This is a genomic window from Herbaspirillum sp. GCM10030257 (assembly GCF_042666555.1).
Lineage (GTDB): Bacteria > Pseudomonadota > Gammaproteobacteria > Burkholderiales > Burkholderiaceae_D > Noviherbaspirillum.
This window is the reverse complement of record NZ_JBHTDH010000008.1, coordinates 115,343-282,965: the sequence shown is the minus strand read 5'-3', so window position 1 is coordinate 282,965 and position 167,623 is coordinate 115,343. Positions and strand designations below refer to the sequence as shown.

170 protein-coding genes, 1 tRNA gene and 1 riboswitch (1 of these 172 only partly in view) are annotated in these 167,623 nt (G+C 57.7%); of the genes, 90 read left to right on the top strand and 81 right to left on the bottom strand.

What is annotated here, in order from left to right; genetic code table 11:
• From ACFQUU_RS15150 to ACFQUU_RS15140, 3 genes are all read left to right on the top strand, one after another.
• On the top strand, positions 1-318 hold a 318-nt coding region (locus ACFQUU_RS15150; RefSeq protein ID WP_382248517.1), incomplete at its 5' end, for an ABC transporter substrate-binding protein.
• 183 nt (positions 319-501) lie between these two features.
• A complete protein-coding gene (locus tag ACFQUU_RS15145; RefSeq protein ID WP_382248515.1) occupies positions 502-1,281 on the top strand; it encodes an aspartate/glutamate racemase family protein in 780 nt (259 codons plus the stop codon).
• Between the two features lie 39 nt (positions 1,282-1,320).
• Complete coding sequence (locus tag ACFQUU_RS15140) at positions 1,321-2,337, top strand: type I asparaginase (protein ID WP_382248513.1); 1,017 nt, start codon at positions 1,321-1,323, stop codon at positions 2,335-2,337.
• A gap of 104 nt (positions 2,338-2,441) precedes the next feature.
• Here the strand turns inward: ACFQUU_RS15140 and ACFQUU_RS15135 are convergent, their stop codons facing one another.
• Positions 2,442-3,380, bottom strand: a complete 939-nt coding sequence (locus ACFQUU_RS15135) for a LysR family transcriptional regulator (RefSeq protein WP_382248511.1) — start codon at positions 3,378-3,380, stop codon at positions 2,442-2,444.
• A 236-nt stretch (positions 3,381-3,616) separates the two neighbouring features.
• On the opposite strand from ACFQUU_RS15135, the gene ACFQUU_RS15130 reads away from it, so the two are divergent.
• The 4 genes from ACFQUU_RS15130 (at position 3,617) to ACFQUU_RS15115 (ending at position 8,253) form a co-directional block, all read left to right on the top strand.
• Positions 3,617-4,675 carry a tartrate dehydrogenase gene (locus tag ACFQUU_RS15130; RefSeq protein ID WP_382248509.1) on the top strand — a complete coding sequence of 353 codons (1,059 nt, stop codon included), beginning with the start codon at positions 3,617-3,619 and terminating at the stop codon, positions 4,673-4,675.
• Between the two features lie 112 nt (positions 4,676-4,787).
• Entirely contained in the window at positions 4,788-5,750 is a 963-nt protein-coding gene (locus tag ACFQUU_RS15125) for a Bug family tripartite tricarboxylate transporter substrate binding protein (RefSeq protein ID WP_382248507.1), read from the top strand.
• 177 nt (positions 5,751-5,927) lie between these two features.
• Positions 5,928-7,001, top strand: a complete 1,074-nt coding sequence (locus ACFQUU_RS15120; protein ID WP_382248505.1) for a tartrate dehydrogenase — start codon at positions 5,928-5,930, stop codon at positions 6,999-7,001.
• 85 nt (positions 7,002-7,086) lie between these two features.
• Positions 7,087-8,253: a benzoate/H(+) symporter BenE family transporter gene (locus ACFQUU_RS15115; protein ID WP_382248503.1), complete on the top strand. Its 1,167-nt coding sequence runs from the start codon at positions 7,087-7,089 to the stop codon at positions 8,251-8,253.
• A 21-nt stretch (positions 8,254-8,274) separates the two neighbouring features.
• Here the strand turns inward: ACFQUU_RS15115 and ACFQUU_RS15110 are convergent, their stop codons facing one another.
• The 3 genes from ACFQUU_RS15110 to ACFQUU_RS15100 all read right to left on the bottom strand — a co-directional run bounded on the left by ACFQUU_RS15110 (position 8,275) and on the right by ACFQUU_RS15100 (position 9,640).
• A complete protein-coding gene (locus ACFQUU_RS15110; RefSeq protein WP_382248501.1) occupies positions 8,275-8,586 on the bottom strand; it encodes a cupin in 312 nt (103 codons plus the stop codon).
• A 48-nt stretch (positions 8,587-8,634) separates the two neighbouring features.
• On the bottom strand, positions 8,635-9,099 hold the full coding sequence (locus ACFQUU_RS15105) for a DUF3291 domain-containing protein (RefSeq protein WP_382248499.1): 465 nt from the start codon (positions 9,097-9,099) through the stop codon (positions 8,635-8,637).
• Positions 9,100-9,274: 175 nt separating this feature from the next.
• On the bottom strand, positions 9,275-9,640 hold the full coding sequence (locus ACFQUU_RS15100) for a DUF2917 domain-containing protein (protein WP_382248497.1): 366 nt from the start codon (positions 9,638-9,640) through the stop codon (positions 9,275-9,277).
• A 147-nt stretch (positions 9,641-9,787) separates the two neighbouring features.
• Here ACFQUU_RS15100 and gcvA point away from each other — a divergent pair, with 147 nt between their 5' ends.
• On the top strand, positions 9,788-10,702 hold the full coding sequence (gene gcvA / locus ACFQUU_RS15095) for a transcriptional regulator GcvA (RefSeq protein ID WP_382248495.1): 915 nt from the start codon (positions 9,788-9,790) through the stop codon (positions 10,700-10,702).
• On the opposite strand, the gene ACFQUU_RS15090 is transcribed toward gcvA, so the two are convergent.
• The 10 genes from ACFQUU_RS15090 to ACFQUU_RS15045 form a co-directional block, all read right to left on the bottom strand.
• A complete protein-coding gene (locus ACFQUU_RS15090) occupies positions 10,699-10,968 on the bottom strand; it encodes a DUF493 family protein (protein ID WP_057290833.1) in 270 nt (89 codons plus the stop codon). The two genes, gcvA and ACFQUU_RS15090, sit on opposite strands and share 4 nt — an antisense overlap.
• Positions 10,969-11,072: 104 nt before the next feature.
• Positions 11,073-11,363, bottom strand: coding sequence for a DUF1330 domain-containing protein (locus ACFQUU_RS15085; RefSeq protein WP_382248492.1), 291 nt, complete (start codon positions 11,361-11,363; stop codon positions 11,073-11,075).
• A 187-nt stretch (positions 11,364-11,550) separates the two neighbouring features.
• Positions 11,551-12,696: a D-alanyl-D-alanine carboxypeptidase family protein gene (locus ACFQUU_RS15080; protein WP_382248490.1), complete on the bottom strand. Its 1,146-nt coding sequence runs from the start codon at positions 12,694-12,696 to the stop codon at positions 11,551-11,553.
• Between the two features lie 138 nt (positions 12,697-12,834).
• Complete coding sequence (locus ACFQUU_RS15075) at positions 12,835-13,458, bottom strand: alpha/beta hydrolase (protein ID WP_382248488.1); 624 nt, start codon at positions 13,456-13,458, stop codon at positions 12,835-12,837.
• 29 nt (positions 13,459-13,487) lie between these two features.
• The gene (locus tag ACFQUU_RS15070; RefSeq protein ID WP_382248486.1) at positions 13,488-13,805 is read right to left on the bottom strand and encodes a ferredoxin; all 318 of its coding nucleotides are present in this window, start codon (positions 13,803-13,805) and stop codon (positions 13,488-13,490) included.
• A 50-nt stretch (positions 13,806-13,855) separates the two neighbouring features.
• Positions 13,856-15,004, bottom strand: a complete 1,149-nt coding sequence (locus ACFQUU_RS15065; RefSeq protein ID WP_382248484.1) for a VanZ family protein — start codon at positions 15,002-15,004, stop codon at positions 13,856-13,858.
• A gap of 81 nt (positions 15,005-15,085) precedes the next feature.
• Entirely contained in the window at positions 15,086-15,730 is a 645-nt protein-coding gene (locus ACFQUU_RS15060; RefSeq protein WP_382248482.1) for an ABC-type transport auxiliary lipoprotein family protein, read from the bottom strand.
• Positions 15,731-15,744: 14 nt separating this feature from the next.
• On the bottom strand, positions 15,745-16,680 hold the full coding sequence (locus ACFQUU_RS15055) for an MlaD family protein (RefSeq protein WP_382248480.1): 936 nt from the start codon (positions 16,678-16,680) through the stop codon (positions 15,745-15,747).
• Between the two features lie 10 nt (positions 16,681-16,690).
• Positions 16,691-17,467, bottom strand: a complete 777-nt coding sequence (locus ACFQUU_RS15050; protein WP_382248478.1) for an ABC transporter ATP-binding protein — start codon at positions 17,465-17,467, stop codon at positions 16,691-16,693.
• On the bottom strand, positions 17,467-18,594 hold the full coding sequence (locus tag ACFQUU_RS15045) for an MlaE family ABC transporter permease (protein WP_382248476.1): 1,128 nt from the start codon (positions 18,592-18,594) through the stop codon (positions 17,467-17,469). Before ACFQUU_RS15045 ends, ACFQUU_RS15050 begins: the two co-directional genes overlap by 1 nt.
• A gap of 156 nt (positions 18,595-18,750) precedes the next feature.
• Here ACFQUU_RS15045 and ACFQUU_RS15040 point away from each other — a divergent pair, with 156 nt between their 5' ends.
• The 3 genes from ACFQUU_RS15040 to ACFQUU_RS15030 are packed head-to-tail and all read left to right on the top strand — an operon-like array spanning position 18,751 to position 21,136.
• On the top strand, positions 18,751-19,548 hold the full coding sequence (locus tag ACFQUU_RS15040; protein WP_382248474.1) for a biotin--[acetyl-CoA-carboxylase] ligase: 798 nt from the start codon (positions 18,751-18,753) through the stop codon (positions 19,546-19,548).
• 2 nt (positions 19,549-19,550) lie between these two features.
• Positions 19,551-20,324, top strand: coding sequence for a type III pantothenate kinase (locus ACFQUU_RS15035; RefSeq protein WP_382248472.1), 774 nt, complete (start codon positions 19,551-19,553; stop codon positions 20,322-20,324).
• Positions 20,318-21,136, top strand: coding sequence for an SPOR domain-containing protein (locus ACFQUU_RS15030; RefSeq protein ID WP_382248470.1), 819 nt, complete (start codon positions 20,318-20,320; stop codon positions 21,134-21,136). Before ACFQUU_RS15035 ends, ACFQUU_RS15030 begins: the two co-directional genes overlap by 7 nt.
• A 45-nt stretch (positions 21,137-21,181) precedes the next feature.
• On the opposite strand, the gene ACFQUU_RS15025 is transcribed toward ACFQUU_RS15030, so the two are convergent.
• The 4 genes from ACFQUU_RS15025 to ACFQUU_RS15010 form a co-directional block, all read right to left on the bottom strand.
• Complete coding sequence (locus ACFQUU_RS15025) at positions 21,182-22,306, bottom strand: branched-chain amino acid ABC transporter substrate-binding protein (protein WP_382248468.1); 1,125 nt, start codon at positions 22,304-22,306, stop codon at positions 21,182-21,184.
• A gap of 152 nt (positions 22,307-22,458) precedes the next feature.
• Complete coding sequence (locus tag ACFQUU_RS15020; protein WP_382248466.1) at positions 22,459-22,671, bottom strand: cysteine-rich CWC family protein; 213 nt, start codon at positions 22,669-22,671, stop codon at positions 22,459-22,461.
• Complete coding sequence (locus ACFQUU_RS15015; RefSeq protein WP_382248464.1) at positions 22,668-22,883, bottom strand: zf-HC2 domain-containing protein; 216 nt, start codon at positions 22,881-22,883, stop codon at positions 22,668-22,670. The genes ACFQUU_RS15020 and ACFQUU_RS15015 overlap by 4 nt, the downstream gene beginning before the upstream one ends.
• 38 nt (positions 22,884-22,921) lie before the next feature.
• Positions 22,922-23,485 carry a sigma-70 family RNA polymerase sigma factor gene (locus ACFQUU_RS15010; protein ID WP_382248462.1) on the bottom strand — a complete coding sequence of 188 codons (564 nt, stop codon included), beginning with the start codon at positions 23,483-23,485 and terminating at the stop codon, positions 22,922-22,924.
• A 129-nt stretch (positions 23,486-23,614) separates the two neighbouring features.
• Between ACFQUU_RS15010 and argB the strand changes: the two genes are divergently transcribed.
• Positions 23,615-24,526 carry an acetylglutamate kinase gene (argB, locus tag ACFQUU_RS15005; protein WP_382248460.1) on the top strand — a complete coding sequence of 304 codons (912 nt, stop codon included), beginning with the start codon at positions 23,615-23,617 and terminating at the stop codon, positions 24,524-24,526.
• Between the two features lie 75 nt (positions 24,527-24,601).
• On the opposite strand, the gene ACFQUU_RS15000 is transcribed toward argB, so the two are convergent.
• The gene (locus ACFQUU_RS15000; protein WP_382248458.1) at positions 24,602-25,573 is read right to left on the bottom strand and encodes a TraB/GumN family protein; all 972 of its coding nucleotides are present in this window, start codon (positions 25,571-25,573) and stop codon (positions 24,602-24,604) included.
• A 49-nt stretch (positions 25,574-25,622) separates the two neighbouring features.
• On the opposite strand from ACFQUU_RS15000, the gene ACFQUU_RS14995 reads away from it, so the two are divergent.
• The 4 genes from ACFQUU_RS14995 to ACFQUU_RS14980 all read left to right on the top strand — a co-directional run bounded on the left by ACFQUU_RS14995 (position 25,623) and on the right by ACFQUU_RS14980 (position 29,978).
• Complete coding sequence (locus tag ACFQUU_RS14995) at positions 25,623-26,351, top strand: pyrimidine 5'-nucleotidase (protein WP_382248456.1); 729 nt, start codon at positions 25,623-25,625, stop codon at positions 26,349-26,351.
• Between the two features lie 15 nt (positions 26,352-26,366).
• Positions 26,367-26,942 carry a nucleoid occlusion factor SlmA gene (gene slmA, locus ACFQUU_RS14990; protein ID WP_382248454.1) on the top strand — a complete coding sequence of 192 codons (576 nt, stop codon included), beginning with the start codon at positions 26,367-26,369 and terminating at the stop codon, positions 26,940-26,942.
• A 223-nt stretch (positions 26,943-27,165) separates the two neighbouring features.
• Positions 27,166-28,056: a DMT family transporter gene (locus ACFQUU_RS14985; protein ID WP_382248452.1), complete on the top strand. Its 891-nt coding sequence runs from the start codon at positions 27,166-27,168 to the stop codon at positions 28,054-28,056.
• A gap of 68 nt (positions 28,057-28,124) precedes the next feature.
• A complete protein-coding gene (locus tag ACFQUU_RS14980) occupies positions 28,125-29,978 on the top strand; it encodes a chorismate-binding protein (protein WP_382248450.1) in 1,854 nt (617 codons plus the stop codon).
• Here ACFQUU_RS14980 and ACFQUU_RS14975 read toward each other — a convergent pair.
• From ACFQUU_RS14975 to ACFQUU_RS14965, 3 genes are all read right to left on the bottom strand, one after another.
• On the bottom strand, positions 29,952-30,866 hold the full coding sequence (locus tag ACFQUU_RS14975) for a DMT family transporter (RefSeq protein ID WP_382248448.1): 915 nt from the start codon (positions 30,864-30,866) through the stop codon (positions 29,952-29,954). The genes ACFQUU_RS14980 and ACFQUU_RS14975 overlap by 27 nt on opposite strands.
• A gap of 84 nt (positions 30,867-30,950) precedes the next feature.
• Entirely contained in the window at positions 30,951-32,171 is a 1,221-nt protein-coding gene (locus ACFQUU_RS14970) for a YbfB/YjiJ family MFS transporter (RefSeq protein ID WP_382248446.1), read from the bottom strand.
• The gene (locus tag ACFQUU_RS14965; RefSeq protein ID WP_382248444.1) at positions 32,172-33,062 is read right to left on the bottom strand and encodes a DMT family transporter; all 891 of its coding nucleotides are present in this window, start codon (positions 33,060-33,062) and stop codon (positions 32,172-32,174) included.
• 231 nt (positions 33,063-33,293) lie between these two features.
• On the opposite strand from ACFQUU_RS14965, the gene ACFQUU_RS14960 reads away from it, so the two are divergent.
• Positions 33,294-33,707: a hypothetical protein gene (locus tag ACFQUU_RS14960; RefSeq protein ID WP_382248442.1), complete on the top strand. Its 414-nt coding sequence runs from the start codon at positions 33,294-33,296 to the stop codon at positions 33,705-33,707.
• Between the two features lie 48 nt (positions 33,708-33,755).
• Here the strand turns inward: ACFQUU_RS14960 and ACFQUU_RS14955 are convergent, their stop codons facing one another.
• The 4 genes from ACFQUU_RS14955 to gpmA all read right to left on the bottom strand — a co-directional run bounded on the left by ACFQUU_RS14955 (position 33,756) and on the right by gpmA (position 38,628).
• Positions 33,756-34,556 carry a HesA/MoeB/ThiF family protein gene (locus ACFQUU_RS14955; RefSeq protein ID WP_382248440.1) on the bottom strand — a complete coding sequence of 267 codons (801 nt, stop codon included), beginning with the start codon at positions 34,554-34,556 and terminating at the stop codon, positions 33,756-33,758.
• 383 nt (positions 34,557-34,939) lie between these two features.
• Positions 34,940-36,418 (bottom strand): S41 family peptidase, encoded by a 1,479-nt coding sequence (locus tag ACFQUU_RS14950; protein ID WP_382248438.1) that lies wholly within the window; start codon positions 36,416-36,418, stop codon positions 34,940-34,942.
• Between the two features lie 3 nt (positions 36,419-36,421).
• A complete protein-coding gene (locus tag ACFQUU_RS14945) occupies positions 36,422-37,777 on the bottom strand; it encodes a murein hydrolase activator EnvC family protein (protein ID WP_382248537.1) in 1,356 nt (451 codons plus the stop codon).
• 104 nt (positions 37,778-37,881) lie between these two features.
• Complete coding sequence (gene gpmA, locus ACFQUU_RS14940) at positions 37,882-38,628, bottom strand: 2,3-diphosphoglycerate-dependent phosphoglycerate mutase (RefSeq protein ID WP_382248436.1); 747 nt, start codon at positions 38,626-38,628, stop codon at positions 37,882-37,884.
• A 125-nt stretch (positions 38,629-38,753) separates the two neighbouring features.
• On the opposite strand from gpmA, the gene ACFQUU_RS14935 reads away from it, so the two are divergent.
• The 5 genes from ACFQUU_RS14935 (at position 38,754) to ACFQUU_RS14915 (ending at position 41,727) form a co-directional block, all read left to right on the top strand.
• Positions 38,754-39,155 (top strand): rhodanese-like domain-containing protein, encoded by a 402-nt coding sequence (locus ACFQUU_RS14935; protein ID WP_382248434.1) that lies wholly within the window; start codon positions 38,754-38,756, stop codon positions 39,153-39,155.
• Positions 39,156-39,211: 56 nt separating this feature from the next.
• Positions 39,212-39,475 (top strand): glutaredoxin 3, encoded by a 264-nt coding sequence (grxC, locus tag ACFQUU_RS14930; protein WP_057290862.1) that lies wholly within the window; start codon positions 39,212-39,214, stop codon positions 39,473-39,475.
• 94 nt (positions 39,476-39,569) lie between these two features.
• Positions 39,570-40,070, top strand: a complete 501-nt coding sequence (gene secB / locus ACFQUU_RS14925; RefSeq protein ID WP_382248431.1) for a protein-export chaperone SecB — start codon at positions 39,570-39,572, stop codon at positions 40,068-40,070.
• 90 nt (positions 40,071-40,160) lie between these two features.
• Complete coding sequence (locus tag ACFQUU_RS14920; protein ID WP_382248429.1) at positions 40,161-40,607, top strand: SH3 domain-containing protein; 447 nt, start codon at positions 40,161-40,163, stop codon at positions 40,605-40,607.
• 109 nt (positions 40,608-40,716) lie between these two features.
• Entirely contained in the window at positions 40,717-41,727 is a 1,011-nt protein-coding gene (locus ACFQUU_RS14915) for an NAD(P)H-dependent glycerol-3-phosphate dehydrogenase (RefSeq protein WP_382248427.1), read from the top strand.
• Between the two features lie 33 nt (positions 41,728-41,760).
• On the opposite strand, the gene ACFQUU_RS14910 is transcribed toward ACFQUU_RS14915, so the two are convergent.
• Complete coding sequence (locus tag ACFQUU_RS14910) at positions 41,761-42,117, bottom strand: cupin domain-containing protein (RefSeq protein ID WP_382248425.1); 357 nt, start codon at positions 42,115-42,117, stop codon at positions 41,761-41,763.
• A 731-nt stretch (positions 42,118-42,848) separates the two neighbouring features.
• Between ACFQUU_RS14910 and gspG the strand changes: the two genes are divergently transcribed.
• From gspG to ACFQUU_RS14850, 12 genes are all read left to right on the top strand, one after another.
• Positions 42,849-43,313 (top strand): type II secretion system major pseudopilin GspG, encoded by a 465-nt coding sequence (gene gspG / locus ACFQUU_RS14905; protein ID WP_057290909.1) that lies wholly within the window; start codon positions 42,849-42,851, stop codon positions 43,311-43,313.
• 20 nt (positions 43,314-43,333) lie between these two features.
• The gene (locus ACFQUU_RS14900; protein WP_382248422.1) at positions 43,334-43,822 is read left to right on the top strand and encodes a GspH/FimT family pseudopilin; all 489 of its coding nucleotides are present in this window, start codon (positions 43,334-43,336) and stop codon (positions 43,820-43,822) included.
• 1 nt (position 43,823) lies between these two features.
• Positions 43,824-44,219 carry a type II secretion system minor pseudopilin GspI gene (gene gspI, locus ACFQUU_RS14895; protein WP_382248420.1) on the top strand — a complete coding sequence of 132 codons (396 nt, stop codon included), beginning with the start codon at positions 43,824-43,826 and terminating at the stop codon, positions 44,217-44,219.
• Complete coding sequence (locus ACFQUU_RS14890; RefSeq protein ID WP_382248418.1) at positions 44,216-44,890, top strand: prepilin-type N-terminal cleavage/methylation domain-containing protein; 675 nt, start codon at positions 44,216-44,218, stop codon at positions 44,888-44,890. Before gspI ends, ACFQUU_RS14890 begins: the two co-directional genes overlap by 4 nt.
• Complete coding sequence (gene gspK, locus ACFQUU_RS14885) at positions 44,887-45,909, top strand: type II secretion system minor pseudopilin GspK (RefSeq protein ID WP_382248416.1); 1,023 nt, start codon at positions 44,887-44,889, stop codon at positions 45,907-45,909. The genes ACFQUU_RS14890 and gspK overlap by 4 nt, the downstream gene beginning before the upstream one ends.
• A 19-nt stretch (positions 45,910-45,928) precedes the next feature.
• The gene (gene gspL / locus ACFQUU_RS14880) at positions 45,929-47,179 is read left to right on the top strand and encodes a type II secretion system protein GspL (RefSeq protein WP_382248414.1); all 1,251 of its coding nucleotides are present in this window, start codon (positions 45,929-45,931) and stop codon (positions 47,177-47,179) included.
• Positions 47,176-47,703: a type II secretion system protein GspM gene (gene gspM / locus ACFQUU_RS14875; protein WP_382248412.1), complete on the top strand. Its 528-nt coding sequence runs from the start codon at positions 47,176-47,178 to the stop codon at positions 47,701-47,703. The genes gspL and gspM overlap by 4 nt, the downstream gene beginning before the upstream one ends.
• Before the next feature lie 45 nt (positions 47,704-47,748).
• Positions 47,749-48,522, top strand: a complete 774-nt coding sequence (locus tag ACFQUU_RS14870) for a type II secretion system protein N (RefSeq protein ID WP_382248410.1) — start codon at positions 47,749-47,751, stop codon at positions 48,520-48,522.
• A complete protein-coding gene (gene gspD, locus ACFQUU_RS14865; protein WP_382248408.1) occupies positions 48,519-50,765 on the top strand; it encodes a type II secretion system secretin GspD in 2,247 nt (748 codons plus the stop codon). Before ACFQUU_RS14870 ends, gspD begins: the two co-directional genes overlap by 4 nt.
• Before the next feature lie 16 nt (positions 50,766-50,781).
• Entirely contained in the window at positions 50,782-52,221 is a 1,440-nt protein-coding gene (gene gspE, locus ACFQUU_RS14860) for a type II secretion system ATPase GspE (RefSeq protein ID WP_382248406.1), read from the top strand.
• Positions 52,222-52,279: 58 nt separating this feature from the next.
• Positions 52,280-53,500, top strand: coding sequence for a type II secretion system inner membrane protein GspF (gene gspF / locus ACFQUU_RS14855; RefSeq protein WP_382248404.1), 1,221 nt, complete (start codon positions 52,280-52,282; stop codon positions 53,498-53,500).
• Between the two features lie 81 nt (positions 53,501-53,581).
• The gene (locus ACFQUU_RS14850) at positions 53,582-54,454 is read left to right on the top strand and encodes a type II secretion system protein N (protein WP_382248402.1); all 873 of its coding nucleotides are present in this window, start codon (positions 53,582-53,584) and stop codon (positions 54,452-54,454) included.
• A 274-nt stretch (positions 54,455-54,728) separates the two neighbouring features.
• On the opposite strand, the gene ACFQUU_RS14845 is transcribed toward ACFQUU_RS14850, so the two are convergent.
• From ACFQUU_RS14845 to dksA, 5 genes are all read right to left on the bottom strand, one after another.
• Positions 54,729-54,926, bottom strand: a complete 198-nt coding sequence (locus tag ACFQUU_RS14845) for a hypothetical protein (RefSeq protein ID WP_382248400.1) — start codon at positions 54,924-54,926, stop codon at positions 54,729-54,731.
• A 17-nt stretch (positions 54,927-54,943) separates the two neighbouring features.
• Complete coding sequence (gene hslU / locus ACFQUU_RS14840; RefSeq protein WP_382248398.1) at positions 54,944-56,293, bottom strand: ATP-dependent protease ATPase subunit HslU; 1,350 nt, start codon at positions 56,291-56,293, stop codon at positions 54,944-54,946.
• Between the two features lie 33 nt (positions 56,294-56,326).
• Positions 56,327-56,863, bottom strand: a complete 537-nt coding sequence (gene hslV / locus ACFQUU_RS14835; protein WP_057290876.1) for an ATP-dependent protease subunit HslV — start codon at positions 56,861-56,863, stop codon at positions 56,327-56,329.
• 211 nt (positions 56,864-57,074) lie between these two features.
• Entirely contained in the window at positions 57,075-58,532 is a 1,458-nt protein-coding gene (locus ACFQUU_RS14830) for a hypothetical protein (RefSeq protein ID WP_382248396.1), read from the bottom strand.
• 375 nt (positions 58,533-58,907) lie between these two features.
• Positions 58,908-59,393 carry an RNA polymerase-binding protein DksA gene (gene dksA / locus ACFQUU_RS14825; protein ID WP_082584082.1) on the bottom strand — a complete coding sequence of 162 codons (486 nt, stop codon included), beginning with the start codon at positions 59,391-59,393 and terminating at the stop codon, positions 58,908-58,910.
• A gap of 37 nt (positions 59,394-59,430) precedes the next feature.
• Here dksA and ACFQUU_RS14820 point away from each other — a divergent pair, with 37 nt between their 5' ends.
• Positions 59,431-59,877, top strand: coding sequence for a hypothetical protein (locus ACFQUU_RS14820; RefSeq protein WP_382248393.1), 447 nt, complete (start codon positions 59,431-59,433; stop codon positions 59,875-59,877).
• A gap of 119 nt (positions 59,878-59,996) precedes the next feature.
• Here ACFQUU_RS14820 and ACFQUU_RS14815 read toward each other — a convergent pair whose 3' ends face one another.
• From ACFQUU_RS14815 to ACFQUU_RS14780, 8 genes are all read right to left on the bottom strand, one after another.
• Positions 59,997-61,046, bottom strand: coding sequence for a CobW family GTP-binding protein (locus ACFQUU_RS14815; protein ID WP_382248391.1), 1,050 nt, complete (start codon positions 61,044-61,046; stop codon positions 59,997-59,999).
• Between the two features lie 12 nt (positions 61,047-61,058).
• Positions 61,059-61,544, bottom strand: coding sequence for a Fur family transcriptional regulator (locus tag ACFQUU_RS14810; protein ID WP_382248389.1), 486 nt, complete (start codon positions 61,542-61,544; stop codon positions 61,059-61,061).
• Positions 61,545-61,649: 105 nt separating this feature from the next.
• A complete protein-coding gene (locus ACFQUU_RS14805) occupies positions 61,650-62,852 on the bottom strand; it encodes a class I SAM-dependent rRNA methyltransferase (RefSeq protein ID WP_382248387.1) in 1,203 nt (400 codons plus the stop codon).
• 131 nt (positions 62,853-62,983) lie between these two features.
• On the bottom strand, positions 62,984-63,967 hold the full coding sequence (gene xerC, locus ACFQUU_RS14800; protein WP_382248385.1) for a tyrosine recombinase XerC: 984 nt from the start codon (positions 63,965-63,967) through the stop codon (positions 62,984-62,986).
• Complete coding sequence (locus ACFQUU_RS14795) at positions 63,960-64,628, bottom strand: DUF484 family protein (RefSeq protein ID WP_382248383.1); 669 nt, start codon at positions 64,626-64,628, stop codon at positions 63,960-63,962. Before ACFQUU_RS14795 ends, xerC begins: the two co-directional genes overlap by 8 nt.
• A 189-nt stretch (positions 64,629-64,817) precedes the next feature.
• On the bottom strand, positions 64,818-65,669 hold the full coding sequence (dapF, locus tag ACFQUU_RS14790) for a diaminopimelate epimerase (RefSeq protein WP_382248381.1): 852 nt from the start codon (positions 65,667-65,669) through the stop codon (positions 64,818-64,820).
• Positions 65,670-65,734: 65 nt separating this feature from the next.
• Complete coding sequence (locus ACFQUU_RS14785) at positions 65,735-66,634, bottom strand: lipid A biosynthesis acyltransferase (RefSeq protein ID WP_382248379.1); 900 nt, start codon at positions 66,632-66,634, stop codon at positions 65,735-65,737.
• On the bottom strand, positions 66,634-67,485 hold the full coding sequence (locus ACFQUU_RS14780; RefSeq protein WP_382248377.1) for a lysophospholipid acyltransferase family protein: 852 nt from the start codon (positions 67,483-67,485) through the stop codon (positions 66,634-66,636). Before ACFQUU_RS14780 ends, ACFQUU_RS14785 begins: the two co-directional genes overlap by 1 nt.
• Before the next feature lie 208 nt (positions 67,486-67,693).
• Here ACFQUU_RS14780 and metK point away from each other — a divergent pair, with 208 nt between their 5' ends.
• The 5 genes from metK to metF all read left to right on the top strand — a co-directional run bounded on the left by metK (position 67,694) and on the right by metF (position 72,768).
• Positions 67,694-68,857 (top strand): methionine adenosyltransferase, encoded by a 1,164-nt coding sequence (metK, locus tag ACFQUU_RS14775; protein WP_382248375.1) that lies wholly within the window; start codon positions 67,694-67,696, stop codon positions 68,855-68,857.
• A 42-nt stretch (positions 68,858-68,899) separates the two neighbouring features.
• Positions 68,900-69,838 (top strand): M14 family murein peptide amidase A, encoded by a 939-nt coding sequence (locus tag ACFQUU_RS14770; RefSeq protein WP_382248373.1) that lies wholly within the window; start codon positions 68,900-68,902, stop codon positions 69,836-69,838.
• A gap of 67 nt (positions 69,839-69,905) precedes the next feature.
• A riboswitch (S-adenosyl-L-homocysteine riboswitch) is annotated at positions 69,906-69,984 on the top strand.
• 33 nt (positions 69,985-70,017) lie between these two features.
• A complete protein-coding gene (ahcY, locus tag ACFQUU_RS14765) occupies positions 70,018-71,436 on the top strand; it encodes an adenosylhomocysteinase (protein WP_382248371.1) in 1,419 nt (472 codons plus the stop codon).
• Positions 71,437-71,593: 157 nt separating this feature from the next.
• Complete coding sequence (locus tag ACFQUU_RS14760) at positions 71,594-71,935, top strand: phage holin family protein (protein ID WP_057290887.1); 342 nt, start codon at positions 71,594-71,596, stop codon at positions 71,933-71,935.
• Positions 71,932-72,768 (top strand): methylenetetrahydrofolate reductase [NAD(P)H], encoded by an 837-nt coding sequence (gene metF, locus ACFQUU_RS14755; RefSeq protein WP_382248368.1) that lies wholly within the window; start codon positions 71,932-71,934, stop codon positions 72,766-72,768. The genes ACFQUU_RS14760 and metF overlap by 4 nt, the downstream gene beginning before the upstream one ends.
• A gap of 155 nt (positions 72,769-72,923) precedes the next feature.
• Here the strand turns inward: metF and ACFQUU_RS14750 are convergent, their stop codons facing one another.
• A complete protein-coding gene (locus ACFQUU_RS14750; protein ID WP_382248366.1) occupies positions 72,924-73,511 on the bottom strand; it encodes a 5-formyltetrahydrofolate cyclo-ligase in 588 nt (195 codons plus the stop codon).
• Positions 73,512-73,585: 74 nt separating this feature from the next.
• On the opposite strand from ACFQUU_RS14750, the gene ACFQUU_RS14745 reads away from it, so the two are divergent.
• The 11 genes from ACFQUU_RS14745 to ACFQUU_RS14695 all read left to right on the top strand — a co-directional run bounded on the left by ACFQUU_RS14745 (position 73,586) and on the right by ACFQUU_RS14695 (position 92,105).
• Entirely contained in the window at positions 73,586-75,553 is a 1,968-nt protein-coding gene (locus ACFQUU_RS14745; protein ID WP_382248364.1) for a transglycosylase SLT domain-containing protein, read from the top strand.
• A gap of 153 nt (positions 75,554-75,706) precedes the next feature.
• Entirely contained in the window at positions 75,707-76,420 is a 714-nt protein-coding gene (locus tag ACFQUU_RS14740; RefSeq protein WP_382248362.1) for a glutathione S-transferase family protein, read from the top strand.
• A 10-nt stretch (positions 76,421-76,430) separates the two neighbouring features.
• Positions 76,431-77,672, top strand: a complete 1,242-nt coding sequence (locus tag ACFQUU_RS14735) for a multifunctional CCA addition/repair protein (protein WP_382248360.1) — start codon at positions 76,431-76,433, stop codon at positions 77,670-77,672.
• 872 nt (positions 77,673-78,544) lie between these two features.
• Positions 78,545-80,386, top strand: a complete 1,842-nt coding sequence (locus ACFQUU_RS14730) for a thiamine pyrophosphate-binding protein (RefSeq protein WP_382248358.1) — start codon at positions 78,545-78,547, stop codon at positions 80,384-80,386.
• A 13-nt stretch (positions 80,387-80,399) separates the two neighbouring features.
• Entirely contained in the window at positions 80,400-81,233 is an 834-nt protein-coding gene (locus ACFQUU_RS14725) for a citryl-CoA lyase (RefSeq protein WP_382248356.1), read from the top strand.
• A complete protein-coding gene (locus ACFQUU_RS14720; RefSeq protein ID WP_382248354.1) occupies positions 81,230-82,063 on the top strand; it encodes a hypothetical protein in 834 nt (277 codons plus the stop codon). Before ACFQUU_RS14725 ends, ACFQUU_RS14720 begins: the two co-directional genes overlap by 4 nt.
• A 119-nt stretch (positions 82,064-82,182) precedes the next feature.
• On the top strand, positions 82,183-84,294 hold the full coding sequence (locus tag ACFQUU_RS14715) for a TonB-dependent receptor plug domain-containing protein (protein WP_382248352.1): 2,112 nt from the start codon (positions 82,183-82,185) through the stop codon (positions 84,292-84,294).
• 71 nt (positions 84,295-84,365) lie between these two features.
• Positions 84,366-85,664, top strand: a complete 1,299-nt coding sequence (locus ACFQUU_RS14710) for a sulfotransferase family protein (protein ID WP_382248350.1) — start codon at positions 84,366-84,368, stop codon at positions 85,662-85,664.
• Entirely contained in the window at positions 85,661-86,314 is a 654-nt protein-coding gene (cysC, locus tag ACFQUU_RS14705; protein ID WP_382248348.1) for an adenylyl-sulfate kinase, read from the top strand. Before ACFQUU_RS14710 ends, cysC begins: the two co-directional genes overlap by 4 nt.
• Before the next feature lie 113 nt (positions 86,315-86,427).
• The gene (locus ACFQUU_RS14700) at positions 86,428-87,477 is read left to right on the top strand and encodes an ABC transporter substrate-binding protein (RefSeq protein ID WP_382248346.1); all 1,050 of its coding nucleotides are present in this window, start codon (positions 86,428-86,430) and stop codon (positions 87,475-87,477) included.
• A gap of 98 nt (positions 87,478-87,575) precedes the next feature.
• Positions 87,576-92,105 carry an EAL domain-containing protein gene (locus ACFQUU_RS14695; protein WP_382248344.1) on the top strand — a complete coding sequence of 1,510 codons (4,530 nt, stop codon included), beginning with the start codon at positions 87,576-87,578 and terminating at the stop codon, positions 92,103-92,105.
• An 835-nt stretch (positions 92,106-92,940) separates the two neighbouring features.
• Here the strand turns inward: ACFQUU_RS14695 and ACFQUU_RS14690 are convergent.
• A complete protein-coding gene (locus ACFQUU_RS14690) occupies positions 92,941-94,074 on the bottom strand; it encodes an ABC transporter substrate-binding protein (protein WP_382248342.1) in 1,134 nt (377 codons plus the stop codon).
• Positions 94,075-94,311: 237 nt separating this feature from the next.
• Here ACFQUU_RS14690 and ACFQUU_RS14685 point away from each other — a divergent pair, with 237 nt between their 5' ends.
• Positions 94,312-95,001: a GNAT family N-acetyltransferase gene (locus ACFQUU_RS14685; protein ID WP_382248340.1), complete on the top strand. Its 690-nt coding sequence runs from the start codon at positions 94,312-94,314 to the stop codon at positions 94,999-95,001.
• A 29-nt stretch (positions 95,002-95,030) separates the two neighbouring features.
• Here the strand turns inward: ACFQUU_RS14685 and ACFQUU_RS14680 are convergent, their stop codons facing one another.
• Positions 95,031-95,522, bottom strand: a complete 492-nt coding sequence (locus ACFQUU_RS14680) for an Lrp/AsnC family transcriptional regulator (protein WP_382248338.1) — start codon at positions 95,520-95,522, stop codon at positions 95,031-95,033.
• Positions 95,523-95,702: 180 nt separating this feature from the next.
• Here ACFQUU_RS14680 and phhA point away from each other — a divergent pair, with 180 nt between their 5' ends.
• Positions 95,703-96,596, top strand: coding sequence for a phenylalanine 4-monooxygenase (gene phhA, locus ACFQUU_RS14675; RefSeq protein WP_382248336.1), 894 nt, complete (start codon positions 95,703-95,705; stop codon positions 96,594-96,596).
• A gap of 39 nt (positions 96,597-96,635) precedes the next feature.
• On the opposite strand, the gene ACFQUU_RS14670 is transcribed toward phhA, so the two are convergent.
• A complete protein-coding gene (locus ACFQUU_RS14670; protein WP_382248334.1) occupies positions 96,636-96,941 on the bottom strand; it encodes a hypothetical protein in 306 nt (101 codons plus the stop codon).
• 564 nt (positions 96,942-97,505) lie between these two features.
• The gene (locus ACFQUU_RS14665) at positions 97,506-97,835 is read right to left on the bottom strand and encodes a hypothetical protein (RefSeq protein ID WP_382248332.1); all 330 of its coding nucleotides are present in this window, start codon (positions 97,833-97,835) and stop codon (positions 97,506-97,508) included.
• Positions 97,836-98,358: 523 nt separating this feature from the next.
• Between ACFQUU_RS14665 and ACFQUU_RS14660 the strand changes: the two genes are divergently transcribed.
• Positions 98,359-99,216, top strand: coding sequence for a DUF72 domain-containing protein (locus ACFQUU_RS14660; RefSeq protein ID WP_382248330.1), 858 nt, complete (start codon positions 98,359-98,361; stop codon positions 99,214-99,216).
• Here ACFQUU_RS14660 and ACFQUU_RS14655 read toward each other — a convergent pair.
• The 5 genes from ACFQUU_RS14655 to ACFQUU_RS14635 form a co-directional block, all read right to left on the bottom strand.
• On the bottom strand, positions 99,194-100,594 hold the full coding sequence (locus ACFQUU_RS14655) for a universal stress protein (protein WP_382248328.1): 1,401 nt from the start codon (positions 100,592-100,594) through the stop codon (positions 99,194-99,196). The genes ACFQUU_RS14660 and ACFQUU_RS14655 overlap by 23 nt on opposite strands.
• Positions 100,595-100,597: 3 nt before the next feature.
• Positions 100,598-101,377, bottom strand: coding sequence for a metallophosphoesterase family protein (locus ACFQUU_RS14650; RefSeq protein WP_382248326.1), 780 nt, complete (start codon positions 101,375-101,377; stop codon positions 100,598-100,600).
• Positions 101,378-101,475: 98 nt separating this feature from the next.
• Positions 101,476-102,183 (bottom strand): 7-cyano-7-deazaguanine synthase QueC, encoded by a 708-nt coding sequence (gene queC, locus ACFQUU_RS14645; protein WP_382248324.1) that lies wholly within the window; start codon positions 102,181-102,183, stop codon positions 101,476-101,478.
• Positions 102,184-102,321: 138 nt separating this feature from the next.
• Positions 102,322-103,119 carry a DUF3108 domain-containing protein gene (locus ACFQUU_RS14640; protein ID WP_382248322.1) on the bottom strand — a complete coding sequence of 266 codons (798 nt, stop codon included), beginning with the start codon at positions 103,117-103,119 and terminating at the stop codon, positions 102,322-102,324.
• A 14-nt stretch (positions 103,120-103,133) separates the two neighbouring features.
• Positions 103,134-104,312 carry a DUF3108 domain-containing protein gene (locus tag ACFQUU_RS14635; protein ID WP_382248320.1) on the bottom strand — a complete coding sequence of 393 codons (1,179 nt, stop codon included), beginning with the start codon at positions 104,310-104,312 and terminating at the stop codon, positions 103,134-103,136.
• Between the two features lie 205 nt (positions 104,313-104,517).
• Between ACFQUU_RS14635 and ACFQUU_RS14630 the strand changes: the two genes are divergently transcribed.
• Positions 104,518-105,297, top strand: a complete 780-nt coding sequence (locus ACFQUU_RS14630) for a PhaM family polyhydroxyalkanoate granule multifunctional regulatory protein (protein WP_382248318.1) — start codon at positions 104,518-104,520, stop codon at positions 105,295-105,297.
• 181 nt (positions 105,298-105,478) lie between these two features.
• Here ACFQUU_RS14630 and ACFQUU_RS14625 read toward each other — a convergent pair whose 3' ends face one another.
• The 4 genes from ACFQUU_RS14625 to ACFQUU_RS14610 form a co-directional block, all read right to left on the bottom strand.
• Entirely contained in the window at positions 105,479-106,726 is a 1,248-nt protein-coding gene (locus ACFQUU_RS14625; RefSeq protein WP_382248316.1) for an MFS transporter, read from the bottom strand.
• Between the two features lie 173 nt (positions 106,727-106,899).
• Complete coding sequence (locus ACFQUU_RS14620) at positions 106,900-107,106, bottom strand: hypothetical protein (RefSeq protein ID WP_382248314.1); 207 nt, start codon at positions 107,104-107,106, stop codon at positions 106,900-106,902.
• A gap of 556 nt (positions 107,107-107,662) precedes the next feature.
• Positions 107,663-108,775, bottom strand: coding sequence for a hypothetical protein (locus tag ACFQUU_RS14615; protein ID WP_382248312.1), 1,113 nt, complete (start codon positions 108,773-108,775; stop codon positions 107,663-107,665).
• Positions 108,776-108,901: 126 nt separating this feature from the next.
• Positions 108,902-109,204, bottom strand: coding sequence for a hypothetical protein (locus ACFQUU_RS14610; protein ID WP_382248310.1), 303 nt, complete (start codon positions 109,202-109,204; stop codon positions 108,902-108,904).
• Positions 109,205-109,345: 141 nt separating this feature from the next.
• Between ACFQUU_RS14610 and ACFQUU_RS14605 the strand changes: the two genes are divergently transcribed.
• The 4 genes from ACFQUU_RS14605 to ACFQUU_RS14590 all read left to right on the top strand — a co-directional run bounded on the left by ACFQUU_RS14605 (position 109,346) and on the right by ACFQUU_RS14590 (position 112,322).
• Complete coding sequence (locus ACFQUU_RS14605) at positions 109,346-110,200, top strand: ferritin-like domain-containing protein (RefSeq protein WP_382248308.1); 855 nt, start codon at positions 109,346-109,348, stop codon at positions 110,198-110,200.
• 139 nt (positions 110,201-110,339) lie between these two features.
• On the top strand, positions 110,340-110,816 hold the full coding sequence (rfaE2, locus tag ACFQUU_RS14600) for a D-glycero-beta-D-manno-heptose 1-phosphate adenylyltransferase (RefSeq protein WP_382248306.1): 477 nt from the start codon (positions 110,340-110,342) through the stop codon (positions 110,814-110,816).
• A 27-nt stretch (positions 110,817-110,843) separates the two neighbouring features.
• Entirely contained in the window at positions 110,844-111,857 is a 1,014-nt protein-coding gene (locus ACFQUU_RS14595) for an asparaginase (RefSeq protein ID WP_382248304.1), read from the top strand.
• Positions 111,858-111,866: 9 nt separating this feature from the next.
• Positions 111,867-112,322 (top strand): DUF411 domain-containing protein, encoded by a 456-nt coding sequence (locus ACFQUU_RS14590; protein WP_382248302.1) that lies wholly within the window; start codon positions 111,867-111,869, stop codon positions 112,320-112,322.
• A gap of 80 nt (positions 112,323-112,402) precedes the next feature.
• Here the strand turns inward: ACFQUU_RS14590 and ACFQUU_RS14585 are convergent, their stop codons facing one another.
• The 3 genes from ACFQUU_RS14585 to ACFQUU_RS14575 all read right to left on the bottom strand — a co-directional run bounded on the left by ACFQUU_RS14585 (position 112,403) and on the right by ACFQUU_RS14575 (position 114,191).
• Positions 112,403-112,885 carry a copper chaperone PCu(A)C gene (locus tag ACFQUU_RS14585; RefSeq protein WP_382248300.1) on the bottom strand — a complete coding sequence of 161 codons (483 nt, stop codon included), beginning with the start codon at positions 112,883-112,885 and terminating at the stop codon, positions 112,403-112,405.
• A gap of 26 nt (positions 112,886-112,911) precedes the next feature.
• Positions 112,912-113,382: a tRNA (cytidine(34)-2'-O)-methyltransferase gene (locus tag ACFQUU_RS14580; RefSeq protein ID WP_382248298.1), complete on the bottom strand. Its 471-nt coding sequence runs from the start codon at positions 113,380-113,382 to the stop codon at positions 112,912-112,914.
• 71 nt (positions 113,383-113,453) lie between these two features.
• The gene (locus tag ACFQUU_RS14575) at positions 113,454-114,191 is read right to left on the bottom strand and encodes a ComF family protein (protein WP_382248296.1); all 738 of its coding nucleotides are present in this window, start codon (positions 114,189-114,191) and stop codon (positions 113,454-113,456) included.
• Positions 114,192-114,256: 65 nt separating this feature from the next.
• Between ACFQUU_RS14575 and ACFQUU_RS14570 the strand changes: the two genes are divergently transcribed.
• From ACFQUU_RS14570 to ACFQUU_RS14535, 8 genes are all read left to right on the top strand, one after another.
• Positions 114,257-115,201: a methyltransferase domain-containing protein gene (locus ACFQUU_RS14570; RefSeq protein WP_382248294.1), complete on the top strand. Its 945-nt coding sequence runs from the start codon at positions 114,257-114,259 to the stop codon at positions 115,199-115,201.
• Positions 115,202-115,432: 231 nt separating this feature from the next.
• The gene (locus ACFQUU_RS14565) at positions 115,433-115,894 is read left to right on the top strand and encodes a DUF2244 domain-containing protein (RefSeq protein WP_382248292.1); all 462 of its coding nucleotides are present in this window, start codon (positions 115,433-115,435) and stop codon (positions 115,892-115,894) included.
• Between the two features lie 15 nt (positions 115,895-115,909).
• A complete protein-coding gene (gene coxB / locus ACFQUU_RS14560) occupies positions 115,910-117,070 on the top strand; it encodes a cytochrome c oxidase subunit II (RefSeq protein ID WP_382248290.1) in 1,161 nt (386 codons plus the stop codon).
• An 18-nt stretch (positions 117,071-117,088) separates the two neighbouring features.
• Complete coding sequence (gene ctaD / locus ACFQUU_RS14555; RefSeq protein ID WP_382248288.1) at positions 117,089-118,684, top strand: cytochrome c oxidase subunit I; 1,596 nt, start codon at positions 117,089-117,091, stop codon at positions 118,682-118,684.
• A 43-nt stretch (positions 118,685-118,727) separates the two neighbouring features.
• Positions 118,728-118,835 carry a cytochrome oxidase small assembly protein gene (locus ACFQUU_RS14550; RefSeq protein WP_382248286.1) on the top strand — a complete coding sequence of 36 codons (108 nt, stop codon included), beginning with the start codon at positions 118,728-118,730 and terminating at the stop codon, positions 118,833-118,835.
• Between the two features lies 1 nt (position 118,836).
• Positions 118,837-119,406 carry a cytochrome c oxidase assembly protein gene (locus ACFQUU_RS14545; RefSeq protein WP_382248284.1) on the top strand — a complete coding sequence of 190 codons (570 nt, stop codon included), beginning with the start codon at positions 118,837-118,839 and terminating at the stop codon, positions 119,404-119,406.
• 2 nt (positions 119,407-119,408) lie between these two features.
• Entirely contained in the window at positions 119,409-119,624 is a 216-nt protein-coding gene (locus tag ACFQUU_RS14540) for a DUF2970 domain-containing protein (protein ID WP_382248282.1), read from the top strand.
• Positions 119,625-119,653: 29 nt separating this feature from the next.
• The gene (locus ACFQUU_RS14535) at positions 119,654-120,514 is read left to right on the top strand and encodes a cytochrome c oxidase subunit 3 (RefSeq protein ID WP_382248280.1); all 861 of its coding nucleotides are present in this window, start codon (positions 119,654-119,656) and stop codon (positions 120,512-120,514) included.
• A 144-nt stretch (positions 120,515-120,658) separates the two neighbouring features.
• Here ACFQUU_RS14535 and ACFQUU_RS14530 read toward each other — a convergent pair whose 3' ends face one another.
• A complete protein-coding gene (locus ACFQUU_RS14530) occupies positions 120,659-120,859 on the bottom strand; it encodes a twin transmembrane helix small protein (RefSeq protein ID WP_382248278.1) in 201 nt (66 codons plus the stop codon).
• 80 nt (positions 120,860-120,939) lie between these two features.
• Between ACFQUU_RS14530 and ACFQUU_RS14525 the strand changes: the two genes are divergently transcribed.
• The 5 genes from ACFQUU_RS14525 to ACFQUU_RS14505 are packed head-to-tail and all read left to right on the top strand — an operon-like array spanning position 120,940 to position 124,874.
• Positions 120,940-121,653, top strand: a complete 714-nt coding sequence (locus ACFQUU_RS14525) for an SURF1 family protein (protein ID WP_382248276.1) — start codon at positions 120,940-120,942, stop codon at positions 121,651-121,653.
• A 25-nt stretch (positions 121,654-121,678) separates the two neighbouring features.
• Entirely contained in the window at positions 121,679-122,230 is a 552-nt protein-coding gene (locus tag ACFQUU_RS14520; protein ID WP_382248535.1) for an SCO family protein, read from the top strand.
• A 9-nt stretch (positions 122,231-122,239) separates the two neighbouring features.
• Positions 122,240-123,352 carry a heme A synthase gene (locus ACFQUU_RS14515; protein ID WP_382248274.1) on the top strand — a complete coding sequence of 371 codons (1,113 nt, stop codon included), beginning with the start codon at positions 122,240-122,242 and terminating at the stop codon, positions 123,350-123,352.
• 7 nt (positions 123,353-123,359) lie between these two features.
• On the top strand, positions 123,360-124,244 hold the full coding sequence (gene cyoE, locus ACFQUU_RS14510) for a heme o synthase (protein WP_382248272.1): 885 nt from the start codon (positions 123,360-123,362) through the stop codon (positions 124,242-124,244).
• Between the two features lie 3 nt (positions 124,245-124,247).
• The gene (locus ACFQUU_RS14505; RefSeq protein ID WP_382248270.1) at positions 124,248-124,874 is read left to right on the top strand and encodes an SCO family protein; all 627 of its coding nucleotides are present in this window, start codon (positions 124,248-124,250) and stop codon (positions 124,872-124,874) included.
• 102 nt (positions 124,875-124,976) lie between these two features.
• On the opposite strand, the gene rpoH is transcribed toward ACFQUU_RS14505, so the two are convergent.
• The 4 genes from rpoH to ftsY all read right to left on the bottom strand — a co-directional run bounded on the left by rpoH (position 124,977) and on the right by ftsY (position 128,959).
• Entirely contained in the window at positions 124,977-125,873 is an 897-nt protein-coding gene (gene rpoH / locus ACFQUU_RS14500) for an RNA polymerase sigma factor RpoH (protein ID WP_382248268.1), read from the bottom strand.
• Positions 125,874-126,117: 244 nt separating this feature from the next.
• Entirely contained in the window at positions 126,118-127,044 is a 927-nt protein-coding gene (gene ftsX / locus ACFQUU_RS14495) for a permease-like cell division protein FtsX (protein ID WP_382248533.1), read from the bottom strand.
• Positions 127,038-127,724, bottom strand: coding sequence for a cell division ATP-binding protein FtsE (locus tag ACFQUU_RS14490; RefSeq protein ID WP_382248266.1), 687 nt, complete (start codon positions 127,722-127,724; stop codon positions 127,038-127,040). The genes ftsX and ACFQUU_RS14490 overlap by 7 nt, the downstream gene beginning before the upstream one ends.
• A complete protein-coding gene (gene ftsY, locus ACFQUU_RS14485; RefSeq protein WP_382248264.1) occupies positions 127,721-128,959 on the bottom strand; it encodes a signal recognition particle-docking protein FtsY in 1,239 nt (412 codons plus the stop codon). Before ftsY ends, ACFQUU_RS14490 begins: the two co-directional genes overlap by 4 nt.
• A gap of 153 nt (positions 128,960-129,112) precedes the next feature.
• Between ftsY and ACFQUU_RS14480 the strand changes: the two genes are divergently transcribed.
• The 5 genes from ACFQUU_RS14480 (at position 129,113) to ACFQUU_RS14460 (ending at position 133,406) form a co-directional block, all read left to right on the top strand.
• Positions 129,113-130,486 (top strand): M16 family metallopeptidase, encoded by a 1,374-nt coding sequence (locus ACFQUU_RS14480; RefSeq protein WP_382248262.1) that lies wholly within the window; start codon positions 129,113-129,115, stop codon positions 130,484-130,486.
• Positions 130,487-130,499: 13 nt separating this feature from the next.
• Positions 130,500-131,855 (top strand): M16 family metallopeptidase, encoded by a 1,356-nt coding sequence (locus tag ACFQUU_RS14475; RefSeq protein WP_382248531.1) that lies wholly within the window; start codon positions 130,500-130,502, stop codon positions 131,853-131,855.
• Positions 131,852-132,529: a 16S rRNA (guanine(966)-N(2))-methyltransferase RsmD gene (gene rsmD / locus ACFQUU_RS14470; protein ID WP_382248260.1), complete on the top strand. Its 678-nt coding sequence runs from the start codon at positions 131,852-131,854 to the stop codon at positions 132,527-132,529. The genes ACFQUU_RS14475 and rsmD overlap by 4 nt, the downstream gene beginning before the upstream one ends.
• A gap of 43 nt (positions 132,530-132,572) precedes the next feature.
• Positions 132,573-133,061, top strand: coding sequence for a pantetheine-phosphate adenylyltransferase (gene coaD, locus ACFQUU_RS14465; RefSeq protein WP_057289892.1), 489 nt, complete (start codon positions 132,573-132,575; stop codon positions 133,059-133,061).
• A 63-nt stretch (positions 133,062-133,124) separates the two neighbouring features.
• A complete protein-coding gene (locus ACFQUU_RS14460) occupies positions 133,125-133,406 on the top strand; it encodes a YfhL family 4Fe-4S dicluster ferredoxin (RefSeq protein ID WP_382248258.1) in 282 nt (93 codons plus the stop codon).
• 18 nt (positions 133,407-133,424) lie between these two features.
• Here the strand turns inward: ACFQUU_RS14460 and ACFQUU_RS14455 are convergent, their stop codons facing one another.
• The 3 genes from ACFQUU_RS14455 to ychF form a co-directional block, all read right to left on the bottom strand.
• Positions 133,425-134,519, bottom strand: coding sequence for a DUF484 family protein (locus tag ACFQUU_RS14455; protein WP_382248256.1), 1,095 nt, complete (start codon positions 134,517-134,519; stop codon positions 133,425-133,427).
• Positions 134,520-134,870: 351 nt separating this feature from the next.
• Positions 134,871-135,722 carry an MOSC domain-containing protein gene (locus ACFQUU_RS14450; protein WP_382248254.1) on the bottom strand — a complete coding sequence of 284 codons (852 nt, stop codon included), beginning with the start codon at positions 135,720-135,722 and terminating at the stop codon, positions 134,871-134,873.
• A gap of 23 nt (positions 135,723-135,745) precedes the next feature.
• The gene (gene ychF, locus ACFQUU_RS14445; RefSeq protein ID WP_382248252.1) at positions 135,746-136,837 is read right to left on the bottom strand and encodes a redox-regulated ATPase YchF; all 1,092 of its coding nucleotides are present in this window, start codon (positions 136,835-136,837) and stop codon (positions 135,746-135,748) included.
• A 245-nt stretch (positions 136,838-137,082) separates the two neighbouring features.
• On the opposite strand from ychF, the gene ACFQUU_RS14440 reads away from it, so the two are divergent.
• Together ACFQUU_RS14440 and ACFQUU_RS14435 are read left to right on the top strand one after the other, a co-directional pair.
• Complete coding sequence (locus ACFQUU_RS14440) at positions 137,083-137,664, top strand: hypothetical protein (protein ID WP_382248250.1); 582 nt, start codon at positions 137,083-137,085, stop codon at positions 137,662-137,664.
• Between the two features lie 131 nt (positions 137,665-137,795).
• On the top strand, positions 137,796-138,371 hold the full coding sequence (locus tag ACFQUU_RS14435; RefSeq protein WP_382248248.1) for a hypothetical protein: 576 nt from the start codon (positions 137,796-137,798) through the stop codon (positions 138,369-138,371).
• Between the two features lie 22 nt (positions 138,372-138,393).
• Here ACFQUU_RS14435 and ACFQUU_RS14430 read toward each other — a convergent pair whose 3' ends face one another.
• The 9 genes from ACFQUU_RS14430 to ACFQUU_RS14390 form a co-directional block, all read right to left on the bottom strand.
• Positions 138,394-139,491 (bottom strand): patatin-like phospholipase family protein, encoded by a 1,098-nt coding sequence (locus ACFQUU_RS14430; protein ID WP_382248246.1) that lies wholly within the window; start codon positions 139,489-139,491, stop codon positions 138,394-138,396.
• A gap of 79 nt (positions 139,492-139,570) precedes the next feature.
• The gene (gene pth / locus ACFQUU_RS14425) at positions 139,571-140,149 is read right to left on the bottom strand and encodes an aminoacyl-tRNA hydrolase (RefSeq protein ID WP_382248244.1); all 579 of its coding nucleotides are present in this window, start codon (positions 140,147-140,149) and stop codon (positions 139,571-139,573) included.
• 150 nt (positions 140,150-140,299) lie between these two features.
• On the bottom strand, positions 140,300-142,012 hold the full coding sequence (gene ybaL / locus ACFQUU_RS14420; protein WP_382248242.1) for a YbaL family putative K(+) efflux transporter: 1,713 nt from the start codon (positions 142,010-142,012) through the stop codon (positions 140,300-140,302).
• Positions 142,013-142,248: 236 nt separating this feature from the next.
• Positions 142,249-142,863: a 50S ribosomal protein L25/general stress protein Ctc gene (locus tag ACFQUU_RS14415; protein ID WP_382248240.1), complete on the bottom strand. Its 615-nt coding sequence runs from the start codon at positions 142,861-142,863 to the stop codon at positions 142,249-142,251.
• A gap of 110 nt (positions 142,864-142,973) precedes the next feature.
• The gene (locus ACFQUU_RS14410) at positions 142,974-143,924 is read right to left on the bottom strand and encodes a ribose-phosphate pyrophosphokinase (RefSeq protein WP_057289901.1); all 951 of its coding nucleotides are present in this window, start codon (positions 143,922-143,924) and stop codon (positions 142,974-142,976) included.
• Between the two features lie 101 nt (positions 143,925-144,025).
• Positions 144,026-144,102: transfer RNA gene (locus tag ACFQUU_RS14405), tRNA-Gln, on the bottom strand.
• Positions 144,103-144,157: 55 nt separating this feature from the next.
• Complete coding sequence (gene ispE / locus ACFQUU_RS14400) at positions 144,158-145,024, bottom strand: 4-(cytidine 5'-diphospho)-2-C-methyl-D-erythritol kinase (protein WP_382248237.1); 867 nt, start codon at positions 145,022-145,024, stop codon at positions 144,158-144,160.
• On the bottom strand, positions 145,009-145,650 hold the full coding sequence (lolB, locus tag ACFQUU_RS14395) for a lipoprotein insertase outer membrane protein LolB (protein ID WP_382248235.1): 642 nt from the start codon (positions 145,648-145,650) through the stop codon (positions 145,009-145,011). The genes ispE and lolB overlap by 16 nt, the downstream gene beginning before the upstream one ends.
• Positions 145,647-147,482 (bottom strand): tetratricopeptide repeat protein, encoded by a 1,836-nt coding sequence (locus ACFQUU_RS14390; protein ID WP_382248233.1) that lies wholly within the window; start codon positions 147,480-147,482, stop codon positions 145,647-145,649. The genes lolB and ACFQUU_RS14390 overlap by 4 nt, the downstream gene beginning before the upstream one ends.
• A 190-nt stretch (positions 147,483-147,672) precedes the next feature.
• Here ACFQUU_RS14390 and mutM point away from each other — a divergent pair, with 190 nt between their 5' ends.
• Genes mutM through mutY form a run of 3 tightly spaced genes read left to right on the top strand, consistent with a single transcriptional unit; the run spans position 147,673 to position 151,636 of the window.
• Positions 147,673-148,494 carry a bifunctional DNA-formamidopyrimidine glycosylase/DNA-(apurinic or apyrimidinic site) lyase gene (mutM, locus tag ACFQUU_RS14385; RefSeq protein WP_382248231.1) on the top strand — a complete coding sequence of 274 codons (822 nt, stop codon included), beginning with the start codon at positions 147,673-147,675 and terminating at the stop codon, positions 148,492-148,494.
• Positions 148,495-148,542: 48 nt separating this feature from the next.
• Complete coding sequence (locus ACFQUU_RS14380; RefSeq protein ID WP_382248229.1) at positions 148,543-150,480, top strand: dynamin family protein; 1,938 nt, start codon at positions 148,543-148,545, stop codon at positions 150,478-150,480.
• A gap of 10 nt (positions 150,481-150,490) precedes the next feature.
• Entirely contained in the window at positions 150,491-151,636 is a 1,146-nt protein-coding gene (mutY, locus tag ACFQUU_RS14375; RefSeq protein ID WP_382248227.1) for an A/G-specific adenine glycosylase, read from the top strand.
• An 80-nt stretch (positions 151,637-151,716) separates the two neighbouring features.
• Here the strand turns inward: mutY and ACFQUU_RS14370 are convergent, their stop codons facing one another.
• From ACFQUU_RS14370 to ilvA, 7 genes are all read right to left on the bottom strand, one after another.
• Positions 151,717-152,769: a GGDEF domain-containing protein gene (locus ACFQUU_RS14370; RefSeq protein ID WP_382248225.1), complete on the bottom strand. Its 1,053-nt coding sequence runs from the start codon at positions 152,767-152,769 to the stop codon at positions 151,717-151,719.
• A gap of 449 nt (positions 152,770-153,218) precedes the next feature.
• The gene (locus ACFQUU_RS14365) at positions 153,219-153,845 is read right to left on the bottom strand and encodes an LON peptidase substrate-binding domain-containing protein (RefSeq protein ID WP_382248223.1); all 627 of its coding nucleotides are present in this window, start codon (positions 153,843-153,845) and stop codon (positions 153,219-153,221) included.
• A 28-nt stretch (positions 153,846-153,873) separates the two neighbouring features.
• A complete protein-coding gene (gene rapZ, locus ACFQUU_RS14360) occupies positions 153,874-154,734 on the bottom strand; it encodes an RNase adapter RapZ (protein WP_382248529.1) in 861 nt (286 codons plus the stop codon).
• Between the two features lie 179 nt (positions 154,735-154,913).
• The gene (hprK, locus tag ACFQUU_RS14355) at positions 154,914-155,852 is read right to left on the bottom strand and encodes an HPr(Ser) kinase/phosphatase (RefSeq protein ID WP_057289910.1); all 939 of its coding nucleotides are present in this window, start codon (positions 155,850-155,852) and stop codon (positions 154,914-154,916) included.
• An 11-nt stretch (positions 155,853-155,863) separates the two neighbouring features.
• Positions 155,864-156,331, bottom strand: a complete 468-nt coding sequence (locus ACFQUU_RS14350; protein WP_382248220.1) for a PTS sugar transporter subunit IIA — start codon at positions 156,329-156,331, stop codon at positions 155,864-155,866.
• A gap of 258 nt (positions 156,332-156,589) precedes the next feature.
• Positions 156,590-157,429 (bottom strand): NADPH-dependent 7-cyano-7-deazaguanine reductase QueF, encoded by an 840-nt coding sequence (queF, locus tag ACFQUU_RS14345; protein ID WP_382248218.1) that lies wholly within the window; start codon positions 157,427-157,429, stop codon positions 156,590-156,592.
• A 231-nt stretch (positions 157,430-157,660) separates the two neighbouring features.
• On the bottom strand, positions 157,661-159,184 hold the full coding sequence (gene ilvA, locus ACFQUU_RS14340) for a threonine ammonia-lyase, biosynthetic (protein ID WP_382248216.1): 1,524 nt from the start codon (positions 159,182-159,184) through the stop codon (positions 157,661-157,663).
• Positions 159,185-159,335: 151 nt separating this feature from the next.
• Here ilvA and ACFQUU_RS14335 point away from each other — a divergent pair, with 151 nt between their 5' ends.
• The 8 genes from ACFQUU_RS14335 to ubiB form a co-directional block, all read left to right on the top strand.
• On the top strand, positions 159,336-159,824 hold the full coding sequence (locus ACFQUU_RS14335; RefSeq protein WP_382248214.1) for a YqaA family protein: 489 nt from the start codon (positions 159,336-159,338) through the stop codon (positions 159,822-159,824).
• A gap of 151 nt (positions 159,825-159,975) precedes the next feature.
• Positions 159,976-163,971: a DUF3683 domain-containing protein gene (locus ACFQUU_RS14330; protein WP_382248212.1), complete on the top strand. Its 3,996-nt coding sequence runs from the start codon at positions 159,976-159,978 to the stop codon at positions 163,969-163,971.
• A 19-nt stretch (positions 163,972-163,990) separates the two neighbouring features.
• On the top strand, positions 163,991-164,428 hold the full coding sequence (locus tag ACFQUU_RS14325) for an HIT family protein (protein ID WP_382248210.1): 438 nt from the start codon (positions 163,991-163,993) through the stop codon (positions 164,426-164,428).
• A gap of 65 nt (positions 164,429-164,493) precedes the next feature.
• Entirely contained in the window at positions 164,494-164,925 is a 432-nt protein-coding gene (locus tag ACFQUU_RS14320) for a gamma-butyrobetaine hydroxylase-like domain-containing protein (protein WP_382248208.1), read from the top strand.
• 117 nt (positions 164,926-165,042) lie between these two features.
• Positions 165,043-165,777 (top strand): bifunctional demethylmenaquinone methyltransferase/2-methoxy-6-polyprenyl-1,4-benzoquinol methylase UbiE, encoded by a 735-nt coding sequence (ubiE, locus tag ACFQUU_RS14315; RefSeq protein ID WP_382248527.1) that lies wholly within the window; start codon positions 165,043-165,045, stop codon positions 165,775-165,777.
• Positions 165,778-165,786: 9 nt separating this feature from the next.
• Positions 165,787-166,737 (top strand): Tim44 domain-containing protein, encoded by a 951-nt coding sequence (locus ACFQUU_RS14310; protein WP_382248206.1) that lies wholly within the window; start codon positions 165,787-165,789, stop codon positions 166,735-166,737.
• Positions 166,738-166,806: 69 nt separating this feature from the next.
• Positions 166,807-167,382, top strand: a complete 576-nt coding sequence (locus tag ACFQUU_RS14305; protein WP_382248204.1) for an SCP2 domain-containing protein — start codon at positions 166,807-166,809, stop codon at positions 167,380-167,382.
• On the top strand, positions 167,383-167,623 hold the 5' portion of the coding sequence (gene ubiB / locus ACFQUU_RS14300; protein ID WP_382248202.1) for a ubiquinone biosynthesis regulatory protein kinase UbiB. It continues 1,337 nt past the right edge of the window; 241 of the gene's 1,578 nt are visible here — the first part of the coding sequence; the start codon lies at positions 167,383-167,385; the stop codon falls past the right edge of the window.

Sequence of the window (167,623 nt, the reverse complement as noted above, 5' to 3'; positions counted from 1 at the left end):
TGCGCGGAAGCAGGCGGTGTGGAAGAAGCGCAGAAGAAGGGCATGGAAGACTTCCGTGCTGCCTTCAAGAAGAAGTTCAATGCCGACGTCCAGATCTACGCTCCGTACGTCTATGACTCCGTCATGGTGATGGTCGAAGCAATGAAGAAGGCCGATTCCGCGGATCCGGCGAAGTACCTGCCAGAACTGCAGAAGATCAACTACAAGGGCGTGACTGGCAATATCGTCTTCGACCCGAAGGGCGACATCAAGAACGGCACGCTGACCCTGTACACCTACAAGGGTGGCAAGCGTGAGCAAATCGCTGTCGTGAAGTAATTCGCTAACAGTGCATTAATGCGGCCGGCCGGTAACCCGGCCGGCCGCATCTCACCAGAATCCCAGTCTGATCAACCGGTACCGGCACATCGTCGGGAAGGGCGCGCCATTGCCTGAAATAATGACGGGAGGTCAAACTGCTGCCAAACTACCCTGACCATCTCACACAGGGAATTGCCGGCAATGCATTCGACATCTTCTTCTTTCCATTCATCGCAGTCATCGCGTTTACCGCAGGCTTCGACCCGCAGCAGGATAGGCATTATTACCGGCTCCGGTCCGGAAGCAGGAATCGACCTGTGGAACAAGCTGCTGCAGGCAAATCGCGAGTTGTACGGAAGCCACTTCCGCGGCGATCTTGATGCGCCGAATGTGACCATACTGTCCGAGCCGACGCTGGGGCTGTCGATGGAGCTGGACCGCAATCATGAGCGCGTATGGAACTGCATGCGCGATACCGCGGCTGCAATCGCGCAACGCGTGGATTATTACGCGATCGCTTGCAACACCCTGAATCTTTATCAGCCGCAGCTCGACGCTCTCGGCCTGCCGGCCAAACTGGTGTCCTTCGCTGACGTCGTTGTCGACTTCCTGCGGCACAGCCGCATACAACGCGTGGCGCTGCTTGGCGCGCGACCGGTGATCGACCTCGGCGACTGGTCCCATTACCGGAAGCTGGCAAACCATGTGGATGTGGAAGTGCTGCAAGGAGAACAGGCCAGGCAACTGCACCAGCTGATCTACGACGTGAAGGCTTACGGCGGCGCGGCACCGCATGTGCGCGAACAATTCCAGTCGCTGCTCCGGCAATTGCAGGCACCCGCTGTGCTGCTGGCCTGTACTGAACTGCCGCTGATTCCCTTGCAGAGTGAAGATGCCGCCGGCAAGCAGCTGATCGATGTTACCGCACTGGTTGCGCGGCGACTGGCGCAACTGGCAAACGAAGCACCCGGGGAAGGCTGAACCAGCCATCCCCGCTTACCATGAAGAATGTTGACGACGATGAACGGAAAACACATCGGCCTGATCTACACCGGCGGTACCGTCGGTATGGCAAAGACCGCCAACGGTTACGCACCCATGCCCGACTTCGCCGGCGTGCTGACGCGTCTGCTGGATACCCATCGTGACGGTCTGCCGCGCTACACCCTGCATGCCTATCCGAGCCCGATTGACAGTACCAATGCCAGACCCCAGGACTGGCAGACCATCGGACGCGACATCGCTGTGCGTTATGAGGATTACGACGGCTTTGTGATCCTGCATGGCACCGACACCATGGCCTACACGGCGACCGCCTTGTCCTTCATGCTGCAAGGTTTGCGCAAACCCGTCATTGTCACCGGTTCACAGATTCCACTGGGCGTACCGCGCTCCGATGCGGCGCAAAATCTGATCACCTCCCTGCAGTTGGCGGCATCGGATGCAATCCATGAAGTCGCGATCTGCTTTCATCAGCGCTTGCTGCGAGGCAATCGCTCGACCAAGGTCAGTTCGACCCGGCTGGAAGCCTTTGACAGCCCGAACTATCCCCGGCTTGCCGAGATCGGCATTGAGGTGCGGCTGAACGAAGATGCCTTGCTGCCGCGTCCGACGCACGAGCAGTTCGAGTTGCCGGACTATAGGCAGGACCTGGTATTGCCGGTACGTTTCGTGCCGGGTATGCCGATGAGTGTCGTCAAGGCGATGCTGGATCTGAAGCCAAGGGCGCTGATCCTGGAGTGCTTTGGTTCGGGTAATGCACCCGACCGCGACCCGGCGTTGCTGCAGATGCTGAACGAGGCAAGACGCAATGGCGTGGTCACTGTCGCCTGCAGCCAGTCTCTGCATGCCGAAGTCGCCATTGGCACCTATGCAGCCGGCGCGGGCATGAGCGCGGTGGGCGTGATCGGCGCATGCGACATGACCTTCGAGGCGATTTACGTCAAGCTGCATCATCTGCTCGCGATGGGACTCTCCGCTGACGCAATCAGGGAGCAGTTCCAGCGCCCTCTATGCGGTGAAGTAAGCGCATTGTAAAACTTGGCATCACCGGTATCGACAAGCAGCATCAACCACCGGGATCAGCGGCAAGCTGCACATGCACATGGCCGGGCAAGCCGTCATTTCCTGTGCATTGCCATTTACCACGTCATGGGCGATGCCACGGTAACGGCGTCCGTCGATGCGCTGGCCCGTTCGCCAAAGCTTGCCACCAAAAAATCGGTGAATGCCCGCACCCGGGCCGAAGCGCTGTGCCGCTCCGGGTAGACTGCGAAAATATCTGCCGGCGGCGTTGCATAGTCTTCCAGCACCAGTTGCAGCCGCCCGCTGCGCAAGTACTTGGCGATATCCCATTCGGCACGCATGATGATGCCGTGTCCGTCCAGTGCCCAGTTAAGGGTCACCTCACCATCGTTGCTCGTCACCGGCCCGGTGACCTTGACCGTTTCAGTCTTGCCATCCTTGCTGAAGGTCCAGACGCCATAAGCCGTTTCGTTCTGCCGGAGCACGATGCAACTATGTGCAAGCAAGTCTCGCGGAACGACAGGCGTGCCGTGTTGCTGCAGGTAAGCGGAACTGGCGCACAGTAACCGGCGATTGGCTGCCAGCTTGCGCGCAATGATGCGTGTGTCGGGTAATTCGCCAAAACGTATCCCGAGGTCGAAGCCTTCATCCACCAGGTTGAGCGGCGCGTCGGTCAGCTGCAGCTGGATCTCGATGCCGGGATGCCGCTTGACGAAGTCGGAGACCAGCGGCGTGATGTAAACCCTGCCGAAGCCGAGCGGCGCGTTGATCCGCAGCCGACCCTTTACGTCGGTACGGCCACGGCTGACGCGCTGCTCCATATGATCAATATCTGCCAGGATGCGCATCGCATCATCACGATACAGTTCTCCCTCGGTCGTCAGGCTGAGGCGGCGCGTCGACCGGTTCAGCAGGCTGACACCCAAGCGCTCTTCCATCTGCGCCAGTCGCTTGCTGATGGCTGGCGGCGTGATACCCAATTCTCGCGCCGCGCCGGAGAGGCTGCCAGCCTTGATGATGGTAAGGAAAAAGTTCAGTTCCGATGTCTGCTTCATGATGTCCGCGTCATGTTCAAGCGCTTCTCAAAATACCCTGTCCCGCCATTTGCGATGCACTTCATGTTGATGGCGGTGTTCATAGTATTAACCGGAACTACAAGGTAGCTTAACTTTACTCGCGTTCTGCCGGCCTGAGAACGCACTAAAGTTGTCATGCGCATCATGCGAGTCCCGTACTTGTATACGGGAAATTGCCGCTCTTGCGCCCCAAATATTTCTCAAGGACCACATTTATGCGTGTACACAAAATCGCGTCGATCCCGGCCGATGGCATCGGGCCGGAAGTCATTTCAGCAGGGCTGGAAGTGCTGGAAGCGCTATCGCGCCGCATCGGCGGATTCCGGCTTGAGGTCGAGCATTTTCCCTGGAATTCCGATTACTACCTTGAACACGGTCACTACATTCCGCCCGGAGGACTGGAGCGCCTCAAGCAATTCGATGCAATCTTTTTTGGTGCCGTCGGCAGTCAGAAAGTGCCGGACGACGTTTCACTCTGGGGCTTGCGCCTGCCGATTGCCCAAGGCTTCGATCAGTATGCGAATGTACGCCCGGCACGTGTGCTGCCTGGCGTAAAAAGTCCGCTGCATCAGGGCAATGCAATCGACTGGATCATTGTTCGTGAGAATTCGGAAGGCGAATATGCGGGCAATGGCGGACGCGTCCATCGCGGCCTGCCGACTGAAGTGGGGACTGAGACTGCGGTGTTTACCCGTGTCGGTGTCGAACGCATACACCGTTTTGCATTCGAGCTTGCCCGCACGCGTCCGCGCAAGCGACTGACACTGGTGACCAAATCCAACGCGCAGCGTTTCGGCATGGTGCTGTGGGATGAAATCTTTTTTGAAGTCGCGAAACAATTTCCCGACGTGCAGACCGACCGCGAACTGGTCGATGCGGTGACCACCCGCATGGTGCTCAAGCCGCATACGCTCGACGTCATCGTGGGCACTAATCTGCATGCCGATATCCTGTCGGACCTGGCGGCGGCTTTGTCCGGGAGCCTCGGCATCGGTCCCACGGCCAACATCAATCCCGAGCGCAATTTCCCCTCCATGTTCGAGCCCATCCATGGCTCCGCATTCGATATCACCGGTAAGGGCATTGCCAATCCCATCGCCACCTTCTGGACGTCCGCGATGATGCTTGAGCATCTTGGCGAGCCGGAGGCGGCCCGCGCATTAATGAAGGCGATTGAACAGGTAACGGTAAGCGGTATTCACACACCCGACCTTGGAGGTAGCGCAACGACTACCGATGTGACCCGCGCAGTATGTGAACGTATCAATGGCTAGCACGCCGCGCAGTAAGCCAGCAATGGCGTAATGCAGCAATGCCGTCAGGCGGCATGCAAGCGAGTTGGAGACAAAACCGTGCAGACAAAACAACTACGGACTGGAGACTGAAATGACACTGACAAAGCTAATCAGCATTGTTGCCCTGGGCCTGACTGCGCTGCATCCCGCAGCACACGCTCAGGCGCAGAATTATCCTGACAAGCCGATCCAATACGTGATTCCCTTCCCGCCGGGTGGCGAATCCGACTATGTGGCGCGCTTGCAAGCCGAACTATTCAAGACCAAGTACAAGCAATCGATGGTGGTGTTGAACAAAGCGGGCGCGGGCGGTGGCCTGGTGTGGGGGCAACTCAACAGCATGCCTGCGGACGGCTATACGATCGCTGGTGTGAACCTGCCGCATATCGTGCTGCAGCCGCTCGAAGGTTCGGTGCAATACAAGACCGAAGACATCACGCCGGTCTACTTCTATCACTTCACGGCGGACGCCCTGGTGGTGCCCGGCAACAGCCCTTTCAAGACCTATCAGGACCTCGTGAAAGCGGCGAAGGAAAAACCGAATTCAATTAATATTGCCGGCTCGGGCAGCCTGTCCGCCAATCATATGGCGCATGAGCGTTTCAACAAGCAGGCCGGCGTCAAAACGACGTATGTTCCGTTCAAGGGGACTGGCGACCTGATCTCCTCCATGCTGGGCAGCCATGTGGACGCGGCAATGACTTACCTGCCATTCGCGATTCAGCAGAAAGGCAAGATGCGCCTGCTCGCGGTGGCCTCGGAAAAGCGTCACCCGGCATTTCCGGATGTGCCGACCTTCAAGGAAGTCGGGCTTGACTGGGTGGACGGCGCGTATCGCGGCGTGGCCGTACCCAAATCCACGCCAAAGGATATCCAGAAGAAAATTTCCGATGTGATGGCGGACCTGAACAGCGATCCCGACATGCGCAAGAAGCTGGCTGATGGCGGTTTCGACATCGTGGATATTTCGGTCGACAAGATGCCTGAATTCATGGCCCAGCGCAGCAAGGTTTACCTGCAGGATGCCAAGGACGCAGGCCTCGGCAAAAAGTAATATCCTATCTGCGCGGGCACGCGCATACGGCCATGTGACCAACTGTGTCGCTGCATGGCCGATCTGATGCCTGACATTGCCAGTCGGCGATATTCTCGTGGCCGCCACTTTTATCGGGCGGCCTCTTCGTCAGCACAACAGAATTTTCGTTTTTACCATCAGGCTTGAACAATCACTATGGCAACTCACCGTATAGCAGTAATTGCCGGCGACGGCATTGGCAAGGAAACCGTCCCCGAAGGACTGCGCGTGCTGGAAGCCGCGGCGCGCAAATTCGGCATCAACCTGCAATGGGACCATTTCGATTTCGCTTCCTGCGATTATTATCAGAAGCATGGGCAGATGATGCCCGACAACTGGAAGGACCAGATCGGCGGGCATGACGCCATCTTCTTTGGTGCGGTTGGCTGGCCCGACACCGTGCCCGATCATATTTCGCTGTGGGGCTCGCTGCTCAAGTTCCGCCGCGAGTTCGACCAGTATGTGAATCTGCGCCCCTGCCGCCTGATGCCGGGCATTCCATCGCCACTCGCCAATCGCAAGCCGGGCGATATCGACTTCTATGTCGTGCGCGAAAACACCGAGGGCGAGTACTCGTCAGTAGGCGGCAAGATGTACGAAGGCACGGACCGTGAAATCGTGTTCCAGGAAAGTGTGTTTTCCCGCAAGGGCGTGGACCGCATCCTCAAGTTTGCGTTCGACCTTGCGCAGAGCCGGCCGAAGAAGCACCTGACCTCCGCCACCAAATCCAACGGCATCTCCATCACCATGCCGTACTGGGACGACCGTGTTGTCGAGATGGCGAAAAGCTACCCGGAGATCCGCTGGGACAAGTATCACATCGACATTCTGACCGCGCACTTCGTGCAGAACCCGGACCGCTTTGACGTCGTGGTCGCATCCAACCTGTTCGGCGATATCCTTTCGGATCTGGGTCCGGCGTGCACGGGTACGATTGCGATTGCACCGTCGGCCAATATCAACCCGGAACGACTCTTTCCTTCGCTGTTCGAACCGGTGCATGGATCGGCGCCCGATATCGCCGGCAAGGGCGTTGCCAACCCGATCGGGCAGATCTGGTGCGGCGCGATGATGCTCGAACACCTCGGTTATCCGGAAGCCGGTGCGGCAGTGCTCAAGGCCATTGAAAAGGTGTTGGAAGCCGGTCCGGCGAACGCACCGTTCACACGCGACATCGGCGGGTCCGCCGGCACGCAGGACCTTGGCAAGGCGATCGCCGAAGCGCTGTAATAGCCTGTCATCGCATCACGCCGCATGGGTGCAGGTGCGCTGCATCCATGCAACAATGCGGGCTCGCATAATTTCTGCACCCGCCATGTCATTCGCCAAGGATTTTTCGCTGTCGGCTGTCGCCGCCGGTTTTGTGACGGTACTCGTCGGCTTCACCAGTTCAGCAGTCATCGTCTTTCAAGGCGCACGCGCACTTGGCGCCGGTCCGGAGGAAATCAGTTCCTGGATGTGGGCGCTTGGGCTTGGCATGGGACTCACCTGCATCCTGCTCTCGCTGCGCTACCGCATACCGATCGTCACCGCCTGGTCGACACCGGGCGCCGCGATGCTGATCACCGGTGCGGCTGGCGTGTCGCTCGGCGATGCCACCGGCGCGTTCCTGCTGTCGGCTGCGCTCATCATGGTATGCGGATTCTCAGGACTCTTCGAGCGCATGATCAGCCGCATTCCTGTATCCATTGCTTCCGGCATGCTGGCCGGTGTGCTGCTGCGTTTTGGCCTCGATGCCTTCATTGCAATGAAGACGCAGTTTGTCATGGCTTTCGCGATGTTTCTTGCCTACCTGGCCGGCCGCAGGTTGTTTCCGCGTTATGCGGTGATCGCCACGCTGGCCTTGGGCATCGTGATTGCCGCGACGCAGGGGCTGCTGCATCTGGAGACCGTGCATCTCGAATTCGCGAAGCCGAAATGGATCACACCGACACTGTCGCTGTCGGCGGTGATCGGTGTCGCACTGCCGTTGTTCGTTGTCACCATGGCTTCGCAGAATGTGCCCGGCGTCGCGGTGATCCGCGCCTCGGGCTACGCGGCGCCGATTTCTCCCGTGATCGGATGGATTGGTGTCGTTAATGTGCTGCTGGCGCCCTTCGGTGCGTATGCATTGAACCTGGCGGCGATCACTGCCGCGATCTGCATGGGACGCGAAGCGCATGAAGATGCAAAGCGCCGTTACGTCGCAGCGGTAGCGGCGGGCATGTTCTACTTGCTGATCGGCTTGTTCGGTGCGACGGTGGGTGCGGTGTTCGCCGCTTTCCCGACGGAACTGGTGCTGGTGATTGCCGGACTGGCTTTGTTCGGCACCATCGGCAATGGCCTGGCCGCCGCGCTGGCAAACGAGCGTGAACGCGAACCGGCACTGGTCACCTTTCTGGTGACGGCATCGGGTGTGTCGCTATTTGGCGTCGGCTCCGCGTTCTGGGGACTGGTTGCCGGGGTGATTGCGATGGTGACCTTGCAGGCGGGGAAACGTTAAAGAGGAACGTCAGCAGTACAGTCAAACGCTGCCTTCCTTTTCAATGACCAAAATGCGTGCAGCGCCACGCGGATGCGCGACGTGTTCACATCCCACACCCGCAAAAAACACGTCACCCGTATGCAGTTCCGCGACTTTTTCCACACCCTCGCTGCGGTAGTGCATGTCGACCATGCCGTCGAGTACCGCAAATACTTCTTCACCGTCGTTGACATGCCATTCATACGGTTTGTCGGTCCAGTGCAGGCGCGTGGTGACGCCACCCATGTTGGCGATATCGAGCGCACCCCATGCGCGATCGGCGGTAAATTCCTTGCTACGGATGACGTTCATGTTGTTTCCCTGAGGCGGTAAAGGTGGACGGCGGTTCTGTTATTTATTTCACTCGACGGACTGCAGCATGCCGGGAGGATGAATCACCCTGGTAAACGAAAACGCAAATTCCGTATCGCCATAAAGCCGCAGATAAGCGAGTCGTTCCTTGGCTTCGGCAATGGTCGGTATGTGTCCGGGTTCGATCCACCATAGTGCGGTATAAGGATCGCGGATGCGCTCAAACCAGCTCTTGCGCTGACGCATCACCTGCGCATGGGCGCTGCGATAGACAAAGTGCTTCAGGTGGTCAATCGATTGCCAGACCGACATGTTGACCAGGATGTGGTCATCGTCGTAAGGATTGAGCGAGGTTGCATTGCCGTCGTCGGTCTTGAGACGCCAGACAAATCCCGGGCTGCTGTCAGCAACTGCATTGATATCGTCGAGGCGGGCAACGAAACCTGCCATGACCGGATCATCGATCGGGGCGAGGGCGCGGGCAATATTGATCTGCGCGATATGGCACTTCATGGATGATCTCCTTGTTTTTATTATGCAGACGGCAGTGCAGCCGGTCGGTCAAGGTCGCGGGCGGTGCCGGTTCGGGCATGCCGACTACTTCACTCGTCGACATTTCCCGCGCCGGACTGCTTAATGAGCGATATGCTGACGGCTACGCGCATTGGTCTGACCTGGCGTTGATGGATCAGCAGCAGGCGTCGCTGCAAGTACGATGCCGTTTCAGGCTGGTCTGGACGGTGGCATGCCCAAAGAGACGCTGTCCAAGACCGCTAATCCAGTTCGCCATGGTTTGCGCAGCCTGTTTTGCCTGTACCGCGCCTGCACGGCGGGTATCGATGCTGCTGTCGGTGTCGGCTTCCACCACGATCAGGCGACCGGGAATGGCAGTAAAGCTATCGCCGGCGCTGAGCCAGTAATCATGCTTGATGCCTTCAACGGTCAGCCAGACGTTGCCGCGTGTCACACGCAGGGTCTGGGGGCGCGAGGCAATACCGGAAACGGCTTCGCCAGGTTGGATGGATAGCAGCTGGTTTGTGAATAGTCCTCTCATGGCAGTACACTCCTGAAATGGCTGGACGGGTGCCGCTGCAGGCTCGCAGTTGGAGGCAATCCCCGATCAGTGAGTTCATTGTAGAGCTTGCCACGATGATGACTAAACGATATATTTTGGCTTTCTTTGTTAGAAAAATTCACAAAGATGGCTGACCTGCGACGCTTGCCCAATCTTGCCGCGCTGCGTGCTTTCGAAGCTGCCGCGCGCCATCAAAACTTTTCCCGCGCGGCGGAAGAAATCCATGTTACCCACGGAGCCATCAGTCACCAGATAAGGGCGCTGGAAGAAGAACTGGGTATTGCGCTGTTCGCGCGCCATGGCAAGCGCATTGCCATCACGCCGGAAGGCGAGCGCTTCGCCGCGACCCTGCGCAAGGCGCTTGGCGATATCGCAACAGCCGCCGCCGCGCTCAAGGCGGACAGCAAGCATAAGCGGCTGACCGTCACCGCCTTGCCTTCTTTTGCGGCGCGCTGGCTTTCTCCGCGTATCGGACGCTTCATCGAGCAGCATCCCGATCTGGAAGTGATACTGCAATCGAGCGCACACCTGACCGATTTCGTGCGGGAGTCGGTCGATATCGGTATTCGTTTCGGACGCGGCCACTATCCCGGCCTGGTGGTCGAAAAACTATTGGACGACTATTACTATCCGGTCGTCAGCCCTCGCTTCAATGGCGGCAAGCTGCCACGTACGCCGGAGGAAATGGCGCATTGCCCCCTGCTGCGCTGTGAGGGAGAACCGTGGACGCCCTGGTTCCGCGCGGCCGGTCTTGACCTGCTTGAGCCGGCTGCCGGCCTGGTGTTTCAGGATTCCTCAATGCTGGTGCGTGCCGCGGCCGAAGGGCATGGCATTGCTCTGGCACGTCATGTGGTGGCATTGACCGATCTGGCGTCCGGCGATGTGGTGCGCCTGTTCGATATCGCGTCGCAGTGTTCACTGTCGTATTTTCTGGTGTGTCCGCAGGAATCGCTGCAGAAGCCCCAGGTCCAGGCATTCCGGCAATGGATGCTGGATGAGGTGGCACGTCCTGACCTGTCAGCGCTTATCAAGCAAGCTTAGAGCACAACCTTGACCATGGGATGGGAGGACAGCTCCCGGTACAGGTTATCCAGCTGTTCACGGCTGGTCGCGCGCACGGTGACGGTCAGTGCCAGGTAAGTCCCTTTGGATGATGGGCGCATATCCATTTTGCCAGCGTGGAAGGTGGGATCGTGACGTACCACAACATCGACCATGGTTTGTGCAAAGGCATCCTGCATGACGCCCATGATCTTGATGGGGAAATCACTGGGATATTCGATGAGGCTTTCGGTAGGCTGAGACATGATGGTATTCCGGCTGGGGCTGCGTCGCGTCCGTGTCGCGGATGCAGCCAAATTGAAATGACCCCGGTGCCGATGACAGCCCCTGAGGTCGCAATGCCGGTATTTTACGCCGTTGCGTCGACGCTGATGAGCACCACTTCGGCTCCTGCATCCCGTAACGGAATCAGCGCCTGGTATTCCGGCGAATCATGCCATGCGCGTATTGCTTGCTTGTCGGGAAAGCGCGCAACCACCGTGTCGGTCTGCGGGTGCACGCCATTCAACACCTCCACGACTTCGCCGCGAAACACCAGCTCGCCGCCCCAAGCAACAATTGTCGCGCCGACGCGCGAGCGGTAAGCATGCCATTTTTCCGGATCTGTAATGCGAATGTGACCAATGATGTAGGCAGCCATGGCGGTCCTGGATGTCGTTGAGGATCATTGAGTGTAATGCAGTCCGGCACGCAAGGGCGATGACCAACAGCACGAAGGGCAGAAGGAAGATCAGAAACACAAAGGCCGGGATGCCGCATGACGGCATCCCGGCCCGGGAAGAGAACGGGCGACCGGCTTGCAGCCGTCGCCTGTTCTTGTTGCAGTGTTACTTCATCCACAGGCGCATGGAATCCCAGGCGCGACCGAAGATGCTGGCCTCGTTGATCTGTTCCAGTGCGACCACCGGCAGTTCGGTCAGCGGCTTGCCGTCGACCATCATCTTCATGATGCCGACCTTGCTGTTTTGCGCAACCGGCGCAACCAGCGGATCCTTGCGCTCGAGCACGGGCTTCATCTTTTCGGCGACGCCCTTCGGCACGGTCACGTAGATATCCCGGGTAAAGCCGATCTTGACCTGGTTCTGCGAACCCTTCCAGACTTCCGGCGTGGCGACCGGCTGACCCTTCGCATACAGCTTCACGGTATCGAAATTCTGGAAGCCCCAGTTCAGCAGCTTCTGGCTTTCCTGCGTGCGCACCTGGTCGGATACGGTGCCCAGCACGACAGAAATCAGTCGACGGTCGTTGTTGCCGTTCGAACGTTTAGCCGTGGAAATCAAGCAGTAGCCTGCAGCAGAAGTATGACCGGTCTTCATGCCGTCGACGGTTGGATCCAGCCACAACAGGCGATTGCGGTTCGGCTGCTTGATCTTGTTATAAGTGAATTCCTTGGTCGAATAGATTTTGTAGTAATCCGGGTGGTCGTTGACCATGTGCGATGTCAGGATGGACAAGTCTTGCGCGGTCGAATAATTTTCCGGGCTCGGCAGGCCATGGGCATTGGCGAAACGGGTGTTCTTCATGCCCATGCGCTCGGCTTCGCGGTTCATCAGAACCACAAACGCGTCCTCGGTACCGGCAACCGCTTCAGCCAGCGCCACGGCGGCATCGTTGCCGGATTGCACGATCAGTCCGTACAGCAGGTCAATCACCTTCACCGGCGTGGCGGGATCGATAAACATTTTCGAACTGCTGGCATCGACTTTCCATGCACGAACGGAAACATTTACCATTTGCTCCGGGTCGAGGCGTTTTTCCTTGAGGGCGGAAAAGGCAAGGTAGGCGGTCATGATCTTGACCAGCGATGCCGGTTCAATACGCATGGTCGGATCTTGGGACGCCAGCACCTGACCGCTGGTGGCATCCAGCAGCAGCCACGATTTGGCAGCAATGTTGGGTGGCGGCAGCGCCTGCGCGAAAGCGGCAGACACCGAGAAAGTGAAGGCGGCCAGGGCCGCAAGTAGTTTTTTCATGGGCGTAATGAATAAGCTCCACCCTGACTGCAGTGGATGACAAGAGGAAACAAGGAACGAATTATAGCCTCGTGAATTGCGAAAACCGGAAACCCTGCCATTAAGACAGCTTTTACACTGTGCGTTTCCGGTGAGCAATTACCGATGCCACATTTCGACCACGAAACTCTTTATATGTTGCAACTTGCGGTGAAAAAAATGATCGGCACCAGGAATGACGATCACCGGCAAGTCTTGTGGGCGTGCCCAGTCGAGCACATCGGAGAGAGGAATAGTGTCATCCTGCTCACCATGGATCAGGATGGTATTGCCCGGCACATTCGGCATGGCCCATTTGCCGGCGGCGCTGCCAACCAGTACCAGGCGCTCGGCAGGCGTACCTTGTTCCGTCAGTCGGACTTGCAATTGGGATTGCACGAAAGTGCCAAAAGAGAAACCGCCCAGCGCGACCGGCAAGTCCGGATACTGCTGCTTCATGTGGGCAAGCAGCAGCGCCATGTCGTCGGTTTCGCCGTGGCCGGCATCGTGCACGCCCTCGGATTTACCGACACCGCGGAAATTCATGCGTACCGCAACATAGCCGATGGCTACAAATGCGCGGGCCAGCGTCTGCGCCACCTTGTTGTCCATCGTGCCGCCGTAAAGCGGATGCGGATGGGCGACGAGTGCCAATCCTCGCGGCGCCCCTTCGGGCAGGTCGAGTGCGCATTCCAGGGAGCCGGCTGCACCCATGATGGAGAAACGTTGGGTCTGTGCGTTCATTGCGTTATGACGTTAACGGGAAGTGCGTATCAGATCTTCAGGCGTTCGACGATCTTGCCGCCGACGATGTGGACATCAATGATTTCATCAATGTCTTCCTTGTCCACATAGGTGTACCAGGTTCCCTGTGGATAGACCACCAGTACCGGGCCTTCCTCGCAGCGGTCGAGGCATCCGGCCTTGTTGATCCTCACTTTGCCCTGGCCACTCAGCCCGAGCTGCTTGATGCGTTTCTTCGCATGTTCCTGCGCGATCTGCGCGCCCTTGTCCGCACAGCAGGGACGTCCTTCCTCACGGTGATTCAGGCAGAAAAACACGTGATGTTCGTAGTACGGCTTGTCGGACATGTCGGTACTCGTTGATGCAATGGGAAAGCGGCAATCATACACCGCAGCGCTCACCTCTTCAGGCGATGCATGCGATGCGACAGGATCCATAGCGCGAACAACGGCCACACCACCGACAGGAAGTGCGCGGCGCCATTGAAATTGAGGAACTTTCCCTGTACCCAGGTTTGCAGCGTGGCGACAAAATAGGGATTGGCGGGCACGAAGTTGATTGCAACCAGGCTCAACAACAGGCTGAGCGCCGCCAACCGGCGTTGCACAATCGCCGGCGCAAAGCTCAGCCCGCCGACCATCATTGCGGCAATCAGGATGCCGCCCTTGGCGCCCGGGGTCAGCCATGCAAATGCATTGGCCGGTGTGAAGAGCAGGGCGTTCGCAGTCAGCTTCACCGTGAGCGCGGCGACGATCAGGCCAACCAGTAACAGCGCCTTGGGCGCCTGTTTGCGCAACAAGCAGGACAGCATGAGCACCGCGCCTGTCATGCCGCCGGCGGTGATCAGTGTTTCGGCCAACCAGTATTCCTGTACGGTCAGGTGGAAATCGCTGGTCATCATGGCATGCAGGTCGACCGGATGTTCCAGCCAGTCCGACAGCCATTCCGACAAGGTCGGTATGAATTGTCCATGGCCGAACAGATAGCTTTGCGGATAAATCTGCGCCAGTGGCCACAAGCCGATCACGATCAGGCCGCGGCCGGCTTCGGGAATCAGCCATTCGCGCCGGATATGCAGCAAGCGACTCTGCTCAAGGAAGAGTCCGCTCAGCAGCACGCCGATGATGGCGCCCAACGCAGTCCCGGTGGTATTGGTCAAAAAATCCAGGTTGGATGACACGCGATTGGGCAGGAAGGTCTGCACCGCTTCCATCGTGCCCGAGAATATCAGCCCGTACAGGACCGCGACAGTCGCCGCGCTACCATCACGCATCCTCGGATACAGTGCAAACACGACAAGCATGCCGAGCGGCAGATAGCCGACGATGTTGGTGACGACGTCGAAGGCGGTCCAGTAATGCGGCATGGGCATGAACAGGAAATCCCATGGCGACAGTCCGATGCTATGCCAGTTTGAAAACGGGTATAGGCTGGCGTAGGCAATCAGAAAGCTGTACATCAGCAGGCCGACGCGCGCAAAGGTCGAGGCGTTGGCAGGCAGGGCGGGATCTATCGCGGCGGACGGGTTTTCCTCTTTTGACAACATGGCACTCGTGACATCGGTACGGACACCGGACGATGCCCCTGTTGCGTATTCTCGGCAGATGCGCAGCCTGCGGCAAGTGAATTATTTGAGATCGAGCGTGCCCAGCCACATCATCGTGTCGACAATCACGGCGTCACTTGCGGCTGCCAGTGCGCGCACGCCGCCGTCCGCATTGGCGCTCGGTGCCGGCGCTTCGCGGTGGAACGAGCGTTGGGCCAGCAGACTGCGTCCCTTGAAGACTGAAGCGCGCATCCCGACTTTTCCCGTGCTTTGTTCCGGTGATGTAAAGTTTTGGATAAAGGTATCGACTTCGATGCGCAGCACCGGCACATTGTTGGCGCCGTCGGTCGGCGAGAGTACCGCGCCGCCGGCCTGGGCGATGCGCGCCTTCAGGTGTTGTTGCAGCAGCTGCGCCGGCGGCATGGTCCAGCGGGCTTGCGTATATGGACGTGGCTGCTGCCCGTTGGCGTATTCAAGCCGGTAGAAAATGGTTGGCCGGTCGAGCCAGTTCGGTACGCCAATCTCGGCCACACTGATCGGCGGCAGCGCAGGCAATGCCGGCCCGGGTGCCGTGGCGCTGCCGGTGCTCCGTAATGGGCCCAGATCGTAAAGCGCGGGAGAATCCGGACGGCTGACTGCCGCGCAGGCTGACAATAGCGCGGCAAGCGCGAACGGGGTGAGCGATTTCACGGCTACCCTTGCAGCGTACATTGAAAATTTGATCATCTGCGTATTTCTCCCTAGTTGGTCGGCGGGTTGAAGCCGGACTCACCTGGCCCGGGTTCAATCTCTGGAGAGCCGAACAACACGCTTTGCGGACGTTCGCTCAGGTTATCGAGCGTGCGATTGAGTGCACGCAGCGACGAGCGCGCATCATTGGCCAGTGGCAGCGTTTCAAATTCGATCCTGTTCGCCACCGCGCCGACCTGTTCGACGCTATTGGTAACGCGCTCAATCGCGCCGTTCGGCCCCTGCAGACTGGTGGTCAATCCATTGAGGCTGCGGGTGAGATTGCCGGCATCTCTCGACAGCGAATTCAATGTGGCCAGTGTCTGCTGCGCTTGCGCGGTCACGGCGGGCAGGCGATCGAGCGTCGGCTGCAGGTTGCGCGGGATGGTCTCCAGTGCAGTCGCAGCCTTGCTGACGTTGTCGAAGGCGCCGAGTATCGCTTTCTGATTGGCCGGATCAAGCATGGTGTTAATGCGCTTGGCGACTTCTTCGGTCTGCTCCAGGATGGCCAGGCCGCGATTCTGCAGCTGGTCAAACAGACTGGGCCGCATTTCGATCCGTGCGATCTGCTCGGGGCTGCTTGGCACGCGCACCGGACGGCTGCCGTCGTCGTCGAGCTGCACGTAGGCGATACCCGTCACGCCTTGATATCCCAGTGTGGCGAACGTCGATTGCGTAATGGGTGTATCGGGCTTGACGCTGATCTGCACCAGGATCTGGCCGGGGACATTGGGATCGAAATAGATTTCGTTGACCTTGCCGACATCCAGCCCGCGGTACCGCACATCGGCCTGGGGATTCAGGCCTGGAATCGACAGCTTGGTGGCGATCTGATACGGCACCCACTGGACCTGGTCGCGGTTGAACCAAATGCCGATGAGGATGGCGGCCGCCAGCAATACCAGTGTAAACACGCCGGCGATCAATGCATGCGACTTGTTTTCCATAAGCGCTTTCCTATTCCTTGTCGCGTAATACCTCGAGCGCGCGCTGACCGCGATCGCCGAGGAAAAAATGTTGAATGAAGGGATGCGGCAAGGCGATCACTTCCTGCGGCGGGCCCATCGCAATCACCCGTTTGTCGGCCAGTACCGCAATTTGTGTGGACAACGCAAACAGCGTGTCGAGGTCATGCGTGACCATCACCACCGTGAGCCGCATCTGCTGATGCAGTCCGCGAATCAGCGAGACGAAACTTTCGGACAGATCGGGATCCAGTCCCGCCGTCGGTTCATCAAGAAATAGCAATTCGGGTTCCAACGCAAGCGCACGCGCAAGTGCCACCCGCTTGATCATGCCGCCGGACAGATCGGCCGGCATCTTCAAGGCATCCTTGGGCGTGATGCCGACCATGCTCAGCTTGAGCAACGCGGCATCGCGGATCAGGTCTTCCGGCAATGCGCGCAATTCGCGCATTGGCTGGGCTACATTGTCGAGCGTGTTGAGTGCGGAGAACAATGCGCCATGCTGGAACAGCATGCCCCAGCGATTACGCAGCTGCTGGCGTCGCATGGCGCCACAGTCATTGATATCTTCTCCGAACACGCGCACGGTGCCACTGGTCGGTGTTGAAAGCCCCAGCATCTGTCGCAACAGGGTCGTCTTGCCGGAGCCTGAGCCGCCGACCAGCGACACGATTTCACCTGCATGGATTTCCAGATTCAGATCCTGGTGCACGACGAAGTCGTCGAACTGCGTGCGCAAATGGCTGATCTGTATGACCGGTGCCGTCATCAATAGAACCCCACTCCCTTGAAAAGAATTGCAAATACCGCATCGGCAACAATCACCACGGTGATCGCGGTGACGACCGACAAGGTAGTGCCCTGGCCCAGGCTTTCGGTATTGGGCTTGATGCGCAAGCCGAAATGACAGGCAACGAGCGCAATCAGGCTGCCGAATACAACACCCTTGCCGATGCCTATCCAGTAATTGGCTGGCGGTACCGCGTTCGGCAATTCCTGCAGGAAGTAGTGGGCGGACAAGCCCAGCTCCAGCTGTGCCGCCGCCATGCCGCCAGCGAGCGCCACCGCGTCGGTCCAGACCACCAGCAGCGGCATGCACAGCGCCAGTGCCAGGACGCGCGGCATGATCAGCCTGAAGCCATGCGGCATCCCCATCACCAGCATGGCGTCGAGTTCTTCAGTAACCCGCATGACGCCAAGCTGCGCGGTGATTGCCGAACCGGAACGTCCGGCAACCAGGATGGCGGCGAGCAGTGGCCCGAGCTCCCGGATCACACTCATGCCGAGGATATTGACGAGATAAACGTCACCGCCGAATGAGTGCAATTGCTGTGCCGACAGATAGGACAGCACAACGCCGATCAAAAATCCCACCAGCGCGGTAATTCCCAGCGCCTGATAGCCGATATGGAAAATATTCGAGGAAATTTCTTTCCAGGGACCGCGCAGCGGGTGCGCGATAAACGTCCCGATGTCGAGCACCAGTTGGCCGATCAGCCCGATGAAACTGAGACCGTGGCCAACAATATTACGCACGCCGCGCCGTATGACGGCGACCGAATACCAGTGCTCTCGCGGCGTTGCCGGCAATACCAGGGTGCCAGCCTGCTCGATGCGTGCAAATATTTCTTCATGGATCGGCGCGAGCAACAGCGTATCTGGTCGTTTCCTGCCCCAGGCATTCCAGAACAGTTGTGCGCCAATATGGTCCAGCCCCTCAATGTCCGACAGATCCCAGACCTGCGCCGGATTACGGGCAGCCGAGCGAAGCTTGTTGACCAGTTCACTCATCAGTTGGCGGCGGGCGAGCACATGAATCTGCCATGAGCCAGTCGCAACCACCCTGGACGGTGTTTGCTCAATGACCTGCAGCGAAGGTGCTTGTTGATTTGGCATCGCGTTAGTGTAAAGGAGAAAGCCGAAGCCCACATTGCCGCTCCTCATCCGAAAACGACGATCGGATCATGCCGAGTGCTGCTTGGTGTTACTCACTGTTGCCTGGAAGCAGCAGACATAAGACTTTCCATACCGGCATGCCGTTACAATGCCGATATGACAGCTTCCCTATCATCAGAACAGATCGCCGCTTTGTGCCGGCCTTCCGCCCAATCGGTGCGGATACGCATTGTGGAAGAAACCGGTTCCACCAATGCCGACCTGCTTGCCGGATTGCCAACGCTTGCCGGACCGACCTTGTTGCTGGCCAAACACCAGACTGCGGGACGCGGCCGTGCGGGACGCACATGGCTCTCGGCGCAGGGCAAATCGCTGACCTTTTCCCTCGCCTGGAAATTCAACCTGCCCGTTCATGCATTAATCGGCCTTCCGCTTGCAGTCGGTGTCGCACTGGCTGAAGCCTTGGCGATGTTCAATATCGATGTCAAGCTGAAATGGCCGAACGACCTGCTGTACAACGGGCGCAAGCTCGCCGGCATCCTGATCGAGTCGGCTGGCGCAGGCGGCGTCCCGCATGATGCCAGCTGGGCGGTGATCGGCATCGGCATCAACATGTCGCTCGACCAGAGCATGTCCGAACATATCGGTCGTCCGGTCGCCAGTATTCCCTGGATGGCGGAGCTGGACCAGAACACGCTGATGGCGGGTTTGCTCAGCGGCCTGGCCGACGCGCTGGTGCAGTTCGAGCATGAGGGGCTGGCTGCGTTTACCGGGCGATGGAACAGCCTGCACGCGTATGCCGGGCAGGTCGTGACCATCATTGACAATGGTCAGGTTGTGCATGAAGGTATGGGCGCGGGCGTCGATGGCATCGGGCGCTTCCTGATCGATACGCCGGGCGGACGTGTCGCGGTGATGGCGGGCGATGTGTCGTTGCGCCCAAGAGAGGCCTGAGCATGCTGCTGCTGATCGATGCGGGAAATACACGGGTGAAATGGGCATTGGTGCCAAGCGGCATGCGTGGCGCGGAGTCGCTTGGACGCTGGTCCGCATCCGGAATGGCGGACCATGCGCAAGTGCGGCAACTGGCGGACAACTGGCGTGGACAGAAGATCGTGCGCGTGCTGATTTCAAATGTCGCCGGGCAGTCGATGCGCGACACCCTTGAACAGATATTGCTGGGCGTGCTCGGCATGCAACCGGTGCCACTGGAGTGGTTTGCGTCGAGCGCAGCGCTGGCCGGTATCCATAACCGCTACCGCACGCCGACCCAGCTCGGCTGTGACCGCTTTGCCTCGGCCATCGGCGCGCATGCGCTGTTTCCGGGAGCGCCATTGATTGTTGCTACCTGCGGTACGGCGACCACGGTTGATGCGGTAACGGCGGAGGGTGATTTCCTTGGCGGGATGATTTTGCCCGGACTAGGGCTGATGGCAAGTTCACTGGCTCGCAATACGGCGCAATTGCCGCAAGTTGCCGAAGCGATGGAGATCGCCGGACCGTTTGCTGATCACACCGATGCCGCCATCGTGAGCGGCTGCCTTGCAGCACAGGCCGGCGCCATCGAAAGAGCGGTTGCTGCCCACCGTCGCAGCCATGGCGATGTGCAATGCATCCTGTCGGGCGGCGCGGCGGCCTTGATCGCTCCCCATCTTTCCTTTTCCGCGGCACGGGTTGACAATCTTGTGTTGATCGGTCTGCACCACGTTGTGATGAACGCATCATGCTGAAATTCATTTTCTGGTCCCTGGTTCTTGCCAATGGCGTTTTGCTCGCCTACCAGCAGGGTTACTTCGATACCATGGTGCCAAGCGGCCATGAGCCTGCGCGGCTGAAGAATCAGCTCAATCCTGACAAGGTCAAGCTGCTCCCGCCGCCGGAATCTACGCCGGCGGCGGAACCAAAGCCGGTATCGGAAGCGGCGCCCGAAGCCAGGAAAGTTCAGGCCGTAGCCGCATCTACGCCGACACCAGCAACGACGCCGGCACCCGTGACAGCATCAGCCCTGGCAGCGACCCCCGAACCTGCGCCGAAGAAAGTCGCAGTGCTTGCCTGTGCCGAGATCGGCAACTTCAATGCAGATGAAGCGAAAAAGTTCAGCGCCCGCATTGCATCGCTCGCATTGGGCGGTCGGGTGTCGCAACACCCGGTGCAGGAAGTAGCAACGCATATGGTGTATATCCCGCCACAGGGTGACAGGGAAGCCGCCGAAAAGAAGGCCAGTGAACTGCGCCGCCTCGGCATCAGTGACTTTTACATCATTCAGGACAATTCACCGATGCGGTGGGGTATTTCCCTGGGGGTGTTCCGCATGGAGGAAGCAGCCCGTGCGCATTTGGCGAGCCTTAACCAGAAAGGCGTGCGCTCCGCACGGATTGGTCAGCGCAGCGCTACTTCATCCATGGTGGCCTTTCAATTGCATGAGCTGGATGAAGACACGAAGAACGCCGTGGAGAAAATCAAGGCGGGATTTGTAAAGCAGGAAATCCGCGACTGCACGAAGGCGCAGCCAAATGCTGGCGTGACATCACGGGAAAGCTGAATGTGAGCGATGCGGACAGGCTGAGCTACCCGCATCGCCAGCGAATTACAGCAGGTTACGTTGCTCCACCAATTGGCCGCCGATCGATTGGTAAATCACGACGGTGCCGTCCTTGATATCGCCTTTTTCATCGAATTCGATCGAACCCTGGATCTTGCCGGAGAACGAGCCCTTGGTCAGTGTCGAGAGATATTCCTTGGGTTCGACGGAGCCGGCCTGCTGCATCGCCTGCGCGAGAATATGGACGCCATCATAGGAGAGCGTCGAGTAAGCGCCAGGCGCGCCGAACTTGGCCTTGTACAGGTCCATGAAGGCGATGCCGGACGACAGCCAGGACGGCGGCACGCCGGCAATCGTGCAGTAGTAATTGCTATTGGCATTGCCTTCCGACGCCTTGATGGTCGATCCGTCGCACATCGCATCCGCGACCACGAACTTTGCTGTCGAACCCGACTTGCGCAGGGCTTTCAGCAAAGGCACGCCGGCTGCCTCGTCGCCGCCGAAGAAGACCGCATCAGCACGGGCATCGTTGATCTTCTGTGCCAGGGCCGCATAGTCGGCTGCTTTCGGATCCACGCTCTCACGTGATGCCTTGAGGTTCTTCGCTTTCACAGTGCGGTCGACTTCCTCGGCGATCCCGAGTCCGAAGGTGGTGCGGTCGTCGACAATGTACAGCGACTTGGCCCTGAGCTTTTCGCTGATCAGGCGTCCCAGTGTTGCACCTTGCTGGATATCGTCGGCCGTGATGCGGAAGGCGGTTTTCAGTCCCATCCGCGTGTACTTCGGATTGGTGGAGACGGACAATTGCGGAATGCCGGCAGCCGCATACAACGGCGCTGCCGCAATCGACACGCCCGAATTGAAATGACCGAAGACCGCGACGACGCCGGCATCAATCAGGCGCTGGGCAGCGGCTTTGCCTTCGTCGGGCGAAGCCTTGTCATCCTCGACGACGAGTTCGAAATTTCCACGTTTGCCGCGGATGGAAAAATATTCGGCATTGAGTTCATCAATGGCAACCTGGGCACCATTGGCAATGTCTTTGCCGTACTGTGCGAGTGGCCCGGACATCGGGGCGACTACGCCAATCTTTACGGATACCTGCCGGCTGCAGGCATTCAGGAATAACAGCGCGACGACGAGTACTACAAAGTGTTGCAGTTGCTTCATGTCTCCTCCTGTGATTGCATTAATGCAAACTGATCATAGAAGGCCATGCTACAGATTTAATTGTGTATTACAGGCAATTTTCTGTACAAGATTTTGTGTAAACAGGCAAGCTGTCAACTAATGTTGCGGTGCGTAAATGTGGTTGCGGAGGTCTATTGACCGTCGGTTGCCGATTTCTGCTGCATTGCAACGAGAGCTCGCAGACATTGCGGACAAAAGCAGGATGGGCTGCCTTCATTGGTATTGCTTCCAACATACGCTGTACGCGGCAGTGCCTGGATCTGCGTGCACCAGCACGGGTCCTCGCCATTGACGTCTGTCATGCCGCAGGAAAATTCTGCGCCGCAGCGCTTACAGATACTCATCGCGGAGGCCGCTCCTGATCTTCTTCCCGATCGGCCGGTACTATTTCCTGCATGGCACGACGCAGGAATTGCATCTGGTTCGTGAAGTTGCGGCAAGCGGTGCAGATCAGCAAATGCATATGCATGCGTGCCCGTTCCACCATCGACAAGTCGCGGTCCATGCTTTCGGACGTCAACTGGTGCACTTCCCTGCAAGTAGGTTTGATCGACATAAAAATTCCTTGTGGCTCAGGCCGCGTTCATGGCCGGTTCAGGGCCGTTTACCGAACCAGTTCAGGTCCAGGCATTCGCGTAATTGCACCCGCGCCCGATACAGCATGACCCATGCATTAGACGTGGTGATCTCCAGTTCCTTACAAATTTCTTCCGTATCGAGTTCCAGCCATTCGCGCATCATGAAAATACGGGCAGTCTTGGGTGGAAGCTTTTCCAGGCAGATTTCCATGACGCGGAAAAAGTCTTTCTGTTCCAGTGTGGCATCCGGGCTGCCCCATTGGCGCGGCATCTCGACCGTGTGTCCGTCCGGCCGGAACAGTGCATCGATCACGTCGGCCTCGGACTCGCCATCTGCAGTGTTGAACTGCACTTCGCGCTTTGACGCGCGCAGCACATCGATGATTTTGTGTTTCAGGATGGCGGTTACATAGGTCCGCAAGGAAGACTGGCCGGCGAAGCGGTCGGGCTTTTCCAGCACGGCCACCAATGTCTCTTGCACCACGTCCTCGGCGACCGCCAGGTTGCGCAGCTGCAGAAGTGCAAAACGCACCAGGGTAGGGCGCAGGTTTTCAATATCGCGGTGAAATTCCGGAGTCATAATGAGCCGCTTGTCATTTGGGCAAAAGCGTAACGGATCGCCTTCCTAAATACAAGGAAGCGGCAGGAAACCGCAAGAAACGGCAGCGCTTTCCTGTAAAATCGCGTGAATTGATTTTCAGGACTGACCATGACCGAATTTACCGATCCTGCCGCCGATCTGAGTGCGGTTTCCCCGCAGATCAAGGCGGAAATCCTGGCCGAAGCGCTTCCGTATATCCGCAAGTTCCACGGCAAAACCATCGTCGTCAAATACGGCGGCAACGCGATGACAGAAGAGCGGCTGAAGCATGGTTTCGCGCGCGATGTCATCCTGCTCAAACTGGTGGGCATGAACCCGGTCGTGGTGCATGGCGGCGGTCCGCAGATCGACAATGCACTCAAGAAGATCGGCAAGCAGGGCACCTTCGTGCAAGGCATGCGCATCACCGACGAAGAAACCATGGAAGTGGTGGAATGGGTGCTTGGCGGCGAAGTGCAGCAGGATATTGTCATGCTGATCAATCACTACGGCGGCCAGGCAGTCGGCCTGACCGGCAAGGATGGCGGCCTGATCCGTGCGCGCAAGATGAAGATGCCCGACCGCGAAAAGCCGGGCCAGTTTCTGGATATCGGTTTCGTCGGCGAAATCGACGCGATCAATCCGGCGGTGGTCAAGGCATTGCAGGACGATGCTTTCATTCCCATCATTTCTCCGATTGGCTTCGGTGAAGATGGCCAGGCTTACAACATCAATGCCGACCTCGTCGCCGGCAAGATCGCCGAAATCCTGAAAGCGGAAAAGCTGATCATGATGACCAACATCGCCGGCGTGCAGGACAAGCAGGGCAACCTGCTGACCGACCTCTCCGCGCGCGAGATCGATGAAATGTTCGCCGACGGCACCATCTCGGGCGGCATGCTGCCGAAGATTTCGTCGGCGCTTGACGCCGCCAAGTCAGGTGTGAACACTGTGCACATCATCGACGGCCGCATCGAGCATTCGCTGCTGCTGGAAGTGCTGACCGAACAGGCTTTCGGCACGATGATCCGTTCGCATTGATGCCATTTGCCCAGCTTGTAAATTCAACAGGCTTTTGACATGAGCCGTCAGGTTCCCTCCCCTCCCGGGGGAGGGCTAGTACAGCTTCTCCACCTCATACCCCTTTTCCTTCAGCAGCTTCGGCACACCAGCGTCACCCAACAGGTGCAGCAATCCCACGCCGACAAAACTGCTTTCTCCCTTTTCCAGCAAGGCTTCGATCTTGCGCGCCATTTCCGGATTGCGCCGCTCCAGCAACACACGCTGCATGAATTCTGAAGAGGTGGTTTTTTCACTTGCCGACTCGCGCATGAACTGTTCGACAGCATTACCGTCAGCGCTGGCCCAGGCCTCGATCAATGCCTGCGCCTTACGCAACGCATTGCCATCGGCGAGTTCAATCAGGTTTTCGCGCAGGTATTGCTCCTGCATGGTATCGGTCATGTCGTTATAAAGCGACATCTGGTATTCGGCCGATTCCAGTTCCTGCACATCCTTGGACTCGCCGGCGGTCGATAGCAAGAAGCTTTCGATTCCGTGCTTGCGATCGTAACCGTGGCGTTCGAGGTCAAGCCCGATCAGCATGTTGGCCAGCAGCCAGGGTTTGAAGCGCCGGATGCTGTCGAAGGGAATGCCATGCCGGTCCAGCGCCTGCCGCAGTACGGCGAGCGTGTCAGGCGAAAGATGTCGTTCGATGCCGTCGTCATTGGCATAAGTGCCATGGGCATGCAGCGCGCGCTGGAAAGGCGCGTTGTCGCGAATGTCGATTTCAAGGACAAGCTTGCCGGCGGTATGCAAGGCTGCGGTCACCTCGCGCTCCAGCGGATAGAAAGCCGGCTTGCCGACATGGATAGTGCCGAATAGCCATGTAGTGTTGCCTTTGTGGCGAATCCGGTAAAGTGTGCCGCGCTGCGGTGTGCCCGCATCGGACAATGCCGACACCGAGGTTGGGGCCGGCATGACGACCGCTTGTGTAGATGCCGCGGCTGCTGCATTATTCTCTGCAAAGGCGGGCCGGATCACAAGACCTGCGACGATGCTTAGTAAAAAAACAATCCTGCCCTTCATGATTCTCCCTGCGAGCCTATTTCGACGGGCTTCAAAAATACTCTAACAGATGCGCAAGCCGATTTGGTTGTTCGACCTGGATAACACCCTGCACAACGCGTCCCACGCGATTTTCCCGGCGATTAACGCCAACATGAATGCCTTTATGGCAAAGGTGCTTGGCGATGGCGACACGCTGGCCGACGCCGATACCGTCAACGCTGCGCGCATCGCGTACTGGAAGCGCTATGGCGCGACTCTGCTTGGCATGGTCAAGCATCACAATGTGAAGATGGCTGACTTCTTGCATGAAGCGCATTTGTTTGACGATCTGCCATCGATGATCCGCGCCGAGCGCGGCCTGGGGCGCCTGCTGGCACGCCTGCCAGGGCGAAAGATCCTGCTGACGAATGCGCCGCGCCGCTATTCACGCGAGGTGATGCGACATCTCGGGCTGCATCGTCATTTCGCCAAACATGTGGCGATCGAGGCGATGCACGTGCATCGCCAGCTGCGCCCGAAACCTTCAAAACAGTTGTTGCGCAAACTGGTCGCTAAAGAAAAGACCTCGGCGAGCCGTTGTATATTGGTAGAGGATACGGCGGAGAACCTGCGCGCAGCCAAATCGCTGGGCATGCGCACCGTGTGGATTACGCAATACCTCGCGACCAGCCCCAATCATCAGCAGATTGCGGGCAGCCGTGCTGCACTGCGTCTTACGAAGGTCCCCGCATTCGTCGATGTCAAAGTAAAATCAGTGACACAGCTGCCTGCAACGCTGCACCGATTGCGCCACTAACGACTATTAAACATCATGGCAAATACCAAACCGGGCGAACGCAAGCTACAGATTCTCCAGACACTCGCCGAGATGCTGGAGCATCCAAAAGGGGAAAAGGTCACCACTGCGGCACTCGCCGCAAAACTGGAGGTATCGGAGGCGGCGCTTTACCGGCACTTTGCCAGCAAGGCCCAGATGTTCGAAGGCCTGATCGAGTTTATCGAATCCACGGTCTTCGGCCTGATCAATCAGATCAACGAGCAACAAGAAAACGGTTTGTCGCAAGCCCAGGCGATCGCCGGCATGCTGCTCAATTTCGCCGAGCGCAATCCGGGCATGACGCGCGTCCTGATTGGCGATGCACTGGTCAATGAAGACGAGCGTCTGCAATCGAGGATGAACCAGTTCATCGAGCGTGTAGAGATGGCCTTGCGCCAGTCGTTGCGGCTGGCGGCAACGCAAGGCCAGGCCAGCGAAGCGGAAGCAGTCACGCGCGCCGGCATGATCACCAGCCTGGTGGTCGGCCGCTGGCATCGCTTTGCCAAGAGCAGATTCAAGCAGTCACCGACCGATAACGTTCCAGCCCAACTCGCCATCTTGCTGGGCTGATAAAAATTCGGCGCAGCACGGCAACAAGCGCATCGCTGCTGCGCCGAATTTTCTCTCGTTCGCCCCGGCGTTTCCGCCTTGCTCTTGCCGGTCGTTCGGGCGCAAGCGGAAAAATCCGAATCTCATTACACTCTCAGCCTTCTATACTCGCTGCATTGTAAAGAGCGAGGCAGCGTTCGCACGCAATGTCGCGTGTCGTTGCGCGCTTCCAACCCATCGACCCATGACGCCATCCCAACACAAGTTCCCCACCGTTGCATTCATTGCCCTCTTGCTGGGCGGTATGGCGATTGGCTTCGCCGGCATTTTCATGCGTCTGTCCGACGTCAATCCCGTCGCGTCCGCATTCTGGCGCATGGCATTGGCAGCGCCGCTGTTGTGGGCTTGGGCATTCGCGGTCAGCAAGCAGGACAGGGCGCTGAACAAGCGCACCGACTTTGCGCGTTCGCTGCTGCTGGCTGGTATTTATTTTGCCGCCGACATGGGGATCTGGCACCTGTCGCTGCATTACACCACGGTCGCCAATGCCACATTGTTATCCAATTTTGCACCCATCTTCATCGCCCTGTGGATGTGGATTGCGCATCGCGTGCGCTTTGCCCGCATCTTCATCGTCGGCATGACCATCGCACTGGTGGGCGCCGTGATGCTGGTCGGTCCAAATGCAGCGGGAAACGGGGAGGGCGGTAACAAGTTGCTCGGCGACGGACTCGGTCTGTCGAGCGCGATCTTCTACGCTGCCTATCAACTGGTTGTGAAGGACGCGCGCAGCGAATATTCGACTGCCCGCCTGATGGCCTGGAGCACCACCATCACCGGGCTGGCATTGCTGCCGTTCGCCCTGATGTCGCCAGGCGCCTTCATGCCCGCGCAGCTGGCTGGCTGGTGGCCCTTGCTGGCGTTGGCAGTGGTTGCGCAGATCGGCGGACAAACCGTGATCGCTTATGCATTTGCGCATCTGCCGGCTTCGCTGTCCTCGGTCAGTCTGCTGATCCAGCCGCTGACCGCCGCGGTCGCCGCCTGGCTGATCTTCCAGGAAGCAATCGGTCCCTTGCAAATGGTCGGCGGCGCGTTGCTGTTATGGGGTATTTATCTGTCGAAGAAAGGTAGTTGAGATTGCGACGGGCATCAATACGTGCCATACCACTACGCGCCTTACAATAACCGTTTTGATGCCTGTAATTGACTGAACCTGCCGTGGTGTCCCCTCGTAATGATCCGGCATGCTTTGCGCTGCTTGATGACTGCAATGCCGACGAACGTCATCCGCGTTCCCGCCTTTACACCGACCTGGTACGCACCCTGTCGTGTGACGATGCGGCCACCTTGCCGGAAATATTGGTGCAGATGGAAAGCGCGCTTGGGCAAGGCTTGCACGCTGTAGGTGTCTTTTCCTATGAATTGGGTGCCAGCCTGCAGGGCATTGAATCGCACAAGGATGCGGGTCTGCCTTCACATATTTTTTTGTTCGGGCAGTGCGCTTTACTTTCCAGCGCCGAAGTAAGCGAATGGCTCGAACAGCATGACGATCATGTGGCGCCGACAGGCATCGCCGGCCTGCATGCGAGTGTCGGAGAGCATCGCTTCGCAAAGGATATTGCCGCGATCCACGCCTACATTGAAGCCGGCGATACCTATCAGATCAACTATACCTACCGTCTGCGCTTCGATACCTTCGGTGCACCGATTTCGTTGTATCGGCGATTGCGGGAAAGACAGCCGGTCCCGTATGGCGCACTCATCGCCATGCCCGATGGTAAAACGATCCTGTCGCTGTCGCCCGAACTCTTTGTCCGTCATGATAAGGGCACACTGACCGCGCGTCCCATGAAGGGCACCGCCGCGGCAAGCGGTGACGACGCGATCGACGACCAGCGTTCCACCGCCCTGGCCAGAGACCCTAAAAACCGCGCCGAAAACCTGATGATCGTCGACCTGCTACGCAATGACCTCGGGCGCATTGCAGAATTCGGCAGCGTACATGTGCCGAAGCTGTTCAGCGTCGATCGTTACAGCAGCGTGCTGCAGATGACCTCGACGGTGCAGGCGAACCTGCGCGATGATGTGAGGCTGCCAGAGATATTCAAGGCACTCTATCCTTGCGGGTCCATCACCGGCGCCCCCAAGCGTCGCACCATGCAAATCATTCGCGAACTGGAGGACGATGCGCGCGGATATTACACCGGTGCTATTGGCTGGTTCGATGCCCCTGCGGGCGATCAGCGCGTCGGTGATTTCTGCCTGTCGGTACCGATACGCACACTGGTGCTTGGTCCTGAAACAGCGGCCGGCATACGCAACGGTGAGATGGGCGTCGGCGCCGGTATCGTGCATGACAGCCGTGCAGAAGAAGAGTTTGCCGAATGCCACCTGAAAGCCGGTTTTCTGACAGGGCTTGGCAACGAATTCGAGGTGTTCGAGACCATGCGCGCGACGCATGCGGATGGCTGCCGCCATCTTGCGCTGCACCTGCAACGCTTGCGAAAGTCCGCTGACTATTTTGGTTTTATCTTCGATGAAGATGCGATCCGGTCCGCCGTACTGCAGGCGTGCAGCACCTTGGTGCCGGCCAAGGTTTGCCGCATGCGGCTTGCGCTCGGTCGCAGCGGACGGTGTAGCGTACAGAGTGCCGTGCTCGCCAGTTTGCCGTCACGTGTGCGTGTGTTGCTGTCGCCGGAACCCACCTGCTCACAGGACCTGTTCCTGCGTCACAAGACGACAGTGCGCGCACGTTATGACGCTGCGTGGCAGCATGCCGAAACCAAGGGTGCGTTCGACATGCTATTCTTCAATGAGAAAGGCGAACTGACCGAAGGCGGGCGCAGCAATGTGTTTGTGCGCATGGATGGCCGCTGGCTTACTCCGCCTTTGCAATCCGGTCTGCTACCCGGTGTCATGCGCAGCGTGTTGCTGTCCGACCCAACATGGAATGCAGCGGAGCGCATCATCACGATCGACCAATTGCATGGCGCGGAAGAAGTCGTCGTCTGCAACGCATTGCGCGGCGTCTTAACGGTGGACGTGGTCCGGGACTGACGTGGCGGCAGGAGGGGGCTGAAACACGACCAGCCAGGTCGCTACGACTACCATCGCACAACCGATCAACATGTTGACGGTGATCGCTTCGTGCAGGAAAAGCGCACCCCATAGCAAGGCGAATAGCGGAATCAGGAAGGTCACGGTCAAAGCCTTGGTCGGACCGAGATCGGCGATCAGTCGAAAGTAAATCAGGTAGGCCACCGCACTGCACAGCAGCGCAAGCATGGCTGCGATCAGCAGGATGAAAGGCGTGACTTCGGCTTTAACGGGGGACAGTGGCAGGAAGGGCAACAGCACCAGCGCGGCGCCGACTTGCGACCCGGTCGCCATCAATGGCGGCGCAATGTCGCTCGATGTCTTCTTGGAGTAAGCGCCGGCCAGACCATAGCATAACGCTGCACCGACGCAGGCCAGTGCAGCCATCAGCACTTGCGGTGTAAACGCCACCGGACCGAGTCGCACCAGAAAGGCCACGCCGCTTACCCCGATCAGCAAGCCGACCAGTTTCCGTGCCGAGAGCCGTTCACCCAGGATCGCGGCACCGACCAGTGCACCCCACAGCGGGCTGGTGGCATTCAGGATCGCAGAGTAACCGGCCGGTAGCGTCAGCGCGGCATAGGAAAACAAAGCAAACGGCAATGCAGAATTGAGCGTGCCGATCAACACATACTGTTTCCAGTTGGACTTGAAATCCATGGCGCGCTTGCTGATCGCCATGAACAAGAGCATCGCACATCCTGCCAGTGCGACACGGACTTCCGCTGTCCACAATGCACCGAGGACCGGCGCAACAATACGCAGGAACAGGAAGGATGCGCCCCAGATGGCGGCAAGGATCAGCAGGCGAAAAATATCGGCGCTACGCATGACGACTCCCGGATTCATTAAGTGTCCAGCATAGGACAAGGCCGGACGACAGGCTGGCCGAAATCGGACATCGTAGTCGGGCAGATTTTATGAACTTCCGCCTCAGGCCTGGCCTGCAAGTTCGGTAGAATCGGCAGGCAAGGCGCGCTGGCGCGACGCCAGCACCGCGCCGAGCAGCAAGGCCGCTGCGGAGAATACCAGGCCGCGCTGCAAGCCGCCTGCCGCATCGGAAATCCAGCCGACAATCGTGGGTCCGACGATCTGGCCGAAAGCGAATACCGTTGTAAAGCCGCTGATGCCGGCCGACCATGCATGCGGCGCGAGATTGTGTCGCACCAGCGCCGTCGTTGATGCGACGACGGACAGGAACACCGCGCCGAACAGAAGGCCGGATGCGAACACCGCCACCGGTGCCGAAGAAAGGACTGGCAGCAGAGTTGCAAGCGCCAGCAAGGCATTCAGAATGGCCAGTGACTGCCCGCCCTTGAAACGATCCAGCATGCCTGCCCAGATGCGCGAGGAAGCCAGCACCGCAATGCCCAGTGCGGCATAAAAGACTGTAATGACCGATTGCTGCATGCCCTGTTCCTTGAGCAAGGCAATCACGAACGTCATGTAGCCGATATAGCCGACGCCAAACATGAAATAGCCAGCCAGCCCGAATCCGAAGGCCCGCACCTTGAAATGTCCGCGACCGCCGGGCGTTGCCGTCGTCCCGTCAATGCTGTACGCCGGTCCGGTCATCGCAAGCGTCATCAGCAGGCAGAGGCCACCGAGCGCAAACCACGCCCATTGCCATGCGTGTGCCGCGCCATGCGCGCTTGCCGCATCGATGCTGGCAGGAACCAGCAATGCCGCACTCGCGATACCGAAGCCGGTGCCGCCGTAATACAGTCCAATCAGAAATCCGGCGCGCTCCGCATGCATTGCGCCCAGGCGTGCGGCCAGTACGCCGCCAGAAATGAAAATGAACGCGCTGGCGATTCCGGCGAGCACACGCTGCGTCAGCAGCATCGTCGCTTCCGTCACCACGCCGGACAGCAGCATGAATAGCGCGGTCAGGACAGCACCGGCCATCAGCGCACGCTGTGCACCGAAGCGCCGCATCAATGCAGGGGTAATTAGCGCACCGACAAAATAACCGAAGGCATTCGCCGTATTCATGGACCCGGCAAGCAGGTAAGACCAGGACAGATCATCCCGCATCGGTGGCAACAGCAGCGCATACGAAAAGCGCGACAGGCCAAGCGAAATCGCAGCGCCCAGCGAGATGCCGAGCGCGGTCAGCAAAGGGCGGCGATACGCGAGGCTGGTGTGCTCCATCTAGGCTTCCTGTGTATGAACAGGGGAGCGCGATGAAGTCAGTACCAGTCCCATTGCCACCAGCACAATGACGCCACCGACAAGGGTCGACATGCCAACCGACTCATGCAGGAAAATAAAGGCCCACAGCATGCTGAACAAGGGAATCAGGAAGGACACGGACATTGCACGCGTTGGTCCGACCTTCACGATGAGCGGAATGAAAAGCGCCTGGGCCAGTCCGGAGGAGAGCAGCGACATCGCTGCGATGCAGGCGAGCGCCGTGACCGATGGCATCGCGGGCGGCAAGGTGAAAGGCAGTGCGGGCACCATCATCAGGCCGCCCAATGCGAGTGAGCCAGTCGCCATGGCAATTGGATGAATGCCGCCGGGGCGACCGGTCTTTTGCACGATGATGCTCGATAGCGCATAGGAAGCGGCGGAAACGAGACAGGCCGCAATGGCCAGCAAGGTCGACGGCGTCATCGCTACCGTGCCCACCCCAACCAGAATGCCGACGCCAACGACACCGAGTACCAGGCCCGTCAGCTTGCGTATCGTCAGTCGTTCCGATAGCCAGATCACCGAAAATATCGCGCCAAACAATGGCGCCGTGGCGTTCAGCACCGCCGAGTGGGCGGCAGGAATGTACAGCGCCGCGAATGAAAAGCAAGTGAACGGAATCACGCCGGCAAACAAACCAACGATTGCAAACGGTTTGGCATTGCTGCGCCAGTTCATCTGCACACCGGTCATCAGCGCAAATGCCATCAATGCCAGTCCGGCCAGTCCCGTGCGCAATGCTGCCGTCAGTAGCGGGCCGGTTTCCGGAACAGCGATGCGCAGGAAGATGAATGAACCGCCCCAGATTGCAGAAAGGAATACCAGTTTGGCAAGGTCGGCTGAAGACATGGGGATGGGTGAGATGCGCAGGGGAAATAGAACGGTCGGTCGATTGTAGCACCCGCATTCACTTGCTGCCGTGGCTGTTGGAATCGTACGACACGCCACCTCACGCACCTCAGACGCATCACGTATCGCATTGAGACCGGACAAGCACTTTGTCCAATCCTGTATGGCAATTGATAGAAGCCAAAGAGGCAACATCCGAAAAGCAAAATAATCACGTCAAGGGAGAAACACATGTTGAAGCGAAATTCTTGGCGGCTTGCGGACGTGCTGTCGATGGCAATGCTTGCGGTTCCACTCGTTGGCTGTGCGGACGTCGTGGGCGATCCGCGCCATGCGCGGCAACTGCGGTCGGTGCCGAATCCGAATCCGGTATCACAACGCGCTGCCGATGGCGACAAGGAGGTGGAGGTCACGAACGATGCCACCGCTGCGGGTCAACAGCTCATTCAGGCTGAGCTCCGGCATTTCCATGTTTACCAAAACTATCGTGCCGTGACCAATGCGATGGATGAGCCCGCCATGTGCAAGCCAGATAGTGTGAAGGATGCTGGCCGCGTGCGGCACGCCGTCATGACTTTTCCAGAGCGGCGTATGGACCCTGCACTCAGCGAGTGTCCGCTACCGGCAATGACGGTGGCCGACTGAGCACGATCTTTCAACGACTGTTTGACGTATCAGTTTTCGAATCAGTTTTTACGAATGGTGATGCGCTGTGCGAGCGGTGTGCGTCACTTCCGCCGCATGCGCTGACTTTCCGCACACCGGACAGGATGGATTGCGAGTAATGCGTATGCTGGTCCACTCCATGCTGCGCGCATCGAGCAGCAGCAAGCGTCCCGCCAGCGATTCCCCGATTCCCGCGACGAGCTTCAGTGCTTCGGCCGCCTGCATGGTGCCGATGATGCCGACCAGCGGCGCGAATACACCCATGGTCGAACACAAGACCTCTTCATATTGCTGCTCCGGCGGGAACAGGCAGGCATAACAAGGCGTGTCGCCATGGCGTGAATCGAATACCGAAATCTGGCCATCGAAGCGTATCGCGGCGCCAGACACCAGGGGCACCTTATGCTGTACGCAGGCGCGATTGACAGCGTGGCGTGTCGTGAAGTTATCGCAACAGTCGAGCACCACGCTGGCGTGCGACACCAGTTCCGCGAGACGCTCTTCATCGGCGCGTTCGGAAAGGGGAACTACCTTCACCTCGGGATTGATCTGCGCCAGCGCCTGCCGGCCTGATTCGACCTTGGGCAGGCCTACACGCGCTGTCGTGTGCAGGATCTGCCGCTGCAGGTTGGTCAGATCGACGGTGTCGTTGTCGACCAGCGTGATGCTGCCCATGCCGGCCGAGGCGAGGTAGAGGGCAGCAGGAGAACCGAGGCCACCCGCACCGATGATCAGCGCATGGCCCGCCAACAGGTTTTCCTGGCCTTCTATGCCGATTTCATCGAGGAGGATATGGCGCGAATAGCGCAGGAGCTGGTTGTCGTTCATGGAGGCGATATGTCGTTTTGTTGGATTTGTAATGTTGTTCTGGCGCTGGTCGGTGTTAGTGGTGTTGGTTGATGTTAACGCACCGTCAGGTCCCCTCCCCTTGCAGGGGGAGGGCTAGGGTGGGGGTAGTACGCTCGAGTTATTAACTGCGTTGGCTCGACCAGCTTACCCCCATCCCAACCTTCCTCCTAAAAGGGGGAAGGAGCCGGCAGGCGTCGTGCTTCGGGCATCGCACATCAGCTTGGCTTACAGCTTAGCATTATCGACAACTTCCGATGCAAGCCACCTTGCCATGCGCAGTATCGCCTATCCACATCACGCAAACAAAAACAAAGGGCCGCATCGCTGCGGCCCTTTGTCCATCAACTTACTTTGCCAACGGCTTACTTCTTGTCACCGTTGCCATTGCCATTGCCGTTACCAGGTTTCTTCTCATCGTTAATGGTGTTTTCTTTCTTGCTTTCGACCTTCGGTGCCTTCGACAGCTGAACCGGCAGGCCTTTCAGGTGATTCAGCGCCTGTGCCAGCTGGAAGTCGTCCTTGCCGCCAAATTCCGTCGGCTTGCGCTTCTTTTCGAGCGCGGCCAGGCGTTGCTCTTCTTCAAGTTCATCGACCTTGCGGGCGGCTTCATCCTTGTCCTTGTCGTTCAGCAAGTGCTTGGTGAGGTCCGCCTCGCGCAGACGCAGGCCGTTGAGGCCGTCGCCTTCCGCGGTTTCATCCACCAGCAGGTCAGGTACGATACCCTTGGCCTGGATCGAGCGGCCGTTCGGCGTGTAATAGCGTGCGGTGGTCAGCTTGATCGCGGTATCCGCGGACAGCTGGCGAATGGTCTGCACCGAGCCCTTGCCGAAGGTTTGCGTGCCCATGATGGTGGCGCGCTTGTAGTCTTGCAGCGCACCGGCGACGATCTCCGACGCCGACGCGGAACCGGTGTTTACCAGCACCACCATCGGCACCTTCTTGATCGCCTCGGGCAGCTTGGCCAGCGGATCGCTGGTCGAGATGCGCGACGAGGTATAGGCGTCGCGACGTGCGTAATAGGTCTGCTTGGAATCCGGCAGCTGGCCGTTGGTCGAGACCACCGGCACATCCTTTGGCAGGAAGGCCGCCGATACGCCGATCGCGCCCGGCAGCACGCCGCCCGGATCGTTGCGCAAGTCCAGCACCAGGCCTTTCAGATTGGGTTCCTGTGCATAGATTGCGGAAATCTTCTTGGCCATGTCATCGACAGTTGGCTCCTGGAACTGCGAGACGCGCAGCCAGGCGTAGCCCGGTTCGATCACCTTGGATTTCACGCTCTGCACGCGGATTTCCTGGCGCACGATGCTGATGATGAGCGGCTTGTCCTCGTCCTTGCGGGCAATGGTCAGCGTGATCTTGGTATTGGGTTCGCCGCGCATGCGCTTGACCGCTTCATCGAGCGTCAGGCCTTTGACCGGGGTCGAATCGAGACGGGTGATCAGGTCGCCGGCTTTCAGGCCCGCCTTGAATGCGGGGGAGTCTTCGATCGGGGAAATGACCTTGACGTAGCCGTCTTCCATGCCGACCTCGATGCCGAGACCGACGAACTTGCCCTGGGTGCCTTCGCGCAATTCCTTGAAGGCTTTCTTGTCCAGGTACGCCGAGTGCGGATCCAGTGACGCCACCATGCCCGAGATCGCCTCGGTCAGCAGTTTCTTGTCTTCGACGGGTTCGACGTAATCAGTCTTGATCAGACCGAATACCTCGGATAACTGGCGTAATTCCTCCAGCGGCAGGGGCGAGCTGCTTTTCTGCGCGCTGGCCTCGAATTGCATCGAGCCGGCGATGCCTGCCACTACGCCTAAACCAATAAGGCCGAAGTTCTTCAGTTTGCTGCTCATGTGTCACCTAAAAGTAATCCACCCGGATGGGTCGATGGCACGGCCTTGATGCCGCATTTCAAAGTATAAACCCGATTGTTCGTTGCCGCCGCTATTGCCCGCGCTGGCGATGGTGTCCCCGGTTTTGACCATGTCGCCGGCCCTTTTCAGGATGGCCTGGTTATTTCCGTAGACTGTCATGTATTGGCCGCCATGGTCAATGATGATCAGATTGCCGAATCCGCGCAACCAATCGGCGAACACGACTTGTCCGCCGGCGACTGCCCTGACTTCGGCGCCTTCGATGGCGCGGATGAACAAACCTTTCCAGCTTGGTCCGTCACTGCGGCTGCCACCGAATCTTGCAATAAGGTCTCCTTTTACCGGCAGACGCAATTGCCCGCGCAGGCTGCTGAAAGCACGCCCGGCGCCAACGGCTTGGACGGCGGGTTCCGGCACGAGTTCATTTCGCGCCACCAATTTCGACGGCGGTTCATCGTTGTCAATTGCATCAGGATTGGATTTCGGCGTCTTGCCGGAAATCACTTTCGCTTTGCTTTCAGCTTCCTTTTTTGCCTTTGCCCGGGCTAGCTGCTCCTGCCGCTCATTTTGCTCCCGTTGCTCGCGCCGGCGCTTTTCCAGCGCGGCAGCATCCGCCTTTCGTTGTTCCTCGATCAACTTTGCCAATTTGTCCACCAGACCACCAAGCCGCTGCTCGTCACGCTCGATGTTGCCGGCTTCCTTGCGCTGGCCGGCAAGCTTGCCGGAAAGTTGCGCCAGCAGCGCGCCACGGCGGGCCTTTTCCTTTTCCAGCTGGGCTTTCTGTTCGCGCTGCTCCCTGGCGATGTCATCCAGTTCGTCCTTGGCTTCCTGCGTAGCGATCTTGTTGCTCTCGATCGCTGCCATGTTGGCCCGCAGGGAGTCGATCAGTTTGGCTTGCGCTTGCGATACATAGCCCATGTACTGCAATTCGCGGTTGATCCGGTTGGGATTGTCGCCGGACAGCAGCAGCTTGATACGGTCTTCCTTGCCCGCAACATACTGGTCGCGCAGGAGTAATGACAGGCGTTTCTGCTGGGCGTCGATGGTTTTGGCGAGGCGCTCCTGCTCATGGTTCAGCTGGGTCAGTCTGGTCTGGGTCGCGCGCTGGTCGCTGGCCAGCTCGCGCAGCGCGCGGTTAGCGTCCGAAATGGCGGTTTCCGCCTGCGCCAATGCATCGGCGGCATGGCTTTTGGCTGCTTCGGTCTGGGTAATGTCGCGTTTCAGTGCGTTCAGCTTCTGCTGAAGCTCGGCGCGTTCGGCTTCGGCAGCCTGCTTTTGTTTCGCGCGCTCGCTGAGCTTTTGGGCATGTGCCGACGCCGACGCCAGCATGACCGCCATGCCAAGAACAGGGAGGATGCTCCGCAGGGACTTACGATGCTGCTTGAACAAGGAGATTCCTATCTGATGCTGGATGGACGGTACGATGCGGCGGTAATTTACGTTTACTTGGACTTGCCCTGGCTGGCGACAGCCTTCATCGCGGCTTCGATTGCAGCCTGGTCGCCCAGATAATAGCTCTTGATCGGCTTGAGATCGGCGTCCAGTTCATAGACCAGCGGCTGGCCATTGGGAATGTTGAGGCCGACGATGTCAGCGTCGCTGATGCCGTCCAGGCTCTTGATCAGTGCGCGCAGGCTATTGCCGTGGGCCGAAATGATGATGTTCTTGCCGGCGCGAATTGCCGGTGCGATCGACTCGTCCCATGCCGGCATGACACGGGCAACGGTGTCCTTCAGGCATTCGGTCAGCGGGATCTGTCCCTTGGAGAGGCCGGCGTAGCGCGGATCGTTGTACGAGGTGCGGGGATCGTTAGGTTCCAGCGGATTGGGCGGCGTGTCATAGCTGCGGCGCCATACCAGTACCTGCTCGTCACCGTATTTGGCGGCGGTTTCCGCCTTGTTCAGGCCTTGCAGCGCGCCATAATGGCGCTCGTTCAGGCGCCAGTCGTGCTTGACCGGCAACCACATCAAGTCCATTTCATCCAGGGTCAGCCACAGCGTGCGGATGGCGCGCTTGAGCACCGAAGTGTAAGCAAGATCAAAAGTAAAACCGGCTTCGCGCAAGATGCGACCCGCTTCACGGGCTTCATTGATGCCTTTTTCTGTCAGGTCGACGTCGGTCCAGCCGGTGAAACGGTTTTCCAGGTTCCAGGTAGATTCGCCATGGCGCATCAAAACGATTTTGTACATATTGATTAAAGGAAAGAAGTGAAGGAATGGATGAATTCGGTGGACCGAAGCGAATTGAAATACTAGATCGGCTTCTATTTTATAATGTTGGGATTGCTTAAAACCATTGAAACCACAGGAGTAGCGTGAAATTTCTGATTGATAACATCTGGCTGATCGGCATTGCCCTTATTTCCGGCGGTGCATTATTATGGCCAAATCTGCAACGTCGCGGCAGCAAAGTGACGACCTTGCAAGCGATTCAGTTGATCAACCAGGGTAAAGCCGTGATCATCGACGTCCGTGAACCATCGGCATTTGCCGCAGGCCATTTGCGCGACGCCAAGAACATCCCGTTGAAGGAACTGTCGAACCGGATAGGCGAACTCGACAAAGCCAAGAACAAAACAGTGATCGCAGTCTGCCAGACCGGCGTGCAGTCATCCAAGGCCGCCGCGCAGCTCAAGAAAGCCGGTTTCAACGAGGCGGTGAGCCTTGATGGCGGCATCACTGGCTGGCAGGCACAGGGCTTGCCGATTGTAAAATAACCCCAACATAATCAACATTAGCGCGACCGCCTGTCGCGACGTAACGGAGTAACAATATGACCGCACGCGTCTTAATGTACAGCACTGGAGTTTGCCCGTATTGCGTGATGGCAGAACGCCTGCTGAAAGCCAAAGGTGTCGATAACATCGAGAAAATCCGGGTTGACCTGCAACCAGAACAACGTGCCGAGATGATGCAGAAAACCGGTCGCCGCACGGTGCCGCAGATCTACATCGGAGATACCCACGTCGGTGGTTTCGACGATCTCAGTGCGCTCGATCATGCAGGTAAGCTGGACCAGTTGCTTGCCGCTGCCTGATACGGCATTATCCGCAGCATCCGAGTAAAAAGGACGGCAGTCATGCCGTCCTTTTTCCTTCCTATCCTCAACGAAAGCTCAAAGAAAGCAGCTCATGTCCGACCAAAACCAACAGCCCATCTTCCAGATCCAGCGCATCTACCTGAAGGACCTGTCGCTGGAACAGCCGAATTCGCCGGCAATCTTCCTGGAGCAGGAATCCCCGAATATTGAAGTTGCGGTCGACGTTGGCGCTGAAGCGCTGGCCGAAACGATCTACGAGTCGACCGTCACCATCACCGTGACAGCCAAGATCAAGGACAGGGTTGCTTTCCTCGTCGAGGGCAAGCAGGCCGGTATCTTTGAAGCCGCCAACATTCCGGCGGAGCAACTCGATCCGCTGCTCGGCATCGGCTGCCCGAACATTATTTATCCGTATCTTCGTGCCAATATCGCTGATATGGTGACCCGTGCAGGCTTCCCGCCGGTGCACTTGGCCGAAATCAATTTCGAAGCCTTTTACCAGCAGCGCCTGCAGGCGCTTGCGGAACAGCAGCAACAGGAAGCTGGCGGCGCCGGCCTGGTGATGCCCGACGGTACAGCAGCCAAGCACTAAAAGTATCCATAGCATCCAAGCACCGGTCAGGCCTGTGCGGCGCAAGCCGCCGCACAGGCCATGGCCTGCGTATAAAACAGGGAGTGAATCATGAAATCCGCGCGACTATTCCTGTTGTCCGCTGCGCTGATGTGCGCAACCGCCGTCGCCCATGCCATCGAATACAAGTCCATTGGTCCGGCCCCCGCCGTGCTGTATGACGCACCTTCGCTGAAGGGACGCAAGGTCTTCATCGCACCGCGCGGCATGCCGGTCGAAGTGGTTTTGACCTATGGCGAATGGGTCAAGGTGCGCGACGCGGCAGGAGACCTGAACTGGGTTGAATCCAAAATGCTCGTCGCGCGTCGCAATGTCGTGGTCCGTGCGGCTGGAGCGCGCGTACGCGAAGCCGCTGCCGATAATGCCGCAGTCAGCTTCAGCGCCGATAAAGGGGTATTGCTTGAACTGGTCGAAGTTGCGCCGGCCGGGTGGCTGAAGGTCCGGCACCGCGATGGGCCGAGCGGTTTTGTGAAAGCTAGCGAAGTATGGGGAGAGTGACGTCCGCTTGCGGCGTATTGTCAATCGGAGTGTCAATCGCGTCGTCAACTGCAATGTCAGTGTTTATCGTTCCCATTTCCGCCATCGCAGCACACACAACAAGAACAACATGAACATCAGCATATTCGGCGCAGGCGCCTGGGGCACGGCGCTCGCCATCGCGCTTGCCGATCATCATGACGTCGTACTCTGGGGACGAGACCAGCAAGCGATGCAGGATGCGGCCGCCAAACGTGAGAATACGCTTTACCTGCCGGGCTTTCCTTTGCCGGACACCTTGCGTATCGCAGATGATTTCGAGCAGGCGGTCACCCATGTCACGGGCAGTGCAGGGAGTGTCGAGAGCCTGCTGATCGTCGCTTCTGCGGTGGCGGGACTGCGGCCATTGGCGCAACGCCTGCAGGCCCATCCCATACCCAATATCGTCTGGCTGTGCAAGGGTTTTGAGGAAAGCTCGCGCTTGCTGCCGCATCAGGTCGTACATGAAGTACTCGGTCAAGGCATTCCGCATGGCGCGCTATCCGGTCCATCCTTTGCGCAGGAAGTGGCACATGGAATGCCATGCGCGCTGACCATCGCGTCACACACGCCTGCATTGCGCGACACTGTGGTCAATGCCGTGCATGGTCGTTCAATTCGTGTGTATTCGACGGACGATCTTGTCGGGGTGGAAGTCGGTGGCGCGGTCAAGAATATTCTGGCCATCGCGACAGGCGTGGTTGACGGCCTCGGCCTCGGATTGAATGCACGCGCCGCGCTGATTACGCGAGGTCTGGCGGAGATCACTCGACTCGGCATGGCGCTGGGCGGACGTGCCGAAACTTTCATGGGACTTGCCGGTGTCGGCGACCTGATCCTGACCTGCACCGGCGACCTGTCGCGTAACCGCAGGGTGGGGCTGGGACTCGCAGAAGGCAAGGATCTCGACACCATCGTGACCGAACTCGGCCATGTGGCGGAAGGGGTGCGCTGCGCGCAGGCGGTGCGCGCGCTGGCTGCCGATCATGGCGTGGACATGCCGATCAGCAATGCCGTAGCCGCAGTCCTGTTCGATGGCGATTCACCGCGTGACATGGTGCACCGCCTGTTGTCGCGCGATCCGCGCGGCGAAGCGCTTTAACTTTCAATACCATCACCATAGACGGCGGCAAGCTTACATGCCGCCATCGCCCTTGCTGTCATCACCTTTGCGCAGCATTGTCATCAGAACCGACGCATTGTCGACCGCATTGATCGCATAAGGCGTTTTTCCCTGCAGGTAAATCAGCTGTCCTGGCCGAAGCTGCTGCTTTTTGCCTTGCGCCTGCAGTTCCACGATTCCCTCCAGGCACTGCAGCGTCAACTCGCCTTCAACCATGTGCTCAGGAATCGATTTGCCCTTTGGCAGCACCAGACGCATCACTTCGAAGTCTTCCGTTCGCACCAGTGCAATTGATGCAGAGTCGGTCAGCTTGTCGCCGAGCGGACGAATATCGATCAGCTCGCCGGATGCGGGATGGTACAGGGACATGGGCGCTCTCCTCGTGCGGATGGTTCTTGATGTTATCGAGACTGCATCAGCATCGCGTTTGTTCCTTTGTTGATGCTCATTAATATTAAGTGTGGAGGCAAAGGTAAGGTTGTATCCGCTCCAGCGAAATAACAAACTGCTTTCAGTAATCACGCATGCCTCGGGGTGACGCGCCTATCACAGCAATGTTATGCATTGACAGCGGGCCCCATTGGACAATGGAACTTAACAATGGGACTTAATAATGCTTTCTATACGAGGACTCCGGCGCCGACTTCTCCCGGTTATTCCTTCATCGGCAACTGTCATAAGCGTTAGCTGAGCTTGATATAAGCTTGCTATCGGCTGAAGCGGGGTGGTTCCCTGATCAACAGTCCGGGCCGCAAGTTTTTTTGTATCAATCGGCTTTGGCGGCAAACTATTTGAGATATCTCAAGTCAGAGAAGTCGCTGCACAGGCAATGTGCCGCCTTCCATTCATTAGTATGTGAGCCGAAGGTCAATGCTCTGCATGCGCCAGGGCGATGGGCATTACATAATTACAAAAGCCCTGACTAACGCAGAACGCCGATGGTGCCATGCATCCATGAGGCTACCGGTGTAGTCTTGCCGATTCCAACCCGTGGACCGAAACGACTGCAGCTTGCTTTAGAGTAATAAGGCAGTCAACGGGCAATGGCATACTTCGGCCTTATACTAGTGATTCGTTTGTCAATCATATACATTAACTCTATGCAAAAAAAACTCTCCTTTGCTCCCCGGCGCGCCCTGTCGCGTGCCGCAAGCCGTGGCTTTACCCTGATTGAAATCATGGTAGTGGTTGTCATCATGGGCATTCTCGCCGCACTGGTTGTCCCTAAACTGATGGGACGGGCGGATGATGCGCGTATTACGGCAGCAAGGCAGGATATCGCGACGCTGATGTCGGCACTCAAGCTGTACAAGCTGGACAACCAGCGTTACCCCTCGACCGAACAAGGTTTGCAATCCCTGATCACCAAGCCCAGTAGCGGGCCGGCCGCCAATGGCTGGAAATCCGGCGGTTATATCGACAAACTCCCCAAGGACCCATGGGGCAATCCTTATCAGTACCTGTCCCCAGGCGTGAAGGGCGAGGTCGACGTATTTTCCTACGGCGCTGACGGCCAGCCGGGAGGGAGCGGCAATGATGCCGATGTCGGTTCCTGGGACCTTTGATTCAACGGATTTCAGCCTCAATGAAAACCATCATGCCGCGCGCGTCACGTAATAACGCACGCGGTTTCACCCTGCTGGAATTGCTGGTGGTGCTGGTCATCGCCGGCCTCCTGCTGGGCATGGTGGCCTTCAATGCAATGCCCGGCGAGCGCCAGGTATTGCAAAACGAAGCGCAACGCATCGCTTTGTTGTTGCAGCTCGCGCGCGACGAGGCGATCGTGCGCAATCGGCCTATCGCCTTCGAGGCGGACAACAGCCGTTATCGTTTCCTGATCCGCGATGAAAAACAATGGCAACTGATTCCGCAGGACGATTTGCTGCATGAGCGCGAATTCGCGCGTGCCCCGATCGCGTTGTCCATCGCGCCCGCTATTGAAGCCAATGCAATGCCGCTGCGCATTGTGTTCGGACGCGAACCTGTCGATAAACCTTTCGTGCTGACACTGGCGATGGGCGAAGTGAGCGTTGCCGTACGCGCCGACGGTGTCGGGCACTTTACGGTGGAATGAGATGCGCGCCTCTCGCTCCCTTCGTTCCTCTCATGGCTTTACCCTGCTCGAAGTGCTGGTCGCTCTGGTCATCGTCGGCACTGCGCTGGGCGCAAGCTTGCGCGCCGTCGGCAGCCTCACGCAAAACAGTTCAGGCCTGCGCGCCTCGATGATGGCGACCTGGTCGGCGGAAAACCGTCTATCGACAATCAGGCTGACGCGCGAATATCCCGCCTTCGGCAAGCGCAGTTTCGATTGCACGCAGGGCGACCTCAAGCTGTTGTGCGAAGAGGAAGTGCTGGCCACGCCCAATCCATTTTTCCGCCGTGTCGAAGTCAGCGTCCTCGAAACGGATAACAACCAGCGTCGCCTGATCAAGCTGGCGCAGATTGTTCCTGATCCGAGAAGAACAAAATGACAAAGCGGAACGGGTTCACATTGATCGAACTGCTGGTTGCCATCACGGTGCTGGCCATCGTCGCCGTGCTCGGCTGGCGCGGGCTCGACAGCATCGTGCGTGCACGCCAGGCGCTCAATGCGGACCTGGATCAAACGCGCGGCATGCAGCTGGCGTTTGCGCAGATGCAGAGCGACCTTGGCAGTATCGCGGACCCCAAAAATATTGGAAACCGTTCCGTACTCTCATCGCAGGCGGGCCGCATTACGATCGTGCGCAGTGTATTTGCTGAAAATCAGCCGTCGCGCGTGCAAGTCATTGCCTATCGTATTCGCGATGGCGTGCTGATTCGCAAGGAATCGATTCCGACACGTAGCCTGGTGGAGCTCGATGCGGCATGGCGTGCAATCCTGGCCGATACCGATACTGCACCCATCGTGAGACTAACGACCGATGTGGCCGCCATGCCGATACGTGTCTACATTCCCGCTGGCGGATGGCGGCAGGCGGAAGAAAACGCCAGCACCATCGCGGGAAGTGCGCAACCGAATGCATCTTTGCCTGAGGCTGTGCGAGCACAGTTGGCGCAGGCCGCGACGGCGAACCAGCCGGTCGGACTTGAGGTCACGCTGCAGTTGCGTGAGCGCTCTGCCGGCCTGGTAAAAGTATTCCTGCTGGGGAGTTCCGTATGAGGACCCGGTCACTCAGGCGGCAGCGCGGGGTCGCGGTGATTACGGCGCTGCTGTTGACCACCCTGGCCATCACGATTGTTGCGAGCCTGTTCTGGCAGCAGCAGGTGCAGGTGCGCTCGATAGAAAACCAGCGACTGCAATTGCAGAAGCAGTGGATTCTGCGGGGAGCAATCGATTATGCGCGTGTGATCCTGACGGCCGACACGAGCTTGAACGTTGACAGTTTGGATGATCCTTGGGCGGTACCGTTGGCGGAGACGCGACTGGACGATTATGTGGAAAATGGACGGGCTGATACGGATGTGCCGGACGCGGTGCTGTCAGGCGGCATTGAAGACGCGTATGCCAGGTTTAATCTCATCAAACTGGTCAATGGTAACCAGCCCAATCAGGGGCAGGTAGCAGCATTCAGCCGTTTGCTGACCTCATTGCAAATCGATCCGGGATTGGCGCTGCCAGCTGCCACTACGATTGCAGCTGCATCGAAACCCGCTGTCAGTGCAGGCACAGGCACAGGTACAGGTACAGGAACAGGAACAGGAACAGGAACAGGAACAGGAACAGGCGGAACGTCTACAGTGTCCATTCCTGGCTCGTCACAACAGTTCATGGAGTTCAGGCAAGTCGATGATCTGTTATTCGTTCCCGGTTACACGCCTGAAATACTGGAGAAACTGCGAAAGTTTGTCATTGTGCTTCCAGTAGAAGCGACCGGTATGGCAATCAACATCAATACTGCACCAGCCGAGGTAATTGCGGCAATGTTTGACGGAGTAAATCTTTCAGATGCCAACACCATTGTTGCTTCACGCAAAGGGCGCCCTATTACTTCTCTTAACGACCCGCGTCTCGCACCTTTATCAAAAGATCAGAATGCGTTGAATACCAAAATTCGATTTAACAGTGAATATTTTCTGGTTTATGGCAAAGTACGCCTTAATCGCGCCGGCATGGAGATGCAAACCTTAGTAAAGCGCACCGGCCAAACTGCGCAAGTCATCTGGATACGCGAATTCTAATAAGAAAGAAAAACCTATCTTGAGCACACTGTATATTCGTCTACCTTCGCACGTCTTTGCAGAAAGCCTGCAGCCCGGTATGCCGCTGTACTGCGAGTACGCAATGGCCACTAATGGCGGAGCGCTGGAGCGCGAAGGCATGACCGCCTTGCCCGACATGACGGAACTGGTACGCAAGGCACAGCGCGTCGTGTTGCTGCTTGCGCCCGGAGACGTCACGCTGTTGCGCGTCAAAGTGCCGCCGCTATCACCCGCAAGACTCAAGGCCGCATTGCCTAACCTGGTTGAAGATCAATTGATGAGCGACCCGGAGGAGTGCGTCGTTGTTGCCGACAACACTCGCAGCGACACACGGACTGTCGCCGTGGTGCAGCGTACCTGGCTTGAACTGCTGGCGCGGACCTTTGTCACCATGGGGGCGCGCCGGATAGTCGCCTTGCCTGCCCAACTGTGCCTGCCCTATCAGCGCGACATGGCTAGCGCTGCAGTAGCGGAACATGGCGCGGATATTGACGTTGCAGTGCGACTGTCGGAGCACGAGGGCATTGGTTTGTCTATTGTTGCCGACCAGCCCGAGTCCGCTGCATTCGAAGTGATGCAGTCGCTGGCAATGATGGTGCCGAACGGTGCGGTCACCCTGTATGTGCCGCAAGCCCGGGTACGCGATTACCAGGAATCGCTGAATATCGCGCCGACGCTCAATGAGCGCATTACTTTGCACGCAGATAACTGGCCACGCTGGATTGGTGCTGCCGATAAAGTACAGGTCGATCTGATGACGGGGCTGGGCGCGTCAACCGGTCCTAAATTTGACTGGTCTCGCTGGCGCTGGCCGATGGCGTTGGCCATCGCTTTGCTTGCGGTAAATATTATTGGCCTGAACGTTGATTGGGTGCGCATGAAGCGCGAGGCCGAATTCTTGCGTAACAGCATGGTACAGACCTACAAATCGGCGTTTCCAAAAGACACGGTGGTCATCGATCCGCTTGCGCAAGTGCGCCAAAAGCTTGCGGCTGGCCAGCGGCAGTCCGGGCAGCTCGCACCGGATGATTTCGTCGCTTTGGCGGCGCAGTTTGGCGAGGCATGGACGAATATCGGGCAGAGCCCCGACGCCATTGCCGGACTGGAATACCGGGATCGCAGCCTGACGGTAAAGCTTAAACCGGACGCGAAAATCCCTGCGGATCAATTGACCAGCGCTCTGGCGTCCCGCAATCTTTCCGCAACCCAGCCCAATGCCGGCGTATGGCAAATCAGGAGCGGCAAATGAACGCCACCACAAATGCCCGCACCTCGGGTCTGAAGCAATCTTTCACCGATTTCTGGAGCGCACGCAACAAGCGTGAACGCAATATGCTGACGGCGGCGGCGGTCGTGATTGTCCTTGGCTTGCTATACCTGCTATTGATCGATCCGGCGCTCAGTGGTCGCAGCACTCTGGAGAAAACGCTGCCGGCATTGCGCCAGCAAGCGGCCGAAGTGCAGGCCTTGTCGCGGGAAGCGGCTGCGGCCGGCGGCGCGACAAACGCCAATACGCCGCCGCCGCCACCGATGACACGTGAAAGCCTTGAGGCTTCGCTGACAGGCAAGGGCCTGAAACCGCAAAACCTGACGGTGACCGGCGAACTGGCCAAGCTGCAGCTGAACGGCGTATCCTTCGCAGGCACGGTTGACTGGCTGGCGGAAATGCAGCGCAACGCCCGCATTGCAGTCGTCGATGCAGTGATCGAACCACAGGGCCAGCAAGACACAGTCAACGCGACGCTGACACTGCGCCAGCAAAAACCGGAATAAGCTGGAATAAGCCTAAACAAGCAGCACAAGGGAGAAACAATAAAAGTGCGACGCCTCATGATATGGTTGTTTGCTGCGGTGCTTACCGTGGCGCTGACCGTGGTTGTGTTTTGTCCAGCGTCCTGGATGACGGTGCTGCTGGAGAAGCAGACCGGAGGCCGTCTGACGCTTGGTGATGCACAGGGTACGCTGTGGAACGGCTCGGGCTTTATCGGCGGCGCGCCCAGTGCAGCGGATCCTGTTACGCCGTTGTTGCCAGGAAGATTTTCCTGGCACCTGTCACCGCTGGTCCTGCTGGGACAAGTGGATGTTGCATTGGAGAATGCCGAGTCGCTGGGGCAGCCGGTACGGATCACCGGCAGCTGGAATCAGTGGCAGGTTACGGCCGGTGGTGTCAATCTGCCGGCCGAGCGGCTGGCCGGTCTCGGTGCGCCGCTCAACACGATTCAGCCATCCGGAAGCATGCGGCTGACTTGGACACCGTTGCAGATTACACGGCAGGGCAATGCGGTGGCGGTAAATGGCACGATGAACTTGCAAATGGAGGACATCGCGTCGCGTCTGTCACCGATCAAACCGCTGGGAGCTTACCAATTGATAATGGATTGGCGCGGCCAGCGGGCACAGGTGGGCCTGACAAGTACCAGGGGACCCCTGCTGTTGAGCGGAACCGGCGAGCTGGCTAACGGCAGGTTGCGTTTTTCGGGAAAGGCTGAAGCGGAAGAAGGGCAGGAAGAAAGGCTGGCAAATCTTTTGAATTTGCTGGGACAGCGCCGACGAGTCGGCGATAAAGATGTTATCGCGCTAGAGTTCAAATGAAAAAAAATCGATCAGCAGAAACATTACAAGGTACGGCGCGCATGCGCCGTGTTGGCGCAGCCGCATTGCTGCTGTGTGCAATGGCGGGCATGCCGAACGTGAACGCCCAGGATCCCTCCTCGAACCAGGCGACGCTGAATTTTGTCGGCGCCGATATCGAGTCGGTGGTCAAGGCCATCGGCCATTACACCCGCACTACTTTCATCATCGACCCACGGGTCAAGGGCACGATCAACCTGGTCTCCGAGAAGCCGGTCACCAAGCCGCAAGCATTGCAGATGCTGGGCTCTGCGCTGCGGCTGCAGGGCTTTGCGATGGTGAGCAGCGGCGGCGTCACCAAGGTGGTGCCGGAAGCGGATGCCAAGCTGCAGGCCGGGCCGATACAGGCAGGAGAGGTGCGCGGCGACCAGATCGCGACGCAGATCTTCCGTCTTAACTATGAATCCGCGCCCAACCTGGTGCAGGTGCTGCGCCCGCTGATTTCGCCGAACAACACGATCAACGTCAATCCCGGCAATAACAGCATCGTCATCACCGACTATGCGGACAATCTCAAGCGTCTCGGCCGCATCATCGCCGCGCTCGATTCTCCGGCGGTCGGCGACCTGGATGTGGTGCCTGTCAAATACGCGGTCGCCACCGACATTGCGGTACTCGCCAACCGCTTGCTCGAACAGGGCGGGGCAGTGGCTGGTGGCGATGCGGGACGTGTCACGGTGCTGGCGGATTCCCGGACCAATTCGGTCATCATCCGTGCGCCTTCCGTGGCGCGCGCCAATCTTGCCAAGTCGCTGATCGCCAAGCTCGACCAGCAGACCGCGCAGCCGGGTAATGTCCACGTGGTTTACCTGCGCAATGCCGATGCGGTCCGGCTCGCACAGACCTTGCGTGCAGTGGTCGCGTCCGATCCGTCGGCCCAGGCCAACAATACCGGGGGCGCCCAACAACAACCGCAGCAGCCGCAAGTGACCTCGCCAGGCCAGCAGACCCAGCTTGGACAGGGCGCACTGAACCAGGGCCAGCAGACTCCCGCCGCGTTGCCAACCGGCGGCGCGGGCGGATTCATTCAAGCCGACCCGGCCACCAATGCCTTGATCATTACCGCCAGCGAAGCGGTGTATCGCAATCTGCGTGCAGTGATCGACCAGCTCGATGCACGGCGCGCGCAGATTTACGTGGAATCGCTCATCGTCGAAGTAAGTGCCGACCGCGCGGCCGAGTTTGGCATCCAGTGGGCCGGTTTGTCCGGCGATGCCACCAGCCGGTATCGCGTCGGCGGCGCCACCGGATTCACCACGGCGGGCGGTGGCAACAACCTGATCAGCCAGGCCGTCGCCAATGCGACGACAGGTAACCCACTGCCGCCCGGTAACGGATTGAACCTCGGTATTTTCCGCCAAGTTGGTGGTTCGCTGACGCTGGGCGCACTGGCGCGCGCGCTCGAATCCGAAGGCAACGCCAATATCCTGTCGATGCCGAATCTCATCACGCTGGACAACGAGGAGGCCCGCATCATTGTCGGTCAGAACGTGCCTTTCGTGACCGGTCAGTTCACCACCGCTGCCTCCGGCGGTGCGGCTGGCGTCAATCCGTTCCAGACTATCGAGCGCAAGGACGTTGGCCTGTCGCTGCGCGTGCGTCCGCAAGTATCCGAAGGCGGCACGGTCAAGATGGCGATTTATCAAGAGACCTCGAACATCCAGCCGACCAGCAACGCTTCCGACATCATCACCAACAAGCGCTCAATTGAAACCAACGTGCTGGTCGACGATGGCCAGATCATCGTGCTGGGCGGCCTGATCGAAGATCGTGTTACCGATGGCAACGAACAGGTGCCGGTGCTCGGCGATATTCCGGTGGTTGGCAATCTGTTCAAATATCGCAGCCGTAATGGCCGCAAAACCAACCTGATGGTGTTTCTGAAACCCACGGTCTTGCGCAGTAACGAGCAAAGCATGAGCGTGACCGGCGATCGCTATGAATACATACGGAACGTCCAGGGAAATTCACAGTCCACTGATTCTCTCCTGTTGCGCGACATGACGACGCCCGTTGCACCTCCGCTCCAGAGCGGACGGCCGGTCGGTGGCAGTTTTGTCAATGTTGATCCGAATGCACCGGCGGCGACCACGCCACCCGCGGGCACCGTTGACAACCCACCGCCGCTGGCGCCCGGACCGGCCCCTGCGATACCGCCCGTACCGGATGCGGGAATGCCGCAGCGCACCCCCAACCCCAAATGAAAGTAGGACAGTAGTAATGAGCACAACCCTGACCGACGCCCGCCTTCTCCCGTACGCTTTCGCACGCGATCATGCACTGCTCGCGCGGCGCAGCGAGACGGCCGGCAATGCTGTTGAAGTGTGGGTGTCGGAGGCGACCGTGCCTTCGGCGATCGCCGAGGTCAGCCGCCGTTTCGGCCGGGTCAAGCTGAAGTCGCTTTCGCGCGAAGACCTTGAAACCGCCATTGCCAAAGCGTATGCCGGTTCCGGCAACGATGCCGCGCAAGTGGTCGATGAAGTCGAATCCGACCTCGATCTCGCCAAGCTGATGCTGGACATGCCGGCCATAGAAGACTTGCTGGAATCCGCCGACGACGCGCCGGTGATCCGCATGATCAATGCGCTGCTCACCCAGGCGCTGCGCGAAGAAGCGTCGGATATCCATATCGAACCGTTCGAGCAGGTGTCGGTCGTGCGCTTCCGCGTCGACGGCGCCTTGCGCGACATCGTGCGGCCAAAGAAAGCGATACATGCTTCGCTGATCTCGCGTATCAAGATCATGGCTCAGCTCGACATCGCGGAAAAACGCCTGCCGCAGGACGGACGCATCACCCTGCGCGTCGGCGGCAAACCGGTCGACGTGCGGGTCTCGACATTGCCCACCGGCCACGGCGAACGCGCAGTGCTGCGTCTGCTCGACAAGGAAGGCGGCCGCATGGACCTGAGCCATCTGGGCATGAGTCCAGATGTGCAGCAGCAGTTCGACCACCTGATCAGTCAGCCACACGGCATCGTGCTGGTGACCGGCCCGACCGGTTCCGGTAAAACCACGACGCTGTACGCAGCGCTGACGCGCCTGAACGCGCCAGCCACCAATATCCTCACGGTCGAAGACCCGATTGAGTACGAATTACCCGGCGTCGGCCAGACTCAGGTCAATGCACGTATCGACATGACCTTCGCCAAGGCGTTGCGCGCGATCCTGCGCCAGGATCCGGACATCATCATGATCGGCGAGATCCGCGACCTCGAAACCGCGCAGATTGCGGTGCAGGCTTCGCTCACCGGTCACCTGGTATTGGCCACCCTGCACACCAACGATTCCGCGTCCGCCGTCACCCGTCTGCTCGACATGGGCATTGAACCCTTCCTGCTCTCGTCGTCGCTGCTGGGAGTGGTCGCGCAGCGCCTGGTACGCAAGCTCTGCCCTGTCTGCAAACGCAACGACGGCCACGAGTGGCACGCGGTCGGCTGCGACAAGTGCGGCCATACCGGCTATCAGGGGCGCGTCGGTATCTATGAATTGCTCACCACCACCGACGAAATCCGCAAGCAGATCCATGACCGCGCCTCAGAAGCCGAGATTCGCGTCACCGCCCAGCGCGACGGCATGAAGACCATGCGTGAAGACGGCGAACGCTGGCTGGCCGACGGCACCACCACGCCGGCTGAATTGCTGCGTGTAGCAAAAGAATGAACCTCATGCCGTCCAACGACCGGCATGCACGACTGATTTGATGGAAGCTTGAACCACCATGCCCGCATTTCGCTACGAAGCCGTCGATGCCGCCGGCGCTACCAGGAAAGGCGTTGTCAATGCCGATAGTGCGCGCGCCGCACGATCGGACCTGCGTGCGCAAGGCCTGGTGCCGATCCTGGTCGATGCGATCGCAGCCCAGGTCGATGAACTCGGCCAGGCTCGCAGCCGCGCCTTTGGCGACAAACTTTCGACCACCGAACTGGCCTTGTTCACACGACAGCTGGCCAGCCTGCTGGAAGCCAGCCTGCCTCTGGAACAGGCGTTCACCGCTTTGCTGGAGCAGGCCGAGCGTCCCTATGTGCGTGACCTGATTGCATCGATACGCTCCGAACTCATGGGCGGTTCTTCCCTGTCAGACGCGCTATCCCGCCATCCGCGCGATTTCGCCGACATCTATCGTGCGCTGGTTGCTTCCGGAGAACAGATCGGTCAGCTGTCGCGCGTGCTGTCCCGCCTTGCCGATTACATCGAGCGCCGCAATTCACTGGTGCAAAAGGTCAGGCTGGCGTTCACCTATCCGGCTATCGTTACCGTGGTCGCGTTTGCCATCGTGATCTTCCTGCTTGCCTATGTGGTGCCGCAGATTGTCTCGGTGTTTGCCAATACCAAGCAAAAGCTGCCCTTGCTGACTGTCATCATGCTGGCAATCTCCGATTTTGTGCGCAGCTACGGCTGGATCGTCGCGCTGCTTGCAGTCGGGGGCTTCCTGTTATGGCGGCGTGCACTGAAAAATCCCGACATCAAATTCCGCTGGCACCGGTGGCTGCTGACCGCGCCGCTCTACGGCAAGTTCGAGCGCAGCCTCAATACCGCCCGCTTTGCCAGTACGCTCGCGATTACGACCGGGTCCGGCGTGCCTATCCTGCGTGCGCTGCAGACCAGTCGCGATACCTTGTCGAACGTCGCCATGCGCGAACAGGTGGAAGAGGCCACCACCAGCGTGCGTGAAGGGGTAGGCCTGGCGCGTGCGTTGTCAGCGCACAAGCATTTTCCGCCCATGCTGATCCATATGATCCGTGCCGGCGAAGTGACCGGCGAACTGCCGGCCATGCTGGAGCGCGCATCGAATGCCCAGGAAGCCGATCTGGAGCGCAGGGCGCTGACGATTGCCGGCCTGCTGGAGCCGGCGCTGATTCTGGTGATGGGCGTGGTGGTGTTGTTGATCGTGCTGGCGGTGCTGATGCCGATTATCGAGATCAACCAGCTGGTGCGTTGAAGGCGAAGTCGGAAACACCGGAAGCACCGGTGTGAGGAATTCCGGGAGGAATACAAATATGAAAAAGAATAAAGGATCGAGATGAAGCGCTTGCCGCTCGCTGTGAGCTTCGTATTGTTCGTTTTGTTGTGCGCATCGATTGCGTACTGGGGCATGCAGCTCTTCAAACCACCGCTGCGACCGGTGGCTGCGCCGCCCAAGGCCGCCGCTCCCGAAGTCCGGCCTGACGCCGCCACGGCATTATTTGGTGGCCGTGCCGCACCAACGCAGGCCGCCAGCAATTATCAGCTGCGCGGCGTGGTTTTTTCCGGGAACGCGCGTGACAGCATCGCCATCCTGAGCGCCGATGGAAAGCCGCCGCAAGCGGTACGTGTCGATATGGAGATATTGCCGGGCGTGACCGTCAAGGAAGTTCATCGCGGTTATGTGCTGCTTTCTGACAATGGCACTACCAAGCGCGTCGAGTTGCCGGAAGATGCGAAGAGTGGAGGCGTCACCGCGGCACCGGCTCCTGCAGTGCCGGCCGCGCCCGCCGTGCCAAGTCAGCCGGGCCGCAACTTTCCTCCGCCGGCACGCCCATCGGCAGTTACGCCACAACAACAGCCAGCGGTTCCGAACAACACCGCGCAGCCAGCACGGCCTGCGCCTAATGCCGCTCCTGGGACGCCTCAGGTAGGGATACCCCAACCGGCGGTACCTGCCACCGGTGTGCCTGCGACGCCGGTACCAGGGGCGGCTGGCCAGCCAACTACTGCGCCGCCAACCGTCGTTGTCAACCCGCCTGCGGGTGCGCCACCTGCCACGCCATCCGTGAGCGGCGGTGTGCCGGTTCCGAATGCGCCGCAACTGCCGAATGTACCGAATGCAGTCAACATGGCACCGAGTCCGGCTCCTAGTGGGCCACCAGCAAGCGGCAGCACGGCGCCTGGCGAGCCGCCACTGCAGAGTCGCTAGGACAGATTTCTGCGGACCGTCAATTTGGCAAATGCCGAATTGGTGAGCGGGAAAGCCGATCGGTTTGGCGTGCAGACATTGCACCGGCCAGTTGTCGATCCAATTTTATAAATGAAGTAAGTGCAGAGAAATGGGGTAGCGTGACGATGCCATTTTCGTACGACATCAACACACAGGCATCGACGCATATGCCGCGCTGATGCGGATCAGGGCAGGCTGGATACGGTATGTATGCAGCCTGCCTGCGTCGTGCCAACTCCCAACAATGCAGGCGTTAATCTGCACCGTTCTTGCCAAGCACCTTGCTCAGCAATTTCGCAGCAACCGATCCCCCGGGTTGCTTGCTTTCCGGAGATTGCACCGCTTTTTGTTTAACGCCTGCCACCACCACATTGCGGCCTTTCAGTGGCCGCTGCGATGGCTCGACGCGTATGGTCATCTTTTGACGTTTTGCCAGGGCCTTGTTCGCCATGCCGCAGGACCTTTCCTTTACAGGACGTAGCGCGACAGGTCTTCGTTGACCGCGAGGGCGCCAAGCTTGTCGTCAACATAGGCAGCATCGATGGACACCGTCTTGCCGGACGATTCGCTCGCCGTGAACGACATTTCTTCCAGCAGCTTTTCCATGACCGTGTACAGTCGGCGCGCGCCGATGTTCTCGGTTTTTTCATTGACCGAAAACGCGATTTCGGCCAGACGCTGAATGCCGTCGGGCGTGAACTCGATCTTGACGCCTTCGGTTGCGAGCAACGCTTCGTATTGCCGAGTCAGACAGGCATCGGTACTGGTCAGGATACGCTCGAAGTCGGCGATAGCCAGCGACTCCAGTTCAACACGGATAGGAAAACGCCCCTGAAGCTCCGGAATCAGGTCTGATGGCTTGGCCAGATGGAAGGCGCCCGAAGCGATGAACAGGATGTGATCGGTCCGGATCATGCCGTACTTGGTATTGACAGTCGTGCCTTCGACCAGCGGCAGCAGGTCGCGCTGCACGCCGGCACGCGAGACATCGGCGCCACCGACTTCCGAACGGGTCGCAATCTTGTCGATCTCATCAAGGAAAACGATGCCGTTCTGCTCGACGTTGGCAATGGCCTTCTGCTTGAGTTCGTCTTCATTGACCAGCTTTGCGGCTTCCTCGTCGATCAGGATCTTCATCGCATCCTTGATCTTCATTTTGCGCTTTTTCTTGCGGCCACCGCCAATTCCCGAGAACATCGACTTGATCTGCTCGGTCATTTCTTCCATGCCTGGAGGCGCCATGATTTCCATGTGCGGCGCTGCTTCTGCGACATCGATCTCCACTTCGCGATCATCCAGCGTGCCTTCACGCAGACGCTTGAGGAAAGTCTGGCGGGTGCTGTTGCTACCACCGCCGCTCTCGTTATCGCTCGCGCTTGGGGTGGAGCTGAAGCCGAAATCGCGCGCCGGCGGCACAAGGATATCGAGCACGCGTTCTTCGGCTGCATCCTCGGCACGGGTGCGCACCTTGCGCATTTCCGATTCGCGGGTCTGCTTGATGCCGATGTCGATCAGGTCACGGATGATGGTGTCGACGTCGCGGCCGACATAACCGACTTCGGTAAACTTGGTCGCTTCGATCTTGATGAAGGGGGCATCCGCCAGCTTGGCCAGGCGACGTGCTATCTCGGTCTTGCCCACGCCGGTCGGGCCGATCATCAGAATGTTCTTCGGGGTGATTTCGTGGCGCAGCGGGTCGGCGACCTGCTGGCGACGCCAGCGATTACGCAGGGCGATCGCGACCGCGCGCTTGGCGCGTGACTGGCCGACCACATGCTTGTCGAGTTCGGAAACGATCTCTTGGGGTGTCATGTTCATGATAGGTATTCGCGAAGTGTCGACGTATTTGTATTAGTCGAGAGTTTCGATGGTATGCGACAGGTTGGTATAGATGCAGAGTTCGCCCGCGATGGTCAGCGCTTTCTTCACAATCTCTGCTGGCGGCAGGTCGGTGTTTTCCTGCAGGGCCTTGGCGGCGGACTGCGCGTACACGCCGCCCGAACCAATAGCGCCGATGCCGCTTTCCGGTTCCAGTACATCGCCGTTGCCGGTAATGATCAGGGTTGCTTCACGATCGGCGACCAGCAGCATCGCTTCCAGACGCCGCAGGATGCGGTCGGTACGCCAGTCCTTTGCCAGCTCAACGGAAGCACGCAGCAGGTTGCCCTGATGTTTTTCCAGCTTGGCTTCAAAACGTTCAATCAACGTGAATGCGTCGGCGGTGCCGCCGGCAAACCCCGCCAGGACTTTGCCCTGGTACAGCTTGCGTACCTTGCGGGCCGTGCCTTTCATGACGACGTTGCCAAGAGTCACCTGACCATCACCGCCAAGCGCGACGGTATTGCCGCGTCGCACGGAAAGTATGGTCGTGCCGTGAAATTGTTCCATGCTTGCCTCAAAGGAATCAGAGTCTGTAATTCATCGCAGATGAGGGCGGCACCGGTTAATACAAGTGGTGATCACGGTGCGCCCATGGGCAGAAACCGAACGAAGCCAGACAAAACGACGGTGCACGGCAGCATGCGACACAGTACGGGATAACGAGAAGAAAGAGGCTGGTCGGGCGACAGAGCGGAGCCGTCGCAATTTATATCACGCGTCAGTTCTTGCGCGGGACGATGCGGACGATGTCCTTGAGACCGATCACATTGAGTAGCGCATGCACCAGATGATTGACATGGTGAAATTCCAGCGCCTTGCCATTGCCGCAAAACGGACTGAGTCCCGTGAGCAAGCGCCCTGCCGCATTGAAATCGATCCTGTTCAGGCGTGAGCAGTCGATGATGGCGGGATCATGGTCATCGGAATAACTGGCGATGGCAACGATCAGGTCGTCGATACGTCCTTCGACCACCGGCGGCATCATGAAGCCTTCAGCCTTGGGCGCGGCCGCTGCCAGTTCCGCGGCGGCAGTCGTCACCTTGTTTTGGGGCGCGACGAAGGCCGGCGGCGACACTTCGAAGGTCACGCAATAATCGATACTGATTTCTTCGAATTCCTTTTCGCGGTTCAGCAGGCGCAGCACTTCCAGCAGCAGCAGCCAGGCATCTTCAGTATCGTCACGACGACCGACTTCGACGATGCCACGAATCTTGTCGGCCAGCTCCGGCGCGCCGACCAGGATCAGGTCGTGTCCGGACTTTTGCAGCTTGCGCAAGATACCAAGCAGGAGACCGCAGCCGGTGGCATCCACTTCTGTAACGCGTACGAATTCCAGGCGCAAGGTATGGAAGGTTTCGGCAAGTTTCTGGATGCGCTCGATCTGTTTGACGCAGTTGGCGTCGAGTCGTGCGCTAAAGGGCACCATCGGCGTAGTGCCGGCAGCGCTTGCCGGTGGTGCGTCACGTGACTCCGGACCGCTCCATGCAGGCGGTGAAGTCTCAAACTTGCCAGCGAATTCAATTGCCAGATTTTCAAATTCCTGCTGCTTGCCATTGATCTGATACAGATCCAGCAGCATCAGCCATGCGGTTTGCGTGACGCTGCCGAGATCGTCGGCACCGATGGCGGCGAGCAGCATTTGTTCAACCACGACGGATTGGCCATTGGCGAACATGATGGCGGCTTCTTCGATAACAGCTTCCGCTTCCGATGTGGGAGCGGCGATGTTGCTGACCGCGGTCTGCCCATCAAGAAGGAACTCTGTCGTGCTGCCCATATCCGCGCTCAGCGGTTGCAAGGTCAATGCAGGCTCGGCTGCGGGCCTGTGCGACGTTTCCTTGGAAGGTTTGGCCACATCGGCCTGGTTTCTGGAGGAAGATGGGGTGATTGAATTTGGAGCAGGGGCACCTGGCTTCGCAGGGGACGGGTTGACCTTGGGGCCCTGCGTCGTCGTCACATTGACGAACTCCGAAGACATTTCAGATTCGATCGCATCAATCTTCAGTGCGGTCTGCAGCGCAGTTTGCGCATCCCGCTTGACTGTCGCAGCCTTGGTATTTGCCCGACCTGCATCAGTGACGGATCGGGACGAGGGTTTCTTTGCGCGAGAAGCATCTTTGTCGGCAGGCTTTGCCGGCTGACGATCCTTCTTTCCGAAAAGCGAAAAAATACCCACTGTGTTCCCAGCTCAAAGTTGCAGGCCTTCTTCCGCAATGGGAAAGAAGAAAAATACAATTGTATAAAGGTAACACATCCCTTAGCCCGGTTGTCATGCCAGCGGCCGAAAACATGTTTTTTTGTTACGTTTCTGTGGTTTCCCGTTTGTGCCACGTTTCAACAATGCTCAATTTCTCGGCATGTTGATTTCAATTCCAACGAATAGGAACGGTATGGTTGCGCTCGAACGTAACAAGCATTGCGAAAGGAGCAATCAGCGATGCCTGACGGGGCCTATTTGCTAATGGGCCGGCCCTAAAAGCAAGCAAGCGTACGAGGCTATGCGTCGTACGCTTGCGGCGTGGGAGAAAGGCCGGATGGATCCAGCCCGAACTTAGTCCCCGTACAGCTTCTGTTTGAGCTCGCGGCGCTGTTGCGCTTCCAGTGACAGCGTCGCGGTCGGACGAGCCAGCAGGCGCGGAATGCCGATTGGCTCGCCGGTCTCTTCGCACCAGCCGTATTCACCGGCGTCGATGCTCGCGATGGATTGCTGCACCTTCTTCAGCAGTTTGCGTTCGCGATCACGGGTGCGCAATTCCAGCGCATGTTCTTCTTCGATCGTCGCGCGATCGGCGGGGTCCGGCACCAGGACGGTCTCACGCAGGTGCTCGGTTGTCTCACCGGCGTTTTTCAGCAAGTCTTTTTCAAGCTGCTGCAGGCGCGCCTTGAAGAACGCCAGTTGGGCCTCGTTCATGTAATCCTTCTCACTCATCTGAAGGATCTGCTCTTCGGTCAACAGGGTGCCATCCGGGACGGCGGGGGTCGATTTAGTTGTTTTGGTAGCCACTTCGCTTACTTTCGAAACTGCGGGTTTTTCCATTGTATCTATTAATCCGGCACTTGCATTGTTACCGCTCATGGAAGAGCCGGGCGTCTCTTTGGAACCGACCTTCGTCGCGGCCGCCATAGACGGTCGCTTCGAATTTGTTGCTGCCTTGCTGACTGCCGGGGAGGTCTCCGATGCCAGGGTGGTTCGTGACCTGGCTGATGCTGTTTTCGGTGTCGTCCCCTCGGCATCCATATTCGCGGCTGTTTTTGCAGCAGATTTAACTGTGCTTTTTACCGTGCTTTGGGGGGATTTGGCAATCGATTTTGTTGCCGCCGGGGTATTTTTGCGCGCCGATGCGGGTTTGGGCACTGCACTAGGCATTTTTGCCGCATCGCTGCCAGCCGCTTTTCCGCTGGACGGGGTTCGTGCCTTTGCCGTGGTCTTGGCGGCACTGCGTTTCGTGACAGACCTTGTAACGGTTGCATTCATGGTGCCCTCGCTCAGTGAAACGCCTGACACTCAGTTCCTGGCCTGAAACCATTGTTTGCTGCGTTTGCGGCAGAACCGGGCTATATCAAGCGGTATACGACGTGCCTGTATATCTTGCCAGATGACACTCCTTCTTGTATGAATAAAAATCAAAACGACAATAGTTTATACCAAACACTGTTCCAATCCCTGGATAAACGTTTCCTTAGGCAGATTTTTACCAATGAAAACCATCTTGCTGCCGCGTGGTTCCGCGTCGGCCCATTTGGCGCCGATATCGGTGCCCATCATTTGGTGGACGCCCTGAAAAAGCACTTTCCGATCCGCATCTTCCATCCATAGCACTCCTTTGTAACGCAACATGCGGGGACCAAAAACCTGTACCAGGCCTCCCAGGAATTCATCCAGCCGTGCCGTGTTGAAAGGGCGGTCACTGCGAAAGACGAACGCCGCGATATCGTCCGAATGGTGCGCATGATGATGATCGTGGTGATGGCCGTCGCCGTGGTCGTGCCCGCAATGTTCGTTGCAGTCGTGGTCATCGTGCGCATGCTCTTCGGCGGCCAGGAAATCTGGATCGATCTCAAGCTTGTCGTTGAGATTGAAGCCGCGCAGGTCGAGAACCTCACCGATTGGCACCTTGCCAAAATCGGCTTTTGCCATTGATGCGCGGGGATTGATGCGCTTGAGACGGGCTGTCAGTGCCTCGACCTGTTCGGCAGTGGCCAAGTCGGTCTTCGACAGCAGCAGCTTGTCGGCAAAGCCGACCTGGCGCTGTGCTTCCTCATGTTCATCGAGCTGCTGCATGGCATGCCGCGCGTCGACGACGGTGACCACCGCATCGAGCAGGAAGGATGATGCGACTTCGTCGTCCATGAAAAACGTCTGGGCAACCGGGCCCGGATTGGCCAGGCCGGTTGTCTCAATCACTATATGGTCGAAGTTGAGTTCGCCAGCCTCACGCTTTTGCGCGAGCGAACCGAGTGCGACGATCAAATCGCCGCGTACGGTGCAGCAGATGCAGCCATTGTTCATTTCAACAATTTGTTCCTTGCTGTCCTGCACCAGGATTTCATTGTCGATATTTTCTTCGCCAAACTCGTTTTCAATCACGGCGATGCGATAGCCGTGTGGTTCGCGCAGGATGCGGTTGAGCAGAGTGGTTTTGCCGGCGCCGAGAAAGCCGGTCAGGATCGTGGCGGGAACAAGTGACATGAGTGCTTCCTTTCATTGTGCGCAATCAGCGCACCATCCTTTGATCGTGAACTCGATATCGTGGCTCTGGAAGCCCTTGCCCAGACTTTCCTCAAGCGCATTGCGCAGCAAGCCCGCTTCCGCGATGCTGTCAAGGCAAAATACCCTGGCGCAACGTGTGCATTTGAAATGCCCGTGCTGATGATGCGGCGTCGCGTCGCCTTGCGCGCCGTGTTCGGCACCGGCGCTATAGCGGAACACGCGGTCGTCGCCCGCGATCTTGTGGGCGAGCCCTGCGTCGGTCAGGCAATCCAGTGCGCGGTACAGCGTAACGCGATCCATGTCGGTGAATGCGTCCTGCATGTCCTGATGGGAAAAGGCCCGTTCGGCGTCCAGCAGGGCCGCCAACACCTTGACCCGTGCGCTCGTAAGGCGCACAGCCGCGTCGCGCAATTGCACTTCCGCGCGGGCAATGCTGGTTTGGGCAGGGCTGTAGGATGACTTTGCTTTGCTACTCATCGGATTGCCACGATATCGGAGGCGAAAGTAAAATTATGACGCATTTTGCAATCAAGTTGCAAAAAATAGGCATTCTCAGACCGCCATGCAGCGGCTCCGGAGGCTTCACGCTTTATGCAGCATCAGTCCTTTCAAGTATTCGCCTTCCGGAAAGCTGGTCGTCATCGGGTGATCGGCCCCGGCTGACAAGCGCTTCAGTATACGGGCGTCGACCTTGGCGTCGTTGGCCGCGCCGGCGACGATTTTCTGGAACAGGTCTGCGCTGATCGCGCCCGAGCAGGAATAGGTGAACAGCAAACCGCCTTCGCGCAATAACTGGAAGCCCAGCAGGTTGATGTCCTTGTAGGCGCGTGCTGCGCGATCCACGTGATCGGGCGAGGAGGCGAACTTGGGCGGGTCGAGCACGATCAGATCGAAGCTCTTTCCCTGTTCGCGGAACGCACGCAAGGCCTTGAACACATCCGCATCCTGCCATTCGGCCCTGGCCGAATCGAAGCCGTTAAGCTGCACATTGCGCTTTCCGATGGCAAGCGCCTCGCCGGAAGAGTCGATTGATATGACGCTGCGGGCATCGCCTTTCAGGGCGGCCAGCGAAAAGCCGCCGGTATAGCAAAAGCAGTTGAGCACGTCGCGACCCGCGGCGTGCTCCATCACCAGTCGACGGTTATCACGCTGGTCGACATAGAAACCGGTTTTGTGGCCGGTCTTGATGTCGACTGCGTAACGCACACCGTTTTCAATGACAGGCGTTTCATCACCGGGTTCCTTGCCGGCCAGCGTGCCGGTGACGAGTGGCAGGCCTTCACGCTCGCGTACCGATGCGTCGGAGCGCTCATAGACATTCGGGCAGCCGGTTTCCGCGATGAGCGCCTGCACAATCGGTGCTTTCCAGGTCTCAACGCCGGCGGACTGGAACTGACAGACGAGGTGTCCCTGCTTGCCCGCATACCAGTCGACAACCAGACCCGGAAAACCATCCGCTTCACCAAAGATAAGGCGGATGGCATCGGAATCCTTCACCATCGCCATACGATAGGCAATTGCTTTTTTGATGCGGCGCTTGATCAGCGCATGGTCGATCGGTTCGCCTTCATTGAAGCTCCAGACCCGCGCACGGATCTGCGACTTGGGACTGTAGGCAGCGCGGGCGAGAAATTGTCCTGACGCGGATTGCACGACAGCGGTGGTACCCGGTTTGTTCTTTTCTTCCGGCTTGCCTTCGATACGTTCAATGGCGGTCGGAAAGATCCACGGATGGCGGCGCAGCAAGCTTTTTTCCTTGCCGGGCTTGAGAGTGATGGTAAGCATGTCTGGTCGGGAGCGGTTATCTGTTGGGGCGAAGTGTATCGCCGAATTGCATTTGCAGAGCGCGACACCATGGCCGCATCATTATGCGGTGCGCCACACATTTAGCGCTGTGGTGACGCATCGAGAGCGCTTCAGGCGCCGGAATCCGCTTTCTTTTTTGCCCGCGGATGCGCAGCATCGTACACCTGTGCAAGCCGCTGAAAATCGAGTGAGGTGTACACCTGCGTGGCCGCGATCGACGCATGTCCGAGCATTTCCTGCACCGCGCGCAAATCGCCGGAAGACTGCAGTACATGGGATGCGAAGGAGTGTCGCAGCACGTGCGGATGCACATTTGCCGGGATGCCGAGTGCCTGCGCGTGGGCTTTCAGGCGGGATTGCAGGATACGCGGCGTTATTCGCACACCGCGGTCGGACAAAAACAGTGGGCGCGGGTCCAGTCGCACCAGCGTGTCACGCACCGCCAGCCAGGCGCGCAAGGCTTCCATCGCGGGACCGCCGACCGGCACCTTGCGCTGCTTGTTGCCCTTGCCGGTGACATTCACTTCGGCTTCGGTAAAGTCGATCCAGCCTGCGGACTGGTAATCGCCTTCCTTCGTAAAACGCAAGTCGAGCGACGTCAGTTCCGATACCCGCAGGCCACTGGAATAGAGCAATTCGAACATCGCGCGATTACATAACTGGCCGGGAGCCTGGGCGTCTTTTCCCGGCGTGCCTTCAGCAACCACGCGTACCGCATCGTCGGCCGACAACGCCTTCGGCAAAGGCTTGCTGCGCTTGGGCGCCTTGACACCGTCGACCGGATTGGCGGCCAGTGTTTCCTGATCGGCGAGCCATTCGAAGAAGCCTCGCCATGCTGACAGCTTGCGTGCGATCGAACGTGGGTTCAGGCCTTTCGCATGGAGTTGCGATGCAAACTTGCGAATGTGGAAGTGCCCCACTGCAGCCATCGCCAGCGAATCCGGCAAGGCTTCCATCATCAACGCCAGTTCAAGCAGGTCGCGCTGGTAATTGGTGACAGTATGCAGAGACAGCTTGCGCTGCTTTTCCAGATGGTCGAGGTAGCCGGCAATGCGCGCCCGGTTGGTCTCTTGTGGCACGGTGTGTTCAGGCAAGCAGGCAGTTCATGGAGGCGCTGGCGATCTCGGCAATCTTCGACAGGTAGTCGGTTGCCATTTCAGATCCGAAACGGTCCGGATCCGGAGAGCCAAGCACCAGCAGGCCAAACGCTTCCGGTGCGCCGCCGACACGCAGCGGCAGCATCGCGATCGACTTGACCGATTCGGTATCCTCGAGCCAGGTGGCGGCTTCGAAATCCTGGTTGGGACCGCAATAGGGCGCTGTCAATCCATGGCAAAAAATCTTTGCGTCGTCCGATACCGGTGCGGCAAACCAGGTATGGGAAAATTCCTCGGCCACACCCCAGATGCGCAGGGTCACGTGCGGCACCGAGAATATTGTCTGCAAGCCGGTGACCAAGGTGTGCGGCATATCGACATCATTGCGTGCCAACAGCAACGAGCGCGTCCACAGCAGAAATTTTTGTGTGATGGCGTCGTTTTCCTGCGCGATTCTCAGCAGTTCTGCGAGCCGCAATTCATGCGACTTGATCTTGTCACGCAAGACTTCCATCTGACGCTCCTGCAGCGAGACAGCGCGTCCCGCCAAAGGACTGGTCAGCTTGACCCGCGCGAGCAGTTCACTATGTTCTTCAAAAAAGTGAGGATTGTCTGACAGGAATTCGGCGACGGCGTTGGAGTCCAGTTCGTAAGTCATAGCGCAGTGTGGTGATGGTCGCAGCGTTCGGAGCATGTCTTGTCGCGTGGTAATTCTTGCATCAAGGCATGCCGGAGATAAGGCGTGATTTTAACCGACATCCCGTCTCGCATGACGCTGTACCGAAAGGGAAAGGCATGCCGCGCAACGGTCCGATGCGTGATGTGACTGGCGTCCAGCGGAGGATTGTCAAATTTCCATTTCGCCTTCAAACACCGTCACAGCCGGACCTGTCAGCATTACAGGGGAACCGGTGCCGGCCCATGCAATCGACAACTCGCCTCCGCGAGTCGATACCTTGACCGGGGAGTCCAGCAGCCCGCGGCGAATACCGGAGACGACTGCGGCGCAGGCGCCCGTACCGCAGGCCAGGGTTTCGCCGGCGCCGCGTTCGAAGACGCGCAGCCTGATAGCGTGGCGATCGATGATTTCCATGAAACCGGCATTCACCCGCCTTGGGAAACGCGGATGATGTTCAATCACGGGACCATCGACATTGACGGGCGCCGTATCGACATGCTCAACAACCTGCACCGCATGCGGATTGCCCATCGAGACGACGGAAATCCATGTAGTCTTGTCATTGATGTTCAGCGGCCACAGGCTGTCACTTCCTTCCGGCTTCGCTTCCAGGCCAGCGGCGTCGAACGGTACTTTTTCCGCATCCAGGATAGGCGCGCCCATGTCGACGGTAATACGGCCGTCGGCTTCAAGCCGGGGCTCGATCACGCCTGCCATGGTCTCCACCCTGATAGCATGCTTGCCGGTCAGTCCCTTGTCGGTAACGAACCGGACAAAGGCGCGGGCGCCATTGCCGCATTGCTCGACTTCGCCGCCGTCGGCGTTGTAGATGCGATAACGGAAATCGACATCGTCCGATTGCGGCTTTTCCACAACCAGCATCTGGTCCGCACCGACGCCGAAACGGCGATCTGCGAGCGCCTTCCATTGCTCCGGCGTAAAGTCGATGTGCTGGCTGATGGCGTCAATGACAACAAAATCATTGCCGGCCCCATGCATTTTGGTGAATTTGAGTTTCATGCGGAAATTATAGTCGCTAGAGCAGAATTCTTTTTTTGCGTGCGTCGTCCGTTGTTCAGTGCTCTTCAGGACTCCAGCGGCACAGTGGCCGGACTGTTTGCTGCGTACACGCTGGGCACCCCCGGCGGCCGGGTCTTGAAACGCTTGTGCGCCCAAAAGTATTCGGACGGCGCTTCCCTGACACGATCCTCGATAAAAGCATTCATATGGCGTGTCGCCGCCACCATGTCTGTGCCGGGATAGTTTTCCCAGGCCGGGAAAAACCTCACTTTCCAGCCGCGATACCCGGGCAGGAACGTGGCGATGACCGGAATTACCTTGGCGCCAGTGGCGGCGGCAATCCGCGCCGGGGCAGTCAGCGTGGCAGCCGGGATACCGAAGAAGGGGACGAATTCCGCATCCTTTTCGCCAAAATCCATATCCGGGAGCATGAAAAAAGGCAAACCTTCCCGCATTGCGCGGATGATGGGTTTGACACCTTCGGCGCGGGAGAACAGTTTTACCGGACGAAAGCGGGAACGTCCCTTGCGCAGCGCTTCATCGAATACCTGATTTTGCTGACGCGTATAGATTGAGCACAAGGCCGATTCGAGCATCACGGCGACGCCGGCGACATCGAGGCAGACAAAATGCGGGCAAAGCAGGATGGTCGGACCTGAGGCAATCGCTTCAAGTGGCACCCCCGGTTCAACCACCAGCAAGCGTTTCAGACGTGTTTCGGAACCCCACCACAATATGCCGCGCTCCAGCACACTGCGTGCATAACCCTGGAAATGTTTCCTTGCGATATTGTGCCGCTCGCGTTCAGAGAGCTCAGGCATGCACAGCCGCAGGTTGGTGAGCGTAATCTTGCGGCGCGAACGTACTGTCGAAAACAGCAAAGTGCCGATCGCGTCGCCAATGCGGCCTAAAACGGGAAGGGGCAGCCAGTGCAGCAACCACATCAGGCCTAGCAGCAATCTCATTAATCAGTTTCCTGTTCGTTGGGAGGAGCGACGCCGTCCGGAACCTTGTACCGGTTGTAGCTCCAGAAATACTGTGCCGGGCATTGCGCAATCATATGTTCCATGGCGGCGTTGGCAGCGGTAGCCTGCGCCAGTGGGGATTCGCCAAGCGCTCCCGGGAGTTCCACCATGCGCATCGCATAACCTTTGCCGTGAGGCAGCCGTTCCGCAAAGGTAATGATGACCGTTGCACCAGTCATCTGTTGCAGTTTGCCCGGCAAGGTCATGGTGTAGGCAGGCCTGCGGAAAAAAGGTGCCCATATACCTTCGCCGTTTTGCGGCACCTGATCCGGCAGCAATCCAATCAGTTGACCCTGGCGCAAGGCTTTCAACAACATCCGTACGCCGGACAGATTGGCCGGCGCCAGCTTCAGTTTGCCACGTGCCCGTGCGCCTTCAATCAGGGGTTTGAGCACAGCTTTGTGCGGCGGGCGATACAGCACGGTGAGGGGTTTTTGGGTACCAACGACTTGTGCCGTGATTTCGAAGCAGCCCAGATGGGGCGTTAAAAAAACCACCCCGCGCCCGGCTTGCAGCGCAGCTTCAACGACTTCCCAGTTTTCGATGCGGACGCTGCTGGCCACACGCTGCGGGTCTGCGCACCAGACGAAGGGGAGTTCCATGACATTCTTGCCTGCCTCGCTGATTGCCGACGATAAATGCTCTCCAAACCCTGCCGCCTTGATGTTGCCTTTTAATCTGCGCCGATAAGAAGGCGCCAGCAGGTAGACCAGCCAGCCAAGGGTAGCGCCGATTGCATGTAACACCGGCAACGGCAACCTGGCGAGCAGGCGAAAAAGTGTGACGAGCATTAAGATGCGCTTTAGAAAATTTTGTGATTTTTTTCCAGACGCGTAAAATATCACATGATCCAATTCATTTTGTATGATATGAATTGGATATCCGCCGAGTTAATAGACAACTTGCGAGGCGGAATACAAATTTCGCTAAAGCGTCGCAGGCACATTGGTTATGGCCGCGACATGGTCCTCACCAACTATTAATTATAGGAAGCCTGCGATGGCAAACGAATACCTCTTCACCTCCGAATCCGTTTCCGAAGGTCATCCTGACAAGGTCGCCGACCAGATTTCGGATGCAATCCTCGATGCAATCCTGACGCAAGACCCGAAAGCCCGTGTCGCAGCCGAAACGCTGTGCAACACCGGTCTTGTCGTGCTGGCCGGCGAAATCACCACCACCGCGAATGTCGATTACATTACCGTTGCCCGCGACACCATCAAGCGCATCGGGTACGACAATGCCGACTACGGCATTGACTACAAGAGCTGCGCCGTACTGGTGGCGTATGACAAGCAATCCCCGGACATCGCTCAGGGCGTCGACGAGGGCAAGGGCATCGATCTTGATCAGGGCGCGGGCGACCAAGGCCTGATGTTCGGTTATGCCTGCGACGAAACCCCGGAACTGATGCCGGCGGCGATCTACTATGCACACCGCATCGTCGAGCGCCAGTCGCAATTGCGCAAGGACGGCCGCCTGCCCTGGCTGCGCCCGGATGCGAAGTCGCAAGTCACACTGCGCTATGTCGACGGCGTGCCGGTCGCCATCGATACCATCGTGCTGTCGACGCAACATGCACCCGAGATCGAACACAAGACCATTGAAGAAGCCGCGATTGAAGAAATCATCAAGCCGGTCGTTCCGCAAGAATGGCTGAAGAATACGCGTTACCTCATCAATCCGACCGGACGGTTCGTGATTGGTGGTCCGCAGGGTGATTGCGGCCTCACCGGGCGCAAGATCATTGTCGACACCTACGGTGGCGCTGCACCGCACGGCGGCGGTGCATTCTCCGGCAAGGATCCGTCCAAGGTGGATCGTTCAGCTGCCTATGCCGGTCGTTACGTCGCAAAGAACATCGTTGCCGCAGGACTCGCAAAGCGCTGCCAGATCCAGGTATCCTATGCGATCGGCATCGCGCGTCCGACTTCGGTCATGGTGACCACCTTTGGTACCGGCAGGATCAGCGACGAGCATCTGTCGCAACTGGTGCAGGAATTGTTTGACCTGCGTCCCAAGGGCATCGTGCAGATGCTGGACCTGCTGCGCCCGGTCTACGGCAAGACGGCGGCTTATGGCCACTTTGGCCGTGAAGAGCCGGAGTTCTCGTGGGAGCGGACCGACAAGGCCGCAGCGTTACGCGCCGCTGCCGGTTTGTAAAATATGTCCTCACGGCGGCGGTATCGGCATTCTTTGCCGATCATGCGGATTTTCCAAGCCGCCGCCGCTGTTTCGCTGGCCGCAGCCCTTGTTCCGGGTAGTGCGGCCACCAGGCCTCCAGCCCCTAACTCTCCGGCCCCCGCTGTACCCACGGCAGCCAAGCCAGACTGGTGTGAGCGCATGACGCCACGCCTGCCCGGCATTTCTGTCGCCAACTGCAAGGCCAGCGGTCTCGTTCCGGTAGGCGCCATGTCACGCAAGGGTTTTCCCATCCTGATGCGCACGGTTCCAGCTGCGGCCGATGGCAAGCAGGAAGCAAAGCGCGTTTTGCTGCTGGGCGGGATCCATGGCGATGAGCTGACCGCGGCCGCGATCGTCTTCGAGTGGATGAAGTGGCTGTCAACGCCAGCCGCGCAACAATTCCATTGGCACATTGCACCGGTGGTCAATCCGGACGGCCTGCTCGCGCGGAAACCGCAGCGCGTGAATGCCAACGGCGTGGATCTCAACCGCAATTTCCCGACGCCCGGCTGGGAGAAGGATGCCAAACACTACTGGACCAAGACGACCGGCAAGGATCCGCGTCGTTTCCCCGGCCAGTCGCCGCTGTCAGAGCCGGAAACCCGTTGGCTCAATGAAGAAATAGAACGCTTCCGGCCGGATGTCATCATCTCGGTCCATGCTCCTTTCGGCGTGCTCGATTTTGATGGACCGGCCAAGGCGCCGCGACAATTCGGCCGGCTGCATTTCAGCCGCGTCGGCGTCTATCCCGGTTCCCTGGGCAACTATGGCGGGATGCACAAGAACGTGCCGGTAATTACGATAGAACTGCCGAATGCACTGAAGATGCCGCCACCGGACGAGGTGCAGCGGATCTGGGGCGACATGCTGGCCTGGATTGCGCGCGATGCGCCGTCAAAGGCCGGTGAATTCAATGGCACGGGACCGCGCGTTGCATCGAAGGCGCTGGTAGAACACTGACCTGAAAACAGGCTTAAACACTAAAGCATTTTGGACTTCGGGCAAGCAGGACTACGGTATAATCTTTTATTCCAAGGAGCGTTGCAGCACGGTGTTCCACATCGTGTCAGGCTTGGATATCTTTTTCGCAACGGCGCTCACGTTACTTTTTTCTATCTTTATCAGGAAAGGAGGGCGTGATGAGCGCCGTTATCTCGAACACCACATCCCAGGATTTCTTCGTCGCCGATCTGAGTCTTGCCGACTGGGGCCGCAAGGAAATCAAAATTGCCGAAACGGAAATGCCTGGCCTGATGGCCATCCGTGAGGAATTCGCCGCTGCGCAGCCGCTCAAGGGTGCGCTGATCACCGGTTCGCTGCATATGACCATCCAGACCGCCGTGCTGATCCAGACACTGGAAGCGCTTGGCGCACGCGTACGCTGGGCGTCGTGCAACATCTACTCGACACAAGACCATGCCGCTGCGGCTATCGCTGCCAACGGCACACCGGTATTTGCCTTCAAGGGCGAAAACCTGGATGAATACTGGGACTTCACCCATCGCATCTTCGAATGGCCGAATGGCGAATTTTCGAACATGATCCTCGATGATGGCGGCGACGCGACATTGCTGCTGCATCTTGGCACCCGTGCTGAAAAAGACATCAGCGTCCTCGCCAAGCCGGACTCGGAAGAAGCGGTCTGCCTGTTCAATTCGATCAAAAAGAAGCTCGCCACCGATCCGACCTGGTACTCGACCCGCCTGTCGAAAATCCAGGGCGTAACCGAAGAAACCACGACTGGCGTGCATCGCCTGTATCAGATGCACAAGGAAGGCAAGCTGGCTTTCCCCGCCATCAACGTCAACGATTCCGTCACCAAGTCCAAGTTCGACAACCTGTACGGCTGCCGTGAATCGCTGGTCGACGGCATCAAGCGCGCCACCGACGTCATGGTCGCGGGCAAGGTTGCCGTGGTCGCCGGTTATGGCGATGTGGGCAAGGGTTCCGCACAGGCGTTGCGCGCCTTGTCGGCACAGGTATGGGTGACTGAAATCGATCCGATCTGTGCGCTGCAGGCCGCCATGGAAGGCTATCGCGTCGTGACCATGGACTATGCCGCCGAACACGGCGACATCTTCGTCACCGCAACCGGTAACTACCATGTGATTACGCACGAGCACATGAAGAAGATGAAAGACCAGGCGATCGTCTGCAACATCGGTCACTTCGACAATGAGATCGAAGTCGCCGCCTTGAAGCAATACACCTGGGAAAACATCAAGCCGCAAGTGGACCACGTGATTTTCCCCGACGGCAAGCGCATCATCCTGCTGGCAGAAGGTCGCCTGGTCAACCTCGGCTGCGGTACCGGCCACCCATCGTATGTCATGAGCTCGTCGTTCGCCAATCAGACGATTGCACAGATTGAACTGTTCACTAACACCACGGCATATCCGGTCGGCGTGTATACGTTGCCGAAGCACCTGGACGAAAAGGTCGCACGCCTGCAGTTGAAAAAACTGAATGCGCAACTGACTGAACTGACTGAAGAACAGGCCAACTACATCGGCGTGAAGCAGAGCGGTCCGTACAAGCCGGATCACTACCGTTACTAAAATAGCCAAGCCGCTTCGGCGGCGTGTTGCCAGCGCTGGGCGCAGAGATTTTCGTTTGCATCCTTGCAGCTGGCGGGCGTCGCGGTTGCCTGGCCCGGTTGTGCTCGCTGCGCAGCCGGGCTCCCTGTTTTTGCATTGCCGGCGAGAGGAGGTCGACATGCGTTTGCTGCTTACCTGGTTGATCAATGCCGCGGCGTTGTTCGCGGTGCCTTACCTGTTGAAGACGGTGTATATCGAAAACTTCGTGGTGGCGTTGATCGCGGCCCTGGTGCTCGGACTCGTCAATACGCTGATCCGTCCCATCCTGTTACTGCTGACGCTTCCCGTCACATTGCTGACACTGGGACTGTTCATTTTTATTGTCAACGGCATCATGTTCTGGCTGGTGGCCAATTTTGTCAGCGGCTTCTATGTTGCAGGCTTATGGTCCGCCGTCGGCGGCGCTATCCTGTACAGCCTTATCTCGTGGGCACTCTCTGGTCTCTTGCTCAAAAAATGACACAGAAAAATTTCAGCATCGAGTTTTATCCTCCGAAGACGCCGGAAGGCGTGGAAAAGCTGCGCATCACGCGGGCGAAACTGGCCGAGCTGCAGCCGAAATATTTTTCGGTGACCTTCGGCGCAGGCGGTTCCACCCAAAGGGGCACGCTTGAAACCGTGCTTGACATCCAGCGCGAAGGCCATGAAGCGGCGCCGCACCTGTCATGCATCGGCAGTTCGCGTGACAGTCTGCGGGCTATTCTCAACGAATACAAAGCGAATGGTATCCGCCGCCTGGTTGCACTGCGCGGCGACCTGCCGAGTGGTTATGGCGCATCGGGCGAGTTCCGTTATGCCAACGAACTGGTGGAATTCATTCGCGCCGAAACGGGTGACTGGTTTCACATCGAAGTAGCCGCCTATCCGGAGATCCATCCTCAAGCAAAGTCGCCTCAGGATGACCTGCAAAGCTTCGTGCGCAAGGTGCATGCCGGCGCGAATGCGGCGATCACCCAGTACTTCTACAACGCCGACGCCTATTTCCGCTTCGTCGACGAGGCGCGCAAGGCCGGTGCCGACGTACCTATTGTTGCCGGCATCATGCCGATTACGAACTATTCGCAGCTGATGCGGTTCTCCGACATGTGCGGCGCCGAAATCCCGCGCTGGATTCGCCTCAAGCTGGCCAGTTATGGCGACGATACCGAATCGATCAAGGCTTTCGGACTCGATGTCGTGACTGGATTGTGTGAAAGGCTGCTGGCTGGCGGCGCACCGGGCATGCATTTTTATACCTTGAACCAGGCTGCGGCAACCACGGCATTGTGGAAGCGGCTGAATCTGTCTGCATGAACCGATGCGGCTTTTGTATTAGGGTATTGAAGTACCAAGTACCTGGTTCTGACTAATTAATCACTTAGCCAGTACTGAAAAGAAAAGCGGCACATCGTGCCGCTTTTTTTATGACATTGTATTAGTGTTGAAGCACGATGCATGGCCGTCGAGGCTTAAACCTCGGCCTCGAGCTGCAACGATTCGGTAAGGATCACGTCGAGCGAAATGTCATGGATGTCCGGTGCAAAGCTCACCATCGCCGTTGTGTAAGCGATGCCAATCGCAAGCGGGCGCGCCTCGGTGGCAAGCGTGCGATCGTAAAATCCACCGCCATATCCGAGACGAAAGCGCTGGCAGTTGAAACCGACGCAGGGAACAAGAATCGCCTGCGGTGCAACGGCAGTCGAGGATACCGGAATGGCAACACCGAACGCGTCTTTTTGCATCGGCTCGCCCGGCGTCCATGCGTTATAGCGAAGCGGAGCATTATTTTCCACGACAACGGGTAATGCCAGTGTTACCCCGCGCGCAGTGAGTTCGTCATAAGCTTCCGATAAATCCGGTTCACTCCGTATTGGCCAATACACACCGAGTACATCAACAGGATGCCATTCCAGCCACGCGAGCAAGCGCTCGCCGATCAAACGATCCGAACGGCGACGAACTTCTGCGGCGATGCCTTGTCTGTTGGCAAGCAGTTGCCGACGCAACGCGGTTTTGACTGAACTTGATTCCGGCATAGTGGTGATGCGTCTCTCCATGTTCTCACATGCTATTCTAGAAGTTGTGACCCTAGCGTGACCCCAGCACTTTTTAAAGAAAGCGGTTTTTTTAAATGTTTCCAATGAAATGGATGGCCGGCGTGGCGCTTGCCGCTGCCTCCGCAGCGATATTGGCGCCCGTAGCCGAAGCCAAGAAGCCGGCCCCGGCCCCGCGTCCCGCCGTGAACTTTGCCAGTGATGACGATGCCTTTCTGGCATTGCGCGATGCCGCGCGCAACGGCGACATCGGTCGCTCCAGTGAACTCGCCGCCCGCCTTGGCAATTATGCCATCCCTTCGTATGTCGACTATTTCCAGTTGCGTCCCCGCATTACCATTGCGCCGGAACAGGAAATCCGCGATTACCTGGCACGTTATGACGGACAGGCGATTGCCGACCGGTTGCGCAATGACTGGTTGCTGGAACTCGGTCGTGCCCGCAACTGGCCGCTGTTCGACGAACAATATCCGCAGTTCGTACTCAATGACGACACGCAGCTTAAATGCTATGCATTGATGTCGAAAGCGGCAAAGGGCCAGAACGTTGCCAAGGAGGCGCGCGCCGTACTGGTGGCGCCACAGAATTATGGCGAAGCCTGTCCGGCATTGATTACTTCGCTGGCGCAAGCTGGCCAATTCACCGCCGACGATATCTGGGAACAGGTCAGGCTGATCGCGGAGTCCGGCTTTCCCGGATCGATTCGCCGCATTGCACCAGTAACTGAAGTCAGCGAAACGACATTGATGCAGGCGCTTGAGAAACCCGATGCCGTCCTGGCGCGTGGACCGGGAAATGGGCGCGCCGCGCACGAAGTCTTCATTCTCGCGCTCGGTCGCAGTGCCAAGAACAACATCGAGCGTGTCGTGCCGATCCTGGTGAACGCGGCCGATCGCCTCAATGAACGTGAACGTGCGCAGGCATGGGCGCAGGTCGCTTTCCAGGCTTCGCTGAAGCTTGCACCTGAGGCTGCCATCTTCTGGCATCGCACCACGGGCGCGACACTGTCGCTTGAAGCGCAACAATGGAAAGTGCGCGCCGCACTGCGCGCGGGTGAATGGAAGCTGGTGCGAACCACCATCGAGTCCATGCCTGCAAGCCTGGCGGACGACGCCACATGGATCTACTGGCTGGGCCGCGCCTATCGCACCGAAGGCAAGATCGAGCAGGCCCAGAAACTCTTCGAATCGATTTCCGACCAGACCAACTTCTATGGTCAACTCGCGCTGGAAGAACTCGGTCGCAAGATCGTCATCCCGCCGCGCGCGCAGCCGGTCAGTGCGGAAGAACTTGCACCGATGGCCGAGAACGCCGGATTCCGCCGTGCACTGAAATTCTTCGACTTGAACATGCGTTTCGAAGGCTACCGTGAGTGGAACTGGGAACTGCGCAAGATGAACGATCGCCAGCATCTTGCCGCGGCTGAATTTGCGCGCCAGAAGAACGTGCTCGACCGCATGGTCAACACGTCGGATCGCACCAAGTCCGAATTCGACTTCACACAGCGTTTCCCGTCGCCGCATAGGGATGTGATGCAATCGTCCACCGAACGGCTTGGGCTGGACATAGCCTGGGTGTATGGACTGATTCGCCAGGAGTCGCGCTTTATTCAGAACGCGCGCTCGCATGTCGGCGCATCCGGCCTGATGCAATTGATGCCGGCTACCGCGAAGTTCGTTGCCCGCAAGATCGGGATGAATGATTTCTCGCAGAACCAGGTGAACGACATCGATACCAACATCGTCCTTGGCACCAACTATCTGAACATGGTGCTCAACGACCTCGATGGGTCGCAAGCCATGGCGACGGCCGCATACAACGCCGGGCCGGGACGTCCTCGCGCCTGGCGGTCGACCCTGACGCGTTCGGTCGATGGTGCGATTTTTGCGGAGTCGATTCCGTTCAATGAAACCCGCGACTACGTGAAAAAGGTATTGTCGAACGCAACGTATTACGCGGGGGTATTCGAAGGCAAGCCGCAATCGCTCAAGGCACGTCTTGGCACGGTAGCGCCGAAAGGCTTCGTGCCCACCGAATTGCCCTAAGGTTAGTCACCGCCCGGGCGCTGTACGTAGCGTGGCGCCTTGATGGTTTGGCAAACGCTCGCAAAAGCTTTATCCTCGAATGCCGCGTTGCAGCGAATCTATCTGCAGCGCGGCATTGATGCTTCCAGAGCCCGATAAGAATGGATACGACGTATGCAAAGTACAGAACTTGACCCCACCCTGTCGCAGACCCTCGATGCCGCCGGCAAGGCAGGCTACAAGCTGGTCATCGGTAACAAGAATTACTCTTCCTGGTCGATGCGGCCCTGGGTTTTGATGAAGGCCTTCGGTATTCCGTTTGAAGAGGTGCGCGTTTCACTCGGGCGCCCCGAGACGTCCTCGCTGATCGCGCGGCATACCTCGGCGGGCCGGGTGCCGGTACTGGTTGCGGGTGAGACGACGGTGTGGGATTCGCTGGCTATCTGCGAATACCTGGCCGAACAGTTCCCGGACAAGGGCATGTGGCCGCAGGAAGTGACGGCACGTGCGATGGCGCGGTCCATCTGTGCCGAAATGCATTCGGGATTTACCGGGGTGCGTTCGGCGATGTGGATGAACATCAAGGCCAGCTTCCCCGGAAAAGGGCGTACCACGGAAGCGCAGAACGACATCGCCCGCATCTGCGAAATCTGGGACGACTGCCTTGCGCGTTCCGGCCCGCATCATTTCCTGTTTGGCGACTTTTCGATTGCCGACGCTTACTACGCTCCCGTCGTGATGCGCTTCCGCACCTATGGCGTCTGGTTGCCACCGGCGTTGCAGGCTTATGTCGATCGCGTGGTCGCGCATCCTGCCGTCGCGCGCTGGATTCATGAGGCGCTGGAAGAAAAAGAAACGCTGGAAAAGTACGACGTCTACCCGGATTGATGCTTGCGCCATGAAAACCTATGTCGTCGGCGGCGCGGTCCGTGACGCACTACTAGGCCTGCCGGTACAGGACCACGATCATGTCGTGGTCGGAGCGACGCCGGAGCAGATGATTGCCCAGGGCTTCACGCCGGTCGGCAAGGACTTCCCTGTCTTCCTGCATCCAGAGACGCACGAGGAATACGCGCTCGCTCGTACCGAGCGCAAGACCGCACCTGGTTACAAGGGCTTCGTATTCCATGCCGATGCCGATGTCACGCTCGAGCAGGACCTGGTGCGCCGCGACCTGACCATCAACGCCATGGCGCGTGGTGATGACGGGGAGATCGTCGATCCCTTCGGTGGACAACGCGATCTGCAGGCGCGCGTCTTCCGGCATGTCTCTGACGCCTTCGCTGAAGACCCGGTGCGCATCCTGCGTGTGGCGCGGTTTGCGGCTCGTCTCCCCGAATTCAGCGTCGCGCCGGAGACCAATCAACTGATGCGCAAGATGGTCGACGCCGGGGAAGTGGATGCCTTGGTGCCGGAACGCGTGTGGCAGGAGTTATCGCGCGGCCTGATGGAGGCTCGGCCATCGCGCATGTTTGATGTCTTGCGCGACTGCGGCGCGCTGGCGCGCATCCTGCCAGAGCTGAATGTGCTGTGGGGTATTCCCCAACCGGAACAGCATCATCCTGAAATCGATACCGGCGTGCATGTGATGATGGTGATCGATTACGCGGCCAGCCAAGGGTGTAGTCTGGCCATTCGTTGCGCGGCGCTGCTGCATGACCTTGGCAAGGGCACCACGCCGCCGGAGCAGTGGCCGAAACACTACGGACATGAAGGTCGCAGCGTGCAACTGGTCGAGCAGGTCTGCAAGCGACTGAAGATTCCCAACGATTGCCGCGATCTCGCCGTCATGACGGCACGCGAGCACGGCAACATCGGACGAGCATTTGAGTTGCGCGCCAATACGATAGTCAGCCTACTTGAACGCTGCGACGGATTTCGCAAGCCTGAACGCTTCGTTGACATGCTGCGCGCATCTGAATGCGATAGTCGCGGCCGCACCGGATATGCGGACGCGCCGTTTCCGCAGGCGGCCTATCTGGAAGCGGCGTTGCGTGCAGCGCAATCGGTCAATGCCGGTGAGGTGGCCAAGCACCATGCCGGCCAGCCGCAGCGCATTGCGGAGGCAATCCATGCCGCTCGTGTCGAAGCGGTGAGCCAGGTTGTCAACGCGTCAAGGAACCAAAGCGGATCAGCCTGAGTATCGCCACCGCATATAGACGGCTTCGTGATGCCATTCATTGTGGCACCGCATCTACTACTTCCACAGTGACGACTCGCCGCACGTCGTTTATTCGCACAAGCTCTTTTTCGGCACATGCTTCGCATGTGGCAGCAATGTCAGCTGCGTCACTGATCGCCGATTCCGGCCGCTGAACTTCTCACTGTGTTCAACACCGCAGACAACTTCTGCTCGCTTTTCATGCCGATCATACGATGTACCTGGAGCGGATTTCATATTAGTGTACTGTCGCCCCGGCCCGCCTTGACGCGCATGGCAGCGTTGCTTGTCGCTTGTGTGGCCCGCCACATGGCGCTTCGCGCGCCTTGCCCTGCACGCCAAAACGAGCCGCGTCTCCGCACACCAATATGAAATCCGCTCTAGGCAAAGCAGGGTACATAAACTGCAAACGCGTCAGCAAACATGATGCGGGTCAGAGATACGCCGTGATGCAAAGATGATGATTCCATAGGGGAACATTTAGTAGCTTTCTACATCCAACCGGCGTTCAATGATTTGCACAATCCTTGAGTACGGCCATCAACATTGCGGTGTCATGTACACCCGTGAGGACCGTGACTAGGATTGGACATTCGGTGTAACGTGGCATGCGCATGTGGAGGGCGCTGTACATGCTACTTTTGCCACGCATGGCATGGATAGGAGCGCAATGCCATATCGGTACGCACTCCAATGTCATTCAGGCCATGCAGCTCCACGCGCTATTGCTAGTTTACAGTGCCGTTGCCCTCCCCTAAGATACGGCGCGGCTCGTCAAATATGACGGACGCCTTACCTGATGCCTCTACTAATACTGGCGACCGACCATCATCATCGAGGATATTTCCGACATGCGCTTTAACAATTCGCTCGCATCAACCGATGCGGGCTGGCCGGAACCAAAGGTTTCACCACCCCTCAATATCGCAGGGCTTCTGATTGCCTATCTGGAGCAGCTAGGGGTAGAACAGGTGTTCGGGGTACCCGGAGGCGCGATCGAACCAATTTACAATGCACTTGCACAAAGCAGCCGGCGCGGTGGCCCGCGTCCCGTGGTGGCGCGTCATGAGGCGGGCGCAGCGTTCATGGCGGACGGCTATACCCGCGAGACCGGCGCACTTGGCGTCGTCTGCGCCACTTCCGGTCCGGGTGCCACCAATCTGATCACGGGCGTGGCATGTGCTTACGACAACGGCATCCCTATGCTGGTGATTACCGGTCAGCCTGCCTTGCCGGGCTTCGGGCGTCGCGCCTTGCAGGAGTCGTCATGCACCGGCATCAACACCGTGGGCATGTTCCGATACTGCACACAATATAATTCCCTCGTCTCCCATCCGGAACAGCTGGAAGCAAAACTCATCGCCGCGCTGATGCGTGCGACACGTACGCCGCGCGGACCAGTCCATCTGAGTATCCCACTTGATATTCTCAACAGCCCGGCAACTGTCGTTGCACCGTCGTATGACTTGCGCACCATGCTCAAGCCGTCATCGATGCTGGATCAACAAGCGGTAGACAGCTTGTCGGTCATGCTGCGGGAGGCCCGCAATCCGGTGCTGCTGATTGGCGGCTGGTGCGGCGAAGCGATCGCCTCCATCTTGCGTGTGGCCGAGCTTAGACAGGTGCCTTTTGTGACCACGCCAGACGGCAAGGGTCTGGTCGACCCGCGCCATCCGCTGTACCGGGGCGTGTTCGGTTTTGCCGGCCATGCGTCGGCGGAAGCGATGTTACGCGACAAATCGGTGGACCTGATTCTCGCCGTCGGCACCAGCATGAATGAATGGACCAGCAGCGGCTGGAGCGATTCCTTGCTCAACACCCGCCTCGTACATGTCGACGAGTCCGACGATCATCTTGCCCGAACGCCAATGGCAAAACTGCATGTGTCCGGCCGCATCCTGACCGTGTTTGAAAAACTGGGTGCGCAGATTGATACGGCTGGCATTGCCGGCGCTGATGCCCCGACTGTCCGTACAGGCGCTGAAGTTACGGAAGCCGCTACAGTTGCAACTGTAGCCACAGCGGGTCATGAGGCGCTCCTGTTCACTCTGCCGGCCGGGCCGGCGCAGGCTCCGGATGCAAAGGTCAAGCCATCGCAGCTGATGCATGACCTGGGCCGCCTGTTTCCCGCAACGACGCGGTATCTCGCCGATGCCGGCAACAGCGTCGCCTGGGCGGTGCATTACCTCGCGCCGCAATTCGCACATTCCGATGAACGCAGCACCAGTAGTCATGGCGGCTGGCTGCGCACCACCATGGATTTCGCCCCGATGGGCTGGGCTATCGGCGGCGCTGTCGGGACCGCGCTCGGTAATCCGGACGGGCCGGTGGTATGCATCACCGGCGATGGCAGTTTGATGATGAATGGTCAGGAGTTGTCGGTTGCCGTCGCCGAAGGATTGACCGTGATTTTTGTGGTGCTCAACGATGCCGCACTCGGTATGGTCAAGCATGGGCAACGGCTCGCGGGCGCGGAGCAGATTGCGTTCGCTCTCCCGCCGACCGACTTTGCCATGCTGGCGCGTGCGCTCGGCGCCGAAGCGCATACCATTCGTACCGCAGCCGACCTGGACACGCTGGACATCGATGCGATCTGCTCGCGCAAGGGGCCGACGCTGCTCGATGTCTTTATCGATCCCGAAGAAGTGCCGCCCATTGGCGTCCGCATGCGCGTGCTTGGCACGCTGTTGTGACAAATCAGCATTCATGAAAGACACCGAATTGACCGAACGACCACTTCCGCTGATCCATACCGAAATCTGGAATGAAGACCCCGAACCCGGGAATCGCTACGCCACGCGTGCCGCATATTGCCGTGGTTATGATGTATACGGCGAGATGGTTGGCAATGCGCGCTGGGTAGAAATGCTGTTCCTGTTGTTCCGACCGGAATTACCGGCACCGGCCGCGCTCGACTTGATCGAGGCGCTCGCGGTGGCGCTGGCCAATCCCGGGCCGCGTGATGCCTCGGTACATGCCGCCATGTGCGGCGGCATCGCCGGCTCCAATGCGGCCGCATCGCTGATCGCCGCTTTATCGGTCGGCGCGGGGCGTTACCACGGTGCGCGCGATGTACACGATGCAATGCGGTTATGGACCAGGTGCGGCATGGACCTGTCCACATGGAAGGCCTGTCTCGATCCCGTACCCCAGGAAACCGCGGATACCTGGCCACAGGCGGAACATCCCCCAGGCTTCGAGCCGCATGCCACTGTCACACCGGGCGCAACGCTGACTCTGCTTGAAAGGCTCGCGGCAATCGCTCGCGTCGCCGCATTACCTCGCCTCGGCTGGCTGCTCGAGCAGCGTGAAGCACTGGAGCAGGCGACGGGAATGGGTCTGGCTATGTCAGGCGTTGCCGCCGCCGCGTTGGCCGATCTCGGGTTCGAGCCGTCGGAAGGCGAAATGCTATATCTGCTGTTACGCCTCCCTGGCGCGGCAGCACATGCACTGGAACAGCAGCGTAAGGACTACACGCAGTTCCCGTTTTACGCGGTCGAACTGGAAGACGACCCGGCTGAAAAGAAGGAGGCCGTATGAGCGGGCACAACGCAAACGTTTCGGACGCCAGGGGCCCAGCCTTGCTCGACGAACATGCCGGTATCCTTCGCACTCGGGTTGGTGCCTGCTGGCCCGGCAGCCGGGCGGTATTCCGTGGGGTCGACCTGCACCAGGAATTCCATGATGCGGACTGGATGGCGCTTTACGTCTACGGCATTACCGGACGTCGCTTTACTCCGCAACAGATCAAGCTGTTGCATGGGATCTGGACCAACACCAGCTATCCTGACACGCGCCTCTGGAATAACCGGATTGCGGCACTGGCCGGCAATGTCCGCAGTTCGCCGATACTCGGTCTGGCGGCGGCGCTGTCGGTATCGGAAGCGCGTATTTACGGTGGCGGCCCAGGGCTGCGGGCGATCGACTTTTTCCAGCGCGCGGGCAGGGCGCTCGATGCAGGACAATCTTTGCGGGCCTTTGTGCAAGAAGAACTGGCGGCGCGCTACATCTATGGCTACGGCCGCCCGATCGAGGCGCACGATGAGCGGCTGCCCTGGCTGTCGGGCCTCGCGAAGTCGCTGGGACTCGCTGATGGGCGGTATTTCCGGATGGCGTTCGAGGTGGAGCGCACCCTGGCTGAACTTGGCAAGCCTTCGCTCAAGATGAATTATGCGGCGATGACGGCGGCACTTGGCGCCGACATGGGCTTGTCGGTTCGGGAATTCCAGATCTTCCGGCTGCCGCTGTTCCTTGCCGGGATGCCCCCCTGCCTGGTGGAAGCCGCACACAAACCCGAAGGCACACTATTCCCGACACCCTGCGATGGCATCGCCTATGAAGGCGTGAGCAAGCGCCCTTGGCAGAAGTGAAAGTGCATTTGGCAAGCTGTTGCGGCCGGCTGAAAAATTTGCTTGTCGGAATGGACTGTAGAACATCGTTGCACTAGACTGTTACCGCATTGCACAACACTATCAGCGAGGGGGAACACATGAAACACATTTATGCGCTTCCCTTGGCAATTGCTACCGTGGCTAGCGTGGCCCTGGTGCATGCGCCGGTTACCTTGGCCGCCGATATCGGGGAAGAAGAAGACCTTGCGCTGGTGTACGGCGACAAATCCACCATCAGCATCGCGACCGGCAGCAAGCAGCAGTTGCGCCGGGCACCAGCGGTCGCTACGGTGATCACCGCCGAGGATATCGCCGCCATGGGGGCGACCGATCTCGATGAAGTCCTGGAGACGGTACCCGGCATCCACGTCAGCAATGCGCCCAACACCTATAGCTCGCTCTACCTGATCCGCGGCATTTACAGTAGCCAGAATCCCCAGACCCTGATGCTGCAGAACGGCATCCCCATGACAACCCTGTTTCAGGGGAATAAGGGCACCATCTGGGGCGGCTACCCGGTAGAAAACATCGCACGTATCGAAATCATCCGTGGCCCAGGCTCGGCCTTATATGGCGCCGACGCGTATTCCGGTGTCATTAACATCATTACCAAGACCGCAGCCGATTTGCAGGGAACCAGCGCCGGCGTGCGCGCCGGCTCCTTCAATACCCGCAGCGCCTGGGTCCAGCATGGCGGCAAGGCCGGTGACATCGATGTCGCCGCCTATCTGCAGGTAGGCAGCACTGATGGCCAGCGGCGTATTATCGAAGCCGATGCCCAGTCCGCCCGCGACCGCGCTACCGGCACCCGGGCCAGTCTTGCGCCCGGACCCGTCAACGTTGGCTATGATGCACTCGATGCCCACCTGACGCTCGGCTACGAGAAATGGCATCTCAACGTCGGCTACAAGCTGCGCGACGACCTAGGCACAGGCGCCGGTATCTCATCCGCGCTGGACCCGATCGGCAAGGAAAAGAGCGAGCGTTTCAACACAGACCTGTCATGGACCGATAACCATCTGGCCAACGGCTGGGGAGGCGGCGCCACGGTCAGCTATTTCGAATATCGGCAGCGGATCCCGGTCAACCTGCAACTGCTGCCACCGGGAACGCGTTTTCCGACCGGGTCCTTTCCAGAGGGGATGATCGGCCATCCGGACACATCCGAGCGACAGCTGCGCTTGTCCGCGTTCGCCACCTATTCTGGTTTTGCGAACCACAGCCTGCGCTTTGGCGTCGGCCATGACGATCTTGACCTGCATAACACCCGCACGATCAAAAATTACATCTTCAATCCTGCGGGCGTCCCGGTTCCCGCCGGGCCGGTGGCCGATTATTCGCTGATCCAGCCTTTCATGCTGCCGCAACGCCGCCAAGTCAATTACCTGTACGTGCAGGACGAATGGCAACTGGCACGCGACTGGGCGCTGACGACCGGCGTGCGGCATGACCGCTATTCCGATTCCGGCGGCACCACCAATCCACGGGTGGCGCTGGTGTGGGACGCGGCGCTCGACCTGACCGCCAAACTGCTGTACGGACGCGCTTTCCGGGCACCGTCGTTCTCCGAACAGTACAGCATCAACAACCCGGTTCAGCGCGGCAATCCTGACCTGAACCCCGAAACAATCTCAACCCTGGAGACTGCCTTCTCATGGCAGGCAAGGCGTGACCTGCAGCTCAATCTGAGCGTGTTCCGCTACACCATGGATGACATCATCCGGGCCACGCCTAATCGGGCTCCGGCCCTTGGCTCGACCTTCAACAATACTGGTGGCCAGCATGGGCGCGGCATGGAGTTCGAAGCGGTCTGGGATGCCACCCGGACTGTGCGCCTGTCCGGAAATTATGCCTACCAGCGCTCGATCGATGAATCGACAGGTACCGATGCCGGCTATGCGCCGCATCATCATCTGTACACGCGCGCCGACTGGCGCTTCACCAGCGGTTGGTTGGCCAGCACGCAGCTGAACTGGGTAGCGGACCGCAAGCGACCGGCTGGCGACCCTCGTCCGCCGGTTGCCGACTACAAGACCGTGGACGTTTCCCTGCGCACCAGCCGTGCCAGGGGACAGTGGGAATTCGCCGCCACGGTACGTAATCTTTTCAATGCAGATATACGGGAGCCCAGCCCCGCTCCCGGCCTGATTCCTAACGACCTGCCCCAAGCACCTCGCGCACTTTATTTACAGGCGGTGTACAGCATGTGACGGTACGACCGTCCGCGACACCACATTTCCAAGCTTCAGGGCGGTCGATCGCCGTCCTGGGAACCGACGACATGCCGCGCTGGCGATACCAGGCGGGCCCGACCGATACGATGGATAACAGACCCAGTACTTATTACCAACCGCCGTTTGTCACCAAATTCAACCGCAGCACGCGCTTGTGGAATTTGTTTGGCCAAAAGAAGATTGATTTGTCCGAGGCATCGCTGATCGAGGCCGCCCGTGCTGAAACCGGGCTGGAGCGCTTCGGCGATGAAAGTTTTGTGCCGCCGCTGCGTGCCTTGCTGCACTCGCTTGAAACGGAAGCCGAGCTCAATCCGTTCGGACGCTTCAATGCACGCATGCGCACCATCCGTTCTCTGAAAAACCGCCTGTGGGCGAATGCCTGTTTCGAAGCGCATCCGGAAATCCTCGAACGCCGGATTGAAGCCCCCATTATGATTGTCGGTCCGCATCGTTCCGGTACCACGCGTCTGCAGCGGATGATGGCGACCGATACGCGCCTGCAGCATCTGAAGACCTGGGAGGGATTCAATCCCGCCCCGCGTCCCGGATTGCCCGACATGGGCAAGCAGCTGCGGCGCGATGAGGTAAAGCAGTTTCTGGATCTCGGCCGGCAAATCTATACCGGTGGCTATATCGCGCACCCGATGGATGCCGACTGGCCCGAAGAAGACATGCTGCTGCTCAACCATTCCTTCTGCGGCTTTTCGGTGCTCGGCATGTTTAATATACCGAGCTATTACCGCTGGTTCCTTGAGTATGACAAGACCGAGGTATACCGCTATACCGCCAAGCTGATGAAGCTGATTTCGTGGTCGCGCGGCGATGCTGGCGACAAGCGCTGGGTGCTCAAGAACCCGCAGCACATGCTGGACCTTGATGTGCTGACGAAGGTTTTCCCTGATGCCCGGTTGGTATTTACCCATCGCGACCCGATCAAGACCGTGGGATCCGTCATGTCGCTGATGTGGCATTTTGCAGTCCAGCATACCGACCTGCCATGTCGCGCGTCGACGCGCGAAGTGTGGATGGATTTCTGCGAGCAAGCGGCGCGGCGTGCCATGGAACAGCGCGAGCATATTGCCGCCGCCCAGCAAATGGATGTCCACTATGAAGAAATGAATCGTGACTGGCGCGCTGCGATGCGGCGCATCTATGCGTTTGGCGGCATGGAATTCACCTCACAGGTCGAGCAAGCCATGCACGACTGGCTGGACAACAGCGAAAAAGAAAACCTGCATGGCGGGCACCGCTATGCACTCGAAGATTTCGGCACCAGCGCAGCAGAAGTCGACCGTCGCATGATGTTCGTGCGCGACCGATACGCCATCGCTTACGAGGGCAAATGAACACGCGCGACAAATTTGCCAGTAACACCGGAACCAGTTCTCGCGTCAGTAATGACGTGACCTGGCAAACCAGCAAGGTCACGGCCGACGATCGCGTACGCCTGTTGCAACAACAGCCTGCGACGGTATGGTTGACCGGTTTATCCGGCGCGGGAAAATCCACGATTGCCTACGAACTGGAACGGCGCTTGGTCGCACGTGGCCAGGCTGCCTTCGTGATGGATGGCGACAACATCCGGCACGGTCTCAATCGCGACCTCGGCTTTTCTCCTTCGGACCGCAGCGAGAACATCCGGCGCATTGCGGAAGTGGCAAGGCTTTTCAATGAGGCTGGGATGCTGGTGATCACTTCCTTCATTTCGCCTTACTGTGCCGACCGGGCAATGGCGCGCGAGATCATCGGTTTTGACCGTTTTTTCGAAGTCCATCTGGCGACCGAATTGCGGGTCTGCGAAGAGCGTGACCCCAAAGGTCTGTATCGCAAGGTGAGGGCAGGTGAAATCCGGGAGTTTACTGGCATCAGCGCCCCTTATGAAACGCCGGAGCAACCGGACCTGCGGGTCGATACCGGCTGCATGACGCTCGACGCCAGCGTGGAAGCCATTCTGCGTCTGCTGGAACCGCGGCTTGGAGCGGAGCCCCATGGATAATTTACGTCACATCCGGTCGTGGAACGGCACAACACGCCAGGGTTCGCTGTTTGCCGGAATGTGCTTTGCGCTATCCGTGGTTCGGGTGCGTCGCGCAGTGTTCCCTTGATAATATGGCCGCAGTCCTCTCCCCGCTGATTCGTCGTTTCACGTCTGGCACACGCATCCTGTGCGTAGCGCTGGGCCTGCTTTCGACTATTGCGCCGGCATCCTCCTGGGCGGCGGGCGCGGCCGGGCATATCCTGCTCGCCGAGGCCGGTGATCCGCCGCGCCGGGCTGACACGTCGACGCCGGCCCCTGGTTCGGTAGCTGTGGTGTATCCCGATCTCGGCGAACCGTACCGCAGCATCTTTGCCACCATTATCCAAGGCATTCAGGATGGCGCGAAGTCTACGGTTCACCTGTATGCTGTCGCGCCCAATACCGATACCGCCGAGCTGAATGCCGGTCTCCGGCGACATGGTGCCAAAGTGGTCATTGCACTCGGCCGCCAAGGCTTGAAGGCGGTGTCCGCCATCGAGCGCGAGATTCCCCTGGTGGTCGGCGGTGTGCTGGCCATGCCGGAAGGCGATTACCGCAGCGTGACCGGCATCAATCTGACACCGGACCCCGCCTTACTGTTCAGTCGCCTGCGGGGGCTGGTGCCTTCGGTTAAGCGTGTGACACTTGTCTACAATCCGCAACATAACGAATGGCTGGTACGCCTTGCGCGCGAAGCCGCCAGAGCGCAAGGACTGGAACTGATTGCGCTTGAAGCACGCGACCTGGCCAGCGCCGCGCGCCTGTACGAAAATGCGTTTGCCGGCAGCGACAGCAAGCGCGATGCGATCTGGTTGCCGCAGGACGCGACCACGGTCGACGAGACCACCATCCTTCCCCTTGTGCTCAAGGAAGCCTGGAACAGAAGCGTACCTGTCTTTTCCAGCAGTTTCCTGCACGTGAAAAAAGGCGCACTGTTTGCGCTGTACCCGAACAATGTGGAACTCGGTCGCACGCTTGCCGCTTCGGCACTCGGCGTGCTTGCCGGTGATCCGCGCCGACGCGGCATGTTTCCGCTTCGAGATGTACAGATGGCAGTCAATGTCCGGACCGCCAGCCATATCGGTTTAAGTATCGGGTACCAGCAGCAGCGCAGCTTTGACGCTATTTTTCCGGAGCCATGATGAACACCTTTACTTCACCTGTTCAACTGCAACGACACTTGCACGCTGTTCCGCACACGCGTCCTTGCCTGACGCGCTCCATCGTTTCCTAAGCCGCCATGTTTCGTCACTATTTCAGCCGTACCGGTTTTCGCCGGCAACTGACCATTACGGTGAGCGCCGCCATCCTCGGGCTCGCCCTGTTTTCTTCCCTGATGAATTCCTGGGAAGCCAGCCGCCGTATGGAAGGCTATCTGGTCGAGCAAGGGCAGCGTATCGCCGAAAACCTGGCCCGCCAGAGTATCCTCGCGCTCCTGTACAGCTCCCCGGACAATGTACGCGACGGCATTGCCGCCACGCTGGCATTTCCCGACGTGCTGCAGGTCGAGATCACCGACGCGGTCGGCAAACCCCTGCTTTCACAGTCCAAACCAGGCGCCAATGTCTCGAGTCCCGCAGCGCCGCGGTCAGCGGAGTGGAGCACCGGGAGTCCACGTGCCGTGCTCGACAATGAAACCGGCAATCACTGGTACTTCACCGCACCGGTCTATGGTGGCCAGACCGACACATCGCCGTTCGAAATGCATGACAACAAAGCGCAATTGCTCGGTTACGTTCATGTAGTGATCGGCAAGGGAACACTGAACCGGCTGGTCACATCGCTCCTGATCGGCAATCTCGCCATCACACTTTCTTTCGCCGCTGTCCTGCTGGGCATCATGCGCCTGCTTGCGCGTCATATGATCAAGCCGCTCAATGCCTTGTCGCGGCTGATGGGTCGTGCCGAGGCGGGCGAATCCGGCATGCGCGCCGTACCCGCCGGACCGCGCGACATCGTCGAGATGGCGCACGCCTTCAACAAAATGATGGACGTGCTGGAAGAGCGCGAGGCGGAGCTTAAGCAATCGCGCGACGAGGCGGTGCGCACCGCGTTGTCCAAGACTCAGTTTGCGGCCACCGTCAGCCATGAAGTTCGCACACCACTCAACGGCGTGGTCGGCATGCTCGACATGCTCAAGGAAATGCACCTGACCAAGCGTCAACAGGAGTGTGTCGATATTGCCTGGAATTCTTCCCACACGCTGATCGAGCTGATCAATGACATCCTTGATTTTTCAAAGATGGAAGCAGGCAAGCTCGAACTCGAAGAAATCGAGTTCGAGCTACGCAAGCTGGTAGAAGAAGTCATTGAACTGCTGGCCAGGCAGGCACAGCAGAAAGGGCTGGAAATCGGCTACCTGATGGCACCGGAGGTACCGGAACGCATACGCGGCGACTCGCTGCGCCTGCGCCAGGTGTTGCTCAACCTGATCAGCAACGCAGTCAAGTTCACCGAGCACGGCGAAGTGGCCATACATATTTCGGCCGCACCGGATGCGGACGATAAGCTGATGTTGCGCTTTGATGTATCGGACACCGGCATTGGCATGAGCAACGACGCGGTCAAGCATATCTTTGAATCATTCGCGCAAGCCGATCGTTCGACCACCCGCAAGTATGGAGGCACCGGGCTCGGCCTTGCCATTTGCAAGCAGCTCGTGGTCCTCATGAAGGGCGAGATCGGTGTGTCCAGCGAACTCGGCAAAGGCAGCACTTTCTGGTTCAAGGCACGCTGTTCGGCTGGGACCGCCCAAGTCGCCATGGTTTCTGCTCCTGCCCTTGCTCCTGCCTCAGTGCCTGCGCCGATCGATGACAGTTATCTGCGCGGCATCAGGGTGCTGGTGGTCGACGAAAGCAGGATTGTGCGCAGCTTCCTGTGCCAGAGCCTGGAACAGGTCGGCATGCGTTGCCATGCCGTTACCAATGGACCGGAAGCCCTGTCGGAACTCGCGCGTGCGGAACAAGCGCGCGCTCCGTATGCGCTGGTGATCCTGGACGTCGCAACCACCGACGATCGCGGAACTGACCTGGTACGCCGGTTACGTGTGGAAATCGGCACCGTGGTGCCACGCTTGCTGGCACTCGACCGATACGCTTCACCAATGAGTAAAAGCGCGCTGGGTGCTGATCTCTACCTCGGCAAGCCGTTGCGGAGGGAACGCCTGATGGAAGCAGTGCGCCGCCTGCTGCCCGGCACGCCCGTGCCTGGCACCGCTTTCACCGCCAGCGCGCCGGTGACAACCGCGACGGTCGCCGCCAAGGATTACCGCGTCCTCGTCGCCGAAGACAATCGCACCAACCAGATGGTGGCTGGCGGCATGCTCGCCATGAACGGTTGCGAATGCCAGATAGCCGCCAACGGCCGTGAGGCTGTCGAGGCGGCACGCCGCGGTCGCTTCGACCTGATCCTGATGGACTGCAGCATGCCGGAAATGGATGGTTACGAGGCAACCGCCCATATCCGTAACTTCGAAGAGACGCTGGGCTTGCGCACGCCGATCATCGCGATGACTGCCAATACCCAGCCGGGCGACTCGGAGAAATGCCTGGCTGCCGGCATGGATGACTATCTTGCCAAACCGATTACCCTGGTGGAATTGCGGCAAAAGCTCGAGCGCTGGCTCGCGCGTCTTGAGCCAAGCGGACGTGCGATATTGCCGGAAGTCGAAACGCATGAAGCTGATGGCAGCCCGCTGGACCATGAAACCTTCGACAAGCTGCGCGAAATTCTCGGACCGGCGCTGGAACAAACCGTGACTCCCTTCCTTGAAGACACGCCCGATTATCTGGACGGGCTGGAGCAGGCGGTACAGGAATTGAATGCCGACGCCGCGCGCGCCATGGCGCATTCGATCAAGGGCAGCAGTGGCAACCTCGGCGCACTGAATCTTGCGCAGATCGCCAAGGAGGCGGAAGAACTGGCGATCGACCATCGCGTCGGTGAAATCCGCCCCCTGCTCGGGCGTCTGCGCCAGGCGTTTGATGAGGTCTCCGCCGTGTTGGGCGCTGAGGTCATGATTGAAGATCGCCTGAGTGAGCGTGAAGACGACGAAGCGCCGCAAGTGCTGGTGGTCGATGATGATCGCAGCACCCGTAGTTCGTTGCGGCATACGTTGCAGCGCGACGGCTTCCGCGTGGAAGAAGCCGCCGATGGCGCACAGGCTCTGCAGATGCTCAAGCGCATGCAGCCGGATGTGATCCTGATGGATGCGGTGATGCCGGTGATGGATGGCTTTACCGCTTGCGCACGGGTGCAGGAATTGCCGAATGGACGCTCGATCCCGGTGCTGATGATTACCGCGCTGGAAGATAATCAGTCGGTGGAGCGCGCGTTCGCGGCCGGCGCCAGTGACTACATTCCCAAGCCGATTCACTTTGCGGTACTGTCGCAGCGGGTGCGGCGCATCATCGAAGCCAACCAGGCCGAGAAGCGCATCCGGCATCTGGCCTATAACGACATCCTGACCGGATTGCCAAACCGTGCCCTCTTCATGGACCAGCTTGGCCGCCGTATCGAGCAGGCACGCGTCGCAGGGGAGTCCGTTGCGGTGCTCTTCCTTGATCTGGATCGCTTCAAGAATGTTAACGATTCGCTCGGCCACGATGCCGGTGACCGCTTGCTGGTCGCTGTGGCACAGCGTCTGCGGCGCAGTGTCCGCAATGCCGACTGTGTCGCACGTCTTGGTGGTGATGAGTTCACCGTGGTGCTGGCCGAGATCGTTGGCCCGAATGCGGCCGTGACGGCTGCTCAGAATATCTGCCGTGCCTTGTCGACGCCATTCGAGATTGATGGCAACGATATTTTTGTCACCACCAGTGTCGGCATTTCCATGTACCCCAATGATGCGACCGATGTCGGAACCTTGCTCAAGCATGCGGACACCGCGATGTATCGCGCGAAGAAAACAGGCAGCGGCTTCCAGTTTTTTGAAGCCTCGATGGAACATTCGATTTCCGAGCATGTACGCCTGGAAAACGATCTGCGCCGTGCACTGGAACGCAATGAGCTCGAAGTCTATTACCAGCCGCAGGCACGTGTTGACACGGGCAAGATCATTGGCGCGGAAGCGCTGGTGCGCTGGCGCCATCCGACGCGTGGCATGGTGTCGCCCGCCGAATTCATTCCACTCGCCGAAGAGACCGGGCTAATTAGTCCCCTCGGAGAGATGGTATTGCGGACCGCATGTAAGCAGTTGCAGTCATGGATCGCGGCAGGTTTCTCGCCGATCCGCATCGCTGTCAATCTGTCGGTGAAGCAGTTGTTGAAAAAGGATTTTGCTTCATCGGTCGAACAGGCCCTGGCGGATACGGGACTGTCGCCGAGTTTGCTGGAACTGGAAATCACAGAGAGCACCTTGATGGAGAATGCGCAGGATACGCTGGAGGCTTTGCATCGCTTGCGCAGTCTTGGCGTGCGACTGTCGATTGACGATTTTGGTACGGGATATTCATCCCTGTCTTACCTGAAACGCTTCCCGGTTGACATTATCAAGATCGACCGCTCGTTTGTACGGGATGTGCCGCATGATGCGGATGATGCGTCGATTGTTACGGGGATTATCGCGCTGGCACATAGCTTGCGGCTTGAGGTAGTGGCGGAGGGGGTCGAGACTGCGTCGCAGCTGGGGTTCTTGAAGGATAGGGATTGTGATTTGATGCAGGGGTATTTTTTGAGCAAGCCGGTGCCGGCGGAGCAGTTTGCTCGTGAGTTGCTGTCGGTGGCGCAGCCGGAATGGAAGGGGATGACGGGGAGTTTGCCGGGGGTGTGAGGGGGAGGGTTGGTTTTTCTTCTTACGTCTTCTCTTCGGTGATTCTGGACGTGTTGTTCTTCGTGGATGCTAGCCGGGACTGGCCCCGGCGGGCCACTTCCTTTCTTTGCTTCGCCAAAGAAAGGAAGCAAAGAAAGGCGACCCCGGTTCGCCGCCCTTCGGGTGCCCAAAAGAGCACGGGCCAAAACGGGAAGCGAAACAAACTCGCCTGCGGCTCAGACAGGTTTCGCTTCTTTATCCGTTTTGGCCCGCGCTCTTTTGGCGGCTGCACAGGGGCATTTTTAAACCCATCCCCACCCTAACCCTCCCCTTGAAAGGGAGGGAACTTCGGCTCGCTCGCTGCGCATCGCATTGCCGATTGCCGATTGCCGATTGCCGATTGCCGATTGCCGATTGCCGATGTCGGGACTCTCTGCGAACAGTACTTTCTTCAGACGGTAATCCATCCTCACTACCTCCCAGCATCAAGAACGTCCCCTCCCCTTCAAGGGGAGGGCCAGGGTGGGGATGGGTTGAAACCCCCTGTGCAGACGCCAAAAGAGCAGTGCCGCAAGCGGGAAGCGCAGTTGTCTGAGCCGCAGGCGAGTTCTGCGCTTCCCGCTTGCGGCACTGCTCTTTTGGGAACCCGAAGGGCGGCTGAACCGGGGTCGCCTTTCTTGGCTTACCTTCTTTGGCGAAGCAAAGAAGGTAAGTGGCCCGCCGGGGCCAGTCCCGGCAAGCATCCACGAAGAACCTTCAGCCTTGAATCACCGAAGAAAAAACCAACAACAAAAAACCAACAACAAAAAACCAACAACAAAAAACCAACAACAAAAATCCTTAACGACAAATCCCTCTACCGCACAAACCTCCCATCCTTCCCAATCATCGTCAACTCAACAAACTCACTCCCCGTATGATCCCCCGCCCCATACGTCACCATCAACCCACCAAAATCCACCCTCTGCATCGATTCCAGTGCTCGCACAAACCCCTCACGCGTCAACTTCGGCCCCGCGCGCCGTAAGCCCTCCACCAGAACCTTTGCATTCACATACCCCTCCATCGCTGCATACGAAATCGTCGCTCCCGATGCCTTCGCGGCCGAATTAAACTCCTGCCCCAGCGTGGTCGTCACCAGATGCGGCGCAGGTGTAATCTGCGACACAATCACACCGGTGCCAGCCTTGCCCAGTTCCTTCACAAAAGCATTCGAGGAATTGTTCGACAAGGTCATGATCTGCGTATGGCTTCCCGCCGCCCGAATCGCCTTGATCACGTCGACCGTATTCTTGGCAGAACTGACGATGATCAGCGCTGAAGGATTCGCTTTCACCACCTCGGCAGCCGCCGCAGCGTTATCCGGATTCACACGGCCAAACTTGATGATGGTGGCCGGCTGCAGCTTGCGTGCCTCCATCGCTTTCTTGAAGCCTTCCAGTCCATCCTGGCCAAAGGCATCGTCCACATGCAGGATGCCAATCGCCTGGATCCCGATGGTGGTGAAGTGCTCGACCGCACGCACCACTTCGTCTTGATATTTCGCGCGAATGTTGAACAACATTTTGTGCGCCGGCTGATGGAAGATTGTCGCGCCGGTGCTGGGGGCGACCAGCGGGATATTGTTTGCCTCAAGCAGGGGCAGGATGCCTTTTGTGTGCGGCGTGCCACGGCCCTGGAACAACGCAAAGACGCGGTCTTTTTTGATCAGGGTTTCGGCATTGGCCAGCGTAAGGGCAGGGTCGAACTTGTCGTCGAGCATGCGCATCTCGATCTTGCGACCATAGACGCCGCCTTGTTTGTTGACCTGATTGAAATAGGCGTTCGCGCCTTCATTCATTTCCTTCACGGGAGCGGCGACCGTGCCGGTGAGACCGACGGTCTGCCCGATTAAGATCGTGTTGTCGGTGACGCCTTCTTCCGCCGATGCCGCCATTAACGTTCCGCCAAACAATAGTGCCGCCAGTACCCTGCGTCGCAACAAAATCATGTTCTCCCCCAATGTATCAAAAAGTTTACGTACGGAAAGAATATCCCATGCATTCTTCGCCGACGATGGGGTGTGTCGCAACTGTGGGTTTTACGTAACAGTCCGAGCAAATATCGACTGTGACGATTGATTACTCTCAAGCTGTACGTATATAGAAGGCAGTCGCCTGCGGTGTTTCCGCATATCGCCTACAATGCAATGGTGCGTTGCACAAACCCAATTTCTGCAGGAGCCGGCATGAAATCGATTGATCTGGAAGGCTTGATGCCACACATGAGTACTATTAACGCTTCTGGCGCGGACCGTCCTGTCGTCCGCGTCAAGGAACTGTCCGAACGCGACAGGCGCCGCTTGCTGATGCATTTTCTCGCGCTCGACGACAGTGATCGATTGCTTCGCTTCGGCACGGTATTGCCTGATGAGTTGATTACCCGTTATGTGCAGAAACTGGATTTTTCACGCGACACCGTGTTTGGCGTGTATGACGACAACCTGAGGTTGCTGGGCGTCGGGCATCTGGCCTTCACCGCGCGTGAGACTTCTACGGTTTTGCATAATGCGACACTGAAGGCCCGAATCGCTGAGTTCGGGGTTTCCGTGTCGGCCAATGCGCGCGGCATGGGTATCGGTTCGCGCTTGTTCGAACGGGCGGCGATACGTTGTCGTAATGAGGATGTCGATACCTTGTACATGCATTGCCTGTCTTCCAACCAGACCATGATTCATATCGCCGCAAAAGCGGGTATGAAGATTCATCGCGAATACGGCGAAGCGGACGCTTATCTCAAGCTACAGCCTGCGAGTCCGGGAACGATGCTGGCGGAAGCCATGGAAGAACAATTCGCGACCTTCGATTACGGATTCAAGGCCAATACCAAGGCGGCGCTCAAGTGGTGGAATCGCTTGCCGGGACGGAAAGGAAAGTAGGCAGCCTTCCTGCTGCGGCGCTGCCATCATTACACCAATGGCAGCGCAGTCGTATCCTTGATCCTCTGCAGCGCAAAGCTCGACTTCACGTCCATTACTGCGGAATGCCTGAGCAGCGTTTCCATCATGAATTGCGAGAAATGCTCCATGTCTTCCACATGGACTCGCAACAAATAATCCATTTCGCCTGTCATCGCGTAGCAGGCCACAACCTCGGGCCAGTTTGCGACTGATGCGGCGAAATCGGCGCGTGGCGAACGTCCGCCGGCCGGATGACTATCGTTGTGCCTCTCCAGCCGCACATTGACATAGGCCAGTAGCCCCAGTCCGATTTTGTCCGGATCAAGCAAGGCAACGTACTGACGAATAACGCCGTTCTCTTCAAGGTTCTTGATACGCCGCAGGCAAGGCGAAGGCGATAAGTTGACACGCTCGGCAACTTCCTGGTTCGTCAGCCTGCCATCCGCTTGCAGAATGGAAAGGATTTTGCGATCGGTCTTGTCCAAGTCAATTTTTGGCATATTCAGCCTCTGTGATTCGATGTGGAGCAATATTATTGCTCATAATCCGATGAAGAGCGCAATCATCGCAATTTTATGCCTTGGTGTCTTGACTATACTGTCTTCATCCTTTTGCCATGTCCAACCGCGAAATTTACGGTGATGGAAAGGCGATCAAGTACAAGTCACGGAGACATCACCATGAACACCACAGTAGACCAGGCGGATTTTTTCAAGACGCTCGAAGAAAAGTCGGATGGCGGTAAGCTTCGCGGCGACTACAGCCGCTGCGACGCAAACTATGTTGTCCAGCAGGACTGGTCGGCATACACCCCTGAACAGCACGCATTGTGGAAAAAGCTCTATCAGCGCCAGGCAAAGCTGGTGCCGGGGCGGGCTTGCGATATGTTCATCGACAGCTTGGCAAAGATGGATGCCAGCGAAGAGATCCCCCGTTTCGATCGCACCACCGAAGCCTTGCGCAAGGCCACCGGATGGGAACTGGTCGCCGTACCCGGCCTGGTGCCAGAGCTGACGTTCTTCGAGCATCTGGCCAATCGCCGCTTTCCAGTCACCGTGTGGCTGCGCGAAGCCCATGAATTCGACTACATCGTCGAGCCCGATGTGTTCCACGACTTCTTTGGCCACGTGCCATTGCTATTCAATCCGGTTTTTGCCGATTACATCCAGCAATATGGGCAGGGCGGCCTGAAGGCACTCAAGACCGATGGTCTCACACATCTTGCGCGGCTCTACTGGTACACGGTGGAGTTTGGACTGATTGAAAGCCCGCAAGGCTTGCGCGCCTATGGTGCTGGCATCTTGTCATCGGGCGGAGAAATAGAGTATTGCCTGACAGATCCCGCACCGCGTCGTATTCCGCTCGACATCGAACGCATCATGCGTACGCTGTACAAGATCGACTCTTATCAGGAAACGTATTTTGTGATCCGCGATTTCGAGCAGCTGTTTAAGGCAACCGCGCCCGATTTCACACCGATTTACGAGCGCCTGAAAGGTCAGGAGGCGCTGCCTGCCAACACCTTGTTGCCTGGGGAGATCAACCTGCCGCCGAATCCAAAGAATGCTGGCTAACCAGGAGCCTTAGCGGCTACCGTGCTAAAGCGCTAGCCGCTAACTGGAAAGGCGGCTGCGCAACAGTGCGCGAATCTCTTCGCGTGTCACTTTGCCATTCTTGTTGATATCCAGGCGTTCAAAATTATTGACGATCCGCTCCATGCCGGCGGTCTGGGCCTCGGCCATGGTCAAGCCGCCATCCTTATCTATGTCCGCTGCCTTGAATTGCTCGTCAAATTTCGCGAGGTGCCGCTGCGGCTTGGGTGCTGGTGACGGGGCAGGATTGGGTGTCTGTTCAGTGGCAATTGCCAGTCCGGCACCAAACACGGTACCGATTACCATGCATGCCAGGATGTAGTGCATTACATTCTCCAAAAACTTGCTCGAACGATTTAAATTTAAATGTAAGCAGAGCCACGGTGTTTCACCAAGGCATTTACGCCTTGTTACACCTCGAAGTGCCCTTTCTCCCGCAATCATCCTTCTTTCTGCTTCCATCGGATGCTAAATTGCCAAGCTGACGGTTCTCGATTGGCATCTCGGACTACAGCTATGACGCCAACGTTACAATTGGTGCATGGCGGCCTATAGTTCTTGCTGATCTACGGCGTTGTTTCCGCCGTCACGCTGTGGTGTATCGGCGACCGCTTCAGTTATCCAGGTACGTCCGGAATCGAGGTTGCCCTGGTCTGACTATTTTTTTTCTGACCTTACGCAGCTTGACCCTGGCAAGCGCAAGCTTCAGCCGTCTGCGCGACAAACTGACTGAAGTGCAAAGAACGCAGGTCGCGATCGCGTCATCGTTGCCGAGCCCGAACTGGCCGGTCATGTTGCCCGCGCCGGACGCTGATTCCCCGCTTCTCCCGTCGAGACGTAACGCGGGCCTGTGTCTTCAAGACGGCGGTCAAGCGTAACGTCAACTGCCTTTCAGGTAAGTTGATAACGCAGTGCCGACAATTCGATATGCGTCAGAATCACGGCACTCTTGAGCGCATAGTTCATGCCGTCGTAGGGATGGATGCGATGCTGCGCTTCATCGCTGAGCCGCGCGAGCTCATCGACGCTTTGCCGCATCCTAGGTTCGTCGCGCGCGTGCAATGCCTGCTGTGCCTGGCTGGAACGCTGTCGCAGCCTGCTCACGCATTCCTTCAGTTCTTGGGGGACGCTTGCATCCGAGTGACATGCCTGTACGGCATGGATAATCGTGCGGTCGATAAAGACCAGGCGGTCTAAGATTTCGTCGTTGTGCGCTTTCATGCAAGACTCCCTTCATACCTCGATAGGGTGCAGCGATTTTCTGGAAACCTGAACACAGCGATGGCGGTTCAGGGAATCATGTTTGGCGCAAATGATGTCGTGTCAGCCATGCGAATGACATGCTGATCATGAAGTTTCTGCTGAAAATTTTTGACATAGTCCGGCGCATCAAGTCAGTCGAGTGAGTTGCCCAAGCTGCGATAGTTACGATGGTTACGTTAGTTGCGTTGATCGCATGAGATCCATGATTCACAGTCCATGGTATTGGACGTTCATGCGGTACGGGTAATACCGGCGATGCCTTGCGATAAATCTCAAAGCATCGTGCGATTCATTACATTGCACGGAACACGCGCTCCAATTGCGGGTCTGGTCTCTGAGTGCTGCAAAGAGATTGTGCTCCCGCTTCTGATACGGATCAACTTGCACCGCACAATGTCTGACCAGTATATGCATGATAAAAATTGGTGCGCTGCGGCGTGCTTGCCTATTGATCAGGTATCAAGTCTTATCAACGCTTTGCATGCAAAACCCATCGGAATCTTCGCTTTTCATTGGTTGCGCGGGTTGGGGAATTCCGTCCACGGTGGCCGACCAGTTCGGTGGTGAAGGGAGTCACCTCGAACGATACGCGCGCGTGCTGACGGGTGTCGAAATCAACACTTCATTCTATCGGCCGCATCGTCCGGTAACGTATGCACGCTGGCGCGACAGCGTGCCTGAGGGCTTTCGCTTTTCGGCGAAGGTCCCCAAAATCATTACACACGAAATGCGCCTCAAGGATGTCGCTGATCCGCTCGAGCGCTTTGTCGGCGAAGTGCGCAATCTTGGTCACAAACTCGATTGCCTGCTGGTGCAATTGCCGCCGCGTCTTGCGTTCGATGCCGATGTTGCGCACCGCTTCTTTCTCGACCTGCGAACAATGATCGACGTCGACGTGGTCTGCGAACCGCGCCATGCAAGCTGGTTTACGCCGGTCGCCGCCGAGCTGCTGCATAACCGCAAGGTTTCGTACGTGATCGCTGATCCCCAGGTGAGCGCGGTGCCGATCGACGACATCGCTGGCCACATGCCGATCACATATCTGCGTCTGCACGGCTCGCCGGAAATGTATTACTCTGCCTACACGGACACGTATCTTGACGAGATTGCCGTGCGTATCAGGGCTTATCTGGACGGGGGCAGCAAGGTCTGGTGCGTGTTCGACAATACTGCTAACGGTGCAGCAGTACCGAACGCGTTGTCGTTAATAAAGCGGCTGAAGGGCTTTGTCGATCAAGTCGGTCCGCTCGATCAATCAATTCAATCGCTTCAATCAAGTCAGTCAATTCCACCAACCCAGCTAAGCCTGCTGGACCTCAGCCGCCACCCGCACTCTTGACCACGGTGACCGTGCAATCGGCCTGTGCCACGACTTGCGACGATACGCTGCCGAGGTAACGACGCAGCACCGAACTTCCACGTGAACCGATCACAATGTGGTCCACATCATTGACTCTCGCGTAGTCGACGATGGCCGATGCCGGGTCAGGCGCTTCCAGTACATGGTAGGTGATCTTATCCGGCGCGATCGCCAGCGGCCGCGCCCAGTGCTTCAGGCCGACCAGATGCTTGACGTGGATATTGCGCCCCTGACGGTCGACCATCTCATCCATGCCGATGCGATTGGTCTTCTGCACGGTGATGCAGGCGAGGCGGGCCCCCGGTTCCGTCTGCAGTATGCGACGCGCAGCGGTACGAAGTGCCTCGGCCAGCGATTCCGATCCATACGACAGGTCGATCGCGACGACAATGATGGGCGCGTGCGTCAGCTGTTGTCCTGCTGATTGCTGCGACGAGGCTTCCATGCCGACCGCATGGAACCAGCGGCGTGCGACAACAAAAAAACCATCTCTTGCATGCTTGTCCGCACGAGCGGTCAGTTGTACCTGATCAAGATTCTGCAACTCAAACGCGAGTTGTGCCGCGGTATCGTGGCGTGAACCCGGGTCCACTTCCAGGCAGCGCAAGATGATCTCCTGCAACCATGGAGGAATCTTTGCATTCAGTGCGCGCGGCGGTATCGGATCGCGGTACAGGCGACGCCGCAGCCCGGATACAGTCGTTGGAAACCCATACGGGCGTTCGCCTGTCGCCAGGTGGTATAGCAATACGCCTAGCGCAAACAGATCGCTGCGCGGATCATTGCGAATATGCAGCACCTGTTCCGGCGAGATGTACGGTCCGGTACCCATGGGCAGTCGGAATTCCTCGGCCAGCAGATCGGGCAGCCTGTCATGGCGCGACAGGCCATAATCAATCAGGATCGCTTCGCCGTTTTCACGAAACATGATGTTGCTCGGCTTGACGTCCAGGTGAATCACCTGCTGCCGGTGCAGATTGTGCAAGGCGCTGGCGACACGAATCCCGATGCTGACCACTTCGTCGATCGGTAGCGGCGCGTCGTCGAAACGCGCACGCAGGGATGTGCCTGCAATCAGTTCCATTACGATATATGGCTGTCCGGTAAAGTCGCCCGATGCCACAAAATGCGGCACATGCGTACCGTTCAGTTTGGGCATGATCATTTGCTCGACTTCAAAACCCACGATCGCCGCCGGGTCATGGTTGTCGTCGAGTATCGGGACTTTCATCAGCAGGGGAGGGCCATCCGGCGCTTCCTCTCGCGAGACGCGCCAGAGCATGGCCATGCCGCCCTTGTGCAGACGCTCTTCCAGGCGGAAGCCGTCAACCACCATGCCTGCCTCGAGACGCCGCATGCGTTACAGGCCGTGCTGCAAACGATTGCCGACGCTTTGCGGCAAGCCGGCGGCGCGAATCTTTTCCGCCGCCGTGTCGTAGTCATACGGCACGCGGAAATAGATCAGCTCATGTGTGACATCGTCATACAGCGCATAACAAGCGGCGGGATTACCATCGCGCGGCTGGCCGACCGAACCGGGCAGTACCAGCCAGTGCCGCTGTGTGCCAAGAGGTATGCTGCTATCGCCGGTCGGCACGAAGGAAGACACCTTGCCCGTCGGCGACATGTTGTACAAGGCCGGTTGATGCACGTGTCCGCAAAAGGTAATCCGGCGCTGCGTTGCGTACATGCTCTTCAGCGCCTCCACCGTGCCGGTAATGTACTCCCAGCTGTGCGGGTCGGCGGCGGTGGCATGCACGAACAGGCAATGTCCGGCTTCCTGCGTCATGGGCAGTTGCTCAAGAAAGCTGCGCTGCTGTTCATTGAGCTGGGAACGCGTCCATTCGACCACTGCGCGTGCCTGAGGATTCATGTTCTTGCCCGCTGCCTGCGAAATCGCGGCATCATGGTTTCCCTGCACCGCGATCGCACCGTCGGCGACGTACTCCATCACGGTATCGACCACCCAGCACGGATCGGCGCCATAGCCGACAAAGTCACCCAGAAAGGCATAACGTTGGGCGCGGCGCTCTTCGGCATGCGCAAGACAGGCGGTGAACGCCTCGCGGTTGGCATGGATATCGGTAAGGATGGCGATCAGCATGGTGGCGAGCGGGTATCGTGCTAACTGGCGGGGCAAATCCTGCCCATGAGCGGCATACCGACACGGTCGGCATGCCACGTGAAGCACATATCTTATCGTGCGAGTCTTTGAGTTTCCTTACACCGCATGAACATTCAGCCTGCGCTCGCTGTGTATTCCCGATAGCCGCGTGCCCGTAGCTCGCAGGCAGGGCAGGTCCCGCAGCCATAGCCCCAGTCATGCAGTGCGCCGCGTTCGCCGAGATAGCAGGTATGCGTGTCGGCCCGGATCACATCGACCAGCGCCTGTCCGCCAAGATCGGCGGCAAGCTTCCAGGTCTCGGCCTTGTTGATCCACATCAGCGGCGTTTCGATCTTCAGACGTGTCGCCATGCCCAGATTGAGCGCTACCTGCAAGGCTTTCATCGTATCGTCGCGGCAGTCGGGATAACCGGAAAAATCGGTTTCGCACATTCCACCGACCAGCACGTCGAGCCCACGGCGATAGGCTACGGTGGCAGCCACCGTCATGAACAGAAGGTTGCGGCCCGGCACGAAAGTGTTGGGCAAGCCATCGTCCTGCATCGCGATCGCGACATCCCGTGTCAGCGCGGTATCGGAAATGCTGGCAATCAGCGAAAGGTCGATCATATGGTCATCGCCCAGCCGGGCATCCCAGTCGGCCGACAGCGACCGCATTGTCTGTAGCAATGCAGGTCGCACGCTGAGTTCGATGGCATGTCGCTGCTTGTAATCAAAGCCGATGGTTTCCACGCGTGCATAGCGGGAAAGCGCCCAGGCGAGGCAGGTGGCGGAATCCTGTCCGCCGCTGAAAAGAACGAGTGCGCCGTTGTTGGTAGTCATGAGTCGGATCAAAAAATAAATGGAGAAGCGGGCCGCGATGATCAGGAATCTTTACGCTGGCATCGGCTGCAATGCGTACGACCTGGCGAATCAGCCGGAACTGTCGGGCTTGCTGACGGTGCTTGCGCAGATTATGGCTTACGGTGCCTTGCGATTCAGTTCCTGCAAGGTTTGTTCGATATAGTCGCCGTTATCTTCGCTGTAGCGTACGCGTACCGGATACCACTCCAGCGTCGGTGCCAGCCAGATGTCGAGAAGCTGGTCTTTCGAATCGGGCGCCGGCACCCGCTGCACATGCAGGCTGTTGAGTTCGCCCAGCGGCGTGTGAATAGTATCCTGGCCGACTACCTTGAACACCCATTCATCCGCATCGCGCTGACCCGCTACGACCACCTTCCACACAAAGCCCGTCTTGAACTTTTTAGGCATACCACGGGCGACCCCGGCGAGTTGCCAGATCACGCTGTTACGATCCTGCTCGCCGCCCTGGATGGGATACTGTTCGTCGGAGCTGCTGAAGGTAATCCGGTTTTCCGAGCGATCGAAAGATGTGGTGGTCGCAGGTCGACGGAAGCGCTTTTCCGTAATGTTGGTGGGCGCCAGTCCACTGGCATCGATAAGGCCTTCACTTTTCGTATCAAGAATTTTGCCGATGATCATCGCACGGGCTTCATTGCTGATGCTGAAGGTATTGCCTGTCATGCTCCAGCGCATGACCGCGTCGCCTTCGATCGGCATGCCTTTCTGTTTTGCCTCTATGGAATAGGACAGGTCAGCCGAAGGGGGAAAACTGATCTTCGCTTTTGTCGCCGGTTTTGCGGACGCCAAAGGCACTGCAGGTCCTGCAATTGCCGTCGTGGCTTTGGTGATTGTGTTTGCCGCGACCGTGCCCGCTAGCATGCCGGACAGTATGATGGCCGCTGCCATCGTTCGCATGAAAGTATTCATCGTTAGTTGGTTTGTGTGGCCGGCGGCAGGCCGGCATTCAGATTGGACAAGGACATTTCCAGATAGTCGCCGTTGGTCGATGTCTGGCGCAGCCTGACTGGATACCATTGCTGTTGCGGCGCGAGCCAGATGTCGATGATCTGGTCATAAGCTTTTTTTTGACGAGGCGCACGCCGTACATGCCAGGCTTTCATCTTGCCGAAGGGCGTCTCGATCTCTTCCTCGCCAATCACGCCGATGCGCCATGTTTCGGCGTCGCGTGCACCAGCCACCACAATATCAAACGCTGCACCCGGAACAAAACGTCCCGGATCCCCGCGACCGATGCCGGCCAGTTGCCACATCACGCTGGCGCGATCCTGTTCGCCGCCCTGATAAGGGTAGACGGCTTCCGATGCGGAAAAGGTGATTTTTCGCTTTTCCTGCTGAAAGTGGGTATTGGTCTGCGACTTGTTTCGTGGTTTTTCGCTGTACAGGAGCGGGGCGACTCCCTGTTCGCTGATTAAGCCTTCGCTCTTGAATTGCAGCACAGTCAGGTTGATCAGCAGCAGCGAAGCATTGGCTTCGCCGGTAATACTGTAACGCCCACCTGCGGTTTCCCAGACGAAGGTTCCAGTGCCATGCCATTTCTGTTCGCCGCGCAATGCAATGACGTCATAGTCGAGTTGCGCGGAAGGCGGCAAAGCAACATGGTATTGCTGTGCCTCGGTGGCGGCGGATGCGGCGGTCTCGTCAGGAGATGTTGATGCCGTTTCCGGCAGATTGGCCGTATCAGGCGTGGCGGCTACCACCGGTGTTTCCACGCTGGTGCCGGGCGCTTCCATGCCGGCCGGTGCAAGCTGCGCGAGGGCCTCGGGATTGGGCGCTGGCGCGGCTTCAGGCGAAGTTGTTGGCGATGCTGCCGATGGTTTTGGCGGCTTCGGACGAGCAGGACGCGGTTTTTTTGGAACCGTTCTCATCGGTGGCGGCGCCGGAGTTGCTACCGGGGCAGGGGGAGCCTCGTTCAGTGCGATGGTGATGACGGGTGCCTGCTGCTCGCCCTGCAGAGACGGCAGGCCGAGGCGTCCCTCTGCCCATTGAAAAACCAGTAGATGCAGGAACGCCGTCACCACCAGGACGACAACGGTGCGCAGCGCCCGGTGCTTTTTGGGTGGCCTGCCAGAATGGGAAAAATCGGTCATTCCGCTAGTGTAGCAACCTCTGCACCGTCATCGTGGGCAGATGTCAAGTTTCATTCCTGCAATGACACCGCGACGTGCGGCAAAGCGCATTTTGCACCGCCGGTCTTTGATTGTTCTCACATGACAGCTGGCCCGGCCGGGTGCATACTTCCGGGAATTGGCGAGTTTTTCGCCTACGTCAGCTTTTACTACGCGGAGGTTTTTCATGATTAAACCGGAGATGCCGAACTTTCCCGGAATGGGTGCGATGACCGATACACTGGACTTCGTAAAAAATCTGTGGGGAAGCATGGGTATTCCCGGCATGAACATGCCGGGTAAAAACGGACCCGGCATGAACATTCCGGGAATGAATATACCGGGCATGGTCATGCCGACTTTGTCCGTTGAAGAAATCAACAAGAAGATTGCTGATCTCAGGGCGGTGGAAAACTGGCTGACGCTCAATATGAACATGCTGCGCGGCACGATCCAGGCGCTCGAAGTCCAGGCCGCAACGATTTCCACGTTGCAGACGATGAGCGAGACGTTCACCGCCACCATGCAGGCCGGAGCCGATGCCGCCAAGCCCAGAACCGCAGGTGCGACTAATGGCAGTGGTGGTAACGGCGCCAGCAACCACAGCAGCGCGGGTGGAAACGGATCGGCAGGCAGCAGCGCTGCAATTGCGTCTGGTCAGGCCGATGACGGGACCGGAGAGAAACGCAAGGGTGTGCCCGAACCGACCAACAAGGATGAGATCGACGCGGCAAGTCTGACCGCGCCGCTGGTTAATGCGGCGGCATGGTGGAATATGCTGCAGGACCAGTTCAAGCAGGCGGTCAACAATGCGATGACGGAAGTACCGAAGACGAGCGACAGTCCTGACAGTAACGGCAACGGTAACGGTAAGCCTAAGGCTTCTGCAAAAAGCGTATCGAAGGACAAGGCCGAACCGGCAGCAAAGACTGCATCGTCAAGCCGCAAGTCAAAGCCGACCAAATAAATCCATTCACGGTCAGGCGGCGTTCGATAAGCTGCTGCGGGTTCCGGATTTACCCATGTTGCGCTTGCGATGCTTGGAGCGCCTTCGTCCTCGCCTGGCATCGACGGTACAGTCAGGACGAAAGCGCTCTAGCGCAACATACGGCTGGCTGTCTGCTGTACGTGTCAGACAAATTCCAAGCCTAAGCTAGTGATGTGGCCGGCGCAGCGGCTGGTGCGACTTTCAAATGCTGCGCTACCCAGATCGCCAACAGCGTGCAACCGAACGCCAGATAGCCGACCAGGTTGTAATGCTCGATCTGCCCCGCGGCATTGCGGGTGATGATCAATCCGGCGCCCAGCGAAGCCAGTCCCGAGGCCATCATCTGCACCGATGAACCTATGCTCATGAAGGTACCGCGCACTTGAGGTGCCGCTGCAGCGGTAAACATGGCCATTCCCGGCACCATGCGTCCTGGCACCAGGATGAAAAAGATCGTCGAATTGATCAGCACGGCCCACCATGGCACAGGCACCAGATGCGTCGTCACCAGCAAAGGCAAAAGCGAGCCCAACGCGGCGACGCGATACGTACGGAGCTTGCCGTAACGGTCTGCCATCCTGCCGATCAGGCGTGACGTAAAGAAGGTCGCCGCACCACCACATAAATAGATCACCGTGATGAAGGATTCGCTCATGCCTACATTCGCGGTGTAGTACAGCGCGACATAGGGGATCACCGTGAATCCACCCAGCATCAGCAACGACATGAAGAAATAGGCCTTCAGGTGATTGGGTTCCCTCACTACCGCATAGATTTGCCGGAAGACGTTGCCCGCATCGGCACGCCGCAGGTGACCGGTTAATGAAGGCAGGTAACGGTAGCCTACTGCAAGGAAGCCGCAGGACAGCAGCACGATGAAAAAGAACGGCGCCCGCCAGCCCAGCGTCTCGATGTGCGAGGCCAGGAACAATCCAAGCGGAACACCCGCGACGGTCGACAATGCAAACGCGGACATGATGGTTCCCATGGCTTGGCCGCGCCGCTCGAAGGGCACCACATCCGCCACGACGGTCTGCACCATGGCGCCGAGTATGCCGCCAAACGCACCCGCCAGCGCACGCGCGATCAGCAGGAAAACAAAATCGGGCGCAAGCCCGCAGCACAGAGTTGCCACAATAAACAGCACATACAGCGTCAGAATCAGCTTGCGCCGGTCGAAGCGATCGACATAGGTCGCTGCCAGCAATCCGGATGCGGCGGCGGTAAAGGTATACGACGACAGCAGCAATCCGAATTGATGGGTATCAATATTCAGCACCCGGATCAGTTGCGGCCCGAGCGGCATCATGATCATGAAATCAAGGATGTGCGTAAACTGGATACCTGCAAGAGTCAGCAGAAAGATGCGTTCTTCTTTGGGGCTGGGAGAATGAGTAATGTTGACCAAGGAAGTTGCGTGTTAAACAGTAAGGGCGAAATGGTTCGGTTAGCGATGTGGCGACTATGCCACATTGTGCGTGAAGAAGTGCAGTGCATGTCATGGATCGCATGCTGTCAGCATCTCTGTATGCGCTTGCAAATTGAACAATTTGAAATAAAGAAAAACGGTATCGGTAGGGATTACAAAGCCGGAATAGTGTGATTGAAGAATGTAACTTTTGGATTGTGCATTTGCAGCATATATTCGGCGTATTCCAATAATACTTTAGGAATATCAATGGCTTGATTGGTGGTGCGATGCGGCATGGAACGTGCTAGTCCTGTTGGTACATCTTTACAGGAGGTTTTATGTTTGACTATCACATTCTTTTTAATAACACCGATCAATGGCTGTTTCCCGCTGTGCAATTAGAGGTGTTGCCAGAAGGGCTCATTGAAGATGAACTCTAAAAAGCGCTGATTGCATTTACTGCTTCGCTCCGCTGTCTTGCATCGTGTATGCAGGACAGCAGCGGCATCAGGAGCACAGAGGGCATACCCATGTAACAAGTATCAAGAGTATTGATCAACATGCCGTTTGCCATATTGCTTGCGGCCGCCGAGGTCTCTAGCGCGTGCGCGTGTAGTGTTTTCGTCGGCGCGCCTTCCTTCGGTTTACGAAACGGCGCGGGATATTTTTTCTACGGACACGCGATTAACTGCACGAAGATCTTTGTGGTATCGGATGCACGGGTCGATGAGCGTTTGATAACCCATTTTGATCCTTTCCGGTCATGCCGATCGCGGTTTTGGTTGACCGATGCGACGCCATGTTTGCTGCAAGCCTTGCGTCAGTGCGAAGTCAATCGAGCAATCCTCAAACATTTTCGCGCACGCATGCTGCTCGATACATTTCCGAATTCTGCCCGACACATCGCTGGAGACGATCTGCTCGGTTTGTACGCTAGCGAAAGACTCCGATCGCCATCGGTTGCTCCGGCAAGGCGGGTGGGCGTTTCATTGTCGCGTTCACGATCGGCTCAAAATTCGGCGCACCTATGGCGCCACAAGTTCGCCTTGTCATTTTGGACTGTCCCAATGGGATGCGATAGCCGACACGTAATGCGGTATTGGCGCCGCTGTCATTCATTTCCCGTGACAACTGGATATTCCATTTGTCACGCGCCACGGTGAGGTCCATGCGATCGAAATCCGTGCTGGCGCTGTAACCACCATGCACCTGGACGCAGTCGTCCAGGAACTGCGAAAAGCGAACGCGGCTGGTTGCCTGGATTTCGGTGTGCAGCGCTGTACTATCGGCATAGTAGGTGGATTGGCTCAACTCATGCCGTAGTTCGACCTTTGAATCCGCGGTTGGCCGCAAGTTCAGGTTGAGCAGGTAGCCTTCTGTTCTACCTGATGCCGGCAGGATCGGGCTACGCACGCCCGGATCCAGGGTGTCCGGGTCGGTCAGCGCTGAAACGGTGGCAGTGCTGGAGGTATTCGCGTCGACGGTGTACGCCGAAATGCCAAGGTCCGACAGATACGCATAATTGGTCCAGTATTTTCGTGCGCCGATCAGATAGCTATGCTGCTGCAAGGATTCGATACCATCTGCTTCTCCTGAATTGCTGCGTAATTGTGCGCCGGCGATGCGGAAACGCACGTTCTTCTTGGGCGCAAATATTCCGTTCAAGACCATTTCAGACTGTGTGCTGTCGCGGGTAAAGCTGCCGCCCGCACCAAAAGTGCTCGACAGCGCCCGGCCGTAGTCAAACGTCAACGCGGGATCGGCCATGTATTGTTCAAGCTTGGCATCCCACTTTTCTGAACGGCTGTTATAGCCGATCACGGCGGTTTCACGCGCCAGGCCGAAGTAACCTGGGGTGGGCCTGCCGTCGCTTTGCAGATCGGGTAATGCCTCCGCAAGCTCCCCGGTCGTAGCAAACAGGTCGGTGGTATCGGTCTGGTGAATGCCAGTGGCGGAGACGTTTGCCATCGTGCCGGACAGTGCGGCAATGCAGGCTAGATGCCGCAACGCTGGCATCTTGGCGAGGATCGTCGTTGTAGAAGGCATGTATGTTCGATAATGTTTTGCCGAAGGTCGTCACGTTTGACTGCATCATCTGAAGCCGTCGCATGCTGAACGAATGGACAATGCCACTCGGACATAGTTGCATATCAAAAACATATCATGCGCCGCCTATATCTTGGCGCGCTGCCGATGACGGCCCACCATTTCAAGGTAAAGCAACGCTGCAGTGATGTATGGCACTATTCCTGTGATCCGAAGGGGCAAGCGCGAAGCAATCTCTTCAGCACCGCTTTTAATAATGCCAACTGCCATGGCACTAGTTCCCGGAACCATGGTCATAAAGGCGGGCAGGTCGCTGCAGATTAATTTCGAAGAAACATTCATCAGCAAGCTGACAAACCCTCCTACCCAAATGGTTCGTGGCATTTTCGGCTGGATTGCTTGTGTTGTTGCTTTGGCTACAAGTGTCATTTTTAGTCGGCAGGCTGACCAGTACTGCAACGAACATTGTCGATCGGAGTACTTGCGTATCCCGCGTACGGTCAGGGGAATTAAAGTTTCCGCGCTTTTCTTTGGTAGAATCAAATACTTAACTAATCATGAAGGTGTGTGATGCTGTACCCAGAACTATTCAAATCGCTCGAACAGGTTCGCTGGAACATGGAAAAGGATATTCCATGGGAACAGTTTGATGCCTCCAAATTATCGGATGAGCAGGCACAAACCATCCGCATGAATGCCATCACGGAATGGTCCGCATTGCCCGCGACTGAAATGTTTTTGCGTGACAACCGTGGTGACAGTGATTTCTCCGCATTCATGTCGGTCTGGTTTTTCGAAGAGCAAAAACATTCGCTGGTGCTGATGGAATACCTGCGTCGCTTCCGCCCGGATCTGCTGCCCACCGAAGAAGAATTGCACAATGTGCGTTTTGAATTTGATCCGGCACCGCCGCTTGAAACCCTGATGCTGCATTTCTGCGGCGAAATCCGCCTCAACCACTGGTATCGTTGTGCCTCCGACTGGCATACCGAACCGGTAATCAAGGCTATCTACAAGATCATCAGCCAGGATGAGGCACGTCACGGCGGTGCCTATCTGCGTTACATGAAAAAAGCGTTGAACGAAGTCGGCGATACCGCACGTGCCGCCTTCGCCAAGATCGGTGTATTGATGGCGTCTGCACGTCGCACCGAAAAACCGCTGCATCCGACTAATTTGCACGTCAACCAGGCGCTGTTCCCGAACGACACGGTCCAAAGCCGCTTGCCCGATCCAAACTGGCTCGAGCGCTGGCTGGACGGTCAGATCAAGTTCGACAGTGAGTGGGAAAAGAAAGTGATTGACCGCATTCTGCACAATATGTCGCTGCTGTTCGATCGCACGTTTGAATCGGTGCAGGATCTGAACCGTTATCGCAAGGAAGTCAGCGTGCGTCTGCAGAGCAACCCGAAGCCGGCCACCTGATACTGCGACACTAACGCTTTGCAGTAAGCAGGGCCCAGCTTTTTCGACCAGACTTCATGTGTACAAGAAGGGCTTGCGGGAACGCGCTACACTAAAGTAAAAGCCGTAAGCGATCGCTTGCGGCTTTCTTATTTTTATCATGCCTAATTTCGAAGATAAACTTGTTACCCGCGCCGCATTGAAAGAACGTGTCGCCAGTCTGCCCAAACCGGTTGTGCTGACCAACGGCGTATTTGACATCCTGCACCGAGGCCATGTCACTTACCTTGCGCAGGCACGTGAACAGGGCGCATCGCTGGTCGTTGCCGTCAATACCGATGCATCGGTCAGGCGGCTGGGCAAGGGCGACGATCGTCCGATCAATACCTGCGAAGACCGCATGGTGATACTTGCCGCACTCGAATCGGTCAGCCTAGTCGTGCCGTTTGATGAAGACACTGCGCTGGAAGTGGTGCAGGAAGCATGCCCCGATGTCTATGTAAAAGGCGGCGATTACGACATGACAGCGATTCCCGAAGGCAGGGCAGTCGCGGCCTACGGTGGCAAGGCTGTTGCCATTGAATTCCAGCATGACCGTTCGACCAGCAAACTGTTGTCGAAGGTGCGCAATTCCTGATCCTGGACCTTTCTGAAGGGACCCTGCATGACGCTTGCCCCACTCGTTGAAGTCATCCGCGGCGGCCGGCTCGAGTCGTTGCATTATGGCGCTGTCGCGGTCGTCAATGCCAAGGGCGACCTGCTTTATCATGCCGGCGATCCCGACTTCCTGACTTTCACGCGCTCTACCATCAAGCCTTTTCAGGCGCTGCCCTTCCTGCGCGCCGGAGGCCACGAAAAGTTCGGCTTCGACAGCCGTGAACTCGCACTGATGTGTGCCAGCCATTCTGGTGAAGCGATGCATACGCAGACGGTGGAGGGCATGCTGCGCAAAGCCAATTGCGAGGAGCATCACTTGCGCTGCGGCTGCCATGTGCCCATGCACTTCACCGTGCAGGACAAGGCGCCGCCCGAAGGTGCAACGTTCAATCAACTGCATAACAACTGCAGTGGCAAGCATGCCGGCTTCCTTGCCTACTGCGTGCAGAACGGACATCCACTGGATAACTATGTCGAGCCGGCACATCCACTGCAACAGGCAGTGCGCGATAGCGTAGCCGAAGTCGCCGGTATGTCCGCGAGCGATATGGCTATGGGTATCGATGGCTGTTCCGCGCCCAACTATGGCCTTCCGCTATCACGGCTCGCACACACCTATGCGCGGCTTGCGCAGGGTGACCGGGATCCCCATTACGGCAGCCTGATGGGTGAGCTGTTTCGTGCAATGACCTTGCATCCGGAGCTGGTGTCCGGTACCGGACGCAGTGACCTCGCATTCATGCAGACGGTACCGGGCGACTGGGTGGCAAAGATCGGCGCTGAAGCAGTGCAGGTGATCGGCATCCGTTCTGCCGGCATCGGCATCGCCGTCAAGATCGCGGATGGCAGCACACGTGGTTTGTTTCCGGCCACCATTTCGGTGTTGCAGCAAATCGGGATACTTCCTTCAGCGGAAGCGACACCTCTTGCCTCATGGGCGCGTCCACAGATCAACAACTTCCGTGGCCTGCACACCGGTGAAGTGCGTGCCACCTTCACATTGACCAAAGATAAATTCTAAGGAGCCATCATGCAACGCAGGACTTTGCTGCAAGGCGCACTGGTTGCGCTGTGTTTACCTACGGCTGTCACGCACGCCGCCACGCCAGCCATTCAGGTGTACAAGACACCGAGCTGCGGTTGCTGCCATGAATGGGTCGAGCACTTGCGCAAAAGCGGATTCACGGTGAATACCACCGATGTGCCCGACACCGCTCCTTATCGGACGCGTTATGGTGTCCCGACCGAACTGGCGTCATGTCATACGGGCGTCGTCGGAGGGTATGCGCTTGAAGGCCATGTGCCGGCCGAGCAAATCAAGCGATTGCTCGCTGAAAAGCCGAAGGCAAAAGGGTTGGCGGTGCCCGGTATGCCGATGGGATCGCCCGGCATGGAGATGGACGACCATCGGCGTGATGCGTTCGACGTGGTACTGATCAAGGCCGATGGCAAGCACCAGGTCTATCGTCATTACGTGGCTTCCTGAGCGTATCCATTAGCGGTCGGGTATCGCCGGATCGGAATAAGCTGAGCTACGCCAGGGGCTGCTCAGCTCATCAATATCGTTCAATGGCGATGCTGGCCCGCTGCGGGTGATGCTTCCTTCTTGGCTTCTTCGACCACTACGGTGACGTCGGTCTTGCCGGCTTTTTCAAAAGTCAGCGTGAGGGGAAACTTGTCGCCGGCTTTCAGTGGCTTTTCCAAACCCATCAACATGATGTGATAGCCATGTCCCGGCTTCATTTCCACCTTTGCTGCCGGCGGCAAGTCAATGCCGTCGACCTCGCGCATTTTCATCACATTGCCTTCCATCGACATCGTGTGAATTTCCGCGGACTTGGCGACCGGCGAGGAAATGGATGTCAGCCTGTCTGCCGAGCTACCCTTGTTTTCAAGTGAAAGATAAGCGGCACCGGATGGCTGGTAAGGCGCTGTCGTCCGCGCATAGGGATGTCCGATTTTCAGGTCCTTGAGCTTGAATTCATGCGCTTGTGACAGGCTAGAGGCGACTGCGGTGATGGCGATTGCTGCGAGGTGGTACAACTTCATGGTGATCCTTCAATCAAGAGGGGAATTTATTGGCCGCCGGCGAAACCGTTCTGTCGCCATGCTTCATAAACAACAACTGCGACCGTATTGGACAGGTTGAGGCTGCGATTACCCGGACGCATTGGCAAACGGATACGCTGCGATGCGGGAAACGATTCCCGTAAGGCTGGGTCAAGACCACGTGTTTCCGAACCAAATACAAATACATCGCCCGGCAGGAAATCAATGCCTGCAAACGGCGTCGATCCATGTGTGGTCATGGCAAACATGCGATGGGGATCCGGTGTTTCGGAAGCCATAAAGGCTGCCCAGTCGCGATGAACTTTCATCGTCGCATAATCGTGATAATCAAGACCGGCCCGTCGCATCTTGGCGTCATCCAGCGGAAAACCGAGCGGCTCCACCAGATGGAGTTGCGCCCCGGTGTTCGCACACAGGCGAATGACATTGCCGGTATTGGGGGGAATCTCGGGTTCTACCAGTACTACATGAAACAAAGTATGCTTCCTTCCGATATATCTTGTTTGTCGTCGTTGCCTGTCGCCAGTCGATCGTGTACTGCGTCTCCCTATTGTGGCGGAGTCCTGGCAAACACGATGCCGGTCACGCGTGCGGCGCCGTAACGTTTCAGCATCGCCGCAAATTCATTCATCGTTTGTCCTGTTGTCATGACGTCATCGACCACGCCGACGTGTGCACCGCGCACGAGGTCCATTGTTTGCGTCTGCAGCGAAAACGCATGATGGATATTCTGTTGCCGCTGCGACGGATCCAGTTGCGCCTGCGCCTGGGTTTCACGCTGCCTGATCGCAAGTCGCGAGTGCAGCGGAATACCTAGCGAGCGCGAAAGCGGACGCGCCATTTCAAGGGCCTGGTTGAACCCGCGCTCGCTTAAGCGTGTACGCCCCAGCGGTACTGCACACAGCAAGCTTGGCAGCGCGGTTTCCTGTCGCGCAAGCAGCGCGTCGCGCATCATGGTTGCAAACAGCGGTGCGAGATCCAGGCGCGCACCGAACTTCAGTGCCAGAACCAGCCGATCAACCGGTGCCGCGTAGTCGGCGGCGGCAATTGTCGCATCGAACGCAGGCGGATGTCGCAGGCACTCACCACAGACCGTGTCGCCGGTTTGATGCATTGGCGTCGCGCAACAGCGGCATCGGTTTGGCTGCAAGGCCAAAAACTGCCCATGGCATCCATCGCACAACCCGTCAATTGCCTCCATGCCGCACAATGCGCAACTACCCGGAAATGCCGCAGGCAGGCGGGAAAACAGAGTGTGCGACCAATGACGCAGGCGAGTGAACATGGAGCAGGCAAAACTTCAAGCGTGTAAACTTCGTCATTATCTCATTGACTTAACCGGATTTCCTCTTGCCTTCATCCCTCCCAACTTCCGAGAACCGGTCCAGTGGTCCGATCGATATCCGGCGCGTGCGTGCGCTGTTCGCCACGCCGGGCCGTATCGCCGACTCGGAGTTTTTGCGCCGCGAAATTGCCGGCCGTATGCATGAGCGTCTTGCGCTGGTGAAATTGCAGCCCGAGCGTATTCTGGACTTGGGATGCGGCGAAGGTGCTGACTTCAGTTCCTTGCAAGGTCAATACCCGCAAGCACAACTTGTTGGCATGGACGGATCGCTCGCCATGTTGCAGGCAGCACGCCAGCGACAGCAGCAGGCAACGTCGTCAATGAACCGCCTGTTGTCCAAATGGCTGCCTGGCAAACTGGGTGGAGGCGCTAGTCAGCTCGCCACAGCTTGTGCGGATTTTGCGCAATTGCCCTTGCCGGCAGCATGTGCGGACCTGGTGTGGTCCAACCTAGCGCTGCACTGGCACCCGCAGCCGGACATGGTGTTCGCTGAATGGCGGCGCGTACTTCGGGTTGACGGTTTGCTGATGTTTTCCTGCTTTGGCCCTGATACGCTGCGTGAAATCCGTCATGCATTTGCCAACATCGATGGTGCCGCGCATGCGTTGTCATTTGTTGACATGCATGATTTCGGCGACATGCTGGTGAACGCTGGCTTTTCCACTCCCGTGATGGACATGGAAACCATTACGGTGACTTATGACTCCACCGATAAACTGTTTGCCGATGTACGCGCGCTGGGCGGTAATCCGCTACTGACCAAACGGCAAGGGCTGTTCGGACGTGCCGCCTGGCACGCAGCCATCGAAACGCTGGAGCAGATGCGCGGTGCCGATGGCAAGATTCCCCTGACTTTCGAGGTGGTCTACGGGCATGCGTTTCGTCCGGCGCCGCGCAAGACAGCTAGCGGCGAAAGCATTATCCGGTTCGAACCAGGCCGGAAAAAATAACACGACACGTCATCTACAGGCGATAGCAATATGATAGACCGGCCAAGGTATGGCCAAAACTGCAAGGCCGCCAGTGTTGGCCATCGGTCGCTAACCCGCATGTATAGAGGCATGGCATACCGTTGCTTGCCATTTTTCCGCTTGATAAGCAGCCAAGTTCAGCCTTATACTTCCGTGGTTTTGCGTAGTGCTTGTACTCTCGGGTTCGCTGTCGCGGTCGGATGATCCAATATGGTCTCGCGCGAATGGATTTTACGGCGCAATTGCTCGATAACGCCACGTCAGCTGATGATGGTCTATGCGGCATTGTGTACGACTTCCTTACTGGTCGCCATTGTGTTTACGATGCGTGGTGCCTGGTACATCCTTGGCTTTGCCATTCTGGAAATGTTGGCGATGGGAATCGCTTTTTTCCTGTATGCTCGCCATGCCACCGACAGGGAGCATATCGCGCTGACAGACGATTGCCTCTTGGTAGAGTTGATTCAGGCAGAGTATGTCTGTCAATTCAGGCTGGATCCGCGCCGTACGCGCGTTGAGCCGCCCGGATCTGCGCAAGACTTGATCAAACTTGAAGCGCGCGGAACCAGGGTTGAAGTGGGGCGCTTTTTGACAGAATGGAAACGACGCGAGCTTGCGCGGGAACTGCAGAGCGCGCTGGCGTCAGCAAAATATACGGAACTCCAATTTTAGGCTTTTGAGGAAATTATGAAACTTGCGAAGCGCCTCCAATCACTGATGCTCGGTGCGTCGCTCCTGGCGGCCGGCGTGCCGTCATGGGCGGTTGTGGACAGTCAGGGCGGTCCTGCCGTGCGTCAGTTGAACTTTCAGCCACCGGTAACCAAGATTGCCGAGGAAGTGTACTCGCTGCACAACCTGATGCTGATCATCTGCCTGGTGATCTTTGTCGCCGTGTTCGGCGTGATGTTCTATTCGATCATCAAGCACCGCAAGTCGGTCGGCCACAGGCCGGCAACTTTCCATGAAAGCACCGCCGTTGAAATCGCCTGGACCATCGTCCCGTTCCTGATTGTTATTGGTATGGCATTGCCAGCTACCAAGACCGTGGTGGCAATGAAGGACACCTCCAATGCCGACATCACCATCAAGGCAACCGGCATGCAGTGGAAGTGGGGTTATGACTACCTGAAGGGCGAGGGCGAAGGTATTTCCTTCCTGTCCGCGATGTCTACCCCTCGCGAGCAGATCGTAGACGTGAGCAAGGCCAAGAGCGACAACTACCTCATCGAGGTCGACAATCCTGTTGTCGTTCCGGTTAACAAGAAAATCCGTATCGTTACTACTGCCAACGACGTTATCCACGCATGGGGCATCCCGGCATTCAGCGTCAAGCAGGATGCAATCCCCGGCTTTGTCCGCGACACCTGGTTCCGTGCCGAGAAAATCGGCACCTATCGTGGTAACTGCTACGAGTTGTGCGGCAAGGAGCACGCGTTCATGCCTATCGTCGTGAATGTTGTCAGCGACGAAGACTACAAAAAATGGACAGAAGCCAAGAAAAAGGAAATGGCAGCGCAGGCTGACGATCCAAACAAAACCTGGACCGTTGATGAATTGAAGCAGCGTGGCGAAAAAGTTTACGCTGCCAACTGTGTGGCCTGTCATCAGGCAAACGGCAAAGGCGTGCCCGGCGCATTCGCGGCGGTTGATGGATCGCCGGTCGTCCTCGGGCCCAAAGGTCCGCAGATCGATATTCTGCTGAACGGCAAAGGCGGCATGCCGCCATGGAAGGGCGTCTTGTCGGACACCGACATCGCCGCCGTCATCACTTATACCCGTAATAGCTGGTCCAACAAGGCCCAGGCAAATATTGTTCAACCGGCTGAAGTGCTGGCTGCGCGCAAGTAATTGAATTAGGAGATTGACATGAGCACCACCGTAGTTGATCACGCCCACGATCACGCTCACGACCACGCGCACGACCATCCTCATGGCTGGCAGCGCTGGCTGTTCGCAACCAACCACAAGGACATTGGTACTCTGTACCTGTGGTTCTCTTTCATCATGCTGCTGTCCGGCGGCGTTCTCGCCTTGGGCATCCGTGCTGAGTTGTTCCAGCCCGGACTGCAGTTGGTAGAGCCGGAGTTCTTTAACCAATTGACTACCATGCACGGCCTCGTGATGGTGTTCGGCGCGATCATGCCGGCGTTCGTTGGTTTCGCCAACTGGATGATCCCGCTGCAAATTGGCGCATCCGACATGGCGTTTGCCCGGATGAACAACTTCTCGTTCTGGCTGCTGCCGCCCGCCGCCATCCTGCTGGCTGCATCCTTCCTCGTTCCTGGGGGCGCTACCGCTGCAGGCTGGACGCTGTATGCTCCGCTGTCGACCCAGATGGGCATCGGCATGGACATGGGTATTTTCGCGATGCACATCATGGGTGCGTCGTCGATCATGGGTTCGATCAATATCATCGTCACCGTCCTGAACATGCGCGCCCCAGGCATGACTCTGATGAAGATGCCGATGTTCTGCTGGACCTGGCTGATTACTGCTTACCTGCTGATCGCTGTGATGCCCGTGCTGGCCGGCGCTATTACGATGACGCTGACCGACCGTCACTTCGGCACCTCGTTCTTTAACGCTGCCGGCGGCGGTGATCCAGTAATGTATCAGCACATCTTCTGGTTCTTCGGTCACCCGGAGGTCTACATCATGATTCTGCCTGCGTTCGGCATTGTCTCGCAGATCATCCCGGCTTTTGCACGCAAGCAGCTGTTCGGCTACGCGTCCATGGTGTACGCAACCGCATCGATCGCGATCCTGTCGTTCATCGTCTGGGCGCACCATATGTTCACCACTGGCATGCCAGTGACAGCGCAGCTGTTCTTCATGTACGCCACGATGTTGATCTCGGTTCCGACCGGCGTGAAAGTGTTTAACTGGATCGCCACCATGTGGAAAGGCTCGATGACTTTTGAAACCCCGATGCTGTTCTCGGTAGGCTTCATCTTCGTGTTCACCATTGGTGGCTTTACCGGCCTGATTCTTGCAGTGACACCGATCGACATCCAGATGCAGGATACCTACTATGTGGTTGCGCACTTCCACTACGTTCTGGTTGCGGGATCGCTGTTCGCACTGTTTGCCGGTTTCTACTACTGGGGTCCGAAGTGGACAGGTTTCATGTACAACGAAACCCGCGGCAAGATTCACTTCTGGGGTTCGCTCATTACCTTCAACATCACTTTCTTCCCGATGCACTTCCTGGGACTGGCCGGCATGCCGCGTCGTTACGCCGACTACCCGGCGCAGTTCACGGACTTCAACATGATCGCGTCGGTTGGTGCGTTTGGCTTCGGTCTGATGCAGGTCTACTTCCTGCTGGCCGTCGTGCTGCCCTCGATCAAGGGTGGTGTCGCAGCGCCTGCCAAGCCATGGGATGGTGCGGAAGGCCTCGAGTGGACTGTTCCGAGCCCGGCACCGTTCCACACCTTTGAAACACCACCGATTGTCAAGTAATCTAAGGTAAGCGGGGCTGGCGAAAGCTGGCCCCAAATCCAATATGTCCGACCCAAAGAAATCGAATAACCTGAAGACGGCGCTGATCATTGCGTCGATCGCACTGATGTTTTTTGTCGGCTTCTTTATCAAGCGGATCTGGTTGAGCTGAAATGGAACAACAAAATCCGACACCAGCAGGGCAAGAGCGGTCGCTGAACAAGCAGATGCTCAAGAAACTGCTGATTGTTGCAGTCATGATGTTCGGTTTCGGGTATGCCCTGGTGCCAATCTATAAACAGATATGCGAGTTGACCGGTATCAATCTGTTGACGCCGAAAGATTCAATGGTTGGGGATATCAAGAATACCCAGGTCGACAAAAGCCGTACCATTACCGTCGAATTTGATGCCAATGCTCAAGGTCCGTGGCGTTTCCGCCCGACCGTTTCAAGCATCCAGGTACATCCCGGCGAAATGGCGCAAGTAGTATATGAAGTGGTCAATACGCAGTCCCGCAGCATGGATGCTCAGGCGATTCCAAGTTATGCACCGCAGCAGGCAACCGCCCACTTCAAAAAGATGGAATGTTTCTGTTTCAAGCAGCAGACGCTCGGACCAAACGAGGCCAAGCAGATGCCGGTACAGTTCTACATTGATCCGGCATTGCCAAGGGATGTGAAGACAATTACTTTGTCTTACACGTTTTTTGAAATCGGCGGTCCCGGCAAGAAGGCGAGCTGAAGATGGACGGGCCGAAGAAACCGACGCAGCGCAACGCATCCTTTGGCGCCACTGTAAAGGCAGTGTTCTGGTCGTTCTTCGGCGTCCGCAAGAAAAGCGATTACGAAAGCGATGCGCAGCACCTGAATCCGGTGCATGTGATCATCGCCGGGATCATCGGCGCCATTATTTTTATCACGACGCTGTTGCTGATTGTGAAGAGCGTCGTTGCAAAGTAATTATTTAAAATTTGTATTGGGAGATGGAAATGGGTTCTCAACACGCTAAGACAGCGCCGTACTACTTTGTGCCAGGCCCGTCCAAATGGCCGGTTCTGGCGGGTGCGTCCCTGCTCTTGACGATGGCAGGCGCGTCCGCATGGGTAAACGGTTACGGCTGGGGGCCGGCCGCCAATATCATCGGCATTCTGGCAACAATCGTGGTGCTGTTCAAATGGTTCGGCGACGCCTTTGCGGAATCGGAAAGCGGTCTGTACGGCGATCGCATCGACCTGTCGTTCCGTTGGAGCATGAGCTGGTTCATTTTCTCTGAAGTGATGTTCTTCGCGGGCTTTTTCGGCGCATTGTTCTATGCCCGTAGCGTTACCATGCCTTGGCTCGCTGACATCGACCACAAGGTGATCTGGCCTGACTTTACTGCACAGTGGGGCAACACACCCGGTGGCACGATCGATCCCTTCACCAAGATGGGGCCATTTCCGATCCCAACCATCAATACTGCATTGCTGCTGGCATCCGGTGTGACATTGACCATTTCCCACCATGCACTACGTCTCGGTCAGCGTGGAAAGACTGCCTTCTGGCTGGCGGCAACTATTCTTCTGGGTGCCATTTTCATGGGCTTCCAGGTATATGAATACATGCACGCCTACAGCGATCTGAACCTGAAGCTGACTTCCGGCATCTACGGCTCGACATTCTTCATGCTGACCGGCTTCCACGGTTTCCACGTGACTCTCGGCGCCATCATGCTGGCAGTTGTCCTGTATCGCCTGATGAAAGGGCACTTCACCCCTGAAAATCACTTCGGTTTCGAAGGCGCTGCCTGGTACTGGCACTTCGTCGACGTCGTCTGGCTCGGCCTCTACGTTGTTGTCTACTGGCTGTAAGCATTAAGCCACAAATAAAAAGCCGCACTTCGGTGCGGCTTTTTTACTGGACAGGCGAACTATGCAATCTATCAAGGGCGGGGATATAGGTGCCACTTCAATAGTCGTAGTCACGTGGCACCATATCAGGACGACTTCCTGCGGCTAACGAATCCCGGTGGGTTGTATCCAGCCCTGACTATGCGCGATCAGGATCAGGATGAACAGGGTAATGGAAAAACCGACGCGAAACGCGAGCGCTTTCACGGTCCGGTTACTTTTTCCCTTGTCACGCATCAGGAAAAGCAGGGCTGAGCCCAGACTTGCAAGAATGAGGATAAAGGCAATGGCGACAACTGTTTTCATGATCGGTACGGTAGGGTGACACCAGCCTGTCGACATCGACTTTCAATAGTGCATGGCCAGCTGATTAAAGAGACATTGTAATGCCATTCAAATTCCGCTTTCGGTGGATCCCATTCATTGCCGCGCTGATTGCCGCAGCGGTGGGCATTACATTGGGGGACTGGCAGACGCGACGTGCGCAGGAAAAGCAGGATATCGAAGCCAAGCTGGGTGTCCGAGAACATGCACCCGCCCTAGTGCTCGATGGACGCAGCGATGTGCCTGCCGATATCGAATATCGTCGCGTCGCCGTGCGTGGCGAATTCGTTCCCGGCTGGACCTTATATCTTGATAATCGGCCTTACAACGGCGTTCCCGGCTTTTATGTACTCACCCCATTGAAAATTGCAGGTTCTGACATGCATGTACTGGTGTCGCGCGGCTGGCTCAAGCGCGACGTTGCCGACCGCACAAGGATTCCACCGATCGCGACGCCTCAGGGAACCATAGAAATTTCTGGCATTGTCCGCAATAGCAGCAGCCGTCTGCTACAACTCGGCGAGGCTCCTCCCCTGCGGCCGAATGCCATCGTCCAGAACGCCGAAGCACCGGATGTGGGCCGTGCGGCCGGATTGCCAATCCACCCGTTCGTGATCGAACAATTGACCGATGTGCATGATGGGCTGGTAAGAGACTGGCCGCGACCGTCCACGGGTGAGGACCGGCATCGTGGTTATGCTTTTCAGTGGTATGCGCTCGCAGCAACAGCGCTGATTTTTTTTGTCGTGACAGGATTTCGACGTGGAACAAACTAAACAAAAGACAAGCGGCCGATGGAAAATGCTCGCCGTGCTGGCGGTCTGCGCCTCGCCGCTCATCATTTCTTACCTGACGTATTACGTCATCAAACCAGAGGGCCGCACAAACTATGGGGATCTGATCGACCCACGAGCCTACCCCATTCCAGACCTGGGCACCACCTCACTGGACCGTAAGCCAGCATCATTGAATGATTTCAAGGGCAAATGGGTGATGATGCAAATCAGCGACGCGTCCTGCGTCGACGCTTGCCGCAAACGTCTGCATGACATGCGCCAGTTACGCCTCGCGCAGGGTAAGGAGATGGAACGGATAGAGCGGGTCTGGCTGGTCACCGATGACAAGCCCTTGGAAACCATGCTCATGCGCGAATATGACGGCACGCACATGCTACGCGTGAAGCCGGAAGCGCTCACTAAATGGCTACCCGTTGATAATGGAACGACGCCGGCAGACCATATCTACATGATCGATCCCCTGGGCAACCTGATGATGCGCTTCCCCAAGGACGCCGATCCCAACAAGATCAAGAAAGACCTTGCCAAACTGCTCAAGGCCTCGCGCATTGGATAAAGGCGAACCATGCTGATACAACTCGCGATCATTGCCCTGCTTGTTGCACTCTTGCCGCTGACCATCGTCTGGGTTTCCAGCGACCAGAACAAGTATCGCAAGCTGGTGTGGGTTGCCGTATTCCTCACTTTCGACCTTATCATGTTCGGCGCTTTCACGCGCCTGACTGACTCCGGCCTCGGCTGTCCGGATTGGCCAGGTTGTTACGGCCACGCCAATCCATTGCAGGCGCATGAGCACATCAGTGCTGCTGAAGCCGCCATGCCCACCGGCCCGGTTACTGTCATCAAGGCCTGGATTGAAATGATCCATCGCTATCTGGCCATGACTGTCGGCGTCCTGATCATTGCCATCATGGCCATTGCGTGGCGCGGGTGGATCAAATCCCGACGCACCGATCCAAAGTTCTCACCGTGGTTACCCAGCTTGCTGTTCGGATTCGTCTGTCTCCAGGGTGCCTTCGGGGCATGGACAGTTACGTTAAAACTGCAACCGGTCATTGTCACGATCCATTTGCTGCTTGGTTTGTTTCTTTTGGCCCTGCTCGTGTGGCTTGGAGCGCGTGAAAACAATCACGCTCCGGTTGCCGCCAGTGCGCGTTCATTGCAGTGGCCTGCCGCGTTGGCGATGGGCATCCTGTTTATTCAAATTGCCCTGGGTGGTTGGGTAAGTACCAATTACGCCGCGCTCGCCTGTACCGACTTCCCCTTGTGCCATGGCCGTGTCGTACCCAACATGGACTTTGAGCACGGTTTTACGCTGTGGCGCCATCTTGGCAAGACCGCTGACGGCGACTACCTGCCATTTGAGGCGCTGACCGCTATTCACTGGGTGCACCGGAATTTTGCCGTGGTTGTCGCAGGTTTTATTGCCTGGGTGGCACATAAAGCGATGCGCATCGACGGTCTCAGGAGTGATGGGCGCTGGTTACTCATTGCAGTGGTCGTGCAGTTCCTGATTGGTGTTTCCACCGTCTTTCTGAAATGGCCGTTAGCTCTTGCTGTGTTGCACAATGGCGGTGCGGCGGTCCTTGTGCTGCTGCTGACCATGTTAAACTATCGAGTTAGAATTTCCGCGCAAACCGCAGCTGACAGCACTGTAACCCGGCTATCTGCCGCATGAGATCCAAGTGACTACCCTGACCGTACATCCCAACCGCATCGCTCAGTATTGGGCTCTCACCAAACCGCGTGTGACCCAGCTGGCCGTGTTCTGTGCCGTAATCGGCATGTTCCTGGCATCGCCTGATCTGCCGAGCTGGAAAATTGTGGTTGCAGCAACGATCGGTATCTGGCTGCTGGCCGGTGCCGCATTCGCGGTCAACTGCCTGGTTGAGCGCGAGATCGATTCACGGATGGCTCGCACTGCCCGCCGACCGATGGCGCGCGGAGAAATCACGGTCACGCAGACACTGGTGTTCTCCGGCATCATCGGCGGTGCCGGTATGTGGGTACTGTTTAATTTTGTGAACCCGTTAACCATGTGGCTGACGTTCGCCACCTTTGTCGGTTATGCGGTCATCTATACCATGCTGCTGAAGCCTGCGACCCCGCAAAACATCGTCATCGGTGGTCTTTCTGGTGCCATGCCACCTGCGCTGGGCTGGGCAGCCGTCGCCAATGACGTGCCGATGCAGGCTTGGATACTCGTACTGATCATTTTTGTGTGGACACCGCCACACTTCTGGGCACTCGCCCTGTACCGCCGTGACGACTATGCCAAGTCTGGCCTGCCGATGCTGCCTGTCACCCATGGCCTGAAATTCACCCAGTTCCATATTTGGCTGTACACGATTGCGCTGGTTGCCACTACCATGCTGCCGTTTGCGGTTCAGATGAGTGGCCTGATTTACCTGGCCAGTGCGGCGGTGCTCGGCGCCGTCTTTCTCTGGTATGCATGGCAGGTCTATCGTCATTACACCGATCTGATCGCCCGCAAGACTTTTGCCTATTCAATCATCTACCTGTCATTGCTGTTCATCGCCTTGCTGGTCGATCACTACTTCAAATTCTGAAGCATGCCATCCTATTTTCGACACCGTTTCGCGCCTTTCCTGCTGCTCGCTGCAGCGCTAATGCTTTCAGCCTGCGACAAGCTGGGTGAGGGCGGACAGTTGCAATCGTCCTCCGCATCCACTTTCAAGAACACCGACGTCACCGGACTGGATTACGCGAAGGATTTCGCGATGCCGGATCATAACGGGACGATGCGTACGCTGTCCGATTTCAAAGGCAAGGCGGTGGTCGTGTTTTTCGGTTATACCCAGTGCCCCGATGTTTGTCCGAGTACCATGGCGGAAATGGCAAGCGTGATGCAGCAACTCGGACCGCAGGCCGACAAAGTGCAGGTATTGTTCGTTACTGTCGATCCTGAGCGGGATACGCCTGCATTACTGTCCAAATATGTTCCTTCATTTGATACACGTTTCCTTGGACTGGTTGGCGACAAGGCGCAGACCGAAAAGATTGCCAAGGATTTCAAAGTGCTTTACCAGAAGGTGCCAGGCAAGGAGCCAGGCAGCTACACGATGGACCACGCGGCGGGCAGCTACGTGTTCGACCCGCAAGGTCGCATTCGCCTCTTCGTAAGACATGGGCAGGGCGCCGAACCCATCGTGCATGACCTGAAACTGCTGCTGTCATAAAGCCTCGCCACACGGCGCAGGCAACACCGCAGATATGAAAAAGGCGCTCCATGGAGCGCCTTTTTATTGCTGGTTGATAACCTGCACGATACCGATCAGGCATCAGGCATAAGCCGCTAGCGTACCTTTCATTTTCTTCAGGGCCGCGCTCTCGATCTGGCGGATTCGTTCGGCCGAAACACCGAATTCGTCGGCCAGTTCATGCAGTGTCGCGCCAGAACCGTCGTCATTGGCCAGCCAGCGCGCTTCGACGATACGGCGTGAGCGCGGATCGAGCTTGCCGAGCGCCGTTTCCAGACCTTCGGACTGCAGACGGTCGTACTGGCGCGCCTCCAATGTCCTGGTCGGCTCACTTGCCTCCGACGACAGATACGCGATCGGTGCGAACTTGTCGTCTTCATCATCGCTTGGCGCATCGAGTGCTATATCGTGGCCGGACATACGGGTTTCCATCTCAATGACTTCCTCCCGTTTGACGTTCAGCGACTTGGCCAGATCGTCGACCTGTGCCGGCGTCATTGCATCGAGGCCTTCCTTATGGCTGCGCAGGTTGAAGAACAGCTTGCGTTGGGCCTTCGTCGTGGCAACTTTGACGAGCCGCCAGTTTTTCAGGATGTACTCATGCATCTCGGCCTTGATCCAGTGCATCGCATACGACACCAGACGAACCCCTTGGTCAGGGTCGAACCGCTTGACTGCCTTCATCAAGCCAATATTGCCTTCTTGAATCAGATCGGCATGCGGCAAGCCGTAGCCGAGGTAACCACGTGCAATCGAAACGACCAGCCGCAGGTGTGACATCACCAGCTTTTGCGCTGCGCCCAAATCATTCTTTTCACGGAACTCACGCGCAAGCGACGTCTCTTCCTCATGCGTGAGCATGGGGATACGGTTCACAGCCGAAATATACGCTTCAATATTGCCAAGGTTTCCCGAGAAACCCAGCGCCAAAGCATTCTTTGCGGATGGAACCAATGCGGACTGTGCAGATGCGTTCATTGTTTCTCCTTGCTTCACGAGTTTCGATTACCGTCAAATGCCAGTAATTCACTCCTTGTTGAGCATTATATTAGCACTCCCCGCAGCAGAGTGCTAATCACCGATTTCAACGATGTTCATAGGGTAGACCTATTGCACTTCCGTAACGATTGGTCAAGGAGACTTTAGGCCACACCGGGTGCAGTAAGTTGCGAGGGCTCAAAGAAAAAGCAGGAAATTGCCTAAAAGCTTTAATCAGCCGGGCTTAGCCAAGTCGTGCTAGATGCCGCTTAACCGACATCAACGCACCAATGAGGCCTAAACCGGCACTGATTAGCAAAAGAGCAAACTGGGTTTGCACAGTGAGCGGAGTCAGCCGGAATTCCGACGCGTAAAGCCGGGCAAATTCCGTAATGGCGCCATTCAGCGGTCCCAAGGCAAGTGCGACCACGCCAAGTGCCAGGATACCTGCCGCCAAGCCGAGTAATGCGCCAGAATAGTAGAACGGCCGGCAAATAAAGCTATCCGTTGCACCAAACATCCGGCACACCTCAATTTCCTCGCGCTGGGTCATCACCTGCAACCGGATGGTATTGAAGACGACTGCCACGACCACCACACCCAAGGTTGTGGCAAGAAAGAGCAGGGCAATCCGCAGCACCTGCATCAATGCGGCCAGCCGCTTGACCCAGGCTGAATCGATTTGGACATATTCGACGCCAGGAAGGTTTTTCAGTTGTGCGGCAATCGCTTCGACACGCGCTGCATCACTGCTGCTTTGTACACCGGACAATTTCAGGACATAGCCGTCGGGCAGCGGATTTTCTCCAAGCGCCGTGATCGCATCCGACAACCCGGTTTTATCCTTCAGTAAGGTCAACGCGCGTTCGCGTGGAATAAACTCCAGCCGCCCGGTGCTCTGAGAAGCCTGCACGATATGGCGGATTTGCGGTGCCAGCGCCGTCACCCGCTCGCGCGGTGTATCGATTGCCATGAACAGGCTGATTTCCGGTTCCACCGCCAGTTGCTCGGATACTGGCCGGACATTCTCAAGAATGGTCAGTCCGGCAATCGGAAGCGCCAGGGCAATCGCCACGACCAGCACATTCAGGATAAAGCTGCCGGCCGAAGAAGCTACGTGAGCCATTGCATCCCGGAGGGCGGCAAGATGTTGTGAAAGCCAGCTCATAATGCAGATTCCTGCGTGAGATGCGTTTCCGGGTTTTTTGTGAGACGTCCGCCGTCAAGATAGATGATGCGGTCGGCGTTACGCAGGATAGCTTCGTCGTGCGTTGCGATCAGGCAAGTTACGCCAGCCTCATGAAAGGCCGTGAGTGCATCCATCACCCGGTTCGCGCTGGCACGGTCGAGATTTGCGGTCGGCTCGTCTGCCAGAATGATTTGAGGACGGTTGACGATGGCACGGGCGATGGCCACGCGCTGCTGTTCACCGCCCGACAGCGCGAGCGGTTCCGAGGCCGCCTTGTCGGCCAGACCCACTTTGTCCAATGCTACTCGTGCCCGCTTTTCGGCTTCATTGCGGGTCGATCCGGTCACCAGTAAGGGCAGCATCACGTTGGCAACCACGCTACGGTCGCTCAAGAGGTTGGCTGGTTGGAACATCAGTCCAAGATTGCGGCGAAGATAAGGGATTCCCGACGCTGATAGCTTGCCGATATCCTGGCCATTCACCAGGACGTTGCCCGAAGTTGGTCGCTCGATCGCAGCAATCATCTTCAGCAAGGTCGATTTGCCGGCACCTGAGGGGCCGGACAGGTACGCCAGCTCTCCCTTGGCGATTGATAGCGTGATGTCCGCCAACGCCGAACTGCCTCGGCTGTATTGCTTGGAAACCTGCCTGAATTCGATCATGTCAGCAAAGCTTCAACAAATTCTTCAGCATTGAAAGGCTGGAGGTCCTCGATCTTTTCGCCTACGCCAATAAAGTACACTGGAACCGGACGCGTCTTGGCGATCGCTGCCAGGACACCACCCTTGGCGGTGCCGTCGAGCTTGGTCACGATCAGACCCGTAAGCCCGAGCGCATCGTCAAATGCCTTGACCTGCGCCAGTGCGTTCTGGCCGGTATTGCCGTCGATGACGAGCAAGATTTCGTGCGGTGCGGACGCCATCCCTTTACCGATGACACGGCGCACCTTCTTCAATTCTTCCATCAGGTGCAGCTGGGTCGGCAGGCGACCAGCAGTGTCGATCATCACGACGTTCGTGCCGCGCGCCCGTGCTGATTGCACGGCATCAAACGCCACTGCGGCGGGATCGCCTGACTCCTGTGCAATCACCGACACGTTGTTGCGCTCGCCCCAGATGGCCAGCTGTTCCCGCGCTGCCGCGCGAAAGGTGTCTCCGGCGGCCAGCAACACGGACTGCTGATGAGCCTGGAGGTGTTTGGCCAGTTTGCCGATGGTAGTGGTCTTGCCGGCACCATTGACACCGGCAATCATCATCACCAAAGGCTGATGCCGGCCGAGCACCATCGGTTTCTGCAGCGGCGTCAGCATGTCGATCAGCAGTGTGCGCAAGGCAGTCTTCACTTGGTCAGCATCGGTCAGCTTCTCGCTTTTCACCTTTTTCTTGAGCGAATCAAGAATGAACTGTGTCGCCTCGACACCCGCGTCGGACACCAGCAGCGCCGATTCAAGCTCTTCATAAAGATCTTCATCAATCTTTGCACCGACAAACAGGGTTGTCAGATTGCTCGACGTTTTGGATAAGCCGGATTTAAGGCGTTGCATCCAGGAACGCTTTTGCTCGAGTTCGGTCGGTGCGGCCGGAACGATCTCGCCTTCTTCATTGTCTTCCTCGAAGGCAAGTGCCGGGGTCGCCGGTTCCGCTGTCGAGGAAGAAGCGGGCGCTGGCGTCGTTACGTCCTGGGCTAGCTCGTCTTCAGGCTGGGGAAATGGAGTGGCATCACGCTTGAACAAGCCGAACCACGACTTTTGTTCAGTGGCAGGCGATTCCGGGACGGAAGCTGAAACAGGCGCTGGCGTACCTTCAACCGGAGTCGTGGTCTGGGGCTCGTTGGTAGAAGCGGGCGATTCCTGCGGCGCAGGCGTATCTTTCGGTTTTTTCTTAAAGAAACTAAACATTCGGGTAGGGAGGAGTGGCAGTTCGGCGCGCGCAAAGCTGCGCAGCTGAAAGAAGATACAATCGGAACCTCATTTAATGTGCGGCGCTCTTTTACAGTCAATTATGCGTCCGCTGCATCATCACTAGCCCCGTATTTTATCAGAGCACAGAATATGAAATTCCGGATTGCCATCCTGCTGTCGGCGTGCGTGCTGAACTGGTTGCCTGTTACTGCAGGCGCTGCCGACATCGCGCAAGAGTTCATGCTGGATAACGGCATGAAAATTATCGTCAAGGAAGACCATCGCGCACCGACGGTGGCGCACATGGTTTGGTACAAGGCGGGTTCGATGGACGAGCAGAACGGCACGACCGGAATTGCGCATGCTCTTGAGCACATGATGTTCAAAGGCACCAAATCGCTCAAGCCGGGCGAATTCAGCCAGCGTGTCGCAGCGCTCGGCGGGCGCGAAAACGCGTTCACCAGCAAAGACTACACCGCATACTTCCAGCAGATAGAAAAGTCGAAGCTGGAACAGGTAATGCGCCTTGAATCGGACCGTATGGCAAACCTGATTTTCGATAAGGACGAGTTCGCGCGCGAGATCCGTGTCGTGATGGAAGAACGACGCTGGCGCACCGAGGACCAGCCTATTCCGCAGGTCTACGAGGCCCTGAATGCCACAGCCTTCATGGCGCATCCTTATCATCACCCCATCGCTGGATGGATGGAAGATTTGAAAAGCATGACCGTGCAGGACGCAAAGAGCTGGTATGACCGCTGGTATGCGCCAAACAATGCAGTGATGGTCGTGACCGGAGATGTCGACGCCAGGCAGGTGCTGGCGCTTGCCCAGAAGTATTACGGCAAGATCCCGCGCAAGGCTGTGCCGACGACACGCCCACAGGACGAACCTGAGCAGCGCGGCATCCGGCGCGTGACCATCAAGGCGCCGGCGGAGAATCCCTATGTCGTCATGGCATTCAAGGCACCGACCCTGCGCGATGTCGAAAAGGATGACGAATCCCATGCACTCGATGTGCTCGCCGCCATTCTTGACGGTTACGATAATGCGCGACTGAATGCCAAATTGGTACGAACCGACAAAGTCGCCAATTCGGCGGGGGCCGGTTATTCCAATGTCGCACGCGGCCCGGCATTGTTCCTGCTCGACGGCACGCCGTCGCAAGGCACGACCACCGAACAACTCGAAAAGCTGCTGCGTGCAGAGGTCGACCGCATCGCCAAGGAAGGGGTATCGCAAGAGGAACTAAAACGTGTGAAGACGCAGTTGATCGCTGGCCAGATCTATAAGCGCGATTCGATTTTCGGCCAGGCGATGGAAATCGGTGTCATGGAAATGAGCGGGTTATCGCATACCAAGATCGACCGTATCATTGAGAAGCTGAAAGCGGTTACCAGCGAACAGGTCCAAGCCGTTGCGCAAAAATATTTCAGCGATGACACGTTGACTGTAGCAACCCTGGTCCCGCTGCCATTGTCCGAGAAAAAATCCGCTCCGCCGCCCAAGGGCCTGCGCCATTAATCGAGGAATGATGATGTTCAAACGCTTTTTCTTTGCCCTGGCCGGCATGGCCATCGGTTTTACCGGCATTGCACCGGCACATGCCGCTTTGCAGATACAGTCGTGGTCGCTTGCCAACGGCACACGTGTGCTGTTTGTCGAAAACCATTCGATCCCGGTCGTCGACCTGAGCGTCGAGTTCGACGCGGGTTCTCGCCGCGACCCACAAGACAAGTCGGGCGTCGCTTCACTGACCAACGCCATGCTCGCGCGCGGCTTGCGTGAATCGACCACGCCGGTCGCGGAACCGGCGATGACGGAAGCACAGATTTCCGACGCCTTTGCCGACACCGCGGCACAACGCGGAGGCGGGGCAGGTGGTGATCGTGCCGGCGCCAGCCTGCGCACGCTAAGCAGTCCCGCCGAACGCGATGCTTCGGTCACATTGCTGGCTCGGTTGCTGGCCCATCCCAGCTTTCCGGAAAACTTCCTGGCTCGCGACAAAGCGAGAACAATTGCCGCGATCAGGGAAAGTGAAACCAAACCGGAGTCGATTGCCGACAAGGCCTTCTGGCGTGTGCTCTACGGTAGTCATCCCTATGCCAGGCATGAAACCGTCGCTTCGGTGGAGTCAATTACGCGTGATGATCTGGTTGCTTTTCACAATGCCCACTACGTAGCCAACCGCGCCATTGTGTCCATCATCGGTGACCTGAGCCGTGCTGACGCCGACGCGATCGCGCAACAGTTGACGGCGCGCCTGCCGGAAGGGACTTCCTTGCCTGAACTGCCCTCGGTCGACATTGCCCCGCCCAAGGAAGAACGCATCGCGCATCCCGCATCGCAAGCGCACATCCTGTTAGGCATGCCGGCTATCGCGCGCGGCGATCCTGATTATTTTCCCTTAATGGTTGGAAACTACACGCTCGGCGGGGGTGGCTTCGTTTCACGGTTGACGCGCGAGGTGCGCGAAAAGCGCGGACTCTCATACAGCGTCTATAGCTATTTCAACCCGCTTGCGCAACCAGGGCCATTCCAGGCAGGCCTGCAGACGCAAAAAGAGCAAACCGACAATGCATTATCCGTTGTTCGCGACACCATCTCGACCTATCTGCGTAACGGTCCGACAGAGCAGGAAGTGAAAGCCGCCAAGGACAACCTGATCGGTGGTTTTGCGTTGCGTATAGACAACAACAAGAAGATTCTCGACAACATTGCCGCGATCGGTTTTTACCGACTGCCTCTGAATTATCTCGACACCTGGACCAGTAATGTGGCCAAGGTAACTGCAGCCGATATCAAAGCGGCGTTCAATCGCAAAGTCGCACTCGATAAAATGTCGACAGTTATCGTCGGCAGTGCGGCCAGCAATGCGGACACGGCGAAATGACGCGACCCAACAGCATGCAGGCTAGTCGTAAAAACAGGCCGGCGCCTGCTCCACGTCATGCAGGACCAGCACGCCAGGTGCGTATCATAGGTGGTCAGTGGAAAAGGACGCCGCTGGCTGTGCTTGATGCGGAAGGACTGCGTCCTACGCCGGACCGCGTCCGCGAAACCGTCTTCAACTGGCTCAATCACCTGTTCGATGGGAACTGGACCAGAGTGCGCTGCCTGGACTTGTTTGCAGGCACGGGTGCACTCGGTTTTGAAGCGGCAAGCCGTGGCGCTGCCGGTGTGCTGATGGTGGAAGACAGTGCGGCTGCCGTGCGACAGCTCGATGCAACACGCGACAAGCTAAAGGCGACACAGGTCGACATTCGACGTGGGGATGCCTTGGCGACAGCGCACACCCTGTTGCGACACGACATGCGCTTCGAACTGATCTTCCTCGATCCGCCATATCACCGCGACTGGCTGGTAAAAATACTACCTGTTTGCCGGCAACTGTTGGCCGACGGCGGCATGGTATATGCTGAAGCTGAAACACTGCTGGACACCGAAGCGGAAGGTGAATCCACGCCGAATTGGCTGGATGGGTGGGCAGTCGTGCGAGCAGACAAGGCGGGCATGGTGTTCTATCACTTGCTGCAGCGCAAAAGCATGCCGGAAAATCAGGCATAATGCGCGTTCCGGAATTTGTTTCATCACTGGTCAGGGAGCCAAGATGGTCACAGCAGTTTATCCAGGCACGTTCGATCCACTCACGCGCGGCCACGAAGATCTGGTAAGGCGCGCTTCGGGTTTGTTCGACAAGCTGGTGGTAGGCGTTGCCGACAGCAAGAACAAGCGGCCGTTTTTTTCGATGGAAGAGCGTCTATCCATCGCCAACGAGGTGCTGGGCCATTATCCGAACGTGCAGGTCGAAAGCTTTTCGGGCTTGCTGAAGGATTTTGTGCGTGCGCATGATGCGCGCGTCATCGTACGCGGTCTGCGTGCGGTGTCGGACTTCGAATATGAATTCCAGATGGCTGGCATGAACCGCTACCTGTTGCCCGACGTCGAAACCTTGTTCCTGACGCCGTCGGACCAATATCAATTCATATCCGGCACCATTGTGCGCGAAATCGCCACACTGGGCGGTGATGTCTCCAAGTTTGTCTTCCCTTCGGTCGAAAAATGGCTGAAGGAAAAATTGGCTGCCAGCGGCAAATAAGCCGCATCCTCATCGCGGCATTCGCCAACCGGCGAATGCGCGGGCAGCACAGCAGAGGTTGTTATGGCATTAATGATTACGGACGAATGTATCAATTGCGACGTGTGCGAGCCCGAGTGCCCGAACGACGCGATTTACATGGGGACCGAGATCTACGAGATCGATCCCGACAAATGTACGGAGTGCGTCGGCCACTTCAATGAGCCGCAATGCCAGCAGATATGTCCGGTGGAATGCATTCCCTTCAACCCGGCCTGGCGGGAAAGCAAGGAACAACTGCAGGCAAAGTATGAGCGCCTGCAAGCGGAAGCAGCGGCGAAAAACCAGGACAAGGCACAGGCATAGCGCCGATTCGGATTGCCTTCAGCCTGCGGCAATCACGCGGTTCCGACCTGCTTCCTTCGCTTTGTAAAGTGCCTGGTCAGCCTGCGCCACCAGGCGCTGGGCGGCTGCTTCGACACTTTCCGCGCTCGCCTTCGTATCCAGTGCGGCAACCCCCAGTGACACCGTCACATCGAGCGTCTGGCCGCTGAGCAGCACCAGCGGATGTTCCGCAATCCCAAGACGGATACGTTCGGCGACATTCACCGCATCCACCTGTTCGGTATCGATCAGCAGGACGACGAATTCCTCACCACCGAAACGCCCAAGCGCATCGCTCAGGCGCAGTTCCGCCTTGATGCGAGCGGCCACGCCTCGCAATACTTCGTCACCGGCCTGATGTCCCATGCGGTCGTTGATGCGCTTGAAATGATCGATATCGATGTACATGCAGGACAAGGCATAGCTCTGACGCCATGAGCGGCCGATTTCCTCAAGCAGGCGGCGCTCGATGTAGCGTCGATTGTTGACGCCGGTGAGCGGATCGGTCAACCCGATATGCTTCAGCCTCTCGGTATTGATGACGTTTTCAACGCAGATGGCGATGATGGACGCCAGGTGTTCAATGAATTCCGTACTCAGTGCCGGCGCAAAACGCTTAGTATCGTCGCTACCAAGATTCATGCAGCCGATCAGCTTGCCATGCCGAACAAGAGGCAAAATGGCCACGCTGGCTGGCGGCACAATCGGTTCAGGGAAAACGCGGCCATGCAGTTCTTCTGAATAAGTACCTAATACGGGCTTGAACAATTTGCCTGCAAGCTCGCCGAACTCGGCTTCTTCCTGCAGGAAGAGCAGGTGAGGAAATTCCGCCTGCTGGATGCTGAGATCGACCAGGATGCGGCGAATGTCGTAATCCGGGTCAAGCAAAGTCAGGGTCACCACATGGAGGCCAGCTGAACTTGCGAAGGTATCGAAGACCGTATCAAGCAGTTCACGCAGGCTGCCGGCCGAAATGAATTGCAGGTCGAATGCCTGATGCTTTTGCAGGATGCGCTGGTTTTTTTCCGCCTGTGCCAATAGCTGCACCAGCTGCTCGCGCAGCCGCCTGTTTTCTGCAACCAGGTCTTGCGTCATCGGCGAAGGCTCCGTGTCAGGGCATCGGCGAGACGGGCGGCGGATGCTCAAAGGGCTTGAACGAAAATTCGTTTATACCAATCCCCACCTGTAACGTGACAAATGAGAGCGCTGGATTTTTTTGACTGGCAAGGCGCAGGAGGAGTCAATTGCCTTGCTATTGACGACGAGTGCAACGCCAGCAGCCGGGAAAAGGCGCGATGTCATGGTGCGTTATGGGTTGGGATTGGTATTAGATACTACCGTGTCCCATCCTGGGTCACAATAGACCGGATGGCAACTAGAAATGTAATAAGGCGGGCTCGAATCGAGCGATGCACATCATGCATCTGTTATCCGCGTGTTGTCAGGTCAGAATGCGATGTTGATATCGACTTCCTGCCCAACCCGCAACACTTGGCCTTCGCCTTCGAGCAGGATGGCATTCATGCCAAATGTAATGCCGCCATCAACGCGGGGATTGGCTCGGTAGGTTTGCAGGATGTCGAGCGGATTGGGGCCAAATTCGCCGGTTGCCTGATCCACTGAAGGCATGGGACAGCGTGGGCAGGGCTTGACCGGCTTGAGCACGGCATCGCCGATCCTGAATGATTCGGTGACATCTTCCTCGAAGGCCTCGATGCCATTCACGACGATATTCGGGCGGAAGCGATTCATCGGTAGCGGTTGCCGACCTTGCGCCTGTAGCTTGCTATTGAGGTCGGCGAGCGAGGCTTCGGAGATCACCAGCATTGGATAGCCGTCTGCAAACAAGGTTGGTACTTCCAGACCATTGGTCCATTTCTTGTTGGCGATCCGCTTGGCTTCGGCATGAAAACGCACGAGACGGCATGGCGTGCCTAAAAACTTCGAAAACCATGTCGCCGTGGTTTCGTCGCAGTCATACGCGTGTACCGGTTCGCCCCAGACGTGCACCGTCAGCGTGGTTTCCTCGGATGGATCGGGCAGGCCAAGCGGCACTTCCAGCCGCAGCATGCCTGGTGCGCGCAGTTCCAGCGTGTCGGCCTTGATGCGCGGAACGATCAGGGCCATCTTCGGATAATCGCGCTGCGTCATGAACTGTCCTTCCGCATCCACCACCATCCATTCGCGATCATAGATCTGCTCGCTCATCAGGCCCGCAGGCGTGACGGTCGCCTCACGCAGGGAAATGCCGGCGCAGGATTTAATCGGATAAAGATTCAGTTCGGTCAGGATGGGCATGGCGCGTTGGATTTACGTAGTGCTTAGACGTTAAACAGGAAGTTCAGCACATCGCCGTCCTTGACAATGTATTCCTTGCCTTCGGCGCGCATCTTGCCGGCTTCCTTCGCACCCTGTTCGCCCTTGTAGGCAATGAAGTCTTCGAAGGCGATCGTTTGCGCGCGGATGAAGCCGCGTTCGAAATCGGTGTGGATCACGCCGGCTGCCTGCGGTGCGGTCGCACCAACCGGAACCGTCCATGCACGCACTTCTTTCACGCCTGCGGTGAAATAGGTCTGCAGGCCGAGCAGCTTGAAGCCGGCACGGATCAGGCGATCGAGGCCCGGTTCTTCCATGCCCATGTCGGCCAGGAATTCGCCCTTGTCTGCATCATCGAGATCGGCGATTTCCGCTTCGATCGCGGCGCAGATCGCGACGATAGGTGCATTCTGTTCCTGCGCGTAGGCGGTCAACTGGTCGAGCAGCGGGTTGTTGGTGAAACCGGTGTCGGAGACATTGGCTACGTACATGGCTGGCTTGGCGGTGATCAGGCAGAGCGACTTGATGATCGCCATTTCTTCTGCGTCCAGACCCATGGCGCGTACCGGCTTGGCATCGTTCAGTTGCGGCATGATGCGTTCCAGCAGATCGACCAGCTTGGCCGCTTCCTTGTCGCCGGAACGTGCTTTCTTGTTTTCGCGGTGGATTGCCTTTTCGACGGTGCCCATGTCAGCCAGTGCAAGTTCGGTCTGGATGACGGCGATGTCATCAAGCGGACTGACTTTACCGGCGACGTGGATCACGTTCGGGTCTTCGAAGCAGCGCACGACGTTGACGATCGCATCGGTTTCACGGATGTGTGCGAGGAACTGGTTGCCGAGGCCTTCGCCCTTGGACGCGCCCGCTACCAAGCCGGCGATGTCTACAAATTCGACGACAGCGGGGACAATGCGCTCGGGCTTGACGATGTCGGAAAGCTGCTTGAGGCGGGGATCCGGAACTTCCACGATGCCGACGTTTGGCTCGATGGTGCAGAATGGATAATTTTCCGCAGCAATGCCCGCTTTGGTCAGTGCATTGAATAGGGTGGATTTGCCGACGTTAGGCAGGCCGACGATGCCGCATTTGAGACTCATGCGTATAACTTTCTAAATCAAGGGTTAGCCGTGTTTCAAATTCATTTGGGATGCCGACTAACGTCTAAGCAGCTTGAATTCCAATCTGGCACAGAAAAAAGAGCTACGGCAATGCAGCGCGGCGTCGCGCGAGACAATTCTTGCCGGTTGGTTCCTCAAAAGAGCAATTGTAACCTTCTCTGAAGGTCTGATCCAAAGACTGACTGTGATAGGCGCTATCGACTTTTTGAATCGCAGGGCATGTGATGAAAGCCGCGAGACGAAATGTTCAAAAATTGTCCCTCCAAGCAGATTTGTTAGATAAAATTGCGATCCAATATTGTAAAAATTGCAATGAAATGGCTTTATTTTTGGCAAAGGTATTACGCAGTTCACTTGTTGTCTTTGGCATAGGCGTATCCATTTCATTGATTTGGTACGCGCTTTACGTTCTCCATGAAGAGGACTATTACCCTCAGCGAGGCTCTCTTGCTTACCTTTTAAAAATGTCGGGGCTCATTCGCGGCGTGCCGATTATTGAGCCCGTGGACGAGCCGGAATATTACGGTAGCTCCGGAGACGGTAACAAGCCTCCGCAGTCTGCTGTCATCTATCTGACCCGGAACAGGAACGGCAATCTGCTTGCTATGCAGATTAGCGCCTATCTCCAATCTGTTGGTTTTGCTTTGGATACATCGAAAGACAGCCATGAGACTCTCTTCTTCAGTCAAATGAAGCCGATCTATGATGCACGCTTTACAGGACGGGGAAGCCAAGCGGTCGCCGTGCTTATTAGTCCTACGTCAGGCCCCGAGCAGTTGGAAGTCCGGATAATCCATTATGAATAGCAAAGGAATTACTTGTGACTACGCGTGAGGATATTCGTAGCGGGCGCCTCGTTTACACATGCAATTGCGGTTGGATCGATCTCGGACATTTGACCTCTTCATCGGTCCGTCCACATGCCAGCGCGAGATACTTGTGGCAAGACATACTTCATGAAAATGGTCTCGACATTCCAGGTTATCAGGGCAAGCATGTTGTCGGGTACCGGCAATCTATGGGCCGCTATGGAGTTTCGACGGAACACTTCCGCGCCTATTGGGTGAAAAAGGGTTTGTCGATTGCACAGAAACAGTCAGTAGCACTTTCCATTTTCATGGAGGTATCGCTTGGTTTTGAAAGCATGCAGGAACAGTATTCTTGGCTTACCAATAGCGGCTACAGTGAAGAAGATCTGGTCTCAAATCTAGTGGGGTTTTATATCGAGGTCCTCGGGGTAAATTGGGTGAGCGCCTGCAAGCCAGTGTCTCAGAAAGCGGCGCAAGCTGTCTGGGATGGGTACGGATCTGTCGGCTCACACAAAAACAGGGCATTCAAACCAAATTTATATCCATGTGAAGAATGCAAGGGAATTCACCGTATCGTGACTCCGACCTTTCCATCGATATTTCAGTCAATTCAACCAGCAAGGAAGGGAAAAGACTATAACGAAGCGGGAAAGGATATGCCGCTGCCTAAGCATCTCCAATCTGCACTTTATCGGCAGTTGTAACCTGTGACCAATGAAGAAAAGCTTAGATCGGTTGTACCAGATCGAGGTTTGGCTTTTCGACAAATTCGGCCAGGGCATCGCGCAGGCGCTCGCCTTCGCCGATGGCCAGCTTCCAGTTCAGAATACGCGCCGCATGGTTCAGGCCGTAATAATGGAAATCGTTACGATCAGGTAGTTTTCCCAAGGACAAGGTTTGCAGGAAATCGCGTGACGGCGAAAGCAAAATGACATTATCCAGCCATTCGCGGTTGCGGCCGATATTGGCGCGCCGCCAGGGCATGGATTTATCCAGCCAGCCTGGGACGATTTCATTGCTGAAATGCGGATACAGCACCAAGCCGCCATCCGCATTGCCGGCGATGCGGGAGTACGGCAATGCCAGGTGATAGTCGATCAGGCCGCCGTCCCAGTAGGTGCCGATCAGTGCATGGGGAATATGGCGGACCGGTTCCATGGTGAACGGAAGAGTGCCCGATGCCAGCAAGGCGCTGTTCAGGTTGTCAGCGGAGAGTGGAGCAAAGGCCGTATGGAAGGCATCGAATTTTGCCTTGAGCCAGAAAGCCGGCTCCCTCTCGTCGCCAATGACAACTCTGGCGAGGTGGTTTGCCAGTTGGGAGCGTGATACGAAATTGCCCAGAACGGCAAGGCCGAAGCCGGTACTCACCGAAACATTGCGTGTCGGCGCCTTCAGCAAACCGCGTCCGCGCGACACCAGGATCTGCAGGCGGTAATGCGGATGGTTGAGTATTTCATGCTCATGTCCGCCTACGGTCCCGTTCAGGACCGCCTTGCAGGTGTCGGTGACATAGCGCGCGGATGGTCGGCGTGGATAAGTCTGTTCGCAATAGAGATCGCCGAGGCGCAGGAAGCCCGACACCGGATCGGCGAGGCAGGCGGCCGCCATGCGCCACGCGCCGATCGACGCGCCGATCAATGTACGTTCACGCGGTGCCGATGGCAACCAGCTACCGAACATCCACTGGTCGAGCTTTTGCAGGATCAGCCCCTTAGGGCCACCGGCTGCGCCAGGAATGATGGCAATATCCTGTGCACGCAAGCCGTTGGCGCGCAGATGAGCAAGCGCCTTCGGGCCGGCGTGGATTGAAAGCGGGCCATTCATGTATGGTCGTGGCCAAGGTGTTGCATGACATAGTCCGTGTAGTCTGTCGCCATTGGTGCGGTTACGGAAAGGGACATGCCTATTTTGCCGTTGAATGCAGTTTCATCATTGCCGCCTCAAACTTGCCTTCGCAGAGCATGGGAATCACATCGATGCTTTTTTCTATCGCTTCGTTGATCAGCGCCTGTTCTTCCTTGCGCGGACGATGAAGTACGAAGTCGACGACGGGTTGCTGCAGGTTCAGCGAGCGTGGATGCCCGATGCCGATGCGCAGCCGCCAGTAATCCTGGGTGCCGAGCGCAGCGGTAATGTCTTTCAATCCATTATGGCCGCCCGAAGATCCGCCTTTCTTGATTTTCGCAGCGCCAGGGGGCAGATCGAGTTCGTCATGGACAACCAGCACTTCGTCAGCCGCGATTTTGAAAAAGCGGGCGAGTGCGCCGACCGACTGGCCCGAACGGTTCATGTAGGTCTGCGGCTCCAGCAGCCAGACTTCCTGACCTGCAATGCTGGTTTTGCATGCCAGCGCGTTGTAACGGGATTCCCGCACGAGGCGGTTTCCGGCCAAGTTGTCGACCAGCCAAAAACCGGCGTTGTGCCTTGTCTGTTCGTATTCAGGGCCCGGATTTCCCAAGCCGACGATGAGGCGTATGGACATGCTGTTAGGTTTGCCCGAGTTGCTGCCAAAACGGCAATTGCAAGGCGAAAATATCAAAGACCCTGATTATCGGGGATGTTGCAGGTTGCCGTCCAATGCAGCATAACGCTGAAGGCGCTTCCGTCGGACTGATGTGCGTACTGTGTCCATTCATTGCGAATGTGAGGTGCCATGTTCCTGTTGTTCCAAGCTGCCCAGGATGTACTGCGTCATGCTTGTCGCAAGCTCATGTTCGCCGATAAACACCTTGCCTGCCTTTTCCCGCCGTAGCAGAACAGCTTCGCTTTCACTATGGGTACGAACTACGGTTTGAATGGTGGGGTTGAGTGCTCGCGCGGTTTCGATCATTGCCCGCACGCCAAACGTGTCGGGGGTCGCTACTACCAGCATCGAAGCGCGAGCGATATGTGCCTGGATCAACACTGCCGGTTCGGCGGCGTCGCCCGCGACGGCGGGGATCCCCTGCTTGCGCAACTCCTCGATCCGCTCACGATTCTGGTCGGCGACAACAAAATGTATTCCCCGCGCAGCCAGATCATCGGCAATGCGCCGGCCCACGCGACCATAGCCAACCAGCACCACCTGCCCGTTAAGCTTATTCTGGTCTGTTGTCATCGGCAATTCGGCCAGGGGGTCATCAGGACGTTCAAATTTACGGGCAAGGTCGGACTTGGAGCGTATCCAGTTTTGCAAAGGTTCGACCAGCTTGAACACCGCTGGATTCAATGCAATCGAAATGATAGCGCCGGCAAGAATGAAGCTTTGCGCTTCCTTGGGCAGTAGACCCAGTGACATTCCCAGGCCGGCAAGGATAAACGAGAACTCGCCGATCTGCGCCAGGCTTGCCGATACGGTGAGCGCGGTGTTGAGCGGGTAGCGGAGCATCAACACGAGGACAAACGCTGCAATCGATTTGCCGATCACGATGACAGCAACCACGGCTAGGACCTGCAACGGATACTGCACGAGTACAAGTGGATCGAACAGCATGCCGACCGAAACAAAAAACAATACGGAAAATGCGTCCCGGAGCGGAAGGGATTCCTCTGCCGCGCGATGGCTGAGTTCTGATTCGCGCAAGACCATGCCGGCAAAGAAGGCGCCGAGGGCGAACGACACGCCAAATATTCTGGACGAGCCGTAGGCAATACCGACTGCAGCGGCAATGACGCAAAGGGTGAACAATTCGCGCGAGCCGGTCCTAGCGACTCGCCATAACAGCCACGGGAAGAGCTTGCGTCCCACAACAAGCATGAACACGATGAAGGCAATGACCTGTCCCAGCGTCAGGGCAAGTGTCTTCCACAGCGTACCGCCTTCTTGGCCACCGCTGCCGCCGAGCCATCCTGACAGCGCCGGCAATAGCACCAGGACCAGCACGGTGACCAGATCCTCGACGACCAGCCAACCGACTGCGATCTGTCCGTTAATGGAATCTAAAATTCCCCGGTCTTCAAGCGCTCGCAGAAGAACGACCGTACTGGCGACAGACAGTGCGAGTCCGAATACCAGGCCGGCGCCCAGACTCCAGCCCCACCAATGCGCAAGTCCTACCCCCATTGCGGTCGCAACGACGATCTGCAAGATCGCGCCGGGCAGGGCGATACGTCGTACCTGCAAAAGGTCATCGACTGAAAAATGCAGTCCAACGCCAAACATGAGCAGCATGACGCCAATTTCCGCGAGCTGCGCTGACAGCTCTATATCTGCGACAAAGCCCGGAGTTGCAGGGCCAATCAGAATGCCAGCAGCGAGATAGCCAACTAGGGCTGGCAGCTTCAAGCGAATGGCCAGCATTCCGAAGATCAGGCCAAGGCCCAGGGCAGCGGCAATTGTCGTAATCAGGCTGACGTCATGTGGCATGCGGGACTGTTCCTCCAAGGTTGAAAAGATGAAATTTTGTGGCTGGGCGAACGAGCGATTTTACAGACGATTGATGGCCAGGAAGTAGCCCCGGTCGAATGCGGGCTTGGCGAATATACGGAAATTCTGCTGGCTTGTATGAAGGCAATTTGTCCTGACGATAAGTACCAGCCGCCATAAAAATGAAACCCCGCCACATGGGCGGGGTTTCATGGTTGCGAAATACGCAATACCAATTACTTCTTCTCTGCGTCACCTTCGGCGGCAGCTGCGTCGTCAGCAGAAACCTGACCAGCCGGTACGCTTGCAGTTGCGATGGTCGGATCATCCTGACCGTGCAGTACTGCGGACACGCCCTTCGGCAGCGTGATATCGGACAGGTGAACTGTCGCACCAACTTCGACTGTCGACAGGTCGACTTCGACGAATTCCGGCAGGTCGCTCGGCAGGCACGTTACGTCCAGTTCGTTCATTACGTGGCTGATGATCGCACCACCCAGCTTTACAGCTGGCGAAATCTCGGCGTTTATGAAATGCAGCGGCACCTTGACGTGGATCTTCTGGTTCTGGTCAACGCGCTGGAAGTCAGCGTGCAGGACGAGTTGCTTGAACGCGTGCATTTGGAAGTCGCGCAGCAGGACTTTTTCAACCTTGCCTTCAATTTCCATGTCGAGGATCGACGAGTGGAATGCTTCCTTTTTCAGCGCGTGGAACAGCGCGTTGTGGTCGAGAGCGATAGCGACCGGTGCAGCCGTACCACCGTAAATGATGCCCGGTGTCTGGCCAGCATTGCGCAGGCGGCGGCTCGCTCCGGACCCCTGCTCTTTGCGTGGGAATGCAACTACTTTCATATTAAATCTCCAGTGATTGCAAGGCATCTGCCTTGCGTTGCCGTCCCCCGCGACCAGGGGACGAAAAGACCTGGCTCGCCGGAAGGCGGGTCCAGGGAAAAGCGTAAATCTTAATCTGCGAACAGAGAGCTGACTGAGTCACCTTTGGTGATGCGCTTGAAAGTCTCAGCCAGTAGTTCCGCCGATGTGAGCTGACGGATCTTCGGGCAGGCACGTGCGGCAGCGGTCAGCGGAATGGTGTCGGTAACGACGAGTTCGTCCAGAGGGGATGTTGCAATGCGCTCGATCGCCGGACCTGACAACACGGGATGCGTACAGTAGGCGACCACTTTCTTGGCGCCACGCTCTTTCAACACTTCGGCTGCCTTCGTCAGTGTGCCTGCAGTGTCGACCATGTCGTCCATGATCACGCAGTTACGGCCTTCAACTTCACCAATGATATGCATGACTTCGGACACATTGGCCTTGGGGCGGCGCTTGTCGATGATCGCGAGGTCACAGTTCAGGCGCTTGGCCAGCGCGCGGGCACGAACCACACCGCCGACGTCAGGCGATACGACTAGCAGGTCGTCGTAATTCTTTTCTACCAGATCCGACAGCAGGATCGGCGAGGCATAGATGTTGTCGACAGGAATATCAAAGAAGCCCTGAATCTGGTCGGCATGCAAGTCCATGATCAGGACGCGTTCGACACCTGCCTGTTGCAACATGTTGGCAACAACCTTGGCTGAAATGGCAACACGGGCGGAACGTGGACGACGGTCCTGGCGGGCATAACCGAAATAAGGGATGGCGGCAGTGATACGACCTGCAGACGCGCGCTTCAGTGCATCGACCATCAGCATGATTTCCATCAGGCTGTCATTGGTTGGAGCACAAGTCGACTGCAATACGAAAACATCCTTGCCACGGACGTTTTCGTTGATTTCCACCATGACTTCACCGTCGGAAAATTTCGATACCACCGCCTTGCCGAGAGGAATTCCAAGCTGTTTGGCCACTCCTGCGGCCAGCTCCGGATTGGCGTTGCCGGTAAAGACCATCAGGTTTTCGAGCGCCATGGGACACCTAGGTGATTGAGTGGGTTAAAAATTTGAAAAGCCGCCAAGGCTTTGACGTATCGTCTTGCGTTGGCGGCTTGTGAGTTTCTTCTATATTTTAATGGCAGGGGAAGAAGGATTCGAACCTTCGAATGCCGGAATCAAAATCCGGTGCCTTGACCAACTTGGCGACTCCCCTACACAACCGGTTGTTCAACATCGCACTCTTCTGCAATACCAAACGAATTCTTGACTTACGAACCTAGCAAGTGCGAGAGCGGGTGGCGCTCGATCGCTTTGGCTTTCCATGCTTTCCAGTTCCCCGGACCGGTTTTGCGTACTGCTTGCAAAACTTCCTCTGCTTCATGTTCATGCGAAAACGCGCAGAACACACATGCACCGGAACCAGTCATCCTCGCATCTCCGTATTGTCTCAGCCATTCAATGGCTTCGGCAATCGCTGGAAAAAGCCTTGTTGCCACGACTTGCAGGTCGTTTTTTCCGAAGCCGGTAGACGCCTCAGGAAAGTCCGTTATTCTGACGACTTTTGTATCCCTTGTCAATTCCGGATCGGAAAATATCGCAGCTGTTGGTGCCGAGACACCGGGTTCGATTACAACATACCAATATGGCGGCGTGTTGAGTGGGGTAAGTGTTTCGCCTACCCCCTCGGCAAATGCATTCCTGCCAAAGATGAAAAACGGCACGTCGGCGCCCAGTTGCAATCCGAGATGCATCAGCTGTTTCCGGCCTAGGCCGGTATTCCACAGATGATTGAGGGCGATCAGGGTAGTTGCGGCATCGGAGGATCCCCCGCCCAGTCCGCCGCCCATTGGAAGGCGCTTGTCGATGGCGATGTCGACGCCAAAGCGGGTGCCGGTTTCTGTTTGCAGCAGGCGGGCGGCGCGCACAATCAGGTCCGACGCTTCCGGTACGCCGGCAATTTCGGTCGTGCGTTTGATCTCAGCATCTTCCCGCATCATGAAATGCAACTGGTCACCATGGTCCAGCAACTGGAATGCGGTCTGCAACAGGTGATAGCCGTCCGCGCGACGCCCCGTCACGTGTAGAAAGAGATTCAGCTTGGCAGGCGCAAGGCAGTCGTTCAGTGTTCTTGCCATGTATCGATCACAATGCGGATGGAGACGTCGCCGGCTTGTGCGGTATTGCGCGCGAGGTCAATGCGGCGTGGCCGACTCTGTGGCGATGCCTCATCCTGCCAGTTGGCGTATCGGATGCGCCAGTCGTCACGCGTGGTGAAGTCGCTGGCTTGCGGGTTGGCGATAAAGCGCTTTCCGGAGGCATCGATGCCGAAGCCTTGCAGCCATTGACGCAGCCCGGATACCGGTAGCGGCCAGCCGAGGGTTTCGGCTGTCAATGCATCGACATCGGGTGCGGAACGCACTGGCTGGTTGGCCTGGCGCAGCGTTGCGCCCTCTGGTGTCACGTCGATCACCGCCACTGTTTGCCCCAATGGCGAGAGGATGGTGACGGTAGTCTGTGCCGCAGTCTGTGCCCAGGTGAAGCTGCCATGCAAAGCCTCTTCTTTCTGGCTGCCTTGATAGCGTACCGACAAGCGGCCAGCCAGGTCGACGTTGTCGCTGAAGCTGCGTGCGACTGGAGACGATGCCGTTGGATTTGTCTCGAACGAAGGTGCGGAAGACGGAGAATTAAGGCTCGCACAACCCACGACGGGTACCCACAGCGCCGCAAGCAGTATGCGGCGCCCAATAGACCGCTGCGTCATAGGTTCACATTGAGCCGCGCCAGCGTACTCTTGAGAGTGTCGTTCTGCGGATCCTTGGTCTGGGCATCGCGCCATAATTTCTGCGCATCGGCCTTCTGGCCCTTTACCCACAATACTTCGCCGAGATGGGCTGCAATTTCAACGTCAGGGCGCAGTTCATACGCACGACGCAGCGACGCTTCCGCATCTTTCAGTTTACCGAGGCGGAACTGGATCCAACCCATGCTATCCAGGATGAAAGGATCGTCCGGCGCCAGTTTGAGCGCCTTGTCAATCAGCGTGAATGCTTCATCAAGACGGATGTTGCGCTCGGCCAGAGAGTAGCCAAGGGCATTGTAGGCATGATGGTTGGATGGCGCGAGCTGCATGATCTTGCGCAGCGACGCTTCCATCGCCTCATACTGGTTGCTCTTTTCCGCGACCATTGCGTGGTCGTAGAGCAGGTCGGTATTCTCGGGAAACTTCTTCAGTCCGGCCTTGAGCACTTCCAGGGACTCCTGCAGGCGGTTTGCATCACGCAGCAATTGCGCTTCGGCGAGCAGCATTTGCGACTCTTCGCGTTCACCGCTGACGGTAGTGTCGTGCAAGGCTTTGCGAGCACCGACGATATCGCCGCGCTTGGCGATTATTTGCGCGCGCTTGATTTGCGCGGTCAGGTAGTTTTCACCCGGTTCGATCTGCGAAAGCCATTTCAGGGCCCCATCGGTATCCTTGCGGTCCTCGGCGATCTGGGCCAGCAGCAGCTGCGCCTGCGAAGGATCTCGCTCATCGTCCGGATTGGCTGCCAGTACGTTGAGATAGCTGGTCAGGTGTTTTTCCGCTGAAGGCAAGTCATTGGCCTGCACTTCGAGCACGCCGAGTGCGTAGAGCGAGGTCAGATCCTGAGGCTGTTCTTTCAGGAGCGCTTCAAACTGGGCTCGCGCCGCCGCAAACTGTTTCTCTTCAACCAGGTTACGCGCATAAGCAAGACGTACTTCACGTGCTTTGGGATTCTTCGCAATGAAGCTGGAAATGATGCGGTTGGCTTCGGCCTTGTCAGGTGTGACCTGGGCGAGGGCGAGCACGGCGATTTCCGAGTCTGGCTTGGCTTTCAAGGCGAGCTGTGCTTCGCGGCGGGCCCGCTCATTGTCGCCGGCGGCAAAAGCACCCTGGGCAAGCGCAAGGTGCGATTCCGTCATGTCGAGATAGGGTGCGAGCACTTCTTCGAGCAGGGTGAATGCGGCGGCTTTATCCTTGGCCCTGGACAGCAGGCGTTGCATCTGGAAAGCGAGCAGGCCCCGAGTCTGCGGGCGTGCTTCCTTCAGACGCTGTTCAAGGATGGGCTTGGCCTCGGCAAGATTGTCGCTGAGTACGACGAAGCTCAGATAGTATTGCGCCGCTTCATCGGAATTGGGCGCAAGGCTGCGCCACAGGCGTACTGCGTTAAGCGCTTCGTCGGCCTGTTTTGCACTGAGTGCAATTTCCGCTGCGCGCTTCGCGAGACGTGGGTCACGTGTCTGCTGCGCGGCGGCCATATCCGTCACATAGGCGCTTTGCCAGTCACCACGCTGGAAAGCAAATTCGGAGGCCAGCAATTTGTAGAGCAATTCTTCGGTCAGTTCAGTCTTTGGCAGGCTGTCTTCTTCTTTGGATTCACTAGGTGTCGCTCCGGCACGCTGCGCGACGGTATGCGTCCGGATCGGCCCGGTTTCTGCCGTAGTGACCGAGGACGGCGTGTTGTCGGTCGACTGGATCGCTGTCTGGGGCTGCTGCGCTGTCTGCGATTGTTGGCTGACCGAGGCGCATGCCGACAAGACGAGCAGCAGAGTTACAATAAGAAGAATGTTTTTCAAGGGATATTCCCGGCAATTCAAGCAGAGTTAATTCTACGCCCAACGGTGGGGCAATGCAGTATTGGCAGGGTGCCGGCTCAGTATTGCACGTCGTGTATTGAAACCGGCGCAAACCGTCAACAACTGAGTCTACTCATAGCACGCTTGTTCCCCATGAAATTTGTCTTTATATAAAGAGTTAGCTTCCAGAATGCCTGAATTACCCGAAGTAGAGGTGACCCGGCGCGGCGTCGCGCCACATCTTGAAGGCCGTGTGGTAACTGCGGTTGTCCTTCGCCACACCGGACTGCGTTGGCCTTTTCCCCCAAACCTGAGCGAATTGCTGGTCGGCCGCACGATATTGCGCACTGGCCGACGCGGGAAATACCTGCTGATCGGATTCGAGCATGGCACTTTAATCGTGCATCTTGGCATGTCCGGACATTTGCGTATCCTGCCGCAATCGACGCTGGCGCAAAAGCATGATCATTTTGACCTGGAAGTAGGCGACCAGATCATGCGCCTGACCGATCCACGCCGCTTCGGTGCGGTGCTCTGGCATGGCAACGAAGAAGGCGTGCTGGATGAGCATCTGCTGTTACGCAGCTTGGGCGTCGAACCGCTGGAAGACACATTTACTGCCTTGCTGCTGTATAAGCAGACGCGCAAGCGCAGCGCACCCATCAAACAAGTGTTGCTCGCAGGAGACATTGTTGTGGGCGTAGGAAATATCTATGCATCGGAAAGCCTGTTCAAAGCTGGCATCAATCCCAAGGTTGCAGCACATCGGATTAGCTTGGCGCGCTATGAAAAACTGGCCAAGGCGATTCGTGAAACCTTGGCCGCCGCCATAGAGAAAGGCGGTAGTACGCTGCGTGATTTCATGGCAGCCGATGGTCAGCCTGGCTACTTTCAGCAAAGCTATTTTGTGTATGACCGGGCCGGCGATCCATGCCGGGTTTGCGGCAATGAAGTCCGGCAATTGAAGCAAGGCCAGCGGTCGACCTTTTATTGTCCAAATTGTCAAAAGTAAGCCCGGGTGCTAGATTCGTGAATACAACTCAGATGAATTGGGGAAACCGTGAGCAATCTCGTACAGAAGTTCCAGGAATACAGCAGTTGGCGCAATGGTGTGCTGGCAGCGCTGGAACGCTATCGCACCTGCGTCGGCGCGGCGGATCTGGCTGATTCGGCCAGCGACCAGCGTTTTGCGCGCCTGCGTGCAAGGCTCACCGATGACAAACTGTCAATTGCCTTCGTTGCCGAATTCTCGCGCGGCAAATCGGAACTGATCAATGCGATCTTTTTCGCAGACTACGGCCAGCGCATCCTGCCATCCTCTGCCGGACGCACAACGATGTGTCCGACCGAATTGCTGTACGACGAAACTTTCCCGCCGTCGATCCGCCTGCTGCCTATCGAAACTCGGGCTGAATCGGCATCGACCAGCGACTTCAAGGAACAAAGCCACGTCTGGACAGTATTGCCGCTGGATATTTCTTCAGGCGAAGGCATGCTGGAAGCGTTCAAGCAAGTCAGCCTGACCAAGCGTGTCAGCATCGAAGAAGCCAAGCTTTACGGCCTGTATCAGGAAGATGATCCCGACGCTTCAATGTCAGTCGACCAGGACGGGCTGGTCGAGATTTCGCAATGGCGCCATGCGATCGTGAACTTTCCGCACCCTTTGCTCAAGCAGGGTTTGGTGATTATTGATACGCCCGGCCTCAATGCGATCGGTACCGAACCGGAGTTGACGCTCAATCTGATTCCGAACGCGCATGCGGTGCTCTTCGTCCTCGCTGCCGATACCGGTGTCACCAAGAGCGATATCGACGTCTGGCGCGACCACATCGGCGCCGGCCCGGCGCGCATGGTGGTGCTCAACAAAATCGACAGCATGTGGGACGAACTCCGTAGTGCCGCCGAGGTCGAGCAGCAGATCCAGAAGCAGGTGACAACCGTTGCACACACGCTGAACCTGGATGCCGACCAGGTGTTTCCCATTTCCGCGCAAAAGGGCTTGGTGGGCAAAGTCAACCGTGACCAGGAGTTATTGGCTAAAAGTCGGTTGCCCGAGTTGGAGACAGCGCTGTCCGAGGAATTGATTCCTAGCAAGCAGCAAATCGTCCGTGGCCAGCTGATGAGTGATGTCGGCGAACTGACATCGGCCAAACAGGCATTGCTGGATGCGCGTTCGCGCAATGTGGTCGAACAGCTGATGGAGTTGAAGAGCCTGCGCGGCAAGAACCAGAACATCATTGAGCACATGATGAAGCGCGTTGACCTCGAAAAGAAGGAATTCGACGGCAGCCTGCTCAAGCTGCAAGGTACGCGCGCCGTGTTTACGCGTCTGTCGACCGAAGTCTTTACCAGCCTCGGCATGGATATCCTCAAGGAAGACATCGCCAGGACACGCGACGCCATGGAGAAAAGTAAATTTTCTATCGGCTTGCGGGCGGCGGTCAGGGACTTCTTTGCGCAGATCCAGAAAAACATTGCGACATCGGGACGCAAGACCGAAGAAATAACGGAAATGATGACAGTCATGTATCGCAAGTTTTCGACCGAGCACGGACTTGCGCTGTCGTCGCCCATGCCGTTTTCACTGGATAAATATCGCAAGGAAATCGAGCTGATTGAAGGCGTGTACCACAAGCAGTTTGGTACGGCGGCCATTATGACTACGCCACAGGTGGTGTTAATGACCAAGTTCTTCGACTCGATCGCCTCCCGCGTCAAGCAAAGCTTCCTGCAAGCCAATCGCGACGTCGAAGCCTGGCTGAAAGTGGTGATGGCACCGCTCGAAGCGCAGATCTGGGAACACAAGTCCCAGCTGAAAAAGCGCAAGCAATCGATCGAGCGTATTCACCTGGCCACCGATAGCCTTGAGGAAAAGGTTGAAGCGCTGGAAAAAATGCAGGACGACCTGGAACAGCAAAAGAAAGCTCTGTTACAGCTGGAGAAGGAACTCAAACGCGCCATCGAAGCCGAACTGGCTGCACTGAAAGTCGCAGCCTGAGCAAATCACGATGAAACAAGTTGTCGAGGCGCGCACTGCCCATGCCGGCGGTGCCGCGCAGGATTTCGCCGATCCTGGCTTTTCCGAAGCCGTGATCCGCTGGCAGAAACAGCACGGGCGCCATGCGCTGCCATGGCAGAATACCAGGGACGCCTACCGTATCTGGCTATCCGAGATCATGCTGCAGCAAACCCAGGTAGCCGCGGTCATTCCTTACTATCAGCGCTTTCTTGAACGTTTCCCCGATGTCCGTGCCTTGGCCGAAGCGCCGTCCGAAGATGTGATGGCACACTGGAGCGGCCTTGGTTACTACACCCGTGCGCGCAACCTGCATCGCTGTGCGCAACGCGTGGTTGAACAATACGACGGTGTTTTCCCGAATGATCCCGGCTTGCTGGCGGAGTTACCCGGGATCGGCCGCTCGACCGCCGCAGCGATCAGTGCATTCTCCTACGGAACGCGCGCCGCCATCCTGGATGGCAACGTCAAGCGCGTGTTTTGCCGCGTGTTCGGTGTCGAAGGCTTTCCCGGTTCCAAACCAGTCGAAGACCAGTTATGGAAACGTGCTGTCGCGCTGTTGCCGGACGCCGATATGGAAGCCTATACGCAGGGCCTGATGGACCTAGGCGCAACGCTGTGCACCCGGAGCCGACCTGCCTGCGAACGTTGCCCGCTGGCGGACCGTTGCGTGGCGCGTGCTACCGGTCGTACTCATCTGCTACCGGAGCGCAAACTGAAAAAGGCGATTCCAGAGAAAAGCACAACGATGCTGGTAATTGCTGACCGAAGCCATGTCCTGCTCGAACAGCGGCCCGACAGCGGAATCTGGGGCGGTTTGCTGTCGTTGCCTGAAATCGACGTACTGGAACCTGCCGATAATACACGGGAGGAAATTGAAGCCACATTGGGCATCGCCGCGACACGCTACGGTGTGGTCGACGACTTTGAACGTTTGCAGCCTTTTACGCACGTGTTTACGCATTTCAAGCTGCATGTCTCGCCTTATCAGGTGCATCTGACAAAGCGGAGTGATTTTGCGGGGCAGGAAAACCGGGTGTGGTTCCCGATCACAGGACTGACGGAAGCGCCGCTTCCGGCGCCCGTGAAGAAATTGCTGCTTGCCGTTTTCCGCGAGCCCGATCTGCTTTCGCTGTAAGCTTTCGCACGCCCGGAGATTTGGGCACCGGTCATTCCCACAACGGACAATGACGGGTACCACCTTCCTGCGCGCTCAGATCATTCCAGGCCGATCCATTCCACACGGTTGCGGCCAAGCTGCTTCGCCTGGTACAGGGCTGAATCGGCGCGCGAGATCAGGTCGGTAATCTTTTCTCCATTGCGATACTGCGCTACCCCAATCGATAGCGAAATATTCTTTTGCGCGAGGATCTTCTGGAAGTCCAGAAAGTGCGCATACACGCGTAGCCTTTCTGCATGCATCACCGCGCCCTTGAGGTCGGTATCGGGCAAAATCTGCAGAAATTCATCGCCACCGTAACGGCCAAGCACATCGGTATCGCGGATGCTGTCGCGTGCCGTTTTGGCGAATTCCTTGAGAATGGTGTCGCCGACCAGGTGACCGTTGTTGTCATTAATTTCTTTGAAACGATCGATATCAATCAGGCAAATAGTGAAGGGGATATCGGAAGTGTCAGCTTGCAGCTTGGCCTGCTCAAGTTCGGTCTGCAACTGGCGGCGGTTGTAGAGTCCGGTCAATTCATCGCGCGCCGATTTCTCTTCATAGTGTTCAAGTTGATAACGCGTGGCGCGCAACAACTGTCGCAGGTTCTGGATCTGCTTGCCGACCAGGATCATGCCGGGCAAAGTGAGCGCCAGCACACACCACTGCACCAGATCGGCGCGGAAGGCATGCAGAAAGCCTTCAGTCTGGCCGCGCAATACGATGATGGCAAGGTAAAAGCTGAGACAGCCAAAGGACAGGGCGATCAGCGACGCTGTGGACAACCGGAAGATCCCAAATGAAAACGCGATCAGGATGAACGGCACCAGGGCGATCTGCGTGGCGCGTTCAAGGTAAGCGACCACCAGCATGATGAACAGCGATGTCACCAGTTGCGGCAGCATCAGGCTGGGTTCGTGGAAGCGCTGGTTGATCCCGAGGCGGAACACACTATAGAACAACACCACAAAGCACAGCACGATCGCAGCCACACTGATAAAGGTGCGGCCGCTGATGAAACCCTGGCGATAGAACACGTACAGGCTCAGCGCGTAGAGCAGCGAGATCAGGCTGATGGGCGAGATCTGCGGAATACGCACAGGCTGCATATTCTTTCGGCGGTTGATGGACTCTGTCCGCATGGTGTGGCGTGCGTCATCCAGTAACATAGGGTTAGCGCTCAAGATGGTGCCAAGTGGTGCCTGCAAGGCGATTGCGAAAATGGGAATTGTGCAAAGATGAGCTGACCCTGCATTTATCCTATGAATGCAAGTTCACGATTTTGCGCAGTAACAAACTGGCGAGAGAAAAGGAAGCTCGTGGACCGCAGCGTCAACGGCCTTCTCGCAAATGGCACATCATTGGACGGTGCGGCGCGGTGTTATTGTTTTTTACCTAACGAGTATGCCGCCCTGTACCTTAACAAGTGGATCGTATATGTCACCGATACGTAACAGGTATGGACATCGAGCTTTACGCACATATAACTATTCGATGTGAAAGCTAACAGGCTTTCAACCTGACAGTAATAGGCACAGGTCCAGGCGCTCTGCCTGGCTCAGATAATTTTATGCTGCTGCAGGTATTGATGAACAATTGACAGGCGTGTCTGCGCATCGCTGAGTTCGAGCAGTTTTTGCCGCGCCTTGAGCGGAATCGGCAGGATCTCGCACCAGCGGTTGGCGACCCAGCTTGCGCTATCCAGCCTTGCCGGTTTAGTGAAGGGGCTGATAAAGTCAGCGCCTTCTTCCATCCGTCCCTTGTTATCGATGTCGTCGATGACAATTTTCAGGGCCCTGGCACAGTCCACATGCATATCGCTCACCGGAGCCGGCGGGTCGGCTGTCAGCATGTCGATACGTGCCTCCAAACGCTGATCCGGGAGCACACGGGTTTCCAGGATGCGAAAACGTTCGCCGCCTTCGGTACGCAACATCATGACGCCGAGGTTCTGCATATCCCAGTCGACGATGCTTGCCAGGCAGCCGACGCCTTCCGGCTCGGCGGCTGTGCCAACTTCCTGGCCGGACTTGATGAGAACTACCCCGAACGGCGCGTTGCGCTTCATGCAGTCGCGCACCATGTCCATGTAACGGGTCTCAAAGACCTTGAGCGGCAGCACGCCGCCGGGAAAGAGGACTGTCTTCAGCGGGAATAGCGGAAGCCAGGAATCGGTATGCGGCATGAGGGCAGGTAAAAGGGCAGGAATCGGTTTAGTTCAGCTCGCGATGCCGCAGCAAGACGTGTTCGTTCGCGCGGAAATGCTTGGCCAGTTGTTCGACCATGTAGACGGAGCGATGCTGTCCGCCGGTGCAGCCGATTGCCACGGTCAGGTAACTGCGGTTGTCGTTCTTGAAAGCCGGCAGCCACTTCTCGACGAAGTTGCGGATATCCGTAAACAATTCGGCAACATGGGCCTGCGCATCAAGAAAGGCGATCACGGGTTCGTCGCGGCCGGTGTAAGGACGCAGAGTAATGTCGTAAAACGGATTCGGCAGCACCCGGACATCGAAAACCAAATCTGCATCCAGCGGTACGCCGAATTTAAAGGCGAAGGATTCAAACAGCAGCGTCAGCGGCGTGCGCTCGGTTTCGACCAGATCCTTGATCCAGGCGCGCAGTTTGTTGGCCGACAGGCCTGATGTATCGATCACATGCCCCAGGCCTTCGATGGCGGACATCATTTCGCGCTCGCGCAGGATGCATTCGGTCAGAGTGGGCCGATCAGTACCGGCTTCTGGCCGCACGCGGTGGGACAAGGGATGGCTGCGGCGGGTCTCGGAGAAACGGGTAATCAGGGACTCGGTCTTCGCGGTCAGGAACAGGACCTTGACGTCGTGGCCTTCCTTTTTGAGTACGCTGATGTCGTCAGGCAGGCCGGCAAGGGAATCGGCGCTGCGTGCATCCATCGCCACGGCCAGGGTGTCGCCGCCTTCTTCCAGTCGGGTCGCGACGAGGTGCCGCAACAGCTTGGGCGGCAGGTTGTCGACGCAGAAATAGCCGGCGTCTTCAAGTGCATTGAGACCGACCGATTTTCCCGAACCGGAAATGCCAGTGATGAGGATGATACGCATAGACATGAATCATACCGCAAGCATCTGGCTGCCGCAGTCGACTTGTATTTTGAAACTTGAAACGCCTGTTGATAGACCGCTTGCCGCGTTGCACGGGGGGCTGCCGGGGTCTGTTGGTGGTGCGACTGACTGCTTCGTTGGCGCACCTTGCCATGATCATTTCAACAGGCCGCTCTTAATCAATCGTTGCCCATCGCTCTTTGCTGGCGCTCCATGAATTCCTTGAGCGTATCGATTCCGCGGAGTTGCAGAATGGTGTTGCGGACCGCGGCTTCAAGCAGTACCGCGAGGTTGCGGCCGGCTTCGACAGGGATGATGACCTTGCGAATCGGCAGTCCCAGCACTTCTTCGCTCTGCGAGTGCAGCGGCAGGCGTTCGTAATTCTCTTCCAGCGTGCTGCGCCGGACCAGATGGACGATCAGCTTGAGCCGCATCTTGCGACGCACCGCGGTTTCGCCAAAGATGGTTTTGATGTCCAGCAATCCGAGTCCCCGGACTTCCAGCAGGTTCTGCAGCAGGGGCGGGCAGCGGCCTTCGATCATATTGGGCGCGATCCGCGCAAACTCGACCGCGTCATCGGCTACCAGGCCATGATTGCGGGAAATAAGTTCAAGCCCAAGTTCGCTTTTGCCGAGGCCGGATTCACCGGTAATCAATACACCCACGCCTAGGACGTCCATGAACACGCCATGCATGGTGATGCGCTGTGCCAGTTCCTTGGACAGGTAAACCCGCAAGTAGTCGATGACCTGGGCTGCCGGTAAGGGGGTCGAAAACAGCGGAATGTTCTTTTCGTCGCAGATGGCGAGGATATACGGTGGCGTTTCCAGGCCTTGCGCAATGATGAAGGCGGGCGGTTCGCCAACTACCAATTCTTCGGTCTGGTATTTACGCGATGCCGGGGAGAGCTTGTTGTAATACTGAATTTCCTGATGACCGAAGACTTGCAGTCGACCTGGATGAATCAGGTTCAGGTGGCCAACCTGGTCGGCGGCAGAAGTAGCGTCGCCGCTAATGCGCCGTTCGCCGCCCGGAAACCCGGCGAACCACCCGAGCTGTAATGCTTCGCGGGTGTCGTCGAACAGTTGCTGAATGGTCAGGTGAGTAGATGCCGGCATCGCAATCTAATTCAGGCATGCACGCTGGGTTGCCAGGCAAGGATGCGGGCATGGACCGAAGCGGCATCCGGGTCGGTGGCAAGCAACTGGCGGAAGGTTTCGTCGGAAAACATCTCGGCAATTTCGGACAGGATTTCAAGATGCTGTTGCGTCACATGGTCAGGGATCAGCAAGAAGACCAGCAGCTTCACTGGCTGACCGTCAGGGGATTCAAAGGGAATCGCTTCTTTGAGGCGGACAAATGCCGCCAGTGGCGCCTTCAAACCCTTGATGCGGCCATGCGGAACGGCAACGCCGTGTCCTAGGCCAGTGGAGCCAAGACGCTCCCGGGCAAACAGGTTATCCGAAACAACAGAGCGGGCAATGCCGCAGTTATTCTCAAAAATCAATCCGGCCTGTTCGAAAGTACGCTTCTTGCTGGAAACTTCCAGATCAAGAACTACGTTGTTCGCCGACAGGATCTTTGCAAGGTTGGTCATGTTACGCGATCGTATGGTGCGATGCACAAATAAGGCTTTCGAGACGCATTATAGGCTTCTTTCGGGGATGCGTAATCCAAAGCATAGGATGGGGAATGGAAAGCTTATTGATAGGTAGCAGAGTAAAGATGTGACTGTTTCAATAATTATCAGCTTCTGTACCTTAAGCAGTCCACCTGTCCCGAAGTATTGACGGCAAAACGCAACATAAGTTTCTTCAGTGCATCAAATATCGTCTTGCGATGCGGCAGGTCCTTTTTACTGACGTGCGTTACGTAAGTTTGAAGGTCGCTGTCCAGTCGTAAAATTGCTGCGCCATGGATTGATGTCCAGTCCGCCGCGCCGTGTGTACCGTGCATAGACGGCAAGTTTCTGTGGTCGGCATTGACGCATGATATCCATGAAGATGCGCTCGACGCATTGCTCATGAAATTCATTATGCTCGCGGAAACCAATCAGATATCTCAACAATGCTTCCTGATCAATCTGGGGACCGACATAACGAATCTGTACACTGCCCCAGTCCGGCTGTCCGGTCACAAGGCAATTGGATTTGAGCAGATGCGATACCAGGGTTTCTTCAACGATCGCTTCCTCGGTGTTGGCTTTGAGCCCCGTTGCATCGGGCGTATAGCTGTCAACCTCGATATCCAGTCGATCCAGCAGCAAACCTTCCAGCTCGCCCATCCCCAGTTTGTCAAAGCCTTCCGGCAGCGTCAGCTTTACTTGTACTGATGTACCAAATCCGTCCGACAGGTCGGCGCGCAGCATTTCCGTTAGCGCTTCCGGGCTGGCAACCTTGGTTTGGTTGAACGAGTTCAGGTACAGCTTGAGCGACTTTGATTCAATGATATTGGGCGAATCGGCCGGCACCATGAAAGTGGCGATTGCCACCTGTGGTTTGCCCCTCAGATTGAGCCATGAAAGCTCGTAGGCATTCCAGATGTCGATGCCGAAGAAGGGCAGGCTGCCCGCGATGCCGATTTCCTCCCTTTTTTGCTGACGAGCAATTGGAAACAGCAGCGAAGGCGCGTATGCGGTTTGGTAAGCGGTCGGCTTTCCGAGCGGGGAAGCCTCAGGCAGGTTAGGTGTATTCATCGTAAGCTTATGGCAATGTTGTCGGCAGCGACGCTGCGCGATCCGCGCTGCGGAGATCGTCGATGCTGCAGATATAGGGACGCGCTGCGGGAACGCAATGGCATTTCGACCATAGGTGCAACAGGCCGGTTCGAACCGGCCGTCACAGCAGTAGTAACTACTGTAAAAACTTCAAGTGTCGCAGGGGAGCATCGGTCTTGATTCCCGTACCGCCCGGCAAACAACACAGTTTTACAGGAATAGCTTGTACGCCGGATTTTCGCTTTCATCCCAGTGACGATAACCGAGCGTCGTCAGGAACTGGCGGAAAATCTTCATTTCCTTCTTCGGTACCTGCAGCCCGACCAGAATGCGCCCCACATCGCCGCCCTGGTTACGATAATGGAACAGACTGATGTTCCAGTTGGGCGCCATGCTGTCGAGGAAGCGCATCAGCGCACCCGGACGCTCCGGAAATTCGAAGCGATACAGCAATTCGTCGTGCGCCAGCGGACTCTTGCCGCCGACGAGGTGGCGTACGTGCAGCTTGGCGAGTTCGTCATGAGTCAGGTCAAGCGTGCGAAAACCATGCTTCTCGAAATTCTTGGTGATCTGGCCTGGTTCGTCGCGACTGGAAATCGACATGCCGACAAAGACGTGCGCTTCCTTCGCATCGCTGATGCGATAGATGAATTCGGTGACATTGCGTGGTCCGACCAGCGAGCAGAATCGCTTGAAACTGCCGCGTTCTTCCGGAATGGTGACAGCGAAAACGGCTTCACGCGCCTCACCCACTTCCGCACGTTCGGCGACGAAGCGCAAACGGTCGAAGTTCATGTTGGCGCCACAGGCGATGGTGACGAAAGTCTGGCCGGTGACCGGTTTCTTCGTGCCTTTTGATCGCTCGATGTATTCCTTGGCGCCGGCCACGGCAAGCGCGCCGGCAGGTTCCAGGATGCTGCGGGTATCCTGGAAAACATCCTTGATCGCTGCGCAAACCGCATCGGTATCGACGATGACGAACTCGTCCACCAGCTTCTTCGCAATGCGGAAGGTTTCTTCGCCAACCAGCTTGACCGCCGTACCGTCCGAGAACAAACCGACGTCCGGCAGCGACACGCGGCGGCCGGCCTTGACACTGCGCGCCATCGCATCGGAATCGACCGTCTGTACGCCGATGATTCTGATCTCCGGACGGACCGCCTTGATGTAAGAAGCCACGCCGGAAATCAATCCGCCGCCGCCGATGGCGACAAAGATGGCGTCAATCGGACCGGGATGCTGGCGCAGGATTTCCATCGCGATGGTTCCCTGGCCGGCAATTACATAGGGATCGTCGAAAGGATGGACGAAAGTCAGCTTGTGCTTCTTTTCCAGCGTCAGCGCGTGGTTGTAGGCATCGGTATAGGAGTCGCCGTGCAGCACGACTTCACCGCCACGCGCCCGGACTGCTTCAATTTTCACCGGTGGTGTGGTGGTCGGCATCACGACCACCGCCCGACAGCCGAGCTTGGCCGCCGACAGGGCGACGCCTTGTGCATGATTGCCCGCCGATGCGCAGATCACGCCACGCTTCAGTTGCGCCGGCGTCAGGTGCGCCATCTTGTTATAGGCGCCGCGCAGCTTGAAGCTGAACACGCTCTGAATGTCTTCGCGCTTGAAGTAAATGCTATTACCCATGCGCTCCGACAGGGTGGGCGCGAATTCAAGCGGCGATTCAACGGCGACGTCATAGACGCGAGCGGTCAGGATTTTCTGTAGATAGTCGGTAGTCATAGGCTTCGGTCAGCGGCACGCCTTTCCAATGCGGCATGCAAGCCCGCCATTATAATGGACGCCTTTCAATAATCCTCAATGCGCGAGTTCGGGCGCGCCTGCATACTCGGTATGGGCTGCGCGTGCTTGACGCAGCCGCACCTGCCCATCAATGATCGAATCCTCTGTCCGCTGGCTACTTAGTGTCCTCGCCATACCCGATGTCGGATTGTCTTCCGTATTCCTGATCAGTATCTTGTCCGCGACCTTGTTGCCACTCGGGTCCGAGCCGGCCGTTTTCGCTGTGGTCAAGGCGAATGGCGCGCTGTTCTGGCCGGCGATTCTGGTTGCCACCGTTGGAAACACCCTCGGCGGCATGATTGATTATGCAATGGGATACGGTGCCAAACAGACCTTCTCGCGCAAAGGGGAAGGGCACTGGTTTCGCTGGCTGCAGCGCTTCGGGCCCAAAACCTTGCTGCTGGCCTGGCTGCCGGCCGTGGGTGACCCGCTCTGCGCGCTGGCCGGATGGTTGCGCATGCCATTCTGGCAATCCGTCATGTATATGGCGATTGGAAAATTTCTCCGCTATCTGACCATGACCTCAGCGTTGTTGTACATACCTGACGGATTTTGGCGCTGGCTTATCAATCTATTCTGAATTTCGTTGTAACAGAGACATCTTTTCCTGATCTTGCACCAAATTTTCTCTTTATTTCAGTCGTTTAGGCGCATGGAAAGTAGGGGTGTTGGCGTCCGCTGCATTGCAATAAGCTAAAATGCCCCTTTAAGGGTCAGTCCGATACTTCCTGATGAACGCCCCAGCACAAATCCAAGCATTGATTTCCGACGCGCCAAGCGCAGCCGTTCCCAGCCGCTTGCGTGAAATTCCCTATAACTACACCTCGTTTTCCGACCGCGAAATCGTGATTCGCCTGCTTGGCGAAGAATCGTGGAGCATCCTCGATGCCCTGCGCGGCGAGCGGCAGACCGGACGTTCCGCGCGCATGCTGTACGAAGTTCTGGGCGATATCTGGGTGGTCAGGCGCAATCCTTACCTGCAGGACGATCTGCTCGACAATCCCAAGCGTCGTCAGGACCTGATCGACGCGCTCAACCATCGCCTCAGCGAAGTCGAAAAGCGTCGCCTGACGACTGATCTCGCGGATGTCGGTGATGCCCATGCCCGTCACCGCAGCGCCAATGTCGAAGTGCTGGTAAAAGCCGCCCGCAAGGCGGTGGCAGACTTCGGCGATGAGTTCCGCAAGATGTACGACCTGCGCAAGCGTGCTACCAAAGTGCTCGGCCGTTACACGGCAAAGGACAACATCAAGTTCGACGGACTGTCGCGCGTTTCCCACGTCACCGATGCGACCGACTGGCGTGTTGAATACCCGTTCGTGGTGCTGACTCCCGATACCGAAGATGAAATGGCCGGCCTGGTGAAGGCCTGTATCGAACTCGGCCTGACCATTATTCCGCGCGGAGGCGGCACCGGTTATACCGGCGGCGCGATTCCGCTGACCCCGATGTCGGCCGTCATCAACACCGAGAAGCTGGAACAGTTGGGTGCCGTCGAAATGACCATGCTGCCCGGCGTCGACAAGCCTTACGCCACGATCTATTCGGGCGCGGGCGTGGTCACCAAGCGTGTTTCCGATGCCGCCGAAAAAGCCGGCTTTGTCTTCGCGGTCGACCCGACGTCGGCGGAAGCGTCCTGCATTGGCGGTAACGTCGCCATGAACGCCGGCGGCAAGAAAGCCGTGCTGTGGGGCACCGCGCTCGACAATCTGGCAAGCTGGAGAATGGTCGACCCGAACGGCGACTGGCTGGAAGTCACGCGACTCGAGCACAACCTAGGCAAGATCCATGACGCGCCGGTGGCCCGCTTCAAGCTCGAATGGACCCATCCGGGCGAGAAGGGCAGAAACAACGCGCCGTTCAAGACCGAAATCCTTGAAATCGAAGGCGGCCGCTTCCGCAAGGAAGGGCTGGGCAAGGACGTCACCGACAAGTTTCTTGCCGGCCTGCCGGGCGTGCAAAAGGAAGGCTGCGACGGTCTCATTACGTCGGCACGCTGGATCCTGCACAAGATGCCAAGGCATACGCGCACCGTTTGTCTCGAATTCTTCGGCCAGGCGCGCGACGCGATTCCATCGATTGTTGAAATCAAGGATTTCCTCGACGCCGAAACGAAGAAGGGCGGCGCCATCCTCGCCGGCCTGGAGCACCTCGACGAGCGCTATCTGCGCGCGGTCGGTTATGCGACCAAATCCAAGCGCGGCGTTTTGCCGAAGATGGCGCTGTTTGGCGACATCGTCGGTGACGACGAGGAGGCGGTTGCCCGCGCCGCGTCGGAAGTGGTACGTATCGCGAATACCCGCGTCGGTGAAGGCTTCGTTGCGGTCAGCCCGGAAACACGCAAGAAATTCTGGCTCGACCGCGCCCGCACTGCGGCGATCGCCAAACATACCAACGCCTTCAAGATCAACGAAGACGTCGTCATTCCGCTCAATCGCATGGGCGAATACACCGATGGCATCGAGCGTATCAATATCGAACTGTCGATCCGCAACAAGCTGCAATTGATGGGCGAACTGCGCCAGTTCTTCGCCTCGAATCATCTGCCGCTCGGCAAGAGCGAAGATGCGGAAGCCAACGACATCCCGCCGTCCGAACTGCTCGGCGATCGTGTTATACAGGCGCGCGAGTTGATCGATCTGACTGAGGCGCGCTGGTCGTACCTGCTGGCCAATCTCGACAAGCCGCTCAAGCAGGCGCATGACGAACTGGCCGCGCTCGGCGTATCCATGACATGGATCGATGAACGCCTGCAGCGCCAGCCGGATGCCACCGTTTTCCACGTGGTGCAGGATCGCACCATTCGCGTGTCCTGGAAGGGCGAAATACGCGCCCAGTTGCGCCAGATCTTCAATGGCGGCGCGTTCAAGCTGATCCTCGACGAGTGCAGCGCGATCCACAAGCGGGTGCTGCGCGGCCGAGTATTTGTCGCGCTGCACATGCATGCGGGCGACGGCAACGTGCACACCAACATCCCGGTCAATTCCGATCACTATGAAATGCTGCAGGACGCGCATGCCGCGGTTGAACGCATCATGGTGCTCGCACGTTCGCTCAATGGCGTGATCTCGGGCGAACACGGCATCGGCATCACCAAGCTGGAATTCCTGACCGATGACGAAATCCAGGATTTCCGAGACTACAAGTTGCGCGTCGACCCGGAAGGCCGCTTCAACAAGGGCAAGCTGCTCAACCTTCCCGGCATGCATGCGGACTTGCGCAACGCTTATACGCCTTCGTTCGGCTTGATGGGCCATGAGTCGCTGATCATGCAGCAGAGCGACATTGGCGCGATTGCCAACAGCGTCAAGGACTGCCTGCGCTGCGGCAAGTGCAAACCGGTCTGCTCGACCCATGTACCGCGTGCCAACCTGCTGTATTCACCGCGTAACAAGATTCTCGCGACTTCGTTGCTGGTCGAGGCTTTCCTGTATGAAGAGCAGACCCGCCGTGGCGTGTCCATCAAGCACTGGGAAGAATTCGAAGACGTCGCCGATCACTGCACCGTCTGCCACAAGTGCGAGACGCCGTGTCCGGTCGACATCGACTTTGGCGATGTGTCGATGAACATGCGCAACCTGCTGCGCAAGATGGACAAGAAGTCCTTCAACCCCGGCACGGCTGCCGCCATGTTCTTCCTGAACGCTACCGATCCGGCCACCATCAACGCCACCCGCGCGGCGATGACCGGCATCGGCTACAAGGCGCAGCGGATGGCGAATGACGTTTTGAAAAAGTTTGCAAAGAAGCAGACCAAGGCGCCGCCCGCCACCCATGGCAAGCCGCCGATCAAGGAACAGGTCATTCACTTCGTCAACAAGAAGATGCCGGGCAATCTGCCGAAGAAGACGGCACGCGCCTTGCTGGATATTGAAGACGACAAGGTCGTGCCGATCATTCGCGATCCGATGAAGACCACCGCCGATACGGAAGCGGTGTTCTATTTCCCGGGTTGCGGCTCCGAACGCCTGTTCTCGCAGGTCGGTCTCGCCACGCAGGCAATGCTCTGGCATGTCGGCGTGCAAACCGTGCTGCCGCCGGGCTATCTGTGTTGCGGTTATCCGCAGCGCGGCTCCGGTCAATACGACAAGGCGGAAAAGATGATTACCGATAACCGTGTGCTGTTCCATCGGGTCGCCAACACGCTGAACTACCTCGACATCAAGACAGTCGTAGTCTCGTGCGGGACCTGCTACGACCAGTTGCAGAGTTATGAATTCGAGAAAATATTCCCTGGCTGCCGGATCATCGACATCCATGAATACCTGCTCGAAAAGAATGTGAAGCTCGAAGGCGTGTCCGGTACCCGCTACATGTACCACGATCCCTGCCATACACCGATGAAACAGCAGGATCCGCTGAAAACGGTGAATGCGCTGATCACGACCGGCGACGGCGCCAAGGTCGAAAAGAACGACCGCTGCTGCGGCGAATCGGGTACTTTCGCGGTCAGCCGTCCGGACATCTCGACGCAGGTTCGCTTCCGCAAGGAAGTGGAAATGCGCAAGGGCGCCGACAAGCTGCGCGAGGACGGCTTCAACGGTGAAGTCAAGATCCTGACTTCGTGCCCGTCTTGCCTGCAGGGTCTGAGCCGCTACAATGAAGATTCCGGCACGACTGCGGACTATATCGTGATTGAAATGGCGAAGCACCTGCTCGGCGAGAACTGGTTGCCGGACTATGTCGCCCGCGCCAACAACGGCGGCATCGAGCGCGTGCTCGTATAAGCTTGCAAGAAGGGAAGCGATGGTCAAAGAAGCGTGTGAACTGTGCATGCATCCCGGCGGCGAAGTTATCTACCGGGATGACAACTACCGTATCGTACTGGTCGATGACGAGCGCTATCCCGGCTTTTGCCGGGTGATCTGGAATAACCATGTCGTCGAAATGACCGACCTGTCGACCGCCGAACGCGCGATCCTGATCGCGGCAGTGTGGCAGGTCGAAGAGGCGGTGCGCGATACCATGCAGCCGCACAAGATCAATGTCGCCAGCCTCGGCAACGTGGTCCCGCATCTGCACTGGCACATCATCCCGCGCTACGAAGATGATGCGCATTTCCCCAACCCGATCTGGGGCGAGGTCAAGCGCACGCCGGTGTCAGCCGATCTTGCCAAACGCAAAGCCCTGGTGCCGCGCCTGCGGGAAGCACTGCTCGATCGCTTCGAAGAATCGCTGCTGTAGCGCTGTAAAGCAGTAACGCCCGGCATTCCGCCGTAATAACTTTCCCCTCACGCCCAGGACCCAACATGGCCGATCTGAAACAAGCGCCTTCCCCGACCTCTCTGACGGTACGTAATCAGTCGCGGGTGCTGGAAATCGCCTTCGATTCAGGTGAAGAGTTTTCGCTGCCTTTCGAATTCATGCGGGTGTATTCGCCATCGGCCGAAGTGCGCGGTCATGGCGCCGGACAGGAAGTGCTGCAAACCGGGAAGCGTGACGTGACCATCACGGCAATGGAGCCAGTCGGCAACTATGCAGTGCAGCCGCAGTTTTCCGACGGCCATAATTCGGGCATCTTTTCCTGGGATTACCTATACTGGCTGGGCGCCAACCAATCGCAACTCTGGGAAGAGTACCAGCAGCGCCTGGAGGCAGCAGGATTTACCCGTGAAAGCGGTCGGGATGCGCCCATGGTCGCAGCCAGCGCGGGCGGCCATGCCTGCGGCCATCATCATTGATTCTACAACCCGCCTGCTTCGGCGCGGCGAACTCTCGATGCGGAACGCTTGGAAGCGCTGCCTGTCTGCACCTGTATGCACTTGTATAATGCGCGCTGGACCAACTTGCCTGACGCCATGACCAATACTACGCATTTCGGTTATAAGACCGTTTCCGAAGACGAGAAGGTGCACAAAGTCGCCGAAGTCTTTCATTCCGTCGCTGCCAAATATGACGTGATGAATGACCTGATGTCAGGCGGACTGCATCGCATCTGGAAGGCATTCACGATTGCCCAGGCCGGTGTGCGGCCAGGATTCAAGGTGCTCGACATTGCCGGGGGAACCGGCGACCTGTCCAAGGCTTTTGCAAGGCAGGCGGGCCCGAGCGGCGAAGTCTGGCTCACCGATATCAACGAATCGATGCTGCGCGTTGGTCGCGACCGCTTGTTGAATAAGGGCTTCGCGACCCCCACATTGTTGTGTGACGCGGAAAAACTGCCTTTTCCAAGCAATTATTTCGACCGTGTCAGCGTTGCCTTCGGCTTGCGCAATATGACGCACAAGGATATTGCACTTGCCGAAATGCGGCGCGTGCTGAAACCCGGTGGCAAACTGCTGGTGCTGGAATTTTCAAAGGTGCATGAGGCATTGCAGAAACCTTATGACCTGTATTCGTTCTCAGTATTACCATGGCTGGGCCAGCGCATTGCCAATGATGCGGAAAGTTATCGTTACCTTGCGGAATCGATTCGGATGCACCCGGATCAGGAAACGCTCAAGACCATGCTGGAAGCAGCCGGACTTGAACGTGTGGAGTACTTTAATTTGACGGCTGGCGTTGCAGCCCTGCATACCGGCGTCAAACTCTAGGAGAGTGTGATGAAAAAGTATTTGCTTGCATTAATGATCGCTGTCAGCTCCATGTCGGTTGTGGTAGCCGACGCCGAAGCGAAGCGGATGGGCGGCGGCAGTTCTATCGGCCGTCAGTCATCCGGGATCAGCCGGGATGCAACTCCGCCATCGGCCAGCCAGGCACCAAGCCAGGCGCGTCAGGCCGCGCCGGCCACAACACCGCAAGGAGTGGCGCCGAAACCGGCTAGTCCATGGCGCAACATCCTTGGCGGCGCGCTGCTTGGCCTGGGTTTGGGTGCCTTGTTGTCGCACCTTGGTATTGGCGGCGCATTGGCCAGCGTGATCAGTACCATTTTGATGGTTGCCTTGCTGGCACTGGCCGTCATGTTCATCGTTCGCATGATTCGCAACAGGAATGGCGCGAATCGCCAACAGCCGGCCTACGCGGGGAGTACTGACTCCGGTTTGGCGTCCGGCCTGTCGGCACGCACCCCGGAAATCGGCTCGCGCATTGAGCCGCAGGCGCAGCCATCGGCTTTCCAGGCCGAGCCAATGAGCAGCGGGTCGACTTCCACCACGTCCACACCGCTGAACGTGCCGGCTGGCTTCGATACGCCGTCTTTCCTGCGACATTCCAAGACTTACTTCATCCGCCTGCAAGCGGCATGGGACAAGGCAGACATTAACGACATCCGTGAATTCACGACGCCGGAAATGTTTGCCGAACTGCGATTGCAGTTGCAGGAACGCGGTGCATCCCTCAACCATACCGACGTGGTATCGCTCGAGGCTGATCTGGTGGGAATGGAACAGATCGGCGACGAATACCTGGCCAGCGTGCGTTTCAGCGGCCTGATCAAGGAAGCTGAAAACGCGCCGGCCGAGCAGTTCGCCGAAGTCTGGAATCTGACCAAATCGGCAACAGGCCAAGGCGGCTGGCTGCTTGCGGGTATTCAACAATTGTCAGGCGTCTCCTAAATAACGCCCGGCAAACTGGTAAACTTCAAACCGCCCGTGAATTGTCACGGGCGGTTTTATTTTGCGACCATGATTCGTTCAACTATTCCCGCAGCAATCAACCACCTGCTGACCCGCGAGCAGTGGGCCCGTGACAAGCTGGCAAAACATGCCGGCAAGGTCGCCGTTTTCGATGCCGGCGTGGTATCGGTGCGCCTCAAGGTCGCCGCCGATGGTATGGTGCAGGCTGCCAGCGCTGACGAGATGCCCAGCGTCACCATACGCGCCAAGCTAAGCGACCTGCCACTGATCGTTCAGAACCGCGAGCATGCGTTTTCCTACGTACAGATTGAGGGCGACGCCGACTTCGCCAATACCGTGTCGCAGGTCAGCCAGTCGCTGCGCTGGGAAGCGGAAGAAGACTTGAGCCGGCTGTTCGGCGACGCCGCTGCGGTCCGGTTGGTGGGCAGCGCTCGCGCGGTCCTGCAGTCGGCCAAAGCCACCCATCAGAAACTGACTGAAAATATTGCAGAATACTTCCTGGAAGAAAATCCCTTGCTGGTGCGCCCGCAGAGCGTCGCCGAGTTTTCGAGTGAAGTCACGCGATTGCGTGATGATCTTGAGCGCCTGTCCAAACGCATTGACCGCCTGAAGGGAAGTCGCTAGATGTTTTTCAAGGTTTTGCGGCTTTACAAGATTGCCCGTGTCGCCATTAAATACGGGCTGGACAATATTGCCATGTCCGGCCTCGCCAGCCCGCGTATCGCGGCGCTGATCGATACGCTATTCTTCTGGCGCGACATTTCCACGCCGCGCGGCGTCCGACTGCGGCGCGCACTGGAAGAACTGGGTCCGATTTTCGTCAAGTTCGGCCAGGTGCTGTCAACCCGGCGCGACCTCATGCCGC

Coding starts and splice junctions, on each gene's coding strand:
- ACFQUU_RS14915 (WP_382248427.1), top strand. CDS start 40,717: ATGAACATCAGCATATTCGGCGCAGGCGCCTGGGGCACGGCGCTCGCC.
- ACFQUU_RS14450 (WP_382248254.1), bottom strand. CDS start 135,722: ATGCCCATCCTGACCGAACTGAATCTTTATCCGATTAAATCCTGCGCC.
- ACFQUU_RS14490 (WP_382248266.1), bottom strand. CDS start 127,724: ATGATCGAATTCAGGCAGGTTTCCAAGCAATACAGCCGAGGCAGTTCG.
- ychF (WP_382248252.1), bottom strand. CDS start 136,837: ATGAGTCTCAAATGCGGCATCGTCGGCCTGCCTAACGTCGGCAAATCC.
- ACFQUU_RS15010 (WP_382248462.1), bottom strand. CDS start 23,485: ATGACTCCGGAATTTCACCGCGATATTGAAAACCTGCGCCCTACCCTG.
- ACFQUU_RS15055 (WP_382248480.1), bottom strand. CDS start 16,680: ATGGAAAACAAGTCGCATGCATTGATCGCCGGCGTGTTTACACTGGTA.
- ACFQUU_RS15020 (WP_382248466.1), bottom strand. CDS start 22,671: ATGAGTATCTGTAAGCGCTGCGGCGCAGAATTTTCCTGCGGCATGACA.
- ACFQUU_RS14480 (WP_382248262.1), top strand. CDS start 129,113: ATGAAATTCCGGATTGCCATCCTGCTGTCGGCGTGCGTGCTGAACTGG.
- ilvA (WP_382248216.1), bottom strand. CDS start 159,184: ATGACTACCGACTATCTACAGAAAATCCTGACCGCTCGCGTCTATGAC.
- ACFQUU_RS14365 (WP_382248223.1), bottom strand. CDS start 153,845: ATGCCGCATACCGATTCCTGGCTTCCGCTATTCCCGCTGAAGACAGTC.
- ACFQUU_RS14760 (WP_057290887.1), top strand. CDS start 71,594: ATGCGTTTGCTGCTTACCTGGTTGATCAATGCCGCGGCGTTGTTCGCG.
- coaD (WP_057289892.1), top strand. CDS start 132,573: ATGGTCACAGCAGTTTATCCAGGCACGTTCGATCCACTCACGCGCGGC.
- ACFQUU_RS14965 (WP_382248444.1), bottom strand. CDS start 33,062: ATGTCTTCAGCCGACCTTGCCAAACTGGTATTCCTTTCTGCAATCTGG.
- ACFQUU_RS15015 (WP_382248464.1), bottom strand. CDS start 22,883: ATGTCGATCAAACCTACTTGCAGGGAAGTGCACCAGTTGACGTCCGAA.
- rapZ (WP_382248529.1), bottom strand. CDS start 154,734: ATGCGTATCATCCTCATCACTGGCATTTCCGGTTCGGGAAAATCGGTC.
- ACFQUU_RS14640 (WP_382248322.1), bottom strand. CDS start 103,119: ATGCGAACGATGGCAGCGGCCATCATACTGTCCGGCATGCTAGCGGGC.
- ACFQUU_RS14985 (WP_382248452.1), top strand. CDS start 27,166: ATGACGCCATCCCAACACAAGTTCCCCACCGTTGCATTCATTGCCCTC.
- ACFQUU_RS14750 (WP_382248366.1), bottom strand. CDS start 73,511: ATGGAGAGACGCATCACCACTATGCCGGAATCAAGTTCAGTCAAAACC.
- phhA (WP_382248336.1), top strand. CDS start 95,703: ATGAACACCACAGTAGACCAGGCGGATTTTTTCAAGACGCTCGAAGAA.
- ctaD (WP_382248288.1), top strand. CDS start 117,089: ATGAGCACCACCGTAGTTGATCACGCCCACGATCACGCTCACGACCAC.
- ftsY (WP_382248264.1), bottom strand. CDS start 128,959: ATGTTTAGTTTCTTTAAGAAAAAACCGAAAGATACGCCTGCGCCGCAG.
- ACFQUU_RS15140 (WP_382248513.1), top strand. CDS start 1,321: ATGAACGGAAAACACATCGGCCTGATCTACACCGGCGGTACCGTCGGT.
- ACFQUU_RS15110 (WP_382248501.1), bottom strand. CDS start 8,586: ATGAACGTCATCCGTAGCAAGGAATTTACCGCCGATCGCGCATGGGGT.
- ACFQUU_RS14530 (WP_382248278.1), bottom strand. CDS start 120,859: ATGAAAACAGTTGTCGCCATTGCCTTTATCCTCATTCTTGCAAGTCTG.
- gspF (WP_382248404.1), top strand. CDS start 52,280: ATGCCCGCATTTCGCTACGAAGCCGTCGATGCCGCCGGCGCTACCAGG.
- ACFQUU_RS15105 (WP_382248499.1), bottom strand. CDS start 9,099: ATGAAGTGCCATATCGCGCAGATCAATATTGCCCGCGCCCTCGCCCCG.
- ACFQUU_RS14320 (WP_382248208.1), top strand. CDS start 164,494: ATGGCCGATCTGAAACAAGCGCCTTCCCCGACCTCTCTGACGGTACGT.
- ACFQUU_RS14730 (WP_382248358.1), top strand. CDS start 78,545: ATGCGCTTTAACAATTCGCTCGCATCAACCGATGCGGGCTGGCCGGAA.
- gspK (WP_382248416.1), top strand. CDS start 44,887: ATGAGGACCCGGTCACTCAGGCGGCAGCGCGGGGTCGCGGTGATTACG.
- secB (WP_382248431.1), top strand. CDS start 39,570: ATGTCCGACCAAAACCAACAGCCCATCTTCCAGATCCAGCGCATCTAC.
- ACFQUU_RS14515 (WP_382248274.1), top strand. CDS start 122,240: ATGCTGATACAACTCGCGATCATTGCCCTGCTTGTTGCACTCTTGCCG.
- ACFQUU_RS15125 (WP_382248507.1), top strand. CDS start 4,788: ATGACACTGACAAAGCTAATCAGCATTGTTGCCCTGGGCCTGACTGCG.
- gspG (WP_057290909.1), top strand. CDS start 42,849: ATGCAAAAAAAACTCTCCTTTGCTCCCCGGCGCGCCCTGTCGCGTGCC.
- ACFQUU_RS14630 (WP_382248318.1), top strand. CDS start 104,518: ATGATTAAACCGGAGATGCCGAACTTTCCCGGAATGGGTGCGATGACC.
- ACFQUU_RS14960 (WP_382248442.1), top strand. CDS start 33,294: ATGTTGAAGCGAAATTCTTGGCGGCTTGCGGACGTGCTGTCGATGGCA.
- ACFQUU_RS14575 (WP_382248296.1), bottom strand. CDS start 114,191: ATGTTCACTCGCCTGCGTCATTGGTCGCACACTCTGTTTTCCCGCCTG.
- ACFQUU_RS14950 (WP_382248438.1), bottom strand. CDS start 36,418: ATGAGCAGCAAACTGAAGAACTTCGGCCTTATTGGTTTAGGCGTAGTG.
- ACFQUU_RS15025 (WP_382248468.1), bottom strand. CDS start 22,306: ATGAAGCAACTGCAACACTTTGTAGTACTCGTCGTCGCGCTGTTATTC.
- gspD (WP_382248408.1), top strand. CDS start 48,519: ATGAAAAAAAATCGATCAGCAGAAACATTACAAGGTACGGCGCGCATG.
- ACFQUU_RS14850 (WP_382248402.1), top strand. CDS start 53,582: ATGAAGCGCTTGCCGCTCGCTGTGAGCTTCGTATTGTTCGTTTTGTTG.
- ACFQUU_RS14900 (WP_382248422.1), top strand. CDS start 43,334: ATGAAAACCATCATGCCGCGCGCGTCACGTAATAACGCACGCGGTTTC.
- ACFQUU_RS14430 (WP_382248246.1), bottom strand. CDS start 139,491: ATGAATGGCCCGCTTTCAATCCACGCCGGCCCGAAGGCGCTTGCTCAT.
- dapF (WP_382248381.1), bottom strand. CDS start 65,669: ATGAAACTCAAATTCACCAAAATGCATGGGGCCGGCAATGATTTTGTT.
- ubiE (WP_382248527.1), top strand. CDS start 165,043: ATGACCAATACTACGCATTTCGGTTATAAGACCGTTTCCGAAGACGAG.
- gspI (WP_382248420.1), top strand. CDS start 43,824: ATGCGCGCCTCTCGCTCCCTTCGTTCCTCTCATGGCTTTACCCTGCTC.
- ACFQUU_RS14535 (WP_382248280.1), top strand. CDS start 119,654: ATGGGTTCTCAACACGCTAAGACAGCGCCGTACTACTTTGTGCCAGGC.
- ACFQUU_RS14955 (WP_382248440.1), bottom strand. CDS start 34,556: ATGAACGACAACCAGCTCCTGCGCTATTCGCGCCATATCCTCCTCGAT.
- mutM (WP_382248231.1), top strand. CDS start 147,673: ATGCCTGAATTACCCGAAGTAGAGGTGACCCGGCGCGGCGTCGCGCCA.
- ACFQUU_RS14795 (WP_382248383.1), bottom strand. CDS start 64,628: ATGACTTACGAACTGGACTCCAACGCCGTCGCCGAATTCCTGTCAGAC.
- ACFQUU_RS14520 (WP_382248535.1), top strand. CDS start 121,679: ATGCTCGCCGTGCTGGCGGTCTGCGCCTCGCCGCTCATCATTTCTTAC.
- ACFQUU_RS14655 (WP_382248328.1), bottom strand. CDS start 100,594: ATGCGGCGTCTCGAGGCAGGCATGGTGGTTGACGGCTTCCGCCTGGAA.
- ACFQUU_RS15130 (WP_382248509.1), top strand. CDS start 3,617: ATGCGTGTACACAAAATCGCGTCGATCCCGGCCGATGGCATCGGGCCG.
- ACFQUU_RS14785 (WP_382248379.1), bottom strand. CDS start 66,634: ATGAGATTGCTGCTAGGCCTGATGTGGTTGCTGCACTGGCTGCCCCTT.
- ACFQUU_RS14945 (WP_382248537.1), bottom strand. CDS start 37,777: ATGGCGGTCATGCTGGCGTCGGCGTCGGCACATGCCCAAAAGCTCAGC.
- mutY (WP_382248227.1), top strand. CDS start 150,491: ATGAAACAAGTTGTCGAGGCGCGCACTGCCCATGCCGGCGGTGCCGCG.
- ACFQUU_RS15065 (WP_382248484.1), bottom strand. CDS start 15,004: ATGTTGTCAAAAGAGGAAAACCCGTCCGCCGCGATAGATCCCGCCCTG.
- ACFQUU_RS14975 (WP_382248448.1), bottom strand. CDS start 30,866: ATGAATCCGGGAGTCGTCATGCGTAGCGCCGATATTTTTCGCCTGCTG.
- grxC (WP_057290862.1), top strand. CDS start 39,212: ATGACCGCACGCGTCTTAATGTACAGCACTGGAGTTTGCCCGTATTGC.
- ACFQUU_RS14460 (WP_382248258.1), top strand. CDS start 133,125: ATGGCATTAATGATTACGGACGAATGTATCAATTGCGACGTGTGCGAG.
- hslV (WP_057290876.1), bottom strand. CDS start 56,863: ATGGAACAATTTCACGGCACGACCATACTTTCCGTGCGACGCGGCAAT.
- ACFQUU_RS14305 (WP_382248204.1), top strand. CDS start 166,807: ATGATTCGTTCAACTATTCCCGCAGCAATCAACCACCTGCTGACCCGC.
- gspM (WP_382248412.1), top strand. CDS start 47,176: ATGAACGCCACCACAAATGCCCGCACCTCGGGTCTGAAGCAATCTTTC.
- ACFQUU_RS14590 (WP_382248302.1), top strand. CDS start 111,867: ATGCAACGCAGGACTTTGCTGCAAGGCGCACTGGTTGCGCTGTGTTTA.
- ahcY (WP_382248371.1), top strand. CDS start 70,018: ATGAGCGCCGTTATCTCGAACACCACATCCCAGGATTTCTTCGTCGCC.
- ACFQUU_RS14605 (WP_382248308.1), top strand. CDS start 109,346: ATGCTGTACCCAGAACTATTCAAATCGCTCGAACAGGTTCGCTGGAAC.
- ACFQUU_RS15045 (WP_382248476.1), bottom strand. CDS start 18,594: ATGCCAAATCAACAAGCACCTTCGCTGCAGGTCATTGAGCAAACACCG.
- ACFQUU_RS14635 (WP_382248320.1), bottom strand. CDS start 104,312: ATGACCGATTTTTCCCATTCTGGCAGGCCACCCAAAAAGCACCGGGCG.
- metF (WP_382248368.1), top strand. CDS start 71,932: ATGACACAGAAAAATTTCAGCATCGAGTTTTATCCTCCGAAGACGCCG.
- ACFQUU_RS15135 (WP_382248511.1), bottom strand. CDS start 3,380: ATGAAGCAGACATCGGAACTGAACTTTTTCCTTACCATCATCAAGGCT.
- ACFQUU_RS14695 (WP_382248344.1), top strand. CDS start 87,576: ATGTTTCGTCACTATTTCAGCCGTACCGGTTTTCGCCGGCAACTGACC.
- hprK (WP_057289910.1), bottom strand. CDS start 155,852: ATGCCGGCATCTACTCACCTGACCATTCAGCAACTGTTCGACGACACC.
- ACFQUU_RS14780 (WP_382248377.1), bottom strand. CDS start 67,485: ATGCTCGTCACACTTTTTCGCCTGCTCGCCAGGTTGCCGTTGCCGGTG.
- ACFQUU_RS15145 (WP_382248515.1), top strand. CDS start 502: ATGCATTCGACATCTTCTTCTTTCCATTCATCGCAGTCATCGCGTTTA.
- dksA (WP_082584082.1), bottom strand. CDS start 59,393: ATGGAAAAACCCGCAGTTTCGAAAGTAAGCGAAGTGGCTACCAAAACA.
- ACFQUU_RS14665 (WP_382248332.1), bottom strand. CDS start 97,835: ATGAAAGCGCACAACGACGAAATCTTAGACCGCCTGGTCTTTATCGAC.
- ACFQUU_RS14540 (WP_382248282.1), top strand. CDS start 119,409: ATGGACGGGCCGAAGAAACCGACGCAGCGCAACGCATCCTTTGGCGCC.
- ACFQUU_RS14610 (WP_382248310.1), bottom strand. CDS start 109,204: ATGACACTTGTAGCCAAAGCAACAACACAAGCAATCCAGCCGAAAATG.
- ACFQUU_RS14690 (WP_382248342.1), bottom strand. CDS start 94,074: ATGATTTTGTTGCGACGCAGGGTACTGGCGGCACTATTGTTTGGCGGA.
- ACFQUU_RS14455 (WP_382248256.1), bottom strand. CDS start 134,519: ATGACGCAAGACCTGGTTGCAGAAAACAGGCGGCTGCGCGAGCAGCTG.
- rfaE2 (WP_382248306.1), top strand. CDS start 110,340: ATGCCTAATTTCGAAGATAAACTTGTTACCCGCGCCGCATTGAAAGAA.
- ACFQUU_RS14525 (WP_382248276.1), top strand. CDS start 120,940: ATGCCATTCAAATTCCGCTTTCGGTGGATCCCATTCATTGCCGCGCTG.
- ACFQUU_RS14550 (WP_382248286.1), top strand. CDS start 118,728: ATGTCCGACCCAAAGAAATCGAATAACCTGAAGACGGCGCTGATCATT.
- ACFQUU_RS14505 (WP_382248270.1), top strand. CDS start 124,248: ATGCCATCCTATTTTCGACACCGTTTCGCGCCTTTCCTGCTGCTCGCT.
- ACFQUU_RS14475 (WP_382248531.1), top strand. CDS start 130,500: ATGTTCAAACGCTTTTTCTTTGCCCTGGCCGGCATGGCCATCGGTTTT.
- ACFQUU_RS14820 (WP_382248393.1), top strand. CDS start 59,431: ATGGAAGAGCCGGGCGTCTCTTTGGAACCGACCTTCGTCGCGGCCGCC.
- ACFQUU_RS15090 (WP_057290833.1), bottom strand. CDS start 10,968: ATGTCTCAGCCTACCGAAAGCCTCATCGAATATCCCAGTGATTTCCCC.
- ACFQUU_RS14370 (WP_382248225.1), bottom strand. CDS start 152,769: ATGCAGCCTGTGCGTATTCCGCAGATCTCGCCCATCAGCCTGATCTCG.
- argB (WP_382248460.1), top strand. CDS start 23,615: ATGACCGAATTTACCGATCCTGCCGCCGATCTGAGTGCGGTTTCCCCG.
- coxB (WP_382248290.1), top strand. CDS start 115,910: ATGAAACTTGCGAAGCGCCTCCAATCACTGATGCTCGGTGCGTCGCTC.
- ACFQUU_RS14715 (WP_382248352.1), top strand. CDS start 82,183: ATGAAACACATTTATGCGCTTCCCTTGGCAATTGCTACCGTGGCTAGC.
- ACFQUU_RS14815 (WP_382248391.1), bottom strand. CDS start 61,046: ATGTCACTTGTTCCCGCCACGATCCTGACCGGCTTTCTCGGCGCCGGC.
- ACFQUU_RS14440 (WP_382248250.1), top strand. CDS start 137,083: ATGAAAGCCGCGAGACGAAATGTTCAAAAATTGTCCCTCCAAGCAGAT.
- ACFQUU_RS14890 (WP_382248418.1), top strand. CDS start 44,216: ATGACAAAGCGGAACGGGTTCACATTGATCGAACTGCTGGTTGCCATC.
- ACFQUU_RS14700 (WP_382248346.1), top strand. CDS start 86,428: ATGGCCGCAGTCCTCTCCCCGCTGATTCGTCGTTTCACGTCTGGCACA.
- gpmA (WP_382248436.1), bottom strand. CDS start 38,628: ATGTACAAAATCGTTTTGATGCGCCATGGCGAATCTACCTGGAACCTG.
- ACFQUU_RS14565 (WP_382248292.1), top strand. CDS start 115,433: ATGGTCTCGCGCGAATGGATTTTACGGCGCAATTGCTCGATAACGCCA.
- ACFQUU_RS15060 (WP_382248482.1), bottom strand. CDS start 15,730: ATGATCAAATTTTCAATGTACGCTGCAAGGGTAGCCGTGAAATCGCTC.
- ACFQUU_RS14720 (WP_382248354.1), top strand. CDS start 81,230: ATGAGCGGGCACAACGCAAACGTTTCGGACGCCAGGGGCCCAGCCTTG.
- ACFQUU_RS14325 (WP_382248210.1), top strand. CDS start 163,991: ATGGTCAAAGAAGCGTGTGAACTGTGCATGCATCCCGGCGGCGAAGTT.
- ACFQUU_RS14545 (WP_382248284.1), top strand. CDS start 118,837: ATGGAACAACAAAATCCGACACCAGCAGGGCAAGAGCGGTCGCTGAAC.
- ACFQUU_RS14920 (WP_382248429.1), top strand. CDS start 40,161: ATGAAATCCGCGCGACTATTCCTGTTGTCCGCTGCGCTGATGTGCGCA.
- hslU (WP_382248398.1), bottom strand. CDS start 56,293: ATGAACATGACACCCCAAGAGATCGTTTCCGAACTCGACAAGCATGTG.
- ACFQUU_RS15100 (WP_382248497.1), bottom strand. CDS start 9,640: ATGAGAGGACTATTCACAAACCAGCTGCTATCCATCCAACCTGGCGAA.
- ACFQUU_RS14970 (WP_382248446.1), bottom strand. CDS start 32,171: ATGGAGCACACCAGCCTCGCGTATCGCCGCCCTTTGCTGACCGCGCTC.
- ACFQUU_RS14735 (WP_382248360.1), top strand. CDS start 76,431: ATGAAAACCTATGTCGTCGGCGGCGCGGTCCGTGACGCACTACTAGGC.
- queF (WP_382248218.1), bottom strand. CDS start 157,429: ATGAATACACCTAACCTGCCTGAGGCTTCCCCGCTCGGAAAGCCGACC.
- pth (WP_382248244.1), bottom strand. CDS start 140,149: ATGTCCATACGCCTCATCGTCGGCTTGGGAAATCCGGGCCCTGAATAC.
- ACFQUU_RS15050 (WP_382248478.1), bottom strand. CDS start 17,467: ATGACGGCACCGGTCATACAGATCAGCCATTTGCGCACGCAGTTCGAC.
- ACFQUU_RS14745 (WP_382248364.1), top strand. CDS start 73,586: ATGTTTCCAATGAAATGGATGGCCGGCGTGGCGCTTGCCGCTGCCTCC.
- ispE (WP_382248237.1), bottom strand. CDS start 145,024: ATGGCAAGAACACTGAACGACTGCCTTGCGCCTGCCAAGCTGAATCTC.
- ACFQUU_RS14670 (WP_382248334.1), bottom strand. CDS start 96,941: ATGCACTACATCCTGGCATGCATGGTAATCGGTACCGTGTTTGGTGCC.
- ACFQUU_RS14805 (WP_382248387.1), bottom strand. CDS start 62,852: ATGCTTACCATCACTCTCAAGCCCGGCAAGGAAAAAAGCTTGCTGCGC.
- lolB (WP_382248235.1), bottom strand. CDS start 145,650: ATGACGCAGCGGTCTATTGGGCGCCGCATACTGCTTGCGGCGCTGTGG.
- gcvA (WP_382248495.1), top strand. CDS start 9,788: ATGGCTGACCTGCGACGCTTGCCCAATCTTGCCGCGCTGCGTGCTTTC.
- ACFQUU_RS15085 (WP_382248492.1), bottom strand. CDS start 11,363: ATGGCTGCCTACATCATTGGTCACATTCGCATTACAGATCCGGAAAAA.
- ACFQUU_RS14350 (WP_382248220.1), bottom strand. CDS start 156,331: ATGACCAACCTTGCAAAGATCCTGTCGGCGAACAACGTAGTTCTTGAT.
- ACFQUU_RS15030 (WP_382248470.1), top strand. CDS start 20,318: ATGCTGAAATTCATTTTCTGGTCCCTGGTTCTTGCCAATGGCGTTTTG.
- slmA (WP_382248454.1), top strand. CDS start 26,367: ATGGCAAATACCAAACCGGGCGAACGCAAGCTACAGATTCTCCAGACA.
- ACFQUU_RS14685 (WP_382248340.1), top strand. CDS start 94,312: ATGAAATCGATTGATCTGGAAGGCTTGATGCCACACATGAGTACTATT.
- ACFQUU_RS14335 (WP_382248214.1), top strand. CDS start 159,336: ATGATCGAATCCTCTGTCCGCTGGCTACTTAGTGTCCTCGCCATACCC.
- ACFQUU_RS14710 (WP_382248350.1), top strand. CDS start 84,366: ATGCCGCGCTGGCGATACCAGGCGGGCCCGACCGATACGATGGATAAC.
- ACFQUU_RS15115 (WP_382248503.1), top strand. CDS start 7,087: ATGTCATTCGCCAAGGATTTTTCGCTGTCGGCTGTCGCCGCCGGTTTT.
- ACFQUU_RS15075 (WP_382248488.1), bottom strand. CDS start 13,458: ATGAACGCACAGACCCAACGTTTCTCCATCATGGGTGCAGCCGGCTCC.
- gspE (WP_382248406.1), top strand. CDS start 50,782: ATGAGCACAACCCTGACCGACGCCCGCCTTCTCCCGTACGCTTTCGCA.
- ACFQUU_RS14415 (WP_382248240.1), bottom strand. CDS start 142,863: ATGAAAGTAGTTGCATTCCCACGCAAAGAGCAGGGGTCCGGAGCGAGC.
- ACFQUU_RS14995 (WP_382248456.1), top strand. CDS start 25,623: ATGCGCAAGCCGATTTGGTTGTTCGACCTGGATAACACCCTGCACAAC.
- ACFQUU_RS14680 (WP_382248338.1), bottom strand. CDS start 95,522: ATGCCAAAAATTGACTTGGACAAGACCGATCGCAAAATCCTTTCCATT.
- ACFQUU_RS14725 (WP_382248356.1), top strand. CDS start 80,400: ATGAAAGACACCGAATTGACCGAACGACCACTTCCGCTGATCCATACC.
- metK (WP_382248375.1), top strand. CDS start 67,694: ATGGCAAACGAATACCTCTTCACCTCCGAATCCGTTTCCGAAGGTCAT.
- queC (WP_382248324.1), bottom strand. CDS start 102,183: ATGACTACCAACAACGGCGCACTCGTTCTTTTCAGCGGCGGACAGGAT.
- ACFQUU_RS14595 (WP_382248304.1), top strand. CDS start 110,844: ATGACGCTTGCCCCACTCGTTGAAGTCATCCGCGGCGGCCGGCTCGAG.
- ACFQUU_RS14330 (WP_382248212.1), top strand. CDS start 159,976: ATGAACGCCCCAGCACAAATCCAAGCATTGATTTCCGACGCGCCAAGC.
- ACFQUU_RS15040 (WP_382248474.1), top strand. CDS start 18,751: ATGACAGCTTCCCTATCATCAGAACAGATCGCCGCTTTGTGCCGGCCT.
- ybaL (WP_382248242.1), bottom strand. CDS start 142,012: ATGCCACATGACGTCAGCCTGATTACGACAATTGCCGCTGCCCTGGGC.
- ACFQUU_RS14845 (WP_382248400.1), bottom strand. CDS start 54,926: ATGGCGAACAAGGCCCTGGCAAAACGTCAAAAGATGACCATACGCGTC.
- ACFQUU_RS14810 (WP_382248389.1), bottom strand. CDS start 61,544: ATGAGTAGCAAAGCAAAGTCATCCTACAGCCCTGCCCAAACCAGCATT.
- ACFQUU_RS14585 (WP_382248300.1), bottom strand. CDS start 112,885: ATGAAGTTGTACCACCTCGCAGCAATCGCCATCACCGCAGTCGCCTCT.
- cysC (WP_382248348.1), top strand. CDS start 85,661: ATGAACACGCGCGACAAATTTGCCAGTAACACCGGAACCAGTTCTCGC.
- rpoH (WP_382248268.1), bottom strand. CDS start 125,873: ATGAACGCATCTGCACAGTCCGCATTGGTTCCATCCGCAAAGAATGCT.
- ACFQUU_RS14310 (WP_382248206.1), top strand. CDS start 165,787: ATGAAAAAGTATTTGCTTGCATTAATGATCGCTGTCAGCTCCATGTCG.
- rsmD (WP_382248260.1), top strand. CDS start 131,852: ATGACGCGACCCAACAGCATGCAGGCTAGTCGTAAAAACAGGCCGGCG.
- ACFQUU_RS15035 (WP_382248472.1), top strand. CDS start 19,551: ATGCTGCTGCTGATCGATGCGGGAAATACACGGGTGAAATGGGCATTG.
- ACFQUU_RS14660 (WP_382248330.1), top strand. CDS start 98,359: ATGCAAAACCCATCGGAATCTTCGCTTTTCATTGGTTGCGCGGGTTGG.
- ACFQUU_RS15000 (WP_382248458.1), bottom strand. CDS start 25,573: ATGAAGGGCAGGATTGTTTTTTTACTAAGCATCGTCGCAGGTCTTGTG.
- ACFQUU_RS15120 (WP_382248505.1), top strand. CDS start 5,928: ATGGCAACTCACCGTATAGCAGTAATTGCCGGCGACGGCATTGGCAAG.
- ACFQUU_RS15070 (WP_382248486.1), bottom strand. CDS start 13,805: ATGTCCGACAAGCCGTACTACGAACATCACGTGTTTTTCTGCCTGAAT.
- ACFQUU_RS14910 (WP_382248425.1), bottom strand. CDS start 42,117: ATGTCCCTGTACCATCCCGCATCCGGCGAGCTGATCGATATTCGTCCG.
- ACFQUU_RS14615 (WP_382248312.1), bottom strand. CDS start 108,775: ATGCCTTCTACAACGACGATCCTCGCCAAGATGCCAGCGTTGCGGCAT.
- ACFQUU_RS14770 (WP_382248373.1), top strand. CDS start 68,900: ATGCGGATTTTCCAAGCCGCCGCCGCTGTTTCGCTGGCCGCAGCCCTT.
- ACFQUU_RS14410 (WP_057289901.1), bottom strand. CDS start 143,924: ATGGCGCTCGAAAACCTGATGGTCTTTACCGGCAACGCCAATCCGGAG.
- ACFQUU_RS14740 (WP_382248362.1), top strand. CDS start 75,707: ATGCAAAGTACAGAACTTGACCCCACCCTGTCGCAGACCCTCGATGCC.
- ACFQUU_RS15080 (WP_382248490.1), bottom strand. CDS start 12,696: ATGAAAAAACTACTTGCGGCCCTGGCCGCCTTCACTTTCTCGGTGTCT.